The following is a 226407-nucleotide window of genomic DNA, read 5'->3' as shown; positions in this document are numbered from 1 at the left end:
CCTGGCCCGATGCCCCGGCAGACACCGCGGCGAAGGAACCTGAGCGTCCCGCGACCAGCCGCCGCAGGTTCTTCGCCGCGGCGGGCATCACTGCGGCGGCCGCAGGAATCGCAGCCACCGGCGGCCGTCTCCTCAGCGTCGCCCGCAGCAACATCGCGCAGGCCCGCGGATCCCTCACGCTGCCCTCGCCGGTCAAGGCTGCCGCGGCCGTGCCTGGCGGCGTCCAGTCACCCGTGGCCGGCGTGACCCCTTGGGTCACCCCCAACGGCGACTTCTACCGGATTGACACCGCCCTCAGCGTTCCGGAACTCAACGCCGACGACTGGGAACTCCGGGTCCATGGCCTGGTCGAGGAAGAAGTCCGACTCACGTTCCAGGACCTGCTCGACGCCGACCTGATCGAATCGCACGTCACGCTCACCTGCGTCTCCAATCCCGTGGGCGGAAACCTCGCCGGCAACGCCAAATGGCTGGGGCTGCCCATGCGCGAGGTCCTCAAGCGGGCGCGCCCCAAGGAAGGCGCGGACATGGTGCTGTCCACCTCGATCGACGGCTTCAGTGCCTCCACGCCGCTGGAGGTACTCCAAGACGACCGCGACGCGATGCTGGCGATCGGCATGAACGGTGAGCCGCTGCCGCTGGAGCACGGCTATCCGGTGCGCATGGTGGTCCCGGGCCTGTACGGATTCGTCTCCGCCACCAAGTGGGTGGTGGACCTCGAGGTCACGCGTTTTGCTGACAGCAAGGCCTACTGGACCCAGCGCGGCTGGTCCGAGCGCGGCCCCATCAAGACTATGGCCCGGGTTGAGGTCCCCAAGTCGTTCGCCAAGGTTCCCGCCGGCCGGACGGCCATCGGAGGCACCGCCTGGGCACAGACCCGCGGCATCACCAAGGTGGAGGTCCAGATCGACAACGCGGACTGGGCCGAGGCCACGCTTTCCGCGGAGGCTTCCGTCATCACGTGGCGGCAGTGGTCCTTCGAATGGGACGCCACGCCCGGCCCGCACTACATCAAAGTCCGCGCCACTGACGGCAACGGCGAGGTCCAGACGGACCAGCGCGCCGAGCCTGTACCCGACGGCGCGTCCGGCTGGCAGTCGGTCATGGTCACCGTGGAGTAGCCCGGCAATCCCCTGCCCGGCCCCTAGACTGGCACTATGCCGCACAACCCGCATGCCACCTTCACAGTGGACTCCGCCGTCGAACTGGCCGTCGTCGAACGAAGCGGCTTTGTGGAGTCCCGGCACATCGGCTCGGCCGTCCTCCTGGCGGCCGACGGCACCGTGGTGACCGAGCTTGGGGATATCACCACCCCCATCTACGCACGGTCAGCGCTCAAGCCATTGCAGGCCCTGGCGTCCATGCAGGCAGGCGTCCCGCTGCGCGGCGCGCAGGTGGCGCTTGCCTGCGCCAGCCATGTGGGGTCCCTGGACCACATGGACGTGGTGGAGGGGATGCTCAAGGCCGCAGGCGTCCGGGAGGACGAGCTCCAGTGCCCGGCCGCGTGGCCGCAGGACGAGACCGCCCGCAACTGGCTGGTCCGCTCCGAGCGCGGCAAGTCCAGGCTCGCCTTCAACTGCTCCGGAAAACACGCCGCATTCCTGTGGGCCTGCACGGAAAACGGCTGGGACACGCACAGCTACCTCGAACCCAACCATCCGCTGCAGCAGCGCGTCCGCAGCGTGATCGAGGAATACACTGGCGAGCAGATCGCCCATCTGGGGATCGATGGCTGCGGGGCTCCGGTGGCCGCCGTCTCGCTGACCGGCCTGGCCCGCGCCTTTTCCCTGCTGGCCAAGGCACCCGGTGACAAGAACTCCAATGCCCGGGCTGCCACCGTTGCCACCTCCATGCTCGACTACCCGTGGGCCGTGCAGGGCCGGGGCGAGGCAAACACCATCGTGATGGACGAACTGGGGATCATCGCCAAGATCGGCGCGGAAGGCGTGCTGGTGATGGCCACCCCGCAGGGTGTTGCGGTGGCTCTCAAAATGCTGGACGGAAACCTGAGGGCCACGTCCCTGGTGGGCCTGACGATGCTCGCCGCCGCCGGGGCGGTGGACATCCCTGGCGTCTCCAGCGTCCTGGAAAAAGTAGTCGAACCCGTACTGGGCGGTGGCCGGCCCGTCGGCCGGATCCGGCTGGGGCCGGCCGTCTCGGCGCTCCTGGACTGACCCTTTTCCACATCCCGCTCTGAAGGAGGCCGGCCGCATGGCTGTAGCGCGCCGTCGTATTGGCATCGAAGAAGGCACGGCGGCACTGGCCGCATGGCGCGAAGGTGCGGCCGCGCCGTCGGGCGTTCCTGTCCCCCGCACCGTTACCGCCACCGCCGTGCGGTACACGCTGGAGGAAGTCACCGCCCGCGCGCCGGGCAACTCGGTGGAAGTGCGGGTGCCGCCGTTCGGCGTCACCCAGTGTGTGGAAGGCCCGCGGCACACGCGCGGGACGCCGCCCAATGTGATTGAGTGCGACGCCGCCACCTGGCTGGGCATGGTCACCGGACAGTTGAGCTGGGCAGACGCCGTCGCGGCGGGCCGGGTGGAGGCGTCCGGCCTGCGGGCGGATTTGTCCGCCCTCCTGCCGCTCTGACCTGCCGGCCCTTAGGCCTTTTCGCTCGTAACTTTGCGCCGTCCCGTGGCTGGCGCCGTGGCAGGGTGAGGGACGGTGTTCTGGAGTTTGGTGGACAACGCGATGATGACCGCCAGGGCAAAGGCCAGGACGGCGATGACGAGTGACATCACCGCAACCTGCCCGTAGCCGCTGATGCGGGGATCAAGGAACGGGTAGGGATACCAGTCGGCGATGGGACCCCGGATCAGGCTGTACACGAGGTAGGCCAGCGGGAAGGCGAGCCAGATCAGTGATTCCTTGAGCGTGATCCGTGTTCGCGGCAGGTCCACGAGCCAGTCGATCACGATGACCGTGGGCATCGTGTAGTGGAGCACCACGTTCACCCAGCCGATGGCGGTGTCCACTTCGATGTCGCTCAGGAGCAGGCTGTACGTGATCCCGGTCACGGTCATGTACATCACGGCCGCACCGCGGAGGAGTTCCAGCCAGCGGGAGTTCGTCCCCTGCCAGGCGTACCAGCCGGCGACGGCGAAGGTGGCGGTGGCAAGGATGTTGGACTCAACCGTGAAGAAACTGAAGAAATTCAACGACCGGTAATTCTCGATCGTCAGGGCGTTGGAGGTGTACTGGACCACCAGGGCCAGCAGGCACAACGCCGCGAAGAAAAACCGAAAAAGCGCAAGTCCCCTGTTTGCAGTCATGGGGCGATCCTATGTGACCCCAGGGGACGTGGCGCCCAATGCGGCAGGCCCCGCCCCCGGTGTGTTCCGGGACGGGGCCTGCGCGGTGGGCGGTGGCTGGCTGGGGTGCCTGGCGCCGCCGCTAATCGTGGACTGCGGGTGCAGGGCTCTCCTGCGCCGGGGCGGCGTGCGGGCCGGCAGGCCGGCTCATCTGGAAACCGGGGATATCGCCGGGGTTGGGGCCGCCGCGGAATTTGGGGGACGGCTCCTGGCCGCCGCTGATCCGTTCCAGCTCCTGGTCCTCGAAGTCGTCCTCCACGCCGAGCATGATGGCGGAGTCGTGGTTGGTGATTTCGCCGCGGAAGGCACGGACCATCACGCTGCGGTCGAACTGGCCTTCCCACTTGGAGACCACGAAGGTGGCGACGCAGTTGCCCAGCAGGTTGACCACCACGCGCATGGAGTCCATGAGCCGGTCAGCGCCGAGGAGGAGGGCGACGCCGGCTACCGGGAAGATACCGAGGGCTGCGGCGGTGGCGGAGAGTGCCAGGAACGATGAACCGGGAACGCCGGCCATGCCCTTGGACGTCAGCAGCAGCACACCGAGTGCGGCCAGCTGCTGGCCGAGGTCCAGGTTGTGCCCGAAGGCCTGGGCCAGGAAGAGCAGGGAGATGGAAAGGTAGATCGCGGCGCCGTCGAGGTTGAAGGAGTAGCCGGTGGGGACCACGAGGCCCGTTGTTGCACGGGAGCAGCCGGCGTTGGTCAGCTTGGTCATGATGCGCGGCATCACGGCCTCCGTGGAGGCGGTGCCGAGGGCCAGCAGGAATTCCTCGCGGGTGTACTTCAGGAACTGCCACAGCGGAACCCGGGCGAAGCTCCAGGCCACCAGGAACAGCAGGGCGATGAAGACGATGGCCGCGCCATAGCAGGCCGCGATGAGCTTCGCATACGTGCTGAGGGTTCCGAGGCCGTACTGGCCGATGATGAACGCCATGGCGCCGAAAGCGCCGATCGGGGCCACCTTCATGATCCACGACATGATCTTGAAGATGAGCTCCAGGATGGTGTCCATGAGGCTGATGACCGGCATGCAGCGCTCGCGGCCGATGACGACGATGGCCGCACCGAAGAACACCGAGAAGAACAGGACCTGCAGCAGGCTGTTGCTCGCGAAGGCCCCGATGACGCTGGTGGGGATGATGTCCAGGATGAAGTGGGCCGCGTCCTTGGGGGGCGTGGTGCCGGTCTTCGCGGTCAGCGCTTCCTGGGAGAGGGTGTTGGGATCGATGTTCAGCCCGGCACCGGGCTGGACGATGTTGCCTACGATCAGGCCGAAGACCAGCGCGAAGAGCGTGGCCGCGGTGAAGTAGAGAAGGGCTTTGACTCCGACCCTTCCGACCGCCTTGACGTCGCCTACGGCTGAGATGCCGGTGACGATCACCAGGAAAATCAGCGGCGCGATGATCATTTTAATGAGCTGGATGAATCCATCACCGAGCGGCCTCAGCTGCGAGCCGAGGTCCGGCCAGAAATGTCCGATAAGAACACCTGCCACGACGGCGATCAGAATTTGGAAGAAGAGCGACCTATACAGGGGCTTCTTCTTCTGCGGGGCCGAACTCGCCTTCAGCGCCGCGGAATCTGGGATCTTCATTGATCTGTACCTATCAATCGGGAACAGCCCCGGAGATCGGGGTCTGTTTCCAACGTAACCCCGGTCACACAATTCCGCAAGAGGAAAATCAATTTCCACATTGCGAAATTTGTGGGAACCGCGGAGGCACGCCAAAAGCCGCTGCGGATTCGGACATCCGCCAGGGGGAACCCCCGGGCGGACGTCCGGAAACGCAGCGGAAAGTCAGGGGTGCTGCCGCTAGCCGCGGCCGATGAAGGGCATGCCGGCGGCCGTGATGACCACCGAACCCACGCTGGCGGACGCCGGCATGCCGGCCATCAGCAGGACGGCGCGGGCGGCGTCCTCCACGGGGAACATGGGCTCAACCAGGCGGCTGCCGTCGGCCTGGAGGGCTCCCGTGCCCACCCCGATGGTGTCCATGATTTCCGTGGCGGTGTTGCCGATGTCGATCTGGCCGCAGGTAATGCCAAAACCGCGGCCGTCCAGCTCGATGCTCTTGGTCAGCCCGGTCATGGCATGTTTGGTCACGGCGTAGGCCACGGTCCGCGGCCGGGGTGAGTGCGCCGAAATGGAGCCGTTGTTGATGATCCGGCCGCCCGGCGGCTGCTGGGCTTTCATGGCCCGGACGGCGGCTGCAGCGCAAAGCATGGAGCCTGTGAGATTCACCGCCAATGTGGCGTTCCAGTCGGCCAGGCTGATCTCATCGACAGAGGCGGCGGGCCCGAAGACGCCGGCATTGTTGAAGAGCACATCCACTCTCCCCCACCGCCGGCGGGCGGCCTCAAAAAGCCGCTCGACGTCGTCGGGCTCCGTGACGTCGCAGGGCACCGCCAGCGCGTTCGGGTGTCCGTCCGCCGTCTCAACAAGCTGCGCTTCCCGCCGTCCGGCCAGGGCCACCCGGTAGCCGTCGGCCAGCATCAGCCGGGCCACCGCCCGGCCGATGCCGGATCCGGCCCCGGTGACGACGGCGACCCGGGAGTCTGCGGACGGGCTGGAGTCAGTCATGGACGTGCCTTTCAACATGGGGTTGCCGTCAGCGCGCACCCTCGGGTACCGCAGCCGCGGCGGACAAGGGCCAGCCTATGACGGTCTTCGGCCGCGGTGCCGCGTACGTGCGGACCTTGGAGGTGGACAGCCCCATCCGGACCAGGCCTTCGGCGATGGTCACCGCCGAGGCCACGCCGTCCACCACCGGGACGCCGGCCCGCCGCCGGATCTCCTCGTCCAGCCCGGCCATGCCGCCGCAGCCCAGGACAATGACCTCCGCCTTGTCGTCGCGGACCGCGATCAGCGCCTGCTCGATGATGGCTTCGACGGCCCGCTCCGGCTCCTCCTCGAGTTCCAGCACCGCCATCCCGCTCGCCCGTACGGACGCACATCTCGCGTCGAGGCCTGCCAGCTTCAGCCGGTCCTCGATCAGCGGCACCGCCCGGTCCAGGGTGGTGATGACCGAGTATTTGTGGCCCAGGAACATGGCCGTGCTTGCGGCCGCCTCGGTAATGTCGACGACGGGCACGTCCAGGAGCTCCTGCAGGCCCTCCCGGCCGTGTTCGCCGTAGCCCGCCTGGATGACGGCGTCGAACGGTTCCGGGTACGTGGCCACCCGGTCCATCACGGCGATCGCTGCCAGGTAGCTTTCGAAGTTTCCCTCGCAGGAATCCGCGCCGAACCTGGGCGTGAGCCCCACAATCTCCGTCCCGGGCGCGGCGATGCTCCGGGCCTGGGCAGCGATGGAATCGGTCATGGACTGGGTGGTGTTCACGTTGGCAACGAGGATGCGCATAATCTCTCCGTGGTTCGTGGCGTGGGTGCGTGTCAGTGCGTGCTGGCCACGGCGATGGCCTCGCCGTCGACGTCGTCGAACTGCTGTGCGCGGTCGGCGATCAGGTAGTAGGTCAGGGCGGCCAGGCCGGCGCCGAAGAACCAGGCAAACGGCGCCGCAGGTTCCAGGGCCGGGACGAAGGCGATGAGGATCGCGACGGCGGACGCGGGCAGCAGCGCGATGATCGCCTTGGGATTGACTCCCTTTTTGTAGAAGTACGCTCCGGCCGGGCTTTCGCTGTACAGCTCCGGGACGTTGACCTTGCCGCGGCGGAGCAGCCAGTAGTCGGCCATCACCACGCCGAACAGCGGCCCCAGCAGGGCGCCGAGCCCGCCGAGGAAGTACACAATGACCAGCGGGTTGTTGTAGAGGTTCCACGGCAGGATGACCAGGCCAATGGTGCCGCTGACCCAGGCGGCTTTCCGGAAGTCGAGGCGCTTGGGGAACAGGTTGGTCAGGGCGTAGACAGGAGCCACGAAATTGGCCATCAGGTTCACGGCGATCGTCAGGATGAGGATGGCCAGGCATGCGAGCACCAGGAACAGCGTGTTCGGGATGCTCTCCACGATGTCCGACGGCGTTTCGATGATGGTGCCGTTGATCTTGTACTGCCCGCCGGCGAGGACCACAACGATGGCGCCGAACAGCAGCATGTTGATGGGGATGCCCCAGAAGTTGCCGCGGACGATCGACTTTTTGGACACGGCCGAGCGGGTGAAGTCGCAGAAGTTCAGCACGAACGTGCCGTAGATGGATACCCACAGCGCGCCACCGGCGAAGATGGTCCGCCACATTTCGCCGCCTTCGAGCCCGCGGATGCCGGTCCACTGGATGGCGCCCTTGGCCTCGATGAAAACCCAGGCTGCGAGCAGCACCATGGTGATGAGAATGACGGGTCCGGCGAACGCCTCGTACTGGCGGATCATTTCCATCCCGAAGCTGACGATCACCAGTTGCACGATCCAGAGTGACACGAAGGCTATCCAGCCCAGCGTGGACAGCCCGAGGATGGCGTTGGTGTCCATTTCATGCAGTGAGGGAACCATGGCCACCAGCATGACCCGCAGCACCACCGAGGCAAGGAAGGTCTGGATGCCGAACCAGGCCACGGCCACTGCCCCGCGCAGCAGGCTGGCAAGCTGGGCTCCCCGGATGCCGAAGCTGATCCGGCTCATGACCGGGAACGGCACTCCGGTCTTTTGGCCCATAAAGCCGGAGAAGCTGAGCAGCGCAAAGAGCAGGACGGCGCCGATCGCGAGGGCTGCGAGGATCTGCCAGCCGCCAAGGCCCAACGAGAAGAGGCCGACGGCGAACGCGTAGTTGCCGAGGCTGTGCACGTCATTCGCCCACAGGGTGAAGATGCTGTACCCGGTCCAGCGGCGGCCCTGCCGCTTCGTCGGGGCGAGGTCCACGTTGTAAAGGCTGGGGCTGATGGCCTGGCCGGCGGCGGTGCTAGCTGTTTCGCACAGGGCGTCGATGCCCGAGGCGGGGTGGGTCGGCTTGCCTGACAGCACTGTCGGGGCGGGAGCCGGTTCGACGCCGACTGGTGGAGTCGTATGCATCTGGATCTCCAGTTCTGGGATTTCCGCGGTGGTGAGCCTGATCAAACATTCTCTGCTGTTATTCCACATCGCGAAATGAAGTTATTGAATAGTGAAATAAGGGTATGAGCTGGATCACCCCAGGTCAAGGTCCGGCAGCCCGGGTGGCGGTCACAAACCGTCCGCAGCGCCGCCCGTGACACGGGTTGGCCCGAGCAGGCCGGATCGTGTTGACCACAGCCCCACCGGCTCGATAATCTCGAATGGCAAAATTGTTTTCTCACAATACGAAAACAAGAGCCCAACATTCAAAGATGAAACGAGGCTGACGTGGCTGCAGGAGAAGATACCTCCCATATCCTCAGCGGGTTGACTAACCAGCTGCCTGATCGTGATCCGGAAGAGACCGCCGAGTGGGTTGAGTCCCTGGATTCGCTGATCAGGGAACAGGGCACCGAGCGTGCCCAATACATCATGCGGAGCCTGTTGCAGCGTGCCGGTGCGCAGAGCGTCGGGGTGCCGATGGTGACCACCACGGATTACGTGAACACGATCCCGGTGGACCAGGAAGCCGAGTTCCCCGGGAACGAGGAGTTCGAGCGCCGGTACCGGGCGTACATGCGCTGGAACGCCGCGGTGATGGTGCACCGGTCCCAGCGGCCGAACATCGGCGTGGGCGGGCACATCTCCACCTACGCGGGAGCGGCGACGCTGTACGAGGTGGGTTTCAACCATTTCTTCCGCGGCAAGGACCACCCCGGCGGCGGTGACCAGGTCTTCTTCCAGGGCCACGCCTCCCCCGGCATGTACGCGAGGGCGTTCATGGAAGGCCGGCTGACCGAGGAGGACCTGGACGGGTTCCGGCAGGAAAAGTCCCGCGAAGGCCACGCCCTCTCCTCCTACCCGCACCCGCGGCTGATGCCGCACTTCTGGGAATTCCCCACCGTGTCCATGGGCATCGGCCCGATGAACGCGATCTACCAGGCCCAGTCCAACCGGTACCTGCACAACCGGGGACTGAAAGACACCTCGGACCAGCAGGTCTGGGCGTTCCTGGGCGACGGCGAAATGGACGAGCCCGAGTCCCGCGGCCTGCTCCAGCTCGCCGCGAACGAGAACCTGGACAACCTGAACTTCGTCATCAACTGCAACCTCCAGCGCCTCGACGGCCCGGTCCGCGGCAACGGCAAGATCATGCAGGAACTCGAAGCGTTCTTCCGCGGCGCGGGCTGGAACGTGATCAAGGTCGTCTGGGGCCGGGAATGGGATGACCTGCTCACCAAGGACGCCGACGGCTCCCTGGTGAAGATCATGAACGAAACCCCCGACGGGGACTACCAGACCTACAAGGCCGAATCCGGCGGGTTCGTCCGCGAACACTTCTTCGGCAAGGACCCCGCCACCAAGGACCTCGTCGCGGACCTCACCGATGACCAGATCTGGAACCTCAAACGCGGCGGCCACGACTACCGCAAGGTCTACGCCGCGTACAAGGCAGCCACCGAATTCAAGGGCAAACCCACCGTGATCCTGGCCAAAACGGTCAAGGGCTACGGACTCGGACCCCACTTCGAAGGCCGCAACGCCACCCACCAGATGAAGAAACTGACCCTGGATGACCTGAAGGAATTCCGCGACTACCTCCGGATCCCCATTTCGGATGCCAGGCTGGAAGAGGACCCCTACAGCCCGCCGTACTACCACCCCGGCGCGGATGCCCCCGAGATCGCCTATCTCCTCGAGCGGAGAAGGGTGCTGGGCGGCGCCGTCCCCGAACGTCGGCCGAACCACCAAACCATTGAACTGCCCGAGGCAAAGACCTTCGACGTCGCCAAGCGGGGCACGGGCAAGCAGCAGGCGGCCACCACCATGGCGTTTGTCCGGCTGCTCAAGGACCTGCTCCGCGACAAGAAGTTCGGGCACCGGGTTGTGCCCATCGTGCCCGACGAATCCCGGACCTTCGGCATGGACGCCTTCTTCCCCACGGCCAAGATCTACAACCCTGGCGGCCAGAACTACCTGTCCGTGGACCGGGACCTGGTCCTGGCCTACAAGGAATCCGCCCAGGGCCAGCTGATCCACCCCGGCATCAACGAAGCCGGCGCCGTCGCAGCCTTCACCGCCGCCGGCACCGCCTACGCCACCCACGGCGTACCCCTGATCCCGGTCTACGTGTTCTACTCCATGTTCGGATTCCAGCGCACCGGCGACGCCTTCTGGGCAGCCGCGGACCAAATGACCCGCGGCTTCATCATCGGCGCCACCGCAGGACGGACCACCCTCACCGGCGAAGGACTCCAGCACGCCGACGGCCACTCCCCCATCCTCGCCGCCACCAACCCGGCAGTAGTCACCTACGACCCCGCCTACGGCTACGAAATGGGACACATCATCCGCGACGGCATCGAACGGATGTACGGACCAGCCTCCGAAGGAGACAACGGAGACCGGAACCTGATGTACTACATCACCGTCTACAACGAGCCGATCAGCCAGCCCGCCGAACCCGAAGAGCTTGACGTTGAAGGTGTGCTGAAGGGCATCTACCGCGTATCGGCGTCGGACGTTCAGGGTCCCAAGAGCCAGATTCTGGCGTCCGGTGTCTCGGTGCCCTGGGCGCTGGACGCCCAGCGGATCCTGGCCGAGGACTGGGGTGTCTCCGCCGACGTCTGGTCCGTGACGTCCTGGAACGAACTGCGCCGCGACGGCCTCGCTGCGGAGGAAGACGCGTTTCTGAACCCAGGCGAACCTGCCAGGGTCCCGTTCGTGGCCAGTCAATTGGCCGATGCGCAGGGTCCCGTCGTGGCGGTCTCGGACTACATGAAAGCCGTCCCGGACCAGATCCGCCAGTTCCTCCCGCACAAGTTCGCCTCGCTCGGCGCCGACGGCTTCGGCTTCTCCGACACCCGGGCAGCAGCACGCCGCTTCTTCAAGAACGACACCCACTCCATCGTGGTGAAGACGCTGCAGCTGCTTGCGGCGCGGGGCGACGTGGAGGAAGGCGCACCGCAATACGCCATGGACCGCTACAAGCTCCTGGACGTCAACGCCGGCACCACCGGAGGAGCGGGCGGCGACGCCTGAGTTGTCCCCGACGAATCACTGACCCGGGCGGCTAGGGTGTGGCTATGGGGAACATTTCTGAGACCAGGACCACCGCTGTTGTCCTTGCGGCCGGAGCCGGCAGGCGGCTGGGGAAGGGGCCCAAAGCCCTGCTCCCCTACCGCGGCCGGCCGCTGGTGGAGTCCATCGCAGGAGCCCTGCTCGACGGCGGCTGCCGTGAGGTGGTGGTGGTGCTCGGCGCAGGTGCCCCCGACGTCGCGGCCATCGCCGAGCTGGACCGCTACAGGACGGTGGTCAACAACGACTGGCAGTCCGGCATGGGCAGCTCGTTCCTGCTGGGCAACGCCGCGGCGGACCCCCAGGACCATCTGCTGATTGCCCTGGTGGACCAGCCCGGCCTGACCCTCCGGACGGTGGGGCGCCTGCTGGCCGCCCACCGTCCGGGCCGCATCACCTCGGCCGCTTACGGCGACGGCGGTGCGGACGGCACGGTGCGCCGCGGGCATCCGCTGCTCATCGACGTCGGACTCCGGGACGCGGTGGCCGCTACCGTAACGGGGGACGCCGGCGCACGCGGCTTCCTGCAGGCCCACCCGGAGCTGGTGGACGAGGTGGACTGCAGCGACCAGTCCACCGGGGCGGACATCGACACCCCGGAGCACCTCCACCTGCTGGGTTAAATTCGAAGCGCGAACCGGCAGCTAATGACGTCAAACGCGGAGTTTGGAGTCATTACCTGCCAGTTCGCGCCAAGGGGACAGGGCTACCAGCGGGGGTGGATGGCCTCGCGGAAGTAGTGGTCGTAGATCCAGCGGACGCCCTCGTCGAATTCGCCGTTGAGGGAAACGCCGGCTGCGGCAGCATTCGCGGTTGCCTGGTCCACGTTCCGTGCGCCGGGGATGACGGTGGTGACGCCGTCCTGCGCGGCGATCCAGGCGATGGCCGCCTGTGCGGTGCCCACGCCGTCCGGGACCAGCTGCTCGAACTCGGCCACGGCCTTCAGCCCCAGCTCGTAGTCCACACCTGAGAAGGTCTCGCCGACGTCGAACGATTCGCCAGTGCGGTTGTAATTGCGGTGGTCGTTGTCCGCGAAGGACGTGTCCTTGGTGTACTTGCCCGAGAGCAGGCCGGAGGCGAGCGGAACGCGGGCGATGATGCCCACGCCTGCCGCCTTCGCCGCCGGCAGGACCTCGTCAAGGGGCTTGAGCCGGAAGGCATTGAGGATGATCTGGACGGATGCCGTGCCTTCGTGCCGGATGGCTTCGAGCGCTTCGTCGGTCCGTTCCACGCTGACGCCGTAGTTGCGGATGGCCCCGTCGGAGACCAAGGTGTCCAGCGCGTCGTAGACTTCGGCGCTGCTGTAGACGGACGTGGGCGGGCAGTGCAGCTGGACGAGGTCCAGGCTGTCAGTGCCCAGGTTCTTCCGCGACCGGTCCACCCACTGGCGGAAGTTGGCCAGGGTGTAGTTCTCCGGCTGCTGGTCCATGCGGCGGCCCATTTTGGTGGCCACGGTGATGTCCAGCCCGGGGTTGTCCTTAAGGAACGCGCCGATGGCCTGCTCGCTCTTGCCGTCGCCGTAGACGTCGGCCGTGTCGAAGAGCGTGACGCCGGCTTCCACCGAGGCGGCCAGGATGGCCTGGGCCTGTCCGTGGTCCACGTTGCCCCAGTCAGCGCCGAGCTGCCAGGTTCCCAGCCCCACGATCGAGACGTTCCGTCCGGTCTTGCCTAATCTGCGCTGTTCCATCCCACGACTATATGGCCTCCTTCAGCTCGGGGACGGCGGACGCGGCGGCCGACTTGAGCCCGAGGTAGATCTTGTCCCGCGCGATGGGCAGCGATGCGAAGCGCACTCCGGTGGCGTTCCGGATGGCGTTCGCGAGGGCGGGAGCCACCGGGTTGAAGGGGCTTTCGCTCATCGACTTGGCGCCGAGCGGTCCCAGTTTGTCGTTGGTGTCGGCGAAGTAGACCTCGCTCCGTGGCACGTCGGCGAAGGTGGGGATGTGGTACTGGCGCAGGATGTCCGTGGTGACCCGGCCGGCGTCGTCCACCACCACCTCCTCGTACAGCGCCGCACCCAGGGCCTGCGCGATCCCGCCCTCGATCTGGCCGCGGCATTGCCGCGGATTGACCACCACGCCGGCGTCGGCGGCCTGGACGCTCTGCAGGATCCGCAGCTCGCCCGTGCCGCGGTTCACCGCGACACGGAACCCGTGCACGTTGAACGCCACGGACCGCGGCGTGCCGCCCCAGCGGCCTTCGGCGGAAAGTTCGACGCCGGCTTCCGCGGCTTCCTGGGCCAGTTCCGCCAGCGGCACGGGCGTTCCCTCGCACACCACAGTGTCGCCGTCGAGGACGCAGCCGGAGGACTGGACCTGCCGGATCCCGGCCGCGAACGCCCGGATCCGGACGGCCAGTTCCTCCGCGGCCGCAAGGGTCGCCTTCCCGGCCACCACCGTGCCCGCCGAACCGAACGCGCCGGTGTCGTGCTCGATCAGGTCCGTGTCCGACTGCCGCACGGCAACCCGCGCGGCCTCCGTGGACAGCGCAGTGGCGGCAAGCTGGGCGTGCACCGTGGTGGTGCCGTTGCCGAACTCGGCCGTACCGACGTCGGCCTGGTACGTTCCGTCCGGCAGGAGCCGGACCTTCGAATGGGCGAAATGCCCGCGCGGCGGCACCGTGTCGATCATCGACAGTGCAGTGCCCTCACCCGTGACCCAGTCCGGGCCGAGCTGATCCAGCCCCGCCTTGCGGTATCGCTCGGCGCCGCGGTCGAGGGCGTCCCGGACCAGGCGTGTGCACTGGTCCAGGCCGTAGCTGCCGTAGTGGACGTCCTCCTCCGGCTCGGGGTGGGTGGAGAGCATGTCGTCGCCTTCGCGCACCATGTTCCGGCGGCGGAACTCCAGCGGATCCATCCCGATCCCGATGGCCAGCTCATCCATGGCGGATTCGATCGCGAAGATCATCTGGCTCAGGCCGTAGCCGCGGAAGGCGCCTGACGGAACGGTGTTGGTGTAGACCGCCTGGGCGTCGACTTTTTTGTTGTCGCATTTGTAGACGGCCAGGGACTCGCCGCAGCCGTGGAACATCACGCCCGGGCCGTGGTTGCCGTACGCGCCAGTGTTGGTCAGGACGTCCAGTTTCAGGGCGGTCAGCCGGCCGTCGGCGCTGGCCCCGACCTTGAGCTTGATGGTGAACGGGTGCCGGGTGGTGGTGGCGGTGAACTGCTCCGTACGGGTGAGCTCGAGCTGCACGGGCCGGCCCAGCTTCAGAGCGGCGAGCGCCACGATGTCCTCCGTCAGCACCTCCTGCTTGCCGCCGAAACCTCCGCCCACCCGGCCGGCCACCACGTGGACCTGCTCCTCGGGCAGCCCGAAGACCCGGCACAGCGTGCGGCGGACCAGGAACGGGACCTGGCTGGACGTGCGGACCTGCAGCCGGCCGTCACTGTCCACCGAAGCGATCGAGGCATGCGTCTCCAGTGCCACGTGCTGGACCCGCTGCGTCTGATACGTCTGCTCATGGACGAAGCTCGCGGCCGCGAAGCCCTCCTCCACGCTGCCCAGTTCCGAGTGGAGTTCGGCCACGACGTTCCGCTCCGGCCGGGCGATCCGTGCAGCGTGGGCGTCCTTCTCCCCGTGGAGCGTGGGCGCACCGGCGCGGATGGCGTCCTGCGGGGTGAACACGGCGTCGAGGACTTTGTACTCCACGGCGAGCGCCCGGACACCGGCTTCGGCAGCCTGCACGGATTCGGCAACCACGGCGGCGACCCGCTGCCCGCGGAACCGCACCACGTTGTCCAGCACCCTGGTGTCGTCGGGATCGTCCGTGTACAGCTCATGCTGGGCCGTGGAAAACAGTTGCACGGGGGCATCCTCGTGCGTAAAAACGGCCACGACCCCGGGGACTTTCAGTGCTGCCTGGGTGTTGATGCTGAGGACGCGGGCGTGGGCGTGCGGTGAGCGCAGGAGCTTCAGGTGCAGCAGCCCGGGCAGCTGGTCTGCGGGAACGTCCAGGGTGTAGCGGGCGGCGCCCGTGACGATGGCACGGCTGGCGGGGGCGGGGACGTCGTCGCCCATCCCGCCGGGCCGCGGTTCGGGCTGGCCTTCGCCCGCGATTCCGGAACCCGGTCCGGCGGGGTCCGGGTGGCCGGCGTGCCCGCAGACGGCGTCCTCGATGGCGCGGTAGCCCGTACAGCGGCACAGGTTGCCTTTGAGGTTGCGGGGCAGGTTCTCCTTTTGTTCTCCAGTGAACGTTGCAGCGGTCATCAGCATGCCTGCGGTACAGAAGCCGCACTGGAAGCCCTGCCGCTCCAGGAACTGCTGCTGGACCGGGTGCAGTTCCCCGCCCGCGGCGCCGGACGTCCCGGCCAGTCCTTCGATGGTGGTGACGGCGCGGCCCTCGGCCCGGACGGCCGGATAGATGCAGCTGTGCACCGGAGTGCCGTCCACGTGCACGGTGCAGGCACCGCAGTCGCCGCCGTCGCAGCCCTTCTTAACGCCGAGGTTCCCCTGCTCCCGCAGGAACGTCCGCAGGCACTGCCCTGGGCGCGGCCCGGCTTCCGCCGGAATGCCGTTGATCTCGATGGCCATGCTCAGGCCCCTTCCTGCTGTGTGTGCTGCCGCGATGCCGGCGAACTGCGCCCCTGCGGCGGCCAGAAGTCGCCGGACACATCCGCGTCCGGCGCCCCTCCTGGCGCGGCGAGCTCGGCGCGGATCTCCTCCGCGAGGCGGTACGTCATGTCCCGCCGCCAGGCCGGCAGCCCGTGGATGTCGTTGTGGTAGAGGTTGTGCGGAATGGCGTCGTCCAGCGCTGCGGCCAGCTCCGTTGCTTCCGGCAGGTGCCGGAAGCGCAGCTGCACGGGCCGTTTGGTCGCTGCGGTGACGGTCAGGACCAGGGACGTGCCGCCGTCGAGCCTTCCAATGAGCAGGACGCCGGAGCGCCCCAGGTTGCTCAGCGACAGGCGGCGGAACGCCACCCGGGAGGCAAGGGCCGACGCCGGGAGGTGGATACTGCGCAGCAGCTCCCCGGGTGCCAGGCAGTTTGTCCCGTCCCCGGTGACGAAGTCGGCCACAGGCACGGTGCGGGTGGTGCCGCCGGGACCCAGGATGGTGGCCACGGCGTCGAGCCCGGCGCACAGGGAGGTCATCGGTCCTGCCGGGAGTGCCGTGCAGATGTTCCCGCCCACCGTCGACATGTTCCAGACCTTGAAGGACGCCACGAAGGAGTCGCAGCTGGGCCGGAAGAGGTCCATCGCGGGCCAGTCCCGGACAGCCAGGTCCGGCGACTCCGGCAGCGCGTAGAGTTCCGCGACCGTGCAGGTGGCGGCCAGCTCGATGCCGGCGTCGGTTACGGCGACGGAGGTCCAGCCGGCGGAGCCCAGGTCCAGGAGGCGCTTGAGCGGTTCGGGCCCGAAGGCATAGCTGCCGTAGGAGAAGAGGACGGTGCCGCCGGCCAGCCAGGCGTCGCCGTCGCGCCAGTCGGCAGGGTCCGTGGTGCGGACCACCGCCTCGATGGTGTTCATGTCCATGCGATCTCCTGCTGGCTGAGGGTAGTGGGCGCCGGCTGTGACGCGGGCGCGTGAATGGGTCCGGAGGTTTCACGCAGCGGCGTGCACGAGGACTTCCGGCTGCGGGAAGCGATGAGCTCGGCGGTGACGGATACGGCCACTTCGGCCGGGGTCACGGCGCCAAGGTCCAGCCCGATCGGCGAGTGGAGCTGCGCGATCTTTTCGGGCCGCACGCCGATGTTGAGGAGGTCATCCACCCGCTGGAGGTGGCTGCGGCGCGACCCCATGGCGCCGACGTAGGCAAGGTCCAGGGCCAGCGCGGACTCCAGGAGCGGGATGTCGAACTTGGGGTCGTGGCTCAGGACGCAGACGACGGTGCGCCGGTCGAGCCGGCCCTCGGCGGCTTCTGCCGCGAGGTACCGGTGCGGCCAGGCCGTGACGACGTCGTCGGCGCAGGCGAAGCGGGCCTGGCCGGCGAAGGCGGGACGGGCGTCCACCAGGGTGACCCGGTAGCCCAGCAGTTTGGCGGCAGGGACCATTGCTGCGCCGAAGTCATTCGCGCCGAACACGAGCATGCGGGGCGGGGCGAGCCGCGTCTCCACCAGGAGGGTGACGGGTTGGCGCGCTTCGTCCGGCGCTGCCGCATCGGGACCGGTGGGGCACGTGCCCGGGGCGGCCATCGTGACTACGCCGGAGCCGCCGCCGCGCAGGAACGACTCGAGCTGTGCCACACCGGTGTGGGCCACACCAGTCTGGTCTCCGCCTGCGTCCAGCAGCGCGGCGGCTTCCCGGGACCCCGCCACGCTGAACGTGGCCGGGTCCGGAATGACGACGGCGCCGCTGCCGCCGGCATCCAGCCGGCGGACCAGTGCCACGGGCTCCCCCGGCCGGACGGTGGCCAGCCGGACCAAGGCATCGCGCAGGCTGTGGCCGGCGGGCTCGATGTGGATCCCGAGTTCACCGCCGCAGGTGAGTCCGGCGGCGAAGGCGTCCGCGGCACTGTAGCCGAAGGTCCCGTGGCGGGTGCCGCCGTCGTGCATTGCCTCGAGGGCGAGCGCCACCACGGCGCCTTCCACACAACCGCCGGACAGGCTGCCCAGGACGGCCCCGGACCCGGCGACCAGCATGGACGTGCCCACCGGCCGCGGCACCGAACCGGTCGCCGCAACAACGGTGGCCACGGCATACCGCTCTCCGGCCACGGCAGGCGGCCAGGAACTGAGCGAAGGTATCAGGTCCAGCATGGCGGCACTCCTTCTTCCGGCGCGGCGGTGGTTTCCATATTGTCGTTCCTATCGGGGGCCGGACCAAGCACCGGTCCGGCGGTTGTGCAGTGAAATGCGCTGCGCCGCGGTCAGGCGCCCAGCAGCAGGTTGATCGGTCCGCGGGCGAAGTACACCAGGAAGCCGGCACTGACCACCCACATGAGCGGATGGATCTTCTTTGCCTTCCCGGACGCCGCCCCAATGATCGCCCAGGACACAAAGCCCACGCCGATGCCGTTGGCGATCGAGTAGCTCAGCGGCATGGTGACGATGGTGAGGAAGGCCGGCAGGGCGACAGAGAACTTGCTGAACTTGATCTCGCGGATCTGCGCCATCATCATCGCGCCCACCACCACCAGGGCAGCGGCGGCCACTTCCAGCGGGACAACGCTGGTCAGCGGAGTGAGGAACATGGAGCCCAGGAACAGGACGCCGGTGACCACCGATGCCAGGCCGGTGCGGGCGCCTTCGCCGATCCCGGCCGCGGAGTCGATATAGACGGTGTTGGAGGAGCCTGACGTTGCGCCGCCTGCCACGGCCCCGAAGCCTTCGACGATGAAGGCTGCCTTGAGCCGCGGGAAGGTGCCGTCCTTGTGGGCCACTCCGGCGCTCTTGGCCAGGCCCGTCATGGTGCCCATCGCGTCGAAGAAGTTGGTGAAGACCAGGGTGAACACCAGCATGGTGGCGGCGAGCCCGCCGATCCGGCCGAACGCGCCGAACATGTCGAACTGTCCCACCAGGCCCAGGTCCGGGGCGGAGACGAGCTGGCCGGAGAGGACCGGGGTGTTCAGGTGCCAGCCGCCGGGGTTGGTGGCGCTGGCCGGGCCGATCTTGAGGAAGGCTTCGACGACGGCGGCCAGTACTGTGGTGGCCACGATGCCGATCAGCAGGCCGCCCTGGACTTTGCGGGCCACGAGGATGCCCATGGCCAGCAGGCCCACCACAAACACCAGGGTGGGGATGGAGGTGATGGAGCCGCCGTCGCCCAGTTGGACGGGCGGGCCGGCCACCGTGGCACGGATGAAGCCGGAGTCCACAAAGCCGATGAAGGCGATGAACAGGCCGATACCCACCGTGATGGCGGCTTTAAGTTCCTTGGGGACGGCCCGGAAGATGGCCGTGCGGGCTCCGGTGATGCCGAACAGGACGATCAGGATGCCGTTGATGACCACCAGCCCCATGGCCTCGGCCCAGGTGACTTCCTGGATGACCGAGACGGCGAGGAAGGAGTTGATGCCCAGCCCGGCGGCCAGGCCGAACGGGAGGTTGGCGACGAGGCCGAACAGGATGGTCATCACGCCGGCCGTCAGGCCGGTGACTGCTCCCACCTGGGCGGCGGAGAGCCAGCCGCCCGCGACGTCGGTGGGGGCGTTGTCGGCCGCGAACCCGCCCAGGATCAGCGGGTTCAGGATCACGATGTAGGCCATAGTGAAGAAGGTGACCAGGCCGCCGCGGAACTCGCGGGCGATGGTTGAGCCACGTTCGGTGATCTGGAAGAAGCGGTCCAGGGCTTTCGACGCCGGCGGCTTGGGGCTGCTGGGCCCTTGCGTTGGGGCGGGTGCAACTGCAGTGTGTGCCGCAGTGCGGGCGGGCTTCGGAGCCGAATGCTCCTCGTGGGAATGATCCAGGATGGTCATGTCTGCCACCGGGCCCTAGTAGTCAATCCTGGATTCGAGCGTGTTCCAGGTGTTGAACGGCTCCAGCGGCGTGGGTGCCTGGGGATCGTCCAGCGTGAGCTTGGCCACCGGCATCAGGGAATCCCTGTCCCGGTTCTCGAAGTACTCGTAGAAGACGGCGTCATCGAAACCGACGGAGGCGGCATCGTGGCGGTCGGCGGCGAAGACGACCCGCTGGACGCGGGCCCAGAGTGCGGACGCCAGGCACATGGGGCATGGCTCGCAGCTGGTGTAAAGGACGGCGCCGGTGAGATCGAACGTTCCCAGTTCCCGGCAGGCGGTGCGGATCGCGGTGACCTCGGCGTGCGCGGTGGGATCATTGTCGGCGGTGACGCGGTTGACGCCGTCGAACGTCTGGCCATCAGCCGTGACGATCATGGCCCCGAACGGGCCCCCGCTGTTCAGGACGTTGGCCGTGGCCAACTGGATGGATCGGGCCAAATACTGTTCGGCCGTGACGGTGGTACTCATGATGCGACTCCCTTTGCTTGGAAGCCGGTATCCCGTTGCGGGACCAGTAGAACCAGATGCGACGGTTACCAGGCTTCAGCATGTGCTGTGAAGGTTAAGTTGCGCCTGGTAGATAGCTTCCCGAAGTCCGGGTGCCCGCCTTTGGCAAGATTGAGATTAGCACCGTGATGTGGCCTGCGCCATAGTTTTCTGGAATTTTAATTTCGCAATGTGAAATCCATGTTTCGTGGCTTTCACGCCCGGCAGTCACATTTGGCGGCCATTGACGGGCTGCCCGCGGCGCCCCTACGCTGATCCCCAGCCGCCACTGCCTGCAGCCGCGGCCACCTGGATCAGCAGACAGGGCTTCACTGAGCTGGCATCGCCATATTGACCCTTCCAGCCAAAGGATTCCCATGAACACTATCCCTGCCGCCGGCGCACCTTCCCGCCTCTGGATCAGGAACCCGCAGGCCGCCTTCACCGCCAACGCACTGGACGCCTCGGGCGGCCTGGTGGTCAGCGGAGGCGTCATCGTCGAGGTCCTTGCCGCAGGCCAGCAGCCTTCGGCGCCATGCCAGGAGACGTTCGACGCCGGCAACCACGTCCTGCTGCCGGGCCTGATCAACACACACCACCACTTCTACCAGACCCTTACCCGCGCCTGGGGTCCGGTGGCGAACGCCCCGCTCTTCCCGTGGTTGCAGAACCTCTACCCGGTGTGGGCGCGGCTCACGCCCAAGGACCTGGAACTGGCCACCACCGTTGCGCTGGCCGAACTCCTGCTCTCCGGCTGTACCACCGCGGCCGACCACCACTACCTTTTCCCGGACGGCCTCGAACACGCCATCGACGTGGAGGTGGACGTGGTCCGCCGGCTCGGGATGCGCGCCACCCTGACGCGCGGCTCCATGACCCTGGGAACGGACGACGGCGGCCTGCCGCCGCAGTCGACGGTGCAGGCTCCGGAAGTGGTGCTGGCGGACAGCGAACGGCTGATCGGCCAGTACCACGAACGCGGCGATGACGCGGTGATCCAGATAGCCCTGGCCCCCTGCTCACCGTTCTCGGTGACCAAGGAGATCATGGCCGAAAGCGCCCTGCTGGCTGAGCGGCTGGACGTCCGGCTGCACACCCACCTGGCCGAGACCCTGGACGAGGAGGATTTCTGCCGGGAGATGTTCGGCCTGCGCACCGTCGATTACCTGGACAGCGTGGGCTGGCTGACGGACCGCACCTGGCTGGGCCACGGCATCCACTTCAGCGACGCCGAGATCGCCCGGCTGGGAGCCGCGGGCACCGGCGTCGCGCATTGCCCCACCTCGAACATGAGGCTGGCATCCGGCACAGCGCGCGTCCTGGAACTGGAGGACACGGGAGTTCCCGTGGGGCTGGGAGTGGACGGATCGGCGTCGAACGACGCGTCCAACATGATCCTGGAGGCCCGGCAGGCACTGTACCTGCAGCGGCTCCGCTACGGGGCCGACGTGCCGGTGGAGCGGGCGCTTGGCTGGGCGACCCGCGGCTCTGCGGCCGTCCTGGGCCGGGCCGGACTGGGGCAGCTGGCGCCGGGGATGCAGGCGGACCTAGCCCTGTTCCGGCTGGACGACCTGCGCTTCTCGGGCAGCCACGACCCCATCGCCGCACTGCTGCTGTGCGCTGCGGACCGGGCCGACCGGGTCATGGTGGGCGGCGAATGGCGGGTAGTGGACGGGCAGATTCCGGGACTGGACATCGCCGGGCTCATCGCGGAGCACTCCGCCGCGGCACGCCGGCTGGTGAACGGCTGAACGAGGCCACTGTTGCGGCCCGTTAGGCACTGCTAGCGTGGCCGCATGAGCCCGTCCAAGACTCCGGCCGAGATCCTCACCATCGACGGCACCGAGGTGCGCATCTCGAGTCCGGACAAGGTGGTGTTCCCCGGGCCCGGGCTGACCAAGCTCGACCTGGTGGGCTACTACCTCGCCGTCGCGGATGGTGCGCTGCGAGGTGCCGGCGGCCGGCCCATGGTGCTCAAGCGCTTCCCGAAGGGCATCGATGCCGAGCCGTTCTTCCAGAAGCGGGTGCCCGAAAACCACCCCGACTTCATTGACACAACGACGCTGCACTACGCGTCGGGGACGTCGGCCGAGGAGGCCGTCATCCGGGATGCTGCGGGCCTGGCTTGGGTGGTGAACCTTGGCTGCCTCGACCTCAACCCGCATCCCGTACGCGCCGAGGACCTCGAACACCCCGACGAACTCCGGGTGGACCTCGATCCGATGCCGGGAGTCAGCTGGTCACAGATCGTCGACGTCGCGTATGTCGCGCGGGAGGTGCTCGACGACGTCGGGCTGGCGGGGTGGCCAAAGACGAGCGGATCACGGGGACTCCACATCCTGGTGCGCATCGCCCCGCAATGGTCGTACCGCGACGTGCGGCTCGCCGCCGAGACCCTCGCCCGCGAAGTCGAAAACCGCGCTCCCGGCCTCGCCACCGCGCGGTGGTGGAAGGAGGAGCGCGGCGAGAGTGTGTTCGTCGACTTCAACCAGAACGCAAAGGACCGCACAGTGGCATCCGCGTACTCGATCCGGGCCCTGCCGGATGCCCGGGTCTCGACGCCGCTCACCTGGGACGAGGTCCGCTCCACGCGGCCGGAACAGTTCACGGTGCGCACCGTGCCCGGGCGCTTCGCCGATATTGGCGACCCGCACGCCGGGATCGACGACGCGGTGGGCTCACTTGATGGGCTCCTGGCACTCGCGGCGAAACTCGGCCCTGCCGAGAAGCCGCCCCGCGGCGGCGACGGTTCCGGCCGCCGGCAGTCGGTGATGCCGCTGATCGAGGTGGCCCGCACCAGGACCAAACCGGAGGCGCTCGCGGCGCTCGACGAATGGAAGACCCGGCATGCCGGCGTCGTACCGGCCCTGCACCCCGCCGACGTACTCGTGGACGGAATGCGCGGATCGAGCTCGCTCTGGTACCGGGTGCGGGTGAACCTGCAGCACGTCCCCGAAGCGGACCGCCCGCCGCAGGATGAGCTCATCGCAGACTACGACCCCTGGGCCGGCAGGGAGTGGCCGGGGCGGCCGGGGTCCTGACGCCGGCGACGCGCGAAGTGCCCGGCGACGCGGAAAAAGCCTGTCGACGCACCAAATGACTGTCGACACCCGTATATGGGTATCGACAGGCATTTTGCGGGTCGACAGCGTGGATGCGCGTCGTCAGGAACGCTGCCCGCCGAAGCCGGGCAGGGCATGGACCCAGCGCGAGAAGCGGCCCGGGACGTGCTCCCGGTCTGCGGGCAGGTAGAAGTCCGGATCCGTTCCGCCTCCGAGGGGGAGGTAGAACTCCTGGACTGAGGGTGCCGCCGTCTGTGCCGGTGCAACCGGCGTTGTGTCCTGCTGGTACATCTGATCCTCCTCCGAGGTGGTTGGTGACGCTTCACGGATTCCGCAAAGTGGAAAATAACTTTTGCTATGTGAAATAGCGTAGACGGCCATCTCCCGGTTCGTCAATGGTCTGGAGCGCAGTCAGTCACAAACTGATTTTTCAGATTGTGATGTACACCACCGCACGGCTGGGCTATTCTGGGAACCAACTCGTGGCGCAAGTCACGTAACCTGGGAGCAGCAGGCAGGGTCGTAATGAGCTGGCATCAATCGATGTCGGCTCATTTTTTGTTGGGCCGACGGTACTAGAAACGCGCGGGAAACGCGCGCTTAATTTCTATGTGGGACCTTGTCCCGCATACCTGAAGTTGGGAATCTGACCATGAGCAGCAACATCATCCTCGGCCACAACCAGTACGGAAAGGCCGAAGTCCGGGTCGTCAAGATCACCCGCGACACCGACCGCCACGAGATCGAAGACCTGAACGTCACCTCGCAGCTGCGCGGCGATTTCGAGGCCGCACACCTCGAGGGCGACAACGCCCATGTGGTGGCCACTGACACCCAGAAAAACACCATCTACGCGTTTGCCCGTGCAGGCGTCGGCTCCCCGGAGGCCTTCCTCCTGCGCCTCGGCGAGCACTTCACCTCCAGCTTCGACTGGGTCACCGGCGGCCGCTGGGAAGCCGAGTCCTACAGCTGGGACCGGATCCAGGCCCACGGCAGCGAACACGACCACTCGTTCGTCCGCAACGGCCAGGAGGTCCGCACCGCCGTCCTGGTCCGGGACGGGGCAGCAACCCACCTGATCTCCGGGCTCAAGGACCTCACCGTCCTGAAGTCCACCCAGTCCGGCTTTGTGGGCTACCCCAAGGACAAATACACCACCCTCCCGGAAACCACGGACCGCATCCTGGCCACCGACGTTTCCGCCCGCTGGCGCTTCAAGACCGGGACAGACTTCAGCACCCTGGACTTCAACAAGAGCTACGAGGACATCAAGGGCCTCCTGCTCGAAGGCTTCACCGAGAAGTACTCCCACGCCCTGCAGCAGACGCTGTTCGACATGGGCACCAAGGTCCTGGAAGCCCACGCCGAGATCGACGAGATCAAGTTCTCCATGCCCAACAAGCACCACTTCCTGGTGGACCTCTCGCCGTTCGGCCTCGACAACCCCAACGAGGTCTTCTTCGCGGCCGACCGCCCGTACGGCCTGATCGAGGCTACGGTCCAGCGCGACGATGCCACCCCGGCGGACATCGCCTGGTCCGGCATCGCCGGCTTCTGCTAGGCCAAACGGTGATTGAGCCTGTCGAAATCCGAGGGTCTCGACAGGCTCGACCACCGGTGATCGAGCCCGTTGAAATCCGCCGGGCACGTCCCCCACACCTTTAGCCAGACCACGTTAGCCAGACAAAGACGTCTGCCATGAACCAGAAAGTCTGCCGTGAACCTTAAGAAGAAGTCCCCCAAGCCGGCCGCCAAGACCGGCCGCCAGCCCTCTGACCGTCCCGAAGACCAGCGCCTCTCCATTGGCAGCAGCTTCGCCTACGGTTTCCAGCACGTCCTCACCATGTACGGCGGCATCATCGCCCCGCCGCTGATCATCGGCGCCGCAGCCGGCATGTCCTCCCAGGACATCGGCCTGCTCATCGCCGCCTGCCTCTTTGTGGGCGGCCTGGCCACCATTCTCCAGACCGTGGGCATCCCGTTCTTCGGCTCAAAACTGCCGCTCGTCCAGGGCGTCTCCTTCGCCGGCGTCTCCACCATGGTGGCCATCGTCCACGGCGGCGGAGGCATCCAGTCCGTCTTCGGCTCGGTGATCGTTGCCTCGCTGATCGGCCTGGCCATCACGCCGCTGTTCTCCAAGATCATCCGGTTCTTCCCGCCGGTGGTCACGGGCACCGTCATCACCACCATCGGCCTGACGCTGATGCCGGTGGCAGCCAACTGGGCCATGGGCGGCAACAGCAAGGCACCGAACTACGGCAGCATGGCCAACATCGGCCTGGCCGCGGCGACCATGGGCATCGTGCTGCTGCTCAGCAAGGTGGGCAGTGCCACCATCTCGCGGCTGTCCATTCTGCTGGCCATGATCATCGGCACGGCCATCGCGTTCGTCACCGGCATGGCCGATTTCTCCAAGGTGGGACAGGGCGAAATCGTCGCTTTCCCCACGCCGTTCGCCTTCGGCCCGCCCACGTTCCACATCGCGGCCATCATCTCCATGCTGATCGTCATCCTGGTCACCCTGACCGAGACCTCGGCGGACATCATCGCCGTGGGCGAGATCGTGGGGACCAAGGTTGATTCCCGGCGCATCGGCGACGGCCTGCGCGCAGACATGCTCTCCAGCGCCATCTCGCCGCTCTTCGGTTCCTTTACGCAGAGCGCCTTTGCCCAGAACGTTGGTCTGGTGGCCATCACCGGCATCAAGAGCCGCTTTGTGGTGTCCGCCGGCGGCGTCATCCTGGTGGTCCTCGGACTGCTGCCCGTGCTGGGCCGCGTGGTCGCAGCGGTGCCGACGCCTGTCCTCGGCGGTGCCGGCGTCGTACTCTTTGGAACGGTAGCCGCGAGCGGCATCCGCACGCTGTCCAAGGTTGAGTACCGGAACAACATGAACCTGATCATTGTGGCGGCGTCCATCGGCTTCGGCATGATCCCCATCGCCGCGCCGGCCTTCTACGACCAGTTCCCGTCCTGGTTCAGCACCATCTTCCACTCCGGCATCAGCTCCGCGGCGGTGATGGCCATCGTGCTGAACCTGCTCTTCAACCACCTGAAGGCAGGGAACTCGGAGAACCAGTCGGTGTTTGTGGCGGGCACCGGACGCGTGGTCCGCGAGGAGGACCTCAAGTGCCTGGCCGACGGCGACCGCTACGAAGGCGGCAAACTGATCGACTGCAACGGCAAGGAAGTCCCGGTGGAGTCGTCGTCGAATTCTGACCACTAACCACCACCAACAACAGCGCGAACTGGCAGCAGATGCCCTCAAATGTGGATTTTGAGGGTATTAGCTGCCAGTTCGCGCTGGTTGTGGTGGGGGAAAGCACGACGGCGGGACGCAGCGGTGTGCGTGGGTTGGGGTCAGTTGCGGGTGGGGTCAGTTGCGGTTGAGCTCGTCCGAGATCGCCTGGGCTGCCTCGCGCAGCATCGGGACGGCGCGTTCACCGAAGGACTGGTCCACGCGGGATACCGGACCGGACACGGATATGGCCGTTGGCGTCGGGGCGTTAGGCACGGCCATGGCGAAGCAGCGTACGCCCAGCTCCTGCTCTTCCTCATCGATGGAGTAGCCGCGTTCCCGGATCCTGCCCAGGTCTGCCAGCAGCGACTCGATGTCACCAATGCTCTTGGACGTGGGAGTGGGCATGCCGGTGCGGGCCACGATGCCGCGGACCACCTCGTCGTCGAGCTGGGCCAGGATGGCCTTGCCCACGCCGGTGTCGTGGGTGTGGGCGCGTCGGCCAACTTCGGTGAACATGCGCATGGAGTGCAGGGACGGGACCTGGGCCACGTAGATGACCATGTCGGAGTCGAGCACCGCCATGTTGGAGGTCTCCCCCAGCCGGTCCACCAGGGTCTTCAGCTGCGGCCGGGCCACGGCGCCCAGCTGCTTGTTGGCGCCTTCGCCGAGCCGGATGAGCCGGGGCCCCAGCGCATACCGGCGATTGGGCAGCTGGCGGATGTACCCCAGTGTGACCAGGGTTCGCAGCAGCCGGTGGATGGTGGGAAGCGGCAGATCTGTGGAGGACGAGAGTTCGCTGAGCGTTACTTCTCCGCCGGCATCCGTGATCAGTTCCAAGAGTTCGAAGACGCGCTCTACGGACTGCACGCCTCCCGAGGCTTTGTCAGCCATGTACCAGTCTCCTGAGGACTCGATTTCCGACAACTCTTATCCGCATCGTGAAAAGAATTGCCCTAGAACTCCCAAGATACATCACGGCCACACGCCAGTCGACGAACCATACAGGCTTGTATTTCCACAAAGTAGATAATAATATCCATAATACGAAAACATTTAGATCAGCAACGAGCCCGGCTACGGGCCTAACAGGAGGACATTCAATGGCGAACCCGAGCCCCGGAAATTCGATCACCCTGCGCGTGGAAGCACCGTCAAGCTTCTCCGCAACCAGCGAACTGGCCGCAGCCGTCGGAGCAGCCGGCGCGGCCATCACCGCCCTGGACGTCACCGAGTCCCACCACGAAACCCTGGTTGTGGACGTCACCTGCAACACCACCGACGACGAACACGCCGCCCGCGTCAAGGACGCCCTCAACGCGCTCGACGGCGTCAAAGTCCAGCATGTCTCCGACCGCACCTTCCTGATGCACCTCGGCGGCAAGCTTGAGGTCGTTCCGAAAGTAGCCCTGCGCAACCGCGACGACCTGTCCCGCGCCTACACGCCCGGTGTCGCCCGCGTCTGCCTAGCCATCGCCGAGGACCCGGCCGCTGCCCGGAACCTCACCGTCAAGCGGAACACCATCGCCGTGCTCACCGACGGCTCCGCCGTGCTGGGCCTGGGCAACATCGGCCCCGCCGCGGCCCTGCCTGTCATGGAGGGCAAGGCCGCCCTGTTCAAGCAGTTCGCCAACGTGGACGCCTGGCCGGTCTGCCTGGACACCCAGGACACCGAGGAAATCATCATGATCGCCAAGGCCATGGCCCCGGTCTACGGCGGCATCAACCTTGAGGACATCGCGGCCCCGCGCTGTTTCGAAATCGAGAAGCGCCTCCGCGACGAACTCGACATCCCGGTGTTCCACGACGACCAGCACGGCACGGCCATCGTCACCCTGGCCGCCCTGGTCAACGCGCTCCGCGTCGTTGGCAAGAAGCTCGATGAGGTCCGCATTGTGGTTTCAGGCGTCGGCGCTGCCGGCTCCGCCATCATCCAGCTCCTCAAGGCCCAGGGCGCCCGGCACATCGTTGCCGCCGGCCGTTCCGGCGCCATCCACTCGGGCGAGACGTACAACGACGAACACCGCGCCTGGATCGCCGCCAACACCAACGAGGAAGGCTTCTCCGGCACCCTGCACGAGGCCCTCAAGGGAGCGGACGTGTTCATCGGCGTCAGCGCCCCGCACGTGATCGGCGAGGAACAGGTTGCCTCGATGGCCGACAAGGCGATCGTCTTTGCCATGGCCAACCCGACACCGGAAATCGATCCCACCATCGCGTCCAAGTACGCGGCCGTAGTGGCCACCGGGCGCAGCGACTTTCCCAACCAGATCAACAACGTCCTGGCGTTCCCCGGTTTCTTCCGCGGGCTACTGGACGCCGGCGCGTCCGACATCACGCCCGAGATGCTGGTGGCCGCCGCTGAGGCTATCGCCAACCGGGTGGCTGATGATGAACTGAATGCCAGTTACATTATCCCCAGCGTCTTCGATCCCCACGTCGCCTCCGACGTCGCTTCCGCCGTAGCAGCGGCAGCGCACGCGGCGGCGGCAACCGCAGCAGCCAGCACGGCCACGGATGCAGCAGGGGCTTCGGCTGACACTGAAGCCGCCGCCTTCGCCAACGCCTGATTCGCAGCCAACGAAAGGACCAGAAATGGCCATCACAGTCACAGACCCCCGGCCGATCGAACGCGCGGAGGAGATCCTTACCCCCAAGGCGCTGGCGTTCCTGGAGGAACTCCACAAACGCTTCGCCGGCACCCGCAACGAGCTGCTCGCCGCCCGCGGCGTCAAGCGCCAGCGGGTAGCGGACACCGGCAAGCTGGACTTCCTGCCGGAAACCCAGGACGTGCGCGACGGCGACTGGAAAGTTGCGGAGGCCCCTGCGGCCCTGCAGGACCGCCGCGTTGAGATGACCGGCCCGGCGAGCCCGGCCAAGATGGCGATCAACGCCCTGAACTCCGGCGCCAAGGTGTGGCTGGCCGACCTTGAGGACGCCAGCACACCCACCTGGGGCAACGTCATCGACTCCATCCTCAACCTCCGTGACGCCGCCCAGGGAACCCTGAGCTACACCTCCGCCGAAGGCAAGGAATACAAGCTCCGCACCGACGCGCCGCTGGCCGTTGTGGTAGCCCGCCCGCGCGGCTGGCACATGCCGGAAAAGCACCTGCTGATCGACGGCGAACCTGCCGTGGGTGCGCTGGTGGACTTCGGCCTGCACTTCTACCACGTGGCCAAGCAGCTGGTCCTCAACGGCCACGGCCCGTACTACTACCTGCCCAAGATGGAAAGCCACCTCGAGGCCCGGCTTTGGAACGACGTCTTCGTCTTCGCCCAGGACTTCCTGGGCCTGGGCCAGGGCACGGTCCGCGCCACGGTGCTGATCGAGACCATCCCGGCGGCCTTCGAGATGGACGAGATCCTCTACGAGCTGCGGGACCACGCCTCAGGCTTGAACGCCGGCCGCTGGGACTACCTGTTCAGCATCATCAAGTACTTCCGCGACGCCGGGGAGGAGTTTGTCCTTCCGGACCGCGCCTCGGTGGTCATGACCGCCCCGTTCATGCGCGCCTACACCGAGCTGCTGGTGAAGACCTGCCACCAGCGCGGCGCCTTCGCCATGGGCGGCATGGCAGCGGTCATCCCCAACCGCAGGCACCCCGAGGTCACCGAAGCGGCCTTCGCCAAGGTCCGCGCTGACAAGACCCGTGAGGCCAACGACGGGTTCGACGGCTCCTGGGTCGCCCACCCGGACCTCGTCCCCACCTGCCGCGAGGTCTTCGACGCCGTCCTGGGCGAGCGCCCCAACCAGCTGGACAAGCAGCGGCCCGAGGTTTCGGTCACCGCTGACCAGCTGCTGGACATCGCTTCCGCGGAAGGCCAGGTCACCGAAGGCGGGCTGCGCCTGAACCTGTACGTCGCCGTCGCCTACACCGCGGTGTGGCTGTCGGGCAACGGTGCCGTGGCCATCCACAACCTGATGGAGGACGCCGCCACGGCGGAAATCTCCCGCTCGCAGGTGTGGCAGCAGATCCGCAACAAGTCAGTCCTCGCCGACACCGGAAACACGGTCACCCGGGAACTGGTGGAGCGGATCCTGGGTGAGGAAACGGAGCGGCTCCGCACCGAGTTCGGTGACGAGGCCTTCCGCCGTTACTACAAGCCGGCCAGCGACCTGATCGCTGACATCTGCCTGTCCGAGGACTACACGGACTTCCTCACCACCCCGGCCTACGAACTGGTGGGCTGAGCGATGGCGGTCTCCCCCACGCCGTCGCTCTCCGCGGCGGACACCGCCCACATCGACGCCCAGCTGGGCGCCACCGACCGGCTGCTGGACCGGAACTACCCCGGCGACGACGGCTCACGCCAGCCCGTCCACACCGTCTACGTCCCCGCCGACCGCTTCGCGCCGTCGTTCGCTGCCGACTGGGGCGCCCAGGCGCTCACGACGGCGGCGGCGCACGGCGGCCTGGAACGGCTCGGCCGGCTTCTGGGCCAGGACGCCGACCTCGCCGGGGCAGTAGCGTCGCGGGTCCAGGCGAAGCTCGAAAGCGAACCGGTCGAGGACCTCCGCCTCGACTTCGAGGACGGCTTCGGGGACAGGGGCGACGACGCCGAGGACGCCGCCGCGGTTGCCGCGGCGGCCGCCGTGGCCACCGCCGTCGCGGCCGGCTCCGCGCCGCCGTTCATCGGGATCCGGTTCAAATGCTTCGAGGCACCCACCAGGGCCCGCGGCCTGCGAACCCTGGACCTCTTCGTCTCCGGACTCGCGTCCGCGGGCGAACTGCCGGCAGGACTGATTCTCACCCTGCCCAAGGTCACCACCGTGGCGCAGGTCCAGGCGATGGACTACGCCGTGTCCCGGCTGGAGGAAGTCCACGGGCTTCCCGCCGGCCGGCTCCGGTTCGAGGTGCAGGTGGAGACGCCGCAGCTGATCCTCGGCCCGGACGGCACCTCCCCTGTGGCGCAGCTGCCGCACGCCGTCCCTGGCAGGATCAGCGGACTGCACTACGGCACCTACGACTACTCCGCGTCGCTGCAGATCTCGGCCGAGTACCAGTCCATGGAGCACCCGGTGGCGGACTTCGCCAAGGAGGTCATGCAGCTGGCAGTCGCCGGCACAGGCATCCGGCTTTCCGACGGTTCCACCAACATCATTCCGGTGGGCGACGCCGTCGAGGATGCCTGGAAGCTGCACGGCCGGCTGGTCCGCCGCTCGCTGGAGCGGGGCTACTACCAGGGCTGGGACCTGCACGCCGCCCAGCTGCCCAGCCGTTTCGCCGCCACCTATGCGTTTTACCGCGAGGGGCTCCCGGCCGCCGCGGCACGCCTGCGCAACTACGTCGAACGCACTGAAGGCGGGGTCATGGACGAACCCGCCACCGCCCGTGCCCTGGCCGCCTTCGTCCTGCGCGGCGTCCAGTGCGGCGCAGTGGGGACCGAAGAGGTCCAGGCGCTGGCCGGCGTCGAACTTTCCCAGCTGACCGCACTGGCGCACCCGCGGCTGGCACACTCCACTTCGAAGTAAAGGATCCAATGATGGGCAAGTACTACCACCCCCAGGGCGGACTGCCGCCGCAGACCCACCTCACCACGGAACGGGCCATCGTCACGGAGGCCTACACGGTCATCCCCAAGGGCGTGATGACCGACATCGTCACCAGCACCCTGCCGGGTTTCTCCAACACCCGGTCCTGGATCCTGGCCCGCCCGATTTCCGGGTTTGCCACCACGTTCTCGCAGCTGATCGTGGAGATCGGCCCCGGCGGCGGGGCCCCCAAGGCCGAGTTCGAGGCAGGCGTTGAAGGCGTTGTCTTTGTCACCAAGGGCAAGGTAAACCTGACCCTCGACGGCGAACTCCACCAGCTTGAGGAGGGTGGCTACGCCTACCTGGCCGCCGGTTCCACCTGGGGCCTGGAGAACGTCTCGGACGACATCGTCTCGTTCCAATGGATCCGCAAGGCCTATGAGCGGCTCGAAGGTTACGAGGCCAAGTCCTTTGTCACCAGCGATGCCGAGGTGGAACCCACCGCGATGCCGGATACCAACGGCGCCTGGAAGACCACCCGCTTCACGGATTCGTCCGACCTGGCCCACGACATGCAGGTGAACATCGTGACGTTCCAGCCGGGCGGGGTCATCCCTTTCCCGGAGACCCACGTTATGGAGCACGGCCTGTACGTCCTGGAGGGCAAGGCCATGTACCTGCTCAACAACGACTGGGTTGAGGTGGAGGCAGGCGACTTTATGTGGCTGCGTGCCTTCTGCCCGCAGGCCTGCTACGCCGGCGGTCCCGGCGAGTTCCGGTACCTGCTGTACAAGGACATGAACCGCCAGATCCGCCTCACCTAGCCCTGCCCGACGCCGCCGAGGTCGCCGAGGTCGCCGGAAGCCTTCCATTTCGCTGGGAAGCTTCCGGCGACCTCGTCGCGTTTCCGGCGATTTGGGGGGGTGCTGGCGTTGACCTCGTTCTTCAGGACGAGGAGCATGGAGGTGCCGGCACTTCAGTTACCTGGCCGAGGCGCCGGTCCGAAGGGTCAGCGACATGCCCGGAACCAGGCGGCACCGTATCAGGAACAGGATCGCGGCGGCTGTGTCCGCAGCGCTGGTGGCCGTTGCCCTTGGCAGCTGCACTCCTGAACCCCTCCCACCGGACCTGCATGAGGATATCTACGCCGCCCTGGAGGATTTCAGCCGCTCGATGATCGAAGACGGCGCCCCGGCCGTCCTCATCGAGGTGCGGCACGGCGGAAAGGTGTGGACCCATGCCGACGGCGTCCGGAACCTGGACACCCGTGAACCCGCCACAGCCTCAGACCCCTTCAGGGTAGGCAGCATCACCAAGTCCATGGTGGCTGTGTCCGTCATGAAGCTGGTGGAGGAAGGCAAAGTCGGCCTGGACGACCAGGTCAGCAAATACCTGCCGGAATTCGGAACCGTTCTTCATCCGCCTGGTCCGGTGACGGTGCGCGAGCTCCTGATCCACGAAAGCGGGTTGCCTGAGTTTGGGATTCCCCTGCTGGCCTCGGGGCCGTGGCCGGAGGTTATGGACAGGCCACTCAGCCTGGAGCAGCAACTGGCGCTGGCGGCCACGGTGCCGTGGGAACGGCGGCTCGCGCAGGGCTTCGAGTACTCCAATTCCAATTACGCGGCCCTGGGCCTGATCGTCGAGCGGCTCCGCGGCAAGAGCATCAATGCAGTCCTGAAGACGGACATCGCTGATCCGTTGGGGCTGGAGTCAACCGGGCTCCCCCGGCCCGGCGCCGCCCCGGCCACCATGGTCCACGGCTACATCACCGTGAACGGCCAGCGCCTGGACGTCACGCAACCGGCATGGCTGTCAGAGTTTGCCGCGGGCGGCGCCGTGTCCACGGTGTCCGAGCTGAATACGTTCTACGCCGCCCTGTTCCAGGGGAAGCTCCTGCGGGACGAAAGCCGGACCTCGATGCTGCGGCGGGACAGCGACCTCTATGGATTCGGCCTCTTTAGATGGAACGACACGTGTTCCAACCGGCTGTACCACGGACATACCGGCGACATCGATGGCTACGGGTCCGTTTCCATGACCAGCGAAGACGGTACGAGGCAGCTCACCATCGCCGTGGCGTACCCGCCGGAACCGCCCACACTGAACGTCAATCCGCTGATCTCGGAACTTGAGGATGTAGCTGAACAAACACTGAACGCGCTCTGCTGAGTTCGGCCAGACCCGGACAGCCGCGGGGGCTTGCCTGCCGGTCCCGATGGGGGAAGCATAAAAACATGCTGACTATCGGAACCACGGTTCTCGGGGTAGAGGACGTTACGCGTTCCACCGCGTTCTGGTGCGACGCGCTGGGCTACGTCCCGCGTGAGGAGGGCGACGACACCTGGGTGGTCCTTGTCCCGCACGGCGGCAACGGTGCCAGGCTCGCCCTGATGCTCAGCGAGACGCCAGTACAGGATCACCCCCGGATCCACCTGGACCTCTACACCGACGACCAGAACGCCGAGGTGGCCCGTTTGCTGGACCTGGGCGCCTCGCGCGTGGACTGGGACCTGTATCCCGAGGATCCTGATTTCATTGTGCTCGCGGACCCGGACGGAAACCGGTTCTGCGTGGTGGACGTGGCCCGGTCCTGAACCAGGCCGGGGGCGCGGCGGCGGGTTAGCCGCCGGCGGAGGACGCCGAAAGCAGCCTTCCGATGGCGCTTGACTGGAGATTGTCCAGGAGGTCACGGGGACCCGAGTAGACCTCGGCGGCACCGGCTTCCCTGAGTTCCGCGGCGCTTGTTCCGCCGCAGGTGAGTCCGATGGCGGGCATACCGAGGGCCCCCGCGGCTTGCATGTCCCAGACCGCATCGCCGACGTAGACGGCATCGGCAGACTGGACGCCAACAGCCTCCAGCGCGGCCACCAGGATGTCCGGGGCCGGCTTGCTGGCCTTCGCGTCGTTGGCGCTGGTGGCCGCATGGATGTGGGCGTCGGAGCCAAGGACCCGCCGGGTTGCCAGCAGGTCCGGCGTCCGGGCTGACGACGCCAGGGCAACCGCCAGTCCTCCGAAGTGGCACTGCGCCAGGAGGTCCCTGGCGCCGTCAAAGGGGCGAAGGACGGCCCAGCTGGACGCAAACAGGGCCGCGTGACTGGCCAGGATCTCGGCGTCGGCGTTCCTGTCCCTGCCCTGTGGAAGGAGGCTGTCCACCAGCCGGTCGCCGCCCATGCCGACGCAGTGGTGGATGGAGGCCATTGGCACGTCGTGGCCCTGCTGCCGGAATGCCTGCCACCAGGCCAGCGTATGAATATAGGAGGAATCCACCAGGGTTCCGTCCACGTCAAACAGGACGCCCCGGCGTCGTCCCGTCACAGCCACCGGGCCAAGGTGCTGGGGGTCCATCAGCCGGCTGCGGCCCGGGTGGTCCTCGAAACCCTCTTGTTGCGCGGTGCGGCATCTTCCTTGGCGGACACCATCGGCCGGACGCGTTCACGGATGACGGTCCCGGCGCCGTCGCGGCTACGGTCGCGGATCAGCCCGGTCCCGGCGATTTCGCGTGCCATGGCCACACCGGCCACCGCGGCGCGCTTCGTGGGAAAGGTCACCGAAATCGCCATCAGGTCCCCGGCCCCATCCAACATCCTGACCCTGTAGCCACCGTCAGCTGCATCCACCAGTTCAAAATAACCGGCCATTCAAATCACCCCTCCGTCAGTCACTGCGCTGTGCTTGGAGCACCCAGTGAGATGTTAGTAAGTATACTTACTGATTCCGTCGGGGAAAAGTGCTGCAATCCCCCAATTGCAAGCAGTCACGACACATTCTCCGTCTCGGGCGGAATGGGCGCATCACTCTGGCGAACCGTATCCTGATGCAGCTCCAGTGCGCTAGTCACAAGCCCGAAGTGGCTGAATGCCTGGGGTGTATTGCCCAGCTGGCGTCCGGCCCTGACGGCCCACTCCTCACTCAGCAGGCCCACGTCGTTCCGCAATTCCAGGAGCCGTTCGAACAGCTCAGTGGCTTCCCGACGGCGGCCGGCCCCCAGGAGTGCCTCCACCATCCAGAACGAACACGCCAGGAACACCCCCTCATCCCCGGGGAGTCCGTCGTCGCTTTCGGCCGGGCGGTACCGGAGCACAAACCCGTCTTCGGTCAGCTCATCCAGGATCGCGTCGATGGTGCCCACCACCCGCGGATCGTCCGGCGGGAGGAACCCCACACGCGGGATGAGCAGGAGGCTGGCATCAAGTTCCGGCCGGCCGTAGGACTGCACAAAAGTGTTGCGTCCTTCGTCGAAACCGTTGGCCATCACGTCCCGGTGGATGGTGTCCCGGAGCGCCTCCCAGCGCTCTGCCGGGCCCGGCAGGCCGGACTCGCGGACACCTTTCACCATCCGGTCCGCCGCCACCCAGGCCATGACCTTCGAATGCGTGAAGTGGCGGCGCGGTCCGCGCATCTCCCAGAGGCCATTGTCCGGCTGGTCCCAGATGGTTTCCAGGTGCTGCATGAGGGCAATCTGGACATCCCAGGCCTCGTCGGTGTGTTTGAGCAGGGAATTCCGGGTCAGGGCCAGGCAGTCCAGCACCTCGCCCCACACGTCCAGCTGGAGCTGCTCCGCCGCGCCGTTGCCGATCCGCACAGGACTGGAGCCTTCATAGCCGGACAGCCACGGCAGTTCCATTTCCGGAAGCCTGCGCTCGCCATGGATTCCGTACATGATCTGCAGGTCCGCGGGGTCGCCTGCAACGGCCCGGAGCAGCCAGTCCCGCCATGCTGCGGCCTCCGCGGTGTAGCCCGCGGCCAACAGTGCCTGCAGCGTCATGGTGGCGTCCCGCAGCCAGCAGTAGCGGTAGTCCCAGTTGCGGGGGCCGCCGAGCTGTTCCGGCAGCGACGTGGTGACCGCGGCGACGATGCCTCCGGTGGGCGCGTAGGTCAAGGCTTTGAGTGTCACCAGCGAGCGCACCACCGCGTCCCGGTACTTCCCGGTGACCGTGCATTGGGAAGTCCAGCCCCGCCAGAAGGCCGCCGTTGTACCCAGCACTTCCTCGGCGTCGACGGTGGTGGGCCGCCGCACGTGGCTCGGGGCCCACGTCAGCACAAACGGGATCCGCTCGCCTGCGCTGACCGTGAAGTCGCTGACGGTGTGCAGGTTTTCGCCGTGCAGCGGTGCCCCGGTGACGAAATAGACGGCGTCCGGACCCGCAATGGCATGGATGCCGTGCTTGTCCTTCCGGACCCAGGGAACTATATGGCCGTAATCGAAGCGCAGCGCCAGTTCGCCGTGCATCCTGACACTTCCACTGACGCCCTCCACGATGCGCACGATGTCTGCCACCTCGTCGCGGGGTGGCATGAAGTCAATGACGCGCACCGTCCCGTCCGGCGTTTCCCATTCCGTTTCCAGGATGAGGGTCCCGTCGCGGTAGCTGCGCCGGGTGCAGGTCCCGCCAGCCTCGGGAGCCAGCAGCCACCTGCCCGCATCAGGAGTGTCCAGCAGCGCGTTGAAGCAGGCCGGAGAGTCAAACCGCGGCAGGCACAGCCAGTCGATGGACCCGGCCGTGCTCACCAGCGCTCCGGTGTGGAGGTCGCCGACTACCGCATAATCCTCAATTCGCGCCATTTCCCTACCCTGCCACACGACCCTGCCGCATGCGTGCTCCGGCGGCCGGAGGACCGCGGGGTGTAGCCTGAAATCAGGGTAAAGCAGCTGCCTAGGCCATCGATGGTGGCCGCCAGCAGGCCAGGTTCCCCGGTTCCGGCCAGCAACACCGGAGGCACCCCTTGGAACAGCCATCTATCGGCCTCGTCATCGACAAAATACAGGATCTTCTCCTGGACACCCAGGATGTGGAGGACTTCCTCAATGAACTCGCAACCTATTCGGCCGAGAACCTCTCCGGAGCACGGGGCGAAGTCCTTTGCGGGATCACTTTGCTCCGCCACCGGACCGCGGTCACCGTGGCCAGCAGCGGCGACCGGGCACACCTCCTCGATGAGCTCCAATACGACTACGGTGATGGCCCGTGCCTCCAATGCGCCCGGGAAGGTGTAGTTGTGCACATCCGGGACCTTAAGACGGAAACCCTGTGGCCGGAATATGCGGCCAAGGTGCTGAACCACGGCATCCGGTCGGTCCTGGCCGTACCGTTCGAGCTTTCCGGGGACGATGCCAAGGCGGGGATGAACCTCTACTCAGACCGTGCTGGCACCTTCGATGCCAATGCCGTGGAGCATGCCCTCAGCTACGTGTCCCAGGCTTCCAAGGGAATGCGCCTAGCCGTGCGGCTGGCCCAGCATTCGGATACCGCGGCCAACCTGAAGGCGGCCCTCGATTCCCGCACGGTGATCGATACGGCGGTGGGAATCATCATCGGCCAGAACAGGTGCACCCAGGACGAGGCAATGGACCTCATCAAATCCGCCTCCAGCACGCGCAATGTGAAACTCCGCGACGTGGCCGCCGCCATAGTGGAATCCGCGGGCGGCGGCACCCTGAAGACACACTTCAGCTGACGTGGCCATCCACATTGGAACGTCAGGCTGGAGCTATGACCATTGGGAGAACGTGCTGTACCCGCCAGGGCTCCCGGTCCGGGACAGGCTGCAGCATTACGTTGCCCGGTTCGGCACGGTGGAACTCAACGCGAGTTTCTACCGCTGGCCCCGGGACACCTCCTTCGCCAGCTGGCGGCGGCGGCTTCCCGACGGCTTCGCGATGTCGGTCAAAGCCCCGCGCGGGCTGACGCACGGTAAGAAGCTGTATGCGCCCGAGGTCTGGCTGGAACGGATCACGCGGTGCTGGCATGAACTCGGCGACAAACGGGCGGTCCTGCTGGTCCAGCTCCCGCCGCAGCAGGCCAGGGATGACGCCCGGCTGGAATATTTCCTCGCCATGGTGCCGCGCTGGATCCGCGTGGCCGTGGAGTTCCGGCACCCCAGCTGGGACCACCCGGACATCTACGGGCTGTTGGAGCGGCACGGGGCCGCGTACTGCATCATGAGCGGAGCCAACCTGCCGTGCATCCTCCGCGCTACGGCGCCTTTCGTGTACATCAGGCTGCACGGCCCGGACCACCAACACCTCTACGGCGGCTCGTATTCGGACGGCGACCTGGGCTGGTGGGCTGACCGCGTCCGGGAGTGGTCTGACAGCGGTCGGGACGTGTTTGTGTACTTCAATAACGACGGCGGCGGGAACGCCGTGCGGAACGCCGAGACCCTGCGCTGGATCCTGGGCGCCGGCTGAAGTCACGCTGGGCGTTCACCGCAGCGCCTGTGGCAGAGTGGAGGCATGGACAGGGCCCCGCAGAAATCATCATTGGCCGGCAACCGCGCCTTCCGGCTGGCTCACCGGCTCTCCGACGGCGTTAACAGTGCCCGCCTGCAGCTGGCAAAACGCTGGAACTTCGTGCCGAAGACCATCGCATACCAGGGTTACGGATCCACTGAGTGGGTGCGGGTACTGGGCCGCGTGCTGCTCACCAAGGAGCCGGCACCCGGCAGCCGGGCCGAACATGCCGCCCGCAACGGTACCCAGAACGTCCGCGGCTGGCGGGCTTTCACCAGCGTCCCCGTGCAGTTCACCAACGTGGAAGTCACCATCGGAGACGTCGTGACCACCGTGAAGGCAGACCGCGGCGGCCTGATCGACACCGTGGTGGACATCCGGCTGTCCCCCGGCTGGCACACGGCCGTGCTGCGCGCCGAAGGGACTGAGCCCGTGGAGGCGCTGATCCAGGTGATCGCACCGGACACCACCTTCGGCATCGTGTCCGATATTGACGACACCGTCATGGTCACGGCCCTGCCCCGCCCCTTCCTCGCGTTGTGGAACACGTTTGTCCTCAGCGAGAGGGCCCGGATGGCCACGCCCGGGATGGCGGTCCTGCTGGACCGGCTCACCGTCGAGCATCCGGAAGCCCCTGTAATCTATCTGTCCACCGGGCCGTGGAACGCAGCTCCCACCCTGGCGCGTTTCCTGGGCCGCAACATGTACCCCGCCGGCGCCCTGCTGCTCACCGACTGGGGATTGACGCAGGACAGGTGGTTCCGCAGCGGGCAGGAGCATAAACACCGCAACCTCGAACGTCTCGCCAAGGAGTTCCCGGACATGCGCTGGCTCCTGATCGGGGACAACGGCCAGCACGACGAACAGATCTACTCCGGCTTCGCCCAGGAGCATGCGGACAAGGTTGCCGCCATTGCCATCCGGCAGCTTTCCGTCAGCGAGGCAGTGTTTGCGGGCGGGCACTCCGAAGACGGGGACCACAGCGCGTCGGCAGTGCCGTGGATCTACTCCACTGACGGCGCCGGGATGGCCAAGCAGCTCAGGTCCCTGGACCTCCTCTAGCCCACCGGACGCAACCCCGCCGGACTCCAGTCCCGCCGCCCTATGCGGTGGCACCCAGGGTGGTCACGTCGTCGTCATTCTCCTCCGTCACGGCCGGTTCCGGTCCGGCAGCCTGCGCGACGGCCGTGGCCGCCGCAGCCACCAGGTTCCGTTCCTCGAGGAGTTCCTGGAACCAGAAGTAGGACGCCTTGGGCGTGCGTTCCAAGGTCTCGAAATCCACGTGGAGCAAGCCGAACGGCTGGTTGTAGCCGGCGGACCACTCGAAGTTGTCCATCAATGACCAGACGTAATAGCCGCGGAGCTCCACTGATTCGGCCTCCCCGCCCGGGGCCGTGGCTTTGAGTGCCGCTTCCAGGTGGTCCGAGAGGTATTTGAGGCGACGTTCATCCGGGATGAACGTCGTGTTCGTGGACTTGTCGCGGACGATGATGTCCTCGAAGCTCGCCCCGCCCTCGGTGATGATCACGGGCGGCAGGTTCGGGTAGCGCTCCGCCATTTCCTTCAGCGCGACACCCATGTATTCGGACTTGACGGGCCAGCCGTAGGCGGTGACGTCGGCTTCGGGCCAGGGCTCGACATGGAAGGGGGTGCCGCCGTTGCCCATCGCGCTGAGGTCGCTGCCCATGGCCTCCGCCATGCTCTCCGGAACCGCTCCCTTCCCCGGACCGACGGCCACCTTGGTGGGCATGTAGTAATTCAGCCCGTAAAAATCCAACGGCTGGGAAATGATCTCCATGTCCTCGTCCGGGTGGTCGAAGGAGCTGAAGATCTTCGCGGCGCGGATGACGTCCGGGTACTTGCCCAACAGGACTGGGTCCGCGTACAGCCGGTTCTGGGCAAGGTCCATCAGGCCGGCACTGATCTTGTCCAGCGGGTTGATGGAGTTGGGGATCATCGGCGAGTAGACGTTGGTCATGCCGATCTCACCGGGAACTCCTGCGGCCCGCAAAGCCTGTACTGCGAGGCCGTGGCCCAGCAGCTGATGGTGCACCGTGGGGAAAGCGCCGAGCATGAGGGACTCACCGGGCGAATGCAGCCCCAGGGTGTAGCCATTGGTGGTGACCGTGGCGGGTTCGTTGATCGTCGCCCAGCGCGCCACCCTGTCGCCGAAGGCATCGGCGGCGATTGCGGCGAACTCCCCCAGCCGGTAGGCGGTGTCGCGGTTCATCCAGCCGCCGGTGTCGTCCAGCGCTTTCGGGGTATCCCAGTGGTAGAGGGTGACCATGGGCGAAATCCCGTTGGCCAGCAGCTCATCTAGGAGGCGGTCGTAGAAATCCAGTCCTGCACGGTTCACAGTTCCGCTGCCAGTGGGCTGGATCCGCGGCCACGCGAGGGAGAATCGGTACGAGTCCACGCCCAGTTGCTTCATCAGGGCCACGTCTTCGGGCATCCGGTGGTAGTGGTCGCAGGCGATCGCCGGGCTGTGGTCCTCAACAATGGCTCCCGGCTTGGACGCGAAAACATCCCATCCTGCCGGGCCGCGGCCATCCTCCTCCAACGCACCCTCGATCTGGAAGGCCGCGGTGGCCACGCCAAGGGTGAATCCGGACGGGATGAGCGCTGCCAAATCCTTGGCGGTGATATGCACGTTGGTGCCAACTTCCTTAGCTGGGTTAGGAACTGTACCCCTCAGAATGGCACACGGCCGGGCGGCTGACGAGTAGCAACCCGGCGCCTCCTGCCAGGGTCTGGGGATGGATGAAAAACTGGGGAAGTTCATCGATGATTTTGCCGCGCTGGTCCAGCTGGCGCAGTCCGGAAACCACCGGCAGCAGGCGGGACAGCAGCTGCTTCAAGCACTGACCGAGCATCTTGGCGTGCCGGCCGCGGAGCTTGCGGTGGTGGTGGAAAATGGGCATCGGCGGCGGCCAGCGGCTGTCGGTGCTGCAGCGCGATCGCCACCCACCGTACCTCGCTCAAGGACCACGGCCAGCACCTCAAGAGCGGCATCCTGCTCTACGGCCGGCCTGGAACTGGCAAAACCCACACGGTCCGGCATCTGCTGAGCCAGAGGACCGGAGCTTCGGGCACGGTCCGCGGCCGCTGCTGTTTGAGGTGCTGGACGCCATGGACGGCCTCGACAACGCTGCGGGCTGCCGACGCCGAAGCCCTCACCCGCACCCTGCTGGGCAGCGGCCCTGACGCGGCGGGAGCACCCGGGTTCCCCGGGCCCGGCTTTCCGGGGCCCAGCGTCATTGGGCGCAGCTACACGCCCTGATTCGCCGGCCCTGCCGGCTCATTGTGAGCCGAACAGGAACTCCTTGGCGTGGGCTACGGCCTTGCGGTAGGCGTCGTTCCGCAGCGTGACCAGGTGTTCCGTGTCGCCGTCGGCAGGCTCCAAGTACCCGGTGTAGCCCGGACGGAGCACCCAGATGTCACCGGCGGGAGGAAGATAAAACACGCCAAAGGAACGCTGCTGGCCCTCGTCCGCCGTCCACACCGGGACTACGGCCAGTGCCGCGCCTGTAGACGGGTTGATCCACTGGGCACGAGGCAAGGGTTCCTCATGCGCCTCGGGATCCAGGAACGGTGCAGTGCCCTGGCCCCAGCGCTGTTCAAAGCGCTCGTGGAAAACCGGCATCAGGTGAGAATCGTAGCGGCGCCACTCGCTCATGGTGGTGTTCCTCCTTGGGATGGTGGGGTCAGGCCCAAGGCCCGCTTTCCCAACGGACCGGGGTGATTCTGATAGTGGGAAGGGGCTGGTTTTCCTGCCCGCGAACGTACTGCACGGGGATGTCTTGCGGCCCGGCGGCCGGACGGGAAACCACCTGGCTGCGGGCGCGGCTTCGATCGTAGGCCGCGCGGCGGCCCGGATCCCGAAGGACGGCAAACGCCTGCATGATGCGCAACAGCTCGTTCCTCCTGGCTGACTGGCTCCCCTCCGCCGGTCTCTGCAAAGCCGAGCTGTCATTGGCCGGATCCTCGGCAGGTGTTGCCCCGTTGACTGTTGCCCCGTCGACGTCGGGATGGAAGTTTCGCATCAGGGCTCGGTAGGCGCGGGCGATCTCCCGCTGGCTGGCCGAGGATGGCACCTGCAGGGCGGCATAATGGTCGGGCAGGTCGGCCCCGTCCGCATTGCCCGTACTCTCGTATCGCGAATCCATACCTGGCGCCTTTCGAGAACGGCCGGGGCGCAGGCGGGTTGTCCCTGCCCGCGCCCGGTCCGCTTAGCCGGCATCCGAAACGGTTTAGCTCCCGATCTCGTGCAGCTGGCCCTTGGTTTCTATCTCGATCTTCCGCGGTTTCGCCTGCTCGACCACGGGGATCCTCAAGGTCAGGACACCCTGATCGTAACTGGCCTTGATCTTGTCCGTGTCCAAGGTGTCGCCCAGGATCAGCTGGCGGCTGAACACACCGCGGGGCCGTTCTGAGGCAACGAGCTCAACATTGGGCTGGGTCGGGTCCAGCCGCTCTGCCCGGACCGTGAGGACGTTCCGCTCAACGTTCAGGTCCACTGAGTCCACTTTCACGCCCGGAAGGTCAAAGGCGACAACAAACTCACCGTCTTCCTGCCACGCGTCCATCGGCATGGCCGCCGGGCGGGCAGCGGTCCCAAAGACCTGCTGGGTCAACCGGTCCAGCTCCCGGAACGGGTCCGTACGCATCAACATCATTTCCCACTCCTTCAGCATTCAGGTGTTGTTTTAGGTTCATATCCCCCGCCGTCAATCTATGGTGGTGGATATAGATTTTTTATAGCACCAGTGACAAACTGAGGCAAGGGATTCATTCAAGGATTTTTTGGAGCAGACATGACAGAGCCGGCGTCCGGTCATACACCGCAGCCCAGGCCAGGGCGGGCGCTTTACGCCATCTCCGTCGCGGCCCAGCTGACGGGCACTGGACAGCAGAACATCCGGCTCTATGAGACGCGGGGACTACTTACGCCAGCCCGGACAGCCGGAGGAACACGGCAGTACAGCGAATCGGACATTGCACTTCTCCTGCGTATCGGCGAATTGCTCCAAGAGGGACTCAACCTCGCCGGCGTCGCGAAGGTCCTTGAGCTGGAGGAAGCCAACGCCAAGCTGCGCCGGGCCCTCAACCGGGCACGTTCGCACCCGGATTCGTAGCCTTCAGACTGCGGTCAGGACCCGCGCCCACCTGCCAGCCGGTGGGACTCCTCAAGCAGTTCCCCCAGCTCGTCGGTTCCGATCCAGGCGAGGCGGACCAGCGCCAGCTGCGGTGAACGGTCGTGGTGCGGTGTCCAGAAGTACGTGTCAGGCTCAGTGCCGGCCAGCGCCTCCCGCTCGTCCGTCTTGACGGTGAGTACACCGTCTTCCCAGATGCGCGCCATCAGGGTCTTGGCGAACCACGCCGGCTGGCCCCAGCTGCTCCGTTCCGAAACACCGGGCAGTGCCAGGCACATCCTCCGCACGTCCGCCTCGGATGGCATCGCTAGTCGCCTGGCGCGTCCGCTTTGGAGAGCTCGCCCGTGATCCGCTCGCCGGGGATCCGGGCGGTACGCCACGTGTCCAGGGCAATGACCGCGCCCAGGATAATCAGCGAGAGGGAGAGTGAAGCCAGTGCATCACTGAGCCAGTGGTATCCCAGGTACAGCCTGCTGAGTGCTGCCAGCACAATACCGACGCCGGCCCCCACAAAGCCGAGCACGGCGGACCGGGTGTTGGCGCGCCGCGAGAAGATGAGGAAAGTGCCCACCAGCAGGAAGTCACAGGCGCCCAGGACGTGGCCGGAGGGGAAGGAGAACGTGTGGTCGGCACCGAACAGCATCAGCTCCACGGGCGGGCGGGACCTTTTGACGATTTGCAGGATAATCTGCGATACCACGACGCCGGTGATCATGCCGCCGGCGAGGAGCATCGGTCGCCAGGCGTGCTTGGCTGCGAATCCCCACACAAGGATGACCACCAGGACAATGATCGGCAGGGCAACGGGCCCGAACACCACCGCCAGGAAGATCATCACGGCAGTGAGCAACTCCGAACGGAGGCCGAGCAGCCAGTTCCGCGCGGACTCGTCCGCCGACGCGAGCCCGTCGTGCTGCAGGACACCGATGAGGGTGGCCACGAAAACGATGGCGCCCACCGCCACCAGAAGCACGGCCCAGCGATAGAGTGCCTTTCGCGCCTCGGGTTCCATGAAACGTTCCTCCACGACGAACTTGTCATGGAAGCTGCGCCACCAGTTGGGGGCCTTGCCGGATGGTGCCTGTCCTGACTGCTGTGCCACTTGTATTCCGTCCCTGCGCCGTTGAAGACTCCTAAAGTGAAGATTATCCCCGTTCTTCCACGATTGACTGGCCCGACTGCCAAACGTGCCGCACCGGTTCCGCCCGAATCAGTATGCCGCGGTAGCCTGACGGAATGGGTGCGATGAACGAGCTGATCAACGAGCACGCCGTGGAGGCGCTGGCTGACATTCTGGCCGCAGCAGCACCGGGCGCGCAGTGGCCCGCCCTCGCTGGCGCCGGCAGAACGCTGGACGGGCTGAGCCTGCGCGGACGCACCGACCGCGTCAGCGGAGCGCTGCTGGATGATCTGCAGCGGCTGCCGCGTCCCGGATATGCGACGGCGGCCGGCATCTTCCGCCGCGCGCTGGACCACTCCGGCTTTACCGGCTGGGTCCTCTGGCCGGTATCCGAAGCGGCTGTCACCCTGGCCCTCGATTCGGGCGGCATTCCGGACTTCAAAGACTGCCTGGCCCTTCTGGCTGAACTGACTCCCCGGCTGACGGGCGAGTTTGCCATCCGGCGACTGCTCGCCCGTGATCCGGACACCTCACTGCAGGCCATCCTGGAGTGGACCGAACACCCGGATGAGCATGTGCGCCGTCTGGCAAGCGAAGGGACCCGGGCCTATCTCCCCTGGGCTGTCCGGGTCCCGGCCCTGGTCCAGCGGCCAGGGGCGACCCTGCCCATCCTTGATGCCCTGTACCGTGACCCCTCCGAATATGTCCGTCGGTCTGTGGCCAACCACCTCAACGACCTCGCCCGGCACGCGCCGGACGTTGTGGTGTCGACGGCGGCCGGCTGGCTGGCCGCGCCGGACGCCAACACTGCGTGGGTGGTCAGGCACGGCCTCCGGACCCTGGTCAAGAAGGCCCACCCCGGGGCGCTGGCGCTGCAGGGGTTCGTGCCGGCGTCGGTGGCGGTCACGGAACTCCGGCTGGACCGGGACGTGGTGGCCATGCCCGAAGACCTGGGCTTCGAATTCGAGATTTCCAACACCGGCGACGGCGATGCCCGGCTGGCGGTGGACTATGCGGTCCATTATCGCAAGGCCAACGGCAGCCAGTCCGTGAAGATTTTCAAGCTCACGGCCCTGACGCTTGCCGCGGGCGAGACCAGGATGCTCGCGAAGCGCCACGCCTTCCGGCCGATGACCACACGGGTCCACCACCCGGGGATGCACGCCCTCGAGCTCCAGATCAACGGAGTGCGCCACGGCCGTGCGGAGTTCCGGGTGGACACGGGCGTCCGCGCCTGACCAAAACGTGACTTGACTCACAGTCTACCCTGGAGTAGCATCTCGTGTTAGCGCTAACAAACATAGAAACCTTCCAGAACTGCACATCCGGCACATTGAACTCCGCGCCCGCCTGTTGGCAGCTCTTCAGATGTCCAGGGCTCGGGCCCTGCACACCAAAGCAGTACCGCTCCACCGGCAAGCGCAGACGCCTGCCGGCCCAGCACCACTTCGCGGACTAGCATCCGCGGGAGGAGAAATCGTGAGAATTAGGAAATTCCTGGGCGCCGTCGCCGTCGTCCTCGCAGTCACTGTGGGTGCCACAGGGTGCGGAAGCCGGGGTGGAACCGCCACTCCGGAAGCCACTGCGAATCCTAGTGAATCCCTGGTTGGCATCTCGATGCCTACCCAGACATCCGAGCGTTGGATCGCCGATGGCGGAAACGTGGAAAAGTCCCTGAAGGGACTCGGTTACAAGACTGACCTGCAGTTCGCCAATGACGACATCCCCACGCAGGTATCGCAGATCGAGAACATGCTGACCAAGGGTGCAAAGGCGCTCATTATCGCCGCCATCGACGGCACCACCCTGACCGATGTGCTGGCCAAGGCGAAGGAACAGAACGTCAAGGTCATCGCCTACGACCGCCTCATCAACGGCACCCCGAACGTTGATTTCTACACTACGTTCGATAACTACACGGTGGGCGTGCAGCAGGCAACGTCACTGCTGACCGGGCTGGGCCTGGTTGATGCCGCCGGCAAGAAGGTGGAGGGCAAGGGCCCGTTCAACGTTGAGCTCTTCGCCGGCAGCCCGGATGACAACAACGCCAACTTCTTCTGGACCGGCGCCATGGACACACTGAAGCCGTATCTGGACGCCGGAACCCTCAAGGTCCCCAGCGGCCAGACCAAGTTCGAGCAGGCCGCCATCCTGCGCTGGCAGGCCCCTGTTGCCCAGAAGCGTATGGAGGACGTCCTGACCGCGGCCTACAGCTCCGGGACCAAGCTCGACGGCGTACTCTCCCCCTATGACGGCCTCTCCATCGGCATCATCTCGGCTCTGACCAGCACCGGCGGCTACGCCAAGGGCAACCTGCCGGTCGTCACAGGCCAGGACGCTGAGAAGGGCTCCGTGAAGTCCATCATCGCCGGTGAGCAGTACTCCACCATCTTCAAGGACACCCGCCAGCTGGGCTCCCAGGCAGTGAAGATGGTCGACGCCCTGCTGAAGGGCCAGGAGCCGGAGGTCAACGACACCAAGACCTACAACAACAAGGTCAAGGTGGTTCCGGCCTATCTGCTCAAGTCCGTGATCATCACAGCGGAAAACTACAAGAAGGAACTGATCGACTCCGGCTACTACACGGACGCCGACGTCAAGTAACTCTTCTTGCGGGGTTGGGGCCGGCCGCACGGCCTGGCCGCAACCCCTTCCCGTAGGCCCCTGCAGCCGCAGGCCGGTCCAGTTTTCCAACCAGTCAGTGGGAATTGACGATGAACACACCCATTCTTCAAATGCGAGGAATTACCAAAACCTTCCCGGGCGTGAAAGCCCTGCAGGATGTCACCCTGGACGTGAACCGTGGCGAGGTCCACGCCATCTGCGGCGAGAACGGGGCGGGGAAATCCACCCTGATGAAAGTCCTGTCCGGGGTCTACCCGCACAACTCCTTCGACGGGGACATCCTCTTCGAAAACGAGCCCTGCAACTTCTCCACCATCAACGACAGCGAGAAACGCGGCATCGTCATCATCCACCAGGAGCTCGCCCTGAGCCCCTACCTCTCGATCGCCGAAAACATCTACCTCGGCAACGAGCAGGCCAAAAACGGCTGGGTGGACTGGCGAAAGACCAACCTGGAGGCCGCCAAACTGCTGGCCAGGGTGGGCCTGAGCGAAAACCCCATCACACCGGTGCAGCACATCAGTGTGGGCAAGCAGCAGCTGGTGGAAATCGCCAAGGCGCTCTCGAAGGAAGTCAAGCTCCTCATCCTGGATGAGCCCACAGCGGCGCTAAACGACGAGGACTCCGGCCACCTCCTGGACCTGATCCTGCATCTGAAGGGCCAGGGCATCACCAGCATCATCATCAGCCACAAACTCAACGAAATCCGCAAAGTCGCAGACGCCGTCACCATCATCCGCGACGGCAAAACCATCGAGACGCTCCGGCTCGATGAAGGCCAAATCACGCAGGAACGGATTATCCGCGGCATGGTGGGCCGGGACCTGGAAAGCCTCTACCCGGACCGGGACCCGAAGATCGGGGAGGAAGTCCTGCGGATCGAGGACTGGTCCGTCAGGCATCCGCAGGACCACACCCGCATGGTGGTGCACAACGCCAGCCTGAACGTCCGCAAGGGCGAAGTGGTGGGCCTCGCCGGCCTGATGGGAGCGGGCCGGACCGAGCTGGCCATGAGCGTTTTCGGTCGCACTTACGGCACGGCGGTGTCCGGAAAGGTGTACAAGTACGGCAAGGAAATCAACACCTCCACGGTGTCCCAGGCGATCGGGCACGGGATCGCCTATGCCACCGAAGACCGGAAGCACTACGGCCTGAACCTCATTGAGGATATCCAGCGGAACATCTCCATGGCCGCGCTCCGCAAGCTCGTCAAGGGCGGCTGGGTGGACAAAAACCGGGAAACGGTGGTGGCCAACGGCTACCGCAAGAGCATGAACATCAAGGCGCCCTCGGTTGCTGCCATCACCGGAAAACTCTCCGGCGGAAACCAGCAGAAAGTGGTGCTGAGCAAGTGGATGTTCTCGGACCCGGACGTGCTGATCCTCGATGAACCCACCCGCGGGATCGATGTCGGCGCCAAATTCGAGATCTACACGATCATCGCCAAGCTTGCGGCGGAGGGAAAAGCCGTCATTGTCATCTCCTCGGAACTGCCCGAACTCCTCGGCATCTGCGACAGGATCTACACCCTGTCCGCCGGCCACATCACCGGCGAGGTGCCCATCGCCGAAGCATCCCAGGAAACCCTCATGCACTTCATGACCAAAGAGAAGGAATAGGACCATGTCCGCCCTACGAGAATCCCTCGGCTTCCTGACAAGCCGCCTCCGGCAGGTTGGCATCTTCGTTGCCCTGATCCTGATCGTCCTGCTGTTCCAGGTACTGACCAACGGCATCCTGCTTGAGCCGCAGAACGTCACCAACCTGGTGGTCCAGAACAGCTACATCCTCATCCTCGCCATCGGCATGGTGATGGTCATCATCGCCGGGCACATCGACCTCTCGGTGGGATCGATCGCCGGCTTCATCGGCGCCGTCGCCGGCGTCATGATGGTCCACTGGGGCTGGGCCTGGTGGCTGGCCATCCCGGCCTGCCTCCTGGTGGGAGCGCTCGTCGGTGCCTGGCAGGGATACTGGATCGCCTACGTCGGCATCCCGGCGTTCATCGTCACGCTCGCCGGCATGCTGATATTCCGCGGCCTGACCCTGATCACTCTGAAGAACCAGCAGATCACCCCGTTCCCCGCCGAACTCCGGGCCCTGGGCGGCGGCTTCCTCCCGGACATCTCCGGGGGCACCTCGGTGCTGGAATGGCTGACGGTCATCCTGGGCGTGGGCGCCACGGTGGCGCTGCTCATCCAGGCGCTCAAGGAACGCCGGATCCGCAAGAAGTTCGACCTCGAGAACGAACCCATGGCCTGGTTCGCCACCAAGACCACCTTCGTTGCCCTGCTCATGCTGATCATCACGTTCCTCCTCGCCAGCTACCGCGGTACACCGATCGTGCTGATCGTGCTGGCAGTCCTGGTGGTCGTCTACACGGCGCTGATGAACAACAGTGTCTTCGGCCGCCACACCTACGCGATCGGCGGCAACCTGCACGCCGCGGAACTGTCCGGCGTCAAGACCAAGGCCGTCACCTTCCGGCTCTTCGTCAACATGGGCGTTCTGGCGGCCCTGGCGGGCCTGGTGTTCACCGCCAGGCTCAACTCGGCACAGCCCGCCGGCGGCACCGGCTTCGAACTCGACTCCATCGCCGCTGCATTCATCGGCGGCGCCGCCGTCCAGGGCGGCATCGGCACCGTGGCCGGTGCCATGATCGGCGGCCTGATCATGGGCGTGCTGAACAACGGCATGTCCATCCTGGGCCTGGGCACCGACTACCAGCAGCTCATCAAGGGACTGGTCCTCCTGCTCGCCGTGGGCTTCGACATCTTCAACAAGAACCGCAGCGGCGGCGGAGGCAGCACCATCGGCAAACGGTTCAAACTCAGGACCACACCTCCGTCCACCACCGAATCCAAGGCGCCCGCGGGGACCACGGACCAGGCCAAGGACCGCCCGGTCCCCGTTTCCGTAGTCAAGCCTGAGTAACCAAGAACCTGCCCAACTGTTAACAAGGAACTGATATGTCTACCCCCACAGACCGCATTGAAATAGATGTCGCCAGCCGGCATCTTCTGGACGACGAGCTTGATGCCGCCGTCCGGCGCCTTCAGGAAGTGGCACTCCTCACCGGCACGCACGGCATCCTGGTGACCCGTGTCGCCCCGGGCCGCTACACCGCAGCCCTGTCGGATCAGGTTCCTTTCGGGATGACCCGCGAACTGGTTTCCTGAGGGCTGCCGAACCGTGGACGAGGCAACCGACGACTGGCATCAGCTGATTGGCTGTTGGGTGGAACTCCGCTCTGGGGGCAGCGTAGTACGGACCGGCGAAGTTGAGGCAGTTTTGGCGGACTCGTCTGTGATGTGGCTGAAGTTCAACGGCAACCACGGCCGGCAGATGGTGGCCAAGACGGACGGCTACGAGGTTCTGCCGATTCGTTAAGCTGCTTCGGAATATCCGGTAGCCCTACCAAAGGGAGGCGTCAGAACGAACCGGTGGTGAACTGCCACGTTTTGGTGGCCAGCTGGTTGCCGGCGAGGTCCCGGACGGCCGCAGCGCCGCCGGTCACCGTCACCGTGTATTTGGTCTTGGCGGCGAGTGCAAGCTGCGGGTCGAGGATCCACTGGTTGCTGGTGCCGTTCCGGTAGACCGCGGCGGCAACAACGGCTCCGGTCGCGGCGTTCTTCACTGTGAACGTGGATGCTGTCACGCCCTGGACCGCTTCGCTGAACGTCACGGACACGTTGTTGGATCGCCTGACCAGGAGGTCGTTGCTGCCGGGGACGTAGCCCGTCACCGTGGGCGCCGGACCGGTGACGAAGGTCCAGGTGGTGGCGGCCAGCGGGGTGCCGGAAGCGTCGCGGATGGCGGCGGCTCCGCCGATCAGAGTCACCGTGAATGTTGAGTCCACGGCCAGGTTCGACGCCGGATCCAGGGTCGCGGTCTTCGTTGTGGCGTTGTAGGTGACTGCGGCCGGGACAACCGCGCCGGCGGCATTCTTGAGGAGGAACGTTCCGCTGCCCACGCCCTGGACGGCGGTGCTGAAGGTGGCCGCGATGTTGCTGGCCTGGGGGACCGCCGTCGAATTCGCGGCGGGTGACTTGGCCGTAACTGTCGGGGCCGGAAGCGAGGGGGCCGGTGCAGGGGTGGAAACGGGGGCCGCGCCGGCAGAGTACAGCAGGCGGTTCGGCGTGCCTGCTCCGGTGCCGCTTATGGCGCCGGCAGTCGAGCTGGATGCCAGCGCCGCCGCAACCTGCGCGGGAGTGAGCGCCGGATTCCGGGCGAGTAGAACTGCCCCCGCGCCGGCAGCGTGCGGCGTGGCCATGGACGTGCCGGACATGGAAGCGGTTGCTGTGCTGGAGGTGTAGGACGCGGACGTGATGCCCACACCGGGTGCGTAGAGGTCAACGCAGGAGCCGTAGTTGGAGAAGCTGGCCTGCCGGTCGGCGGAGTCGCTGGCCGCCACCGTAACGGCGGATGGAACGCGGGCAGGTGAGCTGCCGCAGGCGTCAAGGGCGGAGTTGCCGGCGGCCACAAAGGCGGCCACGCCGTCGTTGATGACGCTTTGGAGCGCGGCGTCCACGGCTGCACTGGCGGCCCCGCCGAGGCTCATGTTGACCACTGCCGGGGTGCCGGCAGCGTGGTTGGCTGCGATCCAGTCGAGGCCGGCGACGACGTCGGAGTTGTAGCCGGAGCCGTTGCAGTCCATGACCCTGACGGGGACCACGGTCGCGGCCTTGGCCACGCCGTAGGTGGTCCCGGCCACCGTTCCGGCCACGTGCGTGCCGTGGCCGTTGCAGTCCCCGGAGCCGCGGCCGTCGGCCACCGCCGTCCAGCCTGCCGTGATGCGGCCGGCGAACTCGGTGTGGGTCGCGAGGACGCCGGTGTCCACCACATAGGCGCTGACCCCGGCGCCGGCTGCGGCCCAGCTGTAGGAGCCGGAAAGGGGCAATGCCCGCTGGTCCACCCGGTCCAGTCCCCAAGGTGCCGGCTGCTGCGTTTCGGAGAGGGTGACGGGCGCGTCTGCCTCCACGGACACCACCCGCCCTGAATGGGACAGCGCCTCGGCCTGCGCCGGCGTGGCGGTCACGACGGCGCCACGCACCGCGTGCGAAAACGTCCGGCCCACGCCAAGGCCGCGGGAGCGGATGGCTGCAGTCTCGGCGGTGACGTCGGCGTCGGCGGCGTAGCGGACGAGGTAGCGGACGCTGGCCTCACTTGCAGCCGGTGCAACTGCTGCGGCCGGAAGACCAGTAGCGGTCAGGGCGACGGCGGAAACAAGCATCGCGGCAGCGGCGGGCAGGAGCAGGCGTGAAGTAGGAATTTTAGGGTCCTTGCAGGGCGGCTGGGGCGGTTAGTGGCGGGCGGGGAAGCCCCGCCCATCACCAGAATAGGAGCCCCTGCATGCCGCGAACCGGAATTTCCCCAATCCTGCGCCAACCCTTTGCTGGCTACGGAAATCCGTGGTTCGCCTTGAGGGAAACGCCGTTCAGGAGTGGCTGGCCGCCGCAGTCAGTCTTCGGTGGGGGTGGTCCTGTTGGGGTGGTAGGTCCGCCAGCTGTGCTCGGGCTCGAAGCCCAGGAGCCTCCTCGCCTTGTTGATGGAGAGCATGGTTTCGTGCTCCCCGAGTTCCCTGGTCACCACAACGTTCGGGAACACCTCGGCGGCGAGGCTCGCGCTCGAACGGCTCATCACGGTGTCCGCGTTGGCGATGATAAAAGCCTCAAAGCCGGGCCGCCCGTTTTCCAGCGCCCGTGCCACGGCCTGGGCCCCGTCCCGGCCGTCGATATAGCCCCACAGGTTCCACTTACGCTCCCTCGCGTCGGCATCGAAGGACGGAAAGCGTTCGTAGTCGGCGGCGTCCATCACGTTCGAAAACCGCAACGCCACAATGCTCAGCTCCGGGTCCCAACGGGTCAGTTCAACGGCCATCTGCTCCTCGAGGTGCTTCACCAGCGAATACGTGCTCTCCGGACGGGCAGGGTACTCCTCGTCCACCGGGATGTAGGGCGGGTCGACGTCGAACGGCAGCCCCAGCACCGTCTCACTCGAGGCATACACCACCTTCTTAATGCCGGCCCGGCGGGCCGCCTGGAACACGTTGTAAGTGGAGAGCATGTTGTTCTCGAACGTCGCAGCGTCCGGAACGATGCCCGGCGCCGGGATGGCACCCAGATGCACGACGGCGTCAAAACCCGTGTGCCTGTCATCCAGTCCCAGCAGCACATCCACCACCTGGCCATAGTCCCGAAGGTCCACGACCGCCAGGCCCGGGCTCCGGTCCCCCGCACGGTCCAGGTTCAGCACCTGATGCCCGTCCGCCGTAAGCCTGCGGACCACATGCCGCCCCAGCTTTCCACTACCACCGGTCACTGCAACTCTCATGGGTATTCCTGTCCTAGGTTGCGAGGAACTTCTCGACGGCGGCGATGGCCGCTTCGGTGATTTCACCCGGGGTCCCGCTGCCGTCTACGGAGACAAGCAGTCCCCGGCCCGCATAGACGGACACTACCTCATGCGTTTCCCGGTGGTAGAGATCCAGCCTCCGGCGAAAGACGTCCACCGTGTCATCCTTGCGGCCCTGGTCCTGGGCGCGCTTCAGCATCCGCTGTTCAAGTTCGGCATCCGGTGCCTGGAGTTCGATCACTGCGTCCACGCGCTGGTCCCGGGCGGCCAGCATATTGTCCAGTTCGGTAACCTGCGGCGCCGTCCTGGGGTAGCCGTCCAGCAGGAAGCCTGCCTGGACGTCGGCGTCCAGCAGCCTGTCCTTCACCAGGGCGTTGGTCAGGTGGTCGGGCACAAAAAGGCCGTCGTCCAGGTATTTGGAGGCTTCCTTGCCCAGCAATGTTTCCCGGCCGACGTTGTCCCGGAAGATCTCGCCGGTTGAGACTGCGGGGATGTTGAAATGCCGCGCGATGTGTTCGGCCTGGGTGCCTTTGCCGGAGCCGGGCGGACCGATGATAAGCAGTCTGGTCATGTTCTACGTCCCTCTGCGGCGCCATCGCCGCTGGTCTCGGGGTCCGTCGCCGGCAACGCCAACGCGTGGTTCATTCTGCCCACAGTTGGCAACACAATGCCAGCCTCCGGGAGGGGATCCGGAGGCTGGCATTAGCTTGAAGGGGTGTTAGAACCTCGAGTTAGTACCTGCGAACGGCGTCGTGGGTAGCGGGTGGCCATTACGGTCCGTCAGCCCAGCCGGCGGGGTGTACGTTGGCATGACGTTGCCAGACTTCGATGCCGGGGTGCCGGTGATCAAACTGCCAAGGGTGACAGTGAGTTGAGACGTACCGGGATTCCACGTCAGGGACGAATTGAAGGTCGAAGTGCCTCCGTAGCTTCCGTTGAGCGCCACCGACCCGAACCTCACTGATGGGCATCCAGCGTCGGTCGTACCAAAGCCTAGAAGGTTGCCCCCCGCGATGGTCATGGTGCCGTTCACTGTTTGGCTGCCGGGGACGTCCTGCCAAGTGTTGCAAATACTCGCGGGAAGCAGCGGCTCCGAGAATGTCAGCGTGACTTTGTCGCCAGCGTCGGGAGTGAACTGCGCTTGTCCGTTACTGAGCGAAACAGCAGTGACCCTGGGCGCGGTAGTGTCCTTGGCGGACGTAGCCGTCCCGGGAGCACTGATGTTGCCTGCCGCATCTTTGGCAACCGCAGAATACGAGATTGTTGGATCGTTGAATGTGACCAGGTTGAAGGTGGCCGACCACGCGCCTGAGCTTTCGGCAACCACCGTCTGCGAGGTTGTGTGTGCGGCGCCATCGTCGTTGACGGTGATCGTCACCGATGACCCAGCCTCAGCAGTGCCGCTGACCAAAACGGACGCCGCAGCGGTGGAACTGGCGATCATCGTCGGCGTCGTAATGCTTGGCGTGGCAGGAGGTGTGGTGTCCGCCGCAGTGGCACCCACGCTGCGGGCTGACTCAATACCGGCCCAGGCGCCGAGTACCGGCGTGACGGTGTAGTACCAGGTGCCGGCAGGCAGTGCAGCCTCGTTGCAGGTCAGAATTGCGATGGTCCCGGCACAGGCTCCGCCGGCAGCGACCTTGGTACCGCCGGTCGCCGACGAGTAACGCGCAACGGTGTATCCGGCAACCGGGCGTCCCGCCGCCGTCGTGCCTTGCGCCCAGCTGACCGCTGCGGCACCGGAGGCCACCGACGCCGCCGGGGCCGCCACGGCGGGAATGGAGTCGGCCCTGGCGGCGCCGGCGTTGCTGCCCAGCGTCTGCCAGAAAGCGTTCGCCGCGGGACCGCCCCAGGAAATGACGAGGGCGGCGGCCACAACTCCGGCGATGCGGGCGTGCCTGCCCGGCCGGGACTCAGAACGCTGGGGGGTCTGGCTGGGGTGGCTCATTTCCGTGCCTCCAAGGTGACGGGCAGGCTGAACGTCGCACCCTGGCAGCCGGATGACGATGCCGTGGACATGGCGGCGGCCGCAGGCAAGGCGATGAGGACGGACGAGTTCGCCGGAATGGTGACTGTGGGAGCCAGCGGGGCGGCAGGGTCCACGAAGGTCACGCCCGTGGTGGTGCAGCCGGGGTGGTTGGCATCCGCCGTCACAGTCCCGCTGCCGCGGATAGCATGGACCTTCACGGGGAAGTTGTTGGGGTTTTGCGCCCGGACGGCAACATCGGCGGTGCCGCCCGGGACGAGTGCGCCCTGTGGGCTGTCGCCCGCCACCAGCGCTTCAACGGTCACGGTGGCCATGGTGCCGTTAGTGGCGGCTCCGGTTCCTGCTCCGGTAGATGCCCAGTAAGCGTAGGCCCCGCCAGCGCCTGTCGCGATGCAGAGGGCGATGGTTGCTGCCGCAGTCTTGGCAGCCAGCCGTCGGGAAGTTTTATTTGGTGTGGCGGTCATGTCAGTTCCCTTCTCCTGCTCCGGAGTAGGCGAGCTGGAGCGTGGCGCCCTTGCAGCCGTCCTGGTTCAGAGCGGTATCCAGCATGGCGATTTTGGGCCACAGTGCCGGAGACAGTCCGAGTGATTGGAGCGAGCTGGATCCCACCGGAACCGTGAGCGGATATGCTCCGCTGTAATTGGTCACCACGTAGTCCGCCGCTGTACAGGGGAGCCCCGCCGCCACGGCACCCGGTGTCCGCGTGATGCCGGCGATGGAGACCGACAGGCTGGACAGTGCCAGGCCCTTGTTGTTGGGGTTGGAGACGGAAAGATTCAGCGGAATGGCGGCGCCCGGTGTGAGCGTGGTGCCGAGGTTCCCGGAAATGCTGAAGGTCTTTTTGGACGACTGGACATAGAGCTGGACCACGACGCCTGCCGCCTGGCTGGCGCCGGCCGCTGTGGCAATAGTCAGGTCCGACTTGCCCTCCGGAGTGGTGGCCGAGGTGGTGACGGTGAGCACCACTGTGGCGGTTTTACCGGAACCAAGCGTCACCGGCGCCGGCCCGAAGGCCGCCGTCGTACTGGCCGGAAGGCCCGAAACAGTGGGGGTGACGCTGCCGCTGAAGCCGTTGGCGGAGGTCAGGGACACCGAATAGCTGACCGCGTCGCCCCGGTCAACCGTCCGGCTCGAGGGATTCACCTGGATGGTGACGCCCTGTTTGTTGCCCTGGCTCCCGCCCTGGCTGGCCGCGAAGATGGTGCCCGCCGAAACGAGCATCACCAGAAGCCCCACCAGCAGCACTTTCACTGCCGTGGTGGTTCTTCGCATGGCTGTGCGGAAGTACCCAGATTCGTTCTGCACGTCTAGCCCTTCTGGCCTTGTCTGACTCGAGCGGGAGAGGTGGAATTCGCCGGCAGGGGAGGTTCTGCTCCTCCCCCGCCGGCGAAGACTTTGTTAGACGCTGCCGACGGTGATGGTCACGATGGCGCCCTTGCAGGCGCTCTGGTCGACGGTTGCACTGTCATTGAACGTCAGGGTTCCGCTGCCTACAGAAGTGCCGCTGGAGTTCTTCGCGACAGTGGTGTTGCTGGTATCCGCTGAGACGCTGAACCAGCCCGGAAGGCAACCCGCCACGTTCGTGGTCACGGTGGCCGTCAGGACCCCCACCTTGGTGCTGGTGTTGAGATCGGCATTGTCTGCCGTGTAATCCACCGCGCGGCTGTCCCCCGGCGTAAGTCCGCCGGTGAAGTTGGCATGCAGCGTGACGGTGCCGCCGCCGGCCGAGTTCGTCGCTGTGCCTGAACCTGAGCCCGTGGTGGTCCAGTAGGCGTAGGCCGCGCCGCCGCCGCCGGCTACCAGGGCAAGTGCTCCGGCTGCCGCCAGGACCTTGTTCTTCTTCGTCATTTTGCGCATGAGTGAGACTCCTTTGGCTGGGGTAAAGGCTTGATGGTGAGACGCACAGCCATCGGGAACCACTAAGGGAACTTACTTCCGGCTGATCGATGACGCCCATACTCCCCGGCGCCAACGGTGCAAACAACGCGTAGCAGTACTGGTTTTTTGGGCACCGCCCCGGCCGCCACCTCTTGGATTGCGGACCGGGTACTCAGTTTTGCGGCAATAGCACGGGCCGGATCGACTCCCCTTAGTGACGTTTCCACAGGCCAGAGCGTGTATATACTTCTGGATATCGGTTTAGCAGCAGGCCGTTGGAAAGTTCGTCGATCCAGCGACCCATACCGCCAGGCCCCTTTCGAGGGTTGGCGGAACGTTGCCGGCTCGTTTTGACCTGAGCGAATGGCACCAAGAATCGTGGCCAGCGAGTCAACAGCAAAAACCGATACATCCATCACCGAGCACCTGCATGAACTCGTCCTCAACAGCTCCGATGTTGAGGACTTCCTTAACGAGCTCGCCCGCGTGTCCGTGCGGGGCCTCTCGGACCTTGACGACGAAGTCCTTTGCAGCATCACCCTGCTGCGGGAGCGCAAGGCAGCCACCGTGGCGAGCAGCGGGCCGGATGCCAAGGCCATCGGCCAAATCGAGTACGAGTGCACCGACAGCCCCGGCATGGCCGCCTCGCTGGAGCAGGCCACCATCCACATCCCGGATGTCACGGAGCATGACCGCTGGCCGGAGTACTCTGCCGCCGTCCTGGGCCAGGGGGTCCGCTCGGTCCTTGCCCTGCCGTTCGATCTCGAGGGGGACACGAAGGCGGCCCTGCTGCTGTACTCCCGGCGGCCCAACCGGTTTGACGGCCGCGTCCTGAAGTTCGCGGCGGACTTCGTCAGCCAGACGTCCCTCGCACTCCGCCTCGCGGTGCGGTTCGCGCACTACAGCGAGACGGCAGCGAATCTGCGGGCGACGCTGGAATCCCGCACGGTGATCGACATGGCCGTGGGCATCATCATGGCCCAGAACCGCTGCAGCCAGCTCGATGCCTTCGAGATCCTCAAAACTGCCTCCAGCACCCGCAATTCGAAGCTCCACGACGTGGCCGCAGCGGTGGTCAACTCGCTGGGGCAGGGACCGGCGCGCACGCACTACGACGGATAGCCTCCGACGGCGGCAGGCCGGCGTCGCGCGTTCCGGCACCCGCCAGGCGGGCTCAGGTGAGGGTATCCGCCCCGGGCGGCTGCCCGGCGTCGGACCCTGCCACCACGGCGATGGCTCCCAGGAGCAGCGCGGCGTTGGCCCAGAAGATCCCCAGTACGCCAAGGGGCGCGGCAAAGGAGCCGACGGCGATCGGCAGCGTGATCTGCGCCAGCCGGTTGACCGTCATCCGCAGGCCAAGGACCGCGCCGTGGCTCGACGCTGCGGTGAGCGACACCACCCAGGCCATGGTGAGCGGTTGGGGGATGCCGAGCCCCAGCCCCAGCCCCACCATCACCGCAATGGCGCCAAAGGGGCCCACCAGCGGCAGGGCAGCAAGTGACAGGACAGCCGCGCCGATGGATACGACCAGCATTGCCTTGCGCCCGAAACGCGCAATCAGCCGGGTGAGGCCCACCCTGCTGGCGACGGACACGGCGGCGCGCAGTGCCAGCAACATGCCCACGACGGCGGCACTGACGTTCTGTTCAGTGGCCCAGACCGGGACGAACGCGTACATCAGGTCCACGGTCACCAGCACGGCCCCGCTGACCACCAGCGAGCGCCACAGCCCCGGAGCCTTCAGGACACCGGCCACGCTGACGGGCTCAGCGGCTGACTTGCGCCGGCCCTTGCGAAGGCCAGCGTCCGTCCGCCGCAGGAAGAAGTAGGCAGGCGTCGCCAACGCACTGAAGCCGAGGCAGACCAGGAGCCCCAGCGTGGTGTCGGGCGCAGCCCCGTCCGCGGTGCCCAGCGAGGCCACGAGCGTGACGGCGGGCGGACCGATGAGCTGGCCAATGGAGGCAGCAGCCGTCAGCGTACCGAACGCACTGTCGGTGGATCCTTCGCTGCTGACGTGGGCCACAAACGCCTGCTGGCCCACCATTACCATCAGGTGACCCAGGCCGATGATGGCGCTGGCAGCCAGCAGGACGGGAAGTCCCCGAACGGCGAGCATGAGCACCGTACCCGCGGCCGCGGTCACCAGGCCGATGAAGGCCATGGCGGTGCCGCCGAACCTGTCGGCCAGCCGGCCCGCGGGCAGGGCAGTCAGCAGTGCGGGCAGCGCGAAGCTCGACGCCAGGACGCCCAGGAACACCGGGTCGGCGCCTTCGGAAAGGGCCCGGTATCCGATGATGAGCCGGATTCCCACCCACGAGGCCTGGGCCAGGACCGCCTGCGCGCTGAGCGCCCGCCGCCATCTGGCGGCGCTCACGCCCGAAGCGGAATTTCGTCCGCTCCGCCCAGCAGGCGGGTCAGGTCCTCGATTCCGTCCCTGGCAGCCCGGTAACGGGCAGGGTCCAGGTGGAAGATAGCCAACTGCAGGGCATATGCCAGGAGAACGGGGATCAGCTGGGTCCGGTATTCGCCGTCGTCGCCGCGCCTGGCGGTGATGAGGTGGTCGGGGCTGGGGCGGAAATGGTAGCCGGGAACGTCCGAGATCAGGATGCTCTTGCCTCCGCGCCGGGCGGCTTCGGACACCAGCGCACCCAGCTGCATGGGGGCCTCACGCAACGCAAAGCCTATGAGGGTGCTGTTTTCATCGAAGCTGATGAACCGCTCGGCCAGGTCCTTCGGCGCGGTCCCCAGCGTCACTATGATCAGGCCGAGCCGCCGCAGGCGCCGTGCCATCAGGTCACGGGTGGGCTTCTCATCGTCCCGGCAGAACAGGTAGATGGTCCGGGATTCATGCAGGGTCCTGGCGGCCGCGTCCAGGTCTTCCTGGGAAACGAAGTGCGGCAGCCGCTTCAGGGCGACGATCTCATCCGCCACGAACGCGGACAGGTCGTAGCCGGTGTCCCCGCGCATGATCCCGCCGTGCTGCTCATGGACCTCAGTCTCGTCCTTGCGCAGGTCATTGCGCAGGTCCGGGTAGCCGCGGTAGCCCAGCTTCTTCGCCAGCCGCACAACGGTTGATTCGTGGGTCTTGGCCCGGTCCGCAACCTCCGCGGCGGGAATCCCTGACATGTAATCGCCCATGAGGACGTTCATGACGCGCTCCTCCGAGGCGCTGAGCTGGACCGTGCTGCTGGCCACTACTGCTTTAAAACCCACTCTGGCTCTCCTTTGAGGTTCCCTGAGGTTCCCGCTTGAAACACTGTGATGCTTGACACTCTCTCACGAACATGCAATCCTGTGCAAGGTTGCAAGATTGCTTTACAGCTAATCCTGCTCTCCCTATTTTCTCCACTTTGCCGCAGAGAGGCGGACAACGAAGATGCAAACCCTCAACGCACCTGTTGCGCTTGAATGGACGGTGGCCGCAGCGGCCGTCGCCGGGGGCCTGACCATGGCGGTGGTCGGCGCCGGCTACGGGCTGACGAACACCTCCGGTGTGGGGGCCGGGTTCTTTCCCACAGTCGCCGGCACGCTCATGGCAGTGGCCGGGGTCCTCTGGGCCCTCCAGCTGGTTGCAGCGCGCCGGACATCCGTCCCGGCACCTGTCACGGGCGACACCGTCGAGTCACTGCCGCCGCACCACGAGTCGGAATCCGCGCTGGTATCCCTGCTCGACGACGACAACAGCGACGAGCCGGACGCCCCGGATTTCCCGGACCGCCAGGGTTGGGCACGTGTGGGGATCATCTCCGGCGCCATCCTCCTGGCCGCCCTGCTGCTCCCCCTGCTGGGCTACACCGTGGTAATGACGCTGATGCTGGGAACCATCCTGTTCTTTGTCAGCAAGCGGAAGCTTTGGATGGCCGCCCTGGTGGCAGTAGGTTCCGCCCTGGCGTCGCGACTGGTTTTTGAGGTCTGGCTGGGAACGGCGCTGCCGACGGCCAGCATCGACTTCCTCGCAGGGCTGGGGCTGTAACCATGGGATTTGATCAGCTCCTGGGTGGCCTGGCCACCGTCTTCACCCCCGAACACCTTCTGTTCGCGCTGCTCGGCTGTGTCCTGGGCATGCTCGTTGGCGTGCTCCCGGGCTTCGGGCCGGCTGCCGCCGTGTCACTGCTCATCCCGGTCACGTTCGGCCTGGACGCCACTTCCGCGATCATCATGCTGGCCGCCATCCTCTACGGCGCGGCCTACGGCGGAACCACGACGGCGGTCCTGCTCCGGATTCCCGGTGAGGCCTCCTCGATCGCCACCACGCTCGACGGCTACCAGATGGCCAAGCAGGGACGCGGCGGTCCCGCCCTGGTGATCGCAGCACTCGCTTCCTTCGTCGGCGGCCTGGTCGGCGTCATCGGCTTTGTGGTGGTGGCACCGTTCAGCCGGCTGGCACTGGAATTCGGCGCCCCCGAACTGTTCCTGGTCTCCCTCCTCGGCTTCGCCCTGATCACTTCCTTCGCCGGCTCCAACCCGGCCAAGGCCCTGCTCAGTGCGGCGGCCGGACTGGGCATCGCCACCGTCGGTGTGGATTCCGGCGTCGGCATTGCCCGTTTCACCTTCGACATGCCGGAACTGTTCGACGGCCTGGGGTTGGTGGCCATCGTGATGGGCGTCTTTGGCCTCAGCGAAGTCCTCGGCCAGGCCCAGAAGGGTCCGCTGGGTGTTCCGAGCCCGCTCAAGGTTGCCAGGCTCCTGCCCACCCGCACCGACCTGCAGCGTTCGGCCTTCCCGTCCCTTCGCGGATCCGTGATCGGCTTCTTCATGGGCCTCCTGCCCGGTTCCCCCGGCGCGGCAACCTCGCTGGCCTCCTACGCAGCCGAAAAGCGGATCTCCAGGCGAAGCAAGGAATTCGGCAAGGGCGCGGTGGAAGGCATCGCCGGGCCGGAAGCGGCGAACAACGCCCTGGCCGTCTCGTCCATGATCCCGCTGTTCACCCTGGGCATCCCCACCTCCGCCACGGTGGCCATTATGGCCGGCGCGTTCACCATGAACGGCCTGATCCCCGGACCCCTGCTGTTCCGCGACAACCCCGACGTTGCCTGGGCCATCATCGCCAGCCTCATCGTGGGCAACCTGATCCTCCTGATCCTCAACGTCCCGCTGGCACGGGTCTGGATCGCTGTCCTCAAGGTCCCGTTCCACTACCTCATGGCCGCCATCCTGGCATTCATGTTCCTGGGCACCTACTCCATCAACGGCAGCGCCTTCGACATCCTGATCATGCTGGGCGCCGGCATCCTCGGCTACATCTTCCAACTGGTCAAAGTGCCGCTCACGCCGCTGGTCCTGGGACTCATCCTGGGCCCGCTGCTGGAAGAGAACTTCCAGCGGTCCCTGGCGCTCTCCCGCGGCGACTACAACGTATTCCTGCAAGGCCCCATCAGCCTCACGCTGATCGGCGTGATTGTCCTGGCCATCCTGTTCGGCGCAGTCCGCCCCCTCATTGCTTCCATGCTGAAGAAAAAGACCATCACGCCCATCGCACCAAAGGAGCTTGCGAAATGAAGAAACTCACCGCACTGACCACCACCGCACTGGCCGCATCAGTTGCCCTGGCCCTCACCGGCTGCGGCGGCCAGGCCGGCAGCAGCACCACTACCGCCGCCGTGGACTTCCCGAAGGCCGGCTCCACCATCGAGTGGATCGTCCCCTCGGCGGCCGGCGCCGGCAACGACATCCTGGCCCGGATCATTGCCCCCGTCATGCAGAAGGACCTCGGCGCCAACATCAAGGTGGTCAACAAGGAAGGCGGCAGCCAGGTGGTAGGCCTGAACTACGTCGCGCAGTCCAAGCCGGACGGCCTCACCTTCGGCAACACCAACATCCCCTCCATCCTGGGCCGCTACCTTGACCCGTCCAAAAAGGCGGCCTTTGACCGCAGCAGCTTCACGCCCATCGGCGCTTTCGCCACCAACTCCGTGGTGATTGGCGTCAACAAGGACAGCAAGTACAAAACCCTCAAGGAACTGTTCGACGCCGTCAAGGCAGAACCGGGCAAGATCACCGTGGGCACCGACTCACGGGCCGGCGACGACCACATTAACCTGCGCCTGCTGGAGGACCAGCTGGGCCTGGACTTCAACATCGTGCATTACAACAGCGGCGCCGACAAGGTTGCAGCGATCGTCTCAGGCGAAACCGACTTCGCCCTCGGCGGCGTCTCGAGCTTTTACGGGCAGTACAAGTCCGGCGACATCAAGCTCCTGACTGTCGTCGAGGACAACGCAAGCCCGTTCGCACCCGAAGTGCCCACGATGAAGGGCTCCGGTTACGACGTCAAGCCGATGGCCAGCAACTTCGCCCTCTCCGTCCCGTCCAAGACGCCCAAGGAAGTTGTGGCAAAGCTTGAGTCCTCACTGAAGAAAGCCACCGAAGACCCTGCCGTTGTTGAGAAGCTCAAGGGCGCAGCCACCCAGGTGGCCTGGAAGTCCAGCGCCGACGTGGCCAAGCTCTGGGAAGAGCGCGAAACCACCATCAAGCCGGTCATCGATGAACTCCTCAAGCAGCAGTAACCACACCAGCAGAAAGGCCGGCGACACCATGCAGGCAGAACACACCTCCCCCCTCTCCACAGCTGAGTTGGTGCGCCGGCTGGCGGCCATCCCTGCAGCCAACATCGGCGACGCGCAGGAACGGATCGGCGTAGCGTCGGCCCTGTCACCCTCCTGGCCGGGTGCCAAGCTCGCCGGACCTGCGTACACCGTCTGGACCCGTCCGGGCGACAACCTGTACATCCACAAGGCCCTCGACGAAGCCCAGCCGGGTGACGTGATAGTGGTCAACGGCGGCGGGGACCAGTCCCGTGCCCTGATCGGTGACATGATCGGCCTCCGCGCCAAGAACATGGGCCTGGCCGGCTTTGTGATCGACGGCGCCGTCCGCGACGCCGACGCCTTGGCGGACTGCGGACTGCCGGTCTTCGCCCGCTCGGTCACCCCCGCCGGACCCTACAAGTTCGGCCCCGGCCGGCTGCAGCTCCCGGTGGCGATCGACGGCGTCGTGGTTTCCCCGGGCGACATCGTGGTGGCGGACGCCGACGGCGTCGTGGTGGTCCGGCGCGACGAAGCGGAGCAGGTCCTGGCCGAGGCGGAAAAGATCGAGGCGAAGGAAGCGGCCAAGCGCATCGCGTTCGAAGGCGCCTCCGTCTGACCGACTGACACAGTCCTCAGGCCCTATGGCCGGCTCAACCACGGTTGGGCCGGCCATAGCGCTGCCCGGGCCCCACCCTTTCACAGGCTCAGCACATACTCGGCAAATCGAAGCGATAGCTTGGCTGCCTAGAAATGAGGCATGACTCCTCTCAAGAACAAACAACGCAAGGGCAGCCGGGTCCGGCGCGCCGTCGTCGCCGGGGCCGTGGCCCTTACGCTTTCGGCAGGAGGTGCCACGGCCTGGGCGCTGGACCGCTTCGTGATCCAGCACGTGGAGATCTCGGATGTCTCCGCCTACCAGGCCAGCCAGTCGGGTACCAGCCCGAGCACGACGGCCGACACCACCACCGACTCCACCACCAGCGCCGTCACCACGGACACGTCCTATGTGTCGGACAGCTCGAACATCAGCATCTCCACGGTGACCACCGGCAGCGGCGACAGCACCGTCGCCTACTACGTTGCCGACGTCGTCCTCGATGACGCCACCACCCTCCAATCCGCCTTCGCCAACAACAGCTTCGGCGAAAACATCACCGAAACCACGTCCGCCATTGCCGAGGCCAACAACGCCATCTTCGCGGTCAACGGCGACTACTACGGCTTCCGCGACACGGGCATCGTGATCCGGAACGGCGTGGTGTTCCGCGACGAAGGCGCCCGCCAGGGTCTGGCCTTCTACCGCGACGGCACCGTCAAGGTCTACGACGAAACCGCCACCACAGCCGAGCAGCTGCTGGCCGACGGCGTCTGGAACACCCTCTCCTTCGGCCCGTCACTGCTGGACAACGGCGAAGTGGCCGAGGGCATCGAGGACGTGGAGGTGGACACCAACTTCGGCAACCACTCCATCCAGGGCGAACAGCCGCGCACCGCCGTCGGCGTCATCGACGCAAACCACCTGGTGTTTGTGGTGGTGGATGGCCGCAGCCCCGGCTACAGCGCCGGCGTCACCATGACCGGGCTGGCGGAGATCATGCAGGGCCTCGGCGCCACCACGGCGTACAACATCGACGGCGGCGGATCCTCCACCTTGTACTTCAACGGCGAACTGGTCAACAACCCGCTGGGTGAGAACAAGGAACGCGGCACCTCCGACATCCTCTACATCGCGGAGTAGGCCCGGCCATGATCATCCTGATCCCGGCCTACGAGCCGGACCAGCAGCTGCCCGCCCTGATCCGATCCATCCGCGACGCCGAGCCGTGGGCCACCGTGGTGGTGGTTGATGACGGCAGCGGCCCCGCCTATAAGGACGTGTTCGACGGCGTCAAGGCCCTCGGGTGCCACGTCATCGGCTACGCGCGGAACCGGGGAAAAGGCTTCGCGCTGAAGACCGGGTTCGGGTTCATCGCGGACCACCTGCCGGGCCGGAACGTTGTCTGTGCGGACAGCGACGGCCAGCACACCATCGTGGACATCCTTCGCGTCGCGGCGGCGGTGCAGCCCGGCTCGCCGGCCATGGTGCTGGGAACCCGGAACTTCACCGGCAACGTCCCCGCCCGCAGCAAATTCGGCAACACCGCCACCCGGCTGCTGTTCACCCTGGCCACCGGCGAGCGCATCTCCGACACTCAGACCGGCCTCCGCGGCTACCCGGCAGCCATGCTCCCGTGGCTGCGCTCCGTCCGCGGCGAGCGCTACGAGTATGAGCTGAACCTGCTGCTGGAAGCCAAGCACGCCGGCTACGCCATCACCACCGTGGACATCGCCACCGTCTACCTGGACCACAACTCGGGGTCGCACTTCCGGCCGCTGGCGGACTCCGTCCGGATCTATGCCCCGCTGCTGAAGTTCCTGGCCTCGTCCTTCACAGCGTTCCTCGTGGACACCGTGGTGTTCCTGCTCCTGACCCTGGTCACAGACTCACTGCTGCTTGCCGTGCTGGGTGCCCGGGCCGTGAGCTCGGCCGTGAACTTCCTCATCAACCGGCGCGTGGTGTTCGAGCACGGCCGGGACCGGCCCGCCGCTGCTGCCGGCCTGCGCTACTTCAGCCTGGTTCTTGTGCTCCTCGCCGCCAACTACGGGCTGATCTACGCCCTCGATGCACTCTCCGTGGGCGCCCTGCCAGCGAAAATCCTCGCCGAAATCGCCCTCCTGACCGTCAGCTACCTTGTGCAGCAGCGGTTTCTCTTTTCCCGGCGCACGGCCAAAGCGGTGTACGGGAGGCAGAGCGTAAGACTCTGAACCTCAGCCGCAGCGGATGTCTCCGATGGCACTTCCAGTCGTTTCGGCGCAAGTGGCTAGGAATAGAGAACGTGCCGCCGGATCCGGGCATGCCGCCCGTCGTTGTGTTCGACCATCCCAGGGGCATGGAGGCCTGGCTGTCACAGACACGGCCACGCGACGCCAAAGCCTCTGCGTAAAGGTCGGTCTGCCCCTTGATACTGATGGAATGACATTTCAGGACCCTCGTAGGGCAGGGACCGCCACGGGAAAAATTATCGAACGGACTCAGTCATGCATATGAGATCGATACATATCAAACGACCCGCGCGCACCGTATTAGCCTTACTCCTCGTGGCCAGCACCGTACTCGGCGCCCCCGCTCCGGCCGTGGCCGATACCCCCAACCCGGTCACCTGTGAGGGTTATCCCGAAAAGCGTCGCTTCGTTGATTCCCAGTCCTGGTGGTTGCCCACCGAGGGCGCGACTCCTGCCGGTACGGACCACGGTCATATCCATGTGGGGGCTTGTATCCCCGAACGCGAAACCATGACCGGACCATTTAGGCTCGACATCCGCATGGTTTTACATGATCCCGGCCTCCAAAAGATCAATACCGGCAGTACCGCCACGCCATATGTGTCGGTTGTCATGAAAGATAGCTCGATCGAGCAGACGCAGTCCAAGCTCTACCAAGCAGGCTGGACCTGTTCCACTCCAGGGACGTGCACTCGTTGGGGCCAGGTTACGGTCGACCCATCCATTTTCACGACCGATGGTCTCAAAGAAACGCGCCTGCGTTTCTTCTCTGACGTCAAAGACCTTGCTGCCAACGGCACGACAAGCACCGCCCGCATGACCGCCAGTCTCAATTTTCAGTACTACGTCGATCTCTCGCCCACCCGCACTGTCAAGGACGTCTCCCGCGACCCCTACTTGCGTGGTAAGGGATGGTATTCAGCGCCAGGCAACGATCTGGCGGTAGGTGGCTATTGTGAAGCGGACCTGATGACCGTTCCACTTCCGGATACTCCGATCAGCGGCATATGGTCACCCGCCGTCAAGATGGTTTGGCACGGGGACGCTGGCGACCCGCCCGTCACGGCCCATGAAGTCCGCATCGACCCAGATTTCCATAACAACATTCCCGGTACGATCATCCGTCAGGCGAGCGGAGAGTACGATGCTCCGGTCGGCATCGACACCACGCGGCTGACCAATGGCAGGCACACTCTGTTCCTGCGCGCCGAATGCAACGACCAGTACGGCCGTAACTCCACCGCCTCGGGCGTCCTGATTGTGCCATTTGACGTCGACAACGGCGCCGGCGCCGGCGCCGACACCACCGCCCCGAGCACCCCAGCCCACCTGGCCTCAACATCGCACACCACGACTACGGTTGCCCTGGCTTGGGATGCCGCTACCGACAATGTCGGCGTTGCCGGCTACAGGGTTTATCGCAACGGCACGCAAATTGCCGATCAACCGGGCCGCACGTATACCGATTCAGGTCTATCGCCTGCCACTGCTTACACGTACACGGTCAGGGCTTACGACGCCGCCACTAACCTTTCAAACCCGTCGACAAGTCTCACCGTCACCACCGATGGTGCGGCTGATACCACGGCTCCGACTGCTCCCGGCGGACTGGTTTCCTCTGGTAAAACCACGACTACGGTGGCCCTGGCTTGGGATGCCGCTACCGACAATGTCGGCGTTACCGGCTGCAGGGTTTATCGCAACGGCACGCAAATTGCCGATCAACCGGGCCGCACGTATACCGATTCCGGTCTATCGCCTGCCACTGCTTACACGTACACGGTCAGGGCTTACGACGCCGCCACTAACCTTTCAAACCCGTCGACAAGTCTCACCGTCACCACCGATGGTGCGGCTGATACCACGGCTCCGACTGCTCCCGGCGGACTGGTTTCCTCTGGTAAAACCACGACTACGGTTGCCCTGGCTTGGGATGCCTCTACCGATAATGTCGGCGTTGCCGGCTACAGGGTTTATCGCAACGGCACGCAAATTGCCGATCAACCGGGCCGCACGTATACCGACTCCGGTCTATCGCCTGCCACGGCCTACACGTACACGGTCAGGGCTTACGACGCCGCCACGAACCTTTCAAACCCGTCGACAAGTCTCACCGTCACCACCAATGCTCAGACAGGCGGCATTCAGCGCCAAGGCATGAGCACAGTGGTTAACACCACGAGTACCACGAGCCACACGATTACCAAGCCCGCTTCAGCCGCGGCAGGCCAGGTCTGTGTCGCCTCATTGGCGCTCAACGGCTCGACCGTTTCCGCGGCCCCGACCGGCTGGACCCAGTTTGCCGGAATTACGTCGATCTCCAACCCACACCTGTATGGCTACTACCACGTCATGGGTGCCTCTGAACCTGCCAGCTACACCTGGACCACCGCAGGGTCGGTCGCTAGCGGTGGCGGCATCAGCTGCTACTCCGGAGTGAACACCACAACTCCGTTGGACACAGCAGCCTCGGTAGCCGCGTCTGCCACCGCTGCAACTACGGGCTCGGTTTCTGGAGTCACCACAACGACCGCCGGAGCGATGCTCGTTGGCGCAATCGCCATCAACTCAAGCAATACCACTATCGCCATCGCGGCCCCGTCAGACATGGCGGAAGTGTATGACCTTGGTGGTAAGCGCACTGAGCTTGACGATGGCCTTCAGGCAGCCGCCGGTTCCTCGGGCAGCAAGTCCTGGGTATGGAGCAGCGGTTCGGCGCGCGAATGGGCCGGTTGGCTCGTCGCTCTCCGCGCTCAATAACCCCAGCGCCACAGCCCGCACTCAGAAAAGCCGCCCCTACGGGCGGCTTTTCTGATTGCTGCGCCCTCTCCTCGGTGTAGGAACTTGCCTGGCGACGCACCTGGTCCACGTAGGAATCGGGCTGGTTGTAAGAATGGGTGGCCTGAGTCCATCCAGTTCGCGGCGGTGAGTCGCGGCCAAGGGCGGCATCGTCGATGCCGAAGGGATCTGGTTGTCCCTGCCGCCAGGCTCGGCCCGACATTTGTTCCACTTGCCTGCCCTGCTGGCGTCAGGCTTCCGCCGCCGTGAGCTCCGTGGGCGGATCAAATGAAGCCCATCGCTGCCTCCGCGGCCCAGCCGGCACTCATATTCCTGCCTAGGTCCGGTCACAGCACCTGCACAGTTTGGCCGTGGATCGTAAAGAACAGCCCACCAACAGATTCCGGAGAATCCGATGACTTCCCTTATTTTCATTGCCGCAGACCTGGCGGCCATCAGCATCCTCACGTTCGTCCTCTACCTGCGCCGCCACCGCCGCCGCGATCTGGTGGTGTCCTACCTGGGCATGAACGTGGGAGTCCTGGCTGTGGCCACTGCGCTGTCCGGCTCCGCCGCCGGACTCGGCCTGGGACTTGGCCTCTTCGGTGTCCTGTCCATCATCCGGCTCCGCTCCACCGAGCTGTCGCAGCACGAGGTGGCCTACTACTTCTCGGCCCTGGCACTGGGCCTGATCGCCGGCCTCGGCATCGAGCAGATCTGGCTCACCGCCTCGCTGATGGGCCTGATCCTGCTGGTGATGTTCGTCGGTGACCACCCCCGCGTCCTGCCCGCCCACCGGCACCAGACGGTGATTCTGGACCGCGCCCTGGCCGAGGATGGCGAACTGTACGCCCGGCTCGAGGAAGTCCTGCACGGCAAGGTCCACTCCGCCACCATCCAGGAACTCGACCTGGTCAATGACAAAACCATCGTGGACGTCCGCTACGCCTACAGCCCCCGCCCCGCCGCCGTAACCTACCTTCCGACGGCGGCACCCCGGCACGCAGAACCGGCACCTTACGCGTCGTCCCAGCCGCTGCCGCCGGTACCCGCATCTGTGGTGACCACCGGTGCCGACGGATCCGAACCGGCGTCGCCCGCTCCCGTCCACGCCTCCGACCTCGTCCACGCTTCGGCAGGTGCGGCATGAGCGCCCCCGCAGGCGCCGGCGTCGTGAACAGCCTGAGCGGACTGCCGGCCGTGGGGCTGGAGGAACTGAACGCCGAAGCCGCGCTGCAGACCAGGGTGGACCGCAAGTACGTGGTCCCCGAGGACCTGGCGCAGGAGCTGCTGGCCACGTTCGACGCCGAGGTCCGGGTCCTGGAGATGGACGGCTCCCGCTGCTTCGCCTACGACTCCGTCTACTTCGACACCGCACAGCTGGACAGCTACCTTCTCGCCGCCCACGGCCGCCGGCGCCGCTACAAGGTCCGCACCAGGACGTATGTGGACAGCGCCATCAGCTTCCTGGAGGTCAAGACCGAAGGCGCCCGCGAAGCCACCGTCAAGGAACGCATCCCCTACGAGCTCTCGGACCGGTCCCGGCTGACGGCGGATGGCCTGGACTACGTCCACGAAGCCCTTGCGACGGCGGTGGGCGGAGCGCCCGCCGAACCCCTCGGGCCGGTCCTCGAAACCCGCTACCACCGCACCACGCTCTACCTGCCGGAATCCGGCAGCCGGGCCACGATCGACACCGACGTCACCTGGCAGCGCCCCGGCGAACAGGCCTGGGTCCTGGACGGCGCGGTGATCCTCGAAACCAAGTGCGGCTCGGCATCCGGCCCGCTGGACCGGCACCTCTGGGCCCACGGCGTCCGGCCGTCCAGGATCTCCAAGTTCGCCACCGGCATGGCGGCGCTCTGCCCGGACCTGCCCGCAAACCGCTGGAACCGCACCCTCCGCCGCACCATGAACCTCCGCCCCGCCGCCTGACCCACTCCCCCACAGATTTCGAAGGAACACACCATGAACCGCTTCCGCACCGCCCTTTCCGCCACTGCCCTCGCCCTCGCGGTGGGCCTGGCCGGCTGCTCCGCCGCCGGCACCAGCACCGGAACGTCCATTACGGGGACCTCCGCCAACCCGTCCGCCACCTCCGGAACCGCCCAGGCCGCGGTGTCGCTGGACACCCTCGCCGCAGACACCCATTACGACGCCGATGACCTGACCTGGGATGCGGCCTCCGAAGTAGCCGTGACCCTGGCGGACGGCGCCAGCTCTGTCGCCGCCGGCACGTCGTCGGACGCCGTAAAGGTCGACGGCGACACCGTCACCATCAGCGCGGCCGGCACCTACCGGCTGAGCGGTTCGCTGTCCGACGGCCAGGTTGTAGTGGCCGCCGGCGAGGAGGACGTGGTGCGCATCATCCTGGACGGCGCCGAGATCTCCAGCTCCACCGGCTCGCCGTTTGTGGTCCAGAGTGCCAACGAGGCCATTGTGTTCCTCGAGGACGGAACGTCCAGCTCCCTGAGCGACGCCTCCGCCTACACGGACACCGCCGAGGACGCCCCGAACGCCGCCCTCTACTCCCAGGCGGACCTGACCATCGCCGGCACCGGCTCGCTGACCGTGGACGGCAACTTCAACGACGGCATCTCCTCCAAGGACGGCCTCGTGCTGGCCGCCGGCAACGTCACCGTGGACGCCACGGACGACGGGATCGTGGGCAAGGACTACGCGGTCCTGCTCGACGGCGCCTACCAGGTCACTGCCGGCGACGACGGCTTCAAATCCGACAACGAGGAGGACGAAGGCCGCGGCTGGGTCCTCATCAACGGTGGCACCCTCAACGTCAGCGCGGGCGACGACGGAATCAAGGCCTTCAACACGCTCACCATCGCCGCGGGCGTCAGCACCGTGGAAGAGTCCGAGGAAGGCCTGGAGGCCCAGCACATCGTCATGTCCGGCGGCACGGCCAACGTCACGGCGAACGACGACGGCGTGAACGCCTCGGGCGGGTCCTCCACCTCCAGCTCGGGCCAGGGCGGGATGGGCGGCGGCGGCGAGATGGCCGTGGGCGACTACACCGTCGAGGTCACCGGTGGCTCGCTGACCATCAACTCGCAGGGCGACGGCCTGGACTCCAACGGCAACGCCAGCATCTCCGGCGGCACCGTAGTGGTCAACGGCCCCACGAACTCCGGCAACGGGGCGCTGGACGTCAACGGCGAACTGACCGTCACCGGCGGCACCGTGGCGGCGGCAGGCAGCGTGGGCATGGTGGTCACACCGGGCACCTCCTCCACCCAGTCCGGCGTGCAGGTGACCCTCGGATCGGCAGTCCCGGCCGGCACCGTGGTGCAGATCGCCGATTCCGCCGGCAACGTGGTCAGCGCCTTCGTGACCACCAAGGCCACCGCGTCCCTGGTGTTCTCCTCCGCCGCGATCACTGAGGGCGAGGAATACACCGTCTACACCGGCGGCACCGCCACGGTCAGCGCCGGAGTGGGCGAAGGATCCCTCGACGGCGCCGACCAAGTGGGCACCGTGACCGCGGGCGAGTACACCGCATCCGAAGGCCCCGGCGGCGGAGGCGGCTTCGGCGGCCGCCGTTAGTGGCACTGTCTGGATTCCGGTTAACGGCGCATAATTGGACGCACAGGCGGCCACGGGCGTTGGAGGACACCATGAAGTTTCTCGGAGCACTGATTGTTATCTGGCTGATCATCGGAGGACTCGCCGCCTGGCAGCGCGGCTACTTCGGCGGAGCCCCCGGTTCCTGTGCCGAGGCGGGAACGGTGGCGGTGACCATCGTCGCAGGACCCTTGAACTACATGGGGGTCAACCCGCAGATTGCCTGTGACCTGCCGCAGCCGTCCCAGTAACCAGGTCCTTGGTACTGCGCCGGGCGTTGCCTAGAGTGGGGAATGCCGGGCGCGGGCCTTTCTTGCGCCGGGAACCTGATTCCGAAGCCTCGAAAGGACCGCCAAGATGGCATTCGTCACCGTTGGAACCGAGAACAGCACCGATATTGAGCTTTACTACGAAGACCACGGGAACGGCCAGCCTGTCGTCCTGATCCATGGCTACCCGCTGGATGGATCCTCCTGGGAAAAGCAGACGGCTGCCCTCCTGGACGCGGGCTACCGCGTCATCACCTACGACCGCCGCGGTTTCGGCAAATCCAGCAAGACCACGGCGGGCTATGACTACGACACCTTCGCCGCGGACCTCAACACGCTCCTGACCACGCTGGAGCTCACCAACGCCGTACTGGTGGGCTTCTCCATGGGTACCGGCGAAGTCGCCCGCTACCTGAGCACCTACGGTTCGGAGCGCGTGGCGCGGGCAGCGTTCCTCGGATCGCTGCAGCCGTTCCTCCTCAAGACGGACGACAACCCCGACGGCGTTCCGCAGGAGGTCTTCGACGGACTCACCGAAGCGGTCACGACGGACCGGTACGCGTTCTTTACGGAATTCTTCAAGAACTTCTTCAACACGGACACGTTCCTGGGCACACCGCGCCTCAGCCAGGAAGCCGTCAACGCCAGCTGGAGCCTCGCGGCCGCAGCGGGGGCCACCGCATCCGTCGCGGCCCAGCCCACCTGGCTCACGGATTTCCGCGGGGACATCCCGCGGATCGATGTCCCCGCGCTGATCGTCCACGGCACGGCAGACAACATCCTGCCCATCGATTCCACCGGGCGCCTGTTCGCCAAGGCCCTGCCCAGCGCCGACTACGTCGAGATCGACGGCGCCCCGCACGGCCTGCTGTGGACGCACGCCGCGGAAGTCAACGACGCCCTGCTCGCCTTCCTCAAAAAGTAAGCACCAACAGGACAGCGGAGGGGCCAGGCACGGTGCCTGGCCCCTCCGCTGTTCACTGCAATGCCGCCTGGATCAGGCCCGGACCGCCTTGCCGGGCAGCGCCAGTTTGAAGACCTTGGCCCAGGACGAGCCCACCTGCTTCAGCAGCGGGCCCGTGGTGTACTTCAGGCCGTAGCGCTGGCAGATCTCGCGGACCCGAGGAGCAACCTCGGCGTACCGGTTGGACGGCAGGTCCGGGAAGAGGTGGTGCTCGATCTGGTGTGAAAGGTTGCCGGTCATCAGGTGCATGAACTTCGAACCGGAGATGTTGGCGGAGCCGATCATCTGGCGGACGTACCAGTCGCCGCGGGTTTCGCCTTCCACCATTTCCTCGGTAAAGGTGTCGGTGCCTTCGGGGAAGTGGCCGCAGAAGATCACGGCGTGCGCCCAGACGTTCCGCACGGCGTTGGCCGTCAGCGTGCCGTAGAGGGCCTGCTTGCCCGAACCGGTGAGCATGGCGACGGCGGGCGTGGCGGCGTAGTCCTTGGTGAACTGGGTGATGACCTTCCGGCCGAGGGCCTTGAGGTCCTTGTTCAGGGCTTCCTTGGACTTCTTGCCTTCCTTGTAGTCCGTCAGCTCAAGGTCATAGATGGCAATGCCCCACTCGAAGACGGGCGCCAGGATGGCGTTGAACAGCGGGTTGGCCAGGTTGATCGGCTTCCATGGCTGGTTCTCGTCCATGCGCAGGAGGTTGTATCCGACGTCATTGTCCTTGCCCAGCACGTTGGTCCAGCGGTGGTGGAGGTCGTTGTGGGTGTGCTGCCAGGAGCGTGAGGGCGTGACGAAGTCCCATTCCCAGGTGGTGGAGTGGATGTCCGGGTCCCGCATCCAGTCCCACTGGCCGTGCAGGATGTTGTGGCCCAGTTCCATGTTTTCCAGGATTTTGGCAAGGCTCAGCAGCGTGGTGCCGGTGACCCAGGCGGCCTTGTTCTTGCTGACCAGCAGTGCCGCTCGGCCGGAGATCTCCAGCCCGCGCTGGATCTTGATCATGCGCCGGATATAGGCGGCGTCGGAGGCGCCGCGCTTGGCGAGGATCTCGTCGCGGATGGCGTCGAGTTCGCGGCCCAGCTCAGCGACCTGTTCGTCGGAGAGGTGCGCTGCGGCGGGCGGGCGGACTGACGGGCTGCCGGATTCCGCCAGCGCGCCGGGGCGCGTCTTTGCCGCTCCGGTGGGGGCGGTCTTGTTTTCTGAAACTACTGACATGCGGAGATGCTCCTCAGAGTTCGAGGTTGACGGGTCCGGCGGCTGCCGAGACACACGTTTGGATCAGTTGGCCTGGTTCGCCATGGACTTCGTTGGTGCGGAGGTCGCGGACCTGGCCGGCCAGGAGCGGGGTCAGGCAGCTGTGGCAGATGCCCATCCGGCAACCGCTGGGCATCAGCACCCCGGCGTCCTCGCCCACATCCAGCAGGGGGGTGTCGCCGTCGGCGTCCACTTCCCGGTCCGATGCTTCAAAGGTGACCAGTCCGCCGTCGTGCCCCACGCCGCCGGCGAACGCGGTGTTAAACCGCTCGATCATGAGGTTGCCGGGATCGCCGGCGATCGCGACGTCGGTGCCGGGGGCCCCGGCGGTGAGGGCAGCCTGCTTCCAGAGCGCCTCGGCGTCGTCCAGGAAACTGTCCGGACCGCAGGCGTAAGCAGCGCGTTCCTTCCAGTCCGGGCAGAGGTCGTCCAGCTCGGCAGGGGTGGTGAAGTCCAGGCGGCCCTGCTGGCCGGTGAACCAGTGCGCCAGCCGAAAGTTGGGGAACTGGTCCGCCAGTTCCGCCAGTTCCTCGCGGAACAGGCTGTCGGAAGGCGTGCGGGCCGAGTGGATGAGGACGACGTCGGCGTCCGGGCGCCGCGGCACGAGGGTACGGATCATGGACATCACCGGAGTGATGCCGCTGCCGGCGGTGACCATCAGCAGCGGCCGCGGGTGCTCCGGCAGGACGAAGTCGCCCTGTGGCGGGGCCAGGAACAGGACGTCGCCAGGCCGGGTGGTGCGAACCAGGGTGCCCGAAACGGCACCGACGTCCGTGACGGTGATTGCGGGGTCCTTGCCGGCGGGGGCGCTCAGTGAGTAGGAGCGCCAGTGGCGGACGCCGTCCAGCTCAACTCCGATGCGGGCCCACTGGCCGGCCAGGTGTGAGTGCCAGCCGCGGCCCGGGCGGAAGAAGATCGTGGCCGACTGGGCCGTCTCCTGCACCACGCGTGTCACTACCCCGCGCAGTTGGCGCGCCGAGAAGACAGGGTTGAAGAGCGCCAGGATATCTTCGGGCGCCAAGGGCGTGGTCAAAACAGAGGCCGCCTGGGCCAGCTGACGTAGCCGGATCATGCAGACAAGCCTAAAGCGGCGCGAGCCATATTTCTCTCTCCCGTCATGACCGTTCCGCAGTCACGCAATAATGTGGACGCTAAGCCCCCAAGCCGCATTAAGAATAACGGCTGCGGTCGGTGGATGGTTCCATTGGGGATTTTAGTAAGGTTCCTGATTATTAGCCACTTGGGCTGCCGCGGCCGGGGTCCGGGGTCGACGGAGGGGCCCGCTATTCAGCGGGCGTCACGTTCCTGGAATTCCTCATCGAGGTCGAAGTGCCTGAATTCGGTCTCCGGGTTGGGTTCGCCCTCGACCACATATTCGTAGTCCAGCTGGCGCTGGACCTGGCTGTCCAGGACCTGCAGGTCCTGGTCCGGCACAACCGAGAGATCTTCCGGGAAGTCGTCTTCCGGAGACAGATGGAGCTTGTCAGACATGGGAGCCTCTCTGGGCCGTCAGGATATCCGGGCCGCAATGGCCCGTACCCTCTCAGGATATTCCCTTCCGGGCAGATCACACAGCGGAATCCGTGCCGGATCAGGAACGGCCGGGGCTCCATCCGGCCGCGGGGGCGATGTACCGGGCGATATTGCCCAGCATCTTGGCGTTGAAGTCCACACCCAGCTGGTTGGGTACAGTCACCAGCAGCGTGTCCGCTGCCTGGACAGCGGCGTCGGCTGCCAGCTGCTCTGCGAGGATATCCGGGGAACCGGCGTAGGTCTTCCCAAACCGTGCCGTCAGGCCGTCGATGACACCCACCTGGTCCCGGCTGTCGCGCAGGGCACTGCCCGCAAAGTACCTGTTGTCCTCATCATCGACGATCGGCAGGATGCTGCGGCTCACGGAAACGCGCGGCTGGTGGCTGTGTCCGGCGGCGGCCCAGGCGTCGCGGAAGAGCTGGATCTGTTCTGCCTGCAGCTGGTCGAAGGGGACGCCGGTGTCCTCGGTGAGCAGCGTGGAGCTCATCAGGTTCATTCCAAGGCTGGCCGCCCAGACCGCGGTCTTCCGGCTCCCGGCTCCCCACCAGATGCGCTCCTGCAGGCCCGGCGCCTGGGGCTGGACAGGCAGCAGTCCCCTGGTTCCACCGGCGTAACGCGGGTCTGCCTCCGCCACCCCTGCCCCGCTGACGGCCTGGCGGAACAGCTCTGTGTGGCGGCGGGCCATGTCCGCGTCCGTTTCCCCAGGGCCGGGTACGTGGCCGAAAGCCGCGGCCCCGTTCCGGGCCGGCTCGGGTGAACCGCGGCTGATGCCCAGCTGCAGCCGGCCGCCGCTGATCAGGTCCGTGGCCGCGGCTTCCTCGGCCATATAGAGCGGATTTTCGTACCTCATGTCGATCACGCCGGTGCCCATCTCTATCCGGCTGGTCCGGGCCGCGATGGCCGCCAGGAGCGGGAACGGGGACGCCTGTTGCCGGGCGAAGTGGTGCACGCGGAAGAAGGCGCCGTTGATCCCGAGCTCCTCCGCCGCGACCGCCAGCTCAATGCCCTGGAGCAGGGCCTCGCCCGCGGTCCTGGTCCGTGAGCCCTGGCCGGGGCCCCAGTGGCCGAAAGAGAGGAATCCGATGCGCTGCATGTAGGGCCCAACCGCCCCGGGGGCCTCCGCATTCCCGGCCGGCACCATGTGGACGCGCGGGTGGGCGGCTCTGGCCGGGGCCGCCGCAGTACTGGAGAATCTCAGGCATGAAGCATTCGGATTACTGCGTGGTGGGCGGCGGCATCGTGGGACTGGCAACGGCCTATCAGCTGTTGCGTAAGGATCCCGGCGCGTCCCTGATCGTGCTGGAGGCTGCGGACACGTTGGCCTCGCACCAGACCGGGCACAACAGCGGCGTCATCCACTCCGGTATCTACTACGCCCCGGACAGCCTGAAGGCCCGCTTCAGCAAGGCGGGCGCGCAGCAGACCAAGGACTTCTGCCGGGAACACGGGCTCCGGTACGAGGAGCCCGGCAAGCTGCTCGTGGCCACCACCGCATTGGAATCCGAACGCCTGGCGGCCCTCGAGGAACGGGCAGCCATCCACGGCCTCGACTGCGAGCGCATCGACCAGGCCGAGCTCCGCCGTCGTGAACCAAACGTCGCCGGGCTGGGCGCCCTTTTCATCCCCAGCACAGGCATCGTGGACTACCCGGCGGTGGCCCGGAAGCTGGCGGAGCTGGTCACGGCGTCGGGCGGGCAGGTGATCACCGGCGCGCGGGTTTCAGCCATCAGGGAGACGCTGGACAGGGTGGAAGTGGCGACGCCGGAGGAGTCGTACAGCTGCGGCCGGCTGGTGGTGTGTGCCGGCCTGCAGTCGGACAGGCTGGCGGAGCTGGCCGGGCTGGACACCGATGTCCAGATCATTCCTTTCCGGGGCGAGTATTTTGAGCTCCCTGCGGAGATGTCCGGCTATGTCCGGCACCTGATCTACCCGGTTCCCGATCCTGCCCTGCCCTTCCTGGGCGTCCACCTCACCCCCACCGTCGCGGGCACCATCACCGTGGGGCCCAACGCAGTACTGGGGCTGTCCCGCGAGGGTTATCCCAAGTTCTCGGTGAATATCCGCGACGTGGCACGGTACGCGCGGTTTCCCGGCCTGTGGCGTGTGGCCCGGGACCACGCCGCCACCGCGGTCAGGGAGGTCCGGAACTCGCTGTTCAAGGGCAGCTACCTGAAGGAATGCCAGAAGTACGCCCCCGGCCTGACCGCCGCGGACCTCCTCCCGCATGAGGCAGGCATCCGTGCCCAGGCTGTCCGCCGGGACGGCACCCTGATCCACGATTTCCTGCTGGCCGAGACGGACCGGATGATCCACGTGCTGAACGCCCCTTCCCCCGCGGCCACGGCGGCACTGCCCATCGGCGAGCACCTGGCATCCAAGGCGGCGCTGAACCGGGCCGCCTGACACACGGCGGGCAGCCAAACGCACGACGGCGGCGCGTCACCGCCGCGGTCCGGGCGCGCCGAAGCAGCGGGGCCGGGGGAGGCCAGAGGCTAAACTGTCCCCGTGTCCACCAACCAGCCACCGTCCGGCGATCCCGCGCCACCGCGCCGCGGGAAAATCGCCGAGCGGCTGCTGCCGGGCGGCACCGAGCCCGATCCCCGCTTTACGCTGGCCAATGAACGCACCTTCCTCGCCTGGATCAGGACGTCACTGGCGCTCCTGGCCGGCGGCATCGCCATCGAGGCATTCACTGCGGACCTGTTCCTTGAGCCCGTCCGCAAGGTCCTGGCAGTCCTGCTGCTCCTCCTCGGCATGCTGCTGAGCGGAGGCGCCGCGGTGCGGTGGATCCGGGTGGAGCGGAGCATGCGCAACAACACCCCGCTCCCGCTGCCGCTCATTGTGCCGCTGTTGGCGGGGGCAGGGGCGCTGGCCGCCGCCGTCGTCCTCATCTTTGTCCTCTGGCGCTGACCCGTGGCCCGCATCAGGCAGGCAGTGCCCGGCCCGCACGGGGACCCGGGCCTGCAGCCCGAACGGACCACGCTGGCGTGGGGCCGGACCATGATGGCGCTGGTGACGGTCAGCGCCATTTTCCTGCGCTGGCTTCCCCACCACGGGCTGCCCATCCTGCTGCTATTTGCCGTTTCAGCCGCCGCAGCCGGCGCCATCTACGCCACCCAGCGCCGCCGCTACCGCGCCAGCGCCCTCGGGATCAGGCAGGAAACCGTCGACGCCGACACGTCAGCTGTCCTGTGGACTGCGGGCGCCGCGGTGGCGTTGGGAGTCCTCGGCATCGTGGTGGTCCTGGCCTCATAGCGCCGGGTCACCGGCGCCGGTTCAGAACATGGGCAGGATGAAGCCGACGATGAGCGCCACCGTGCCCACGCCGGTGAGCAAACGCCCCACCACAACGGCGGTCTTGCCGGCCGCTTCCGGCATGGCGGTCTGCCATTGGGTGGGACGTTTGGGGTGGTAATAAATAGGAAGCGTGTCCCCCACCGCCATGTCCTTGATGTCGTGCGGCGACATGGGCGCGTGATGGATCCGGTATTTATCGTCAAACCACCGGAAGCCCGTCCCGCTCGCATCCGAATAGACCACGCCCTCGGCCACGGTCCACGGGTTCACAAAGCGCCGCAGGATCCCTGCGTACACCAGGAGCATCAGCCCGGCAGGCAGGCATAACCAGGTCAGCATTTCCAGAATGGGACCTGCCATATCGAGCGCAGTGGGCATACTCAAGATGCTACAGGGAACCGGTTAACGCTGGCTGATCACGGCCCCGTCCTGGACCAGGACGTCGAGGTGGTCGGCGATGTCGGCCAGCACCGCAATGTCCGCCAGCGGGTCGGCGGACAGCAGCAGCAGGTCAGCGTCGGCCCCGGGGGCCACGACGCCAATCTCCCCTTCGCGCCCAAGCAGCTGTGCCGCCGTCGTCGTTGCTGAACGGATGGCGTCGATGGCGGGCTGGACCTTGCCCAGGAGGCGGAACTGCTCATTCTGGTGGCGGTGCATGCCGCCCAGCAGGTCCGACCCGAAGGCCATCTTGACGCCGGCCTCGTGGGCGCGTGCGATCGCGTCCAGCCCGCTGGTCAGTACGGAGTCGACTTTGGCCCACATCTCCTCGGTCAGCCCGAACTCCCGGCCTTCCTCCTTCAGCGCCCAGTACGTCACCAGCGTGGGCACCAGGAAGGCGTCCTTTTCCAGGAACAGGCGCAGGCTTTCGTCGTCCAGGAGGTTGCCGTGTTCGATCGACCGGACCCCGGCCTCCAGCGCTCGGTTGATGGCCCGCGCCGTGTACGCGTGGGCCGCCACGTAGCGGTTGGCGGCCTCGGCTTCCTCCACCGCGGCGCGCATCTCCTCCATGGAGTACTGGGTGGAATCGATCCGGTCGGTAGGGGACGAGACGCCGCCCGAGGCCATGATCTTGATGTGGTGGGCGCCCTTGCGGATCTCGTCGCGGGCCGCTGCCCGGACGGCGTCGACGCCGTCGGCCACTTTCCCGATGCCGCAGCAGCCGCGGCTGTTGGGGTCATGGTCCTCGCCGGGGAGCCGCATGTCGCCGTGGCCGCCGGTCTGGCTCAGGGCGTGCCCGCAGAAGTGCAGCTTGGGCCCTTCCAGCAGGCCTTCGCTCTGGGCGCGGGCCAGTCCGAAATCGGCCCCGGACAGGTCCCTTACGGTGGTGAAGCCGCGGCGTAGCATGGCGCCCATGATCCGCGCGGTCTGGGCATAGACGTACGACGGCGGCGTATACGTCAGCGACCGGAAGTCGGCGCTGGAGGCCACCACGTGGACGTGGGCATCGATCAGCCCGGGGATCACGTACTTGCCGGTGCCGTCGATGGTCCGGGCGCCGTCCGGTGCCTGTGCGTCCGGTTCGACGCTGTGGATCTTGCCGTTGACGCTGACGACGTCGGCGGTCCGGTACGTGCCCGCCGCAACGTCCAGGACGCTGGCGTTGCGGATGACCAGGGCGGGCTTGGCTGTTGCGTCCGTTGTGGGGTCCTGTGTTGGGGTGCCGGTCATGACAGGGCACGGTCCTTCCTGGGGGTTGCGTTGGGGTGGGTGGCGAAGGCTTCGGCCAGCGCCGCGGAGTCTGCTTCGACGATTGCCGCGGCAGTGGCGACGCTATCGCCGGTGTACGTTCCTTCGGCGTCCAGCAGGGCGAGCACGCCAACAATCGCGCCGTGGCTGAGCACGGGGAGGTTGATGACTGCCCCGCAGCCCAGCGAACGGATGAGTTCGACGTCGGTGAACACCTCCCGGAGGGCCTTCAGGTCAGCGGCCAGGAACGGCTTCTTCCCGGCGATGACGGCGTCCAGCCAGCCGGCGGAGATTTCCACCGTTTTCTCGGCGCCCACAGGGTATTCGTCCGGATGGCTTGTGAAGATCCGGCGCAGCGTGGACGTTTCCGGGATCCACTGGAGGGCGGTGAAGAGGACCACGCCGGGATCGGCGGCCAGCGCGTCGAAGGTCCGCTGGAAGACGGCGTCGTGCTTTGTGTGCGCCATCAGTTGCCCGCTTCGATCTTGGTGTTCCTGAAGGTGGTGGGTCCGGCGTTGATGTCCTCCAGCGATTTGCCAGCGGTGGACGCTCCGAAGATCACGACGCCCAGGACACCGATGGTCAGCACGATGGTGGTCATGGTGAACACACCGCCGAAGCCCAGGGCCACGGAGAAGATGCCGATGATGGACGGGGCCAGGATGCTGCCGATGCGTCCTACGGCGCTGGCCAGGCCGACGCCGGTGGCCCGCATCCAGGTGGGGAACAGTTCCGGGGTGTAGGCGTAGACGCCGGCGTAGGTGCCGTTCAGGAAGAAGGACAGGGTTGCCGCGGCCACGAGGATCATGCCCGAGTCGGAGGACTGGCTCAGCCAGAACGCGCTGAGCGCGGAACCGGTTAGGTACAGGGCAATGGTGTTCTTGCGGTCGATCCGGTCGTTGAGCCAGGCGGCGGAGAAGTAGCCGGGGATCTGGGCCAGGTAGATGATGATCGAGTATTCGAAGCTCTTGGTCACCGTGATGCCGCGGCCCACCAGGAGGGTGGGGATCCAGGAGAAGAAGCCGTAGTAGGAGAAGGTGATGACGAACCAGATCAGCCAGATGACAGCGGTACGGCGGCGCATCTGCCGTGACCACATGAACTTCAGGGCGTTCCAGATGTTGATCTTCTGCTGGTGCTTGGTGATTTCCTCTTCGCCGGGTTGCAGCGGTGCAAGGTCCTTGCCGGTTGCCCGGACCACGCTTGCTTCGAAGCGTTCCACCACCTGTTCGGCTTCAGCCACGCGGCCGCGGCTGAGCAGGTAGCGCGGAGATTCGGGCAGGCTGCGGCGCCACCACAGCAGCAGCAGGATCGGGACGGCCGTGATGACCTGCGCCCAGCGCCAGCCGTCCTCACCGAGGGGAACCACAAACCGGCCGATCAGGGCCGCGCCGACAAAGCCGAAGGAGAAGAAGCCGGCGAGCGTTCCGATGAACCAGCCGCGGCGCTTGGGCGGGATGAACTCGGACAGGAACGGGGCGATGATGACGCTCTCGGCACCGGCACCCAGTCCGGCGAAGATCCGGGCCACCAGGAAGACGTCGAAGTTGGGCGACAGTGCCGCCACAACAGACATCACACAGTAGAAAGCCAGGGCCCAAAGCATGACTTTCTTACGGCCGAACCTGTCCCCCAGCCACCCTGCCAGGATGGCACCGAAGAAGAATCCGAGCGGCGCCGCGGAGCCCACCAGGCCCAGGCTGGCGTTGCTCAGGCCCCAGAGTTCCTGGATGCGCGGCAGGAGGAACGCCACCACGGCGCCGTCCATGCCGTCAAAGGAGTAACCGAGGCCGCCGATCAGAAGAAGCTTGTAGTGTGGTCGACTGAGCGTCAGCCGGTCCAGACGTGCGGTAAGAGACATGTTTGTTCCTGCCAAAGTGGGCGAAGTTGTACATTTTTATTAATTTGCACGGGCCTGTGCAAGATGTATTGAAGTTACGCCGCACTGAAGGGAAGGTCAATAGGTGAAACAGGAAATTAACAGTGCCACTGTGACCGAGTGGCTGGACATCCGGTCCCAGGGCCGGAAGCTGGCTGCCCGCCAGCTGCAGGTCATGGGGATCCTCCGCTCCCAGCCCCGGCTGGCCTCCTACGGCTCGGTCAGCGACATCGCCGAAGCCGCTTCCTCGAACGCCTCCACGGTCACCCGGACCGCGCAGACACTGGGATTCAAGGGCTGGGCCGACTTCCAGTTTGAGCTGCGCTCCCGCTACTTGGCGTCCCTCAGCGCCGTGGAAGTGGCCGCCGAACACAACGGAAACGTCAGCAGCCCGGCCCAGGCGGCACTGACCACCGACCGGTCCAGCCTGGCCCACCTGGAACGCACACTGGACCCTGACACAGTGCACGCGATTGCGCAGGCCATCGCGGCGGCCAAGCAGACGCTCATCATCGCAGCGGGCAGCTATGCCGTGCCCGGCAAAGCACTGGAACACAACGCCGTCATCGCCGGCTACAACGTCAGGCTGCTGGACGCGGATGTGGCCGCCCTGACCAACGCCATTGCCAGGCTCACGCCCAATGACCTGGTGATCGCGATCAGCCTGTGGCGCGTCTACGACAGCACCATCCGGGCGGTCGACATCGCCCACAACCTGGGGACGCCGATCATCTCCATTACTGACAACGCGGGCTCGCCGGTGGCCGAACACGCGGCCCACCGGATCGTGGTCCCGTCCGAGGGCGCCGGCTTTTTCCCGTCACTGACCGCCGCCGTGGCAGCGACCCAGGCCATCGCCGTCGAACTTGCCTCGCTGGACCGTATCCGTTCCAACCAGAGCATTGCGGCGTCGGAGCGGAGCTGGGAGCAGATGCGGATCATGCATCCGCGCCCCACCGCCTGAGCCTGCCCGGGCTGCGCGCCCGGGCCTGGCGGAATCAGCCGATCGGCTCGGCCATCTGCTCCACCACATACTGGGCATCCACGGTGGAACCGGTCACCGGGTCCGCCATTTCCACTTTCCAGCTGCGGGCAAACTGGTTCACGCCGTGTGTCATCGCCACCGTGCCGGAAATGAGGACCGTTCCGGGCTTGTTCAGGCCGCGTTCGGTGAGTACTTCGAGCCAGTAGTCCGGGGTCAGCAGGGCTTCCAGGGAGCTGTCCTGGATCAGCGTGTCCGGGGTGTCGCCTTCCCCTACCCAGCCCTTGAGCGTGATCCGGTCCAGGTGGTCGCGCACGTCTTCCAGGCGCCATGCCTTGCGGCCCAGGACGTCGGGGCTGGCGTTTTTGCTCCAGGCAACGCCGTGGACCTCGAGGTCGCGGTCGGTGTGGTCGCAGGCAACAGTCAGCAGCACGCCCTCGTCCGTAATGACCAGCGCCCACTCGGCTTCCCCTGATGTCCGGGCATGCTGCACCTGGACTTCCGTGACCTGCTGGGCCAAATAGGGGGACACTGGGTAGAGGGCCGGAGTTGTTGCAGGTCCCGGCACGCCAAGCTCGGCCAGTTCGGCAATATGGGCCTGCACTTCCTCCTGCTCGCGCCCTGCGTAGCCTGCGTTGAGGAGGTGCGTGATCTGTACATCCCGGGTGCTGCCGTCGGGAAGTTCGAAGCTGAGAACCGTCATGGTGGATCCATCCTTTTGCGTTGCTGGGGGAAAAATTTTACAAACCGGAAACCGTAAACAGTCGCCTATGTACATCCAGTATGCGTAATGTATACATTTAACGCCAGCGTGACAGGCGTCACCCTGAAAAAACTCGTGGAGGACAAACACCATGGCTAAAGTCCCAGTTCCGGTTTCCGGCGCAGCGCCACACCAGAACAAGCCGATTCACCCCAAGGGCCTCTACAAGGCCTTCGCCGCCAGCCTCACCGGCACCGCGCTCGAGTGGTATGACTTCGCCGTCTACTCGGCCGCCGCCGCCGTCGTATTCCCCGTGGTCTTCTTCCCGGCCTCGGATCCGCTGACGGGCACCATCCTGGCGTTCTCCACCTATGCGGTGGGTTACGTCTCTCGCCCTGTGGGCGGCATCATCTTCGGCCGGCTCGGGGACCGGATCGGCCGCAAAAAGGTGCTGGTGACCACCCTGATGATCATCGGTGTGGCCACCGTCCTCATCGGCGTCCTGCCCGGATACACCAGCATCGGCATCGCGGCGCCCGTCATCCTGGTCCTGCTCCGGTTCGCGCAAGGCGTGGGAGTCGGCGGCGAATGGGGCGGCGCGGTGCTGCTCTCCAGCGAATACGGCGACCCGCACCGCCGCGGCTTCTGGGCCTCGGCGGCACAGGTTGGCCCGCCGGCCGGCAACCTGCTGGCCAACGGCGCGCTGGCCATCCTCACCCTGGCCCTGACCGAGGAGCAGTTCCTCAGCTTCGGCTGGCGCATCGCGTTCCTGGTCTCTGCCGTCCTGGTGGGCTTCGGCCTCTGGATCCGCCTCAAGCTCGAGGACACCCCCATCTTCAAGGCCATCGAAGCGCATGGCGAACAGCCCAACGCCCCGGTCCGCGAGGTCTTCAGCAAGGAGCTCCGCCCGCTGATCGCCGCCATCCTGTGCCGCGTGGGCCCGGACGTCCTGTACGCCCTCTTCACCGTGTTCACGCTGACCTACGGCATCCAGACCCTGGGCTACGAGCGCAACGAGGTGCTGACCGCCGTCCTGATCGGTTCCGCGTTCCAGCTGTTCATGATCCCGCTCGCCGGGGCCGTGTCGGACCGCTTCAACCGGCGCATGGTCTACGGCACCGCCGCGGTCCTCGGGGCGGTGTGGACGTTTGTCTTCTTCGGGATCCTGGGCGGCAACAACGAACCGATGCTCATCGTCGGCATCGTGCTGGGCCTGATGGCGCACTCGTTTATGTACGGCCCGCAGGCAGCCTTCATCGTGGAGCAGTTCTCGCCGCGACTCCGCTCCACCGGCAGCTCCCTGGCCTACACCTTCGCCGGCGTCATCGGCGGCGCCATCGCCCCGCTGATGTTCACGCTGCTGCTGTCACAGTTCGGCACCTGGATCCCGGTGGCCATCTACGTGGCTGTGGCCGGCGCCGTTACCCTGGTGGGCCTGGCCCTGGGCCGGGATTCGAACACCGTGGAGGACGAGGACTACCGCCTCCTCCTGGAAGGAACCGGGGCCGCACCGCAGCCGACCGGCACCAACTGACCCCGCAATGTGGACAAAGATTCCGGTCAGTTGCGGAGCAGGATGTCCCGTGTGACGGCCAGGTGATGGTCGATGGCCTCCTGGGCCTTCGCGGAATCGCCGGACACCAGGGCATCGAGGATGACCTGGTGTTCGGCGCAGACCTGCCCGCGCCGGCCGCCGGTGCGGAACAGCGCGGACACACCCACCAGGATCTGGCGGACATGCAGCTTGCTGTAGGTGCGGGAGATCAGTTCGTTGCCCGCGGCATCGATCAGCTGCTGGTGGAAGAGGGTGTCCAGCCGGATAAACTCGCGGGCAGCCTCGGGATTCAGTTCATCGGGAAGGGCTGCCTGCTGGTCCAGGGTGTCCTGCATGGTCCGGGCCGGGACCCTGCCCTGGTCGATGACCAGCCGGGCGGCATGGCTTTCCAGGACACCGCGCAGTTCCATCAGTTCGGACATCTCGCGGCCTGTCACCGGCGGAACGTAGGCCCCGCGCTGCGGAATCAGTTCCACGAGGCCGTCGGAGACCAGCAGCAGGAGGGCCTCCCGCACGGGGGTCCGGGACACACCGATCTCGGCGGCCAACTCCTGTTCGTTCAGGAACCGGCCCTGCACGTCAGGATCGGTCAGGATGTTTTCACGAAGGTAGGCGTACGCCTTTTCCCGGCCGGACGCCGCTGTTCCCGACATTTTTCGCATACATTATGTATACAACAGAATGGAGTAACTTCATGCGTTTAGCAGTGGCCCAAATCATCACCGGAGCCGATCTGGCCGCCAACCTGGAACTCATCCGAGAATACGCCACCCGCGCAAAGGCCGCCGGGGCGGAACTCGTGGTGTTCCCGGAAGCCGCGATGCGCGCCTTCGGACACCGGCTGACCGATATCGCCGAACCCGTAGACGGCGCCTGGGCCGGCAGCGTCCGCAGCATCGCCAGGGAACTGGACATCACGGTGGTGGCGGGCATGTTCACCCCCGGCCGGGACGGGCGTGTCCGCAATACCCTGCTGGTCACCGGCCCCGGGGTGGAAACCTCCTACGACAAGATCCACCTCTTTGACGCGTTCGGCTTCGCCGAGTCCGACACCGTGGACGCCGGAACAGCCCCCGTGACCTTCGAGGTGAACGGCACCACCTTCGGACTGGCCACCTGCTACGACGTCCGCTTCCCGGCACTCTTCACGGCCAACGCCAAAGCCGGCGCGCAGGTCAACATCGTGTGCGCCTCATGGGGTGCCGGCGAGGGCAAGGCCGAACAGTGGGACCTGCTGGTCCGGGCCCGGGCCCTGGACAGCACCACGTTTGTGGTGGCCTGCGGTCAGGGTGATCCGGCAAGCGTCGGCATCGCCACGGCCGGCAATGCGCCCACCGGCGTCGGCCACAGCGCCGTCATCTCCCCCCTGGGATCAGCCCTGGTGGCGCTCGGCGGCGAACCGGAACTCGCCGTCGTCGACATTGACCCCTCGGTTGTTGCCGACGTCCGCGGCAAACTGCCTGTCCTGGCCAACGCCCGGACGTTCTGACCGGGCCGGCTGCGCTCAGGGAAGCAGGAATCCCCTGAGCGCAGCCATCCAGGGTGCGAAGCAGTCCAGGTGGGCGTCGTGCGATGCCCCGGGGAGGTCAATCCGGGTGGCGTTCCTGCCCCGCCGGACAAACTCCGCCTTGGCCGCTTCCGCAAACATGCCCTGCCCGCCATAGACCACCAGGGTGGGGACGGCCACGCTCTCCCACTCCGTCCAGCGCGGAACGGCCACTGCGCTGATGGCCGCTGCCATGACGCCGGGGTCGAACCGCGGCCAGAACCCGCCGTCGCGCTCCTCCAGGTCCGCCGCCCAGGCCCCCGCCAGCGGTGCGTCGCCAAGGAACGCAGCCGCGGCATCCCGGCTGGGGAACGGCACTGGCCAGGACCGGAAGTACTCCCCCATGGCTGCATGGTCCTCGGCCCTTCCGCCGCCGGCGGCCGCTTCCAGCAGCACCAGCCGTGAGACAAGGTCCGGCCGGGTGGCAGCCACGAGCATCGCAGTGTGGCCTCCCATCGACTGCCCCACCAGGGCCACCGGCGTGCCCACCATTTCCATGACGCGCACGAGGTCGGCCACGTACGCCTCGCGCGAAACGTCGTCCGGGTCCCGGGTACTTGCGCCGTGGCCGCGGAGGTCCACCAGGACCGTCCGGCACTCCGGCAGGGCTGCCGCCGTCGGGAAAAATTCACGGGCGCTGCCGGCGAGCCCGTGGAGGATCACCACGGCGGGGCCGCTGCCGCCGGTGTCATGGCAGCGGAGCTCCACTCCCGGCCCGCTGACGACGGTAAATTCCTGGAACGGCTGTGGCATTCCCCCCACGGTGCGTGACCCCCCGGCAGGTGTGTGCTGGTGAGCCGCCGTTCATTTTCACGAAACCTGGCCGTTTTCAGCGTCCGACGGCGGCTTCTCACCTCGCCTGCGCACGGATAACTGGGATTGATGGCATCTGGCGGGCTCAACCGACGGAACGTACCCTGCCCAACAGGTCCCGTTTACATGGCTGAAACATAACGGTCACGCGATCTTCACGTAAGCGACGTTTGCGTAACGTGCCTGCAACTTAGCGAAGCACAAACCGAAACAACCGGCGGCAAATATTGACCAGGGGGAATGCGAGGGCCGATCAGGAGAGTCCCGTATTGCAGGCTCAACGCGAAGGGACCCGCAGGTGGAAATCACTGCGCAACATGTCTGGCTGATGATTTCAGCGGCAATGGTACTGTTCATGACCCCGGGGCTAGGCCTCTTCTACGGCGGCATGACCCGCGCCAAGGCAGCCCTGAACATGATCCTGATGAGCTTCATCTCCGCAGGCATCGTCGGCGTCGTGTGGGTGCTCTGGGGCTACTCCATGACCACCGGCGACGGCATCATGGGCCTCTTCGGCAACCCGTTCACCAACTTCGGCCTGCAGAACCTCATGGGCTCACCGGACCTTATCAAGGCCGGCTACAGCGCCACCTTCGCCATCATCACCGTGGCACTCATCAGCGGCGCCATCGCGGACCGCGCCCGCTTCAGCGCTTGGGCCGTGTTCGTTCCAGTGTGGATCACGCTCGTCTACTGCCCACTGGCCTACATGATCTGGGGCGGAGGACTCCTCAGCGCCGGCGGCGCCCTGACTGCGGTCTTCGGCCAGGTCATAGACTTCGCCGGCGGCGCGGTGGTGGAAATCAGCTCCGGCACCGCCGCCCTGGTCCTTGCCCTGATCGTGGGCCAGCGGCACGGCTTCGCCAAGGACCCCAACCACCGCCCGCACAATGTCCCCTTCATCATGCTGGGCGCGGCCATCCTGTGGTTCGGCTGGTTCGGCTTCAACGGCGGCGCCGCGAGCACCGCCGAACAGGCAGGCCTGATCTGGGTCAACACCCTGGTCACCCCCGCCGCGGCCATGCTCAGCTGGCTGGTCGTCGAAAAGACCCGGCACGGCCACCCCACCTCCCTCGGTGCCGCGTCCGGCGTGGTGGCGGGCCTCGTAGCCATCACTCCGTCCTGCGCCAACATCAGCCCGGTGGCCGCCATCGGCCTGGGCCTGGTGGCCGGGGCAGCCTGCTGCTGGTTTGTGGACCTGAAGTACCGCTTCGGCCTGGATGACTCCCTCGACGTAGTGGGAGTCCACCTGGGAGCAGGCCTGATCGGCACGCTTTCCCTCGGTTTCCTTGCCCTTCCCGTGGACGGCCACGGCGGCGGCCTGTTCTATGGCGGCGGCGTCCAGCAGCTGATTGCCCAGACCGCCGCAGTGGTGGTCACCCTGGCCCTCTCCGGCGGCATGACCCTGGTGATCGGGCGGGCCATCAACAGGACCATCGGATTCCGGGTCAGCCACGAGGCCGAAACCGTCGGCGTGGACCTCGCCGAGCACGCCGAGAGCGCCTACTCCTTCGGTGAGCTGGGCAGCCGTTTCAACCCGTCCGGCCACCTCGCCGCCGCGCAGCCGGCAGCTCCGGAGGCTTCAACCCAGCGCGCCAAAGAAGACAGCTTCGCCTGATCCTGCCCCCGGGCAGAGCAGGGTTGCCGTGCCTGCCAGCCGCTCCCGGATGACCAGTTCCGGCGTCCTCAAAGTATCGGTTTCTATGTGGTAACAGCTCTGGAGGATCCGCGGGCGGGCGGCGTATCCTGATGTCACGTCGCTAGCCTGAGAGCTGAAAATGGCGGACAAGAAGAAACACGGGCACCGTCTGGCCGCGACCCTGGGAAGGGTCATCGGGTTCTTTACTGCGAGCGCATTGTGCGGCGTCCTTGCCGCGAGCCTGGTGGTTCCGGCCGTGGCGGCCGCAAGCTTCGGCGTCAGCACCTCCATCAGTTACTTCGATCGCCTGCCCGAGGAACTGATCGTTGCGCCGCCGTCGCAATCCACCAAGGTGCTGGCCTCCGACGGGCAGCTGATCGCCACGTTCTACGCCGAAAACCGGATCAAGGTTCCGCTGGACCAGATGTCCCCGTTTGTCCGCGACGCCATCGTGGCCATCGAGGACAGCCGGTTCTACGACCATGTGGGAATCGACCCCCAGGGAATCCTTCGCGCGGCGATCGCCAACATGACCAGGGGCGCCAAACAGGGTGCGTCCACCATTACCCAGCAGTACGTCACCAACGTGATCAACGAGGCCTACCTCTCCCAGGACCGGACGGACGAGGTGATCCTGAGTGGCCAGAAGAGCGTCGGCGACAAGCTCCGCGAGATGAAGCTTGCCATCGCCCTGGAAAAGCGGTTCAGCAAGGAACAGATCCTCGAGGGCTACCTGAACATCGTGTTCTTCAACCGGGACGCGTATGGCATTGAGGCTGCGTCACGGTACTTCTTCAGCACCTCGGCCATGGAGCTCACGCTGCCGCAGGCTGCGTTGCTGGCCGGCCTGGTGAACAGCCCCAGTTTCTACAATCCGGCGGTGAACCCGGACAAGTCGATCGTCCGGCGCAACCAGGTGCTTTCAGAGATGCTGGCCACCGGCAAGATCACCCAGGCCGACCATGACGCGGCAGTGGCCACGCCCATCGAGCTCAAGCTGAACCCGGGGCGGCAGGGGTGCGCCAACGCCACCATGGCACCCTACTTCTGTGACTACATTTCCCACCTGATCCTTAACAATCCGGCCTACGGCTCCAGCCTGATCGAGCGGGAGCGCAGGCTCTACCGCGGCGGCCTGACCATCAAAACCACTCTGGACCCCAGGCTGCAGGCTGCCGCCCAGGCGCAGGTTGACGCATCGGCCGGTGCGAATCCCGACAGGTGGGGCGCGTCGCTGGTGACGGTCCAGCCGGGCACGGGCCGGATCCTGGCGATGGCCCAGAACACGGTGTTCCTGCCGGAAGAGGGCCGGTTCGACACACAGCTGAACTTCAATGTGGATTCACGCGATGCCGACGGCAATGACCTGAATGGCGCGGGCGGGTTCCAGCCGGGATCCACCATGAAGCCGTTCACCTTTGCTGAGTGGCTCAACGAGGGCAAGTCCATGACAGCCATGGTGGACGCGTCCCGCCGCGTCTATCCCGTGGGCTTCCCGTGGCGGTCCAGCTGCGGAAAGGTCCTGGGCGCCTACAGCACGGCGCAGAACAATCCCGAGCTGGGCGCGGCCGATGACCTGCAGAACGCCGACGAAGGCTATTACCGTCCGATGCCCGTCAACTACGGCCTGTACAACTCCATCAACACGGCTACCTTCGCCTCCGCCACGCAGCTGGATTTCTGCGGCATCCAGAAGATGGTTGACAGCGTTGGCCTGCACAGCGGCCTGGACGGCGCGCAGATCAACATGCACCAGCTGGGCAACCTGCTGGGAGCCATCGGCGTCGCCCCGGTCCATATGGCCAATGCTTTCGCCACCTTCGCCAACGACGGCCGCTACTGTGTCCCCGTTGCACTGCTGGAGGTGACGGACGTGACCGGCGGCCAGATGCCGGCCCAGGCCACCGAGTGCCGAGCCGCGGTGAAACCTGAGGTGGCCAGGGGCGTCAACGCCGTGCTCCAGGACGTCCTGAAAGTCGGCTCGGGCGTGTGGATCAATCCCAAGATCCACACCCAGATGCCGGTGGCCGCCAAGACGGGCACCTCCAATACCAACGGCGCCACCTGGGTGGTGGGCTACACCTCGGGGCTGGCCACGGCATCCTTCTTCGGCGACGCCCTGGAAGGCCAGAAACGCCCAGGCCAGAACGTCACCGTCAACGGCGTGTTCTATCCCCGCCTTGACGGATACATGATTGCCGGGCCGCAATGGGTCAACTACATGCTGCAGGTGGCCCGGCTCTATCCGGCGGATCCGTTCCCGCCGCCGCCTGCTTCCATGGTTGCCCCGCCGAAACCGACGCCGACGCCGACGCCCGCACCTGCCCGTCCCGCACCTGCACCCGCGCCAGCACCCGCGCCAGCGCCAGCACCTGAGCCTGCACCTGCACCTGCACCGGAGCCTCCGGCATCCACTCCCCCGGCAGCCGCGCCCTAGGAGTCCTAGGACTCATTGCGGTAGGGCGGGGCCGGGTAGTGCGTGCCGGGGGTGCGAAAATGATCGGGTGCAGACCCTTGAGACCGACCGGCTGGTCCTGCGGCCGTGGGAGCCGGAGGATGCCGGCTTCGCCTTTGACCTGTATTCGCGCTGGGAGGTGCAGCGGTTCATTGGCAATCCTCCCCGCGTCATGACAGAGCGGGCAGAGGCGGAGGAGCGGATCAGCGCCTGGCGGCAGGTGGATGACCCGGTACACGCCGTCTGGGCGGTGCAGCTCAAGGATTCCGGCCAGCTGGCGGGAAACCTGCTGCTGAAGTCCATCCCGGCTTCCGGCAGGTCACTGCCGCTCCAGCCGTCCGGCGACACGGAGATCGGCTGGCACTTCCACCCGGACCGTTGGGGGCAGGGGTACGCCTCCGAGGCGGCGGCCGCTGTCCTGCGGCACGCCTTTGCCAGCGGCCTCCGGCGGGTTGTGGCGGTCACGGCACCGGCCAACGCGGCGTCCCGGAAGGTCTGCGGCCGGATTGGAATGAGGCATCTCGGGCAGACCACCCAGTACTACAACTCGCTGTGCGAGCTCTTCGAGGCGACCGCGCCGCAGCCGTGGCCGCCTCTTCTCGACTGAGACTTTCGTATGAGACGTTCGGCTGAGCCTGTCCGGATAGTTCAGTCGGCGAGGATGAGGTAAAGCGCACGGCGGGTTTCGTCGAGCTTTTCGGTCGCTGCCGTGCGCTGTTCCTCCGTGGCACCGCGGAACTGGTGGATGACCCCCATAAGTTTCCCAATGCTCTCGTGGAAAGCAGGTCCGGTTTCGTCGCGCGAGGTGTTCCAGGCGTTGGCCAGTTCCTCCGCGTGTTCCGCCACGTAGTCGCGGCCGGCTTCCGTCAGGGTGAATTCGGTCCGGCGGCCCTCGCCCACGGCGACGATGAGTTCTTCATCGACCAGCTGCTGAAGAGTGGGGTACACCGAGCCCGGGCTGGGGCGCCAGGCTCCGGAGGTCTTTTCGGCGATCGTCTTGATCAGCCCGTAGCCGTTTGACGGCGCCTCCGCCAGCAGCGAGAGGATCGCCGAACGGACGTCTCCCCTGTTGGCCCGCCGGGGACCGCCCGGTCCGAACCCCGGTCCGAACCCAGGACCAAAGCCGGGGCCGAGACCGCGTCCGAAGCCTCCGCCGCCATGGCCATGGGGCCCGCGGCGGCCGTGGCCGCGTCCGAAGCGCCCGCGGGGCGGTTCGTTCTCTGCAAATTTGTTGTTCTCGTACATGCCTTTCATAACGGCATTGTCCTTCCGGTGAGTGGATATCAACCGCCCACCACGACGGTGAGCGATACTTAACGATATATCGCTGAGTATCGCTTGGCAAGAGCTAACGACGGCGGAAATTTGCCGCCGTCGTCATCCCGCTATCCGGTGCCGTTCCACAGCCGCTGCCACCACGGGCGCTTCGGTTTCAGTTCGGGTTCCGGCTCCGGGGCCGCGGCCCGGGCGGCGCGGCGCTCACGCCAGCGCGCCGCTTCCGCCTCGATGTCGCGGGTTTTGGTGATGACGGGCGGCCCGCCCTGCAGCTGGCGGCGGGCGTCGATGACGCGGGCGTTGAAGTCCTTCAGGATGTCCCGGACCTGCTTTTCGGTGAACTGCTCGTCCAGTCGGACGTCAAGTTCGGCGTCCTCGGTGCGGAGCAGGATGGCCTTGGGACCCAGGCCGCTGATGTTCTCCCGCTGGATCAGGCCCTTGACCCACCAGTCGGGATCGTAGGCCTCCCCCAGACCGGGGATCGGCTTGCCTGAATACTTGAGGTTGTCGAACTTGCCCTGCGCCATGGCGTCGCGGATGAGGTACTCCACCCTCTTGGCGTCATCGACTTTCCTGCGCTTCTGCCGCTCATCCGCCTCGGCGGCCTCCAGCTGCGCTTCTTCCTCCGCACTGATTCCCGCGCCGCGGTACGAACGTAGCTCAGCGCCACGCTCCAACCGCCGCCTGAACGCATTGCCGCCTCCGGCCATCACCTGCCACCGCCCCTGAACGCACCGATTCTGACTTCCAGTATTCAAGCGTCTGCGGCCGGATTCAACAGGTCCGCAGCGCGCCGGCGTGCCGGCGGAAGCCCAGCGGCGGCGGGACGAAGCAGGCGGTGACCTCGCGGCGCTCGACGCGGTCCGGCTGGTGCGTTGGACGGGCTGGCAGGAATCCTCGTAAGGGTCTCCCGACGGAGCTGTTTGTTGCCGAACGTGACCGCTCATTGCGCCCGCTGACGCCGGATTTCACGCCGTGACGGGCCGGGCGCGGCCGGCTGGGTGCCGGTGTGCTGCGGCTTCTACAGTGGCTGTCAAAGGAAGACAGCCAGGCAGCCCGCACCGGTGCCGCGACCTAGGGGACCACCGTGACAGTTCGAGAATCGATTGACCCGGGCGCCACGGCGCCCGCCCAGCCGGGTGACCGGCAACTGGAAGTGTCATGGGTCCAGACCGGCTGGGACCACCGCTGGGCCTCGGGGCTCCGCGACCAGATGGACGCCGAGCTACGTCCGCGGTACCAGGCGTTTGTTGAGCAGGGCCGCCGGAGGCCGCTGCCGCCCCGGGCGGAGGACATCGAAACGGTGTGGATCGCCGTCGCCGACGGAAAGCCGGCCGCGACGGCGGCGCTGCTGCGGAACCCGGGTTACTGGGAGGTCAAGCGCGTTTTTGTCTCTCCCGACTTCCGGCGCCGGGCGCTGGCGCAGCAGTCGCTGGCCAAGGTGGAGCAGAGCGCGCGCGGCCTGGGCGTGAACGAGCTGGTCCTGCAGACCGGGATCCTGCAGCCCGAGGCCATTGCCCTGTACTCGCGCGAAGGCTGGGACCGCACCCCCGGCTTCGGCCCATACGCCGGCGACGACGGCAGTGTCTGCTTCCGAAAGGTGCTGTAGCGGGACCCTCGTTCTGCAGGTGAACCTGCGGCGGGGCACAGGATTGGGTTCGCCCCCGCGGGCGCGGGTCCGCCATTGCGGACCTTCCGACGGCGGCAGGAGGCTCGGCGGGGCGAGCCATCGGGCCAGGTGCTGGCTGTGCTGGTGGACGGCACGATCGTGGCCGCAGTCCCGGCGTTTCCGGCGGCGGCTGCCGGTCAGATGGAGACTTCGCCGGTCACGTAGAGACTGCGGGTCAGGTAGAGACTGCGGGTCGGGTGGACGATGCCCCTGCCAGTGGCGCTTCCTGGGCCGGGGTGGCTTCCTCGGTCAATGCGTAGTGGAAGACCCTGCTGCCGGCGTTTTCCAGCCTGCCGCGCGGCTCCACCCTGAACCACTCGTGGCCGGCGACGGCCTGAGCCCAGGCGTCGGCTTCCTCCCAGTACACGTCGCCGGACCGCCGGTCGGGATGCACGTGCATCGCCACAGAAATCATGAAGGAGGCGTCCTCGTTGCTGGGGCGCATGGCGAAACACACCACGTCAACGCTGACGCCGTGGTTCACGCAGGAGGGCTTGCGGGCCATGGCCGTGGCCGCACCCTCCACGGCGCCTTCGTGGATGTCCTGCCAAGCAAGGGCGTACATCTGCCGGCGTAGCAAGGAGAGCTCGTCGCCGCAGATCATTTGGATCCGGCGCGTGAGTGTCCCGATCATGCTGGTACTTCCTTCAGGAATAGATGGACCAATACTCGACGGCGGTGTGACCGTGTTCGCCCGCGTCGCGGTCACGTGCCCGGTGCAGCAGCGGCCCGGACGCCCACAGGACGCCGGCGGCCAGGAGCACGCCGAACGCGCCAAGAACCAAGGCGATGCTCATGATGGCCACCCGGCGGCAGAGAGCAGGCTGACGCCGTCGCGGTTGCCAAGCATCTGGCGGCCCGATCCTTCCAGGCTGACCACCCAGACAATTCCAGCATCTGGCGTTTTGGCATCAACCCGGCCAAGGTAGGGAGCTCCTGCCGGAGGCGTGACGCTGACCGTTGCCCCCACGGCAATGTCGGACCAGTTCTGGGCAGGGTGGTCCTGGCCGGTGCCGTGTCCGGCGTTGCGCGTAAGGTCCAGGCCCAGCCTGGTGTCAGACTCCCGTGGAACGGGGCGCCGGCCCCGTCTTCGGGAACCTGACTTGACCGGTGTCATGCCACGTTCTCCAGCAACTTGGCCCGGGACGGCACGCCTTCGAAGTACCCGCCCTTGAAGAAGAGCAGCGGCTCTGCGCCGTCCCTTGCACCGAGGGCCCGTACCGCGCCCACCACGATGGTGTGGTCGCCGCCGTCGTATTCCTCGTGCAGTTCGCAGTCCACCCAGGCGAGGGCCTGGTCCAGCACAGGGTTGCCCAGCGGCGAGACGGTGTAATCGACCCCGGCAAACTTGTCGGCTCCGGAGCGGGCGAACTGCGCGGCGAGGTGCTGGTGGCCGGCGGGCAGGATGTTCACCGTGAACCGTCCGGCCTTGCGCAGCTGCGGCCAGGTGCTGGAAGTGCGGGCGGGGCTGAAGGTGACCAGGGCCGGATCCAGCGAGAGGGAGGAGAAGGACTGGCAGGTGAAGCCGGCCGGGCCGTTGTCCGTAGCCGCTGTGATCACGGTCAGGCCGGACGCAAAGTGGCCCAGGACGTGACGCAGGCGCTGGGGGGTGAGATCAAAATGTTCCGTCATGTTCTTTTCCTTTCAAGGCCGATAATCCAAACCAACCACCCGTCCACTCCCCTTTCAACCGGGGGTGAAACGCACCGACGCGCAGCGAAACCTGGCTTCACGGCCCGAAGCATGGGGTAACGAAAGGGGCCGCTGACCAGCACATTCAGTCCGGTGCCGGATTCGCGGCATGGTCCGCAGGGCGGCCCTCGGCGGTTCATCCCGCGTCGCCAAACGTCTTGCCCCGCAATGGTCCGCAGGACTGGTTAACAGAGCGGGACAATGCCGCGGCGGGTGCTTAGGCTACTGCTACGTGATGTGCCCGAGAGGCCAGGGAGCGGTCTGCAGAACCGCTGACGCGGGTTCGAATCCCGCCATCACGTCCATTCCGCGGGGTGGTGGAACGCCGCTCAGGTGGTTGCCGGAAATCCAGCCAAGGATCCCACGGGCAGCGCATTGTCGGGTGGCGCATTGTCGGGTGGCGCCTCGTCAGGCAGCGCAGCGTCAGGACGCCTGCCGTCAACGAGTGCCGGATCTGGTTCGTAACGCGCCAGTTGTTCCAGGATTTGTGTTGGCCAGTGGGGTGGTTCCCAGTCGTGGTGTTCGCTTTGGTAGTGGCGGCCGGTGGGTGAAATCCAGCCGGGCGGTTCGTCTTTGGTGGCCGGCCGGGTGTCCACGCTGTGGTGTGTTTGAGCCGGTGGTGTTTGCGGCACAGTGACTCGAGGTTGGTGATGCCGGTGGTGCCGCCGTCGGACCAGGCGAGGATGTGGTCGGCTTCGTTGTCGAGGGATTGGTTGTTGCAGCCGGGGAACGAACATTTCCCGTCGCGGAGTCTGAGCCATTGCCGCATCGCTGCGGGGATGGGGTAGCTGTTCCGTCCGATTTCCAGCGGTGCGCCGTTGCGGGGGTCGGTGAGGACCCGGCGGAATGAGGATGCCCCGTCGGCTACGAGTTTGCGGGCCATGGAGGCGGGGATGGGTCCGTAGCCGTCGAGGTCGGCGGGTTCGTCGGTGAGGCCCATCAGGGCGAACACCGGCACGGTCACGAGGACCTGCGCGGCCGGGGAGGCCGCATATCTGATGCCGGAAGCAATACCGCTGGCTGGCTCGCCCTCAGTCGAGGCGTCTGTGTTGCCGGCCGTTGGGGCGCTGGTGGTGAAGCCGGCGCTGAGGAGGAGTTTGGCGGCGACGTCTGCGCGCAGCTGTGTGATGGTCCGGTCCTCGGCGGGGCCCTGTAGGGCGCGGGCTGCGGCGGTGACGCCGTTCCAGATCCCTGCGGCCTGGTCCGCCGGGAGGTAGGCGCTGAGCCAGGCCATCCCGTCGCGGTCCGGGGCGTACTCCAGCCTCCGGTCCAGGACACTCCTGGCGTGGCGTTTTTCGATGCTGACCGGGTGGTGCCGTTCCCGCCAGGTCCGGGCCTTGTGCCGGAACCGCGCCGGAACCATCTCCCCGGCCGGGCACGTGGCGAGGCTCTCGACCTCCGGGCCCAGAAAGTGGCCTTCCAACGCCGCGGCGCCCGCTGGATCAAGGCCGCTTGTTTCGTCGACCATGACCCGGGCGTGCTGCCACGAAAGGTTCCCGGCCTGCAACGCGGCCAGAGTCAGCCGCAGCGTGGTGGTGAGTTCACGGGACTCGGCGAGCAGTGCTGATGCAGTCCGTTCGCTCACGGTCAGGGCACAGGCGACCTCGGCGACGACGCCCATTTCCCGGGCGAGGCGCTGCTGCGGATGCTCATCCGGTGGAGACATGGCCCGGGTTGCGTTGGCGAACCCTGCGGTGAAACGCACTTTCCTGGCGGCCAGCATGGCCTCCATCCGGGCCGTCTCTTCAAGACCCCCCAGACACGCATCCGCCTGGTCACGAAGCGGGTTCGGGCCGGGGGAATCAAAGCGGCCCTCCGTTCGGTCCACCAACACCGCCAGGGCAGCCATGGAAGCCTTCATGGCCTCCATCGAATCCACTGCCGCTCCGCTTCTCATACCTCCATCATCCTTCGAGGCACCCCCAAGAACCGTGAAGCAAATGCCCTATGTGGATAACCTCCAGCCATGCCGGCCCTGAACAGACATCAGAGACGACGGCGGGAATTCCCGCCGTCGTCCTTCAGCTATTGCCGTTGCCGCTACCGTCCGTCGACGGGCGCCCCGAGCACGTTGCCTACGCAGGCCAGGACCCTGTCCGTGACGTCGTCTATCCCGCCGATCCCGTCCACCTGGGCCAGGATCCCGCGCCCGGCATACCTGGCCACCACGGCCTCGGTCTGCTGGTGGTACAGGTCAAGCCGGTGGCGGATGACGCTTTCGTTGTCGTCGCTGCGGCCGGTCTCCCTGGCCCTGCCGAGCAGCCGCGAGACCAGTTCCCCGTCGTCGGCAGTGAGCTGGAGGACCACTCCAAGTTCCTGCTCACCCGCTGCGAGGATCCCGTCGAGGTAATCCACCTGGGCCACGGTGCGAGGGTAGCCGTCCAGCACGAAACCGTTGCCGGCGTCGTCCTGGCTCAGGCGGTTCCGGACCATTTCGTTGGTGACACTGTCCGGTACGAAATCGCCGGCATCCATGTACCTCATGGCCTCGACACCCAGGGGCGTCCCGCCTTTAACGTGGCCGCGGAAGATATCTCCGGTTGAGATCGCCACTACGCCGAGGCGCTCGGAGATCCGTTCAGCCTGCGTTCCCTTGCCGGAACCGGGCGGACCAATAATCAGCATTCTCGTCATACAAAACCCCTTGCTGGTTATGTGGACGTCGTCGTCCTGGCCCGATGCTACGGCTCCAAAGGTTGCGGCCGGGCTGCATCGGCGCCTGACAGCAGAGTACGACGGCGGGTGCGGCCCGCCGTCGTACTCTTGCGTTTTGTGCTGTTACCGGTAGTCCTGGCGCAGTGGGCGGTCAGGCGCGGGCGTGCTCAGCGAGGACGGCGTCGATCTGGCCGGCGGCCTCCCGCATACCCTCCTCCATGCCCATCTGGACCATCTGTTCCATCTGCTCTTCGGATTCGAAGCTGGAGAGGATGGTCATCCGGGTGCGGCCGTCGGTGTCCTCGAGAGTGACCGTGGCGTGGGTGATCCCCAGGGCCTCAACTGGGTCGCCTTTTTCATCGGCGAATCCGTCGTTGAACTCGAGGCTGTTTGGTGCCTGGATGGCAATAAAGCGCCACCAGCCGCCGGCTTTCTCACCCTCGGGGCCCGTCATGTAGTACGCGGCTCTACCGCCGGGCTCGAAGTCGAACTGCTCGAAGGTTGCCGGCCAGGTGGGCGGCCCCCACCAGCGCTCAAGTTGCCGCGGATCTTCCCAGACCTGCCAGACACGTTCGACGCCGGCGTCGAACTCGGCAACAAGGGTGAAGCTGAGTGCCTCGAGATTCTTGGTGGAACTGATAACTGACATTGCAGAACCTTTCCTATCCTTCAGCCAGAATGTCCGCGATCCGACCGACGCGCTGCCGCCAGATCGCCTCGTACTCATCGAGCAGCCGCCGGGCTTTCTGCAGGCCTTCATGATTGCCCCGCACGATCTGCTCCCTTCCGCGCTTCTCCTTGGTGACCAGGGAGGCGCGCTCCAATACCGCCACGTGTTTCTGGACGGCGGCGAAACTCATGGCGTAGAGGGCGGCGAGGCCGGACACCGAATAGTCCGCCACCGTGACCCGGCGGACAATATCCCGGCGGGTGGCATCGGAGAACGCCTGGAACAGCCGGTCGACGTCGGCTTCACTCATCTGATCTACAACCATTTGGTTGTACGATACGCCGCGGCGCCGAGAGTGTCAACGGAAGTTTTCTGAATTCGGCCGGCCCCAGGCCTTTCCCGCGTAGGCTGAAATCCACCCCCTCACCCGGGAGGATCAAATGACGGTTGTTCCACTGCTTCCGTGCGCCTCGATCGAGGACATGCTGGCGTTCTATACAGCCCTGGGCTTCGAGCCGACCTACCGGCAGTCCAAACCCAATCCCTACCTGGCCATGCGCCGCGGCGATATCAACCTGGGCTTCTTCGGCATGCCGGGCTTCAACCCCGCCGATTCCTACGGCAGCTGCATCATCACCGCCCCAGACACTGCGGAGCTGCACCATGCCTTCACCGACGGGCTCCGGAGCCTCTATGGCAAGGTGCCGCTGGCCGGGATTCCCCGCATGACCCGCCCCCGGCCGCGCAGGAATGCTGAGGGGCTGGCCGGATTCAGTGTGGTGGACCCGGGCGGAAACTGGCTCCGCATTTACCCGGAGGCCGCAGAGGCTGATCCGCCCCCACTGGGGGGAAAGCTGGCCCAGGCCCTGGACAATGCCGTGGTGCTGGCCGACAGCCGCGGCGATCCGGCGCAGGCCGCGAAGATTCTTGACGGTGCGCTCTCCCGGATTACCGACGCACCCGCCGTGGAGCGGGTGGAAGCCCTGGCGTACCGCGCCGAACTGGCCTTCACCCTGGAAGATCCGGAGCGGGCGGCTGCAGTGCTGGCTGAGCTGGACGGGGTCCGACTGGAGGCGCCGGACCGCGAACTGCTGGCGGACACACTCGCCACTGTTGAGGAGTTGCGCGGATCCTGACGCCGCAGGTATCACGTGTCAACACAATCTGTGCGATGATCGGACTGTGACAGCGGAGACGAAACCGAACAAGCGACCAACCAGCTTTGATGTCGCCAAGAGGGCCGGGGTGTCCCGCGCTACCGTCAGCCACGTGCTGAACGGCCAGGGATCCCGCTTCCCGGAGCAGACCCAGCAAAAGGTACTCAAGGCCGCCGCCGAGCTGCAGTACAAACCGTCGCCCGCCGGGCGCGCCCTGGTGACCGGCCGCAGCGACATCCTTGTGGTGATCATTCCCAATACGACATTCGGCAGCAATCTGCAGGACCTCGTGGACAGCGTCAGCACCCAGGCCGCCCGCCACGGCTTGAGCGTGGTGGTTCGCTTCGCCGGCCGGGACGCGGCGGAAACCCTCGCCGCCATCCTGCACTTCCGGCCGGTGGCCGTGGTGGACATCGGGGTGCTGTCCCCCGAAGACCGCGAAACGCTGGAGGCGACGGGAGCGGTGGCCATTCCGCGGTACAGGCGGTCACCCGAACCTGAAGGTGACCTCAATTTCCTCGTCGGCCGGACCATGGCAGAGGAACTGCTCCGTGGAGGGCCGCGCCGTCTCGCCTTCGCCGCCCTGGTTGACGAGCGGCAGGACCCTTTCGGGCCCCCGCGCTATGAAGGCATGAAAGCCGCCGCCCGAACCCGTGGCCTGCCGACGCCCGAACGCCTGGACATTCCCCTCCAGCTCGCCGGCGCGAAAGCGGCCCTCGAAGCCTTCGCGGCTGGCGGCTCCCCGATGGGGGTTGGCTGCTACAACGACGACGTTGCCATCGCTGTACTGGCGGCCGGCCGGGCGCTCGGCCTTGAAACGCCGGGTGATCTTTCGGTGGTCGGAGTGGATGCAACGGAGGTGGGCCAGCTGGTCTCCCCCAGGCTGACCACGATCCTCATGGAGAACGATGCGCTCATGAAACGGATCGCCGCTGACCTTGATGAACTACATCAGAAGGACGCTACTCGGCAGGTCTACGATCCGCAGCCCGTCGTTAAAGTCATCCCCGGCGAGACCGCCTGACGCCTCTTTTCCGGCCACGCGTTGACACGCGGTATGACTAGTGACATGCTCGATACATGGACCTGTTGGACAGCTGGACAGCTAGACAAGACCGAGTCGTACGCGTTGGTGCGGCCGAAGCGGTTTTTGCCTCCCTGCGCGGCGCCATCGAAGCCGGCAAGATTCCTGTCGGCACCCGGCTGGACTCAGAGGCCTCACTGGCCAAGCAATACGGTGTCAGCCGCACCATGGTCCGCGAGGCCCTTCGTTCCTGCACGGCGCTCGGGCTGACCGCCACCCACACCGGCAAGGGAACATTCGTCATCGCCGACAAAGTGGCACAGGACCTCAAGCTCGGCAAGTACTCCGCCAGCGCCCTCGTGGAGGCCCGCCCCCACGTGGAGGTTCCGGCAGCCGGCCTGGCTGCCCAGCGCCGCACGAACGAGGACCTTGAAGCCCTCCGGGAAATCCTCCGCGAAATGTCGGAGGCGGATGACCTCCAGCAGTGGGTGCAGCTGAACACCGAGTTCCATGTGACGATCGCCCGTTCCAGCGGCAACGGCGTCTTCGAGTCATTCCTCTCGGACATCTGTGAGGCGATGGCGAACCAGTCCAACACCCTCAACCTTGTTGCCGACCGGCGCAAGGAATCGGGCGACGAACACGCCCGCATTTTCGAGGCCATCGAGCGCGGCTCCGCCGAGGACGCGTCCGAGGCCATGACCATGCATCTGCACGGGGTGGAGTGTGCCCTCGGCACCATCGTCCCGGGCAGCCAACAATCCGCAGCAGGCCGTACCGGCTAACCTTCGCCCGCTTTTCCGTAGCACACCCTTGACTCCGCCCCGGCGGTGCCATCATCCGCGCCCAAAAATACATCTCCCCGCCCGTCAACGAAGCCCCGTGAGGACCCTCATGACCACCCACCTGACCACCCTTGATGCCGTTCCGGAAACCCGGTCCGAGCACGATCTCCTGGGCGACCGCGACGTGCCCGCCGCCGCGTACTGGGGCGTCCACACGCTCCGCGCCGTGGAGAACTTCCCCATCACCGGCCAGCCGCTGTCCTCCAACATGCACCTGGTCCGCGGCCTGGCCGCAGTGAAGCTCGCAGCCGTCCGCACCAACCACGAACTCGGCCTGATCGACGCCGAGCGCGCCAACGCCATCGAACAGGCGTGCACCGAAGTGATGAACGGCCACCTCGCCGACCAGTTCGTCGTCGACGTTATCCAGGGCGGTGCCGGCACGTCGTCGAACATGAACGCGAACGAGGTGATCGCCAACCGGGCGCTCGAAATCCTGGGCCACCCCAAGGGCGACTACGCCCGCCTGCACCCCAACGACCACGTCAACCTGTCCCAGTCCACCAACGACGTCTACCCCACCGCCGTGAAGCTGGGCACCATCTTCGCCGGCCGGGAACTGCTGGACGCCCTCGCCGAGCTCGAAGAGGCCTGCGCCTCCAAGGCCCTGGAATTCCGCACCGTGGTGAAGATGGGCCGCACCCAGCTGCAGGACGCCGTTCCCATGACCCTCGGCCAGGAATTTGGCACCTACGCCGTCACGATCGGCGAAGACCGGCTGCGCCTCGCCGAAGCCGAACTGCTCATCCACGAAATCAACCTCGGCGCCACCGCCATCGGAACCGGCCTGAACGCCCCCGCCGGCTACGCCGAAACAGCCTGCCGGCACCTCGCTGAGATCACCGGCCTGCCCCTGGTCACCGCCGTCGACCTCATCGAAGCCACCCAGGACGTCGGCGCATTCGTACACCTCTCCGGCGTGCTCAAGCGTGTGGCCGTGAAACTCTCCAAGATCTGCAACGACCTGCGGCTGCTCTCCTCCGGACCCCGTGCCGGGTTCGGCGAGATCAACCTGCCGGCCGTGCAGTCAGGCTCCTCGATCATGCCGGGCAAGATCAATCCGGTGATCCCGGAAGTGGTCTCCCAGGTGGCGTACGAGGTGATCGGCAACGACGTCACCATCACCATGGCCGCCGAAGCCGGACAGCTCCAGCTCAACGCGTTCGAACCGATCATCGTCCACAGCCTCCACAAGAGCATCTCGCACCTGGAAGCCGCCTGCCGCACCCTCACGGCACGCTGCATCCGGGGTATTACCGCCAACACCGAACACCTCCGCCGCACCGTGGAGCGGTCGATCGGCCTGGTCACGGCCCTGAACCCGCACCTCGGCTACGCCACTGCAACAGCCATTGCCCAGGAAGCCCTCGCCACCGGCAAGGGCGTTGCCGAGCTGGTCCTCGAACACGGCCTCCTCACCGACGCCCAGCTCCAGGAACTCCTCAGCCCCGAACGCCTGGCCAACCTCAGCAAGTAACGGGCACCGCTGGTTGAGCCTGTCGAAACCAGGCCTCGACAGGCTCAACCACCCCACAACCAGCAGAACCCCGCCCGTCCAGGGAGCAGGGGCACACCGACGTGCCCGAATTCCCGAACCGGCCAGAGAGAAAAACGGCACTCAACGACGAGGGCCGTTCCGTTACCGGGCCATCAGCCCGGCCTCACCCAAGGAGTGATCATGAAAAACAAATCAACCATGTGGATCCTGGCAGCACTCGTTTTCGGAATCGTCAGCGGGCTCGTGTTCCACTGGCTGCTGCCGGACGCCGCCCGCGAATCCGTCGTGTCCGTCCTGGACACCGTGACGCACATGTTCCTGAACCTGATCAAGATGATCATCGCCCCGCTGATCTTCGCCACCCTCGTCTCCGGCATCGCAGGTGCTGCCAAGTCTGCCGGCGTGGGAAAGCTCTTTGGCCGGTCGATGATCTGGTTCCTGTCCGCCTCTGTCCTGGTGGGCGCCTTCGGCTTCATCACGGCGCACGTGCTCAACGTAGGCCACGGCCTGAACCTCGTAGCAGGCGGTGACGCTGGGATGGAAACGAAGCCCCTCGATTACGCGGAGTTCATGACCCACATCATCCCCACGAGCGTTTTCGCGGCCCTGACGGCCAACAATCCCCTGCAGATCCTGGTGTTCGGCGCGCTCTTTGGCATCGCCCTCCTGAACCTTCGGAAGAAGGGCCGCTCCTCGATCGCGGATGCCATCGACGAGCTGATGGGCGTTATGCTCAAGGTCACCGGGTACGTGATGAAGGCGGCGCCGGTGGGCGTTTTCGCAGGCATCGCAGCGGCCTTCACCGCCGAGGGCCTTGATGCTTTCGCCACCTACGCGTCGTTTATCGGCGGATTCTACGTCTCGCTCTCCGCACTCTGGGTCGTCATGATTGCCGTCGCAGTCGCCTTCCTGGGCAAGGCCGCCTTCCGGCTGGTCCGCATTGTCCGTGAACCCATGGTCATTGCGTTCGCCACCTCCAGCAGCGAGGCCGCCCTGCCCAAGCTCATTGAGGGGCTCACCCGGTTTGGCATCGCGAAGCGCACCACAGGCTTTGTGCTGCCGCTCGGCTACTCCTTCAACGTGGACGGCTCCATGATGTACATGACGTTCGCGTCGGTCTTCCTGATCAACGCCTACGGCATCGACATGGACCTGGGCCAGCAGATCGCGATGACCGCCATGCTGCTGCTCAGCAGCAAAGGAATGGCAGGCGTGCCGCGCGGCTCGCTCGTAGTGGTTGCCGCCGTCGTGCCTGCCTTTGGCATCCCCGCCGCCGGCATCGGCGTGCTGCTGGTCATCGACCAGCTCCTGGACATGGGCCGCACCGCCACCAACATCCTGGGCAACGCCATCGCCACCGCGGTGATCGGCCGGAACCACGACCGGGAGTCCTCCCTCATGGAAGGCACGACGGCGGCACCCGCCGAAGGCGCCCCTCCCGCCGAAGTGCCGGAAGAGCAGCGGGAACACGAGCACGCTTCGGCGCGCTGAGAGGCAGCGGCAGATGTCCCTTGAAGTCCAGACCCGAACACCGGCACACCACGCCGACCGCGGCAACAACGGGCGGCGCAACACGGTCCGCTCCCTGATCATCGACTACCTCGCAAGCAACGGTGCGAGCAAGGTCGCCGACATCAGCGCCGCAGTCACCGCCTCGCGGAACTGCGTCAGGTACCACCTGGCGGCGCTTGAACGCGCATCGATCGTCCGCTCCAACATTTCGCCCGGGACCCGGGAGGGCTGCACGCCCTTCTACGCCCTGGTCCCGGAGAGCAGGGCATAGCGGAACAGACCCAACTGAACACGGAATGAGCTGCCAGCAGTTGCTGGCAGCTCATCTGTTTTCGGGCTCTTCACGGCCATCCAGGTATCACGTTTCAACACTTGTCATTCCGCGGGTTGCCCCGGGCCGTCCATGCCGGTTGACACAAGGCGAGAGTCAATGGTTTCCTGTCATTGACACGTGATACCAAACCAAGCCATCACGCAACAGTTTTGGACCGCCGCCTGCTCTCCGCAGCACAGTCCCACCATCGCTTACAAGGGAGAAACCGATGACGCGCAATTCGTTCAATGCAGGATGGGCCGTCCGGCCGAAAGTTAGCCTCTTCGCTGAGTTTTCGGGCCCGGTCGCCCCGCCGCAGCCCGTCACGCTGCCGCACGATGCGCTGATCGGGCTGCCGCGTTCGGCCGATTCCGCGCAGGGTTCGCACACCGGCTACTTCCCTGACGGCACCTTCGAATACTCCAAGACGTTCGAGGTGCCCGAGGACTACCGGGGCAAGCGCGTCGCCCTCGAGTTCCAGGGCGTCTACCGGGACGCAATGGTCTTCGTCAACGGTGACTTCGCCGGCCAGCGCCCGTTCGGCTACTCCACGTTCAACATCCGGCTGGATCCGTTCCTGAAGTACGGCCAGGCCAACACCATCCGCGTTGATGCGCGCGTCCACCAGGACTCACGCTGGTACTCTGGCGCCGGCATCTATCGGGACACTTTCCTGTCCGTGAACGACCTGGTGCACCTCGCCTCCAACGGCGTCCGGATCGCGACGCCGGACATCACCGCCGGCCGGGCCGTCGTCGACGTCGCCACCACCGTGGAGAACGAGGGCCTGGCCACCGCCACGGTGACGGTCGGGACAGAACTGTACGACGGCGACGGCAACCTTGTCGCCGTCGGCTCCGCCCCGGTGACGCTCAAGGCGGGCAGCACCGCCGTTGTCCGCCAGCGCCTCTACGTCACCGAACCAAAGCTGTGGGGCGTGGACACCCCGCACCTGTACTCGGCACGGACGGAACTGCGCGACGTGCTGGAGGTGCTGCAGGAGGACACCACCACCTTCGGCATCCGGTCCCTCCAGCTGGACCCGTTCAACGGCCTGCAGATCAACGGCGAGACCGTGAAGCTCCGCGGCGCCTGCATCCACCACGACAACGGCGTCCTCGGCGCCGCCACCATCGCCCGCGCGGAGGAACGCAGGATCCAGCTCCTCAAGGAGGCGGGCTTCAACTCCATCCGCAGCGCCCACAACCCGGTCAGCCAGGCAATGCTGGACGCCTGCGACAAGCACGGCATGCTGGTCATGGACGAAACCTTTGACGTCTGGACCGAGGGCAAATCCTCCTTCGACTACTCGCTGTCCTTCCCCGAATGGTGGGAACGCGACGTCGAAGCCATGGTGGCCAAGGACTTCAACCACCCGTCCGTCGTGCTCTACTCCATCGGCAATGAGATCCCGGAAACCGGCAGCGGACTCGGCTCCGGCTGGGGCCGCCAGATCGCGGAGAAGATCAGATCCCTGGATTCCACCCGGTACACCACCAACGGCATCAACGGCTTCGTGTCGGTCATCACGGACGCCGCGGAAATGATGAAACAGGCAGGCGCGGGTGATGACAGCCAGGGCGTCAACGCCATGATGAGCGGGGCCGGCGAAGCGATGGGCCGGATCAGCGCGTCCCCGCTCGTCTCCGAACGGACAGCCGAGTCCCACGCCGCAGTGGACGTTGCCGGCATCAACTATGGCGACGGACGCTATGTCCAGGACAAGGAGCTCTTCCCCAACCGGATTATCGTCGGCACCGAGACCTTCCCGGACCGCATCGACGTGCTCTGGAAGCTTGTGGAAGAAAACCCGCACGTGATCGGCGACTACACCTGGACCGGGTGGGACTACCTCGGCGAAGCAGGCATCGGCCGCGTGCAGTACAACGACGAAAGCGACGGCGCACCCTCGCTGGGAGCGCCGTACCCGTGGCTGCTCGCCTGGTGCGGCGACATCGACATCACCGGCTACCGCAGGCCCGCCTCCTACTACCGTGAGACGGTCTTCGGGCTGCGCCACAAGCCGTACATCGCCGTCCAGCGCCCGCAGAATTACGCCCGCGAACACGGCATGGGCCCCTGGACGTGGACGGACAGCATCTCCAGCTGGAGCTGGGACGTTCCGGCCGGCTCCCCCGTCAAAGTGGAGGTCTACAGCGATGCTGACGAGGTGGAGCTGCTCCTGAACGGCAGTCCGGTGGGCCGTGTCCCCGCCGGACAGGACCACCGGTTCCGCGCGGACTTCGAGCTCACCTACCAGCCCGGCGAGCTCGTGGCCGTCGGCTACATCGGCGGTGCCGAGCAGGGACGCACGACGCTCCGCACGGCAACCGGGGACGTCCGCCTCACCGCCGACGCCGACCGCACCGAACTGCGCGCTGACCACGCGGACCTCAGCTACATGGCCATCGAGTTCCGCGACGCCCACGGCAACCTCGCCACCAACGTTGAACACACCGTCACCGTGACGGTGGAAGGCGCCGGCGTCCTCCAGGGGCTGGGCAGCGCCCGGCCCGACACCACCGAAACGTACACCGCGGAGAACCACACCTCGTTCGACGGCCGGCTGCTCGCCGTCGTCCGGCCTACCACCGCGGGCGAGATCACCGTCCACGTCCGTGCCGACGGGTTTGAGCCTGTCACCGTCAGCCTGACGGCTTCCGCTGCTGACGCCAAGGAAGCCGCCGGGCTGCGCGACGAGGTGACTGCCGGCGCCTGACAACCGGGCCACCCCAGGAACAAAAGCGGACGACGGCGGGAACCTCCCGCCGTCGTCCGCTTTGCCGTGCGCCACCTACGGCTGCGGAGCGCACTCTTCCGGCGAGCCTAAGTGCACTTTCGCGCCGCCAGCGACGAACTCTCCGAACGTTGAGTACCCGCCCGCCTTGGCTATGGCCTTGTACACGTTGACATCGAGCACACCTGCGGACGCCTCCGAGGAGACGATCAGGCCCACACAACTGGCCCGGTGGTTGGCTGCCTGGGCTGCGGGCAGCCCCATGGTGAGAGCGACCAGCGTCGCAGTGAACAGCATGGCGAACCGACGGATGTGAGTGTTCATTGTTTGCCCCTGGAAACTTTGGAATGTCATCAAACGACTTACGGCCGTCCCCGGCGGGGTCGCCGGTCCGGCGCAGTGAGGCCTCTGCGTTGCCCCCAGGGCGTGGCCAAAACGCGGCGCCCTGCAAGGGATAAAGGCGCCTTCGCAGACGGGGCACTTGTTCCGAATGTGCCCCACCTGAAGATTACCCCTGCTGAATTTCGTCGTCCACGGCCCGCGTGCAATCGGTCACATCGCCCTGAATCCGCTTGCATTTACGGTTCGGAACCCCGCACTATGGATTTGGGAATGCGCTTTCCTGATGGCGCATTCCCAGTCCTCACCGCTGAAGACGCGGCCCCGCGATGAAGCCTGGGGCCGTCAACCGCCTTGAATGGAAGTACTGACAATGACGTTCGAAACTGACCACTCGGTGACCCTGAAAATCTGGGACCGCTCCGCCATCGACCACACGCTCGAAACAGTGGTGCAGGACCTGGCGGCCCGCGCGAAAACCGCCAAATCCAGCATCGCCGTGCATTGCAGCGGTCCGAACATTTTCACGGTCAGCGTGCGCGTGTAATCGGTCACATTTTCGGCTTTTCGGTTGTCAATGCCGTCTGCCACCGTGAACCATGAACAAGGGAATCCGTTTCCCGCCTACCTGAACCAGCAATCCTCACCGACGAGGATGCGGCTCCAAACAACGACGTGGGGCCGTCGACTGCATGAGTGAAAGTACTGACAATGACGTTTGAAACCACTGATTCCGTAACGCTGAAAATCTGGGACCGCTCGGCCATCGACCACACCATAGACGCCGCCGTGCAGGACCTCACACCCCGGGCCAAGGCCGCCAAGTGCGGCATCGCCGTCACCCGCAGCGGACCCAACACGTTCACCATTGGCCTGAGCCGCAACGTGCCGCAGGGCGCCACGTTCGAGGAAGTCACCCGCTAAATAACCAAGCAGAGGACGACGGCGGAACCTCCCGCCGTCGTCCTCTCGCGTTAAGCCCGGAGTGCCCGTCAGGCCAGATACTCCGTCCGGCCCGCCACCACCGTGCGCAGGACGCGCGCGTTCAGCAGGGATTCGGCGCCGTCGGCAAAAGGATCGGCGTCGAGCACTGCGAAGTCGGCGGCGAGCCCGGCAACCAGCCGGCCCCGGCGGTCCTCCTCCATGACCGACGCCGCGGCGTCCCGGGTTGCGTGGGCGATCGCGTCGGCCAGGGGCCGGGCGAAGTGCGGGTTGCTGGCCGGGAACGACGGGTCCAGCGCCGACTTCCGTGTGGCCGCCACAAACATGTTCTGCAGGGCATCGTAGGGCGCCGTCGGAGCGTCGGTGGAAAACGCCAGGAGGGCGCCCGCTGCCACATATTCCGGCCAGGCGAAGCTGCGGTCCGGCCGCGCGTCGCCGAGCATGGCCACCCAGTTGCCGTAGATGGCGGGATCGGCGTGGACGGGCTGCATGGACGCCGTCACGCCCAGCCGTGCCATCCGTGCCGGCGTCCCGGGCGAGGTGTATTCAAGGTGCTCGATCCGGTGCCGGCGCACCCGCGGGCCGTTCACCCCGGTGGCATACTCCAGCGCGTCCAGGGCGAGGTCGCTGGCACGGTCGCCGATGGCGTGGATGGCCACCTGCAGCCCGGCGGCATCGGCAGCCGCCACCACCGGGTTTAGCTGCTCCGGCGACCAGATGGGCTCCGCCGTGGAGCCGTCGGCATAGGGCAGGTTCATGGCGGCCGTGCAGGCGTCGATCACGCCGTCGAGGACCAGCTTGATGCCGGCAACCCGCAGCCACTCAGTGTTGCACTCCGCGGCCAGCTGCACGGCGTGTTCCACCTGGGCCAGGTTCGCCGCCGCATCGCCGGTGTTCTGCACAAACCAGTGGGCCACAACGCGGAAAGGCAGGCGGCCGCCGCGGCGCTCCTCTGCGCGTTGGAAAGCGGCAAGGTCACGCTCGCCGAAGGCCATGTCCGCGCCGCCGGTTACACCTGCCGCAAGGTACGCTGCAAGGGAACGCTCGACGGCGGCGTCACGGTCCGCGTCCGACGTCACCCCCGCGATAAACGGCCACACAAACTGCTGGGCTGCCGTCTCGTACAGCATGCCGTCGGGTTCGCCCTGGCCGTCGCGGCCGATCCGGCCGCCCAGCGGATCAGGCGTGTCCCGGGTAATGCCCATCTCTTTCAGGGCAGCCCGGTTCACCCAGCAGGAGTGGTAATCGTTGGCGTCGAGGTAGACGGGGACGTCGGACACGGCTTCGTCGATCATCGCCGCGGTGGGGGTTCCCGGCAGGGAATCGAACAGCCAGCCGCGGCCGAGGATGCGCTCCGAGCCGGGGTCTGCGGCGCGGGCGCTGCGCAGCCGTTCCTGGATCTCGGGCAGGGACCGGGCGTCGGTGAGGGCAACTTTTCCGAGCGACTCCCCCAGCATCAGCAGGTGGGTATGGGCGTCGATGAACCCTGGGAGCACCAGCTTCCCGCCGAGGTCGGTGACCTCGGCTGTGTCGCCGGCGGCTTCCGCTGCGGAGGCTTCACTGCCCACATGGACCAGCCGCTCGGCGTCGACAACAAATGCTTCAGCCCAAGGGTTGGCGTCGTCGGCGGTGAAGACGCGGGCGTTGCGGTAAAGCGTGGTCATGGGGTTCAGACTCCTGCGGTTCGGATGGTGGCGATGTCGGGCGAGTCTGTGGCATTTTGGGTATTTTCGGCTTCGACGCGTGACGAGAGCCGGGCGATGAGAACGGCGGGCACCAGGAGTACCAGGCTGATCGCAGCCAGCACCCAGCCGAGGGCGGCGAAGCCGAACGCCTCGCCCACCCAGGCGCCGAACAACGGCGCGAAGCTGGATCCCACGAGGTACACACCCAGCACCGGGCCGGACCAGCGCCCGCTGGCATCCAAAGCGGCAGCCGTGGCGATGAAGTACATAAAGGCGATGGCGTACACCGTGTTCCAGGCGATCATGGTGATGAGGTAGACGGTGGGCTCGGTGGTGAGGCAGGCAGTCAGTTTGAGGGTGGCGCCAAGAGCCAGCAGGATTCCCAGCGGGAGCGCCCGGCCCAGCCGTGTTCCGATGAAAATGAGGGCGATCGCGGCAACCAGGCCGCCGGCCGTGGAAGCGCTGAGCACCAGTCCGAGCTGCTCCTCGGTCATGCCTGCCTGGGCCACGCCGATGGCACCGGACATCGCCCACAGTGAGTCCTCGCCCACTGCCCACACCGCGAAGATGGACAGCAGTGCTACGCCTGCAACGGTGATGTGGCGCGTGGGGACGCTGCCCGCGGGGGTGACGGCCGCCGTCGTGCTCCGCGCCTTCGATGCGCCAGGCACTCCGCCGCCGGCCGCTGCACTGTCCGCCATGGGCAGCCACCCTGCGGTGAACAGCAGCACCAAGGCGAGCCCCGCCACCAGGCCGAAGGCGCTTCCCATGCCGATACCGATGAGCGGGATAACGGCCAGCACCACCGTGACGATACTGCGGTTGGCCAGCCCACTGATGCCGGACGCGCGGTTCGGGTTGCGGAGGGCAGCCAGGGCGGCGCCACCGGACGCGACGGCGCCGCCGGCACCGAGGCCGCCAGCGATGATGCCGATGATCGAGGCCGCGGGAGCAAGGTCCACGGCCGCGAGACCGAAGCCCGCCGCCGTCACAAGCAGCCCCACCCGCGCAACGAGGAAGCGCCCCCTGCCCTCGGTGAGGCGGGTGACGGCGAGGCAGGAGAGCGCCGTGGCCAGGAGGCAGGCTGTCATCAGCGTTCCCGCCTCGGTGGCGCCCACGCCCTGCGAATCCTGGATGGCCAGGATCATGAACGGGACGAGGTTGGCACTCATGAAGCCGACTACGCCGATCCCGAAGGTCGAGACAGCGCGTCCGGTGGTCAGCGGCAGCCGCTGCGGTTCTGAAGTGGTCATTAGGGGTCCTTCGAACGGGGGTGGCGCGATTTTCCGGGCTCGGCGGGCCGCGTCGTTGCGTCCGCATTGCCCACTGCCGGCTCGGCAGTCCGCAATAAACGAATGGTGTTCGTTTATTATGCATGTGACGTGGATCAAAGGGAAGAGTACCTAGACTGGCATCTGACGAAAGGAGCCCCATGCCACGGCCCAGAACGCCGATCCTGTCGGTGGACCGCATCGCCGATGCCGCGATTGAACTGGTGGACGAGGGTGCCGGCTTCGGAGTCAACGCCCTCGCCCGCCGCCTGGGCGTGACGGCGTCGTCGCTGTACAACCACATTTCCGGGCGCGACGAGATCATTGAACTCATGCGCGCCCGGCTGGCGGCACAGGCAATCCCCGACCTGCCCGAGGTAGCCGGCTGGGACGAGGTGGTCTCGCTGATTGTGCGCGGCCAGCGGGAGATGTACGCGGCCCACCCGTACGTCGTTCCGCTCATCGTGGGCAAGACCATCACCGACCCCGGCGTCATCGCCGCCTACGAACGGCTCGCCTCGGCGCTGGTCGACGGCGGATTTCCCGACGACGACGTGCTCACGATCATCTCCGTCATCGATTCCTTTTCGCTCGGCGCCGGACTGGATCTCGCCGCGCCGGATGACGTCTGGGCGCCCACGGAATCAGCCAGCACTCTGTCCAGGCTGGTCAAAGCGTCCGGCCAGGGCCGGGAGCGCAGCGAGAAGGCATTCGCGACTGGCCTCGAACTGCTCCTCGAAGCGCTGCGGATGCGCCTGGCCAGGAGCTGACTATTCCTGGGGCCTCGATGTGCCTCGAAAAGCGCCCCGACGACGCAAAATACTGGCACACTGAGCCAATGAATGAGGCGCGCACCACTACCCGTCGGCCGGGGCTCCGGGCAGCCATGTTTGTCGATTTCGACAACGTCTACCTGGGCCTTCAGGCCCTGGATCCCCAGGCGGCGAGGCGGTTCGCCGAAGACCCGAAGCACTGGGCTGACGCGCTGTCGGCCGGCGGGCCGGGTGAGAATTCCCGCCGCTTCCTCATCCGCAACTGCTACCTGAACCCGGTGGCGTTCTCGAAGTACCGCACGTACTGGACCAGGGCCGGCTTTCGCGTCATCGACTGTCCGTCGCTGACGCAGCGGGGCAAAAGCAGCACCGATATCAACCTTGTCCTCGACGCCATGGACACGCTGACCGGCGCCAATGAAATTGACGAGTTCTTCATCGCCTCCGCCGACGCCGATTTCACATCCCTGATCCAGCGCTTCCGTGCCGCCGACAAGCTGACCACGGTCATCGCCGCCGGCGCCGTGGCCTTCGCCTACCGCGAGATGGCGGACAACGTGGTGGAGTCCCACGACTTTGTGGCCATCCTGAACGGCAGCATCGTGGAGCCCCTCCGGGCCGTGGGGTCCGGCCAGCCGCAGAAGGAGGCGCAGGGAGCCGCGAAGGCAAAGCCGAAAACGAAAGCCAAGTCTGTTTCCGCCGCGATCCGGGAGGTCTGCGACCTGGTCCGCACCGCGCCGGGCCCGGTGGTGGGCGCCATGGTCGCCCACCGGGCGCTCACGGTGGACCCTTCGCTGAAGACGGACTGGGGCGGCTTTGGAAAGTTTGGGACGTGGGTGGCGCAGATCGGCCAGGGCGTTGAGTACTCCCCTTCACGTGGCGGCTGGGTCTGGGACGCACAGCGGTTTTCCAGTGACGACCTGCCCGTCGAGGCCGAGGTCGAACCCGGCATTGAGGAGCGGGTGGCCCGGGTGACCGACGTGCCCGCACTTTCCGAAGCCCAGTTCCGGCAGCTGTTCCAGGCGATGGCTGCCAGGCTCCAGGAGCAGCCCGTCAACCGCAGCGACCTGTCGCGGCTGGTCCGCGATGACTGCGTCACGGCAGGCCAGCCGGTGTCCCGAGGGGCCGTGAACTTCGTGATCCAGGGCCTGGGCTACGTCAATTTCCAGCTGGATGAAACCGCCACGGCGGAAGGGCTGGCAGCGGCCTGGACCCAAGATGTCGAAGAGCTGTGCCGGGTGGCGCTGATGGAGTTCGACGACGGCGAACGGCAGGCGCTGAGACGCTGGGCCAGCGGCGGCTTCCTGGAGTCCTAAGGGCCTTTAGCGCGAAGTGCTTGTCCCTCGCTGTTGAGGTTCTTGCTGGCTAGCTCGGCTCCGCGCGTCGGCGGCTGAGCCGGTCGAAACCCCTCTCGACAGGTCGGCTCGTGGTTTCCTCCCGGGACGCCACCGTGAGGGATGCCACCGTCTCGAGCCTTGGGTGCAGTTCGTCGCCATCTTCCACGATGCCTGTCTGCCACCACAGTTTCAGCCCTTCCGGAACAACCTCGAGAGTGGCCAGGTTGTTGGTGAACCAGGGCCCCGCGACGCGTTTCCACCTGAACGGCGGGTTCGGTACTCGCGCCGAGCGGGCCACCAGGGCACCCACCGGTGAAGCCAGGCCATAGGCCATGACAGCCCCGAAGTATCTCATCAGCCGGGGAAGGGGGTTGCGGATCGGGGAACAGACTGCCTGGATGATCCGGCTGCCGGATGAGCGTTCCACCTCGGCAACGTAGGAGAAATGGACATCCCCGGACAGGAATGTCACAGTGTCCGGCGACGGGCCACGCTTGCCATCGGCGACCTCGGCCGCCATGGCAGCCACGTCCTGGAAGCTTTTTTGGAAGGCGCCCCAGTGTTCAAGATCCACCGCCTGGCGCAACTTCTCACCGGCCCGGGCGGGGTACTTCCCCCACGCGCCTTCCGATATGGCCTCATTCCACGACTCGACGTGGTGCAGGCCCATCGGCAGAAGGAAGGGCAGCGACGTGCCCACCAGCAGGTGGCGGAATCCGCCTCGCATCTGGCCGTCGAGCCAGGCCATTTCATCATCGTCAAGCAGGGCGCGGGCTTCCGGATCCAGATTCCTGGCGGCGCGGGAGTCAACCACGATCAGCCTGGTGTCGCCGAAGTCCCGGCAGTAACTCCACCGGTAGGATTCCGGGTTCCGGTCTGCGCGTTCCGCGAAGCTGTCCAGTTCAGCGCTGACATCAGGTTCGGCCTCGCCCTGGTGCCCGGCGATCCGCTGCCAGATGGCATCGTTTTGCCGCTCCTGCGGTGAGAGGTTGCCCAGATGCTGGTAGACCCAGTAGGAGGCCAGCCCCGAGACAATCCGGCCGTGCCACCATGAGGTGGCTTCCATCTCCCTTTTCCAGCTCAGCGAGGCGTTCCAGTCGTCTCGGATGTCGTGGTCGTCGAAGATCATGGCGCTTGGCAACGTGGACAGCAGCCACCTGTTCGCGGGGTCGGACCAGGCGAGGTTGTAGAGGTGGGCATATTCCTCGTAGTCCTTGAGCTCCTCGCCGGGCGGTTCATCGATATCGCGGCGGGCCCGGATGAACTGCTGCATCTGCTCGCTGGTCAGGTCGGCGTACACCTGGTCTCCGAGGAAGGCCACGAGGTCCGGCCATGGCCGGTTATCGCCGGAGGCCATCGCCAGTGCGTAGGCGCGGAGCGAGTCGACGCCGTGGGTCCGGTTGCCGGACTCGTCGTGCGGGACGCTGGTGCGGCAGGAGCCGTAGGCCAGGCGCAGCGGCTTTCCGGGTTTCAGCGTCGCGATCACCGGCGGCGGAAACTCTGATGCCGGATCGGGCCAGACATGTGCGCCGTCGATTTCCAGGGTGTAGGGCAAGACGGCTCCAGGTTCCAGTCCGTCCGCCTCCACCAGTGCGTAATGGTGGCCGTGCACGGCAAACGTCCGTGCGGTCCAGTCCCTGCCGCCGGCGCGGACCGATACCCGGGAATCACTCCGGGTCTCCACCCAGATGCTCGCCGAAGTCTCATCCACGTATCGCATCATGGGGCCAAGCACCAGGGAAGTCGTCATGACTCAGTTGTACCCGCTCCGGCCAGCAGCAACCATGGATGCGGCAAAGAACCAAGCATTAACTCCCAAGGCTCTGCTGCCTAGGCCCGGACCTGAAATCCACTCCGCTTGTCGAAAAGCCGGCGCCTGTCGTTTCCGGCTGCGGCAATCCAGAGCACGGAGTCGTCTGCCGAGGCCTGGTCAACAACACCCGTCACGATGTATTCGCCCATCCGCCAGACCTCAACCGTGTGGCCTGTGAGGCGTGCCCAGTCTGTACGCAACCCACGTCCCCTGGCAGTCTTTTCCAATTGATTGCCCGTCACAGCCGCCCCTTTACCAGCCGCGCTCGGCGAGGCGGTGGGGCTGCGGGATCTCGTCGACGTTGATGCCCACCATGGCCTCGCCCAGGCCGCGGGAGGCCTTGGCGATGACGTCGGGGTCGTCATAATAGGCAGTAGCCCGGACGACGGCGGCGGCACGCTGGGCCGGGTTGCCGGACTTGAAGATGCCGGAACCGACGAACACGCCGTCGGCGCCGAGCTGCATCATCATCGCGGCGTCGGCGGGGGTGGCGATGCCGCCGGCGGTGAACAGCACCACGGGAAGCTTGCCGGTGGTCGCGATTTCCTTGACCAGTTCGTACGGGGCCTGCAGTTCCTTGGCCGCGACGTAGAGCTCGTCCTCGGGCAGGGCGGCAAGCTTGGCGATCTCGGAACGGATCTGGCGCATGTGGCCGTTGGCGTTGGAGACGTCGCCGGTGCCGGCCTCGCCCTTGGACCGGATCATGGCCGCGCCCTCGTTGATGCGGCGCAGCGCCTCACCGAGGTTGGTGGCGCCACAGACGAAGGGGACCGTGAAGTTCCACTTGTCAATGTGGTAGACGTAGTCGGCCGGGGTCAGGACCTCGGACTCGTCAATGTAGTCCACGCCCAGGGACTGCAGGACCTGCGCCTCGACGAAGTGGCCGATCCGGGCCTTGGCCATGACCGGGACGGACACGGCGTCGATGATTGCCTCGATCATGTCCGGGTCCGACATGCGGGACACGCCGCCCTGGGCACGGATATCGGCCGGAACGCGTTCCAGCGCCATCACTGCCACGGCACCGGCGTCTTCGGCGATGCGGGCCTGTTCGACGTTGACGACGTCCATGATGACGCCGCCCTTGAGCATCTCAGCCATGCCGCGCTTGACGCGGCTGCTGCCCGTGACAGCGATATGTTCGTAAGGGAGTCGTTTCAGGGTCACTTCTTGCTCCAAAAGGACGGGGCGCCTGCGAAGCCAGGCATTCTAGTAATGGGACTTGCCCCGGGTGCATGTGCACACCCGGGGCAACACGTACTTCACCGAGTCAGCATTCGATGACGTTTACCGCGAGGCCACCCCGGGACGTCTCCTTGTATTTGCTTTTCATGTCGGCGCCGGTTTCCCTCATGGTCTTGATCGCTTTGTCCAGCGAGACCTTGTGGCTGCCGTCGCCGTGCAGGGCAAGGCGGGCGGCATTGATGGCTTTGACGCTGGCGATGGCGTTGCGCTCGATGCAAGGAATCTGTACCAGGCCACCGACGGGGTCACAGGTCAGGCCAAGGTTGTGTTCAATGCCCACTTCAGCGGCGTTCTCCACCTGGGCCGGTGTGCCGCCCAGCACTTCACAGAGGCCGGCGGCCGCCATGGAGCAGGCGGAACCGACCTCGCCCTGGCAGCCCACTTCGGCGCCGGAGATGGAGGCATTGATTTTGAAGAGGATTCCGACGGCGGCCGCGGCCAGCAGGAAGCGGACCACCCCGTCGTCGTTGGCGCCGGGCACGAACTTCACGTAGTAGTGCAGCACCGCCGGGACGATGCCCGCCGCCCCGTTGGTGGGGGCCGTGACGATCCGCCCGCCGGCGGCGTTTTCCTCGTTCACGGCCAGCGCGAACAGGTTGACCCATTCCATGGCGCGGAGCGGATCGGTCACGCCGGTGTCCGCCGTCAGGGTCTCGAACAACGACGGCGCCCGGCGCCTCACGTTCAGGCCGCCCGGAAGGATCCCTTCCGCGGCGCAGCCGTTGTCCACACATTCGCGCATCACCGCCCACAGCGCCAGCAGCTTCTCCCGCAGTTCGGCTTCGCTGCGCCAGGTGAGTTCGTTGGCCAGCATCACGTCCGAGATGGACATGCCCTCGCGGCGGCAGATCTCCAGGAGCTCGTCGGCGGTGCTGAACGGGTAAGGCAGGACGGTGGCGTCGGCCACCACGCGGTCCCCGGCGTCGGCGTCCCCATCCACCACGAAGCCGCCCCCAATCGAATAGAAGCTCCGTTCGCTCAGGACGGTTCCAGCGTGGTCCAAAGCCCGGAATGTCATGCCGTTAGGGTGGGCCGGGAGGGACTTGCGCCGGTGCAGCACCACGTCGTCGTCCCAGTTGAAGTCCACCCGGTGGACCCCACAAACCCACAGTTCGGCGTCGAGGGCCGCTGCAGCCACCTGGTCATCCGCCGTGGTTGTGTCCACGGTTTCGGGGTCCAGCCCCTTGAAGCCCAGGACCACGGCCTTGTCGGAGCCGTGGCCCCGGCCGGTGGCCCCGAGCGAGCCGAACAGTTCGGCCTGCACGCGCCTGGTGGAGCTCAGGTGTCCGTCGCTTTTGAGCCCGTCGGCGAACAGCTTCGCTGCCCGCATCGGGCCGACCGTGTGTGATGACGACGGCCCGATGCCAACGGAAAACAGGTCCAGGACGCTGAGCGCCATTAAGGGACCTCAGGGGAGGCGTATTCCCGCATGGCGTCCAGGAGCCAGCGGCCCAGGAAATCGGCGAACGAGGCGCGGGGGAAGAGCCGGTAGCTTTCGTCGCCGGTCTTCCAGAGGACCACGGGGATGTTGCCGATTTCCGTGGACAGGGCGGTACCGGCCTTGAAGACGCGGGGGTGGAGGTCCAGGGAGCAGCCCTTTTCCAGGACCGCACGGGACCGAGGCCCTGTCAGGGCGAACGTGGTGCGGTTGGCGGAGAGGTCCACCACCTGGCCTTCGCCGTCGGCAAGGGCTTCGCGCAGTGCCTGGATGAGGTCGCCGCCGAGTGACTCGTGGGCTTCCTGGGGTGCCACCACCAGGAATTCCTCAGGCCCGAGCCAGAGTACAGAGGTGTCGCCGCTGCCGCTGACTGCGCCGGACGCTGCGGGCAGCCCGCCGGTGACGGATGCGATCCGGGCTCCGGCGTCGGTGTTCCGGTCCACCCTCAGGCCCACCATGGTCAGGAAGGTGATTTCGCTCAGTTCCACGGTGCCGCTGACGGAGCCGGTCTCAAACGCCGCCCTGAGCAGGGCAGCCGGGCTGGTGCGGAGTGACAGGTTCGTCTCACGGGAGGTTTTGGGTGCTGCTGTTTCAGCCATCTTTGCGGGTCCCTTCGGGGTCAAAAAGTACGGTTTCTGCGACAACAACGTCAACGATCTGGTTTCCCGCAACGGCCACCAGGGTCTCGCCGATCCGGTTGCGGCCGTTCTTGATCAGTGCCAGTCCGAAGGAGCGGCCCAGTGCGGCGCTGTGGTAGCTGGAGGTGACGAATCCCTGCATGGGCACCGGGCCGTAGGCGGAGTTCACCGGAACGCCCTTTTCCACCAGCTGGGTCCCTTCCGGCAACCGGATGGTCCCATCAATGGGCAGGACGCTGACCAGGTGCTTGCGGTCGGCGCGCTGGGCGTCGGCGCGTGCATAGGAGCGCTTGCCGATGAAGTCCTTGGCCTTGGAGACCACCCATTCCATCCCGGCGTCCTGCGGGGTGACAGTGCCGTCGGTGTCCTGCCCGACGATCGGGTAGCCCTTTTCGGCGCGGAGCACGTGCATGGTTTCGGTGCCGTACGGGGTGATGTTGAATTCGGCCCCGGCGGCCGCCACGGCTTCCCAGGTGTTCAGTCCGTACCAGGCCGGCACGTTGATTTCGTAGGCCAGTTCGCCGGAGAAGGAGATCCGGCAGACCCGGGCGCGGACACCCGAGGCGAGTGTGGTTTCGCGGAACGTCATGAACGGGAAGGCTTCGGTTTCCAGCCCGCCGTCGGCGGCCAGTTCCGGTGCCACCTTGGCGAGGACCGCGCGGGATTTGGGCCCGACGACGGCAATCGTGCTCCACTGTTCGGTCACCGAGGTGCAGTGCACGTCCAGCTCCGGCCACTCGGTCTGCAGCCATTCCTCCAGCCAGTCCAGCACCTTCGCGGCGCCGCCGGTGGTGGTGGTCATGAAGAACCGGTCCTCGTCCAGGCGCAGGGTCACGCCGTCGTCGAAGATCATGCCGTCCGCCATGCACATCACGCCGTAGCGGGCGGAACCCGGGGCGAGCTTCTTGAACGCATTGGTGTAGATCCGGTTGAGGAACTCACCGGCGTCCTTGCCCCGGATTTCGATCTTGCCGAGCGTGGTGGCATCCATGAAGCCCACGGATTCGCGGACGGCGGCGCATTCACGCAGCACGGCCTCGTCCATGTCCTCGCTGCCCTGCGGGTAGTACCAGGGGCGCTTCCACTGCCCGACATCTTCGAACAGGGCGCCCTTGGCGACGTGCCACGGGTGGATGGACGTGACACGGGCGGGATCGAACAGTTCGCCGCGCTGGCGTCCGGCCAGGGCCGCGAACGCTACGGGAGTGAACGGAGCCCGGTAGGTGGTGGTGCCGATGTCGCCAATGCCCCGGGACGCTTCACCGGCCTGGCGGAGTGCGGCGGCGATGACACCGATGGCGTTGACGCCGGAGGTCTTGCCCTGGTCATTGGCGGTGCTGATGGAGGTGTAGCGCTTGATGTGCTCCACCGAGCGCATGCCGGCTCCGGTGGACCGGAGGACGTCGGCGACGGACTGGTCGCGCTGGAAGTCGACGAAGTGGTGGTGCCAGTCATCCGGAGTGCCGGCCTGTCCGGGCACCAGCCACAGCTGGCGGGTGGGGGCGGAGGCCTTCGGTTCGCCGATGACGGCGGGCGTGGTTTCCGAGGTGAAGCCGGCGGCGATGGCTGCCGCTGCTCCGGCGGAGATGCCTTCGGCGAGGCAGTCGGCGAGTTCGAAGCTGCCGCGGCCGGAGCCGGCATTCTGCTGGTTGGGGACCACGGTGCTCGGCACAAATGCCGCCAGGTCGTCGTCCCAGCGCAGCTTGCCCTGCCGCTGCGAGTGGAGGTGCACCAGCGGGCTCCAGCCGCCGGAGACGGCCAGCAGGTCGCAGGCGATCTCTTCGACGCCTGAGGTGAGTTCGCCGTCGTCGTTAATGCTGCGGACGGTGACGGCGAACAGCCGGCCGTCGTCGCCGGCTGCCGTGTTGGCTACCGCGCTGCCGATCAGCACACGGGTCCCGGCTTCGACGGCGGCTGCTGCCACGTCGGTGAGCTTGGGGCGGGCGTCGACGACGGCGGCAACCTTGACGCCGGCGGCGCGGAGGTCCGCGGCGAGTGCGTAGGCGCTGTCGTTGGTGGTGCTGATGACCACGCGCTGTCCGGCGGCCACCGCGTACCGGTTGAGGTAGCTGCGGACGGCCGAGGCGAGCATGATGCCGGGGCGGTCGTTGTTTTCGAAGACCAGCGGGCGTTCGTGCGCGCCGGGGGCCAGCACCACCTGGTTGGCACGGATGTGCCAAATACGCTGCCGTGACACCCCGGACGCGGCCGGGGTGGACAGGTGGTCGGTGCGGTTCTGGACGGCGATGACGTAGTTGGCGTCGTAAGCACCGAAGGCGGTAGTGCGGTTCAGGACGGTGGATTCGGCTCCGGAGACGAGCTCGGCTTCGACGTCCGCCACCCACTCCAGCGCCGGCTTGCCCTCGATGGTCTCCGCGAGTCCAGGTGCGGTGGACCCGGACAGGAGCGATCCGCCCAGCTCGGGCTGGTCGTCCAGCAGCATCACGCGGGCGCCGCTGCGGACCGCTTCACGGGCCGCGGCCAGGCCGGCGGGGCCGCCGCCGATCACCAGGACATCGGTGTGGACGTACTTCTTGTCGTACTCCGCGCGGTCCTCCTCGGGGTCCAGGCGGCCCAGGCCGTTAAGCAGTTCAGCCTTCAGGCCGTCCACCAGGGTGACGGTGGTGGCGGGGAGCATGGACTCGGCCACGTGGCCCGGGAACCGTGGCGCGATCTTCACCAGCGCGTTGGATTCCTCCACGCCTGCGGACATGATGCCGCGGGGACGGTCCTCGTAGAGCGAGTTGCCGACGGCGATCCGGCCGTTGGCGAGCAGGGCCGAGGCCAGCGTGTCTCCGGGGTGGCCCGTGAATTCCTCGCCGTCAACGGTGAAACGCCAGGCGATGGTGCGGTCGATGCGTCCGCCGGCGGCGAGGCGGGCGTTCTGGGAAGTCACTTGGTTGCTCCTTCCGGGGCGGTGGTGCTGGCGGGTGCGGTGCTGGTGGCAATGCTGGTTTCAGCGGTGCTGGGAGCCGCGGTCCCGGTGGTGGTGCTGTCCGGGGCGGTGCTGGCAGTGCCGGACTCAGGTGCCGGGGCGGCTTTGTCCGGCCGGGGCGCGCCCATGGGGTAGATGGCCTGGATCTCGTAGCTGACCGTGTCGCGGAGCATGTTGAACCACTGGCGGCAGCCGGTGCTGTGGAGCCAGCGTTCGGCAAACGCGCCCTTGGTGTTGTCCCGGTAAAACAGGAACTCGGCCCATTCGCGGTCGTTCAGTTCGTTCGGGTTTTCCGGATAGGCCACGTGGGCCTGGCCGCCGTAGTGGAACTCGGTCTCGTCGCGGGAGCCGCAGTTGGGGCATGAAATGAGGAGCATGTCCGGACTCTCTTCTAGTGGGCCACGGCGGCTGCGCCGTGTTCGTCGATCAGGGCGCCGGTTTCGAACCGCTCCAGCGCGAACGGCTTGTTCAGTTCGTGCGGCGTTCCCGTGGCGATCGTGTGGGCAAAGGTGAGGCCCGCGGCCGGCGTGCCCTTGAAGCCGCCTGTGCCCCAGCCACAGTTCACGAACATGTTGTCCACCGGAGTGGTGCCCACGATCGGGGAGGCGTCCAGCGTCGTATCAACGATGCCGCCCCAGGTCCTGAGCACGTGCGCACGGGCAAAGATCGGGAAGAGCTCGACGGCGGCCGCCATCTGGTGCTCGATCACATGGAAGGAGCCGCGCTGGCCGTAACCGTTGTAGGAGTCCACTCCGGCACCCATGACCAGCTCGCCCTTGTGGGCCTGGGAAACGTAGACGTGCACGTGGTTGGACATGACGACTGTGGGGTGGACCGGTTCGTGAAGTTCGGAAACCAGCGCCTGCAGCGGGTGGGACTGGATGGGGAGCCGGAAGCCGGCCATTTCGGCCAGGACCGAGCTGTGCCCGGCGGCGCAGAGGCCCACCTTTTCGGTGTTGATGGTGCCGCGGTTGGTCTTGACGCCCACCACGCGGTTGCCGTCCTTGACGAAGCCGGTGACTTCGCAGTTCTGGATGATGTCCACGCCCAGTTCGTCGCATTTGCGGGCGAAGGCCCAGGCCACGTGGTCATGCTTGGCGATGCCGGCGCGCGGCTGGTACGTGGCGCCCATGACGGGGTAGCGGATGTTGTCGTTGATGTTCAGGATGGGGCAGAGTTCCTTGACCTGCTGCGGGTCCAGCCACTCGGCGTCCACTCCGTTGAGTTTGTTCGCGCCCACACGCCGCATGCTTTCACGGACATCGCCGAGGGTGTGGGCGAGGTTCATCACGCCGCGCTGGCTGAAGAGGAAGTCGTATTCGAGCTCCTCCGGCAGGACTTCCCAGAGCTTGAGGGCGTGCTCGTAGATGGCCGCACTCTCGTCCCAGAGGTAGTTGGAACGGATGATGGTGGTGTTCCGGGCCATGTTGCCGCCGGCCAGCCAGCCTTTTTCGAGGACGGCGATGTTGGTCATGCCATGGTTTTTGGCCAGGAAGTATGCTGTGGCCAGGCCGTGCCCGCCGCCACCGACGATGACTGCGTCATAGGAAGGCTTCGGGTCCGGGTTGTGCCAGAGGAATTCCGGGTGCTCCGGAAGCAGATCGGCCATCATGCCACCTCGTTCGCGTCAGAGGAGAGGTTGGGGTAGAGCGGGAACTTTCCGGCAAGGATTTCAACCCGCTGCCGCAGTTCCGCCACGGTCTCGTCGCTGAACTCGCGCTTGAGTGCAGCGGCGATAATGTCGGCGACCTCGGTGAACTCTGCCTTCCCGAATCCACGCGTGGCCAGTGCCGGCGTGCCGATCCGAAGACCGGAAGAGATCATCGGCGGACGCGGGTCGAACGGCACGGCGTTGCGGTTGACCGTGATGCCGATCCGGTGCAGGCGGTCTTCGCCCTGCTGGCCGTCAAGTTCCGAATTGCGGAGGTCCACGAGGACCAGGTGCACGTCGGTGCCACCGCTGACGACGGTCACGCCGGACTCTGCAACATCCGCAGACAGCATGCGTTCTGCGATGATGCGGGCGCCTTCCAGGGTGCGTTCCTGGCGGTCGCGGAACTCCGGCTCAGCGGCGAGCTTGAACGCCACCGCTTTCGCGGCAATGACGTGCTCCAGCGGGCCGCCCTGCTGTCCGGGGAACACCGCGGAGTTGACCTTCTTGGCGATGTCGGCGTCGTTGGTCAGGATCACGCCACCGCGCGGGCCGCCAAGGGTCTTGTGGGTGGTGCTTGTGACAATGTGGGCGTGAGGCACGGGGCTGGGGTGAAGCCCTGCGGCCACCAGGCCTGCGAAGTGGGCCATGTCCACCATCAGGTAGGCACCTACCAGGTCCGCGATACGGCGGAATTCGGCGAAGTCCAGTTGCCGGGAGTAGGCGGACCAGCCGGCGACGATGAGCTTCGGCCTGCTCTCAACCGCCAGGCGCTCAACCTCGGCCATGTCAATGGTGTGGGTGTCTTCGCCGACTCCGTACGGGACCACTTTGTAGAGCTTGCCGGAGAAGTTGATCTTCATGCCGTGGGTCAGGTGGCCACCGTGTGCGAGGTTCAACCCCAGGATGGTGTCGCCGGGCTGGATCAGGGCGAACATCGCCGCTGCGTTGGCCTGGGCGCCGGAGTGCGGCTGAACATTGGCGAATTCGGAGCCGAACAATGACTTAAGACGGTCGATGGCCAGCTGCTCGACCACGTCAACGTGTTCGCAGCCGCCGTAGTAGCGCTTGCCCGGGTAGCCTTCGGCGTACTTGTTGGTCAGGACGGATCCCTGTGCCTCCATGACGGCAGTCGGCGCAAAGTTTTCGGAGGCGATCATCTCCAGCGTGCCCTGCTGGCGCAGGAGCTCCTGCTGTACGGCTGCGTGGATCGCAGGATCGGTCTCTGCGAGCGTACGGGTCAGAACGTCGACCATCTTTTCTCCTCTGCTATCTAATATCCTGTTGATATATTAGTTTCGTGACTCAAGTATGCTATCTAGCCAGATGGGTGTCAACAGATTTTTCAAGCCGCCCCGGAGGCGGCAAAAGCGCGGCCGGAAGGGCCGCGCTTTTGGAAACACGTCGAGGGGTGGAGCTCAGATCAGGTGAATAGCGCCTTGCGTACGGCATCCTCGAAGCCACTGACATGGCTCCTCGCCAGGTCAGCGGCCCGCGCCTCATCGCCGTCAATCACTGCGCCGAGCAGGTCCAGGTGCTCATGCACGTGGCGGGAAAGATCGGGGAGGCGATCCAGCACCATGCACCAGATGCGGGTGGCGAGATTGTCGTACCGGATCAGGACGTCCTCGAGGTGCGGATTGCCCGCGGCCGCGTAGATGCCTTGATGGACGCGCGCATCAAGACGCAGGGTTTCGACGACGGAGGCCGCATGGGTATCGAAGGATTCAACCGCCCGCATCACAGCCCGCAATTCCTCCCGCTGCCGCTCCGTGGCCACCCTGGCGGCACGGGACGCGGCGAGCGGTTCAAGTTGCGTCCGGATTTCCGAAATGAAAGCAAGGTCGGTCACCTCCACGCGGGTGGCAAAGGTGCCCCTGCGCGGATACGAAACCACCAGGCGGTCAAGCTCAAGCCGCTTCAAGGCTTCCCGCACCGGAGTCCGCCCCATGCCGAGGTCCCTGGCGAGATGGTCGTCATTAAGGAGATCGCCGGGTTTGATGTCAAGCATCAGCAGCCGGTCGCGGATGCGCTCGTACGCCACGTCCGCCAATGACTTCCTGGCTGCATCTTCCACGATCGCCAACGCTTCAACTGCCATAACCTGGACCCTTTCCATTCAAGCCAAACAGGCTATTGACCTCGCCCACTGACCAGTATACGCTGATTCCCAACCCTAATATATCAGTTTATGATCTGAGAATATATCTACGGGAAGATACCTAAGGAGGAGACATGACCCTAGTGGCAACAGACTCATCAACCAGCACGCTGACTCAGAACGACCCCCGTGTAAAGGACACCGCCCAGAAGTTCGTACTCACACTGTCGTGCGTCGAACGTGCCGGCATTGTCCAGGCGGTCACCACTTTTCTCTTCGAACGTGGCTTCAACATCGACGAGCACCAGCAGTTCGACGACGGGCTCCGCGAGACGCTGCACCTGCGCACCGCATTCTCGGGTTCCCCCGAGTACACGCCGGAGCGGCTCCAGGAGGAATTCAGCGCCATTGCGGACCGCTTCGAGATGAAGTTCAGCTTCCATGACCAGACCAAGCAGCGCATTCTGGTCATGGTGTCCAAGTTCGGCCACTGCCTGAATGACCTGATCTTCCGCTGGCGCGGCGGCAGCCTGGGCGGCGACATCGTCCTCGTGGTGTCCAATCATGAAACCCACCGTGCCATGGCCGACGCCGCCGGATTGCCCTTCATCTACCTCCCCGTCACCCCCGAGACGAAGGCAGACGCCGAACAGCGCCTGCTGGACCTCGTCGACGAGCACAACATCGACCTGGTGGTGCTCGCCAGGTACATGCAGGTGCTCTCCGATGACCTCTGCCGCTCCCTTGAAGGCCGGGCCATCAACATCCACCACTCCTTCCTTCCTGGCTTCAAGGGAGCACGCCCGTACCACCAGGCGTACGACCGTGGCGTCAAACTGGTAGGTGCCACTGCCCACTACGTGACTGCTGAACTCGATGAAGGGCCAATCATCGAACAGGAAGTCATCCGGGTGGACCACAGCTACGGTCCCACCGCACTGTCAACAGTCGGGCAGGATGCGGAAGCGCTGGCACTGTCCCGCGCCGTGCGGTGGCACTGCGAGCACCGTGTGTTGCTGGACCAAACCAGCACTGTCGTGTTCCGGTAAACACGACCACCACATCAGCGTCAGACAACACACGAAGATCAGCAGGAGAAACCACATGGCTTCGACGCCAAGCATTGTCATTATTGGAGCGGGAATCGTCGGCACGAACCTGGCCGACGAACTGGTCGCGCGGGGTTGGAACAACATCACCGTCCTGGACCAGGGACCCCTGAACATGCCTGGAGGCTCCACGTCCCACGCTCCGGGCCTCGTTTTCCAGACGAACCCTTCAAAGACCATGGCTGCCTTCGCCAAGTACACGGTGGAGAAGCTCCTGTCCCTGAGCGAGGACGGCGTCAGCTGCTTCAACCAGGTCGGCGGCCTGGAAGTTGCCACCACCGAGACCCGCCTCGCGGACCTGAAGCGGAAGCTCGGCTATGCCGCCGCGTGGGGCATCGAGGGCAAGCTCCTTTCCCGCGAGGAATGCAAGGAGCTCTACCCGCTCATCAATGAGGAAGACATCCTGGGTGGCCTCCACGTACCCAGCGACGGACTGGCACTCGCCGCCCGCGCAGTCCAGCTGCTTATCAAGCGCACGGAAGCCGCCGGGGTTAAGTACATCGGCAACACCGAGGTCACCGGAATCGAACAGTCCAACCGCCGGGTCACAGGAGTGGAGACCGCTGACGGCGTCATCCCTGCGGACATCGTGGTTTCCTGCGCCGGCTTCTGGGGCGCCAAGATCGGCGAAATGATCGGGATGTCCGTCCCGCTCCTCCCGCTGGCCCACCAGTACGTCAAGACCACTCCCGTCCCGGCGCAGCAGGGCAAGAACGAACTGCCCAACGGCGCTTCGCTGCCCATCCTGCGGCACCAGGACCAGGACCTCTACTACCGCGAACACGGCGACCGCTACGGCATCGGTTCCTACGCGCACCGCCCCATGCCCGTGGATCTTGACGAGCTGGGCAGCTACGAACCCAGCAGCATCAGCGAACACAACATGCCTTCGCGCCTGGACTTCACTCTGGAGGACTTCCTTCCTGCGTGGGAGGCCACCAAGCAGCTGCTGCCGGCCCTCCGCGAAAGCGAAATCGAGGATGGATTCAACGGCATCTTCTCCTTCACCCCGGACGGGGGCTCCCTGGTGGGCGAATCGAAGGAAGTGGACGGCTTCTTTGTGGCTGAGGCCGTGTGGGTGACCCACTCCGCCGGCATTGCCCGCGCCGTTGCCGAGCTGCTGACCACCGGCAAGTCCAGCATTGATCTTGGTGACTGCGACATTCACCGCTTCGAAGAGGTCCAGCTGACCCCCGAGTACGTCAGCGAAACGTCCCAGCAGAACTTCGTGGAAATCTACGATGTCCTGCACCCGCTGCAGCCCAAGCTCTCTCCGCGCAACCTGCGCGTCAGCCCGTTCCACGCCCGCCACAAGCAGCTGGGCGGCTTCTTCCTGGAGGGCGGCGGATGGGAGCGCCCCTACTGGTTCGAAGCCAACGCCGAACTGCTCAAGGAGATGCCTGACGAATGGCAGCCGCCGGCACGTGACGCCTGGTCCGGGATGTTCAGCTCGCCCATCGCCGCCGCCGAAGCATGGAAGACCCGCACCGCCGTGGCCATGTACGACATGACCCCGCTCAAGCGCCTTGAGGTCTCCGGCCCCGGAGCCATGAAGCTGCTGCAGGAGCTGACCACCGCCGACATGACCAAGAAGCCGGGGGCCGTGACCTACACCCTCCTGCTGGACCACGCCGGCGGGATCCGAAGCGATATCACTGTGGCCCGCCTGAGCGAAGACACCTTCCAGCTCGGAGCCAACGGAAACATCGACACGGCCTACTTTGAGCGGGCCGCACGTCACCAAACCGAGAACGGAACCGCCAGCGACTGGGTCCAGGTCCGCGACACCACCGGGGGCACCTGCTGCATCGGTTTATGGGGTCCCCTCGCCCGGGACCTCATCAGCACGGTCAGCAGCGACGATTTCACCAATGATGGCCTGAAGTACTTCCGGGCGAAGAAGGTCACCATCGGCGGCGTCACCGTCACCGCAATGCGGCTTTCCTACGTCGGCGAGCTGGGCTGGGAACTGTACACCAGCGCAGACAACGGCCAGCGCCTGTGGGACGCACTGTGGAAGGCAGGGCAGCCGTTCGGCGTGATCGCTGCCGGCCGCGCCGCGTTCAGCTCGCTGCGCCTGGAAAAGGGCTACCGCTCGTGGGGCACCGACATGACCACCGAGCACGACCCGCTGGAAGCGGGACTCGGTTTCGCCGTGAAGATGACCAAGGAAAACTTCGTCGGCAAGGCCGCATTGGAAGGCCGCACCGAGGAAAACTCCGCCCGCCGCCTTCGCTGCCTGACGGTCGACGACGGCCGCAGCATCGTGCTTGGCAAGGAACCTGTCTTCTACAAGGACCAGGCAGTTGGCTACGTCACGAGCGCCGCTTATGGCTACACCGTTGCCAAGCCGATTGCCTACGCGTACCTGCCCGCCGCCGTCTCCCTGGGCGACTCGGTTGAAATCGAGTACTTTGGCCGGCGCATCCAGGCCACCGTCACGGCCGATCCACTGTACGACCCCACGATGACCCGGCTCCGCGGCTAACAGCCGCCGGGCCATTCAAGGGCACGCGGCCCGGACTCATTTCCTCGCAACCAGAGTCCGGGCCGCTGCTTTTCCATGGCCCATCCATGCCCAGGCCAGTCGACTAGAGCTTCAGCCCCCAGGAAGACACATGATCAGTTCAGAAACAATAAACGACTACCTCGCCAGGCTTGCCTCGCGCGAACCCACCCCCGGCGGCGGCGCAGCCGCGGCTCTCCACGCCGCCCAGGGGGCAGCCCTTGTTGCCATGGTCGCCAGGTACACCACCGGTACGAAATACGAACAGCACGCCGAACTCGTCACCAGGATCATCAGCAGCGCCGACGGCCTGGTGGCCGAGGCCGTGGGCCTCGCAGACGCCGACCAGCACGCGTTCCAAGGCGTCATTGACGCGTACAAGCTCCCCGCCGGCACTGACGACCTCAAGGCTGCACGGACAGCGTCCGTCCAGGACGCGCTCGTCCAGGCCGCGGAAACACCGGCCCAACTGATCCTCGTGGCCGGAGCCGTCGTGGATCTCGCCACGGAACTGTTCGAGGTGGCCAATCCCAACGTGATCAGCGACGTTGCCGCCGCCGTCGACGCTGCCCGGGCAGCCGCCACCACTGCACGGGTAAACATCGACATCAACGTGGTGGCCATCAAGGACACCGAAACACGTTCCCGGCTGGCTGCCCAGACCGATGGCCTTGAGGACAAGGTCATCCTGGCGGCCGACTCGCTCGTGAAGCGCGTGCGCGAAAGGATTCTCGGTTGAGCACCACACTCCTCTCTGGACGAAACCTGGCAAAGCTCATCCAGCAGAAGGCCCACGACGAAGCCCGGGACCTCGAAACTGACGGCCTGCGCCCCACCCTTGCAGTGGTTGTGGCCACCGACGACGGCTCCACGCACTGGTATGTGCGGTCCATCGAACGGGCCGCAGAAACCGCGGGCATCAACTGCCGGATCGTGGACCTTGGCCACGACGCGACAGGCCAGGCGCTGGCTTCTGTCCTGAAGGACCTCAGCTCCGAGCCATCGGTGAACGGGATCATCCTGCAGACGCCATTGCCTCCGGGCGTTGACGCAGATGCGCTGGTTGGGCACATCGCCCCCGAGAAGGACATCGACGGCGCGAATCCGCTGAGCCTTGGCCGGCTGGCTGTGGGCCAGCCCTCGTTCGCCCCTGCCACGGCACGGGCCGTCACCGAGATCCTTGACCACTTCGACATCCCGGTGGCGGGCCGGAACGTCGTCGTGATTGGACGTTCCGCCGTCGTCGGAAAACCGCTGTCCCTGCTGCTGCTGGAACGCGACGCCACCGTCACCGTCTGCCACTCCAGGTCAGGGGCGCTGGAGAAGTACACCAAGACGGCCGACGTCGTGGTGGTCGCTGCCGGTCGTACCGGCCTGCTGAACGGCGGCCACATTTCCTCCGGCGCCATAGTGATCGACGTCGGCACCAACGTCCTTTCCGACGGGTCCCTCGTGGGGGATGTGGACGAAGCCAGCGTCCGGGGCATCGCCGGGGCCCTGACACCCGTTCCGGGCGGCGTCGGCTCCGTCACCACGTCCCTGCTTCTCCTGCACACCACCGAGGCCGCGCGGGAACAGTCGCGTGCCTTGGTCCGGGGAACAGCCGGGTAATCCACGGCAGGCCCACCTGCTTCACCTAGGACCCGTTGTAGTCTTCGCGCCCGTTCAGATCCATGCGATCTGTACGGGCGCGAAGGCCGTGTGCTGCCAACGTGCTACAGGACGGCCCTGATGAGGTTCTCGAAGTCCGTCACATGCTTGGTGGTCAGCCGCGCAGCAGCTTCGGAATCCCCTTCCGCGATGCACTCCAGCAGCTCAATGTGCTGGGCAATATGCTCGGATACCGGGGGAAGTTTCTCCAGCACAAGGCTCCAGATGCGCGTCGCAAGGTTGTCATAACGGATCAGGACATCCTCAAGATGACGGCTCCCTGTGGCCCGGTAGATCATCCGGTGGACCCGCATGTCCAGGCGCATCAGGTCCCGCTGGGAGTGCGTTCGAGGCAGGAGCTGGCCGACTTCCGTGGCAAATTTCTTGATCTCCTGGCGGAGCTGCGGCGACGCCATCCGGGCTGCCCGTGCTGCGGCCGCAGGCTCCAGAAGCTGCCTGATTTCGGAGATTTCAGCCAGATCCGTGATGTCCACCCCGGCGGCGAAGGTTCCGCGGCGGGGATACGCCACCACCAGATGGTCGCTCTCAAGGCGCTTCATGGCTTCCCGGATGGGTGTCCTTCCCACTCCGAGCCGCCTGGAAATCACTTCGTCATTCAATGGTTCGCCAGGCTTGATGTCCAAAACGATCAGTTCATCACAGAGCACCCTGTAGGCGAAGTCGGCGAAGGACTCGTCCTCCTGCCTCGCTGGCAGGAAGGGCCCCCCAATATCCGACGGTAGTTCTCCACCGCTTGCCATTTCCAAGTCTCCTCCCGATGCACGGCTGAGCCTTGACGCGAAGGCCTCCTGTACATAGTATTCCTAGAACTGATATATCAATATCCCATCAAAAAAATGTCAACCCTAACGGAGAGCAATGAGCACAGAAGCTGTTGCAAGGATACGGCTGGAAGTGGTTCCGTCCGCCGATCTGCTCACGCAACTCCCTGCGGCTTTTGACACCACGGGATCCGTCAGCGTGACGTGCCTCCCGCACCACGGGCCTGCACGGACCGTAGCTGCGTCCGTAAAGCTGGCACGCCTGGGTTACCACACGGTTCCCCATCTCGCGGCCCGCAGCATCACGGGTGCGGCAGAACTCCATTCGCTGCTGCTGCAACTCGAGGAGGCCGGCGTCTCGGAGGTGTTTCTCGTTGCCGGTGACCGGCGCACGCCCGCCGGCCCCTACAGCTGGAGCGGAGAACTCCTTGAAGCGGTCAACGCCTATTCACCCGACTTCTCCATAGGAATTGCCGGTTATCCGGAAGGCCACCCGCAGCTCAGCCAGGAACAACTCAGCAGCAGCCTCCTCACGAAAGCACCATTGGCGTCCTCCATGGTCACCCAGATGTGCTTTTCCGCCGAGGCAATCAGCCGGTACCTCCGGTCAATCCGCAAAGCCGGCATAGAGCTGCCCGTGTGGGTCGGAGTCCCCGGCCCGGTGTCCGTCAGGAAACTGGTATCGCTGGGAGCCCGCCTCGGCGTGGGCCGCTCCCTCAAGCTGGCCCGCGGGACCGGGATGGCGGGAGCCCTCTGGCGAGGGGACGACTTCCTGAGCTACGACAGCGGACGCCTGATCCGCGAGGTCCACCGGGAGCTGGTTGGCGATCCCCTCTTTGCCGGGTTCCACGTCTACACCTTCAACGACCTCGGCCGAATGCCCGGCCTCCTGGATGATCTGCGGACACTGCAGCCGACCGCCATGCTGGCCCCAGGCAGCACCTCCATTCCATTGTTTCCTGCCAAGATCTGAAGGGAAGATCACATGGCTTCCAAAGCCCCCAAGCAGAACATCGACGAGTCAAAACTGACCGTGACGAAGCCCAAAACGACGGCCGTCGGCCTTCCGGCCGTAGCGAACGCGTTGAAAATTTCCCTTGAGCAGATGGGCCCGCTGCGCAGCATCCAGACACTCATGGCTGTCAACCAGGTTGACGGCTTTGACTGCATGGGCTGCGCCTGGCCGGAACACGAAAAGCGCAATGCTGCGGAATTCTGCGAGAACGGCGCCAAGGCAGTGGCCGAAGAAGGCACGCGCCGCCGCGTCACGCCAGAATTCTTCGCACAACACTCCATTGCGGACCTAAAGACCCGCGATGACTTCTGGCTGGGTCAACAGGGCCGGCTGACGCATCCGATGCTCCTCGACGAAGGCGCAACCCACTACAAGCCCATCGCGTGGGACGACGCTTATGAGCTGATCGCCCAGGAGATCAGGGATATGGAGCACCCCGATCAGTCGGTCTTCTACACCTCCGGGCGGACATCTAACGAAGCAGCCTTCGCCTACCAGCTCCTCGTTCGCGGCATCGGGACGAACAATTTGCCCGACTGCTCCAACATGTGCCACGAATCGTCCGGTTCGGCCCTGGTCGAAACGATCGGTATCGGCAAAGGCTCCGTCAGCCTCACGGACCTGGAAACGGCGTCGCTGATTTTCGTGGCGGGGCAAAATCCCGGCACCAACCACCCGCGTATGCTCAGCGCGCTGGAGAAGGCGAAGAAGAACGGCGCCGTCATCATCTCCGTGAATCCGCTTCCCGAGGCCGGGCTCCTGCGGTTCGAGAATCCGCAGAACATTTCCGGCATGGTGGTGGGCACACAGCTGACCGACGACTTCCTCCAAATCCGTGCCGGCGGCGATCAGGCCCTCTTCCAGGGGCTAGGCAAATACCTTCTCGAAGCCGAAGCCCAGGGGCGTAAGACCCCCGGCCTCCCCACTGTGCTGGACCATGAGTTCATCAAGGACCACACCGTTGGAATCGACGAATACCTGCGGTACCTCGAAAAGGCGGAATGGGACGACATCGTCGAAGCCACGGGGCTGACACTGGAACAGATCAAGTCCACCGGCGAGCGCCTCCTGGCCTCGAGCGCCACGATCGTCTGCTGGGCCATGGGCCTGACCCAGCACAAGCACTCGGTTCCCACCCTCCGCGACGTGGTCAACGTCCTGCTTCTGCAAGGCAACATCGGCAAGCCCGGAGCCGGCGTCTGCCCCGTCCGTGGCCACTCCAACGTCCAAGGTGACCGGACCATGGGCATCTTCGAGAAGATGCCGGAGCACTTCCACGACCGGCTTGACCATGAGTTCGGATTCCTCTCCCCCCGGGCGCATGGCTTCGACACCGTGGCCGCCATCCGCGCCATGCGGGACGGCAAGGTCCGAGTATTCATCGGCATGGGCGGCAACTTCGTGCGCGCAGCCCCCGATTCCGAGGTCACGGAACAGGCGCTGGCCAACACCCGCCTGACGGTGCAGATCTCCACGAAACTGAACCACTCCCACGTATCGACCGGTCGTCGTGCGCTGATTCTCCCAACGCTCGGACGTACGGAGAAGGACACCCAGCGTACCGGCGACCAGAGGGTGACCGTGGAGGATTCCATGAGTGCGGTCCACGCCTCCCGTGGTCGCCTGAAGCCCGCCAGCGAGCACCTGCATTCCGAAGTGGCCATTGTCTGCAACATCGCCCACAAAATCTTCACCGGCAGCGACAACCTCCCGCTGCCCAATACCCCCAAAGCCGACTGGCTCGCCATGAGGGACGACTACTCCATCATCAGGAAACACATCGAAGCTGTCCTCAGCGGCTTCGAGAACTTCGAGGAGCGGATCCAGAGCCCTGGTGGGTTCGTCCTTCCCCACCCGCCCCGGGACGCCAGGAAGTTCGACACCGCTTCGGGCAAGGCACACTTCACAGGCAACGAACTGGAATTCATCAGGGTCCCCGCGGGACGGCTCGTCCTGCAGACCTTGCGCTCCCACGACCAGTACAACACCACCATCTACGGCAAGGATGACCGCTACCGCGGCATCCACGGCGGGCGCCGCGTCGTCATGATCAACGCCGACGACATTACTGAACTGGGGTTCACCGACGGGGACATGGTTCATCTCATCTCCGAATTCCAGGGCACCGAACGACGCGCCGAGAACTTCCGCATCGTGTCATACTCGACGCCCAGGGGTTGCGCGGCAGCCTACTACCCGGAAACCAACGTCCTCGTGCCGCTCGACTCCGTAGCCGATACCAGCGGCACGCCAACCTCCAAGTCCGTCATCGTGCGTCTTGAGCGGGCCTGACCGTGACTGCTGACCTGCAGACAGAACCAGCCGTTGCCAAAAGGGTGGACGGGCCAAGGGTGGAGCGGGCCGTCCGCGAATACCTTCTGGCCATCGGAGAGGACCCCGAAAGGCCCGGACTGGTGGACACCCCGGCCCGCGTTGCCCGCGCCGCCGCGGAAATGTTCGGCGGGCTCCACGAGGATCCCCTTGCCGTCCTGGAAAGGACCTTCGACCTCGGCCATGGCGAAATGGTCATCGTTAAGGACATCCCGTTCTATTCCACCTGCGAACATCACCTGGTGCCGTTCCATGGCGTGGCACACGTGGGCTACATCCCATCCGCCGAAGGACTCGTGACCGGCCTCAGCAAGCTTGCCAGGCTGGTGGACGTCTTTGCGCGAAGGCCTCAGGTCCAGGAGAGGCTCACCACCCAGGTGGTGGACGCGCTTGTTACGTCGCTGCGGCCTCTGGGGGCAATTGTGGTGATCGAGTGCGAGCACCTGTGCATGTCAATGCGGGGCGTCCGCAAGCCCGGGGCAAAGACCATAACGTCCGCAGTCCGTGGTGAACTGCGCCTGCCGGCCGCCCGGGCCGAGGCACTGAGCCTCATCCACGGCCGATAGGAAATCCCGCCCGGCATTCCACTGACAGCCTTCGTCCTTGCGAAGGATGAGCTGTCCCGTTCCTGTAAATGGTGCTTCGGTGGCCTGAAACCTGGGGAGGTATCCTCATCGAAGCACCGCTTTCGGGCGACGGGGCAGCACCGGCAGTGGCCGGACAGTACAAGGGCGTTTCATTGCATCACTACCTTATGGAAAGGGGCACCCCTTGCTGGCCCAAGATAACGCCACCAGCGGCAGCAGTTCGGAGGTGCGCTCTGCATGGCGTCCTTCCGGACATTCCTCCCCCACCTGGCTCGAAGCCCGTCAACTGGCTTTCGATTGCGCGGTCCCGCTCGCGCCCGTGGAGGTTCCCCTCGCATTGGCAGCAGGCCACACGCTTACCCGTAACATCACCGCCCTGCAGGAACTCCCGCATTACCACTCTTCTGCCATGGACGGCTGGGCGATCAACGGCGGCGGTCCATGGATCCTTGCCGGCCATGAACCTTTTTTGCGCCCCGGGAGTGCCAGCGTCATAGCCACCGGGGGACTGGTACCTGTAGGCGCCCAGTCGATACTCCGCAAGGAAAGTGGCCAGATCCATCAAGATGCCGACGGCAGCCTTCTCCTGCGGCTCAGTGACAATGCAAAGGAAGGCGAGCCGGGCCTGGGCCAGCACATTCGCCTCGCCGGCGAGGAAGCTGCTGCCGGTGAGGTGCTGATCCCCGCCGGCACAACACTGAACCCGGGCCACATTGCCCTCGCTGCCGTGGCGGGCCACGACAACCTGCAGGTGCAGGCCAAGCCGGTGGTCGGCGTCGTATTGACCGGTTCCGAAGTGGTCACGTCAGGCATTCCGGAACCGGGACATGTCCGGGACACTTTTGGTCCGCAGCTGGGCACCGTCATTTCCCTTCTCGGCGGCACGCCTGCCGGCTCCCTGCGGATCGGGGATTCCTACCCCGAGTGGCTCGCGGCACTTGGCGGTTCTGACGCGTTCCCCGGGCCGATGCCGGACCTGACCATAACCACTGGCGGAACCGGATGTTCCGGGACAGATCATTTTCGCGCCGCCATCGCTGCCCTTGGCGGACAGCTGTTGCTGGATGGCATCGCCATGCGGCCAGGCCACCCGGCAGTCCTGGCGGGGCTCCCGGACGGCCGCTTCGTCGTCGGGCTGCCCGGTAACCCACTGGCAGCAATGATGGCCCTCATCACTATTGGGGGACCGCTGCTGGAGGCACTCGGCGGCAGGCCCCTGAGCGCCATTGGACAGGTGGCCTCCGCGGCTGACGTTGATCCGTGCCACGGCCGTACGCGACTGATTCCCTGCACGTTCATCGAGGGGCTTGCCTTCCCTACCTCGCATACGGGGCCCGGCATGATGCGTGGACTGGCCTGGGCCGACGGCGTCATGGCCGTGCCCCCTGGTGGAGTCCAGTCCGGCGAGCCGGTTTCCGTGCTCCCACTCCCCTGGACGCAGGCCAACGAAACAATCCTTGCCACCACCCACAGAGCACGGAGCACCGCATGGCCCGCATGACACAGCGCCGCAAGATCCACCGCTTCCATTTGGACGGTTCCGGCGCCGAATACCCGGTGCGGTTCAAGGAAGACGTACTCGCCGCCGAGGAGCCCTTGGAAATCCGCATCGGCGGCCGCTCCTTCGCTGTCACCATGAGGACCCCGGGGGACGATTTTGACCTGGTGGCCGGGTTCCTGGTCTCGGAAGGCATCATCAGTTCCCACTCCGAGCTGGTATCGCTGCGCTTTTGCGCGGGCGATGCCGGGGGAGAACAGACGTATAACGTGGTCGAGGCCCAGCTGAGGCCGGATGTACCCATGCCTGACACCATGCGGCATGTCTATACCTCAAGCTCCTGCGGCATCTGCGGAACAGACTCGATCGATTCGGTCCGCAAGACCCTGCCCTTCGATCCTGCCCAGGACACGCTGCAGATTCCCGTGGATGTCCTCGCCGAACTGCCGGAGCGGCTTCGCGAGGCCCAGGCGGTCTTCGACAAGACGGGCGGCGTCCACGCGGCTGGCCTGTTCACAGTAGATGGCGCCCGCCCTGAGTTGCTTTGTCTCCGGGAGGATGTCGGACGCCATAACGCTGTGGACAAAGTGGTGGGATGGGCGCTGCGCCAAAACCTGCTGCCTCTGAGTGGCACCGTCCTCCAGGTGTCCGGGCGCGCGTCCTTCGAACTTGTCCAGAAAGCTGCCATGGCCGGCATTCCCGTCCTGTCTGCTGTGAGCGCGCCCTCAAGCCTGGCCGCTGACCTCGCCGTCGAGACCGGAGTGACGCTGGTTGGATTCAGCAGGGGACACAGCCTGAACGTCTACGCCGGTCGTGAAAGGCTGGGCCGTCCGCGGAAGGTGGCCCGCGAGGAGACCTATGCCAGGCCTTGACGTTGTCTTTGCCGAGTTCAGCGCTGACCCCATCTCGGTGGACCAGGCCACAGCTGCCGTCCAGGGCGACGAAGCCGGGGCCGTGGTCAGTTGGTGCCGACGGGGTCCTGCGTTGCCGCGCCTGACGCCGATTGACGGCCTTGCGGCAGTGTCGGTCTAGGATGATTCAAGATGAGCAGGAAGGGTGGCTGGAACCTCCATCCGGGCTCGCACACCCTGCATAGATGACGACACGAGGCATGATGGCCGCACGCAATGACCCGGACAAGGACGCCGAGGCGCAGGCTGGAGGCGTCCAATCTGTGGACCGCGCGCTCCAGATCCTGGACATCCTGGCCCGCGAAGGCGACGCCGGCGTGAGTGAAATCGCCGAAGAGATGGGGATTCACAAGTCCACCGTGTCGAGGCTTGTGGGATCCTTGGTCGGGCGCGAGCTGGTGCGGCAGAACAGCGAACGTGGAAAGTACCAGCTGGGATTTGGCATCCTGCGCCTGGCATCGTCCATCCCGGGCAGGTTGAGCGTAGTTCACGAAGCCAGGGAGGTTCTCGAGAGCCTCGCAGCGGCATATAAGGAAACAGTCAACCTGGCCGTGCTGCGATCGAATTTCGCCGTTAACGTGGACCAGGCAATGGGACCCTCAACGCTGGCCACGTATGACTGGGTGGGCAGCCTGACACCGCTGCACGCAACGTCCAGTGGAAAAGTGCTGCTCGCTGCCCTGACTGCCGACGAAAGGGACGCGATCTTCAAAAGGATCGGCCTCCCTGCCCGCACGCCACGGACCATCACCAACCGCACGGAGCTTGAGAAGCAGCTTCTGGACGTCGCCCGCAATGGCTATGCCGTCGTTCACGAGGAGTTCGAGATCGGGCTGACGGCGGTTGCAGTGCCGATCTACAACCACCTGGGAAACGTCATCGCTGCGGTGAGTATTTCCGGCCCCGCCTTCCGGTTCACGCCGGAAGACCAGCCCGGGCTTGTTGACGGGCTCAAGGATGCAGGCCTGACCATCAGCACAAAAATGGGCTACAGGCGCCGGTAGGCCCGGCCCAACGGGCATGTTTCGCAATCCTCACGGGGATCCTTTGCGCTGTCTTCTTGCGCAACGGCCATCGTGATACGCAACAGCGGCTTCCATCTCCCGGCGGGTGTCACATTCCCGGCAAATCCGCCCCAACCCTTGACATCCCTTGCTATCGAGCGCAATCTGTTGCTTACTACGAACACCGTTGAGCCATGCGGAACGATTCCGTCTTAACCCACGTAGCGCGAAATCAATCCCCTCAACATAGAGGTGCCCATGCACCGGAGCCCCGGACGCACCCCCGGAAACCGCCGGCGGGCACCACAAAGTGCAAAATGTCGACGGCAACAACATGATCATCGAATCGGGCGAGGCCCCCAGCCTTCCGCCCGGCCTGACTCCCGAGGGCCATGTTCACCGCAGGCCCATGCCTCACCGATCAAAGGACCCGCTCATGGCTTCTCATAGTGACCTAAAATCCCATACCCCAGAGGAGTTGCCTGCCGACTACGCTTTGGCAGTAACTCCCCCCAACGAAGACCCCAACCCCGCTGTCCTTGATCCGGAGGACGGGTCCGGAGAACCACTGCCGGACGTCGAAGAGTACGAGCAAATCCTCGAAGAGCTGCGTACTGCCAAAACCGAGCAGGCCGTCTCGGCACGCCGGAACCACTCGCTCACCCTCGACAAGGTCACCTTCGGAATCACCGGCGCCATCGCCATCGCCTTTGTGATCTGGGGCTTCGTGGGCCGGGACAGCCTCGCCTCGTCCTCCACGGTTGCCCTGAACTGGGTCATGGAATACACCGGCTGGCTCTTTATGGTCCTGGCCTCCCTGTTCGTCGTCTTCGTCCTCTGGCTGGCCCTGGGCAAGTTCGGCAACATCCCGCTGGGCAAGGACGGCGAGAAACCCGAATTCCGAACCGTCTCCTGGGTCGCGATGATGTTCGCCGCCGGCATGGGCATCGGACTGATGTTCTACGGAGTAGCCGAACCGCTCTACCACTACATCTCTCCCCCGCCCGGAACCGTGGACGGCCGCACCCCCGCAGCGATCCAGACGGCCATGGCCACCTCAATCTTCCACTGGACCCTGCACCCCTGGGCAATGTACGCAGTAGTCGGCATCGCCATGGCCTACGGCACCTACCGCCTCGGCCGCCGGCAACTGGTCTCCGCAGCCTTCACCTCACTCTTCGGCATCAGAATGGTCGAAGGCCCGCTCGGGAAATTCATCAACATCCTCGCCATTTTCGCCACCCTCTTCGGCACCGCCGCTTCCCTGGGCCTCGGCGCCCTCCAGATCGGCAGCGGCATGACCTCCAACGGCTGGTTCGGCGAAGTCGGCACCCCCGTGCTCGTCGGGATCGTCGCGGTCCTGACCTTCTGCTTCGTCGCCTCGGCCGTCTCCGGCATCAGCCGCGGCATCCAGTGGCTCTCCAACATCAACATGGTCCTCGCCGTCGTCCTGGCACTCATCGTCTTCATCGCCGGCCCCACCCTGTTCATCCTCAACCTGATCCCCTCCGCCGTCGGCGACTACGCCCGCGACCTGGCCGAAATGTCATCCCGGACCGAAGCAGTCGGCGACGAAGCCCTTCGGAGCTGGATGACCGGCTGGACCATCTTCTACTGGGCCTGGTGGATCTCCTGGACACCCTTCGTCGGCATGTTCATCGCCCGCATCAGCCGCGGCCGCACCATCCGCCAGTTCGTCACCGGCGTGCTGCTCGTGCCCAGCGTCGTCAGCGTCATCTGGTTCGGCATCTTCGGCGGAGCCGCTTTCCACATCCAGCAAGAAGCCGACAAAGCAGGCACCCCCGGGCTCGTAACAACAACCGACGGAGTCTCCTCCGTCAACTTCGACGGCGCACTCTTCGACCTGGTCAAGAACCTCGGCATGCCCGGCTGGCTCACCGCCGCCGTCATCATCCTGGCCATGGTCCTGGTCGCAATCTTCTTCGTCACCGGCGCCGACGCCGCCTCCATCGTGATGGGATCCCTCAGCTCCAACGGCGCCGAACACCCCCGCCGCGGAGTCGTGATCTTCTGGGGCACCCTCACCGGCGCCGTAGCCGCAGTCATGCTGCTCGCCGGCGGCGACGAACCCTCCGAAGCCCTCGCCGGCCTGCAACGCATCACCATCGTCGCAGCACTACCCTTCATCCTCGTCATGCTCCTGCTCTGCTTCGCCCTCGCCAAAGACCTACGACGCGATCCCCTCTCCCTCCGACGGCGCCTGGCCACATCCGTCGTCGAACGGGCCATCAGAACCGGAGTCGAACAACACGGCGGCGTCCAATTCGACCTCGTCACCAAACACGACTGCGCCGACACATGCCCGGACCCCGACTCCCACCAAGGCGGCACCCACACCGGCAGCATCCCAACCATCCAAACCCACCAAACAGACCCACCCAAACACTAAATAACACCACCAACAACAACCCGCCCCGGCGGCACGCGGCACCCCACCCCGTGCCACCGGGGCACACCCACACCCCCACCCAGCAGGAATGTATTGCCATTTAGAGATCGTCTTCGGGTCGGGCGGCGAGGATCCGATTGGCCCTGGCCTGCAGGATGCCAAGCGACTCCTGGATCAGGGGCGATGCGATGCTGCCCCTCCGCACCGCAGCGACGATGCGGCGCGCGGGTTTCCCTTTGCCGGTAATGCGCAGTCGAACCACGTTCTCGGCACTACGCAGGGGTGCCAGCCGCGGCAGCAGGCCCACGCCAAGCCCAGCACCCACGAAGGCGATCTGGGTTTCCCACTCAACGGCCTCATGGGCAACCCGCGGTGTCACTCCCACTGCTGTGAACGCCGCGGTGAAGAGGGAATGGTACGTGGAGCCGGCGGCCTCGGTGATCCACGGTTCCCCTGCGAGCTCTTCGAGCGTCACCCTTTCCCGCGATGCCAATGGATGGTCACCGGGAATGATCACGTCCAGGGGATCGTCGAGCAGAACTGTCTGCTCGAAGCGCGGGTCGTCCTCAACATAAGTGTCGGACTGCATGGCAACAATGACCGCCAGGTCGATTCGCTCGGCAACCAACAAATCGAAGCAGCGGGCCGGGTCGGCCTCCAGTACCTGCACCTCCAGCAGGGGGCGTGTTGAACGCAGGGTGGCGGCCAGCGGCGCGAGCAACTGCGCGGCCGCCGTCGAGAATCCGCCGAGCCCAAAACGGGACGGCACCTGGTCGCCTGCCTCCATGGCGGCAGCGCGCAGGCTCTCCCATTCGGCAATGAGGCTGTCCGAGCCCGCCACGAGAAACCGGCCCGTGGCGGTCAGCCGCACACCCCGGCCGTCCTTGGTCAGCAGCTGCATTCCAAGCAGGCGCTGGAGCTCCCGCAACTGCGCAGAGACGGCGGAGGGGGAATACCCTGTGAGCTCCGCGGTTGCGCCAATGGTTCCGCACCGGGCAAACACCCTAAGTGTGATAAGCCTCGCATCAATCATGCACCTATTGTGCACGGATATCTTCCAAATCTTGCGCTTTTGTTGTGGATCAATGATCCCTAATCTCATCATTACAAGGTTTTCGACAACGCCGCTCGCACCCCACGCAGCCGTGGTCCCCACGAATCACACACTTATCCACGCCTCCCGGGAGGAAACACATGTCCGTTCCAGTCTTGCCCCTCAACTCTCGCGGAAAACTCGCTTCATCTTTGCCTGCAGAGCAGCTGGCGGAGATCACCGAGTTGTTCGAGTTCCGGCGCACGGGATATTCCCTCGATGCCCCCTTCTACACCGACCCGACGATCTTCAGCATCGACATGAAGGCCATCTTTGGCCAGCACTGGATCTTTGCCGGCAGCATCGCGGAACTGCCGGAGCCGGGTGACTACATCACCGTCGACTACGGGCCCTACTCCCTGATCGTGCTGCGCAACGACGACGGCGGCGTGAACGTCCTGCACAATGTGTGCCGCCACCGCGGCGCCCGTGTCCTGACCGAGCCCGCGGGGTCAACAGGAAACCTGGTCTGCGGCTACCACTCCTGGACATACTCCCCCGAGGGCAATCTGATCCACGCCTCGGCACCGGGGGAGACAAAGTTCGACAAGGGCTGCTTCGGCCTCAAGCGCGCCCACAGCCGCGAGGTGGCCGGACTCATCTTCGTCTGCATTGCGGACGAACCGCCGACGGATTTCGACGAAACCGCCAAGATCTTCGAGCCATACCTCGCGCCCCACGATCTGTCGAAGACGAAAGTCGCCTACCAGCAAAACATCATCGAGGAGGGCAACTGGAAGCTCGTCATGGAGAACAACCGTGAGTGCTACCACTGCGACGGACACCCGGAGCTCGCCTGCTCCCTCTTTCCCACCTGGGGACTGACGGAGGGCCTGATCCCGGCCCATCTCGAAGAAGTATGGGACCGCAACAAGGAAGCCCAGTCCTCGCTCGAGGAGCGTTGCCGCCGCTATGACCTCCCCTACGAGGTCGTCGAGGAGCTCGACACACGCATCGCCGGAATCCGCATCTCACGGGAATCGCTCGACGGAGAGGGCGAATCGTTCTCGCCCGATGGGCGCAGGCTCTCCAAGAAGCTGCTCGGCGACTTGCGGGACTTCCGCCTTGGCCGCTGCTCGATGCACCTGCAGCCCAACAGCTGGTTCCACTTCCAGAGCGACCACGTCATCACGTTCGGCGTCTTCCCCGTCAACGAACACCAGACCCTGGTACGCACCACCTGGCTGGTAGCTGACGACGCCGAGGAAGGCGTCGACTACGATCTGGACAAACTCACCTACACCTGGAAGCAGACCAACCTGCAGGACAAGGCGTTCGTGGAGCTGTGCCAGAAGGGTGCCGGCAGCCCCGCCTACCAGCCCGGCCCGTACATGAAGAGCGAATACCAGGTCGAGGCGTTCATCAACTGGTACGTGCAGCGTGTCCAGGAGCACTTGGCATGATTGAACTCCTCACCGAGACGGCCATCCAGGAACCACAGCGCATTCGCGGTCTTGAGATGCCGTGGAACAGGGTCATGGGCAGCACCGAGGCGCCCGCCCGCGCTGCCCGTGCACTGGGCCCCTGGCATCCACAGGAGTTCATGGCCGAATGTGTGGAGACCGTTCCCGAGGCGGGCGGCCTGATGACTTTCGTGTTCCGCCGCTGCGACGGTGCGCCCCTGGCGTTCCGTGCGGGCCAGTATGTGAACGTCGCTTTCCCGGTGAACGGCGAGGACCAGGATCCGGTGGACCGCAGCTATTCGCTGTCCAGTTCCCCGACTGAGCCTTGGACCTTCAACATCAGCGTCAAGCGCGACCCCACGGGACTGGTTTCACCGTGGGTGCACGAGAATGTCAAACCCGGCACTGTGCTGGAGATGCTCGGACCGGTCGGCGCATTCCACTTGCCGGATGCCGACCGCCGGGCGCGGTATCTCTTGCTGGCCGCCGGCGCAGGCATCACCCCCATCATGTCCATGGTGCGGACCATCCACTCCCTGCCCGGACATGCCGATGTTGTGGTGCTTTACCACGGAGCGGAGGCCGGAGGCTTTGCCTTCCACATGGAGCTGGCCTACATCGCCTCCGTGGACTCGCGCATCAAGGTCTTCTACTCCCTGGGCGACCGCAACAAACCCGAGGGGTGGGAAGGGCTCAGCGGAAGGCTGACGGCAGCCATGCTGGATGAGGTGGCCCCCGATGCCAACGGCCGCCAGGTCTATGCCTGCGGCCCGGAGGGTTACCTGAACACCGCCACCGAGCTCCTGGGGAAGGTTGGCGTCGACGATACCTCCATTTATATGGAATTCTTCTCGGGAGATCGTCAGACGCTCCTTGAATACCAGGCGGAGCTCGCGCTCGCAGTGGACATTGCCGAAGAAATCGCCGAGGAAATCGCTGACTCCGCCGAGGACTACTACGAAAGCCAGCCCTCAGCGTTCGGGCTCTACGAGCCCGGCTACGACGCCGAGGGAACCCTGAAGGCCACGGGGCTGCCGCTGGAAACCGTCGACCCGGACGCACCCGGTTCCGAAAACCCCGACGGCGGTTCGGGCGGGGCGCCGGAGGCCGGGGCTCCCGATGCTTCGACCTTCGACACCGTAGGAACGGGAAGCCTCACCCTGTCCTTCATGCGCACCGGCATCAATGTGCGCATCGACCCCACCGAGCACATCCTCGGTCCGGCACAGCGTGCGGGCGTCAGGATCGGCGCGAACTGCAAGGAAGGCATGTGCGGCTCCTGCAAGGTCGTCAAGCTTTCCGGGGAGGTCGAGATGAACCACCAGGGCGGGATCCGGGCACGGGAAATCGATGCAGGCAAGTTCCTGCCCTGCTGCTCCACAGCGCGCACCGATATGGTGATCGACGCCTAGCCGCTCCAGCTTGCTTCACCAAAACTGACAACAACTACCTCACAGACTGTCTGATGCGACCAGCATCGCCGTGAGGAGTTCGATCGCCAACCCATAGGAGCCATTCAATGTCAGGTAACAAAGCCGTTGCATACAAGGCGCCGGGGATCGTGGAAATCATCGATACCCCGTTTCCCACCTTTGAACTGCAGGCCGGGCCCGGCGTCAATCCCGTCAATGTCGGCCGGAAGGTCCCGCACGGAGTCATCCTGCGCACCGTAAGCACCAACATCTGCGGCTCGGACCAGCACATGGTTCGTGGCCGCACGACCGCCCCGGCCGGCCTCGTCCTGGGGCACGAAATCACCGGGGAAGTCATCGAGACCGGGCCCGACGTCGAGTTCATCAAGGTCGGGGACATCGTTTCGGTCCCCTTCAACATCTCCTGCGGGCGCTGCCGGAACTGCAAGGAGGGCAAGACAGGAATCTGCCTGAACGTGAACCCGGACCGTCCAGGGTCTGCCTACGGCTATGTTGACATGGGCGGATGGGTCGGCGGGCAGGCGGAGTTCGTCCTGGTCCCCTACGCGGACTGGAACCTGTTGCGGTTCCCTGATCGCGACCAGGCCCTCGAGAAGATCATGGACCTGACCATGCTCTCGGACATCCTCCCGACCGGTTTCCACGGAGCCGTTACGGCTGGTGTCGGCGTCGGGTCGACCGTCTATGTTGCCGGGGCCGGTCCCGTGGGGCTTGCAGCGGCGGCCAGCGCGCAACTGCTGGGGGCCGCGGTGGTCATCGTGGGGGATCTAAATGAGGACCGCCTGGCCCAGGCCCGATCCTTTGGCTGCGAAACCGTCAATGTGGCAATCGGCGATCCGGCTGACCAGATTGAGCAGTTACTCGGCGTCCGGGAGGTCGATGCCGGCATCGACGCGGTCGGTTTCGAGGCCCGCGGACACGGACACGGTGCCGGGGCCCAGGAGGCACCGGCCGCCGTGCTCAATTCGCTGATGGACCTCACCGCAGCCGGCGGGTCCGTAGGCATTCCCGGCCTTTATGTCACCGGGGATCCGGGTGCCGCGGACCAGGCGGCCCAAAAGGGCAGCCTGTCCCTGTCCCTGGGCACCGGCTGGGCAAAGTCGCTCTCCTTCGCGACCGGCCAGTGCCCGGTGATGAAGTACAACCGGCAACTCATGATGGCGATCCTGCATGACAGGATCCAGATCGCCAAGGCGGTCAACGCCACGGCCATTTCGCTCGAGGATGCCCCGCGGGGGTACGCGGAATTCGATGCCGGAGCCGCCACGAAGTATGTCCTTAACCCGAACGGCTACATCAACTAGTCCGGGGAAATGCGTTGGACCGGGAGGAAGGTTGGGGGCTTCCTCCCGTTGAAGGCCAAGTTATGAATCGCAAGCCCATGATCCGCCGAGCAAAGGACCCGCTCATGGCTATTAGCCGTGACTTAAAACCCTCACCCCCAGAGGAGTTGCCTGCCGACTACGCTTTGGCAGTAACTCCCCCCAACGAAGACCCCAACCCCGCTGTCCTTGATCCGGAGGACGGGTCCGGAGAACCACTGCCGGACGTCGAAGAGTACGAGCAAATCCTCGAAGAGCTGCGTACTGCCAAAACCGAGCAGGCCGTCTCGGCACGCCGGAACCACTCGCTCACCCTCGACAAGGTCACCTTCGGAATCACCGGCGCCATCGCCATCGCCTTTGTGATCTGGGGCTTCGTGGGCCGGGACAGCCTCGCCTCGTCCTCCACGGTTGCCCTGAACTGGGTCATGGAATACACCGGCTGGCTCTTTATGGTCCTGGCCTCCCTGTTCGTCGTCTTCGTCCTCTGGCTGGCCCTGGGCAAGTTCGGCAACATCCCGCTGGGCAAGGACGGCGAGAAACCCGAATTCCGAACCGTCTCCTGGGTCGCGATGATGTTCGCCGCCGGCATGGGCATCGGACTGATGTTCTACGGAGTAGCCGAACCGCTCTACCACTACATCTCTCCCCCGCCCGGAACCGTGGACGGCCGCACCCCCGCAGCGATCCAGACGGCCATGGCCACCTCAATCTTCCACTGGACCCTGCACCCCTGGGCAATGTACGCAGTAGTCGGCATCGCCATGGCCTACGGCACCTACCGCCTCGGCCGCCGGCAACTGGTCTCCGCAGCCTTCACCTCACTCTTCGGCATCAGAATGGTCGAAGGCCCGCTCGGGAAATTCATCAACATCCTCGCCATTTTCGCCACCCTCTTCGGCACCGCCGCTTCCCTGGGCCTCGGCGCCCTCCAGATCGGCAGCGGCATGACCTCCAACGGCTGGTTCGGCGAAGTCGGCACCCCCGTGCTCGTCGGGATCGTCGCGGTCCTGACCTTCTGCTTCGTCGCCTCGGCCGTCTCCGGCATCAGCCGCGGCATCCAGTGGCTCTCCAACATCAACATGGTCCTCGCCGTCGTCCTGGCACTCATCGTCTTCATCGCCGGCCCCACCCTGTTCATCCTCAACCTGATCCCCTCCGCCGTCGGCGACTACGCCCGCGACCTGGCCGAAATGTCATCCCGGACCGAAGCAGTCGGCGACGAAGCCCTTCGGAGCTGGATGACCGGCTGGACCATCTTCTACTGGGCCTGGTGGATCTCCTGGACACCCTTCGTCGGCATGTTCATCGCCCGCATCAGCCGCGGCCGCACCATCCGCCAGTTCGTCACCGGCGTGCTGCTCGTGCCCAGCGTCGTCAGCGTCATCTGGTTCGGCATCTTCGGCGGAGCCGCTTTCCACATCCAGCAAGAAGCCGACAAAGCAGGCACCCCCGGGCTCGTAACAACAACCGACGGAGTCTCCTCCGTCAACTTCGACGGCGCACTCTTCGACCTGGTCAAGAACCTCGGCATGCCCGGCTGGCTCACCGCCGCCGTCATCATCCTGGCCATGGTCCTGGTCGCAATCTTCTTCGTCACCGGCGCCGACGCCGCCTCCATCGTGATGGGATCCCTCAGCTCCAACGGCGCCGAACACCCCCGCCGCGGAGTCGTGATCTTCTGGGGCACCCTCACCGGCGCCGTAGCCGCAGTCATGCTGCTCGCCGGCGGCGACGAACCCTCCGAAGCCCTCGCCGGCCTGCAACGCATCACCATCGTCGCAGCACTACCCTTCATCCTCGTCATGCTCCTGCTCTGCTTCGCCCTCGCCAAAGACCTACGACGCGATCCCCTCTCCCTCCGACGGCGCCTGGCCACATCCGTCGTCGAACGGGCCATCAGAACCGGAGTCGAACAACACGGCGGCGTCCAATTCGACCTCGTCACCAAACACGACTGCGCCGACACATGCCCGGACCCCGACTCCCACCAAGGCGGCACCCACACCGGCAGCATCCCAACCATCCAAACCCACCAAACAGACCCACCCAAACACTAAATAACACCACCAACAACAACCCGCCCCGGCGGCACGCGGCACCCCACCCCGTGCCACCGGGGCACACCCACACCCCCACCCAGCAGCAGAGGTTATTACATGTACGACCGCCACGATCAAGGCCCGACTCTCCGGGTTAGCAGGAACGGAAAAGAGTCAGTGGATATCCAGCTTGAAGCATCGAGTCCTGTGACCGTTCGGCTGCTGCTGGATGGTTGCTGCAACTGCCAGGACCACACCGAAAACCGCCCCGGCTCGTATGTTGACAGCGATCTTGGTCTCCGCTGACGGCGGCTGCGCCGCATCCGACCCGGAAGCATGACTGTTCAGCTGGGCGTTGCGGGATCGCCACTCGGCGCTCGGTGTGCAGAATGTGGTGGACGTTCTGCCGCCCTTCGCGAACGGTTAATGCTTCAATTCACCGCAGGCCGAAGCTGGTTGCCAGAGCTATCGCCTCCGTACGCGAGGTGACGCCCATCTTCCGGAAGATGTTTCCCACGTGGAACTTGACCGTGTTTTCACTGATGTTGAGGGCGCCTGCGATGGACCTGTTCCGCTGACCGGATGCCAAGTGCTGCAGCACTTCCAGCTCGCGGCTGCCCAATTTCCAAGCGCTGACGTCGGCCGGAGCAGCCTGCGGGGCATCCAACGGCAGTGTCACTGAGACATCTGCACCCCAGCCGGGCATGACTTCTACCTGCATCTTTCCGTCCAGGGCCTGGACCCGCCGGTCCAGCCTGCCCAAACTGGATGCGTCCGCCGCAAGAGTCCCGCCGCCGTCGTCGCGGACATTGATCAGCAGATTCTCGCCGTCGCAATCCCACTGGGCCCTGACCCTTCGAACTTCCGGCTGGTCCAGCATGGCCAGCAGTAAGCCCCGCACGATCGCTCGGGCGGCATGGGCGACTTCCCCCGGGAGTGCCCGCCCGGTCAGGGGAGGTTCGACGAACTGTACCTCCACCCCGCTGAAACGGGTCAGCGGAAGAAGGTCTTCCCGGAGGCGCTCGAATGCCCTGGCTACCGGCTCTTCGATCAGGTCCGTGGTCCTGTCACTCAATGTGCGCAGCCGCACAAGGGCTTTGGCCACCAAATCAGTGGCTGCTTCACGTGCTGCGGCGTCGTCCAGTGCCGTTGATCTCAGCGCCCCGGCGACGATCTCAAGCGTCGTCGCGTGCTGGTCCACCAGCTCGGAAGTCACCCGGAGGCGTTCAGCTGACGCCGCCCTGGACTCCAGCAAATATGCAGGCGGAGCATCCGCGATCTTTTCCTGAATCCTGCGCGCGGCAAGGTGCCAGAGGTACTTGGCGATATCTGCGTCCGCCGCCGCGTTACCGGCCTCACGGCCGGGCACAACAGGGTCCGTGAGCACCAGCAAAGCCCTGCTGGAGAGGTATTTCATCGCGAGAACTGGTCGTTTCTTTGCGGCTATCACGGCCTCCCCCACCCAAGGTTCCTCCCCGCTGAGGCCAGCACGGAGGCTGTCCAGCTCATCGATGGACACGCCTGAGATGATGCTCTCCAATCCCGCCTTCTTCTGGGGCCTGCCGGTGCAGTCCTCCGTGAAGATGACCAGGGCACTGCTGCCGAGATAAGGAGCCAGCGCCTTCCGTAGTTCTTCCGCTATGGAGGTCAGTGACGCGTTCGCCACCGCCGCGACGGACTCCAGCAAAGGCCATGGCAAAGCCGGGACGCCGGGGCCGCCATGCGGCATGAGGGAGGGGAGCCTGTCCACTGGGGAGCTGGTCATGGGGCCCTTTCGGCAGGAGCAGATCACGAACTACCAGAAAGTATAGCTATAACCATCTTTTATGGGCGTTACACCCATACCAAAGCAGCGGCAGGATTGATGGCGGAATACATCCCGGATGGATGGAGGCCTCCAACAGAGCGAAGGAGAAAATTGTGGGTTCAACAGCACTCGGTTCATCGGACCGGCTCAGCGCCGGGGCAATTCTCCAGAACTTGTCCGTCATTGCCGACGAGATCGGTGGCACCGCAGCCCAGGTCGATGGAGACCGACTGGAAGCGATGACGGCATCCATCCGGTCCGCCGACAGGGTTTTCGTCGCCGGTGCCGGCCGCAGCGGCCTCGTCCTCCGCATGGCGGCCATGCGGCTAATGCATCTCGGCCTCAACGTCCACGTAGCGGGCGACACCACAACTCCGGCCATCCGCGCCGGCGATGTGCTTCTGGTCGCTTCCGGCTCCGGCTCCACATCCGGCGTGGTGAAGGCGGCCGAAACAGCTGCAGCGGCCGGTGCCCGTGTGGCCGCGGTGACCACCAACCCCGACTCCCGCCTCGCCGACCTGGCGGATTCCCTAGTGATCGTACCTGCCGCGCAAAAGACGGATCACAACTCCAGTGTCACCCGCCAGTATTCGGGAAGCCTCTTCGAACAGGTCCTCTTCGTCCTCACCGAAGCCATTTTCCAAACCATCTGGAACGACACCGACGCACCGGCTGAGGAACTCTGGCTCCGGCACGCAAACCTCGAATAAACCTCTGCCTTAACCCCAAGCCAACACCAACAGAAAGAGAAACATCATGAAGCTTCAGGTAGCCATGGACCTCCTGACCACCGAAGACGCGCTTGAGCTGGCCGGTAAGGTCGCCGAGTACGTTGACATCATCGAACTCGGTACGCCCCTGATCAAGGCAGCCGGACTTACGGCTGTAACCGCAATCAAACAGGCCCACCCGGACAAGATCGTTTTCGCCGACATGAAGACCATGGATGCCGGAGAACTTGAGGCCGATATCGCATTCAAGGCCGGCGCAGACCTGGTCTCCGTCCTGGGAAGCGCTGACGATTCGACCATCGCCGGTGCCGTGAAGGCGGCCCATGCACACAACAAAGGCATCGTCGTGGACCTCATTGGCGTGCCGGACAAGGTCACCCGCGCCAAGGAAGCACGGGCCCTCGGCGCCAAATTCGTGGAGTTCCACGCAGGCCTGGACGAGCAGGCCCAGCCCGGCTTCGACCTGGATGGACTGCTCAGTGCCGGTGCAGAAGCACGCGTCCCGTTCTCGGTGGCCGGCGGCGTCAACCTCTCCACCATCGAAGCCGTCCAGCGGGCCGGCGCCGAGGTTGCCGTAGCCGGCGGTGCAATTTATGGTGCAGCTGATCCCGCATTGGCAGCCAAGGAGCTCAAGGCCGCCATCGTCTGAGCCTTACGTATGGTGCGGCGGCCGGCACCGGAAAGGTGCCGGCTTCCGCATGATGCAGTGCACTATTCGGCCCGATCATGTCCTCCGCCTGGAAAGCAGCAAATGCCAGATACCCTCGTCCGGTCACGCCGGACTGGAAATCCGCCCGGGGATCCGCGTGACCGCCCTCTGAGCAGGATTGCCGAACGTTCGTCCTTGCTGAGCGATACTCACACCAGACGCAATGCCAAGCGGCGAAAGACCATCGAAGGTTGGTCAGTAGGCGTTCTTGGCGTAATGGCAATGCTTGGAATCATCTGCGCATCGCTCCAGTACACCGGGTGGTGATCCCGGGTCCAGCTTTCCGCTGTAATCCATGGCAGCCGAGCCGCGGATCCTGGAGCTAGTGCCGGTTCGCCTGTTCTGGATTCGTGGGCGCCCGGCCTCCGAGGCGACTGGTGATCCGCAATGCCGCAGCCGCGCAGGCTTCGCCCAGACTTTGCAGTCGCTCTTGTGAGACGCGGAACCGGGGGGCAGGGATGAGGACCGCAGCCACAACGTCCCCGCGGTGGTCATGGACGGGTGCGGCCACCCCGACTTCGTCGATCGATGATTCACCGTAGTTGATAGCCCATCCCCTGTGGCCGATGTCGCCGAGTTTGATTTCGTAGCCCTCAAGGCTGGCATCATCCAGTCCCGGATAGGTGATGGCTCCGCTGCGCAATAAGGCTCGGACACGTTCGGCAGGTTCGGTGGAAAGGAAGACCTGGACGGAGGCGCTCATGGCGTCCTGGTACCTGGCTCCCAGCGGAGTGGTGTGTTTGATCTGGTGGGGGCTGGCGATTTGTTCGACACACATCGCCTCGGACCCGTTCCAGACCATGAGTGCACTCGTTTCGCCGGTCTGCTCGGTGAGTTCACGCAGGACCGGGTAGGCCACGCGGCGCTCTTCGAGTTCGGCCAGCAGCGGCCCCGCAACGGCAATGAGGCCCAGACCAAGCCGAAACCGGCGGGTCTCTGGATCGCGCTCCACGAGGTGTTCCTGTTCAAAAGTGGACAGGATCCGCGAAACGGTGCTTTTGTGCAGGCCGACCCGGGTGGCGATCTCGGTTACGCCGAGCAACGGTTCATCGGCGGTGAAGGTTCGCAGCACGGCGATGGCGTTGACGATGACGGACGTGCCCCTCGTATCGCCGTTTCCGCTGGCTTCAGGGGATTCTTCTTGGCTCATGGTGGTTACTATCATTCCGTACGGGGACCGGAAAGGCGGCACCACCTGTTACGTGGCGCCGCCTCCTGCGCGTCAGGGGAGAGTCAGGCCCCGATGATGTTGTGCTCCGGCCCGAACGGGAACTTGGTGATGTTCTCCGCCCCGTCCTCGCCCACCACCAGGATGTCGTGTTCGCGGTAGCCGCCGGCACCAGGCTGCCCGTCGAGGACAGTAATCATGGGTTCCATGGAGACCACCATTCCCGGTTCCAGGACAGTGTCGATGTCCTCGCGGAGTTCCAACCCGGCTTCGCGTCCGTAGTAGTGGCTGAGGACGCCGAAGGAGTGCCCGTAGCCGAAAGTACGGTTGGCGAGGAGCCCATAACCAACGTAGATCTCGTTCAGTTCGGCGGCGATATCCTTGCAGACCGCGCCAGGCTTGATGAGTTCCAGGCCACGCTTGTGGACCTCCACGTTAATGTTCCAGAGCTCCAGGGAACGGGCATCCGGTTCGCCGTAGAACAGGGTGCGTTCCAGCGCCGTGTAGTAGCCGGAGGTCATGGGGAAGCAGTTCAGCGAAAGGATGTCGTGTTCCTGGACCTTCCGGGTGGTGGCCCAGTTGTGGGCCCCGTCCGTGTTGATCCCTGACTGGAACCACACCCAGGTGTCCCGGATTTCAGAGTTGGGGAACGTCCTGGCGATCTCGTGGACCATTGCCTCGGTGCCGATCAGGGCAACTTCGTACTCGGTGATGCCAGCCGTGATGGCATTGCGGATGGCCTCGCCTCCGAGGTCGCCAATGCGGGCACCATGTTTGATGACCTCGATTTCCTCCGCTGACTTGATCATGCGCTGGCGCATCGCTGCCTGCGCCACATCCACGAGCGTTGCGCCGGAGAACGCTGCCTGGATCTTGTTGCGGTTGTCCAGCGGCAAGGAGTCATCCTCGACGCCGATGCGGCGCGGGTTGATGCCGCGCGTCCGCAGGACTTCCTGAATGGCGAAGATGTAGTTGTCCCGGCGCCAGTCCGTGTACACCAGGTTGTCGCCGTAGCTCCGGCGCCACGGCATGCCGGCGTCGATATTGGCCGTCACGGTGACTGTGTCATCCTTGGTGACCACCATGCCGTACGAGCGGCCGAAGGTAGTGAACAGGAAGTCCGAGTAGTACTTGATGGAGTGGTAGCTGGTCAGGACGACGGCGTCCAGGTCCTTCTCTGCCATGATCCGGCGAAGACCGGCAAGCCTTCGCTCGAACTCGGCGCCGGAGAACGTCAGGTCCACCTTTTCGCCGTTGTTCAGTACTTTCAGGCGCTCGAGCTCGGCTACGGACGATGCGTTCTCGGTGATGATGGTCATTGCGCGCTTTCCCTTCAATGCTGTGAACGGGACTTCATTGCCCTCAACATGTTGCGTTGGACGCAACCTTGTTGCATCAATATAGCTCCGCCGAGGGCGCGGGTCAATGGTCATGGCCAAAAATGGGGTGACGTCAAGCGTCTTCACCCACCTGATGGGTCCGAAACGCGCCCCAGCGTTGCTTCAGGCGTGCATCAGTTGCGCCAGCCGCCCACGGATCGCGGCAGGCTTGCCAGCTTCGTCGCAAGGTGCAGGGCAACAAGCCTGCCGGTCCCGCGGGGGTCGCCGCCGCACAGCGAGAAGATCCGCTGCAACCGCTGATGCATGGACTGCCGCTCGACGTGCAGCTCACGGGCAGCCTGCGCGGTGTTGCATCCTGAGTCCAGCCAAACCCTCAACGTTTCGACTAAAACGGACCGCCGCTGGGCATCATGGTCGAGGATTGCTCCCAGCTCCTGGCGAATGAACTCCTCCCGCCGGGCCTCGTCCATGGTTTCAACGGCAAGCCGCTCCACTGCGAATTCCTGGGCGTCCAGCACCCTGGCGCCTGGTCGCGAACCGGGCCTGAATGCCTCGGCGTCGGCGGCGAGTTGCAGGGTCAGCCGCGCCTCCGCCAGGGACCAGCGGGCCGATGCGATCCCGGAGGTGACCGGACCAACGGCGCTGACAGTTCCGTCGGGCGCGGCCAGCGAGTGCAGCCCGGTGATGATCTTGTTCCGGTCCCCCTGGGTGTCGCCTGGGCGAAGGCCGGCCAGAACCAGCAGCTCGGCGTTGTCGGCATAGCTCGCGCTTGGGTGGCCCGCGCGCAGCAGGAGGTGTTCCACCGCCGTGCGGAGTTGCTGGGTTTCAGGAGATCGGATGACGACGGCGACAAGCTGGCCAGCCGCCGGAATCCCCGCCGCCGGCGCGAGCTGCTGGAGCCGCCAGTTTTGGGTTCCCGAGTCGACTGCCCTGATCAGTGCTGCGCCCGCCATTTCCTTCAGGCCGGGTGGCATGCGCTGCAGCAGGGCAAGGGCAAGAATGTCCACGGATCGGCTTCCCGCGATCCTGGCCAGGTTCACATCGGCGTCCCCCTGGACGTGCAAGGCGAGGCGGGCAGCAGGCACTCCCCGCACTGGCACGTCAACGTGGATGACCTTTGTGCGGTGGTCCCGCGCCCCGTCCTCTGCCTCGGCCGGGTTGGAGCTGTCAGCGCCCTCGGCCGGCACCGCACTCGCCAGGGTGGCTCCCGCCGTCGACGTCAACACCACTTCTGAGCCGGTGGCTTCCGCGAGGACGGCAAGGATCCGGTCGAGGCTCCCGCCGTGGGCCAGTTCAACCGCCATGGCGTGGCTTGCTTGGTCAGCCTGCTGCAATTGGCCTGCAGACTCGCTCACCAACAGCGAGTTGATTGCTTCCATGACGCCCACGAACGGCACCGTTTTGCGAAGTTCGATCAGGGGAAGGCCTGCGCTTTCCGCCGCCGAGATCATCGACGAAGGAATGGAGGGCAGCTCAGTGCCGGTCTCGATGGCCAGCGCAGCCACACCCCGCTCCGCCAGCTCCCGGATGTATCCGGTGCGCCGCGTGTCGCTTGCCAGCGCGAGGGCCTGGCCGCCTGTCAGCAGCAGCTCACCGCCGCCTAGAAGCGGGGCGATGTCCAGGACTTCACTGGAATGGATCCACCGGAGCTGCGTTTCGGCCGCGATTCCTGCGGCGGCGCGGACCACCGGTTCGGCAGCAATGAGGGTGGAATGGTTCAAAACATCCTGCAGGCGTATTGGCATGACACTCCGTCGCGTAAGTCGCTGTACTTCACGACAGATTGTAGATGGTGCATGTGCGGTGGGCCACATAATCTTGAAGAATCCCCATCCCCTCAACGAAGAGGCCCCCATGCAAGAACCAACTTCTGCGCCAATAGCCGGGCAGCCAGCCCACCAAGAAGACGTCGAAGCCTGGCTCCAGCCCATTCCGGAATCCCAGCGCACCCACAAAGTCTCGGGCCAGTTCTGGATCTGGGCCGGCGCCAACCTGGCCCCGATCAACTGGGTCCTTGGCGCCCTCGGAATCCACCTGGGGCTGGGCTTCGCGGACACCGTCACGGTGCTGGTGCTGGGCAACCTGATCGGAATGCTTCTGTTCGGCTGTTTTGTCCTCCTCGGCCAAAAAACCGGCGCCACCGGCATGGTCCTGGCCCGCGCAGCATTCGGCCGCCGCGGCAACTACCTCCCGGCAGCCATCCAGGCGCTCCTGGTGATCGGATGGTGCGCAGTCAACACGTGGATCATCCTGGACCTGGTCATGGCCCTCTTCGGCACCCTCGGCTGGGTGGACCCAACAGCCCAGAACTACGCCTGGAAAATCGGGGTCGCCACCACCATCATGGCCGCCCAGGTAGCCATCGCCTGGTTCGGCTACAAAGCCATCGCCGCCTTCGAAAAGTGGACCGTCCCGCCCACCATCATCATCCTGGCCGTGATGTCGGCGGTCGCCTGGTTCGGCATGAAGATCAATTGGTCCTACGCCGGCCCGGCAGGCAACATCCTTGAAGGGTCGGAGCGGATCGCAGCCATGAGCGCCGTGATGACCGCCATCGGCATCGGCTGGGGCATCACGTGGTTCACTTACGCGGCCGACTACTCCAGGTTCGTGAGTACGGAAGTCCCCAAGAAAAAGGTCTACCTGGCGTCCGTCCTCGGCCAGTTCATCCCCGTGGTCTGGCTCGGCATCCTCGGTGCGAGCCTGGCCACCAACAGCGGCGAAATCGATCCCGGAAAACTCATCGTCCAGAACTTCGGCGTCCTGGCACTGCCCGTCCTCCTAATGGTGCTGCACGGCCCCATCGCCACCAACATCCTCAACATCTACACGTTCTCCGTCGCCACGCAGTCGCTGGACATCACCATCAGCCGCCGCAAGCTCAACCTGTTCGTCGGCGTCTTCTCCCTTGCCGCCGTCGTCTTCTTCATCTTCCAGGAGGACTTCGCAGCGGTCCTCGACGCCTGGCTCATCGGGCTCGTCGCCTGGGTCGCAGCCTGGGGCGGCGTCATGCTGGTCCACTACTTCTGGATCGAGAAGCGCTGGCCCGGCAACCCGGCACGGCTCTTCGACGCCGTCGGCACCAAGCGCCTTCCGGGCATCAACTGGGCAGGGGTCATCTCCCTCGTGGTCGGCATCTTCGCCACCTGGCTGTTTATGTACGGACTTGTGCCCGCCATGCAGGGCCCCATCGCCGTGGCCCTGGGCGGCTGGGACCTGTCATGGCTCGCCGGCGGAGTCGCCAGCGCTGCGACCTACGCAGTCCTGGGGCCGAAGGCCCACCGCAAGTACCTGGACAGCGCCCTGAACGTCCCCGCCAGCCATTCAGCAGAGCCTGGTCTTGCCGGCGTCGGAGGACCGCAGGCTGCACCCGCCGAAATCTGAACAGGGAACCCAACGCCAGACCTCGTCTGTAACTCTGAACCACTAGGAACCATGACATGAACCCCCTCGCCTTCCCGGACGAAGCCCACCCGATCACCTGGCCCGACGGCAAGCACGCAGCAGCTTCCTTCACCTTCGACGTCGACGCCGAGTCCTGCACGATCGCCCACGATCCCAAGAGCACCCGCCGGATGTCCCTGATGACCCACCAGTCGTACGGACCCAAGGTCGCCGTTCCCCGGCTGCTGCAGATCCTCAACCGGCAGGACATCCGGGCCACGTTCTTCGTCCCTGGCTTCACCGCCGAGTGCTACCCGGACACCGTCCGCCGGATCGTGGATGCCGGGCATGAGGTGGCACACCACGGCTACCTGCACGAGCACATGCAGGGGATCGACGCCGAGACTGAAGCCCGCTATTTGGACCGCGGACTCGCCGCCCTCGCCAAGGCCGCAGGGGTGGAGCCCGTGGGCTACCGCGCACCGTGGTGGGAGCTCAACTGGCAGTCGGCAGCCCTCCTCGCGGACCGGGGCTTCCTCTACGATTCAAGCCTGCTCGACGGCGACGCCCCCTACCGTTTCAGCGTCGCGCCGGGCGACAGCCGGGACATCGTGGAAATCCCCGTCGACTGGGCCCTGGACGACTGGGAGCAGTACGCCTTCTACCCCGGTGTCACCGGCAGCGGAGTCATTGAAAGCCCCGCGAAGGTCCTGGAAATGTGGACCCTCGAGGCAGAGGCACACCACGCGGCCGGAAGCTGCTTTGTGCTGACCAACCACCCGTTCATCTCCGGGCGGCCGTCCAAGGCAGTTGCCCTGGAGCAGCTCATGGAACGTGTGAAGGCAATGGACGGAATGTGGGTGGCCACCATGGAGGAGATCGCCGAGCACACCCGCCGCACGGTCACCGAGGTCCACGAACACGCCCGGATCGAAGTGCCGTCCTTCCCGGACACGGGGGCTGTGTTCACGCCGGCAAGCGTCCGCGAATCAAAGCCCAGCACCGCCCTCTAACCCAGGACGCTCGCTCACTTCCTGCAGCTTTTTCCAGGATGGTCTCTCACTCTGCTGAAGAAAGTGAGAGACCATCTGGGACTTTCCTGCAGGAAGTGAGAGAGCGTCTTTTCGGCACCGGGCGGGACGGCTACGCGGCGTCCAATTGCCCCAGGCAGTAGTTCTTGAACCAGTGCCTGATGCGCTGCGGCAACCGCGGATAAACCACCGCGGTGCACCGCATGGCGAGGTCGAACCGGCGCCCATGGCCTGCGCTCCACGTCAGCCCGAAGCCCTGGCGGAGGTGGTCGGGAAGAAAGCCTGCGGTCAGGAACCGGGCGAACGGCATGACGGCGCGGTACCAGAGCGGGCCGGTCCGCGGATGGAGCAGGCCGTGGGCGACCCGCACGGCGGCGTCGTCGGCGGTGAGGGACTCTATGCGGCTGTCCCAGTAAGCGCGGAAGGCCGCGCGGTCCGCAGGCCACAGCTCGGCCGGGAGCTGCAGTGCTGTTCCGAGCTTCGCGTAGTCGCGGTACATTTGGTCGGCCGTCTCCTCGTCGAGCGGGCCATAGACACGCTCGAAGACGGTGACGGCCGTGTCATAGAGTGTCGCCACCACCCACAGCTGCGACTCCGCGTCGAAGGCGCTGTACCCCTTGGAGCTTTCGTCCGGAGCCCGCCGGACCGGCGCATGGGCCCGGTTCACCCGGCGGCGGACGGCTGCCACCTGTCCGTCGGTGCCGTAGACGATGGCATAGACGTAGGTGAGTGTTCCGCGCAGCCGGTCGAGCGGCCGCTCCGTGAAGCGGCTGTGCTCGGCCACACCGTGCCCCACGGCCGGGTTTGCGATCTGCAGCAAAATGGCGCGGCCTGCCCCGGCGAGCAGAATGCCTTCTGCGCCAATGTCGGCAAGTCGAGGAACCATGCCCACAAATGTACCGGAGACAGCCAAGAGCGGGCACTGCGGAAGAGGACGACGGCGGCCGCCTCCCGCCGTCGTCCGCTTCCGTTTTCGGACGCAACATTTTGGCGAACCCCGCGCGTCGCCCTATTCTTTGGTTAGCTAAGCCTTACCTAACCACCGGAGACTCACGTGACCACCACTGCAACTGCCCCCAGCGACAGTTCCCCGGCCATGCCGCCTGAGATCTTCCGGGACGGGTGGGGCATTCCGCACCTGCGGGCCGGCTCCCCCGGCGAGCTGTCCTTCCTCCAGGGCTACAACGCGGCAGCGGACCGGTCCTGGCAGATCGAGATGGAACGCTGGCGGTCGGAGGGCCGGACGGCGGAGCATCTGGGCCCGGACGGACTCGACTGGGACCGGTTCGCCCGGCGCGTGCGGCTGGACGAGACCGCCCGCCGGTGCTTCGAAAATCTGGACGCTGACACTCGGCGCTGGTGCACCGCCTACGTGGACGGCGTGAACCACGCCCTCGAAGCAGGCCGCCGGGATGCCGCCGAGTTCCGCGCAACGGACACCACCCCGGCCCCGTGGGAGCCGTGGACGCCGCTCGGCGTTTTCCTGGTCCACCACATTCTCTTCGGCACGTTCCCCAACAAACTCTGGCGCGAACACGTGGCCGCGACCCTCGGCGACGACGCCGTGAACCTGTTCAGCATCGAGGCCCCGGTATGGGCCGGCAGCAACGCGTGGGCCGCAGCGGGCACCCTGACCGCGTCCGGTTCCCCGCTCATCGCCGGCGACCCGCACCGGCTGATGGAACTCCCGGGCGTCTACCAGCAGGTGCGGCTGGCGTGCCCGGAGTTCGACGTCGTCGGGCTGGCTTTCCCGGGCGTCCCCGGGATCCCCCACTTCGGCCACACCGGGTCAGTCGCGTGGGCTGTCACCAACGCCATGGCCGATTACCAGGATCTGTTCCGCGAGCAGCTGCGGGAAAACGACGGCGTGATGTCGGCTTTGGGGCCAGCAGGCTGGGAGCCGGTCCGTACGCACCATCGGGAAGAGATCCTGGTCCGCGGCTCCGCGGCTGAGACGGTGGAAGTCATCGAAACCGGCCGCGGTCCGGTCATTTCGGCAGAGCCCGACGGCGGGGCGCTGAGCCTGCGGACGCCGGCCCGGGCAGCGGGGACGCTGGGTTTCGAGGCCCTCCTGCCCCTCCTGCGCAGCCGGTCCGCCGGGGACGTGGAAGCGGCGCTGGACTCCTGGGTGGAACCGGTCAACTGTGTGCTGGTTGCCGACGCCGGCGGTGACGTCCGCCAGCTGGTCGCGGGAAAGGTTCCGGTCCGGAGCCGGCAAAACCGGGTCCGCCCTGTGCCGGGATGGTCGGCGGAGCACCAATGGACCGGAGACTGGGAGAAAATGCCCGGATCCCGCGTGGCCTCCCTTGCCGTGAACGCCAACGACCGCGATTCCGGCGGCGGGGACCAGCTGGGGCTCGAGTTCGCCCCCACCCACCGGGCCCGGCGGATCCGGCACCTGCTGGAGGATCACGGGCCAGGGCTGGATGCGGATGCCATGCAGCGGATCCACATGGACACCCAGCTCGGTTCCTGGCCGGCGCTCCGTGCCCTGCTGCAGGAACCCGCTTCGCTGTCCGCTGCGGCGGGTGCCCTCCGGGAACGGTTGCTGTCGTGGGACGGCCACATGGACGCGGACCGCAGCGACGCCCGAGTCTTTGCGGCCTGGAGGTCTGCGCTGGTCATCGCGCTGGCGCGCACACCCAAACTGCTGCCCCTCGCCGAACCGCACGGCCTCTCCCCTCTGTTCGGACCATGGCTCAACGCCGCCTCGCGGGTGGGCTTCGCCCTCGAAACGCTGATCGCGGACGGCCCGGCGGCCGGCGTCGACGTATCCTGGGCCGCCCGGGAGGCGCTGGAGGAAGTGGCCGCCGCAGCATACGCGGAAACCTGGGGATCCACCCATACTGTCCTGCCGCTGCATGCCCTGGACGATCACGGACCCCGAGGATTGGCGCCGGCAGTCCCCCTCACCGGCCTGTCCGGCGACACCGGCTGCGTCCTGTCCACCGAGAGCCTGCCCGGTGTGACCGACAGGTCGTTCCGCGGGCCCGTGGCCCGCTACGTCTGGGACCTGGCGGACCGGGCCGCGAGCCGCTGGATTGTGCCGTTCGGCGCCTCGGGGAATCCCGACGACGCACACTTCGCCAGCCAGCTGCCCCTCTGGGCGGCCGGCGACCTCATCCCCGTCATCACCGGCTGGGAGCAGCTGACCAAGGAGAACCATGACCCACGCTGACACCGCCGCTCCGCTCTCCGCCAGGGACGCCGTCTACACAGAGGAACTGCCCCGGCTGGGCCAGCTGCGGCTGATTCCGCTTGCCCCGAAAAGTGATGCGGACCTGCTTCATGGCTGGGTCAGGGAGGACCGGGCGAGGTTCTGGGGCATGCAGTCCATGAGCCGGGACGAAGTCCGGGACATCTACCTGTTCGTGGACAGCCTGGACACTCACCACGCCTATCTGATCTCCATCGATGACGAGCCCGTGGGGCTGTTCCAGACCTACGAGCCGCTGCAGGATCCGGTGGCTGACGCCTACCCGGCCCGTCCCGAGGATGCCGGGCTGCACTTGCTGCTGGCCCCGGCCGCACGGCCGGTCCCGAACTTCACCGCTACCGTGCTCGCGGGCCTGATCCGGTGCCAGCTGTCCGATCCCGCCAAGGACCGCGTGGTCGCTGAGCCGGACGCACGGAACAGCAAGGCGATCGCGCGATTCGTGAGGTTCGGGTTCGAAGCCGGCGCCAGGGTGCAGCTGGCCGAAAAGGAAGCGCAGCTGGTGTTCCTCACCCGCGAACGTTTCGAGTCCCGACGGCCCTAGCTCTTCACACGGCACCAAATCATCCAGGAGGGTTGGATTAATCCTCCACCCAGAGCGGACGACGGCGGGATGTCCCGCCGTCGTCCGGATGCGTCTGTGGCCGCGCATTACCGCACACGATAGTTTTAGGGCATGACGGCAAGCTACCGGTACGACGTGGAGGTCCTGCACCTGCTGGTCTCCCCGGCGCACGCCTACTTTGGCCGGGCGCGCGAGGGGGCGGCCGACGTACCCACCACGGACGCGGACCGGGTTGAGCTGGTGGCGGGCAAAGGGATCGTGGGCGACCGGTTCTTCGGGAAGGCTGCGCACATGGATGCCGCGGTCACCGTGATGGCCGTGGAAGCGCTTGAATCGATTGCCGCGGAGCTGGGAACGGCGCCCTTCGACCCGCTGCTGACACGGCGCAACGTGATTCTTCGGGGAGCCGACCTGCCTCCCCTGCTCGGCGGCGACTTCGCGCTCGAATCGAACGGCGAAATCGCGCAGTTCAAGGCAGGCCGTCCCGCCCACCCCTGCGCATGGATGGACGAGATGCTCGCCCCGGGCGCCCATAAGGCCATGCGCGGACGTGGCGGCATCCGCTGTCAGGTCCTCTCGGACGGCGTCCTTCACCGCGGTCCCGCGGTATTGGTCAGCCCAGTACCGCTGGACCCGGAGCGCGCCGGCGCCGCCACGCTGCTGAGGCCTTCCCGCCTGCCCTGACAGCCCCACGAGTCAGCCTTACGGAAGCGAGTCCAGGATGCTGTGCGGCCACTCGTTCGTGAGCAGAAACGCACGACGGCGGGACGTCCCGCCGTCGTCCGCTTGCGTTTGGTGCCGCTCCCCTGCGGCGCCCCTCCCCTAGAGCGCCGACCAGCCGCCGTCGGACGCCAGGATGGCGCCGTTCAGGTTGGTGCCGTCGTCGCTGAGAAGGAACGTGATCGACGCGGCGAGCTGCGCCGCGGTGGCAGGCGTCGGGATGTTGGCCTGCATCAGCGGCCCCAGCCGCTCGGCGGCCATCTGGGAGCCGAAGTTCGCCACAATGCCGGTGATCGTGGGGCCCGGTGCCACGGCGTTGAACCGCAGGCCTCTGGGTCCGTAGATCACGGCGGAGTTCTTCGTCAGGCCGACGACGGCGTGCTTGGACGCCGTGTACGCGGCGCCGGCAGCCGAGCCGCGGATCCCGGCCTCGGAGGAAATGTTGACCACGGAGCCTGTGCCGGCCTCCAGCATCAGCGGCACCACGGCGCGAGTGAGGCGCATCAACGCGGTGACGTTGATCCGGAAGACGCGGTCCCAGAGGTCGTCGTCCACCTCGTGGATAGGCGCGAAGTTGTCCATGATGCCGGCAACGTTCGCCAGCGCATCCACCCGTCCCGCGGCGGCGGTGAGCACAGCAGCGACGGTTTCCTCGGTGGAGATGTCGCCGGCGACCGGGACCAGGTCCAGTCCGGCGTTCTCTGCCACGAGGTCATCCAGGCGTTCCTTGCTGATGTCGGCGGCGATGACCCTGCCGCCCTCCTTGGCGACGCGCAGGGCGGTGGCCTGGCCGATGCCCGATCCGGCGCCGGTGACGATGACCGTTTTTCCTGCAAAGCGCCCGCCGGTGATGGTTTCCTGCCACGTGGCTTCGTTGCCCATGATGTCCTTCCAGACGTGTGAGGGATGATGCCCACCAGCTTATGACACTCTGTGTCATTATGTAAGGGTGAATACTGGTGGAATGCCAACGGACGCCCTGAAGACCGCCACCCGCCCCTCCGGACGGCCCGTGAGCATCGACCCCGACACCGTGGCTGCCCTGGCGCTGCACCTCTTCGCCGAGAACGGTTATGAGCAGACCTCCATGGAGGACATCGCCCGCGAGGCCGGCATCGGCCGCAAGAGCCTGTACCGCCATTTCGCCAGCAAGGCCGACCTCGTCTGGGGCGGCACCGGGCCCGTGATCGAGGCATCGCAGCATGTGTTGGAGTCGCCGCCTTCTAAGGACAAGGCCGACGGCGACGTCCTGGCCGGTGTGCGCGAGGCCGTGATTGCGGGGGTTGCGGTCCTGCCGGACCTGGCGGTGACGCGCGGCAGGCTGCGGATGATCGCCGAACACCCGGAGCTGATGAGCCGGAGCTACGAATTCCTCGGCGCCCAGCGCGAACGGGCACTGTCCTACCTCACGCTGCGCGGCGTGCCCGAACAGACCGCCCGCTACCTCTGTGCCGCATTGATCGGGGCGACGTTCGAGGCGTGGATCCAGTGGGCCGTGGGAACGGACCCGGATCCCGTGCCGTACCTGATTGCAGCGACGGACGTCCTGCGGCTGCCGCCAACGGAAGACTGAGCGTTGCCGGGGGCCAGGCGTTTCGCGCCCGCCCCCGCCAAACGGAAGCGGACGACGCCGGGAGGTCCCGCCGTCGTCCGCTTGCGTTTGATGCCGCTACAGCCTGTGGTGCTCCGGGCCTGCCCACCGGGTACCCCCGGCACTGGCTTTGGTTGCCGGCGGCCCGGCGTAGGTCCAGATGCACGGCCGGCCGGAGTCGCTGGGGAGGAGCTGGCCTTCGGACAGCCAGATGCTCGCTCCCGCGGGGCTCCTCCATACGCCGCTCAATTCGCAGTGCGCGCCGGTGGCCTGCTGCCGCGGCACCGACAGGTTGATGATGCGGCGTGCCCGCTTCTCAGCCACGGGGATCCTCTTCTTCACGATGCCGCTCCCGCCGGTTCTCGGTAGTTGCTTTCGGGGATATCGGTGATGAACATGTACCCGGGGGCGTGGCTGATGGCGAAGGCGGGCCTGGATGCCATCACCGCGTTCTGCGGTGTCACGCCGCAGGCCCAGAACACCGGCACTTCCCCGTCCCTGATCTCCACGGCGTCGCCGAAGTCCGGTCGGTTGATGTCGGCAATGCCGAGCTCCTCGGGCGATCCGACGTGGACCGGACTGCCGTGCACCTTGGGCACCTCCGACGTCACCCGGATGGCGGTGTCCACCAGTTCGGGCAGCATCGGCCGCATGGAGACCACCATGGTGCCGTGGATCCGTCCGGCGGGTGTGCACTCGACCGTGGTGCGGTACATGGGCACGTTGCGGCCGGTTTCGGTGTGCCGCAGCGGGATCCCCGCACTGGCCAGTGCCGCTTCGAAGGTGAAGCTGCAGCCGATGAGGACGCCCACCATGTCGTCACGCCAGACAGAGGCGACGTCCGTGACTTCCTCGGACAGTTCGCCGTCCACCCACACCCGGTAGGCGGGGATGTCCGTGCGGATGTCCGATCCAGCAGCGAGGGAACTTTCGTACTGTCCCGCCGGGATGATGTCGATGATCGGGCAGGCCTTGGGGTTGAGCCGGCAGAACTCGATGAATTCGTCGGCGTAGTCTGCCGTGACTGCGATCAGGTTGGCCTGGGTGTATCCGTCGCTCCAGCCGGAGGTGGGGGTCGCCAGTCCATTGCGGAACTGCAGGCGGGCGTCGGCGGGGGCGAGGTGGGCGTGTGGCTGGCTCACTTGGACTCCACAAGTTCAGCTGAGGACTGCAGGTACTCCTCGTCCTCGGCCACGTTGGAGTCGCGGCCCAGGGCCAGGCCAACCAGGGTCAGGACGCAGGCGACACTGAGGTAGATGGCCACCGGGACCCAGCTGTCATAGGTGCTCAGCAGGAGGGTGAACATGAACGGTGCGATGGCGCCGCCGATGATTCCGGCGAAGGTGTAGGCCAGGGAGCTGCCGGTGGAGCGGAGCCGCGGCGAGAACTGCTCGACGACGAACGCTGCCTGGGGTCCGTACATAAACGAGTGGCAGAGCAGGCCCAGCACGATGCCCACAATCAGCATGACCGGGGACCGTCCCTCGAGGACGATGAAGAACAGGTAGGCCCAGACGGCGGCGGCCACTGCGGCGATACCGTAGACCAGGCGGCGGTTGATGCGGTCGGAGATGGCTCCGGCGAGCGGCATGGTGAAGAGCTGGAGTGCGGACCCGATCAGGACGGCGACGAGAACCTGGCCGCGGTCAAAACCGAGCTCCTGGATGCCGTAGGTGAGGGTGAAGACGGTGCACATCGCGTAGAGGACGTCCGGGCCGATGCGGCTGAGCATGGCGGCGATGAGGGGCCGGCGCTGGGTGGCGAGGACTTCGCGGATGGGGGCCTTGGGCTTGTCGCCGCGGGCTTCCATGGCCTTGAAGATGGGGGTGTCCTCGAGCTTGAGCCGGATCCAGAGGCCGAACGCCACCAGCAGTGCGGAGATCAGGAACGCGATGCGCCAGCCGAAGCTCAGGAAGTCTTCTTCGGACAGGGTCAGGGTGAGGATGGCAAGTGCGCCGTTGGCCATGAGGTTGCCGGCGGGCGGGCCGATCTGCGCGGCAGAGGCCCAGAATCCGCGCTTGTTCGGGTCGCCGAATTCGCTGGACAGCAGGACCGCGCCGCCCCATTCGCCGCCGACGCCGACGCCCTGGGCGAAGCGGAGAAACACCAGGATGGCGGGGGCGATAACGCCGATGTTGTCATACGTGGGGAGCAGGCCGATAAGGAAGGTGGCCACGCCGATCAGCATCAGCGTGATGACCAGGATCTTCTTGCGGCCGATCTCGTCCCCGAGCCGGCCGAAGATGATGCCGCCGACGGGACGGGAGATGTAGCCGACGGCGTAGGTGGAGAACGCCAGCAGGGTTCCGGTCACCGGGTCCGAGGCCGGGAAGAAGATGAGCGGGAAGACGATCGCAGCCGCCGCGGAGTAGACGGCGAAGTCGTAGAACTCCAGTGCGGTTCCGGTCAGGCTGGCCGCGAATGCCTTGTACATGTCCTTGCGCCCCACCGGGGGCTTCGGGTCTACGGGGGCCATTGCTTGGGGAGTGGCCATTTGTTCCTCCATGAAGAGAGTGGATGTCATCCGCTGCGCGGATGTGCTGGGTGCCCCGGCGTCCGGGCTTGCGGCGTCGCAAGCCGGGAAAAGGAGCGAAGAGGCGGCTGCCGGTGGTGCGGAAGTCGTAACTGCGACGATCGTTGGATTGTTGAACAATCTCCTTGTTGAACAATTTACGCGACGTAGGTCACACCGTCAAGGGCTGATTCGAATCTGTTTCCTTAATGGCCCAGTTTCCGGGCATGCAAAAAAGAGCCCCCCGGCGGGGGCTCCATTTTTTGTCTTAGGGTTTCAGAGTGGGTGCTGTGGGCTACTTCGAAGTCGCAGACCCGGCCGCGTGCACTGCCGCCTGGTGCTCTTCGGACCGGTTGAGGTAATCGGTCAAGCGTTCGGCGGCGAGCTCCGGGTCGCCCGCTTCGAGGGCCTGGCAGATCCGGTCGTTGTCCGCCAGCCAGTGCCGGTAGAAGCCGCCGTCAACCGATGCCTTGTGGAAGAAGAGCCGCATCTCTGCCAGCACCTGCGACATGATGGTGTTCAGCCGCTCGCTGTCCGCCAAGGCCACCAGGGCTCCGTGGAAATGCTGGTTGGCACTGCCGAGGCCTTCATTGTCCCCGGCAGCGGCCGCCATTTTTCCTTCTTCCACGGCTGCCCGCACCGCGGCGATGCGTTCGGGGGTGCCGCCGCCCCGGACGGCGCTCACTTCGATGGCGCGCCTGACGGTGTAGACGTCGTGGATGTCCTTGGCTCCGAGGCTGGCCACAAAGACCCCGCGGTTGGGTTCGCGGACGAGGAGGCGCTCGCTGACCAGTTCGGCGAAGGCTTCGCGGACGGTGTTGCGGGAGACGCCGAGCTCCTCCGAGAGGGCCTCTTCCTTGAGCTTCGCGCCGGGCTGGAGGTCACCCTCTGCGATCTGCAGCCGCAGTTCCGAGGCCACTCGGGTTGCCACCGACGGCACAGCCACCCGCAGCCTGGCTCCTCCACCCGGAAGTGCGCGGGAGGAGTCAGGTTGGGCATTGGGGTTCAGGGTGGCCATATCCCGAATTTACACGAATGCCCCACAATCCTTTTGTTGGATTGTCCTCCTACGGCTGCTGCAGCATCGCACTAAGGTGCACCGAGGTGGATACTGACGGTCGTCCCGCCGCTGGGGCTCGAGGAGATCTCCAGGCGCCCACCGTGGGCGGCCGCGACCCTGGCACACGTGGCCAGGCCCAGCCCTGTGCCGGCTGGATCTCCCTCCCGGTGCAGGCGGACCAGGGGCTCCATCACCCGCCGCCGGTCGCCTGCGCTGATCCCTTTGCCGTTGTCTTCCACGAGCACCACGGCGCCGGCGCCCGCCGGCTGCCCCGTGATCCGAATGACCGGAGGCACTCCGGGGCGGCGGTAAGCCAGCGCGTTTTGGATCAGGTTCTGTAGCGCCACCCGCATCTGGCTTTCATCAGCTTCGAAATCGAAATCTTCGCACTCGACCACGGCACCCGCTCCGCGCAGCCCCACGCTCAGGTCATCAGTAACGTCGTTCACCAGGCCCGCCAGCGACAGCCGGGTCCACGCCATTGAACCGCCGATGGAAGCGAACGCAAGCAATTCCTCCACCATGGACAGCATCCTCCCGGCACTCTTGCCCACGATGCGCAGGTACTCGGCGGCCTCCTCTGGAGCCGGTTCCCCGTCCATCTCGCCCAGTTCGACGTAGCCAAGAATGGAGGTCAGCGGATTGCGCAGGTCATGGCTGACCCGGCCGGTGAATTCCGCCAGCCGCTCATTGCTGTCCCGGGCTTCATCCAGGGCATCGGCCAGCGCGCCGTGAAGCGCGGTAACCCGCCGGGCGGCCAGCAGCCGGGTATGCAGGATGAAGGGGTCCAGCGGTTTACTGACGTAGTCGTCGGCCCCGGCCTTCATCCCTTCCAGCACGTCTTTTTGGGCGCCGTGCGAGGTCAACAGCACAACATACGTGTAGGAGTTGGTCTCGGCGGCCCGGATCGCCCGGCACAGGTCAAACCCGTCGAGCCCCGGCATCATCAGGTCGCTGACCACCACCTGGGGACGGTGTTCCTGGTAAAGCTGCCATGCCGCGTCGCCGCCCGCTGCCACAATGCACTGATGCCCGGACTTTTCGACGGCGGCCTGCGCCACGAGGCGGGACCCTTCGTCGTCGTCGACCACGAGCACCGTCATGCCAGCAGTAGAGTCCTCTGCCCGTCCCGGCATCTTTGCGGTGTCGCTGTCGGGGCTGAGCAACGATCCCCGCCCACCCCATGCCGAATCAATCGCCATTAGACCCTCCCGCCGTAACGATCACGATGCCCACCCACCATCGGTCAGCTGGGTTGCCGCCCAAGGAACAGGGTAGCCGGGATCGCCCCGGATGCACCCGTGGCCCGCCAGCTTCGGCGGCCCGGCTCCCAGCACTTGCTCCTGTCGAATTAGTAGGTAGACTGGTCTACCTACTAAACAACGCGATCAGGACCGATCATGACAACCAAGCAGACTGCCCCAACAGGCCGCGCTCCCCGGCGGCCTGCCCGCGACGCACTCCTCGAGGCCGCCGCCAGGCGCTTCTACGCCTTTGGCCTGACCGGGACCGGCATCGACACCATCACCGCCGAAGCCGGCGTGGCCAAGAAGAGCCTCTACAACAACTTCGCCTCGAAGGCCGATCTCGTGACCGCCTACCTGTACGCCCGCCACGAGGAGTGGCTGGGGCTGTACCGGGCACGGCTGGAGAAAGCAATGAACCCCAAGGACCGCGTCCTGGCGGTCTTTGATGCCTACGCGGACCACGCTGACCTGGCCTACGAGCACGGCTTCCGCGGCTGCGGCCTGCTCAACGCCGCGGCTGAACTCCCTGCCGGGGATCCCGGACGGGACGTGGTCCGGCGGCACAAGGAGGAGGTTGAGGCGCTGCTGGCCGGGCACCTGGCCAGGCTTCTGCCGGACTCTGCGGGTCAGTCCGCGGCCATGGCCAGGCACCTGGCGTTCCTCCTGGAAGGCTCCATGGTCCGCGCCGGCCTCGAAGGTAACGACAACCGTGTCCGGGAAGCCCGCGCCATTGCGGCCACCCTGATCGGCGCCCTGTGAAGCCGGCCGGCTTCCAAGGAGCCACGTGGGGTGCACTGTTTGTGCTTGCCGCGTCCGTCCTGTGGGGCACCACCGGCACAGCGGCCACCTTTGCCCCGGACGTGAGTCCGCTGGCCATCGGGGCGGTGGCCATGGGGTTCGGCGGCCTGCTGCAGGCGGCGATAGCCGCCCGCCCGATGCTGGCGTTCGGCAGTTCCCTGCGCCGGCGGTGGCGCACGGTGGCCTTGGGGTCGCTGGCTGTAGCCATGTATCCGCTCGCCTTCTATTCCTCCATGCATCTGGCCGGAGTGGCTGTGGGGACCGTCGTGTCCATCGGGTCGGCACCCCTGGCCTCCGCCGTCGTCGAACGCGTGGTGGATAAGCGGCGGTTTACCCGCCGGTGGGTGGTCGGTGCGCTGCTCGGCGTCAGCGGCGCGGTGCTGCTGTGCCTCGCGGAAGCAGGTCACCCGGACCAGGCAGCAGGCGCGGAATGGTCGACGCCGGCGGGCATCGTTCTGGGGCTGCTGGCCGGACTGACGTATGCCCTGTATTCCTGGGCCGCCCACCGCCTGATCAACACCGGGGTCCCTTCACGGGCGGTGATGGGCGCCGTTTTCGGGATCGGCGGCCTGCTGCTGATGCCCGTGCTGGCGGCCACCGGAGCGCCGTTCCTCGCGTCCTGGCAGAACTTTGCGGTGGGCGCATATATGGCGATCGTCCCCATGTTCGCCGGCTACGTACTGTTCGGCTGGGGCCTGGCCCGCGTCCGCGCGAGCACGGCCACCACCCTGTCCCTCGCGGAGACCGTGGTGGCGGCCGTCCTCGCAGTCCTAGTGGTGGGCGAACGCCTGCCCGCCCTCGCCTGGGCCGGGGCGGCGCTGATCGCCGGCAGCCTGTTTGTCCTTACCCTGCCCGCCCGGCGGCGGCGGCAGATGAGTGCCATCGCTCCGGATGTGCCGCTTCGTCAGTCGCGCGAGGACACGTCCGAGGCCACTGCCGGCAGCGCTCCAGGAGCCTCGGCAAGCTCTTCCGGCGGCTCGGGTGTGTAGACCCACGCCACCAGCACCACCGAGATGATCATCAGCAGGAACCATGCCACCAGCTTGTCGAGCGGCACCAGGTGCCAGCCGTTCATCTGGCTGGGGTAGAGCCAGGCGCCGGACCATGTGGCGATATTCTGGGCAATCCAGATGAACAGCGCCACCAGCAGGAACGCGATGACCAGCGGCATCCGCATGGCCACGATCGCGGTGATCCAACGGCGCGGATACCTGGCGAAACGAAGGTCAAAGAGCCTGTACACCGCGCACCATGTACGAACCGACGGCCGCGTACATAAAGCCGCTGAACAGCGGAACCGCGCCGATCCGCAGGAAGCCTTCGGCCTCGTAGGACCAGGAGCCGACGTCGGTCTTGAACAGTTCCATCACCGTCCCCACCAGGTGGAAGAGCACAATCACGCGCAGCTCGCGGAGCGTTTCCAGCCGCGCCGCCATCAGCACGGTCAGGAGGGCGGCACCGAAGATACACGCCCAGGCCTGTTTGAGGCCGAAGACCACAAGCTCGGTGAGCCGTGACCGGAATCCTCCGGCTGGGGCGTTGTCCAGGACGCGGTGGGCCCGCTCGTCGATGCGTTGTTCTACAGGCGTGAAGCTGCGCATGGGGTTCTCTGTTCCTCCGCGCTCCCACGACCGGCATCTGATTCGGAGAGTCTAGCCCGGCCGAAGCACTTCCAGCTGCCGGACGATTCCGTCCACCAGCGTCATCGGATCGTCGAGGATGTCCGCCACAACATGGGCCTCATCCGCGCCCAGAGGTTCGAGCGTTGCCAGTTGGGAGGCCAGCAGGCTGCCGGGCATGTACTCGTGCGCCCTGCCGCTCAGCCTGCCGGAAATGGTCGCGGCCTCGCCGGACAGATGGATGAACACCAGGTCCGGTGCGAAGCTTCGCAGCACGTCGCGGTACCGGCGCTTGAGCGCCGAGCAGGCGATGATGCGTGAGCCGGCTCCTTCAGCCGGAGTCGCCAGCGCGGCACCGATCTCGGCGAGCCATGGCGCCCGGTCGTTGTCATCCAGCGGCGTCCCGCTGGCCATCTTTGCCTTGTTGGCAGGCGGGTGGAAGTCGTCGCCGTCGAAGAACGGAACGCGCAGCCGCTCCCCCAGCAGGGCGCCGACGGTTGACTTCCCGCAGCCTGACACGCCCATCACCACCAGGGGCGGCAGGGTGCTGATCATGCTGTTTCCTCGCCGAAGCGCAGGAGTACTTTGCCGGATTCGGCGGAGTTGCGGGCGATGCTGAAGGCTTCGAGTGCCTGTTCCACGGGGTAGTCGTGGGTGATGACGGGACCGATGTGCAGGGTGCCGTCGGTGAGGGCGGTGATGACGTCGTCGATCTCGTTGTTGAAGCGGAAGGAGCCTTTGAGGTCCAGTTCCCGGGTGATGGCCAGGGAGATCAGGACCGGCTGCGGTCCGGTGGGCAGCAGCCCGACCATGACTACGGTCCCGCCGCGGGCGGCGCCCTGGATGGCCGAGGCCAGTCCGTGGTGGCTGCCGGAGGATTCAATCACGACGTCGGCCTGGACCGCCGCGATCGCGTCCGCGTCACCGGCGGTGATCACCTCGTCAGCACCGACCGCGGTGGCGATTTCCAGCGGTTTGGGGTGCATGTCCACCGCGGTGATCCTGGCCGCGCCGGCCCGCTTCAGCACCGCGACGGCAAGCGCGCCGATGGGTCCGGACCCGATCACCAGCGCGGTCTTCCCGGCCACATCCCCCGCCCGGGCCACGGCGTGCCATGCCACGGACGCGGGCTCGATCAAAGCCGCGGTCCGCAGATCCAGGTCCGCCGGGAGCGCCCGGAGCATCCGGGCCGGCAGGTTCACGTAGCGGCTGAACGCCCCGTCGGTATGCGGGAACCGTGCCGCGGACCCCAGGTACGTGCAGCCCGGAGAGAGATTGGGCCGGTCCGCCGGATAGCGGATGTCCCCGGCACCGGGCCCGGGCGTGGCAGGGTGCACCGCGACCGGGGTTCCCGCCTCGGGCCCGGTACCGTCCGCCGCGGCGCGGACCACCACCCCGGAAATCTCATGCCCCAGCACCAGCGGAGCCTTCAGGATCGACTCCCCCGCCGCGCCATGCAGCCAGTAATGCAGGTCCGACCCGCAGATCCCGCCATACCGGACCTCGACCACGGCCTCATCCGGGGCAGGCGCCGCCAACGGCACCTCATCGATACGCAGGTCGTTGGCGGCGTGGGCCACCACCGCCACACCCGACACCGGCAGGGCCGACTCGGTCGCTGTTGTGTTCGCGGGCATCAGACCACCACCGTCATTCCGCCATCGATAAAGATCGTCTGCCCGTTCACAAAGTCCGACCCGTCCGAGGCCAGCCACACCGCGGGCCCGGCAAGGTCACCCACCGTGCCCCACCGGTGCGCCGGCGTCCGCCCCAGGATCCAGGCATTGAACTGCTCATCATCCACCAGGTTCTGCGTCATCTCCGTATGGATATAGCCCGGCGCGATCCCGTTGATCTGCAACCCCGACCCCGCCCACTCCGCGGTCATCGCGCGGGTCAGGTTCCGCAGCCCGCCCTTCGCCGCCACATAAGGCGCGATCGTCGGGCGGGCCAGGTCGGTCTGCACCGAACAGATGTTAATGATCTTCCCCCTGCCCCGGGCAATCATGAACCGGGCAGCCTCCCGGCCCACCAAAAACGCGCTGGTCAGGTCCGTCGTGATCACCCGCTCCCAATCAGCCACATCCAGGTCCAGCATCGGCACCCGGTGCTGAATCCCCGCGTTGTTCACCAGGATCTCCAACGGCCCCACATGCTCCTCCACCCACGCAACACCCCGCGCCGCCTCAGTATCGGAGGTGACATCAAACGCGATGCTGTGCACCCGGCCCGGCGCATAATCCGCGGCCATCGCCGCCGCGGCATCCTTAAGCCGCCCGGCATTGATGCCGTTCAACACCACCGTCGCACCGGCATCGGCCAACGCCCGCGCCAAAGCGTTACCGATCCCCCGGCTCGACCCCGTCACCAGGGCAACCCGCCCCGTCAAATCAAACAGCGTACTCATGAGAAGGGGCCGTTCTGGACCAGGTTGGCCGGCAGGCGGCCGGCTGCCAGCGCCTCCAGCTGCTGCGCGAGGAGCTTGAGGATCCGGGGCTCGAAAGCGGACGCGTTGCCCCCAACGTGGGGCGTGATCAGGGCGTTGGGAGTACCCCACAGCGGGTGGTCGGCCGGGAGCGGCTCCGGGTCCACCACGTCGATCGCGCACTGCAGCCGGCCGGAGGTGACCTCCTTGGTCAGGGCGGCGGTTTCCACCACGGCTCCCCTGCCCACGTTGACCACCAGCGCGCCGTCGGGCAATGCCGCGAGGACCTTCTCCCCGATCAGATGGTGGGTCTGGTCACTCAGTGGCAGGACCGAAATAAGGATGTCGTGGCTGGCTGCCAGTTCTGCCAGTTCCGACGACGCATGCACGTGCCCGTGCCTGTCCTCGCGGGCGGCGCTGCCCACCCGGGTAACGCTCACCTCGAAAGGTTCGAGCCGCTTTGCGATCTCCTGGCCGATCCCACCGACGCCGGCCAGCAGCACGCGCCGGTCCGCAAGGGACTGACGGCGCTCAGGCCGCCAGGCCGCCCGCTGCTGGTCCCTGACCGCCTGATCGATCCCCCTGAGCTTGGCGAGGATGAGACCCAACGCCAGCTCCGCGGTGGCTGCGGCATGGACTCCGGCGGCGCTGGACACAGCCGCGCCCGGGCCCGCTGCTTCTCGCACGCCGTCGAAACCGGTGGACTGGGTCTGGACGAACTTGAGCCCCGGAACCTTGCCCAGCGCAGGCAGCACCGCACCGGCGTCGATATAGGGCAGCACCACTGCATCGATCTCATCCAGCGTTCCGCCCTCGGGGTCGGACCGGAGATCCCAGATCACTCCCCGGAGCCCACCTGGGAGGGGCTCCAGGTCTGCGAGCAGCTGTTTGTCGGGGAAACTGACCGTACGGATGTTGTGCATCGGGGACCTATCGTTTCTGCTTGTGGCTGTGCGGGGACGCCGGTGTATTTAGCGGCGGTTGAAGGTGAGTCCGCCGGGGACCTGGAAGGTGGGCATGAGTTCCAGCATGCCCACGTTTACGTGCCGGGGCGTTTCCACCGTGTAGTCCACCGCGTTGACGATGTCGTCCGTGGTCAGGGATTCGTAGCCCTCGTAATAGGTCTGCCAGGCTTCTTCCATGGCCTCGGGAGTTCCGCCCATGTTGCGGCCGAAGATTTCGGTCTCAACCCGGCCTGGGCAGATCTCGGTAACTCGGATGCGCTTGCCCACGGTGTCGTTGCGCAGCTGCCGCGAAATCTGGTGCACCGCCGCTTTGGTGGCGTGGTAGACCGTGTGCCCGTAAAAGTTGTAGATGCCCGCGATGGAGCTGATGTTGATGACATGGCCGTTGTCCCGCTCCACCATGCCCGGAAGGACCAGCCGCGTCAGCTGAAGGAGCGAACGGAGGTTCACGTCCACCAGTTCGTCGATGTCGTCCTCCGAGGAGTCAAGGATGTTTCCGGGCCGGGAAACGCCGGCACAGTTGACGAGGACATCCACCTGGAGGCCTTCCACCGCCGCGGTCAGCGCAGCGGTGTCCGTGAGGTCGACGGCGTGCGGGATGGCTCCGGTACGGTCCGCCAATTCCTTCAGGCGATCTTCATTGCGGGCGAAGGCGTGTACCTGGAGCCCGCGCTTGGCCAGCCGTTCGGCGATGGCGGCGCCCATGCCGGTGGATGCGCCGGTGACCAGGGCTGTTGAATAGTCTGAAAAAGGCATGGAAGTCTCCAATGAGTGGGGTTGATGAAGATTGGAAGGGTTCGGTGCGGGCGCCGGTGCCCCGGCTATGGATGGTGTTATGCGTCTCTGAGCGGCTGGTGCGCCCGGTCCTTGACCGTGCTGACGGCGGCGAGGGTGCCCAGCGCGGTGATGACGGCGTAGAAGGCGGGCATGTAGATGTTGCCGGTGGAGGAGATCAGCCAGGTCATCAGTAGCGGTGCGGTGCCGCCGAAGAGTGCCGAAGAGATGTTATAGCCCAGGCCGTAGGCGGAGTACCGGACCCGGGTAGGGAACAGCTCAACAATCAGAATGTGGATCACTGCGGTGTGGCCGGCGAAGACAACCGCCATGATGCAGGCGCCCAGGATGGCCAGGCCCATCTGACCGGTGGCGATCAGAGCGTACGCGGGGATGCCCACGATTGCCATGGCGATCGCGGAGCCGGCGATGACCTTCTTGCGTCCCACGCGGTCTGACAGGGCTCCCATGAAGGGGATGGCGATACAGATGACCACGAGGCTGCAGGCGGTGACGATGAGCGCTTCGCCGATGGTGAAGTTCAGCTGCTTGCCCTTGAGGAAGGTGGGCATGTAGGAGAACAGGACGTAGTAGCCGGAGCCGTTCATCAGCGGGATGAACAGGGCCAGGAGCATGGCGCGGCGGTGTTCGGCGGACTTGAAGGCTTCCTTGAGCGGGTTCTTGGACAGGCCGCCCTCTTCCTTCAGCTTCACGAAGTTCGGGGTGTCGCTGATCGCCTTGCGGATGTACCAGCCGATGACGCCCATGGGGATGGCGACCAGGAAGGGGATGCGCCATGCGAACGAACCGAAGCCGCCGCCGTCGATCGCTGCCTGGGTGAGCCAGGGCGACATGGAGAAGGCGACGAGTGTGCCGGTGAGCAGGGCGGCGAAGGAGGCGATCTGGGCGTAGGAGGTGATGATGCCGCGCTTGCCTTCAGGGGCGTGCTCGGCGAGGAAGGTCATGGCGCCGGCGGCTTCGCCGCCCACGGAGAAGCCCTGCAGCATGCGGAGCAGCACCAGGAGGATCGGGGCGGCGATACCGATGGCCGAGTAGGCGGGCAGCAGGCCTATGCCCGCCGTGGCGACGCTGATCAGCAGGATGACAAAGACCAGCAGCTTTTGCCGTCCAATGCGGTCCCCCAGGAATCCGCAGACCACGGCGCCGAGGGGGCGCACGAAGAAGGACACGGCGTAGCCGGCGAAGACGAACAACAGGGCGTTGTCCGGGTTTCCGGGTGCCAGGAAGACAAGGGCAAGCGTTCCGGCCATAAAGGCGAAGATGCCGTTGTCGTACAGCTCGACGAAAATGCCGACGCAGCCGGCGGTTACCACTTTCCGGGTCTGCCTGGCATCCAGGCGGTCGTTCTGCGGACCAGCCGCTCGCGTTGACGTTGACATCTTAATCCTTACTTGTTTCTGATGGCTAAGACGGGACATAGCTGGATCTCAGCTTCCGGAGGCCGGTACGAGTTCCCGCCAGCTCGCAGGGGCTCCCACGCCCAGCAAGCCGAAGACTGTATTAACTGACGTGCGCAGGCCCTCAAGCTCACGCATGGCGGCCCGGTGCCGTGCGGTGGCCTCAGCCACCGTGGTCTTGCGGAACCTGATCGTGTCGCCTGGCCTGGCCTGGGCCAGGACATCCAGCGAGCGGCTGGTGACCACGCCGAGAACCGGGTAGCCGGCCGTCACGCCGCGTCCACGGTGGAGGACCAGGAGTTCCTCCCGGGAGGGGACCTCGATGGCCCCGACCGGAACGCCCCTGGACAGGACTTCCGCCGTCGACTGCCGTTCCGGAAGCGCTCCACCGAGGCGCAGGCCGATGTGGTTGCTCCTTCCGCTCACGGTGTAGTTGGTCCTGAACAGGAGCTCTGCGGTGTCGCCGAATTCGGCGATGTCCGGTCCGTCCGTGACATCGATGACCGGGTGGGCACTGATGCCGGGGCGGGAAAACCCCAGCCGGAACAGCGGAAGATCAAAGTACGGCTGCCGGATGGGCGGTACGGTTTTCCGGGCACCGATGATGGTTCCCTCGGTGAGTTTCAGGCCGAAACCGACGACGGTGTCCGGCGCGCAGCTGTCCAGCAGTGTCGGGGCGTCCAAGCCGCCGTAGACCGCGATGTAGGCGCGGAGTCCGGTGTTCATGCCGCGCAGCGCCACGGTTTCCCCGGCCAGGACCGAAACCGGTTCCCACTGGGGGCATTCGCGTCCGCCAACAGTAAGAGCCACGGGTGCGCCGGTCACGGCGATGAGCAGGTCCGTGTCCGCGCGCATCCGGAAGTCCAGCGCGGTGACTTCAATCAGCGGATCGTTGTCCACATTGCCGGCGAGGATGTTGGCGGCCCGGGCGGAAAACTGGTCCAGTGCCCCGTTCACGGGAAGCCCGTACCGCGGTCCCTTGAACCGGCCCAGGTCGGTGACGACGGAATGGCCCGCTCGCTGGATGGTCAAGGTCCCGCTCATCTTGATGCCTCCAGCTCGAGGCCGGCGTAGCGCTCGAAATCGGCGGCCTGGATCTCGTGGAACCGGAGCAGGTCTCCGGGCATGTAGGGAACCAGGGGCTGCTTGTTCGGGTTCAGCACCGTCAGCGGTGTCTGTCCGATGACGCACCAGCCACCCGGAGCCACGGCCGGCGCAATCACTGCCTGCCGTCCGGCCACAGAGACTGCTCCGGCGGGCACCGAAAGGCGGGGGTCCTTCAGCCTGGGTACCGGGAGCGGGAAGTCCGGGCCGTCCATCATGGGAGATCCGGCCGGAGCACCCAGGCACCGGATGACGTACGACTTGGCAGTGTGCAGGGCGATGATCTCGGAAACCGGGAGACTCTCGTGGTCCGCAACCTTTTGAAGGTCGGGCCCGAACTCGCCGCCGTAGACCACGGGAACCTCGAACTCCCGGGGCGTACGGGCCGGGGCGCCAACAAAATCAAGCTGGCGCATGCCCAGCAGGACAAAGGCCCTGATCTGGCGGGCGGACGTGACGTAGGGGTCGAACTCGACCAGCACAGAATCATATGTGGGAACCGCACCATGCACGCCTTCGACGTCGGCCGTTTCAAGCCATGCCGCGAGCGCATGCACCGCTGCCCAGTTCCGTTCGCGGTCAGCGGACGTTGCGACGACGCGAAGGGCAGCGTCACCCGACTCGTGTACCTCGACCGGTGTTGTGTTGTCAGCCATCTCAGGCGGCTTCCGCTTTGGCTGCCAGTACCTGGGCCAGTGGGGCAATGGTGACGCCGGCCGCGGTCAGTTCCTTGCGGATGAGCCGGGCCAGGTCCACGGCGCCCGGGTTGTCCCCATGCAGCAGGACGGTGTCGGCGACGACGGGGAGCTTCTCGCCCGAGGCAGACTCGATGACGCCTTCGCACACCATGCGGATGGTGCGGTCGACGATGGTTGCGGGGTCGTGGATGACGGCCCCCGGCTGGCTGCGCGGCACCAGGGTACCGTCGTCCTCGTAAGCCCGGTCAGCGATTCCCACGATGGCCACCGGCAAGCCACGGGCTGCCGCCTCCCGAGCGAGCTCACCGTCCTGGGCAATGACGATCAGTTTGGGATTTACGCGGCGTGCGGCGTCCGCGACGGCGGCGGCGTAGTCCTGGCGGGTGGCGACGAGGTTGCCCAGCCGGCCGTGGGGGGCAACATGGGAAACCAGGGTTCCGTGGTAGGCGGCGAAGGCTGACAGGGCGCCGATTTGGTAGAGGACATCGGTCCGTACTTCGTCAGCGGTGAGGTCCATGGCGCGCCGCCCGAATCCCCGGAGGTCCGGGAAACTGGGGTGTGCGCCGATGCTGACTCCGCGCCGGACGCATTCCGCCACCGTCCGGTCCATGATGTCCGGGTCTCCGGCGTGGAATCCGCAGGCGATGTTGGCGCTGGAGACGATTTCAAGAAGTGCGCTGTCGTCACCCAGGGAGTAGGCACCGAAGCCTTCACCGAGATCTGCCACGAGATCAACTGTGCGACCCATTGTGTGTGCCTTCCTTTGTTGTGTACTGCCTGTAATGCTCCCTGTAGGAAGCTGGAGAAGAACGTTGGGGGCCGCTGCTGCAGCCTCGTCCTATTCAAGGGTGGCACCGTGCTCTGCCCCACACAAAGACGTAATCGGTGTCACGGGATAGGCCCCGGTTATGACCGGGGCCTATCCCGTGAGCACCTAGCGCAGGGCTTTGCGGAGGCCCATGGCCCGCTCGACGACGACCACGACAGCGAGGGAGATCAGGATGAGGATGACCGACAATGCCGCGACGGCAGCGTCGGCAGAGTTCTCCACGTACCGCAGGACCTGCACCGGCAGCGTCGGCAGACCTGATTCGGCAACAAACAGCGAGATGACGGCTTCGTCGAAGGAAACGATGAAGGCTATGACGCCGCCGGCTATGACACCGGGCTGGATGATGGGAAGCGTGATGCGCCGGAAGACTGTCCAGGACCCTGCGCCGAGGATCCTCGCCGCCGCTTCACAGGATGTGTCGGTGGTGGCCAGGCTCATCAGCGTTGTCCTGATCACGAACGGGATGGTGATGGCCACGTGCCCGATAATGATGCCCGCATAAGTGTTAGTGAGCTTCAGGGGGCCGAACAGCAGGACCATGCCCAGCGCCAGGACAATGCTGGGGATCAGCAGCGGCGAAAGGAAGAAGGACTGCACCGCTGCCTTCGCCTTGAACTCAAAGCGGTCCAGGGCCAGTGCCACCGGAACGCCGAGGGCCAGGACGATGACCGTCACGATCACTGCGACGATGAGGCTGACCCGCATGCCGTTCATGAAGGTGCTTTCCTTCGGCAGCATCTCGTACCACTTGAGGGTCAGTCCTTCCGGGGGGAACGACAGGTACTGGTTGGATGCGAAGGAAACAACAAAGACGATCAGCAGTGGCGCCAGGAGGAACAGGTAAAGCAGGAATACCAGGATCCCGAACGCCGGCTTGGCCGGGTTGAACCGCGGTTTGAAAAGGCGGGCCTCAGACATGGCTAGCCTCCGATCTTTTTGGTGAGGCGCTGGTAGACGGCAATGATCAGGCCGAACAGGACCAGCAGGATGACGGAGAGCGCCGCGGCGAACGGCCAGTTGAGCAGCCCGGTGGTCTGGTCGTAGATTTCCGTTGCCAGCACCTGGACGCTGCCGCCGCCCAGGAGGCGCGGGGTGATGAAGGTACTGATCGACAACACAAAGACCAGCAGGAATGCCGTGAGGATTCCGGGGAGGCTCAGCGGAAGCGTGACCCGGGTGAACACCTGCAGCTTGCTGGCGCCCAAGGATCCGGCCGCTTCCTCAAGCTGGGGGCTGAGGCGGCCGAAGCCGGAGATCATGGCGAGGATGGCGTAGGGCATGAAGATCTCAACCAGGCCGATGGTTACACCGGTCATGTTGTTCGTCAGCTTCAGCGGCGTATCGATCAGGCCCATTCCGTCCAATGAGGAGTTGACCAGCCCGTTCGTGCCCAGGATGACCATCCACCCATAGGTCCGCACAACGGCCGAGGTGAGCAGGGGTGCAATAGCTATAGCCATGAGCAGCCCGCGGTATTTGCTGGTGCTGCGGGCGAGGAACAGGGCTACGGGGTAGGACACCAGGATGCAGAGGAGCCCCACGGTGACGCCCATCTGGAACGTATCCAGGGTGACCCGCCAGTAGTACGGATCAGTCAGCGGCTGGATGTAGGTGTCCAGGGTGAACGTTTCCTCGATGATGCCGTCCGGCGCACCGCGGTTAAAGGACATCCGGATCATGTAGGCCAGCGGGAAAACGAAGCTCACCAGCAGCCCGAGGAGGCCGGGCAGCAGGAGGGCAAGGTAGGTCCGCCGGTTCCGCCGTCCGGTGGCCCGTTCCAGCTCTCCCTCAGCGGCGCCGGCGCGGCGGACGGCCGGGAGCGGCGTCTTGGTGACGGTCACGCTGCTGGGGCTTTCACTGCGGCAGGGGCTTCCACTGCGGCGGGCAGAAGGTACGCGTCCTGCTCATTCCACGAAAGGTAGGCTGCGTCGCCCGGACGGGGCAGGTCGCCGCTGGACGTGGGCACCTGGGCCTGCAGGACGCGGTTGCCGGCTTTGACGGCCACGGAGATGGAATCGCCCGTGTAGCTGACGCGTTCGATAACGCCCGCGATGGCCTCGGTACTGGACGGCTGCGTGGACACGCGGAGCCGGTGCGGCCGGATGACGAGTTCATGCGTGGACCCGGTCAGCCCGGGTGCCCCGACCGCACCGAACTGGCCAAGTTCGTCGACGGCGACCCGGTAGTGCGTTTCGCCGTTGTTGGCGGAGCCTGTCTCGGACAGGACCCGGGCGTTGAGGAAGTTAGCCTGGCCGATGAAGTTCGCCACGAACCGTGTCTGCGGCCGTTCGTAGACGTCGGTGGGGGAACCGAACTGCTCGATGAGCCCGCCGTTCATCACGGCGATACGGTCCGCCATGTCCAGCGCCTCGTCCTGGTCGTGGGTGACGAACAGCGTGGTGGCGCGGGTCCTTTGCTGGATGGAGCGGATCTCTGTCCGCATCGTTTCGCGGAGCTTGGCGTCCAGGTTGGACAACGGTTCGTCGAGGAGCAGGAGCGTGGGCTCCACCACAAGTGCTCGTGCCAGTGCGATGCGCTGCTGCTGGCCGCCGGAGAGTTCCTTGACCTGCCGCTTGGACAAGTGGCCCAGCTGCACCATGTCCAGTGCCCCGGCCACCCGGCGTTTCTGGTCGGCCTTTGAGGTCTGGCGCATCTGCAACCCGAAGGCCACGTTCTGTTCGACGTTCATGTGTGGAAAGAGGGCGTAGGACTGGAAGACCATGCCCATGCCGCGCTTGTTCACGGGAGTGTGGGTGATTTCCTTGCCATCGACCACGATGGAGCCGGCGGTCGGATCCATCAGGCCGGCGACCATCCGCAGGGTGGTGGTCTTGCCGCAGCCCGACGGGCCGAGGAGCGCCACCAGGTGCCCCTCCTCCACCTCCATGTTCAGGCGGTCGACGGCCGGTTCAAGACCGGCAGCGTATCTCTTGGTCAGATCCACGATCGACAGTTTTGTTTCGGTCACGATTTCAGTTCTCCTGAAGCAGGTGGGGGGAGGGGCACCGTGGGGACGGCTATTTGGTGATGATCTGGCGCTTCCAGATGTCTGTCCACTTGTCACGCGCGGAGGACAGGAACTCAACATCAAGGGGAACGATGTTCAGGGAGCCGTCAGTGGGAACCACACGGTCCTTGACGTCCGCCGGAAGTTCGGCGTTGGTCACGGAGGGTGCGTAGAAGAGGGCCTTGGCGAAGGCCGTCTGCGCCTCGGCGGACAGAGCATAGTCAACGAACGTCTGGGCCGCTGCCTTATTGGGGGCATCCTTGACGATGTTCACGGTGTTGATCTGGTAGACGGTGCCTTCCTTAGGGAAGGTCACGCCCATCTTTTTGTTGCTCTGGTCGCTGTAGAACTGGCCGCGGGCGTTCTGTCCCAGTCCCAGGACCGTCTGGCCAGTGATCACGTTCTGGTACTCATCGGGGTTTGGTGCGAAGGTCTGGACGCCCGGCGCCATTTCCTTGAGGCGAGCAACCGCCTTGTCAATGCTCTTTGTGTAGTCTTCGCCCTCCATCTTCGAGGTGATGGCCGTCAGGGAGAGACCCAGCAGTGACGGCGGAGCGTTGACGTTGATCTTGCCGGCGTATGCAGGGTCCCAGAGCACTTTCCAGCTATCAGGAGCCTTGGGGAAAGTTGCGGTGTCGTAGAGCAGGCCTACCGCATCCAGCATTACAACTGGACCGAATCCGTCCTTGTTCTTGAACTTGTCCGGAACGTTCGCCAGGTTGGGAACTGCGGCGGCGTCGATCTTGTCGAACAGTCCCTGCGTGTTGCCGGTGGTGGATACCGAGTTGTCCATGATTGCCACGTCCGTTGCCGGGCTGTTCTTCTGGCCCTGAAGGGCGCTCAGCATTTCGGCGGAGGAACGCTTGGAGGCGTAGTTGATCTTGATGTCCGGGTACTTGGCCTTGAACGGTTCGATCACGGCGGCCGTGTACTGGTCCTGCCAGACGCCGGAGTAGGCGATCAGGTTCAGCTCGCCGGAAGTTGCGCTGGATTTTCCGCCGTCGCTGGACCCGGCACCGCCCCCGCAGCCGGTGAGCACAAGGGCGGCAGCCGTAGCGGCAGCTGCCAAGGCGATTTTGCCTTTAGTGATAACTCTCATTTTGTGTCTCTTCCTTAGTGAGGAGGGATCCGGAATATTTGCGATCGGATTCTGGAGGATGCTTCTAAAACGTATGGAGCGTATATTTCCTGGACATAAAAGAAAACTGCCTTTTCTGTGAACCGGATGGTTATGCAAAACGCATATAGGGGCATCATCGCCGCTTATGGTTAGGGAGGATACAATCGGTTTGTCGCAGAAATTATGTTCTGAAGATCAACTTAGCGTCCGAGATGTGGATCACACAAAGACCTATTGCGTATCCCGCCATAGAATCCGGATATGACCCGCCGGGGCTTCAGGGCGCCGCAGACTAAGGATTGCCGCTATGGACACCCGAAAACTCGCCTACTTCGTGAAGATCGTTGACTCAGGAAGCATCACGAAGGCGGCAGCTGCCCTGCATGTGGCACAGCCCGCGCTCAGCCAGCAGGTTTCAGCGCTTGAAACGGAACTGAAGCAGCGGCTGCTGATCCGCAGCAAGCAGGGCGTCCAGCCCACAGCAGCCGGGCACACCCTGTACCGGCACGCACAGTCCATCCTGCGGCTGGTGGAACAGGCACGCCAGGACGTCGCCGCGTCCGGGGCCGCACCGTCCGGGCGCGTCTCCATTGCCATCGCGCCGTACAGCATGGCTTCGAGCCTTACGCCGCGCATTATCGGCGAAGTAGCCCGCCGCTACCCGGACATCGTGCTCCATTTGACGGAGATCTACGGCGGCGTGCTCAGCGAAGCGATAAAAAACGGCAGGCTGGATATGGCCCTCATCTACGAACCGGGGCCTATCCGCGGAGTGCAGTTCACCACGATGATCGTGGAGGATCTGCATCTGGTGGTGAACGCCAAAAACGCGTCGATCGCCGGCACCGGTGAATCGGACAAAATCACGCTGGAGGAAGCTGCTGAGTTCGGGTTGTTCCTCCCCGAGCAGAACCACACTCTCCGCCAGATCATCGAAACCGGCATGCGGGACAAGGGACTGATTCTCCGCCTGGTAGGCGAAGTGGAGTCCGTACCTTCACTGACGCGGCTCCTGGAGGCGGACATGGGCGCCACCATCCTGCCCAAGTCAGCAGCCGACGCGCTCTTCCATGAGGAAGACTTCCGGGTCCTGCGGATTGTTGACCCCGGGCTGCAATGCAAGATAGCCCTCTGCACCCCGGACCACGAACCGCTGTCGGAGGCGGCGTCAGCCGTCCTTATGGTCCTGAAGGAAATGCTGCAGGAAATGCTCACGTCCAAATACCCGAGGTAGTGCGGCACCCCACAGGTTTTCCTTATCATGGCAGTTGGATTTGGTCTTAGTAAACATGCCCCCAAGAATCTAATCTGGAAATGGAAGCCGGATAAACCGGCAATCATTCCTAACTTGATTATTTGATTGGGAGCACGTCGTGAAAAAGATCAGCAGTGCGCACCGGAACAAGTCGAGCGACAGCCGGCTTGCGGCGAGGACTGGATCCCACTGCCCGGCCAATGGCTTCTGGGTTCCCGAAGGTCAGCCAGGCCAAACCGTCTTCGTTTTTGAAGGCAGCATCATGCCGATGAGCGGCTTGGGCGCGACGCTCTGGCTCTTGGACGAAACAATTTCCGGCCCGCCGGCCTATCCCCTGCCGGGACCTCAGCGTTCCTACGCAATGGCCCGCTCGCTGGTTGGCTGAGATCGGCGGCTTCGGTCCCTGACATTGCTGGCTCCCGGCACCACAGCGCGAACTGGCACGTAATCCCCGCAAATCCGATTTGAGGGGATTACGTGCCAGTTCGCGCTTAAGTGGTTTCCACGCACAAGTGCCGCCGCCCGGGATTTCTCCCGCCCGGCGGCACTTGGTCGTTACTGGGCGTCTTCGACGAGCAGGCCCTTGGTCTTCAAGACCTCGGTGAGGTTGCACAGTTCGATGGTGGTGCCGCCGGCCTTGTAGAGGCTGATGAGCTCGCGCTCGGCGTCGTCGCGTTCCTGGGAAAGCCGGATAACTTCTTCCACTTCGTCCCTGCGGACCACAACCACGCCGTCTGCGTCTCCGCGCAGGATGTCACCGGGGTAGATGATCTCGTCGCCGAAAATAACAGGGTGGTTGATGGGGCCGATGGTTTCCTTGACAGTCCCCTTGATGCTGATGCTGCCGGAGAATACCGGCAGGCCCAACTCAATCAGGTCCTGGGTGTCCCGGACGCCTGAGTCGGTCACCATGGCTGCCAGTCCTTTGGCCTTCATGGCGTTGCCCAGGACATCGCCGAACGTTCCGGCCTCAGCGAATTCGCCGGCCGAAACCAGCACAACATCGCCCGGCACCGCGTAGTGGATGGCCACCTGCAGCATCAGGTTGTCGCGCGGGGCGCAGCTGACCGTTGTGGCGGGTCCGCAAAAGGACATGCTGCGGTCGATCGGCTTGATCTTCGAGCTGAGCGCGCCCTTCCTGCCCTGGGCTTCGTGGATGGTCGCAGAGGAGAACTTCGCAAGGCGGCTGACGGCGTCCGCCGTCGGCCTTTCAATGTTTGTCTTGACGTGGATCATGTCATTGTCCTTCGGTTTGGGGATAGTTCAGCTGAGGGCTTGGACGGCTTTGTCGATGGCAGCGACAGATTCCTCGATGATGTCGAGGCCGGTGGCGTAGGAGATCCGGAAATACGGGCCCAGCCCGTAGGCGGACCCCGGGATCGCAGCCACTGACGCCTGGTCCAGCAGGTAGAGGACAAAGTCCTGGTCGTCGTGGATGACGCTGCCGTCCGGCGCCGTCTTCCCGATCGCCCCCGCGCAGTTGACATAGGCGTAGAAGGCCCCATCCGGCGTCGAGCAGGCAAGCCCCGCGATCGCGTTGAGGCCGGCGACGGCGGCATCCCGGCGGCTGCGGTAGATCTCGCCGCTGGTCTTGATGAAAGACTGGTCACCGGTGAGTGCTGCCGCCGCAGCGGCCTGGCTGACGGACGACGGGCACGAGGAGATCTGGGACTGGAGCTTATTGATCGCGGCGATCAGCGGGGCGGGCCCGGCCGCATAGCCCAGCCGCCATCCGGTCATTGCGTAGGCCTTGGACACTCCGTTGACGGCGAGGATGCGCTCCTTCAGCTCGGGAGCCACCTCCACCAGGCTGGTCAGCCGGCCTTCGCCGAAGTAGATCTGGTCGTAGATTTCGTCGGTGAGGACGTAGACGTGCGGGAAGCCGGCGAGCACGTCCGCGAGCGCACGCAGTTCCGCCGGGGAGTAGACGGCGCCGGTGGGGTTGGAGGGTGTGTTCAGGATGACCCATTTGGTCCGCTCATTGAGGGCCCCGGACAGCGCCTCGGGAGTGAGCTTGAACCCCACGTCCTCGCCGCAGGGCACCACCACGGGCGTGCCCTCGTTCGCCAGCACCATGTCCGGGTAGGACACCCAGTAGGGGGCGGGCACAATCACTTCGTCGCCGGCGTCCAGCGAGGCCATGAAAGCTGTGAAGATGACCTGCTTCGCGCCGCCTCCGATGGTGATCTCGGCCGGGGTGTAGTGCAGGCCGGTGCGCAGCTCGATGGTCTGCAGGATGGCGTGCTGCAGTGCAGGGGTCCCGGTGACGGAGGTGTACTTGGTCTCCCCCTGGCTGATGGCTTCAACAGCCGCCGCCTTGATGTGCTCCGGTGTGTCGAAGTCCGGCTCGCCGACCGTCAGGTCCAGGATACGGCGCCCTTCTGCCTTCAGCTCCCGCACACGGGCCGCGGCGGCCACACTGGCGGAGGACTTGATGCGGGATACCCGCGTTGCAGGGACAAATTCAGTCATGGTCTCTTCCTAGGGGCTCAGGAGAAAGCGGTACTCATTTCCTTCGACATTAGGGAATTCCGCCGGGTCTGGATAAGACCTAAAGTGCGTGGACGGATAAGCGTCCCTTATGGCTGGAAGGACGACGGCGGTGGGCTGGTACTGATTTACTGCCCAACGGCGAACGCTGCCACACGTTCCGGGTATGGCTCCACGCACTATTGGTATTTCCATGGCCGGGCCGTCCTGTCTAGCCTTCTACGTAAGCCGGCCCGCCCAGCGGGATCCCCAACCGAGGAGCGCTCTTGGCCTTTACGACCCATGCCGACGGCGGCGGCTACCGTTACCGGGGCAAACGGACGCCTGACACGGCTGCTGTCCAGGCGGACCGGATCCGCGCACAGCTCCGGTCGGAACGGCAGCGGCTTTCCTTCCACGCGAGCAGCATCCGTTCCCTGTCCGTCCGGCTGAACCAGCAGATCGCCCAGGCGCTCTGCGACGGGATGAAGGTGACCCGCCTCGCCGGCGCCGCGGATCTTTCCCGCTGGGCGGTCCGGACCATCGGATTGTCGTCCGAGGACCTGTTCCCGTCCGGGCTGCCGGCGGAGCAGCATCTGGCGGTGATCGGCGAGTTGAAGTCGGAGCTGGCCGGGCTGGAGGAGTCGAAGGCCCAGCTCGAGCGACGGCGCGTGAAACTCCTCGCCACGGCCCGCCGGCTTGGGGTCATGGATGACTACGAACTCGCTGCGCTGAGCGGACTCCAGCGCGAGAGCATCCGGAAAATGACGTGGGGCCTGCAGCCGTCGGCCAGCCAGACGGGTTAGCGCAGCCGTCCAGTTAAGTCGCCGCCTCGGCCTCCGCCAGCCTGATCATCCGGAGTTCGTCCGCCACCGCGCGGGACGCCCAGTGTTCATGCGCCAGCTCCCTGGCCCGGCCTTGGTCTGCACCCGGGAAAACCTTGCCGAGCAGCTCCGCCGAGTACAGCAGACCCACCAGTGCCGTGATCCGGCGATCGGTCGCACCCGAAGGTGACATCCCGCCGTCGGCCGTCCCCTGCCCGGCGGCAGAACCGCCGAGCGCTGCGCTGATCTTCTCCAGGAGCGCCGCTTCGGGCGCGTGGTTCTTCTCCGGATACCGGGTGGTTTTGAACAGGCCGAGGTGTCGTTCGCCCACATGGTCCACGATGCCCAGCGACGCCATCCCCTCATAGACACGATGCAGTTCGGCGCGGCTTTCCAGCATCGAGACCCAGCGCTTGGGCGTATGCGGCCGTGACTTCTCCCGGATGAGTTCCAGCTGGTGCTGGAAGTCCGTCTGGGGAGCCGCGCCGGTGGCCCTCACGTGCTTGCCCTGCAGCTCGATTGCGCCCAGCAGATCCAGCTCGGCGAGGATCGCTCCGGCCAAACCGGCTTTGAGGACGGCCTGCGGCACGTCGGGCTCGCCATCCTTGTCATTCGTTGCCAGGAGAAGGAATGCCTGGGGAAGGCTTAGCTCCCCGGCCTCCGGTTTTTCAGCGCTCATAGGAACATGGTGGCCCTGTTCGGCGCCTACCACAACGATGATTTGCAACCCGGAAACCAAAAACCCTTTCCGCAATCGAAATTGCAGAGTACATTTAATGCAATCAGCCTTGCAGAGTGAGCCACGTTACAGAAGAGGTCCGGATTGAACACCAACGCAGTCGATCTTGAAGCCAACGCGGCAGGCGCCACCAGCGCCGCGAACCTCACCCACGCCTGGCTGGGCGACGTGCTGCCGGACGTTCCGCTGTCCAAGGCGCAGAGCCGGGTAGTGGATGTGATCGGCCGCAACCCGCAGCTTTCCTCGTACGCCGACATCGCCGAAATCGCCCAGCGCGCGGACGTCAACAACTCCACGGTGGTCCGCGCGGCCCAGCACCTGGGCTACCGCGGCTGGCCCGACCTCCAGCGCGAACTGCGCTCCCGCTACCTGGTGATGATCTCCACCGAGGACACCCTGACCGAGCACGGCGAACACCGCAGCCCCCTGCACGACGCCATCAACCACGACATCGAAAACCTCCGGCTTACCCTGGACTCCAACACGGCCGACGACGCCGAGGCCGCCATCGCTGCGATGGCCGCCGCCAAGTCAATCACCGTCGTCGGGCTTGGCTCGTTTGCCGGCCCCGCGAGCGTGATGGCACACCTCGGCTCCACGATGGGCTACCCCATCTCACTGGAGAACCGCGGCGGCGTCCACCTCGCCTCCAGCACCAACACCCTCGGTGAGGGCGATGTCCTGGTGGTCATCAACATGTGGCGCTCCATCCGGCAGATCATTGTCACCGCCGAGGCCGCCAAGGAGGCAGGCGCCACGGTCATAGCCATCAGCGACATGCGCCGCGGCCCCCTCGCAGCCGCGGCGGACCACCTCCTGGTGGTGGCCTCGGAAGGAATCTCCTTCTTCCAGTCCGTCACCGCCGCAAGCTCGCTGATCTACGGCCTGCTCGCCGGTATGGAGGCGGCCCACCCCGAACGAAGCCGCACCGCCATCCGCCGCACCCAGCAGCTGTGGAAAGACCTCGACATCTACCTCGACTGACCCCTTATCCCCTCCCCCCAGCCCCCAGCCCCCCCCCGACCCCCAGACTCCAGGAGCAGTTTTATGAACACCAATACCGACCGCCGCGTCGCCGTCATCGGCCTGGGCGCCATGGGCGGGGCGATGGCCGCCACCCTCCACCGCGCCGGCTGGGACGTCACCGGCTTTGACCCGTTCAACGGCGCCCGGGCCGCCGCGGCCGAGGCCGGCATCAAAACCACGGCGAGCCTCGAGGACGTCGCCGGAACCCCCTACGCAGTCCTCTCCCTGCCCGCGGCCAGCATGGTGGAAACCACCGTCCCGCAGCTCCTGGCCGCACCCGGAACCGTCGCGATCATCGACACCACTACGTCCGAACCAGCCACCAGCAAGCACATGGCAGAACTCGCCGAAGCGCAGGGAGCAGCCTTCGTGGACGCACCGGTCTCTGGTGGCCGCGACGGCGCAGCGACAGGTTCGCTGAGCGCCTTCGTGGGCGCAACCGCCGCGGCACTCACGGCGGCCGAGCCGGTCCTGCTCGCCCTCACCGGCGGCAAGTACAGCCACATCGGCGGCCCCGGAAGCGGCAACGTGGTCAAGCTCCTCAACAACGTCCTCGCCGCGGCCAACCTGGTCACCGTGGGCGAGGCCCTCGGCGTCGCCAAGGCCTACGGCATCGATCCTGCCACGGCCGCGGCCGGCATCAGCGAAGCCTCCGGCGGCAGCAAAGTCTCCGCCAACATGTACCCCAACTGGGTCCTCAGCGGCACCCACGATTCGGGCTTCTCCCTTGGCCTGATGGCCCGCGACGCCGCCCTCGCCGTGGAGGTCGCCGCGCAGATCGGCGAAAAACCGGCGCTGCTCGCCGCCGTCGCCGGCCAGTGGCAGGACGCCCTGGCCGCACTTGGACCGCGCGCCGACTTCACCGAAATCGCACGGACCGTGGCCCCGGCCATCACGCCCGCCGGCGCCCCCAGCACCCCCGCCGCCTAAGCAAGCACTCCCCCAGCCCCCAGCTTCAAAGGAACACCACATTGAGCATCACCACAGCACCCACCTCCTCCTCGGCAGCCACCGCCCGCGCCGTCCTGGACGCAGCCTTCCCGGCCGGCCTCGGCGCGTTCGTTGACGGCAAAGTCGTCACCGGCAGCGGCGAAAGCATCACCCTCACCGCGGCCGCCACCGGCGAACCCTTTGCCACCTACGCGGACCCCGGCGCCGAGGGCGCCAACGCCATCCTGGAAAGCTCGACGGCGGGCGCGGCCGTTTGGGCCGCGCTGAACGGTTTCGAACGGGCAGCCATCCTCCGCAACGTCAGCCGCGTTGTCGACGCGCACGGCGAGGAACTTGCCATCCTTGAGTCGGCCACCACCGGCAAGCCCATCCGCGACGCCCGCGTCGAAGCCGCCAAAGTGGCCGAAATGTTCGGCTACTACGCCGGCTGGGCGGACAAGCTGACCGGCCAGACCATCCCCGTTCCCGGCAACTGGCACACCTACACCGAGCGCGTCCCGTGGGGCGTCGTCGTCGCCATCACGCCCTGGAACGCACCCCTGTTCACAGCCGGTTGGAACTCCGCAGCCCCGCTGGCCGCGGGCAACGCCGTGATCATCAAGCCCAGCGAATTCACCCCGGCCTCCTCGGTCCGGCTCGCCCAGCTGGCCCACGAAGCCGGGCTGCCGGCAGGCGTGTTCAACGTCGCCGCGGGTCTCGGCCAGACCGTGGGCGCCTTCCTCACCACCGACCGCCGGGTCGGGAAGGTCAGCTTCATCGGCTCCGTCCCCACCGGGCGCCGCGTGGCCGTCGCGGCAGCACAGGCCGGCATTCCCGCCCTGCTGGAACTCGGCGGCAAGAGCGCCAACATCGTGTTCGCTGACGCCGACCTGGACCGTGCCGCGGACGGCGCCATCTCGGCGATCTTCTCCGGCGCCGGCCAGTCCTGCGTTGCCGGGTCCCGGCTCCTGGTGGAGCGCAGCGTGCACGCCCGGTTCGTCGAGATGGTCGCCGCAAAGGCCGCCCGGCTGCGCGTCGGCGACCCGCTGAGCGCGGACACCGAGGTGGGCCCCATCATCACCGCCCAGCAGTTCGCCACCGTCAACACCCTCATCGAGGCAGGAATGCACGACGGCGGCCGCCGGGTCACGGGGGCCACGCTTCCGGAGGCGCTGGCCGGGTCCGCGCTGGCCGGCGGGCACTGGGTCATGCCCACCCTGCTGGACGGCGTCACGCCCTCGAACCGCCTCGAAACCACGGAGGTCTTCGGCCCCGTGGTGGGCGCCGACGCGTTCGACACCGAAGCGGAGGCCATCGCCCGGGCGAACAACACCAGCTTTGGCCTGGCCGGAGCGGTGTGGACCTCGGACGTTTCCCGGGCGCACCACATTGCCCGCGAGGTGAAGGCCGGCACGTTCTGGATCAACTCCTACAAGACCATCCACGTGGCGGTCCCGTTCGGCGGCTTCGGTGATTCCGGCCACGGCCGCTCCTCCGGCCCCGGCGTCCTGGACGAGTACACCCAGACGAAGGCCATCTGGGTGCCCACCCGCGCGGCAGGCTCCCCCTTCCCGTCGCTGTCCTACTAAGCCGTCCCCATGCGTCCAACCGGAACAGGCAGGTACTTATGGAACTGACAGACACCACCCCCGCAAACCCGGCCCTCCGCACAGCCCTTGCGGACGGCGTCGAAACCTGGAAACCCAGGGTCCAGGCCCTGGCCCGCCAAATCCACGCCCACAAGGAGGTCTCTTTCGAGGAGGTCCGCTCGGCGCAGGCCATCGCGGCCCTCCTGGAAGAGGGCGGCTTTGTGGTGGAGCGCGGCACGGGCGGCCTTGCGACGGCCTTCACCGCAAGTGCCGACAGCGGCGGGCTGACCGTAGCCCTGTGCGTTGAATACGACGCACTCCCGGACATCGGCCACGCCTGCGGGCACAACCTGATCGCCGGCGCCTCCGTCGCCGCAGCCCTCGCCCTGCGGCCCTACGTGGAGGAACTGGGCATCACACTGAAGGCCATCGGCACGCCCGCCGAGGAGCACGGCGGCGGCAAGGTGCTGATGTTGGAAGCCGGGGCGTTCGACGGCGTCGGGCTGGCTTTGATGGTCCATCCCGTCCAGGACGGCCTGACCTACAACCCTGCCGGGACCAGTGCCCAGGCGGTAGGCCGGTACAAGGCGACGTTCACCGGAAAGGCCGCGCACGCTGCGGCGGCCCCGCACCTTGCCGTCAACGCCGCCGACGCGGCCGTGCTGAGCCAGGTGGCCGTTGGCCTGCTCCGGCAGCAGATCCCCGGCGACCACCGCGTTGCCCTGTACGTTGCCGAAGCCGGACACGTCACCAACATCATTCCGGACCGGGCGGTGGTCCATTTTGAGTGCCGGGCCTTCACCCTTCCGGAATACGAGGCCCTGCTCGAGCGGGTCCGCCGCTGCTTCGAAGGGGCTGCGCTGGCCACCGGAACGATGCTGGACATCGAGGCCACGGAACCGCTCTATGAGCCGCTGCTCCAGGACGACGCCCTGGCGGCGCACTGGACTGAGGCGATGGACGCGTTCGGCAAGGACACGTCCCCGTCGGCCGGCCTCAGTGGCGGGTCCACCGACATGGGCAACATCTCCCAGGTCATCCCGTCCCTGCATCCGTGGCTCAGCCTTCCCGGGGCCAACGTGGCCATCCATTCGCACGCGTTCGCCGCGCTTGCCGACACCCCCGAGGCGTACGGCGTGATGTTCGAGGCAGCCACCGCGCTGGCCTGGACAGTCGCCGCCGCAGCCTCAACCCCCACCGAACGGGAACGCTTCATCCAAGCGGCATACCGCCGTCGTACTGTCACCCAGGAAGGCACATCATGAGTACCAGCACCACAACTCCCCGGATCGACAAAGCTGGTGCCCGGCTGACGCTTCCGGTCGCCGCGCTGGCGTTTGTCATCGCGCTGGCCGTGCAGTTCATCGGCCAGGCCAAGATCGATATCGGAATCGGCGCAATCGTTATTTTCCCCATGGTTTGGGGCCTTATTCTGGGCCTTTTGGTCTCCATCCAGAAGTTCAAGCCCCTGGGCCTGGACCTGCAGCGGGTCGCGGCGGCCCTGGTGGGCGTGGCCGTGCTGCTGCTGGTGGCCCGGCTGGCGTTCAACATCGGCCCCAGCCTGCCCAGCCTGCTCCGGGCCGGCCCGGCGCTGCTGCTGCAGGAAGTGGGACACCTGTTGGGCACCATCGCGCTGGCCCTCCCCCTTGCCGTGCTGCTCCGGATGGGCAAGGCCACAGTGGGTGCCACGTTCTCCCTGGACCGCGAGCCGTCCTTCGCCATGGTCTCTGAAAAGTACGGTCCCGATTCGGACCAGTACCGCGGTGTCCTGGCGATGTACGTCTTCGGCACCCTGTTCGGCGCCGTGTTCATCACGCTGCTCACCTCGCTGGTGGCCAACTGGAAGATCTTTGATCCGCTGGCCCTGGCGATGGGCGCCGGCGTGGGATCCGGCTCCATGATGGCGGCGTCCTCGGCCAGCATCATCGCGGCCTACCCCGGAGACCAGGAGGCCATTCTCGGCATGGCGGCGGTGTCCAACCTGATCACCACCATCCTTGGTGTGTACGTGGGCATCTACATCGCGCTGCCGCTGGCTGACCGTTTCTACAAGCTCCTCACCCGCAAGCAGACCCGCGAGGCCGCAGCGGTTGCCGCCGGCGGCGGCGCCGTGCGCAGCCAGGCCGACATTGACCGGGACGACGCCCAGGCCGAGGAAAACCGCCTGTTCCGCGAGAAGGTGGCCGAATCCTCCGCAGCCATCAAGCTCCCGCTGTGGCTGTCCCTGTCAGTCCTCACCGTCCTCGGCATCGGCACGGCGTCGGTGGCGGCCAAGGGGCTCAGCCTCTCGATCGTCGCCGGATACGGGATCATGCTCGCCCTGGTCCTGGTCAGCATCGCGCTGGCGAAGGTCACCAAAAAGATCTCGGCGATCGTCTACATCACCACCATCGGCGCCTACATCTCCAGCCCGTGGTTCTTCGCCGCGGAATCGCTGACCACCATCATCAAAACGGTCGACTTCCTGTCCATCGCCACCGTAATGCTGACGCTGGCAGGCCTGTCGTTGGGCAAGGACATCCCGCTGCTGAAGAACATCGGCTGGAAGATCATCCCGGTGGGCCTGGTGGCCATCACCGCATCCTTCCTGCTTTCCACGGTGATCGCGGAGTTCGCCCTGGGGCTCTGGCACTAACGGAGGTCTAGCGCCGCTGTTTGCGGCACAAGGTGAGAGGACGACGGCGGGAGGTTCCCGGCGTCGTCCGCTTGCGTTTTGCCGGAGTGACTCGCAGGTCAGACGTGCTGGTCGACGAGCACCGGGTTGCCGTCCGGGTCCACCACGATGAAGCTCGCCGGGCCGGTGGTTGCTTCGTCTGCCTCGGCAACAAATTCAGTGCCCGTGGCTTTCAGCTCCCGCTGGAGTTCGCGCACATCGGTGAACGAGTCCACCGCCTCAGCGTTCTGGTTCCAGCCCGGGTTGAACGTGAGCATGTTCTTCTCGAACATCCCCTGGAACAGGCCGATCACCGTCTCGCCGTTCTTGAGGATCAGCCAGTTCTGGGTGATGTCGCCGCCGAAACTGCTGAAGCCGAGTTTCTCGTAGAACGCGGCAGATGCTGCGATGTCCTTGACCGTGAGGCTGATCGAAAAAGCGCCGAGCTGCATGGGTTACTCCACTCTTAGAGGGCCGGATGTTCCGATGGTACGCGCGCCGGTCCGTCACTCGACCATAAAAACATCCAGCTTCACTTCATCGGGGAGCCGTATGCCGGAGGCGATGAAGATGCGCGTGCTGAGCCAGGACCACTTGCCCGCGGCGGTGAATCTTGGCGTGGACCGGAAGTAGATCCGGTCCGGGTCCACGGGCACCCCGGCCACAAGCGCCGCGATGTCTTCGGCTGAGCCGGTGCGGATGGCGGCGTTGCTCACGAAGATCCGGTCGCCGTCGTCCGTCTCCAGGACGTATTTCGCGTCCATCTCGGTGGCGGTAGGGGTGCGGAGCAGCTGGAAATCCGCGCCGGCGGGGAGCACCCGGCCGGTCAGTTCAGGCCCGGTGACCGTTCCGCCGAGGATCGGAATGACGCGGCGGATCCCCTCGGACGTTTCGCCCACTTCGATGGCGGGACCAACCTCGACGGAGATCGAGGCCAGATAGGTGCAGCGGGGCGGTGTGGGCTGGTTCATTTGGCTCCTGTCATGCGGGCGAAGTGTTCGGGTACCTAACCAAGGTAGCCACGCCCCACCTTCGTGCCCACGAACGCCACGCAAGCGGACGACGGCGGGAGGTCCCGCCGTCGTCCGCTTCAGTTTTGCGCGGTCCCGGTCAGTCCGATCAGGACTTTTTGGGCGTCTTTGCAGTCTTCGCAGTTCCGCCGGAGCTCTTTGCAGCGCTGGTGGACGTGGTGTCCTTGGGGTTGTCGGCGTCCTTGAGTTCCACCTCGGCGGTGGCCTGGATGAGTGCCAACAGGTCGGGGTCGAGCCCCGGCGCGAATTCCTCGCGGCGTTCCGGCGAGATGGTCATCGGGAAGCCTTCGGGCATCACGTCCGTGCTGAGCTCAGTGCCGTCGTTGGAGGGCGACGCCCCGCGGTAAAGCTTTCCGGCTTCACTGAGATTGTCGGCACTGAACGTGTACTGGATACTCTGCAGCCCCAAGTCCAGCAGCTTCTTGACCTCCGGGAACTGCTCGGCGTTGGTCTTGGGAATCGGCAGCACCTTGCCCCAGTTCACCCCCAGGCTTTCCAGCGCCTTGGCGAACGCGTTCTCATGCGCCTGGTCCCGGACGATGAGGTAGGCGATGGTGGACCGCGCGGTCTTGTTCTCCGTCATTTCGTAGATCCGGCACTTCTGCAGCCGGCCGGTGGATTCCAGCATCAGGTTGTACAGCAGGTCCAGGACGAGGTTTCCGCTGTTGTACACATAGGATCCGCTCCACGGATTGCCGGCCGCATCCACGGGCAACGCGCCCTGGGCCCCCACCAGGTAATGGTGGATGTTGCTGGTGTCCAGCGCGATCTTCAGCGGCGTGGCACCCTTGGCACCGGGCTGGTCCACGGGATCGGTCTTTTTGCCCTGGTACCGCGGGGAACCGTCCAGGAGCTGGGAGATCGTGGAGCCGATCAGCTCAACATGGCTGATCTCCTCTGTGCCGACTCCCTGAAGCAGGTCCTTGTATGGCTTGGCGGCGGCATCGCCGCGGAAGTTCATGCTCTGGAACAGGTACTGCATCATGGTGCGCATCTCGCCGAACTGCCCACCGAGGCCCTCCTGGAGCGCGTTCGCTGCTGCTGGATCGGGCTCGTCCACGGCGATTTCGTTGATCAGTTGCTGGGTATGCAGGTACATGGAGTTTCCTTACTTTTTGATCTGATAACTGGAATGGACTGTGGGCGAAAGCGGAGGATGCCGGGTCCGGCTGCGGCTCGTGATGGGGACCGGCTGAGCGAACGACGGCGGCGCCCGGTCCGGGAGGTGCGGCGGCGGACTTCCCCGCCCGTGGTTCGCCGTGGCGGCCTGGAGCGCCGCCCGGCCGGCGCCCGTGAGCCCAACGACGGGCATGCGCCTGTCCCGCGGATGCCGGCTCCGGCTGACGAGTCCCGCGGCTTGCAGCCTCGCCAGGACCCTGCCAAGGGTCGGGCTTTTGGCATGGACTGCGACGGCCAGCTGTTCCTGGTTCAGGGCGCCGGCGGCGAGGCCTTCAAGGGCTATGACCGCCGCACGCGTGAGCCCCAGCCGCGCACGAGCGCCATCCTGCCGGCGCTGGACCAGCCGCGCCGCCAGCGACAGGAGGCGGCAGCCATCCGGGAGATCGCGCTCTGATTCGGCGGCCATCGCAAGCTGTCCCTTCCTTGGGGTCGTCCGGTGTGAGCCTTACCATAAGCATGCTTAGCATCAACTTGGCAAGCATGCTTAGCATGTCGCCACCCGCCGGGTGCTTCCGCTGCCCAAAGTCGGGATCCTCATGGGCGCCGCACCTTGCGCATTCAATAGCAAGTGTGCTTAGTATCTAGTTAGTAACCATGCTTACTATTGCGAAGCCAGCATTGCTGGCGGCTCTTGCCAGCGAACCCTTCACGAAAGAGAGCGACCATGACTGAAAACCAATGGCCCCAGACCGCGTCACCAACCGCGTTGGACCAGTACGGCAACGCCGCACCGGTATCGACCCCGGGCGCACGTGACGGCTCGGCCTCCAAGTCCGAGGCAGCCAAGGAAGAGGCTTCACAGGTAGCCAGCCAGGCCGCGGGTGCAGCGAAGGACGTGGCGCAGACGGCGAAGGCCGAGGTCTCCAACGTCGCCTCCGAGGTGAAAACCAACGCCCGCGACCTCCTGCACCAGGCCAAGTCGGACCTCACCAGCCAGGCAGGCACGCAGCAGCATAAGGCCGCGGAGGGCATCCGCAGCATCTCCTCCGAACTGCACACCATGGCTGATGCCTCAGACCAGCCCGGCGTTGCGTCGGACCTGATCCGGCAGGCTGCCGAGCGTTCGCAGTCGGTTGCAACGTGGCTCGACAGTCGGGATCCCGGTTCGCTGCTCACCGAGGTCAAGACCTTCGCCCGGCAGCGTCCCGGCACCTTCCTCCTCCTCGCGGCCGGTGCGGGCATCCTTGCCGGAAGGCTCACCCGCGGGCTGGCCGCCGGGGCACCGGAGGCGCAGGGACGTTTGTCCGGGCAGACTCCTACCCCCGCTCCCAGGGCTGCCGCGGTGCCGCTGACCCCGATTCACCAGGAAACTGTTTTCGCTGCCGGCGACGACCGTGGCCTCTTTGACGAGCCCCGTGTCTCGGGAGGACCGGCGTCCACCCAGTCGCTGCCCACCGGCACTGCCGCGGACACCCCGCTGCGGGAAGAGGACGATCCGTTCCGCAGCACCACGGTACGGGATACGGAAGGTCGTCACCTGTGAGCAGCCAGATTCCCGAATCGCCTCCCTCGGCGGCGCATGTGAAGGCGGATAACACCTCGTTGGGTGACCTGCTCGGTGAGGTGACCCGTGACCTGTCCACGCTGATGCGCCAGGAAGTCGAGCTCGCCAAGGCCGAACTGAAACAGTCAGCCTCGAAGGCCGGCAAGGGCGGCGGCATGCTCGCCGGCGCCGGCGTGGCCGGGCACTTCGTCCTGCTCTTCCTCTCCATCGCGCTCTGGTACGCCCTGGGTGAGCTGATGGGACTGGGCTGGTCCGCCGTCGTCCTCGCCCTGATCTGGGGCATCATCGCCGCCGTCCTGGCCTCCATCGGCCGCAAGGAACTCAAGCAGGTCAAGGGCCTGCCCCAGACAGGCGAAACACTCTCAGAAATCCCCCCAACCCTGAAACCCGGTGAGGTAAAACGATGAGCGATAACCCGGACGCAATCCGTTCAGACATAGAAGCGACCCGAGCCCGGCTCGGCACCAACGTGGACGCCGTGGCCGACAAAGTCACCCCGTCCAACATCGTCCACCGCCAAACCGACAAGGTCAGGGACGCCGTCTTCGGCGTGAAGGAGAAAGTCATGGGAGCAGCCGACCACGCCACAGCCAACATCCACAGCGGCACCGGACACGCCGGTGACGCCATGGGCCACGCCGGCGACACCGTCAGCGGCGCCCTTGGCGACGCCGGCCACGCGATCGGTGAGGCACCGGCCCAGGTCAAGGCCAAAACCCAGGGCAACCCCCTGGCCGCCGGCCTGATCGCCTTCGGCGCAGGCATGCTGCTCTCCTCCCTCATTCCCGCGAGCGAGAAGGAACGCGAAGCCGCCGACGCCCTCAAAACCGCCGCCGAACCGCTGACCGTCGAGCTGACCGACGCCGCCAAGGACATGGCCCAGGGCCTGAAGGAACCAGCCCAGGAAGCCATGGAAAACGTCAAAGCCACCGCCACCGACGCCGCCGAACACCTCAAAACCGAAGGCCAGTACGCCGCCGCAGACGTACGCGACAAGGCAACAGACGCCAAGGACCACATCCAAAACGCCTGAGGCAACGTAGCTGCCCGGGCCGTCCTTCCAATGGAAGGGCGGCCCTGCGGTCTAATCCCCCAAAACGACGAACGGTACCACAGCCATGAAGAAGCTCCTGCTCGCCCTGCTCCCCACCATCATCAGCCGCATCATGCGCGCCCGCCGCGCCAAGCAGAATCCCGCCGCAAATCCCCGCAGCCGCAACCGGTTCTGACCCCTAACCGCCGCCAGAAGCGCCCGCGCCGGGCTGAAAAATTCCTAGGAGTACCATGCACATCCCCGAACAGCGGGGGCCGGTCAGCGCCGCCCTGCTCTCGATCCTCGCCGGACCGCCCACGGATAACCCTGCAGGTTTGGGCGAACTCCATGCCCTCGTCACCCCACGGCTGGCCGAGCCTGAAGATGTAATTGAGGATGACGACCTCCAACTGGCGCTCTTCTGCCTGTACGAGCTGCACTACGGCGGGCTGGACGGCGTGGACGACGGCTGGGAATGGCATCCCGGGCTGATCAGCGTCCGCCGTCTCTTGGAGCAGCCGTTCGAACAGGAACTGCGGGCCGCTGCCCAGGCCGCGGTCCCCGAGGTTCCCCCGGTTCCGGCGGCAGGTCCCGTCAGCGACGGCGTGGCCACCGTCCTGTTTGCCCTCGCGGCCACCGACACCGGGCCCAGCATGTCGAAGTACGTGGCGAAAAAGGCCACAATCGACCAGCTCCGGGAATTCCTGATCCAGAAATCCATCTATCAGCTCAAGGAAGCGGATCCGCACACGTGGGCCATTCCCCGCCTCACCGGCCGCGCCAAGGCCGCCCTGGTGGAAATCCAGGCCGACGAGTACGGCGGCGGCCGCGCGGACCGGATGCACAGCGCCCTCTTCGCCAGGACCATGCGTGCCGTCGGGCTCGATGACCGGTACGGTGCGTACATTGACGCCGTGCCCGCGATCGCCCTGGCATCGGTGAACATGATGTCCCTCTTTGGACTGAACCGCCGGCTCCGCGGCGCGATCGCCGGGCATCTGGCGATCTACGAGATGACGTCCTCCCGGCCCAACCAGCTCTACGGCAACGGATTCCGCCGCCACAACCTTGACGCCGCAGCAACCGCCTACTTCGACGAGCACGTCGAGGCGGACGCAGTGCATGAGCAGATCGCCGGCCGGGACCTCGCCGGAGGACTGGTGGAGGCGGAACCGGCCCTGCTCCCGGACGTGTTGTTTGGCGCGACGGCGGCCATCGCCCTGGACACCAGGCTTACCCTCCACATCATGGACGCGTGGGAGAACGGACGATCGTCGCTCCGTACCGTTCTCCCCGCTGCAGCATGACGACAGAAAGACAGGAACACATGGACCAGGAATCCGCCGACAGTTCGATCATCGTCTGCCCGGACGGGCCGCTGCTGGTCCGCGGGGACTTCGAGATCCTCACGCCGTCGGGGGAACCCGTGCCCAGGCAGCGCAGGACGGCGGCACTGTGCCGATGCGGGGCGTCAGCGATCAAACCGTACTGCGACGGGACCCACAAACGGATCAAGTTCCGGACCGAACCTGCCATGCCGGCAGACCCAGAAACGTAGGTCTTGATCCATCACTTCTAATGACTTATATAGTGTGGAAAACATCGCTTTTCCTTAACGCTCTGCCGGTAGATACTGAGACCCACACCACGAAAATCCCGCAGAGCGAAGAAGCAGAGATGAAGAAACGTATCCCGCACCGGCAGTTCCACAGCAAGAGTTCCCGGAAAGGCCGCGAGGTGCGGACCGGCGAACATTGCCCGCTGAACGGATGGTGGGCGCCGGCCGGCCAGGAGGCAGATGCGCAGCTCGTCGCCGAGGGGAGCATCATGCCGCCGAGCAGCGGCGAGTTGGTGAAATGGACTTTGATGGCGAGCCAGTTCGGATCACGAAAACCCAAGTACGCCCTCTCCGCCGCAGGAGCGTCCATTGACAGCCTCTAGCCAACTGTCCGCACAAGAAGGCTGTGAAGACGGCTGCCACTTCTGCGAAGGCCCGGAAACAGACTGAACTACCCGTTGATCTCCACCCGGATGTAGTCCCGCATTCCAGGACACCCGGCGCCAGCGCTGCAGGCCTGTTACGGTTTCAGCCCTCGCGCGCCGCCCCCGGAATCAGCGCTGCTGCCGGGGCCGGCGCCTGCTCCGGCCCGCCGGGAACCGAATCGAGGCTGTTGAAGCTGTAGAGGTGGACACCCGCGATGCTGCCGGGACGGCTTTCCAGCCCGGCAATCAGCGAGTCCGGCGAGTACTGGTCGCCGCTCAGGAGCTTGAGTGCCAGCGGGCCCTTGCGGCTGAGGAACTTCAGGGAACTTCCGACGCCGATCTGTGTTCCCAGCGAGACCAGCTTGGTCCGCGGCAGGGACCCGGCCACCCCCGCCCAGACCGGCAACTCCACGCCTTCACGGCGCAGGAGCGCGGCGAAGTCGAGGATTGTCGATGCTGAGAAGCACATCTGCGTCACCACGTGCGAGGCCAAGTGTTGCTTGGCCAGCAGGGCGTCCAGCACGTCCACCGGGCCAACAAGGGGATGACCCTCGGGGTAGCCCGCAATGCCCGCCCGCATCGTCCCGCCGGTGTACTGCGCGATATCTTCCAGCACGGGAAGGGCGGACTCGTAGATACCGGCAGGCTTCTTCCGGTCGCCGCCGATCACGAACACCTCGCCGATGCCGGCGGCGTCGCATTCACGAAGGATTCCGGTCAGCTCGGCGCGGCTCTGCAGGCTCCGGGCGGCGAGGTGCGGGATGGCCTTGTAGCCGAGCACGCTCAGCTGCACTGCGGCGTGCATGGTCCGCTCAATGCCGTGGTGGGGCAGGCATGTCACAGTGACCGGTGTCGTCAGCGGAACCTTGGCCGCAACGCGCTCAACGATTCCCTCGGTGGGGATGATTTCGATTCTGGTGGGCCAGGAACGGCGGCCGTCGGAGGTGGACGGTGAAACGGTCATTGAGGAACTCCATCATTCTGATGGCACCAAGGTGCCACGCTGATTCGGGTTCCTCCCCGCTCTGTATTGGACCTGAGAGTTTCCGTTTTGCCCTGCCGTCCGCAGTGCGCCACTTGCCCCGTCGGTGAGCCCGGTTTCCCGGACTGCTTTCCAGAGTTGCCTTGCCGCGGCGGTACGTGGGCCTGAGAGATTCCTGGGGAGGATTTGCTCCTACGGCGCCTGCTGAAACGTACCGGCAGGACTCTCCCGCCGCAGATCATAAGCATGTGCCACTGGTGGGTGACACGCCTCACACGCTATCTGGTTGACCGATGGGACGCAAAAGCATGGACCGCGGACCTTGCTGAGAAACCGCTTTCTGGGTAGTGTCCTTCTCAGCGCTCCGCAGTAACCGTCGTCATAGCAGCCGCCGGACCGGAGCGCAGTTCATTCCAATGACGGAAGAGAGAACATGCGAAGACGCAGTACCTACTTATCCATGTCCGCAGCCCTGGCCGTGGCAGGAGCACTGATCATTTCGGCTCCCGCAGGAGCCTCCCCCAACCCGGTGGCCGACCCTGGCGCCCAGACCGCCCAAACCCCGCTGGAGCGCCAGATTCTTTCCCCGGGGAACGGCTGGGCATCCGAAGGAACAGGCACCACCGGAGGCTCAGCCGCCGAGGACGCCAACGTCTACGACGTCTCCACAAAAGCCGAACTGCTGGCCGCGTTCGCCGCCGCCGGAACCCAGCCCAAGATTGTCCGGGTCCACGGAACCATCGACGCCAACACGGCACCTGACGGTTCACCGCTGACCTGCGAAAAGTACGCCGAAGGCACCGGCTACAGCCTGGACCAGTACCTCCAGGACTTCGACCCGGCAACCTATGGCCGCAGCCAGAAGCCTGCCGGCCCGCAGGAGGACGCCAGGCGCTTCGCCGCGGCAAACCAGGCGAAGTCCATCCGCTGGGACATCCCCAGCAACACCACCATCGTCGGCGCCACCACGGACAGCAGCATTTCCGGGGCAGCCCTCCGCGTCAACGGCGCCGCCAACGTGATCGTCCGCAACCTCACGGTGCGGGACGCCGCCGACTGCTTCCCGGCCTGGGATCCGACCGACGGCGCCGAGGGCAACTGGAACAGCGAATACGACCTGCTTCAGGTCATCAACCAAGCCACGCACGTCTGGATCGACCACAACGAATTCACCGACGCCCCCAACCTTGACAGCTCCCAGCCGCTCTACTTCGGCCGCCCCTACCAGGTGCACGACGGCGCCGTCGACGTCACCAACGGCTCGGACCTGGTGACCATGTCCTTCAACCGGTTCGCCGACCACGACAAGCTGCTCCTGATCGGCTCCACCGACTCGCCCACCCGCGGGGACCCCGGCAAGCTGCGCGTCACCATCCACCACAACGTGTTCGAAAACGTGGGCCAGCGCGCCCCGCGTGTCCGCTTCGGCCAGGTGGACGTGTACAACAACCACTTCAAGGTGACCGAAAACAGCACAGTCCCCTACGCGTACACGCTGGGCGCCGGATTCGACTCGCACGTCTACGCCGAGGCCAATGCGTTCACCCTTCCGGCTGGCGTCGACGCCGGCAACATCATCCGGCGCTTCAAGGGAACGGCCATCACCACCACCGCGAACGCCGTCAACGGCAAGATCGCGGACCTTCGCGCCGAATACAACGCCGCTGCCGCGCCCGCGGACCAGCTGGCCGAAGATACGTCGTGGACGCCAACCCTGCGCACCCAGGTCCACCCGGCCCAGGCAGTACCAGCCCTGCTCCAGGACTCCACCGGCCCGATCTTCACTGCGGGAGGGGAAGTCTGATGGCCGCCATCCTGCCGAACCGGCGCAGCGTCCTGGCCACCCTGGCGCTCACCGCCGGAACCATGGCCCTCTCGGGAACGGGCGTCGCTAACGCCGTCACCCAAACCGTCCTTGACCCCGCGAAACCCCGCACCAAACCGGTCATCTTCGTCGTCGGGGACTCGACGTCGTCGGCATACCAGCAGTCCGAACGCCCCCGCGCCGGCTGGGGACAGGCCCTGCCGCTACTGCTGGGGCCGCAGGCAACGGTGTTTGACTACGCCTGGTCCGGCGCCTCCTCCAAGAGCTTTGCCGACGCCGGAAAGCTGGACCGGGTCCTGGCCATGATGCAGCCGGGCGACTACCTGCTGATCTCCTTCGGCCACAACGACGAGAAAGTGGCGGACCCCGCACGGGGCACGCTCCCGGACACCACGTTCAAGGAGTACCTGGGCCGGTACGTCGACGGCGCCAGGGCACGCGGAGGAAAGCCGGTCTTGGTCACCTCCGTCGAACGCCGCCGTTTTGATTCCTTCGGGAATGCCGGGGATTCCCACGGCGCGTATCCGCAGGCCGTACGGGAACTCGCCGCGGCGTCCGGCACTCCGCTGGTGGACCTGACGGTTTCGTCAAAGGAGCTGTGGCAGCAGCTGGGGCCGGAAGGAACCAAGGAACACTTCCTTTTCCTGGCCCCAGGCGAGCACCCGCAGTATCCGCAGGGCTCGGAGGACAACACGCATTTCCAGGCCGCCGGTGCGCTGGCGGTGGCCCGCCTCGTGGCACGCGAACTGCAGGCCAAGCAGATCCTCCCGCCGGGCTACTTCCTGAATATCGACGCCGCCATCGACCCCCTGCTGGGAATGTACTGGCCGGCTGAACGCCCCATCGACGTCCCGGTGACGCTCGACGTCGGACCGGGCAGGACGTTCGCCACTGTACAGGCCGCCGTCGACTCTGTGCCCGCGGACAGCTCCCAGCGCACGGTCATCAGGATCCAGCCCGGCACGTACAGGGAGATGGTGCGGGTGCCCAGCAACAAGCCACGAATCTCCTTCGTCGGGCAGGGCAGCCGGCCGGAGGATGTGGTGCTCGTCTACAACAACGCCTCCGGCACGCCCAAGCCCGACGGCAGCGGGAACTTCGGCACCTCAGGCAGCGCATCGGTCCGGATCGACGGGCCAGACTTCGTAGCCAGGAACCTGACGTTCAGCAACGATTTCGACGAGGCCGCCAATCTGGGGATCAAGGACCGCCAGGCCGTCGCGCTGCATATCACCGCTGACCGCTCGGTGCTGTCCAACGTCAGGTGCCTGGGCAACCAGGACACCCTGCTGGTCAACTCACCGGGGGCGGGCGTCCCGGCCCGTTTCTACTTCGAGGGCTGCTATGTGGAAGGGGACGTTGACTTCATCTTCGGCCGCGGGACCGCTGTTTTCAGCAGCTGCGAGATCAGGTCCCTGGACCGCGCCTCGACCACGAACAACGGTTACGTGTCGGCGGGGAGCCTGGATCTGTCGATCCGGTTCGGCTACCTCTTTGACCAGTGCCGGTTCGTCTCGGACGCCGCGGCGAACAGCGTCCACCTGGGCAGGCCGTGGCACGCCGGTGGTGACCCGCGCGCTGTGGCCCAGGTCCTGGTCAGAGACTCCTGGCTCGGCGCGCATATCTCGGGAACGCCCTGGACTGACATGAGCGGCTTCTCCTGGCGGGAGGCCCGGTTCCACGAGTACAAGAACATCGGCCCCGGCGCACAGGTGACCGCCGACCGTCCGCAGCTGCCCGTGGCTGAGGCGGGCAACTACACGGTCAGGACCTACCTGCAGGGAACGGACGGCTGGGCACCACAGCTCGCCGGCTCGACGGCGGACTGCAGCGTGGTGCCGTCCGAGGTCGCCGCGTAGCTTCTGCGCACACGGAAAGCGGACGACGGCGGGACCTCCCGCCGTCGTCCGCTTCCGTCTGGTGCCTATTGCCTGAAGGGGACCTTCTCCCAGCTCAGGACGTCGTCGCTGTCGCTGCTGTTGCCGGCCACGGTGAACCGAACGTAGTTGGTGGCGTTGGCCGATCCGTCCACAGTGATGCGCTGCAGGTCATCCGCGGCGGGCTGGCCGTACACATCCAGCCACGGTGAGCCCTCCGCCAGCGGCTCGTTCTCGGCAAAGACGTGGCTGTCGCCGTTGATGAGGTAGACCGGGCGGTCGAAGCGGTTGGTCTCCTCAACGATGGCAGCGACGATCTGGCGGAACCCGGACATGGTGGCCGGGGTGGCGGTAGCCGCGGCGAGCAGGGACGGGTCGAACATGTCGGCCTGGGTCATGAGGACAACAGCGCGGTCGTTGCGCCGCGCCGCATCGCTGAACGTCTCGCGGATCTGGTCGAGCACGGCATCCGTCCGGTGTTCTACCTCAGCCAGCTGCTCGGGCGTGGGCGCGGTCTCGCCGAGGCCGCTCCACGGAAGCAGCGAGTTGTTGCTGCCCTGGACGTTCACCACGGAGAAGGCCACGCGGTTCTGGGTGAAGCGGACATTTTCAGGGAGTCCCAGGCTCTCCTGGGTCCTGACCGGCATGGTGGCGCCCAGGGTCTTGCCGGGCTGGTCGAAGAAGACCTCCCGCAGCTTGTCCAGCCGTTCCAGCGGGTTGTAGGCGCCGTTGTTGGTGCGGTGGCAGTCCACCCACTCGTTGTCGCCCGGGGTGAAGACCAGGGGGTGCTCGAAGGTGTCGAACTGTGAGCGGATGCCGGCGAAGTACTCGTCCGAGCAGACCGAGGAGCCGTTCTTGATGTCGCCCACGTGGGTGACGAATTTCAGCGCGCTGTCGGCGTTGATGTCCTGGATGCGGGACGGGAACTTCGCGATTTCGGCGTCGCCGTAGGGGACGTCGCCGATGACGCCAAAGGTGAACGCCTGGCTGTCGGAGGTGTCGTTGGCTGCCTGGGCGGGCTGGGACGCAAGGAGGCTTAGCGCGAGGACGGCTGCCGCCGTCGTGGTTTTCAGGGTCTTGGAAGGCATGGAGGTTTCCCGTGTCTGCTGGGGTGGGATGGCTTAGAGCGTGCGGGTGCTGAGGAACTGGTCCAGCGCCGCGAGGTCGTCGGTGTTGATGTGGTCCACGCCGGCGTCGAACAGTTCGTTCCAGACGGCGTCGCGTGCGGCGCCGGGCTGGTGGGGGGTGGCCCAGAAGCGGACGCGGTACCCGTTTGTGTGCGCCTGGGCCACGTAGGCCTGCAGCTTCAGGCGTTCAGCTTCGGGCATGGGGCCAACGCCCTGCCAGGTGAAGAGCTTGGTCCAGTTGTCCCTGACAGCGGCATCAGCCCGGCGGGCATGCCGGAGGTGAGTTCGGCAGAGCGTCCGTCATAGAAGCCGAAGCGCTTTTCCTGTGCCTGCATGGTGGCCAGGGGGCTGTTCCAGCTGATGACGGCGGTGACGGGTCCGGTTTTGGTGCCGCCATTGCTGTAGCGGCTCATGATCTCCGGGTGCCCGGCCAGTTCCTTCTCGATGGCGGCGTAGGTGGCCTCCCCTTCACTCTTGATGTCGATCAGGAGCTGCAGGCTGCCGTCCCAGTGCGGATAGACACTGTGGCCCTGGTTCCGGACCAGTTCGTCCAACGGATCCAGGTAGAGGCTCTCGAGTGTTGCTCCCGGCTTGGCGTCCTCGAGGTCGTGGGCCACCAGGAGTTCGCCGTCCACCAGCCACACGTCTGCCTCAACGCTGGTGAATCCATGCTCGAGGGCATCGAACAGTGGGCGGTCATGCTCATAGTCGTTGTGGGCATGGGCTGCGGCCAGCGGCCGTCCGAGGACAACCGACGCCGGTGCGTTGGCGGGTTGCGCGGCCGGCGGGGCGGCGATTCCGGTCAGGGAGGTGAGGGCCACAAGAGCGGTGACGGCACTTTTCAGGAACACAGGGTTCTCCTTGGTACAGCAGGGGTCGATTCATTCCCAGGCGACCGGGGCGCTGGGCGGTGGTGCGTGAAAAGACTTCCTGCTGCGGAAGAACGGGCATGGCCCCAACGGTTTCGGGGCGGTGAACGCCAGGCGTCGTTTGGACATGCCGGGGTCAGGGACCCGGAAAACGGCCTGATGCTCCCCGGGTCGCGCTGGGTGTCATCACTCGGTGCGGGGTCCTGCGACCTGGTCCGTCGGACTGGCCCGTCTGCCGATCCTGTAGCCGGCCCAGAACGCCAGGACCAGCAAGCCAACGACTGCCACTGCCAGGCCAACCTGCGTCCCCTGGCTGACGAAGGCCATGCCGCTGCCTAAGAAAAGCTGGTTGCTCAGCGGCGCGTAGGCGAACCAGCCGATGCCGGCGCTCGCGTTGCTCCACGCAACGAGGCACCCCACCAGCACCGCGACGAGGCCCGCCGCGGGCACGACGGCGGCAGACAAGCGGGCAAGCTTCGGTGCCTTGCGGTCCCCGGATGTGTTGTGTTCCCCCATGACGGCGAGTCTAGCGGGGGCGGCACGGACCCGTTCAGTAGATGCGGCGAGTATCCGGCTCAATGGCCCACGCAAGGCGGTGGAGCAAACTGGCCACCCGGCCCCGGGTGACCGACCAGCGTGACAGCTCAGGTTCGGGGGCAAGGCGCTGTCGCGGAGCATTCGGAAGTGCGCTCGTGGCAGTGCTGTCTGATCCGGCAAGAAAGAGTGCAATGAAGCCTGAACTGTCCATGGAGAAGATTCCTGATGTGTGGATTTTTGGGGAGGGATGGTGGGTCGACGCGGCGCACCCCCCTTTCCGATTATCAGGCAACCCCCAAGAATCCACCAACCGGTTGACCAATGGCGTTAAAAACGGTCGACGGCTGGAGGTCCGCCGTCGGCCCTTTGCCGGTGGCGCCGGTCCCGGCACCTTCCGGCGGCATCACAAGTTGGCGGCTTCCTGCTGCGCCAGCCTGATCATGCGCAGTTCGTCCTCCACCGCGCGGGTCGGCCAATAGTCCTTCGACAGCTCATTTGCCCGGGTCAGATCTGCCGCCGGGAAGAGCTTTCCGAGCAGTCCGGCCGCCTGAAGCAGGGCGATCAGCGCCGTGGTCCTGTCATCGGGCGGCGTGGAAACGGGCTTGGCATCAGGCGCCCCGGCACCAGGCGACGTGGACTCCGCCGCCCCGGCGTCAGTCGTCCCCGCATCGTTGGCCTCAGGGGCGGCTGCCGTATCAGGCACCTCGAGAGCGGACGGCGGACCGCTGAGCGCGGCCTGGATTTTTTCCAGGAGCGCCGCCTCCGGACCGTGGTCCTTCTCCGGGTACCGTACGGGCCGGAACCGGGCCAGGTGCTTTTCGCCCACATGCACCACGATGCCCCGTGATGCCATCCCCTCGTAGGCACGCTGGACTTCGGCGCGGCCCTCCAGCATGGAAACCCACCGCTTGGGAGCGTGCGGCCGGGATTTGCCACGGATGAGTTCCAGCTCGTGCTGGAGATCCGTTTCCGGGCTGGTGCCGGTAGCCCTGACGTGCTTGCCCTGCAGTTCGATCGCGTCGATCAGGTCCAGTTCGGCCAGCATCGCACCGGCCAAGGCAGTCCTGAGTGCAAACACCGGAATGTCAGGTTTTCCGGTTGTGTCGTTCGTTGCCAGAAGGAGGAAGGCCTGGGGCAGGTTAAGCTCCGCCGCCTTCGGAATTTCAGCGTTCATACGATCATGGTGGCCCTGTTGGCCGCCCACCACAACGGGGATTTACAAGCGCCGGCGACGGCACGGACCAGCAGGCATAAGCTGAATATACAACGTCTCTCTTACAGCACCGGGGAGGTCATCATGGACACCGAAACCGCCGATGTGATCGGCCATGATGTCACCACCATCACCTGCGTGTGCGGCAACACCGTCGGCAAGGACGGACTGATCCAGGCCAATTCAGAGGGCGTCCCCGTCCACAACGGTGACCCCACCCAGGTCCCTGCCGGATTGGCGTCATGGCCCGCCGATGAGGATCTCTACACCCTGTGTCCCTCGTGCGGCCGCGTGTACCGTGACTCGGTGATCGAAGAGACCGGGACCGCACCCGTTGCCTTCCGGGTCGACGTCGCTGCCGGCCCCATTGCCGAGGCCATCCGGGTGCACTGGAGCCTCAGCAGCTGAGCGGCTAGAGGTAGTCGCCGGCCCGTTCGCGCGCGATTTCGAGCAGCGTGGAGTGGAAGGCCACCTCTGCGGGTGCGTAAACCTTGTCCTGGCGCTGTGCCAGCAGGATGCGGCGCAAGGGGGCCGCATCCCCGAGGCTGAGCACCCGGACGTCGGGGTGCTGAAGGGCGACGGCGGTTCTGGGCACCAGCGCCACTCCCATGCCGACGCTGACCATGGCCTGGGCTTCCTGGTAGTCGTTGGCGAGAAATCCGATGGTTGGTTCGAATCCGGCGTCGTGGGCGGAACGTTGCAGCACTTCCACGACGGGGTGCGCCTCCGCACGCACGATCCACGATTCGTTGCGCAGCTCCTCCATGCTCACCTCCTCCCGGTCGGCGAGCGCGTGGCTGCTGGCTACCAGGATCACGGTGCTCTCGCGGAAGACTTCCGTGACCCGGATGGAGTCGTCATGGAACCTGTTCCACGGGTAATCCCACAACAGGCACAGGCCGGTCACCCCTGACTGCAGGTCCGCCACCAAGTCATCGAAGCGCGCACTGCGCAGCGAGAGGCTGATAGCCGGGTAACGCTTCTTGAAGGTGCGGATGACTATGGGCAGGAAGGATCCTGCCAGCGTGGGAAACGTGCCCACCGTCAGTGCTCCCCGCTTGAGGCCGGCGATCTGGTCCAGGTCGGACTGGGCAGCTTTCATCTGCCGGATGATCTGGCGCGCATGGCTGGCCAGTACCTGGCCTGCTTCGGTGGGCACCACGCCACGGGAGCGGCGGTTGAGCAGGGGCTGGCCAACTTCCTGTTCCAGCTTGCGCAGTTGTTGGGAGACGGCAGAGGGCGAGTACATCATCAGGTCGGCCGCAGCGGTGATCGAGCCCTGCTCCACAACCTCCATGAGCAGCGCCAGGCGCCGCATGTCGAAAAGAGGCTGCTCGCCATCCTGAAGCATCGCTTTACCCCTCATCTTCTTTGGTTAATTCAGTGCACACACCACTTGCATCGGCTGGAACTAGGCCGACTTCTGAGGCCGGGCTACCCGAGCACGGGTGAACTGTCCCGCCCACCTAGAGTGATTGAAGCAATACTACATCCCCCTTCATTTATTGAACATTGTCTTAAGTTGTGATCCAGATCAATCTCTTATCAGGGCCCTTGAAAGAACCGAGGCACGAGGAGATGTGGACGAACAATGAAGATTGAAGCGGAGTGGATGCGCGGAGGCACCAGCAAATGCTGGGTGTTCGAGGCGGGGCACCTGAGCGAGGGCACGAGCCTGGACTCGTGGTTGCCCCGGGTGTTCGGCAGCCCCGACTCACGGCAGATCGACGGCGTTGGCGGGGCCACGTCGACCACCAGCAAGGCGATGATCCTGCACCGGCCCGCCGAGGAAGACATCGACGTGGACTTCACCTTTGCCCAGGTGGGCATCGAGGAGGCCGCGGTGGACTGGGGCAGCAACTGCGGCAACTGCTCGGCAGTGGTTGGGCTGTACGCGATTGAGAAGGGATGGGTGGTTCCCAGCGGGGACGTTACCCGGATCGTCACCCGCAACACCAACACCGGCCAGATCATCATCCAGCGTGTGGCCACCCCCGACGGCGCCCTGCCAATCGTTCCCGACGCGCAGATGGCCGGCGTGCCGTTCCCCGGCTACCGTGTGGGGCTCGGCTTCCAGGACCCGGCCGGTAAGACCACCGGAAGCCTGCTGCCCACCGGGGCGGCGACGGACGCCATCACCGCCGGGGGCACCCGCTGGACAGTTTCCATGGTCGATGCCGGGGCGCCCGTCGTGATCATCCGGGCCGAGGACCTTGGCTTGGACACCAACCGGTACGACAGCTGGGCGGCCGGAGTGGAACTGCAGCTGGAAACGCTGGAACAAATCCGCCGGCAGGCTGCGGTACGCATGGGACTGGCAGCCACAACGGCCCAGGCGGCGCGGGCGATCCCCAAGCTCGCCATTGCCGCCGCCCCGGCGCAGTCGGATCCCGGCTGTGATCTCAACGTCATGATGCTTTCGATGGGCCGGCCGCACCCGGCCCTGGCCATCACCGGATGCATCGCCCTGACCCTGGCTGCCCGGACGGCAGGCACAGTCGTGCAGGCCATCACGGGCAACACGCTGGGGGCCATCCTGAAACTGCGCACCCCCGCCGGAGTCATCGAAACCTGGACCGAGGATCACGACGGCGCCCTGCTGGTTGGCGTCGACCGGACCGCCCGCACCATCGCAACCACCATCATCCACCTCCCCGAGGCCCTCGGCACTGCTGCCGAGGAGTCCCTCGCGGGCGCCACTCAATGAGGAGTACCTGCCATGACTAAGACTGCGCAACGCCCCACTGACACTCTTGAGGAGACCCGGGACCAAAAGTCTCCGCGTCCTGCCCGCCGCCGCCGTATCCTGCTGATGGCGGTGGTAGGCATCACCCTCCTTGGTGTGCTTGCCCTTGTTCTGGCGGGAGGCGTCTTCAACCAGGCGGCCACCGCGGAATCGGAGCCGAGCATGACCGCTGTACAGATCATCCCGCTCATCATCCTTGTGGTGATGTTCGTCGTCGCCACCAAGTGGCCGCTGAACATCGGTGTCATGGGGCTGGTGGCGTCCTTCGGCGTCGGCTATTTCATGCTTGGCATGACCGACAAGGAGATCCTGGCGGACTTCCCCGCCAACATCGTCATCACCATCATCGGCGTCACCTACTTCTTCAGCATGGCCCAGCGGAACGGCACGATCGACATCATCGTCCAGACCTGCGTGCGCCTTGTCAGGGGCAAAACCCTCCTGCTGCCCTGGGTGTTCTTCCTGATGGCCGCAGCGCTCACGTCGCTGGGCACCTTCTCCCCCGCCGCCGTCGCCCTGCTGGCACCTGCCGCCATTGGCCTGGCGTATGAGTCCCGCATCCACCCGGTGGTGATGGGCGCTTTCCTCATCAACGGAGCGCACGCCGGCGGCTTCTCCCCGCTGTCCGTGGCCGGGGTGCTGGTGCACGACATCGCAGTGAAGAACGGTTTCCCCATTTCCCAGGGCGCCCTGTTCACCGCCAGCTTCGCGATCAACCTCATCCTGTCGGTCCTGACTGTGGTGCTGTTCGCGGTGCTGGGCAGGCTGCGCGACGGCGACGGCCGGCACGCAGACTTGGAGACCAGCACCGGCCGCCCCCACGGCCAGCAGCTCCTGACGCTGGCGCTCATCGCTGCCATGCTCGTCTGCGCGCTCGGCTTCCACATGCCGATCGGCTTCGTGGCCCTGTCCGCCGGCCTCCTCCTGGCCCTGGTCAACATCAAGGAACACCGCACTTTCATCGGCGGCGTCTCCTGGTCCACTGTCCTGCTCGTTGCCGGCATGATCACCTATGTCTCCCTTCTCCAGCACGTGGGCGTCATCGACACCCTCGCCGAGCAGGCGCTGGCGCTTGGTGCGCCGCTGCTGGTGGCACTGGTCCTCTGCTACGTGATCGGCGTCGGTTCAGCCTTCGCGTCCTCGACGGCGCTGCTCACCGCGTTCATCCCGCTTGCGGGTCCGCTGTTGGCCACCAGCTCGCTGAGCGCCTCCGGAACGGTGGCGGCACTGGCCATCGCCGCAACTGTTGTGGACGTCTCGCCCTTCTCCACCGACGGCGCCCTGGTGGTGGCTAACGCCCGCGAGGACGACCGGCAGCGTGTCTACAAGCAGCTGATGATGTACGCCGGCGGCGTGGTGCTGGCGGCCCCGGCGCTGGCCTGGGCCCTGTTGGTACCCACCGGCATCATGTGAGTTCGTCGGGCCGCGGCGTCCAGAAATCCCGCCGCTGCCCCAAGACTGCCGGCACAGCCCGGCGGGCGTCCGGAAGCCGCTCCCGCACTCCATCGCAACAGGTAGCCCGAAAGCCGGGCGCAGGAGCGTGCAGCCGCACACGTCGAAGGCAGGACCCCGCAAGGGTCCTGCCTTTGGCGCGGCGATGGAAAATTTGGGTGCCCGAAGGCGACTCAGGAACTACCAGCCAAAGCCTTTCCGGCCGGCATTGGCGATCTTTGTGCTGCCCGGGCCAGGCACCGCTGCTCGTCTTGGCGCCTGCCGAGCTCGGCAAAACTAGCTGCCGCCTCCCGAAACAGGGCGATGGCTTGATCATCGTGACCCTCTGCGCGGCGCAGGACGGCTCGTGCTTCCCAGAGGGCCGCGTGCCACGGTCCGCCAGGCCACATGCCTGCGAGCTGCTCGGCGTTGGCGAGCCGGCGGCGGGCTGCGTCCAGCTTCCCGGCCAGTGCGTAATGCGTCGCTGCGGCGACTTGATACCCCATCGAGCACGGCGGACAGACGCTCCTCCCGGCCAGGGCGGCGTCGGCCCGCTCAATGATGCGGACCGCTTGCGCCGGAGATCTGGCTGCCTCCGCGAGCACCCCGTAAAGGCGTACAACGAGATGCGGCTCGAGCCACGTGGACGCAGCGGCAGCCAGAGCGCGACTGGCTGCCCCGGCGGCCTCCTCGGGCCGATCCTGCGCGAGGTCAACCTCAGCCAGTCTTTGCAGTGTTACGATCTCGCCGGCCCGTGCCCCGGCCCGCCGGTGCAGCTCGAGTGCGGACTGGAGCAGACTGCGCGCGTCGCCGAGCTCGCCGGAGAAGAGTGCCGCCTCCCCCAGCAACAGGTCGGCGATGGCCAGGCCGCGCACGGAGCCTGCCCGTTCGGCGATCGTGCGCAGTCGCACTACTCGCCGCGCAAGTTTCCGGTGCCCGTCCGGTCCGCTCAAGCAGAACTCGGCGAGGCACAACTGTGCGTCCAGAATGTAGCCGGACCGCGCTGAATCGTGTTTTGTGAACTCCACGAACTCGGCCTCGAACACCTCGGGCCAGCGGTCCTGCATGTTCGCCGCGATCGCCAGCACTGCGCTGGCCTCGCCGATCTCTCGGCCCAGGTCCGCTTCCATGGCCAGCTCGCGTGCACGCCGTGCGTACGACGTGGCCTCGACGAGGTCGCCACTGTTGAGGGCGATGAGTGCTCGCGCCAACGTGACCCGGGTGCGATTCTCCGCGCGTCGGCTGTCCTGGGCGATGGCCTCCTCGTAGACCGCGACGGTCGCCGCCTCTGGGCCGACGCCCAAGTCGGCACGCAACCGCCGACAGAGTCGCTCGAACTGGCGGATCGCGCCCTGGCGATCGCCGGCGTCGAGCGCACGAACCATGATCGCGCGGTGGGCTTCCTCGTCCGCCGGGTCGGCTTTGACCACGTCGTCCCACCGAGCCGCGGCCTTGAGCAAACGCAGGTACAGGGTGCGCAGCCGGTCGCGGGGGTCCTCGGCCCACACGGCAAATCGATCGTCAGGAAGCAGATCGCCTCGATAGAGGGCGAGCGCCTCGGACACCCCTGCCGATGAGGCGAGCGCGGCGCGCCCGTCCGCTTCGAACCGCTCCGCGTCAATGGAAACATCCGCGCCTGGCAGCAGCACCAGCAGGTCGCCGTGCGCCCGAACGGCGCCTGGCGAGCCGAGGGCGGCGCGCGCGAAATGCATTGCCTTGCGTAGGTTCGAAGCGGCAGCCTGAGCGCTGAGATCGGGCCAGAGCAGATCGGCCACGACGTCCCTATGCAGCCGGTGCCCTTCCGCGAGGGCGAGGATCTTGACGAGCCCGGCCGCCTTGGTCCGTTTCCACGCGTCGTCCTGAACCGGCCGGCCATCAATCACGACACCGAACGCGCCCAGCATGACGACGGCGCACTTCTCCACGCCCTCAGCGTAGCTGGGGGAACGGTCGGGGAACAGGGTCGCCTTACCGTCAGAAGTGACGGCGAGCCAGTTGGCTCCGTCATCAAATCACAACCACCAGGAGGACACGATGGGACTGCAACTCGGTGAGATCGCACCCGATTTCTCCGCCAAGACGACCCTCGGCGACATCCGCTTCCATGACTGGCTCGAAGACTCATGGGCAGTGCTGTTCTCGCACCCGAAGGACTTCACCCCGGTCTGCACCACCGAGCTCGGCTACATGGCCAAGATCAAGCCCGAGTTCGACCGACGCGGAGTCAAGATCATCGGCCTGTCCGTGGACTCGACAGCTGATCACGAGCGGTGGGCCGCCGATATCGAACAAACGCAGGGGGCACGCCCCAATTACCCCGTGATCGGCGACGACGACTACACCGTTGCGAAGCTTTATGGCATGCTCCCGGCAGCCACGTCCGGGGACCCCAAGAGCCGCACGCCCGCGGACAACCAGACCGTCCGCAACGTGTTCGTCATTGGGCCGGACAAGAAGATCAAGCTGATCCTCGTCTACCCCATGACGACCGGACGCAACTTCGACGAAGTGCTTCGCGTTGTCGACTCGCTTCAGCTCACTGCGAAGCACCGGGTGGCGACGCCGGTCAACTGGAAGCAAGGCGAGGACGTCATCATCGCCGGCTCCGTGCCGAACAGCGAGGCCCTCGAGATCTTTGGCGATTGGAAGGAGCCCAAGCCGTACATTCGGATCGTCCCGCAACCGGTGTGATGGCGCATGAGAGCGGGTACTGACGGGGCCGGGTCCGCCCGCTGCAGGCCGCGTTGGCCGGCGCGGGCGGTCCGGCTCTCGCTGTGGGCGGCCGGACCGCGGTCGGCGATCAGGTAATAGAGCCGGTTACACAGTCGCTACCCGATCGAAATCAGCGCCGCTCATGTGCTCGCACAGCGCCACGCAGGCATCAAAGTGGGTCATGAACTCCGGGTTCTGCTTCCATGCGTCCCGGGACGCCTCGTCGGTCCACTCGGCGAATGAAACATAATGACCGGCAACACGTCGGTCACGAATGAGGTTCGCCACGAGGATCGACGGGTAGTTCGCCCGGGACCACTGAAGGAACTCCGTCCATCGGTCTATGAATTCCTGGTCGCTGCCCTGCTTCACCTGCCAGGTTCCTGAGGCATAGTGGTCTGCCATTGCTCTCACCTCCTTTCCGATTTCCCGCTTAACGGTAGGTCGCTGCCGTTCCCCGCGCGTTCCCCGGTTCGCGTTGGCAGCACTTCCTACGGGCAAGGCAGGAAGCGTACGACGGCGGGAGGCGCCCGCCGTCGTCCGATCGCCTGCGTCGGAACTTCTATCGCCGTGTCCATAGCGGGCGATAAAGCCGGCCACTATGCTGAGCGGAGCCATCGTAGGAGATGGGTTTGGGGGCAGGGGCGCTGGTGGCATCAGATTTTGGCAGCAAGGACTTCGGAAGGCCTGAGGACGGGCGGGACATCCCAGGAGTCCGGCGTTCGCCGAGCGGCCGGATCCCGCAGTGGGCTATTGATGAGGCGCTCGGCAAAATTCAGGATCCTGAGCCGTGGCGTGCTGTTCCTGTACCAACGGCTGGCAGGAAGCGAGGTTTTCGCAGGATCAGGCTGGGGCGCACGCCGAGGTGGAAGTCCCGGTCGGCCACCGTGCTGGGCATTGCACTTGTAGTCGGGCTCTACTTCACTCCCACACTGTTCGAACGGTACGTGATGTCAGCGGCGCGGCCCTACCTGCCCGGCTCCGAGGTCCCTCCCCCAGGTTTTGAAGCCGCTTCCGCTCCCCTTGGCATCCCGCCTGCGGCCACCGGATCAACCGCATATGTCCTGCAGGAGTCACCCGAACCGGACCAGCCGTTTGTTGCCTACGACCCGTGCCGTCCGGTCCATTACGTAGTCCGGCCGGACTTGGCGCCGCCCGGCACGGATCAGCTCGTTCAGGAGTCCGTAGCCGCCGTCTCCGTTGCCACCGGCTTGCAATTCGTGTTCGACGGGCCAACAACCGAAGCACCCTCAAAGGATCGCGAGGCGTACCAACCGGACCGCTACGGCAAAAAGTGGGCGCCCATCCTGATTGTCTGGTCCACCCCCGAAGAAGCCACGGAGCTGGCCGGAAAGGTCGCTGGCACCGGCGGCAGCTCCGCCATCCAGGTTCCGGGCGAACCGTATGTTTACGTCACCGGCCAAGTGCAGCTCGATGCGCCTGGGCTGACAGAACCCTGGCCTATCCCGAAGGGCCTGCCTTGGTCCGGGCCATCATCATGCACGAGCTGGCGCACGTGGTGGGACTGGACCACGTCAACGATCCCACCCAGCTGATGTACGAAGAGAACAGCGGACAACTGGAGTTCGGGGCCGGGGACCGTGCCGGCCTGGCGCTACTGGGAACGGGGAAGTGCGTCCCGGGCATATGACCGCGGGGACCTTCCCCAGCTCAGGACGTCCGCGCCGTCGGCACTGTTGCCCGTGCCTCACGCAGGCTGGCCTGGCACTCAGCCGCCCGTCCTACGACGTCGCCGTGAACGGCAGAAGTAATAGCCTCGACAACGGCGATCTGGCCGGTGGTGTCAGGGACGCCGGGGAACTGCACCTGCGGCGCCTCGGCTGCGGCCACCGGCGATTCGTTCGTGGACCGCATGCGAAGAATCGCGATGGCGGAAATAAGGCACCAGGCAACGTTCGTGACCACTGAGGGCCACGCTTCGTGGACCGCACCGTTGACGATGAAGGCAAATGCGCCGACGAGGTTGGCCACCTGGAAGCGCTTGCCGGCCTTTAACCAACCCATGGAAACGGACAGGTATGCCGACAGGATCAGAACGGCCCCCGACCAACCTGCGATTTCCCACAGCAGTTCCATGATGTCCTTTCAAAGGTGATGCCCGGCTGCCATCCGCCGGGCGGAGTGTAGATGGCGGGCTATATGTAGGTGTTTGGAAGAGGGTATTTGCCTGGATTCTTCCGCCGGGAAAGTCCCGTTTAACAGCAATTATGAGCACGAAACACCTTTAGAGCAATTGCATTCCACTGAAGGTGTGGTTTAGAACTACTTAACATGGATATCGATCCGCGCAGACTGCGCGTTCTTCTTGCGGTTGCCCGCACGGGCGGGGTGCTCGCCGCGGCTGACGAGCTGGGAATTACGGCCTCGGCCGTCTCGCAGCAGCTCAGCAAATTGGAGGACGAGACGGGCCACGCCATGGTGTTGCGCACGCCCAAAGGCTCAATTTTGACACCCGCCGGACTGGCAGTGGCGGAAGCCGGCGAGGAGATCGAACGCGCACTCAGCGTCGCCCGCGCCCGCATCGAAGGCGGGGCCAACATCGCCGGGGTCGTGCGCGTGGGCGGATTCACCAGCTTCGTTCGGACGGTGGTGATCCCGCGCCTGCCGGAATGGCGCTCCCAGTACCCGCAATTGCAGATCCGGATCGTTGAGGACGACTTTCCGGACTTGATGCGGCTGCTCCGCCAGCGCCAACTCGACGCTGTCGTGGTCGAGCTGGATTCGACGACGGCCGAACAGCGTTCACTTTCCGCTGGAATGACCGAGGAGCCGCTGCTGGACGAGCCATGGAAACTGGTGGTTCCCGCCGGCGCCCTGCTCAGTACCGAGAACATCGACCTTGCCCGGCTGCCACTTCCGTGGCTCGGCGTCGACCCCACAGCCGCCAACTCTGCAGTGCTCGGCAGGCTCCGCCAGTCAACCGGCGCCCAGATGGAAACCGTGCATCAATACCAGGAAACGCTCACCGCCCTTGCGCTCGTCGCTGCGGGCGAGGGTATTGCGATCGTGCCAACCCTGGCATTGAGCGGCGTCGCCCACGACGGGGTCGACGTCCTCGACGTCCCCGGACTCGGAACGCGGCGGATTGTTCTGCGGCGGTTCGACCGGCGACGGTCACCCAGCACGCCGGTGGACACCGTCGCACGCCTTCTACGGGAGTCGGCTGCGGCGTTCGACACCCGCTCCGCATCCTGACTGGCTGCGTTCGGGCTTATCAATCCGTTTCCGGGCCAGTGCAGAAAAAGCAGCTGTTGCTGTCACATTCTTCGCCTGCAGCCACAGACGATGCGGCATTACGTTCGCCGGCCGTCTCAGCGTAGATCATGACCGCCATGGCTCACTCGCCGTACATCAGGCTGGCAAGGAATCCGTCCAGCTGACCACCCAAGACCGGATCGCTCCCCTTTCGGGTAAGCGGCTGTGCCTGCTCAAAGTACAGGCCTTCCCAGGGCGAGCACTTAAGCTCTCCGCTGTCCAAGGGGACCGTGGTTTCGGCCGGGACCGGCGCCGGCGCCTGTCTGGACGGCGCATGGGCGCCCACGGCGGCCGAGCTGCGGTGGCCGAAAGCTGTGAATATGGCGCGGTGCCCTACTGAAATCGACATGATCGCTTTCCCTCCTACTGATCGCTTCGGAACTTCGGTGTTCCGGAGCCGGATCCTACGTTGTAAAACTTGAACGCAACGTTCGAATACTGAACGTAAGAGTATTGTGGCACAGCTCACGCGGGGATGCAATGACCCCTAACGGCCCTTCTCGGCCGGGGCTACAACAGCCACCCGGGGCCGGTCGGCACTGCAAATCATGACCCGCCCCCGCCCGCCGTCCTGAATAAGCCAGAGGACGCTGCGATCCAGGGCAAGCATGTCAATAAGGCCAGTCGCGGTACTGCCGTCCCTGCGCAACACCCGCACGACGTCCCCGCGGGAAAGTATTGACCAGTCGGGCACGGTGGCGGACCGCGTGGAGCGCGGAGCGATTTTGGGGTTGGCGTACATGGTGGCAGTCCATTCAACTCGAGCGACAGATGGGATGCGGCACACTCTTGCCAAAGACCAGGACGAGTA

216 protein-coding genes, 1 tRNA gene, 3 pseudogenes and 1 riboswitch (1 of these 221 only partly in view) are annotated in these 226407 nt (G+C 65.8%); of the genes and pseudogenes, 108 read left to right on the top strand and 112 right to left on the bottom strand.

Features of this window, described 5'->3' with window-relative positions; genetic code table 11:
• The 3 genes in view from ABV518_RS10735 to ABV518_RS10725 are tightly spaced (at most 37 nt apart) and all read left to right on the top strand, a layout consistent with a single transcriptional unit that may run on beyond the window.
• A protein-coding gene (locus tag ABV518_RS10735; protein WP_367767043.1) for a molybdopterin-dependent oxidoreductase crosses the window boundary here: on the top strand, positions 1–1121 show its 3' portion. The gene continues 457 nt to the left of window position 1, outside the view; 1121 of the gene's 1578 nt are visible here — the last part of the coding sequence; its start codon lies off the left edge, out of view; its stop codon occupies positions 1119–1121.
• 36 nt (positions 1122–1157) lie between these two features.
• Complete coding sequence (locus ABV518_RS10730; RefSeq protein WP_367767042.1) at positions 1158–2174, top strand: asparaginase; 1017 nt, start codon at positions 1158–1160, stop codon at positions 2172–2174.
• A 37-nt stretch (positions 2175–2211) separates the two neighbouring features.
• Positions 2212–2589, top strand: a complete 378-nt coding sequence (locus ABV518_RS10725; RefSeq protein ID WP_367767041.1) for a sterol carrier family protein — start codon at positions 2212–2214, stop codon at positions 2587–2589.
• 11 nt (positions 2590–2600) lie between these two features.
• Here the strand turns inward: ABV518_RS10725 and ABV518_RS10720 are convergent, their stop codons facing one another.
• The 5 genes from ABV518_RS10720 to ABV518_RS10700 form a co-directional block, all read right to left on the bottom strand.
• Entirely contained in the window at positions 2601–3272 is a 672-nt protein-coding gene (locus tag ABV518_RS10720; protein WP_367767040.1) for a Pr6Pr family membrane protein, read from the bottom strand.
• Between the two features lie 121 nt (positions 3273–3393).
• Entirely contained in the window at positions 3394–4905 is a 1512-nt protein-coding gene (gene dctA, locus ABV518_RS10715; protein WP_367767038.1) for a C4-dicarboxylate transporter DctA, read from the bottom strand.
• A gap of 219 nt (positions 4906–5124) precedes the next feature.
• Positions 5125–5892 (bottom strand): SDR family oxidoreductase, encoded by a 768-nt coding sequence (locus ABV518_RS10710; RefSeq protein WP_367767036.1) that lies wholly within the window; start codon positions 5890–5892, stop codon positions 5125–5127.
• A 28-nt stretch (positions 5893–5920) separates the two neighbouring features.
• Entirely contained in the window at positions 5921–6670 is a 750-nt protein-coding gene (locus ABV518_RS10705; protein ID WP_367767033.1) for an aspartate/glutamate racemase family protein, read from the bottom strand.
• A gap of 32 nt (positions 6671–6702) precedes the next feature.
• Positions 6703–8271 (bottom strand): NCS1 family nucleobase:cation symporter-1, encoded by a 1569-nt coding sequence (locus tag ABV518_RS10700; protein WP_367767032.1) that lies wholly within the window; start codon positions 8269–8271, stop codon positions 6703–6705.
• Between the two features lie 309 nt (positions 8272–8580).
• Here ABV518_RS10700 and aceE point away from each other — a divergent pair, with 309 nt between their 5' ends.
• Together aceE and nboR are read left to right on the top strand one after the other, a co-directional pair.
• Complete coding sequence (gene aceE / locus ABV518_RS10695; protein ID WP_367767030.1) at positions 8581–11334, top strand: pyruvate dehydrogenase (acetyl-transferring), homodimeric type; 2754 nt, start codon at positions 8581–8583, stop codon at positions 11332–11334.
• A 44-nt stretch (positions 11335–11378) separates the two neighbouring features.
• Positions 11379–11993, top strand: a complete 615-nt coding sequence (gene nboR / locus ABV518_RS10690) for a nicotine blue oxidoreductase (protein WP_367767029.1) — start codon at positions 11379–11381, stop codon at positions 11991–11993.
• A gap of 83 nt (positions 11994–12076) precedes the next feature.
• Here nboR and ABV518_RS10685 read toward each other — a convergent pair whose 3' ends face one another.
• The 6 genes from ABV518_RS10685 to ABV518_RS10660 form a co-directional block, all read right to left on the bottom strand.
• Entirely contained in the window at positions 12077–13057 is a 981-nt protein-coding gene (locus ABV518_RS10685; protein ID WP_367767028.1) for an aldo/keto reductase, read from the bottom strand.
• 7 nt (positions 13058–13064) lie between these two features.
• A complete protein-coding gene (locus ABV518_RS10680) occupies positions 13065–15902 on the bottom strand; it encodes a molybdopterin-dependent oxidoreductase (protein ID WP_367767026.1) in 2838 nt (945 codons plus the stop codon).
• Positions 15903–15904: 2 nt separating this feature from the next.
• A complete protein-coding gene (locus tag ABV518_RS10675; protein WP_367767025.1) occupies positions 15905–16840 on the bottom strand; it encodes a xanthine dehydrogenase family protein subunit M in 936 nt (311 codons plus the stop codon).
• Positions 16831–18063, bottom strand: a complete 1233-nt coding sequence (locus ABV518_RS10670) for an XdhC family protein (RefSeq protein ID WP_367767024.1) — start codon at positions 18061–18063, stop codon at positions 16831–16833. The genes ABV518_RS10675 and ABV518_RS10670 overlap by 10 nt, the downstream gene beginning before the upstream one ends.
• Before the next feature lie 110 nt (positions 18064–18173).
• Complete coding sequence (locus ABV518_RS10665; RefSeq protein WP_367767023.1) at positions 18174–19721, bottom strand: NCS2 family permease; 1548 nt, start codon at positions 19719–19721, stop codon at positions 18174–18176.
• A gap of 15 nt (positions 19722–19736) precedes the next feature.
• A complete protein-coding gene (locus tag ABV518_RS10660) occupies positions 19737–20231 on the bottom strand; it encodes a nucleoside deaminase (protein WP_367767022.1) in 495 nt (164 codons plus the stop codon).
• 395 nt (positions 20232–20626) lie between these two features.
• Between ABV518_RS10660 and ABV518_RS10655 the strand changes: the two genes are divergently transcribed.
• The gene (locus ABV518_RS10655; protein WP_367767021.1) at positions 20627–22000 is read left to right on the top strand and encodes an 8-oxoguanine deaminase; all 1374 of its coding nucleotides are present in this window, start codon (positions 20627–20629) and stop codon (positions 21998–22000) included.
• Between the two features lie 45 nt (positions 22001–22045).
• Complete coding sequence (gene ligD / locus ABV518_RS10650; protein ID WP_367767020.1) at positions 22046–23290, top strand: non-homologous end-joining DNA ligase; 1245 nt, start codon at positions 22046–22048, stop codon at positions 23288–23290.
• A gap of 123 nt (positions 23291–23413) precedes the next feature.
• Here ligD and ABV518_RS10645 read toward each other — a convergent pair whose 3' ends face one another.
• Positions 23414–23602 (bottom strand): hypothetical protein, encoded by a 189-nt coding sequence (locus ABV518_RS10645; RefSeq protein ID WP_367767019.1) that lies wholly within the window; start codon positions 23600–23602, stop codon positions 23414–23416.
• Positions 23603–23963: 361 nt separating this feature from the next.
• Here ABV518_RS10645 and pucL point away from each other — a divergent pair, with 361 nt between their 5' ends.
• Positions 23964–24872 (top strand): factor-independent urate hydroxylase, encoded by a 909-nt coding sequence (pucL, locus tag ABV518_RS10640; RefSeq protein WP_367767017.1) that lies wholly within the window; start codon positions 23964–23966, stop codon positions 24870–24872.
• Positions 24873–25028: 156 nt separating this feature from the next.
• Complete coding sequence (locus ABV518_RS10635; RefSeq protein ID WP_367767016.1) at positions 25029–26534, top strand: nucleobase:cation symporter-2 family protein; 1506 nt, start codon at positions 25029–25031, stop codon at positions 26532–26534.
• Positions 26535–26684: 150 nt separating this feature from the next.
• Here the strand turns inward: ABV518_RS10635 and ABV518_RS10630 are convergent, their stop codons facing one another.
• Positions 26685–27440, bottom strand: a complete 756-nt coding sequence (locus tag ABV518_RS10630) for an IclR family transcriptional regulator (RefSeq protein ID WP_367767014.1) — start codon at positions 27438–27440, stop codon at positions 26685–26687.
• 209 nt (positions 27441–27649) lie between these two features.
• Between ABV518_RS10630 and ABV518_RS10625 the strand changes: the two genes are divergently transcribed.
• The 4 genes from ABV518_RS10625 to ABV518_RS10610 are packed head-to-tail and all read left to right on the top strand — an operon-like array spanning position 27650 to position 32845.
• Entirely contained in the window at positions 27650–29116 is a 1467-nt protein-coding gene (locus tag ABV518_RS10625; protein ID WP_367767013.1) for an NAD-dependent malic enzyme, read from the top strand.
• Between the two features lie 25 nt (positions 29117–29141).
• Complete coding sequence (gene aceB / locus ABV518_RS10620) at positions 29142–30740, top strand: malate synthase A (RefSeq protein WP_367767012.1); 1599 nt, start codon at positions 29142–29144, stop codon at positions 30738–30740.
• 3 nt (positions 30741–30743) lie between these two features.
• Positions 30744–32021, top strand: coding sequence for an aldolase (locus tag ABV518_RS10615; RefSeq protein WP_367767010.1), 1278 nt, complete (start codon positions 30744–30746; stop codon positions 32019–32021).
• An 11-nt stretch (positions 32022–32032) separates the two neighbouring features.
• The gene (locus ABV518_RS10610; protein WP_367767009.1) at positions 32033–32845 is read left to right on the top strand and encodes a bifunctional allantoicase/(S)-ureidoglycine aminohydrolase; all 813 of its coding nucleotides are present in this window, start codon (positions 32033–32035) and stop codon (positions 32843–32845) included.
• Here ABV518_RS10610 and ABV518_RS10605 read toward each other — a convergent pair.
• Positions 32842–32982, bottom strand: coding sequence for a hypothetical protein (locus tag ABV518_RS10605; RefSeq protein ID WP_367767008.1), 141 nt, complete (start codon positions 32980–32982; stop codon positions 32842–32844). The genes ABV518_RS10610 and ABV518_RS10605 overlap by 4 nt on opposite strands.
• Positions 32983–33038: 56 nt before the next feature.
• On the opposite strand from ABV518_RS10605, the gene ABV518_RS10600 reads away from it, so the two are divergent.
• Both ABV518_RS10600 and ABV518_RS10595 read left to right on the top strand, forming a co-directional pair.
• Positions 33039–34190, top strand: a complete 1152-nt coding sequence (locus ABV518_RS10600; protein ID WP_367767007.1) for a serine hydrolase domain-containing protein — start codon at positions 33039–33041, stop codon at positions 34188–34190.
• A gap of 65 nt (positions 34191–34255) precedes the next feature.
• Positions 34256–34615 carry a VOC family protein gene (locus ABV518_RS10595; protein WP_367767006.1) on the top strand — a complete coding sequence of 120 codons (360 nt, stop codon included), beginning with the start codon at positions 34256–34258 and terminating at the stop codon, positions 34613–34615.
• A gap of 25 nt (positions 34616–34640) precedes the next feature.
• Here ABV518_RS10595 and ABV518_RS10590 read toward each other — a convergent pair whose 3' ends face one another.
• The 3 genes from ABV518_RS10590 to ABV518_RS10580 form a co-directional block, all read right to left on the bottom strand.
• The gene (locus ABV518_RS10590; RefSeq protein WP_367767004.1) at positions 34641–35366 is read right to left on the bottom strand and encodes an HAD family hydrolase; all 726 of its coding nucleotides are present in this window, start codon (positions 35364–35366) and stop codon (positions 34641–34643) included.
• A complete protein-coding gene (locus tag ABV518_RS10585) occupies positions 35366–35659 on the bottom strand; it encodes a hypothetical protein (protein ID WP_367767003.1) in 294 nt (97 codons plus the stop codon). Before ABV518_RS10585 ends, ABV518_RS10590 begins: the two co-directional genes overlap by 1 nt.
• 116 nt (positions 35660–35775) lie before the next feature.
• Positions 35776–37584 carry a glycoside hydrolase family 15 protein gene (locus ABV518_RS10580; protein ID WP_367767001.1) on the bottom strand — a complete coding sequence of 603 codons (1809 nt, stop codon included), beginning with the start codon at positions 37582–37584 and terminating at the stop codon, positions 35776–35778.
• A gap of 161 nt (positions 37585–37745) precedes the next feature.
• Here ABV518_RS10580 and ABV518_RS10575 point away from each other — a divergent pair, with 161 nt between their 5' ends.
• From ABV518_RS10575 to ABV518_RS10565, 3 genes are read left to right on the top strand one after another with little or no spacing between them, the layout of a single operon-like run.
• Positions 37746–38477 carry a GAF and ANTAR domain-containing protein gene (locus ABV518_RS10575; protein WP_367767000.1) on the top strand — a complete coding sequence of 244 codons (732 nt, stop codon included), beginning with the start codon at positions 37746–37748 and terminating at the stop codon, positions 38475–38477.
• 1 nt (position 38478) lies between these two features.
• Positions 38479–39210 (top strand): DUF72 domain-containing protein, encoded by a 732-nt coding sequence (locus tag ABV518_RS10570; RefSeq protein WP_367766999.1) that lies wholly within the window; start codon positions 38479–38481, stop codon positions 39208–39210.
• 45 nt (positions 39211–39255) lie between these two features.
• Positions 39256–40314 (top strand): App1 family protein, encoded by a 1059-nt coding sequence (locus ABV518_RS10565; RefSeq protein WP_367766997.1) that lies wholly within the window; start codon positions 39256–39258, stop codon positions 40312–40314.
• 40 nt (positions 40315–40354) lie between these two features.
• On the opposite strand, the gene ABV518_RS10560 is transcribed toward ABV518_RS10565, so the two are convergent.
• From ABV518_RS10560 to ABV518_RS10540, 5 genes are all read right to left on the bottom strand, one after another.
• Entirely contained in the window at positions 40355–41902 is a 1548-nt protein-coding gene (locus ABV518_RS10560; RefSeq protein WP_367766995.1) for a glycoside hydrolase family 1 protein, read from the bottom strand.
• 25 nt (positions 41903–41927) lie between these two features.
• Positions 41928–42173, bottom strand: a complete 246-nt coding sequence (locus ABV518_RS10555) for a hypothetical protein (RefSeq protein ID WP_367766994.1) — start codon at positions 42171–42173, stop codon at positions 41928–41930.
• Between the two features lie 377 nt (positions 42174–42550).
• Positions 42551–42928, bottom strand: coding sequence for a hypothetical protein (locus ABV518_RS10550; RefSeq protein WP_367766993.1), 378 nt, complete (start codon positions 42926–42928; stop codon positions 42551–42553).
• Between the two features lie 28 nt (positions 42929–42956).
• Positions 42957–43418 carry a J domain-containing protein gene (locus ABV518_RS10545; RefSeq protein WP_367766992.1) on the bottom strand — a complete coding sequence of 154 codons (462 nt, stop codon included), beginning with the start codon at positions 43416–43418 and terminating at the stop codon, positions 42957–42959.
• 84 nt (positions 43419–43502) lie between these two features.
• Positions 43503–43925, bottom strand: coding sequence for an Hsp20/alpha crystallin family protein (locus ABV518_RS10540; RefSeq protein ID WP_367767072.1), 423 nt, complete (start codon positions 43923–43925; stop codon positions 43503–43505).
• Positions 43926–44066: 141 nt separating this feature from the next.
• On the opposite strand from ABV518_RS10540, the gene ABV518_RS10535 reads away from it, so the two are divergent.
• The gene (locus ABV518_RS10535; protein WP_367766991.1) at positions 44067–44387 is read left to right on the top strand and encodes a MerR family transcriptional regulator; all 321 of its coding nucleotides are present in this window, start codon (positions 44067–44069) and stop codon (positions 44385–44387) included.
• Positions 44388–44401: 14 nt separating this feature from the next.
• On the opposite strand, the gene ABV518_RS10530 is transcribed toward ABV518_RS10535, so the two are convergent.
• Both ABV518_RS10530 and ABV518_RS10525 read right to left on the bottom strand, forming a co-directional pair.
• Positions 44402–44710 carry an MmcQ/YjbR family DNA-binding protein gene (locus ABV518_RS10530; RefSeq protein ID WP_367766990.1) on the bottom strand — a complete coding sequence of 103 codons (309 nt, stop codon included), beginning with the start codon at positions 44708–44710 and terminating at the stop codon, positions 44402–44404.
• 2 nt (positions 44711–44712) lie between these two features.
• The gene (locus ABV518_RS10525; RefSeq protein WP_367766989.1) at positions 44713–45507 is read right to left on the bottom strand and encodes a phosphatase PAP2 family protein; all 795 of its coding nucleotides are present in this window, start codon (positions 45505–45507) and stop codon (positions 44713–44715) included.
• Between the two features lie 134 nt (positions 45508–45641).
• On the opposite strand from ABV518_RS10525, the gene ABV518_RS10520 reads away from it, so the two are divergent.
• From ABV518_RS10520 to ABV518_RS10495, 6 genes are all read left to right on the top strand, one after another.
• Complete coding sequence (locus ABV518_RS10520) at positions 45642–46763, top strand: DNA alkylation repair protein (RefSeq protein ID WP_367766988.1); 1122 nt, start codon at positions 45642–45644, stop codon at positions 46761–46763.
• A 241-nt stretch (positions 46764–47004) separates the two neighbouring features.
• On the top strand, positions 47005–48129 hold the full coding sequence (chvE, locus tag ABV518_RS10515) for a multiple monosaccharide ABC transporter substrate-binding protein (RefSeq protein ID WP_367766986.1): 1125 nt from the start codon (positions 47005–47007) through the stop codon (positions 48127–48129).
• A 110-nt stretch (positions 48130–48239) separates the two neighbouring features.
• Positions 48240–49769 carry a multiple monosaccharide ABC transporter ATP-binding protein gene (gene mmsA / locus ABV518_RS10510; protein WP_367766984.1) on the top strand — a complete coding sequence of 510 codons (1530 nt, stop codon included), beginning with the start codon at positions 48240–48242 and terminating at the stop codon, positions 49767–49769.
• Positions 49770–49773: 4 nt separating this feature from the next.
• The gene (gene mmsB, locus ABV518_RS10505; protein WP_367766983.1) at positions 49774–51084 is read left to right on the top strand and encodes a multiple monosaccharide ABC transporter permease; all 1311 of its coding nucleotides are present in this window, start codon (positions 49774–49776) and stop codon (positions 51082–51084) included.
• A gap of 35 nt (positions 51085–51119) precedes the next feature.
• A complete protein-coding gene (locus tag ABV518_RS10500; protein ID WP_367766982.1) occupies positions 51120–51329 on the top strand; it encodes a hypothetical protein in 210 nt (69 codons plus the stop codon).
• A 13-nt stretch (positions 51330–51342) separates the two neighbouring features.
• Complete coding sequence (locus tag ABV518_RS10495; RefSeq protein WP_367766979.1) at positions 51343–51540, top strand: hypothetical protein; 198 nt, start codon at positions 51343–51345, stop codon at positions 51538–51540.
• A 40-nt stretch (positions 51541–51580) separates the two neighbouring features.
• On the opposite strand, the gene ABV518_RS10490 is transcribed toward ABV518_RS10495, so the two are convergent.
• The 7 genes from ABV518_RS10490 to ABV518_RS10460 all read right to left on the bottom strand — a co-directional run bounded on the left by ABV518_RS10490 (position 51581) and on the right by ABV518_RS10460 (position 58348).
• Positions 51581–53383: a S8 family serine peptidase gene (locus tag ABV518_RS10490; RefSeq protein WP_367766978.1), complete on the bottom strand. Its 1803-nt coding sequence runs from the start codon at positions 53381–53383 to the stop codon at positions 51581–51583.
• Positions 53384–53610: 227 nt separating this feature from the next.
• Entirely contained in the window at positions 53611–54483 is an 873-nt protein-coding gene (locus tag ABV518_RS10485; RefSeq protein WP_367766977.1) for an NAD-dependent epimerase/dehydratase family protein, read from the bottom strand.
• A 13-nt stretch (positions 54484–54496) separates the two neighbouring features.
• A complete protein-coding gene (locus tag ABV518_RS10480) occupies positions 54497–55075 on the bottom strand; it encodes an adenylate kinase (protein WP_367766976.1) in 579 nt (192 codons plus the stop codon).
• A 147-nt stretch (positions 55076–55222) separates the two neighbouring features.
• Positions 55223–56452 carry a hypothetical protein gene (locus ABV518_RS10475; RefSeq protein ID WP_367766975.1) on the bottom strand — a complete coding sequence of 410 codons (1230 nt, stop codon included), beginning with the start codon at positions 56450–56452 and terminating at the stop codon, positions 55223–55225.
• Positions 56449–56955: a hypothetical protein gene (locus ABV518_RS10470; RefSeq protein WP_367766973.1), complete on the bottom strand. Its 507-nt coding sequence runs from the start codon at positions 56953–56955 to the stop codon at positions 56449–56451. Before ABV518_RS10470 ends, ABV518_RS10475 begins: the two co-directional genes overlap by 4 nt.
• A 1-nt stretch (position 56956) precedes the next feature.
• Complete coding sequence (locus ABV518_RS10465) at positions 56957–57796, bottom strand: hypothetical protein (protein WP_367766971.1); 840 nt, start codon at positions 57794–57796, stop codon at positions 56957–56959.
• Positions 57797–57889: 93 nt separating this feature from the next.
• Entirely contained in the window at positions 57890–58348 is a 459-nt protein-coding gene (locus ABV518_RS10460) for a hypothetical protein (protein WP_367766970.1), read from the bottom strand.
• Positions 58349–58747: 399 nt separating this feature from the next.
• Here ABV518_RS10460 and ABV518_RS10455 point away from each other — a divergent pair, with 399 nt between their 5' ends.
• Positions 58748–59491, top strand: a complete 744-nt coding sequence (locus tag ABV518_RS10455; RefSeq protein ID WP_367767071.1) for an ANTAR domain-containing protein — start codon at positions 58748–58750, stop codon at positions 59489–59491.
• Positions 59492–59543: 52 nt separating this feature from the next.
• On the opposite strand, the gene ABV518_RS10450 is transcribed toward ABV518_RS10455, so the two are convergent.
• Both ABV518_RS10450 and ABV518_RS10445 read right to left on the bottom strand, forming a co-directional pair.
• Positions 59544–60743 carry an MFS transporter gene (locus ABV518_RS10450; protein WP_367766969.1) on the bottom strand — a complete coding sequence of 400 codons (1200 nt, stop codon included), beginning with the start codon at positions 60741–60743 and terminating at the stop codon, positions 59544–59546.
• On the bottom strand, positions 60740–61582 hold the full coding sequence (locus ABV518_RS10445; RefSeq protein ID WP_367766968.1) for a MurR/RpiR family transcriptional regulator: 843 nt from the start codon (positions 61580–61582) through the stop codon (positions 60740–60742). The genes ABV518_RS10450 and ABV518_RS10445 overlap by 4 nt, the downstream gene beginning before the upstream one ends.
• 163 nt (positions 61583–61745) lie before the next feature.
• On the opposite strand from ABV518_RS10445, the gene ABV518_RS10440 reads away from it, so the two are divergent.
• From ABV518_RS10440 to ABV518_RS10385, 12 genes are all read left to right on the top strand, one after another.
• Positions 61746–62342 carry a tripartite tricarboxylate transporter TctB family protein gene (locus ABV518_RS10440; RefSeq protein WP_367766966.1) on the top strand — a complete coding sequence of 199 codons (597 nt, stop codon included), beginning with the start codon at positions 61746–61748 and terminating at the stop codon, positions 62340–62342.
• Positions 62343–62344: 2 nt separating this feature from the next.
• Positions 62345–63868, top strand: a complete 1524-nt coding sequence (locus tag ABV518_RS10435) for a tripartite tricarboxylate transporter permease (RefSeq protein WP_367766965.1) — start codon at positions 62345–62347, stop codon at positions 63866–63868.
• The gene (locus ABV518_RS10430; protein WP_367766964.1) at positions 63865–64875 is read left to right on the top strand and encodes a Bug family tripartite tricarboxylate transporter substrate binding protein; all 1011 of its coding nucleotides are present in this window, start codon (positions 63865–63867) and stop codon (positions 64873–64875) included. Before ABV518_RS10435 ends, ABV518_RS10430 begins: the two co-directional genes overlap by 4 nt.
• A gap of 28 nt (positions 64876–64903) precedes the next feature.
• Positions 64904–65512, top strand: a complete 609-nt coding sequence (locus ABV518_RS10425) for a methyltransferase (RefSeq protein WP_367766962.1) — start codon at positions 64904–64906, stop codon at positions 65510–65512.
• Between the two features lie 141 nt (positions 65513–65653).
• Positions 65654–66634, top strand: coding sequence for a phosphodiester glycosidase family protein (locus ABV518_RS10420; RefSeq protein ID WP_367766961.1), 981 nt, complete (start codon positions 65654–65656; stop codon positions 66632–66634).
• 8 nt (positions 66635–66642) lie between these two features.
• On the top strand, positions 66643–67701 hold the full coding sequence (locus tag ABV518_RS10415; protein WP_367766959.1) for a GtrA family protein: 1059 nt from the start codon (positions 66643–66645) through the stop codon (positions 67699–67701).
• A 333-nt stretch (positions 67702–68034) separates the two neighbouring features.
• Positions 68035–70479 (top strand): fibronectin type III domain-containing protein, encoded by a 2445-nt coding sequence (locus ABV518_RS10410; RefSeq protein WP_367766958.1) that lies wholly within the window; start codon positions 68035–68037, stop codon positions 70477–70479.
• 433 nt (positions 70480–70912) lie between these two features.
• Positions 70913–71647 carry a DUF4956 domain-containing protein gene (locus ABV518_RS10405; RefSeq protein WP_367766957.1) on the top strand — a complete coding sequence of 245 codons (735 nt, stop codon included), beginning with the start codon at positions 70913–70915 and terminating at the stop codon, positions 71645–71647.
• Positions 71644–72432 carry a polyphosphate polymerase domain-containing protein gene (locus ABV518_RS10400; protein ID WP_367766956.1) on the top strand — a complete coding sequence of 263 codons (789 nt, stop codon included), beginning with the start codon at positions 71644–71646 and terminating at the stop codon, positions 72430–72432. Before ABV518_RS10405 ends, ABV518_RS10400 begins: the two co-directional genes overlap by 4 nt.
• Positions 72433–72465: 33 nt before the next feature.
• Positions 72466–74055 (top strand): carbohydrate-binding domain-containing protein, encoded by a 1590-nt coding sequence (locus tag ABV518_RS10395; RefSeq protein ID WP_367766955.1) that lies wholly within the window; start codon positions 72466–72468, stop codon positions 74053–74055.
• A 71-nt stretch (positions 74056–74126) separates the two neighbouring features.
• Entirely contained in the window at positions 74127–74324 is a 198-nt protein-coding gene (locus ABV518_RS10390) for a hypothetical protein (RefSeq protein WP_367766954.1), read from the top strand.
• Between the two features lie 106 nt (positions 74325–74430).
• On the top strand, positions 74431–75267 hold the full coding sequence (locus tag ABV518_RS10385; protein WP_367766953.1) for an alpha/beta fold hydrolase: 837 nt from the start codon (positions 74431–74433) through the stop codon (positions 75265–75267).
• A gap of 72 nt (positions 75268–75339) precedes the next feature.
• Here ABV518_RS10385 and ABV518_RS10380 read toward each other — a convergent pair whose 3' ends face one another.
• The 4 genes from ABV518_RS10380 to ABV518_RS10365 form a co-directional block, all read right to left on the bottom strand.
• Positions 75340–76509, bottom strand: coding sequence for a fatty acid desaturase (locus ABV518_RS10380; protein WP_367766952.1), 1170 nt, complete (start codon positions 76507–76509; stop codon positions 75340–75342).
• A 13-nt stretch (positions 76510–76522) separates the two neighbouring features.
• The gene (locus tag ABV518_RS10375; protein ID WP_131133933.1) at positions 76523–77620 is read right to left on the bottom strand and encodes a ferredoxin reductase; all 1098 of its coding nucleotides are present in this window, start codon (positions 77618–77620) and stop codon (positions 76523–76525) included.
• A 215-nt stretch (positions 77621–77835) separates the two neighbouring features.
• The gene (locus tag ABV518_RS10370) at positions 77836–78039 is read right to left on the bottom strand and encodes a hypothetical protein (protein WP_367766951.1); all 204 of its coding nucleotides are present in this window, start codon (positions 78037–78039) and stop codon (positions 77836–77838) included.
• A 100-nt stretch (positions 78040–78139) separates the two neighbouring features.
• Positions 78140–79174 carry an LLM class flavin-dependent oxidoreductase gene (locus tag ABV518_RS10365; protein ID WP_367766950.1) on the bottom strand — a complete coding sequence of 345 codons (1035 nt, stop codon included), beginning with the start codon at positions 79172–79174 and terminating at the stop codon, positions 78140–78142.
• A 107-nt stretch (positions 79175–79281) separates the two neighbouring features.
• On the opposite strand from ABV518_RS10365, the gene lhgO reads away from it, so the two are divergent.
• From lhgO to ABV518_RS10350, 3 genes are all read left to right on the top strand, one after another.
• Positions 79282–80484 carry an L-2-hydroxyglutarate oxidase gene (gene lhgO, locus ABV518_RS10360; protein WP_367766949.1) on the top strand — a complete coding sequence of 401 codons (1203 nt, stop codon included), beginning with the start codon at positions 79282–79284 and terminating at the stop codon, positions 80482–80484.
• A gap of 102 nt (positions 80485–80586) precedes the next feature.
• Positions 80587–80991: a YidH family protein gene (locus ABV518_RS10355; RefSeq protein WP_367766948.1), complete on the top strand. Its 405-nt coding sequence runs from the start codon at positions 80587–80589 to the stop codon at positions 80989–80991.
• Between the two features lie 3 nt (positions 80992–80994).
• Positions 80995–81336, top strand: coding sequence for a DUF202 domain-containing protein (locus ABV518_RS10350; protein ID WP_367766947.1), 342 nt, complete (start codon positions 80995–80997; stop codon positions 81334–81336).
• Positions 81337–81357: 21 nt separating this feature from the next.
• Here ABV518_RS10350 and ABV518_RS10345 read toward each other — a convergent pair whose 3' ends face one another.
• The 4 genes from ABV518_RS10345 to ABV518_RS10330 are packed head-to-tail and all read right to left on the bottom strand — an operon-like array spanning position 81358 to position 84925.
• Entirely contained in the window at positions 81358–81756 is a 399-nt protein-coding gene (locus ABV518_RS10345) for a DUF3592 domain-containing protein (protein ID WP_367766946.1), read from the bottom strand.
• A gap of 24 nt (positions 81757–81780) precedes the next feature.
• Complete coding sequence (locus ABV518_RS10340) at positions 81781–83046, bottom strand: amidohydrolase family protein (RefSeq protein WP_367766945.1); 1266 nt, start codon at positions 83044–83046, stop codon at positions 81781–81783.
• On the bottom strand, positions 83043–83531 hold the full coding sequence (locus ABV518_RS10335) for a GAF domain-containing protein (protein ID WP_367766944.1): 489 nt from the start codon (positions 83529–83531) through the stop codon (positions 83043–83045). Before ABV518_RS10335 ends, ABV518_RS10340 begins: the two co-directional genes overlap by 4 nt.
• Positions 83531–84925, bottom strand: coding sequence for an MFS transporter (locus tag ABV518_RS10330; protein ID WP_367766942.1), 1395 nt, complete (start codon positions 84923–84925; stop codon positions 83531–83533). Before ABV518_RS10330 ends, ABV518_RS10335 begins: the two co-directional genes overlap by 1 nt.
• A gap of 103 nt (positions 84926–85028) precedes the next feature.
• Here ABV518_RS10330 and ABV518_RS10325 point away from each other — a divergent pair, with 103 nt between their 5' ends.
• Positions 85029–85907: a MurR/RpiR family transcriptional regulator gene (locus ABV518_RS10325; protein ID WP_367766941.1), complete on the top strand. Its 879-nt coding sequence runs from the start codon at positions 85029–85031 to the stop codon at positions 85905–85907.
• A gap of 34 nt (positions 85908–85941) precedes the next feature.
• On the opposite strand, the gene ABV518_RS10320 is transcribed toward ABV518_RS10325, so the two are convergent.
• Positions 85942–86628, bottom strand: a complete 687-nt coding sequence (locus tag ABV518_RS10320; RefSeq protein ID WP_367766940.1) for a DUF2848 domain-containing protein — start codon at positions 86626–86628, stop codon at positions 85942–85944.
• Between the two features lie 151 nt (positions 86629–86779).
• Here ABV518_RS10320 and ABV518_RS10315 point away from each other — a divergent pair, with 151 nt between their 5' ends.
• Positions 86780–88162, top strand: a complete 1383-nt coding sequence (locus ABV518_RS10315) for an MFS transporter (protein WP_367766939.1) — start codon at positions 86780–86782, stop codon at positions 88160–88162.
• Between the two features lie 26 nt (positions 88163–88188).
• Here the strand turns inward: ABV518_RS10315 and ABV518_RS10310 are convergent, their stop codons facing one another.
• A complete protein-coding gene (locus ABV518_RS10310; protein WP_367766938.1) occupies positions 88189–88845 on the bottom strand; it encodes a GntR family transcriptional regulator in 657 nt (218 codons plus the stop codon).
• Positions 88846–88877: 32 nt separating this feature from the next.
• Here ABV518_RS10310 and ABV518_RS10305 point away from each other — a divergent pair, with 32 nt between their 5' ends.
• A complete protein-coding gene (locus ABV518_RS10305) occupies positions 88878–89672 on the top strand; it encodes a carbon-nitrogen hydrolase family protein (RefSeq protein WP_367766937.1) in 795 nt (264 codons plus the stop codon).
• Between the two features lie 15 nt (positions 89673–89687).
• Here ABV518_RS10305 and ABV518_RS10300 read toward each other — a convergent pair whose 3' ends face one another.
• On the bottom strand, positions 89688–90482 hold the full coding sequence (locus tag ABV518_RS10300) for an alpha/beta fold hydrolase (RefSeq protein WP_367766936.1): 795 nt from the start codon (positions 90480–90482) through the stop codon (positions 89688–89690).
• 358 nt (positions 90483–90840) lie between these two features.
• Between ABV518_RS10300 and ABV518_RS10295 the strand changes: the two genes are divergently transcribed.
• From ABV518_RS10295 to ABV518_RS10285, 3 genes are all read left to right on the top strand, one after another.
• Positions 90841–92160, top strand: coding sequence for an ammonium transporter (locus ABV518_RS10295; protein WP_367766935.1), 1320 nt, complete (start codon positions 90841–90843; stop codon positions 92158–92160).
• Positions 92161–92320: 160 nt separating this feature from the next.
• A complete protein-coding gene (locus tag ABV518_RS10290; protein WP_367766934.1) occupies positions 92321–94618 on the top strand; it encodes a transglycosylase domain-containing protein in 2298 nt (765 codons plus the stop codon).
• Positions 94619–94685: 67 nt separating this feature from the next.
• The gene (locus tag ABV518_RS10285; RefSeq protein ID WP_367766933.1) at positions 94686–95243 is read left to right on the top strand and encodes a GNAT family N-acetyltransferase; all 558 of its coding nucleotides are present in this window, start codon (positions 94686–94688) and stop codon (positions 95241–95243) included.
• 41 nt (positions 95244–95284) lie between these two features.
• Here ABV518_RS10285 and ABV518_RS10280 read toward each other — a convergent pair whose 3' ends face one another.
• Together ABV518_RS10280 and ABV518_RS10275 are read right to left on the bottom strand one after the other, a co-directional pair.
• The gene (locus tag ABV518_RS10280) at positions 95285–95890 is read right to left on the bottom strand and encodes a PadR family transcriptional regulator (RefSeq protein ID WP_367766932.1); all 606 of its coding nucleotides are present in this window, start codon (positions 95888–95890) and stop codon (positions 95285–95287) included.
• A gap of 131 nt (positions 95891–96021) precedes the next feature.
• Positions 96022–96621: a DUF1992 domain-containing protein gene (locus ABV518_RS10275; RefSeq protein ID WP_367766931.1), complete on the bottom strand. Its 600-nt coding sequence runs from the start codon at positions 96619–96621 to the stop codon at positions 96022–96024.
• A 377-nt stretch (positions 96622–96998) separates the two neighbouring features.
• Between ABV518_RS10275 and ABV518_RS10270 the strand changes: the two genes are divergently transcribed.
• Positions 96999–97520, top strand: a complete 522-nt coding sequence (locus ABV518_RS10270) for a GNAT family N-acetyltransferase (RefSeq protein WP_367766930.1) — start codon at positions 96999–97001, stop codon at positions 97518–97520.
• A gap of 235 nt (positions 97521–97755) precedes the next feature.
• Here ABV518_RS10270 and ABV518_RS10265 read toward each other — a convergent pair whose 3' ends face one another.
• The 4 genes from ABV518_RS10265 to ABV518_RS10250 are packed head-to-tail and all read right to left on the bottom strand — an operon-like array spanning position 97756 to position 99212.
• Entirely contained in the window at positions 97756–98214 is a 459-nt protein-coding gene (locus tag ABV518_RS10265; RefSeq protein WP_367766928.1) for a hypothetical protein, read from the bottom strand.
• 13 nt (positions 98215–98227) lie between these two features.
• A complete protein-coding gene (locus ABV518_RS10260; RefSeq protein ID WP_367766927.1) occupies positions 98228–98377 on the bottom strand; it encodes a hypothetical protein in 150 nt (49 codons plus the stop codon).
• Positions 98374–98697, bottom strand: a complete 324-nt coding sequence (locus ABV518_RS10255; RefSeq protein ID WP_367766926.1) for a hypothetical protein — start codon at positions 98695–98697, stop codon at positions 98374–98376. Before ABV518_RS10255 ends, ABV518_RS10260 begins: the two co-directional genes overlap by 4 nt.
• Entirely contained in the window at positions 98694–99212 is a 519-nt protein-coding gene (locus ABV518_RS10250) for a flavin reductase family protein (RefSeq protein WP_367766923.1), read from the bottom strand. The genes ABV518_RS10255 and ABV518_RS10250 overlap by 4 nt, the downstream gene beginning before the upstream one ends.
• 291 nt (positions 99213–99503) lie before the next feature.
• Here ABV518_RS10250 and ABV518_RS10245 point away from each other — a divergent pair.
• Positions 99504–99577, top strand: a tRNA-Cys gene (locus tag ABV518_RS10245).
• Positions 99578–99601: 24 nt separating this feature from the next.
• Here the strand turns inward: ABV518_RS10245 and ABV518_RS10240 are convergent.
• From ABV518_RS10240 to ABV518_RS10225, 4 genes and pseudogenes are all read right to left on the bottom strand, one after another.
• Positions 99602–101169 (bottom strand): annotated as a pseudogene (locus tag ABV518_RS10240) (DUF222 domain-containing protein).
• A 143-nt stretch (positions 101170–101312) separates the two neighbouring features.
• Positions 101313–101897 carry an adenylate kinase gene (locus ABV518_RS10235; protein ID WP_367767070.1) on the bottom strand — a complete coding sequence of 195 codons (585 nt, stop codon included), beginning with the start codon at positions 101895–101897 and terminating at the stop codon, positions 101313–101315.
• A 181-nt stretch (positions 101898–102078) separates the two neighbouring features.
• Complete coding sequence (locus ABV518_RS10230; RefSeq protein WP_367766922.1) at positions 102079–102576, bottom strand: SRPBCC domain-containing protein; 498 nt, start codon at positions 102574–102576, stop codon at positions 102079–102081.
• Positions 102577–102589: 13 nt separating this feature from the next.
• Entirely contained in the window at positions 102590–102922 is a 333-nt protein-coding gene (locus ABV518_RS10225; RefSeq protein ID WP_367766920.1) for an ArsR/SmtB family transcription factor, read from the bottom strand.
• A gap of 115 nt (positions 102923–103037) precedes the next feature.
• Between ABV518_RS10225 and ABV518_RS10220 the strand changes: the two genes are divergently transcribed.
• The 7 genes from ABV518_RS10220 (at position 103038) to ABV518_RS10190 (ending at position 111665) form a co-directional block, all read left to right on the top strand.
• A complete protein-coding gene (locus ABV518_RS10220; protein ID WP_367766919.1) occupies positions 103038–103733 on the top strand; it encodes a hypothetical protein in 696 nt (231 codons plus the stop codon).
• Positions 103734–103779: 46 nt separating this feature from the next.
• A complete protein-coding gene (locus tag ABV518_RS10215) occupies positions 103780–104778 on the top strand; it encodes a LacI family DNA-binding transcriptional regulator (protein WP_367766918.1) in 999 nt (332 codons plus the stop codon).
• Between the two features lie 56 nt (positions 104779–104834).
• Positions 104835–105563, top strand: a complete 729-nt coding sequence (locus ABV518_RS10210) for a FadR/GntR family transcriptional regulator (RefSeq protein WP_367766917.1) — start codon at positions 104835–104837, stop codon at positions 105561–105563.
• Positions 105564–105672: 109 nt separating this feature from the next.
• Positions 105673–107100: an aspartate ammonia-lyase gene (locus ABV518_RS10205; protein WP_367766915.1), complete on the top strand. Its 1428-nt coding sequence runs from the start codon at positions 105673–105675 to the stop codon at positions 107098–107100.
• A 201-nt stretch (positions 107101–107301) separates the two neighbouring features.
• Positions 107302–108612, top strand: a complete 1311-nt coding sequence (locus ABV518_RS10200) for a dicarboxylate/amino acid:cation symporter (RefSeq protein ID WP_367766914.1) — start codon at positions 107302–107304, stop codon at positions 108610–108612.
• Positions 108613–108625: 13 nt separating this feature from the next.
• Positions 108626–108904: a winged helix-turn-helix domain-containing protein gene (locus ABV518_RS10195; protein ID WP_367766913.1), complete on the top strand. Its 279-nt coding sequence runs from the start codon at positions 108626–108628 to the stop codon at positions 108902–108904.
• 271 nt (positions 108905–109175) lie between these two features.
• Positions 109176–111665 carry a glycoside hydrolase family 2 TIM barrel-domain containing protein gene (locus tag ABV518_RS10190; protein ID WP_367766912.1) on the top strand — a complete coding sequence of 830 codons (2490 nt, stop codon included), beginning with the start codon at positions 109176–109178 and terminating at the stop codon, positions 111663–111665.
• 75 nt (positions 111666–111740) lie between these two features.
• Here the strand turns inward: ABV518_RS10190 and ABV518_RS10185 are convergent, their stop codons facing one another.
• The gene (locus ABV518_RS10185; protein WP_367766910.1) at positions 111741–112007 is read right to left on the bottom strand and encodes a hypothetical protein; all 267 of its coding nucleotides are present in this window, start codon (positions 112005–112007) and stop codon (positions 111741–111743) included.
• 388 nt (positions 112008–112395) lie between these two features.
• Between ABV518_RS10185 and ABV518_RS10180 the strand changes: the two genes are divergently transcribed.
• Together ABV518_RS10180 and ABV518_RS10175 are read left to right on the top strand one after the other, a co-directional pair.
• Positions 112396–112569, top strand: coding sequence for a hypothetical protein (locus ABV518_RS10180; protein WP_207307777.1), 174 nt, complete (start codon positions 112396–112398; stop codon positions 112567–112569).
• Between the two features lie 164 nt (positions 112570–112733).
• Positions 112734–112946, top strand: coding sequence for a hypothetical protein (locus ABV518_RS10175; RefSeq protein WP_207307776.1), 213 nt, complete (start codon positions 112734–112736; stop codon positions 112944–112946).
• Between the two features lie 68 nt (positions 112947–113014).
• On the opposite strand, the gene ABV518_RS10170 is transcribed toward ABV518_RS10175, so the two are convergent.
• Positions 113015–114628, bottom strand: a complete 1614-nt coding sequence (locus ABV518_RS10170) for an amidohydrolase (protein ID WP_367766908.1) — start codon at positions 114626–114628, stop codon at positions 113015–113017.
• Positions 114629–114633: 5 nt separating this feature from the next.
• Positions 114634–115902 carry an MFS transporter gene (locus ABV518_RS10165; RefSeq protein WP_367766907.1) on the bottom strand — a complete coding sequence of 423 codons (1269 nt, stop codon included), beginning with the start codon at positions 115900–115902 and terminating at the stop codon, positions 114634–114636.
• Between the two features lie 179 nt (positions 115903–116081).
• Between ABV518_RS10165 and ABV518_RS10160 the strand changes: the two genes are divergently transcribed.
• Together ABV518_RS10160 and ABV518_RS10155 are read left to right on the top strand one after the other, a co-directional pair.
• Positions 116082–116690, top strand: coding sequence for a TetR/AcrR family transcriptional regulator (locus tag ABV518_RS10160; RefSeq protein WP_367766905.1), 609 nt, complete (start codon positions 116082–116084; stop codon positions 116688–116690).
• A 68-nt stretch (positions 116691–116758) separates the two neighbouring features.
• The gene (locus ABV518_RS10155) at positions 116759–118009 is read left to right on the top strand and encodes an NYN domain-containing protein (protein ID WP_367766903.1); all 1251 of its coding nucleotides are present in this window, start codon (positions 116759–116761) and stop codon (positions 118007–118009) included.
• A 49-nt stretch (positions 118010–118058) separates the two neighbouring features.
• Here ABV518_RS10155 and ABV518_RS10150 read toward each other — a convergent pair whose 3' ends face one another.
• The 10 genes from ABV518_RS10150 to ABV518_RS10105 form a co-directional block, all read right to left on the bottom strand.
• The gene (locus ABV518_RS10150) at positions 118059–119780 is read right to left on the bottom strand and encodes an alkaline phosphatase D family protein (protein ID WP_367766901.1); all 1722 of its coding nucleotides are present in this window, start codon (positions 119778–119780) and stop codon (positions 118059–118061) included.
• An 80-nt stretch (positions 119781–119860) separates the two neighbouring features.
• On the bottom strand, positions 119861–120085 hold the full coding sequence (locus tag ABV518_RS10145) for a hypothetical protein (RefSeq protein ID WP_367766899.1): 225 nt from the start codon (positions 120083–120085) through the stop codon (positions 119861–119863).
• 10 nt (positions 120086–120095) lie between these two features.
• Positions 120096–121010: a pyridoxal 5'-phosphate synthase lyase subunit PdxS gene (pdxS, locus tag ABV518_RS10140; protein ID WP_367766897.1), complete on the bottom strand. Its 915-nt coding sequence runs from the start codon at positions 121008–121010 to the stop codon at positions 120096–120098.
• A 103-nt stretch (positions 121011–121113) separates the two neighbouring features.
• Positions 121114–122487: an L-serine ammonia-lyase gene (locus ABV518_RS10135; protein WP_367766895.1), complete on the bottom strand. Its 1374-nt coding sequence runs from the start codon at positions 122485–122487 to the stop codon at positions 121114–121116.
• A complete protein-coding gene (locus tag ABV518_RS10130) occupies positions 122487–123125 on the bottom strand; it encodes a sarcosine oxidase subunit gamma (RefSeq protein ID WP_367766894.1) in 639 nt (212 codons plus the stop codon). Before ABV518_RS10130 ends, ABV518_RS10135 begins: the two co-directional genes overlap by 1 nt.
• On the bottom strand, positions 123118–126060 hold the full coding sequence (locus ABV518_RS10125) for a sarcosine oxidase subunit alpha family protein (RefSeq protein WP_367766893.1): 2943 nt from the start codon (positions 126058–126060) through the stop codon (positions 123118–123120). The genes ABV518_RS10130 and ABV518_RS10125 overlap by 8 nt, the downstream gene beginning before the upstream one ends.
• Positions 126057–126476, bottom strand: coding sequence for a sarcosine oxidase subunit delta family protein (locus ABV518_RS10120; protein ID WP_367766891.1), 420 nt, complete (start codon positions 126474–126476; stop codon positions 126057–126059). Before ABV518_RS10120 ends, ABV518_RS10125 begins: the two co-directional genes overlap by 4 nt.
• A 14-nt stretch (positions 126477–126490) precedes the next feature.
• Positions 126491–127708, bottom strand: a complete 1218-nt coding sequence (locus tag ABV518_RS10115; RefSeq protein ID WP_058930484.1) for a sarcosine oxidase subunit beta family protein — start codon at positions 127706–127708, stop codon at positions 126491–126493.
• Positions 127708–129006, bottom strand: coding sequence for a serine hydroxymethyltransferase (glyA, locus tag ABV518_RS10110; RefSeq protein WP_367766890.1), 1299 nt, complete (start codon positions 129004–129006; stop codon positions 127708–127710). The genes ABV518_RS10115 and glyA overlap by 1 nt, the downstream gene beginning before the upstream one ends.
• A 167-nt stretch (positions 129007–129173) precedes the next feature.
• Positions 129174–129851, bottom strand: coding sequence for a GntR family transcriptional regulator (locus tag ABV518_RS10105; RefSeq protein ID WP_367766889.1), 678 nt, complete (start codon positions 129849–129851; stop codon positions 129174–129176).
• Between the two features lie 134 nt (positions 129852–129985).
• Between ABV518_RS10105 and purU the strand changes: the two genes are divergently transcribed.
• The 4 genes from purU (at position 129986) to ABV518_RS10085 (ending at position 135077) form a co-directional block, all read left to right on the top strand.
• Positions 129986–130900 (top strand): formyltetrahydrofolate deformylase, encoded by a 915-nt coding sequence (gene purU / locus ABV518_RS10100; protein WP_078028491.1) that lies wholly within the window; start codon positions 129986–129988, stop codon positions 130898–130900.
• A gap of 55 nt (positions 130901–130955) precedes the next feature.
• Positions 130956–133448: an FAD-dependent oxidoreductase gene (locus ABV518_RS10095; protein ID WP_367766888.1), complete on the top strand. Its 2493-nt coding sequence runs from the start codon at positions 130956–130958 to the stop codon at positions 133446–133448.
• Between the two features lie 130 nt (positions 133449–133578).
• On the top strand, positions 133579–134205 hold the full coding sequence (locus tag ABV518_RS10090) for a cyclodeaminase/cyclohydrolase family protein (protein WP_367766887.1): 627 nt from the start codon (positions 133579–133581) through the stop codon (positions 134203–134205).
• On the top strand, positions 134202–135077 hold the full coding sequence (locus ABV518_RS10085; protein ID WP_367766885.1) for a bifunctional 5,10-methylenetetrahydrofolate dehydrogenase/5,10-methenyltetrahydrofolate cyclohydrolase: 876 nt from the start codon (positions 134202–134204) through the stop codon (positions 135075–135077). The genes ABV518_RS10090 and ABV518_RS10085 overlap by 4 nt, the downstream gene beginning before the upstream one ends.
• Positions 135078–135181: 104 nt before the next feature.
• On the opposite strand, the gene ABV518_RS10080 is transcribed toward ABV518_RS10085, so the two are convergent.
• Positions 135182–135877 (bottom strand): GntR family transcriptional regulator, encoded by a 696-nt coding sequence (locus ABV518_RS10080; RefSeq protein ID WP_367766883.1) that lies wholly within the window; start codon positions 135875–135877, stop codon positions 135182–135184.
• Between the two features lie 118 nt (positions 135878–135995).
• On the opposite strand from ABV518_RS10080, the gene ABV518_RS10075 reads away from it, so the two are divergent.
• The 8 genes and pseudogenes from ABV518_RS10075 (at position 135996) to ABV518_RS10040 (ending at position 145654) form a co-directional block, all read left to right on the top strand.
• On the top strand, positions 135996–136871 hold the full coding sequence (locus tag ABV518_RS10075) for a methylenetetrahydrofolate reductase (protein WP_367766881.1): 876 nt from the start codon (positions 135996–135998) through the stop codon (positions 136869–136871).
• 12 nt (positions 136872–136883) lie between these two features.
• Positions 136884–139205, top strand: a complete 2322-nt coding sequence (locus ABV518_RS10070) for an FdhF/YdeP family oxidoreductase (RefSeq protein WP_367766880.1) — start codon at positions 136884–136886, stop codon at positions 139203–139205.
• Between the two features lie 2 nt (positions 139206–139207).
• Positions 139208–139810, top strand: a complete 603-nt coding sequence (gene folE / locus ABV518_RS10065) for a GTP cyclohydrolase I FolE (protein WP_367766878.1) — start codon at positions 139208–139210, stop codon at positions 139808–139810.
• A 247-nt stretch (positions 139811–140057) separates the two neighbouring features.
• On the top strand, positions 140058–141332 hold the full coding sequence (locus tag ABV518_RS10060; RefSeq protein ID WP_367767068.1) for a molybdopterin molybdotransferase MoeA: 1275 nt from the start codon (positions 140058–140060) through the stop codon (positions 141330–141332).
• Positions 141320–142201: a formate dehydrogenase accessory sulfurtransferase FdhD gene (fdhD, locus tag ABV518_RS10055; protein ID WP_367766876.1), complete on the top strand. Its 882-nt coding sequence runs from the start codon at positions 141320–141322 to the stop codon at positions 142199–142201. The genes ABV518_RS10060 and fdhD overlap by 13 nt, the downstream gene beginning before the upstream one ends.
• Positions 142188–142295, top strand: a pseudogene (locus ABV518_RS10050) (molybdenum cofactor biosynthesis protein MoaE); the annotation flags it as partial. The gene fdhD and the pseudogene ABV518_RS10050, both read left to right, overlap by 14 nt.
• 148 nt (positions 142296–142443) lie before the next feature.
• A complete protein-coding gene (locus ABV518_RS10045) occupies positions 142444–143244 on the top strand; it encodes an IclR family transcriptional regulator (protein WP_367767067.1) in 801 nt (266 codons plus the stop codon).
• A gap of 436 nt (positions 143245–143680) precedes the next feature.
• Positions 143681–145654: a BCCT family transporter gene (locus tag ABV518_RS10040; RefSeq protein ID WP_367766874.1), complete on the top strand. Its 1974-nt coding sequence runs from the start codon at positions 143681–143683 to the stop codon at positions 145652–145654.
• Positions 145655–145754: 100 nt separating this feature from the next.
• On the opposite strand, the gene ABV518_RS10035 is transcribed toward ABV518_RS10040, so the two are convergent.
• Positions 145755–146687, bottom strand: a complete 933-nt coding sequence (locus ABV518_RS10035) for a LysR family transcriptional regulator (RefSeq protein WP_367766873.1) — start codon at positions 146685–146687, stop codon at positions 145755–145757.
• A 161-nt stretch (positions 146688–146848) separates the two neighbouring features.
• On the opposite strand from ABV518_RS10035, the gene ABV518_RS10030 reads away from it, so the two are divergent.
• From ABV518_RS10030 to ABV518_RS10015, 4 genes are all read left to right on the top strand, one after another.
• Complete coding sequence (locus tag ABV518_RS10030) at positions 146849–148150, top strand: SRPBCC family protein (RefSeq protein ID WP_367766871.1); 1302 nt, start codon at positions 146849–146851, stop codon at positions 148148–148150.
• The gene (locus ABV518_RS10025; RefSeq protein ID WP_367766870.1) at positions 148147–149562 is read left to right on the top strand and encodes a ferredoxin reductase; all 1416 of its coding nucleotides are present in this window, start codon (positions 148147–148149) and stop codon (positions 149560–149562) included. Before ABV518_RS10030 ends, ABV518_RS10025 begins: the two co-directional genes overlap by 4 nt.
• Positions 149563–149669: 107 nt before the next feature.
• Positions 149670–150887, top strand: a complete 1218-nt coding sequence (gene fdhA / locus ABV518_RS10020; RefSeq protein WP_367766869.1) for a formaldehyde dehydrogenase, glutathione-independent — start codon at positions 149670–149672, stop codon at positions 150885–150887.
• Positions 150888–150991: 104 nt separating this feature from the next.
• Complete coding sequence (locus ABV518_RS10015) at positions 150992–152965, top strand: BCCT family transporter (protein ID WP_367766867.1); 1974 nt, start codon at positions 150992–150994, stop codon at positions 152963–152965.
• A 418-nt stretch (positions 152966–153383) separates the two neighbouring features.
• On the opposite strand, the gene ABV518_RS10010 is transcribed toward ABV518_RS10015, so the two are convergent.
• The gene (locus ABV518_RS10010) at positions 153384–154676 is read right to left on the bottom strand and encodes a LuxR C-terminal-related transcriptional regulator (RefSeq protein ID WP_367767066.1); all 1293 of its coding nucleotides are present in this window, start codon (positions 154674–154676) and stop codon (positions 153384–153386) included.
• A gap of 191 nt (positions 154677–154867) precedes the next feature.
• Between ABV518_RS10010 and hxlB the strand changes: the two genes are divergently transcribed.
• Together hxlB and hxlA are read left to right on the top strand one after the other, a co-directional pair.
• Positions 154868–155464, top strand: coding sequence for a 6-phospho-3-hexuloisomerase (gene hxlB, locus ABV518_RS10005; RefSeq protein ID WP_367766865.1), 597 nt, complete (start codon positions 154868–154870; stop codon positions 155462–155464).
• 46 nt (positions 155465–155510) lie between these two features.
• A complete protein-coding gene (hxlA, locus tag ABV518_RS10000) occupies positions 155511–156134 on the top strand; it encodes a 3-hexulose-6-phosphate synthase (RefSeq protein ID WP_367766863.1) in 624 nt (207 codons plus the stop codon).
• Positions 156135–156516: 382 nt separating this feature from the next.
• On the opposite strand, the gene ABV518_RS09995 is transcribed toward hxlA, so the two are convergent.
• The 3 genes from ABV518_RS09995 to ABV518_RS09985 form a co-directional block, all read right to left on the bottom strand.
• The gene (locus ABV518_RS09995; protein WP_367766861.1) at positions 156517–157344 is read right to left on the bottom strand and encodes an IclR family transcriptional regulator; all 828 of its coding nucleotides are present in this window, start codon (positions 157342–157344) and stop codon (positions 156517–156519) included.
• Positions 157345–157427: 83 nt separating this feature from the next.
• Complete coding sequence (locus ABV518_RS09990; RefSeq protein WP_367766859.1) at positions 157428–158681, bottom strand: aminopeptidase P family protein; 1254 nt, start codon at positions 158679–158681, stop codon at positions 157428–157430.
• Between the two features lie 194 nt (positions 158682–158875).
• On the bottom strand, positions 158876–160447 hold the full coding sequence (locus ABV518_RS09985) for a PucR family transcriptional regulator (protein WP_367766857.1): 1572 nt from the start codon (positions 160445–160447) through the stop codon (positions 158876–158878).
• Between the two features lie 109 nt (positions 160448–160556).
• On the opposite strand from ABV518_RS09985, the gene ABV518_RS09980 reads away from it, so the two are divergent.
• The gene (locus tag ABV518_RS09980; RefSeq protein ID WP_367766856.1) at positions 160557–162086 is read left to right on the top strand and encodes a cytosine permease; all 1530 of its coding nucleotides are present in this window, start codon (positions 160557–160559) and stop codon (positions 162084–162086) included.
• A gap of 56 nt (positions 162087–162142) precedes the next feature.
• On the top strand, positions 162143–163099 hold the full coding sequence (locus tag ABV518_RS09975; protein ID WP_367766854.1) for a polysaccharide deacetylase: 957 nt from the start codon (positions 162143–162145) through the stop codon (positions 163097–163099).
• Between the two features lie 130 nt (positions 163100–163229).
• Here ABV518_RS09975 and ABV518_RS09970 read toward each other — a convergent pair whose 3' ends face one another.
• Positions 163230–164003, bottom strand: a complete 774-nt coding sequence (locus tag ABV518_RS09970) for an oxygenase MpaB family protein (RefSeq protein WP_367766852.1) — start codon at positions 164001–164003, stop codon at positions 163230–163232.
• A 168-nt stretch (positions 164004–164171) separates the two neighbouring features.
• Between ABV518_RS09970 and ABV518_RS09965 the strand changes: the two genes are divergently transcribed.
• From ABV518_RS09965 to ABV518_RS09955, 3 genes are all read left to right on the top strand, one after another.
• Entirely contained in the window at positions 164172–166295 is a 2124-nt protein-coding gene (locus ABV518_RS09965) for a penicillin acylase family protein (RefSeq protein ID WP_367766851.1), read from the top strand.
• Positions 166282–166875, top strand: a complete 594-nt coding sequence (locus ABV518_RS09960; RefSeq protein ID WP_367766849.1) for a GNAT family N-acetyltransferase — start codon at positions 166282–166284, stop codon at positions 166873–166875. Before ABV518_RS09965 ends, ABV518_RS09960 begins: the two co-directional genes overlap by 14 nt.
• Before the next feature lie 132 nt (positions 166876–167007).
• A complete protein-coding gene (locus ABV518_RS09955) occupies positions 167008–167580 on the top strand; it encodes an MOSC domain-containing protein (RefSeq protein ID WP_367766847.1) in 573 nt (190 codons plus the stop codon).
• 138 nt (positions 167581–167718) lie between these two features.
• Here the strand turns inward: ABV518_RS09955 and ABV518_RS09950 are convergent, their stop codons facing one another.
• Positions 167719–168498: an SDR family NAD(P)-dependent oxidoreductase gene (locus ABV518_RS09950; protein WP_367766846.1), complete on the bottom strand. Its 780-nt coding sequence runs from the start codon at positions 168496–168498 to the stop codon at positions 167719–167721.
• Between the two features lie 82 nt (positions 168499–168580).
• On the opposite strand from ABV518_RS09950, the gene ABV518_RS09945 reads away from it, so the two are divergent.
• Complete coding sequence (locus ABV518_RS09945) at positions 168581–169189, top strand: TetR/AcrR family transcriptional regulator (RefSeq protein ID WP_367766844.1); 609 nt, start codon at positions 168581–168583, stop codon at positions 169187–169189.
• Between the two features lie 96 nt (positions 169190–169285).
• On the opposite strand, the gene ABV518_RS09940 is transcribed toward ABV518_RS09945, so the two are convergent.
• From ABV518_RS09940 to ABV518_RS09920, 5 genes are all read right to left on the bottom strand, one after another.
• On the bottom strand, positions 169286–169531 hold the full coding sequence (locus ABV518_RS09940) for a hypothetical protein (RefSeq protein ID WP_367766843.1): 246 nt from the start codon (positions 169529–169531) through the stop codon (positions 169286–169288).
• Positions 169532–169545: 14 nt separating this feature from the next.
• The gene (locus ABV518_RS09935; RefSeq protein WP_367766841.1) at positions 169546–170349 is read right to left on the bottom strand and encodes a putative hydro-lyase; all 804 of its coding nucleotides are present in this window, start codon (positions 170347–170349) and stop codon (positions 169546–169548) included.
• Entirely contained in the window at positions 170346–171701 is a 1356-nt protein-coding gene (locus tag ABV518_RS09930; protein WP_367766840.1) for an MFS transporter, read from the bottom strand. The genes ABV518_RS09935 and ABV518_RS09930 overlap by 4 nt, the downstream gene beginning before the upstream one ends.
• Before the next feature lie 313 nt (positions 171702–172014).
• Entirely contained in the window at positions 172015–172737 is a 723-nt protein-coding gene (locus tag ABV518_RS09925; RefSeq protein WP_367766839.1) for a GntR family transcriptional regulator, read from the bottom strand.
• A 71-nt stretch (positions 172738–172808) separates the two neighbouring features.
• Positions 172809–173882, bottom strand: a complete 1074-nt coding sequence (locus tag ABV518_RS09920) for a response regulator (RefSeq protein ID WP_367766838.1) — start codon at positions 173880–173882, stop codon at positions 172809–172811.
• A 297-nt stretch (positions 173883–174179) separates the two neighbouring features.
• On the opposite strand from ABV518_RS09920, the gene ABV518_RS09915 reads away from it, so the two are divergent.
• Positions 174180–174785 carry a TetR/AcrR family transcriptional regulator gene (locus tag ABV518_RS09915; protein WP_367766837.1) on the top strand — a complete coding sequence of 202 codons (606 nt, stop codon included), beginning with the start codon at positions 174180–174182 and terminating at the stop codon, positions 174783–174785.
• The gene (locus tag ABV518_RS09910; protein WP_367766836.1) at positions 174782–175813 is read left to right on the top strand and encodes a DMT family transporter; all 1032 of its coding nucleotides are present in this window, start codon (positions 174782–174784) and stop codon (positions 175811–175813) included. The genes ABV518_RS09915 and ABV518_RS09910 overlap by 4 nt, the downstream gene beginning before the upstream one ends.
• Here ABV518_RS09910 and ABV518_RS09905 read toward each other — a convergent pair.
• The 14 genes and pseudogenes from ABV518_RS09905 to ABV518_RS09840 all read right to left on the bottom strand — a co-directional run bounded on the left by ABV518_RS09905 (position 175729) and on the right by ABV518_RS09840 (position 188765).
• Positions 175729–176425, bottom strand: a pseudogene (locus ABV518_RS09905) (DUF817 family protein). The gene ABV518_RS09910 and the pseudogene ABV518_RS09905 sit on opposite strands and share 85 nt — an antisense overlap.
• Before the next feature lie 51 nt (positions 176426–176476).
• On the bottom strand, positions 176477–176998 hold the full coding sequence (locus ABV518_RS09900) for a gluconokinase (protein ID WP_367766835.1): 522 nt from the start codon (positions 176996–176998) through the stop codon (positions 176477–176479).
• Entirely contained in the window at positions 176995–178080 is a 1086-nt protein-coding gene (locus ABV518_RS09895) for an L-idonate 5-dehydrogenase (protein ID WP_367766833.1), read from the bottom strand. Before ABV518_RS09895 ends, ABV518_RS09900 begins: the two co-directional genes overlap by 4 nt.
• Positions 178080–178850 (bottom strand): SDR family oxidoreductase, encoded by a 771-nt coding sequence (locus tag ABV518_RS09890; RefSeq protein WP_367766831.1) that lies wholly within the window; start codon positions 178848–178850, stop codon positions 178080–178082. Before ABV518_RS09890 ends, ABV518_RS09895 begins: the two co-directional genes overlap by 1 nt.
• A complete protein-coding gene (locus tag ABV518_RS09885) occupies positions 178847–179791 on the bottom strand; it encodes a 2-hydroxyacid dehydrogenase (RefSeq protein WP_367766830.1) in 945 nt (314 codons plus the stop codon). Before ABV518_RS09885 ends, ABV518_RS09890 begins: the two co-directional genes overlap by 4 nt.
• Before the next feature lie 48 nt (positions 179792–179839).
• Positions 179840–180589, bottom strand: a complete 750-nt coding sequence (locus ABV518_RS09880) for an SDR family oxidoreductase (RefSeq protein WP_367766829.1) — start codon at positions 180587–180589, stop codon at positions 179840–179842.
• Between the two features lie 77 nt (positions 180590–180666).
• Positions 180667–182007, bottom strand: coding sequence for an MFS transporter (locus ABV518_RS09875; protein WP_367766828.1), 1341 nt, complete (start codon positions 182005–182007; stop codon positions 180667–180669).
• A 48-nt stretch (positions 182008–182055) separates the two neighbouring features.
• Positions 182056–183069, bottom strand: a complete 1014-nt coding sequence (locus ABV518_RS09870; RefSeq protein ID WP_367766826.1) for a biotin-dependent carboxyltransferase family protein — start codon at positions 183067–183069, stop codon at positions 182056–182058.
• The gene (locus tag ABV518_RS09865) at positions 183066–183785 is read right to left on the bottom strand and encodes an allophanate hydrolase subunit 1 (RefSeq protein WP_367766824.1); all 720 of its coding nucleotides are present in this window, start codon (positions 183783–183785) and stop codon (positions 183066–183068) included. The genes ABV518_RS09870 and ABV518_RS09865 overlap by 4 nt, the downstream gene beginning before the upstream one ends.
• Before the next feature lies 1 nt (position 183786).
• Positions 183787–184575 (bottom strand): LamB/YcsF family protein, encoded by a 789-nt coding sequence (locus tag ABV518_RS09860; protein ID WP_367766823.1) that lies wholly within the window; start codon positions 184573–184575, stop codon positions 183787–183789.
• A 186-nt stretch (positions 184576–184761) separates the two neighbouring features.
• Positions 184762–185577, bottom strand: a complete 816-nt coding sequence (locus tag ABV518_RS09855) for an ABC transporter permease (RefSeq protein WP_367766821.1) — start codon at positions 185575–185577, stop codon at positions 184762–184764.
• Positions 185578–185579: 2 nt separating this feature from the next.
• On the bottom strand, positions 185580–186500 hold the full coding sequence (locus ABV518_RS09850) for an ABC transporter permease (protein WP_367766819.1): 921 nt from the start codon (positions 186498–186500) through the stop codon (positions 185580–185582).
• On the bottom strand, positions 186497–187627 hold the full coding sequence (locus ABV518_RS09845) for an ABC transporter ATP-binding protein (protein WP_367766818.1): 1131 nt from the start codon (positions 187625–187627) through the stop codon (positions 186497–186499). Before ABV518_RS09845 ends, ABV518_RS09850 begins: the two co-directional genes overlap by 4 nt.
• Positions 187628–187676: 49 nt before the next feature.
• A complete protein-coding gene (locus ABV518_RS09840) occupies positions 187677–188765 on the bottom strand; it encodes an ABC transporter substrate-binding protein (RefSeq protein ID WP_367766815.1) in 1089 nt (362 codons plus the stop codon).
• Between the two features lie 328 nt (positions 188766–189093).
• On the opposite strand from ABV518_RS09840, the gene nac reads away from it, so the two are divergent.
• Together nac and ABV518_RS09830 are read left to right on the top strand one after the other, a co-directional pair.
• Positions 189094–190020 carry a nitrogen assimilation transcriptional regulator NAC gene (gene nac, locus ABV518_RS09835; RefSeq protein ID WP_367766813.1) on the top strand — a complete coding sequence of 309 codons (927 nt, stop codon included), beginning with the start codon at positions 189094–189096 and terminating at the stop codon, positions 190018–190020.
• Between the two features lie 139 nt (positions 190021–190159).
• Positions 190160–190426 carry a hypothetical protein gene (locus tag ABV518_RS09830; RefSeq protein ID WP_367766811.1) on the top strand — a complete coding sequence of 89 codons (267 nt, stop codon included), beginning with the start codon at positions 190160–190162 and terminating at the stop codon, positions 190424–190426.
• A gap of 170 nt (positions 190427–190596) precedes the next feature.
• Here the strand turns inward: ABV518_RS09830 and ABV518_RS09825 are convergent, their stop codons facing one another.
• Both ABV518_RS09825 and ABV518_RS09820 read right to left on the bottom strand, forming a co-directional pair.
• Positions 190597–191277 carry a 4-carboxy-4-hydroxy-2-oxoadipate aldolase/oxaloacetate decarboxylase gene (locus ABV518_RS09825; RefSeq protein WP_367766810.1) on the bottom strand — a complete coding sequence of 227 codons (681 nt, stop codon included), beginning with the start codon at positions 191275–191277 and terminating at the stop codon, positions 190597–190599.
• A gap of 27 nt (positions 191278–191304) precedes the next feature.
• Positions 191305–192513: an aspartate transaminase gene (locus ABV518_RS09820; protein WP_367766809.1), complete on the bottom strand. Its 1209-nt coding sequence runs from the start codon at positions 192511–192513 to the stop codon at positions 191305–191307.
• A 284-nt stretch (positions 192514–192797) separates the two neighbouring features.
• Between ABV518_RS09820 and ABV518_RS09815 the strand changes: the two genes are divergently transcribed.
• Positions 192798–193316, top strand: a complete 519-nt coding sequence (locus ABV518_RS09815) for a hypothetical protein (protein ID WP_367766808.1) — start codon at positions 192798–192800, stop codon at positions 193314–193316.
• 13 nt (positions 193317–193329) lie between these two features.
• On the opposite strand, the gene ABV518_RS09810 is transcribed toward ABV518_RS09815, so the two are convergent.
• Positions 193330–194013, bottom strand: a complete 684-nt coding sequence (locus ABV518_RS09810; protein ID WP_367766807.1) for a GPP34 family phosphoprotein — start codon at positions 194011–194013, stop codon at positions 193330–193332.
• A 144-nt stretch (positions 194014–194157) separates the two neighbouring features.
• Here ABV518_RS09810 and ABV518_RS09805 point away from each other — a divergent pair, with 144 nt between their 5' ends.
• From ABV518_RS09805 to ABV518_RS09785, 5 genes are all read left to right on the top strand, one after another.
• Positions 194158–195057, top strand: coding sequence for a MurR/RpiR family transcriptional regulator (locus tag ABV518_RS09805; protein WP_367766806.1), 900 nt, complete (start codon positions 194158–194160; stop codon positions 195055–195057).
• A 63-nt stretch (positions 195058–195120) separates the two neighbouring features.
• On the top strand, positions 195121–196029 hold the full coding sequence (locus ABV518_RS09800; RefSeq protein ID WP_367766805.1) for an NAD(P)-dependent oxidoreductase: 909 nt from the start codon (positions 195121–195123) through the stop codon (positions 196027–196029).
• A gap of 41 nt (positions 196030–196070) precedes the next feature.
• The gene (locus ABV518_RS09795; protein WP_367766804.1) at positions 196071–197618 is read left to right on the top strand and encodes an aldehyde dehydrogenase; all 1548 of its coding nucleotides are present in this window, start codon (positions 196071–196073) and stop codon (positions 197616–197618) included.
• A 38-nt stretch (positions 197619–197656) separates the two neighbouring features.
• Entirely contained in the window at positions 197657–198883 is a 1227-nt protein-coding gene (locus ABV518_RS09790; RefSeq protein ID WP_367766803.1) for an amidohydrolase, read from the top strand.
• Complete coding sequence (locus ABV518_RS09785; RefSeq protein WP_367766801.1) at positions 198880–200253, top strand: DUF3100 domain-containing protein; 1374 nt, start codon at positions 198880–198882, stop codon at positions 200251–200253. The genes ABV518_RS09790 and ABV518_RS09785 overlap by 4 nt, the downstream gene beginning before the upstream one ends.
• A gap of 98 nt (positions 200254–200351) precedes the next feature.
• On the opposite strand, the gene ABV518_RS09780 is transcribed toward ABV518_RS09785, so the two are convergent.
• The 4 genes from ABV518_RS09780 to ABV518_RS09765 all read right to left on the bottom strand — a co-directional run bounded on the left by ABV518_RS09780 (position 200352) and on the right by ABV518_RS09765 (position 202887).
• A complete protein-coding gene (locus ABV518_RS09780) occupies positions 200352–200723 on the bottom strand; it encodes a VOC family protein (RefSeq protein WP_367766800.1) in 372 nt (123 codons plus the stop codon).
• 54 nt (positions 200724–200777) lie between these two features.
• Entirely contained in the window at positions 200778–201242 is a 465-nt protein-coding gene (locus tag ABV518_RS09775) for a DUF3237 domain-containing protein (protein ID WP_367766799.1), read from the bottom strand.
• A 148-nt stretch (positions 201243–201390) separates the two neighbouring features.
• Entirely contained in the window at positions 201391–202401 is a 1011-nt protein-coding gene (locus ABV518_RS09770) for a manganese catalase family protein (RefSeq protein ID WP_367766798.1), read from the bottom strand.
• 9 nt (positions 202402–202410) lie between these two features.
• Positions 202411–202887, bottom strand: a complete 477-nt coding sequence (locus tag ABV518_RS09765; protein ID WP_367766796.1) for a MarR family winged helix-turn-helix transcriptional regulator — start codon at positions 202885–202887, stop codon at positions 202411–202413.
• 258 nt (positions 202888–203145) lie between these two features.
• Here ABV518_RS09765 and ABV518_RS09760 point away from each other — a divergent pair, with 258 nt between their 5' ends.
• The 6 genes from ABV518_RS09760 to ABV518_RS09735 all read left to right on the top strand — a co-directional run bounded on the left by ABV518_RS09760 (position 203146) and on the right by ABV518_RS09735 (position 206959).
• Positions 203146–203964 carry a hypothetical protein gene (locus tag ABV518_RS09760; RefSeq protein WP_367766794.1) on the top strand — a complete coding sequence of 273 codons (819 nt, stop codon included), beginning with the start codon at positions 203146–203148 and terminating at the stop codon, positions 203962–203964.
• A complete protein-coding gene (locus ABV518_RS09755) occupies positions 203961–204392 on the top strand; it encodes a phage holin family protein (protein WP_367766793.1) in 432 nt (143 codons plus the stop codon). Before ABV518_RS09760 ends, ABV518_RS09755 begins: the two co-directional genes overlap by 4 nt.
• Positions 204389–205018: a DUF3618 domain-containing protein gene (locus ABV518_RS09750; protein ID WP_367766792.1), complete on the top strand. Its 630-nt coding sequence runs from the start codon at positions 204389–204391 to the stop codon at positions 205016–205018. The genes ABV518_RS09755 and ABV518_RS09750 overlap by 4 nt, the downstream gene beginning before the upstream one ends.
• Positions 205019–205269: 251 nt before the next feature.
• A complete protein-coding gene (locus tag ABV518_RS09745; RefSeq protein ID WP_367766791.1) occupies positions 205270–206325 on the top strand; it encodes an iron-containing redox enzyme family protein in 1056 nt (351 codons plus the stop codon).
• 20 nt (positions 206326–206345) lie between these two features.
• Positions 206346–206576, top strand: a complete 231-nt coding sequence (locus tag ABV518_RS09740; protein ID WP_367766790.1) for a CDGSH iron-sulfur domain-containing protein — start codon at positions 206346–206348, stop codon at positions 206574–206576.
• 32 nt (positions 206577–206608) lie between these two features.
• Entirely contained in the window at positions 206609–206959 is a 351-nt protein-coding gene (locus ABV518_RS09735) for a hypothetical protein (RefSeq protein ID WP_367766788.1), read from the top strand.
• Positions 206960–207104: 145 nt separating this feature from the next.
• Here the strand turns inward: ABV518_RS09735 and ABV518_RS09730 are convergent, their stop codons facing one another.
• Positions 207105–207965 (bottom strand): methylenetetrahydrofolate reductase, encoded by an 861-nt coding sequence (locus tag ABV518_RS09730; RefSeq protein ID WP_367766786.1) that lies wholly within the window; start codon positions 207963–207965, stop codon positions 207105–207107.
• Positions 207966–208125: 160 nt separating this feature from the next.
• Positions 208126–208224, bottom strand: a riboswitch (glycine riboswitch).
• A gap of 219 nt (positions 208225–208443) precedes the next feature.
• On the opposite strand from ABV518_RS09730, the gene ABV518_RS09725 reads away from it, so the two are divergent.
• Together ABV518_RS09725 and ABV518_RS09720 are read left to right on the top strand one after the other, a co-directional pair.
• Entirely contained in the window at positions 208444–209787 is a 1344-nt protein-coding gene (locus ABV518_RS09725; RefSeq protein WP_367766785.1) for a polysaccharide lyase family 1 protein, read from the top strand.
• On the top strand, positions 209787–211667 hold the full coding sequence (locus ABV518_RS09720) for a pectinesterase family protein (protein WP_367766784.1): 1881 nt from the start codon (positions 209787–209789) through the stop codon (positions 211665–211667). Before ABV518_RS09725 ends, ABV518_RS09720 begins: the two co-directional genes overlap by 1 nt.
• A gap of 65 nt (positions 211668–211732) precedes the next feature.
• Here ABV518_RS09720 and ABV518_RS09715 read toward each other — a convergent pair whose 3' ends face one another.
• The 5 genes from ABV518_RS09715 to ABV518_RS09695 form a co-directional block, all read right to left on the bottom strand.
• A complete protein-coding gene (locus tag ABV518_RS09715; protein WP_367766783.1) occupies positions 211733–212773 on the bottom strand; it encodes a hypothetical protein in 1041 nt (346 codons plus the stop codon).
• A 33-nt stretch (positions 212774–212806) separates the two neighbouring features.
• Positions 212807–213013 (bottom strand): hypothetical protein, encoded by a 207-nt coding sequence (locus ABV518_RS09710; RefSeq protein ID WP_367766782.1) that lies wholly within the window; start codon positions 213011–213013, stop codon positions 212807–212809.
• Positions 212992–213663: a hypothetical protein gene (locus ABV518_RS09705; protein ID WP_367766781.1), complete on the bottom strand. Its 672-nt coding sequence runs from the start codon at positions 213661–213663 to the stop codon at positions 212992–212994. The genes ABV518_RS09710 and ABV518_RS09705 overlap by 22 nt, the downstream gene beginning before the upstream one ends.
• Before the next feature lie 204 nt (positions 213664–213867).
• Positions 213868–214197: a hypothetical protein gene (locus ABV518_RS09700; RefSeq protein WP_367766779.1), complete on the bottom strand. Its 330-nt coding sequence runs from the start codon at positions 214195–214197 to the stop codon at positions 213868–213870.
• A 424-nt stretch (positions 214198–214621) separates the two neighbouring features.
• Positions 214622–215392 (bottom strand): GPP34 family phosphoprotein, encoded by a 771-nt coding sequence (locus tag ABV518_RS09695; RefSeq protein ID WP_367766777.1) that lies wholly within the window; start codon positions 215390–215392, stop codon positions 214622–214624.
• A 123-nt stretch (positions 215393–215515) separates the two neighbouring features.
• Between ABV518_RS09695 and ABV518_RS09690 the strand changes: the two genes are divergently transcribed.
• Entirely contained in the window at positions 215516–215839 is a 324-nt protein-coding gene (locus ABV518_RS09690; protein ID WP_367766776.1) for a hypothetical protein, read from the top strand.
• 4 nt (positions 215840–215843) lie between these two features.
• On the opposite strand, the gene ABV518_RS09685 is transcribed toward ABV518_RS09690, so the two are convergent.
• Positions 215844–216782: a LysR substrate-binding domain-containing protein gene (locus ABV518_RS09685; RefSeq protein WP_367767064.1), complete on the bottom strand. Its 939-nt coding sequence runs from the start codon at positions 216780–216782 to the stop codon at positions 215844–215846.
• Between the two features lie 240 nt (positions 216783–217022).
• Between ABV518_RS09685 and ABV518_RS09680 the strand changes: the two genes are divergently transcribed.
• Positions 217023–218138, top strand: coding sequence for a PrpF domain-containing protein (locus tag ABV518_RS09680; RefSeq protein WP_367766775.1), 1116 nt, complete (start codon positions 217023–217025; stop codon positions 218136–218138).
• A 12-nt stretch (positions 218139–218150) separates the two neighbouring features.
• Positions 218151–219590 (top strand): SLC13 family permease, encoded by a 1440-nt coding sequence (locus tag ABV518_RS09675; protein WP_367766774.1) that lies wholly within the window; start codon positions 218151–218153, stop codon positions 219588–219590.
• Between the two features lie 212 nt (positions 219591–219802).
• Here ABV518_RS09675 and ABV518_RS09670 read toward each other — a convergent pair whose 3' ends face one another.
• Positions 219803–221533, bottom strand: a complete 1731-nt coding sequence (locus ABV518_RS09670; RefSeq protein ID WP_367766773.1) for a BTAD domain-containing putative transcriptional regulator — start codon at positions 221531–221533, stop codon at positions 219803–219805.
• 109 nt (positions 221534–221642) lie between these two features.
• On the opposite strand from ABV518_RS09670, the gene ABV518_RS09665 reads away from it, so the two are divergent.
• Positions 221643–222299, top strand: a complete 657-nt coding sequence (locus tag ABV518_RS09665) for a peroxiredoxin (protein ID WP_367766772.1) — start codon at positions 221643–221645, stop codon at positions 222297–222299.
• 126 nt (positions 222300–222425) lie between these two features.
• Here ABV518_RS09665 and ABV518_RS09660 read toward each other — a convergent pair whose 3' ends face one another.
• Entirely contained in the window at positions 222426–222725 is a 300-nt protein-coding gene (locus tag ABV518_RS09660; RefSeq protein WP_337348785.1) for an antibiotic biosynthesis monooxygenase family protein, read from the bottom strand.
• 482 nt (positions 222726–223207) lie between these two features.
• On the opposite strand from ABV518_RS09660, the gene ABV518_RS09655 reads away from it, so the two are divergent.
• Positions 223208–223876 (top strand): hypothetical protein, encoded by a 669-nt coding sequence (locus ABV518_RS09655; protein WP_367766771.1) that lies wholly within the window; start codon positions 223208–223210, stop codon positions 223874–223876.
• A gap of 115 nt (positions 223877–223991) precedes the next feature.
• Here ABV518_RS09655 and ABV518_RS09650 read toward each other — a convergent pair whose 3' ends face one another.
• A complete protein-coding gene (locus ABV518_RS09650; protein ID WP_367766770.1) occupies positions 223992–224417 on the bottom strand; it encodes a hypothetical protein in 426 nt (141 codons plus the stop codon).
• 195 nt (positions 224418–224612) lie between these two features.
• Between ABV518_RS09650 and ABV518_RS09645 the strand changes: the two genes are divergently transcribed.
• Positions 224613–225536 (top strand): LysR family transcriptional regulator, encoded by a 924-nt coding sequence (locus tag ABV518_RS09645; RefSeq protein WP_367766769.1) that lies wholly within the window; start codon positions 224613–224615, stop codon positions 225534–225536.
• Between the two features lie 142 nt (positions 225537–225678).
• Here ABV518_RS09645 and ABV518_RS09640 read toward each other — a convergent pair whose 3' ends face one another.
• The gene (locus tag ABV518_RS09640; RefSeq protein WP_367766768.1) at positions 225679–225945 is read right to left on the bottom strand and encodes a hypothetical protein; all 267 of its coding nucleotides are present in this window, start codon (positions 225943–225945) and stop codon (positions 225679–225681) included.
• Between the last annotated feature and the right edge of the window lie 462 nt (positions 225946–226407).

This window comes from Arthrobacter sp. HS15c, assembly GCF_040812005.1.
Classification (GTDB): Bacteria; Actinomycetota; Actinomycetes; order Actinomycetales; family Micrococcaceae; genus Arthrobacter.
This window is presented reverse-complemented; position numbering and strand designations above follow the sequence as displayed.

Excerpts from the sequence above, each read along its gene's own strand:
- ABV518_RS10730 (WP_367767042.1), top strand. The coding sequence starts at position 1,158 with ATGCCGCACAACCCGCATGCCACCTTCACAGTGGACTCCGCCGTCGAA.
- ABV518_RS10725 (WP_367767041.1), top strand. The coding sequence starts at position 2,212 with ATGGCTGTAGCGCGCCGTCGTATTGGCATCGAAGAAGGCACGGCGGCA.
- ABV518_RS10720 (WP_367767040.1), bottom strand. The coding sequence starts at position 3,272 with ATGACTGCAAACAGGGGACTTGCGCTTTTTCGGTTTTTCTTCGCGGCG.
- dctA (WP_367767038.1), bottom strand. The coding sequence starts at position 4,905 with ATGAAGATCCCAGATTCCGCGGCGCTGAAGGCGAGTTCGGCCCCGCAG.
- ABV518_RS10710 (WP_367767036.1), bottom strand. The coding sequence starts at position 5,892 with ATGACTGACTCCAGCCCGTCCGCAGACTCCCGGGTCGCCGTCGTCACC.
- ABV518_RS10705 (WP_367767033.1), bottom strand. The coding sequence starts at position 6,670 with ATGCGCATCCTCGTTGCCAACGTGAACACCACCCAGTCCATGACCGAT.
- ABV518_RS10700 (WP_367767032.1), bottom strand. The coding sequence starts at position 8,271 with ATGCATACGACTCCACCAGTCGGCGTCGAACCGGCTCCCGCCCCGACA.
- nboR (WP_367767029.1), top strand. The coding sequence starts at position 11,379 with ATGGGGAACATTTCTGAGACCAGGACCACCGCTGTTGTCCTTGCGGCC.
- ABV518_RS10685 (WP_367767028.1), bottom strand. The coding sequence starts at position 13,057 with ATGGAACAGCGCAGATTAGGCAAGACCGGACGGAACGTCTCGATCGTG.
- ABV518_RS10680 (WP_367767026.1), bottom strand. The coding sequence starts at position 15,902 with ATGGCCATCGAGATCAACGGCATTCCGGCGGAAGCCGGGCCGCGCCCA.
- ABV518_RS10675 (WP_367767025.1), bottom strand. The coding sequence starts at position 16,840 with ATGGACATGAACACCATCGAGGCGGTGGTCCGCACCACGGACCCTGCC.
- ABV518_RS10670 (WP_367767024.1), bottom strand. The coding sequence starts at position 18,063 with ATGCTGGACCTGATACCTTCGCTCAGTTCCTGGCCGCCTGCCGTGGCC.
- ABV518_RS10665 (WP_367767023.1), bottom strand. The coding sequence starts at position 19,721 with ATGACCATCCTGGATCATTCCCACGAGGAGCATTCGGCTCCGAAGCCC.
- ABV518_RS10660 (WP_367767022.1), bottom strand. The coding sequence starts at position 20,231 with ATGAGTACCACCGTCACGGCCGAACAGTATTTGGCCCGATCCATCCAG.
- ABV518_RS10655 (WP_367767021.1), top strand. The coding sequence starts at position 20,627 with ATGAACACTATCCCTGCCGCCGGCGCACCTTCCCGCCTCTGGATCAGG.
- ligD (WP_367767020.1), top strand. The coding sequence starts at position 22,046 with ATGAGCCCGTCCAAGACTCCGGCCGAGATCCTCACCATCGACGGCACC.
- ABV518_RS10645 (WP_367767019.1), bottom strand. The coding sequence starts at position 23,602 with ATGTACCAGCAGGACACAACGCCGGTTGCACCGGCACAGACGGCGGCA.
- pucL (WP_367767017.1), top strand. The coding sequence starts at position 23,964 with ATGAGCAGCAACATCATCCTCGGCCACAACCAGTACGGAAAGGCCGAA.
- ABV518_RS10630 (WP_367767014.1), bottom strand. The coding sequence starts at position 27,440 with ATGGCTGACAAAGCCTCGGGAGGCGTGCAGTCCGTAGAGCGCGTCTTC.
- ABV518_RS10625 (WP_367767013.1), top strand. The coding sequence starts at position 27,650 with ATGGCGAACCCGAGCCCCGGAAATTCGATCACCCTGCGCGTGGAAGCA.
- aceB (WP_367767012.1), top strand. The coding sequence starts at position 29,142 with ATGGCCATCACAGTCACAGACCCCCGGCCGATCGAACGCGCGGAGGAG.
- ABV518_RS10615 (WP_367767010.1), top strand. The coding sequence starts at position 30,744 with ATGGCGGTCTCCCCCACGCCGTCGCTCTCCGCGGCGGACACCGCCCAC.
- ABV518_RS10610 (WP_367767009.1), top strand. The coding sequence starts at position 32,033 with ATGGGCAAGTACTACCACCCCCAGGGCGGACTGCCGCCGCAGACCCAC.
- ABV518_RS10605 (WP_367767008.1), bottom strand. The coding sequence starts at position 32,982 with ATGCTCCTCGTCCTGAAGAACGAGGTCAACGCCAGCACCCCCCCAAAT.
- ABV518_RS10600 (WP_367767007.1), top strand. The coding sequence starts at position 33,039 with ATGCCCGGAACCAGGCGGCACCGTATCAGGAACAGGATCGCGGCGGCT.
- ABV518_RS10595 (WP_367767006.1), top strand. The coding sequence starts at position 34,256 with ATGCTGACTATCGGAACCACGGTTCTCGGGGTAGAGGACGTTACGCGT.
- ABV518_RS10590 (WP_367767004.1), bottom strand. The coding sequence starts at position 35,366 with ATGGACCCCCAGCACCTTGGCCCGGTGGCTGTGACGGGACGACGCCGG.
- ABV518_RS10585 (WP_367767003.1), bottom strand. The coding sequence starts at position 35,659 with ATGGCCGGTTATTTTGAACTGGTGGATGCAGCTGACGGTGGCTACAGG.
- ABV518_RS10580 (WP_367767001.1), bottom strand. The coding sequence starts at position 37,584 with ATGGCGCGAATTGAGGATTATGCGGTAGTCGGCGACCTCCACACCGGA.
- ABV518_RS10565 (WP_367766997.1), top strand. The coding sequence starts at position 39,256 with ATGGACAGGGCCCCGCAGAAATCATCATTGGCCGGCAACCGCGCCTTC.
- ABV518_RS10555 (WP_367766994.1), bottom strand. The coding sequence starts at position 42,173 with ATGCCCATTTTCCACCACCACCGCAAGCTCCGCGGCCGGCACGCCAAG.
- ABV518_RS10550 (WP_367766993.1), bottom strand. The coding sequence starts at position 42,928 with ATGAGCGAGTGGCGCCGCTACGATTCTCACCTGATGCCGGTTTTCCAC.
- ABV518_RS10545 (WP_367766992.1), bottom strand. The coding sequence starts at position 43,418 with ATGGATTCGCGATACGAGAGTACGGGCAATGCGGACGGGGCCGACCTG.
- ABV518_RS10540 (WP_367767072.1), bottom strand. The coding sequence starts at position 43,925 with ATGTTGATGCGTACGGACCCGTTCCGGGAGCTGGACCGGTTGACCCAG.
- ABV518_RS10535 (WP_367766991.1), top strand. The coding sequence starts at position 44,067 with ATGACAGAGCCGGCGTCCGGTCATACACCGCAGCCCAGGCCAGGGCGG.
- ABV518_RS10530 (WP_367766990.1), bottom strand. The coding sequence starts at position 44,710 with ATGCCATCCGAGGCGGACGTGCGGAGGATGTGCCTGGCACTGCCCGGT.
- ABV518_RS10520 (WP_367766988.1), top strand. The coding sequence starts at position 45,642 with ATGGGTGCGATGAACGAGCTGATCAACGAGCACGCCGTGGAGGCGCTG.
- mmsA (WP_367766984.1), top strand. The coding sequence starts at position 48,240 with ATGAACACACCCATTCTTCAAATGCGAGGAATTACCAAAACCTTCCCG.
- mmsB (WP_367766983.1), top strand. The coding sequence starts at position 49,774 with ATGTCCGCCCTACGAGAATCCCTCGGCTTCCTGACAAGCCGCCTCCGG.
- ABV518_RS10500 (WP_367766982.1), top strand. The coding sequence starts at position 51,120 with ATGTCTACCCCCACAGACCGCATTGAAATAGATGTCGCCAGCCGGCAT.
- ABV518_RS10490 (WP_367766978.1), bottom strand. The coding sequence starts at position 53,383 with ATGCTTGTTTCCGCCGTCGCCCTGACCGCTACTGGTCTTCCGGCCGCA.
- ABV518_RS10485 (WP_367766977.1), bottom strand. The coding sequence starts at position 54,483 with ATGAGAGTTGCAGTGACCGGTGGTAGTGGAAAGCTGGGGCGGCATGTG.
- ABV518_RS10480 (WP_367766976.1), bottom strand. The coding sequence starts at position 55,075 with ATGACCAGACTGCTTATCATCGGTCCGCCCGGCTCCGGCAAAGGCACC.
- ABV518_RS10475 (WP_367766975.1), bottom strand. The coding sequence starts at position 56,452 with ATGAGCCACCCCAGCCAGACCCCCCAGCGTTCTGAGTCCCGGCCGGGC.
- ABV518_RS10470 (WP_367766973.1), bottom strand. The coding sequence starts at position 56,955 with ATGACCGCCACACCAAATAAAACTTCCCGACGGCTGGCTGCCAAGACT.
- ABV518_RS10460 (WP_367766970.1), bottom strand. The coding sequence starts at position 58,348 with ATGCGCAAAATGACGAAGAAGAACAAGGTCCTGGCGGCAGCCGGAGCA.
- ABV518_RS10440 (WP_367766966.1), top strand. The coding sequence starts at position 61,746 with ATGCAAACCCTCAACGCACCTGTTGCGCTTGAATGGACGGTGGCCGCA.
- ABV518_RS10435 (WP_367766965.1), top strand. The coding sequence starts at position 62,345 with ATGGGATTTGATCAGCTCCTGGGTGGCCTGGCCACCGTCTTCACCCCC.
- ABV518_RS10430 (WP_367766964.1), top strand. The coding sequence starts at position 63,865 with ATGAAGAAACTCACCGCACTGACCACCACCGCACTGGCCGCATCAGTT.
- ABV518_RS10425 (WP_367766962.1), top strand. The coding sequence starts at position 64,904 with ATGCAGGCAGAACACACCTCCCCCCTCTCCACAGCTGAGTTGGTGCGC.
- ABV518_RS10420 (WP_367766961.1), top strand. The coding sequence starts at position 65,654 with ATGACTCCTCTCAAGAACAAACAACGCAAGGGCAGCCGGGTCCGGCGC.
- ABV518_RS10415 (WP_367766959.1), top strand. The coding sequence starts at position 66,643 with ATGATCATCCTGATCCCGGCCTACGAGCCGGACCAGCAGCTGCCCGCC.
- ABV518_RS10405 (WP_367766957.1), top strand. The coding sequence starts at position 70,913 with ATGACTTCCCTTATTTTCATTGCCGCAGACCTGGCGGCCATCAGCATC.
- ABV518_RS10400 (WP_367766956.1), top strand. The coding sequence starts at position 71,644 with ATGAGCGCCCCCGCAGGCGCCGGCGTCGTGAACAGCCTGAGCGGACTG.
- ABV518_RS10395 (WP_367766955.1), top strand. The coding sequence starts at position 72,466 with ATGAACCGCTTCCGCACCGCCCTTTCCGCCACTGCCCTCGCCCTCGCG.
- ABV518_RS10390 (WP_367766954.1), top strand. The coding sequence starts at position 74,127 with ATGAAGTTTCTCGGAGCACTGATTGTTATCTGGCTGATCATCGGAGGA.
- ABV518_RS10385 (WP_367766953.1), top strand. The coding sequence starts at position 74,431 with ATGGCATTCGTCACCGTTGGAACCGAGAACAGCACCGATATTGAGCTT.
- ABV518_RS10380 (WP_367766952.1), bottom strand. The coding sequence starts at position 76,509 with ATGTCAGTAGTTTCAGAAAACAAGACCGCCCCCACCGGAGCGGCAAAG.
- ABV518_RS10375 (WP_131133933.1), bottom strand. The coding sequence starts at position 77,620 with ATGATCCGGCTACGTCAGCTGGCCCAGGCGGCCTCTGTTTTGACCACG.
- ABV518_RS10370 (WP_367766951.1), bottom strand. The coding sequence starts at position 78,039 with ATGTCTGACAAGCTCCATCTGTCTCCGGAAGACGACTTCCCGGAAGAT.
- ABV518_RS10365 (WP_367766950.1), bottom strand. The coding sequence starts at position 79,174 with ATGCAGCGCATCGGATTCCTCTCTTTCGGCCACTGGGGCCCCGGCCAG.
- lhgO (WP_367766949.1), top strand. The coding sequence starts at position 79,282 with ATGAAGCATTCGGATTACTGCGTGGTGGGCGGCGGCATCGTGGGACTG.
- ABV518_RS10345 (WP_367766946.1), bottom strand. The coding sequence starts at position 81,756 with ATGCCCACTGCGCTCGATATGGCAGGTCCCATTCTGGAAATGCTGACC.
- ABV518_RS10340 (WP_367766945.1), bottom strand. The coding sequence starts at position 83,046 with ATGACCGGCACCCCAACACAGGACCCCACAACGGACGCAACAGCCAAG.
- ABV518_RS10335 (WP_367766944.1), bottom strand. The coding sequence starts at position 83,531 with ATGGCGCACACAAAGCACGACGCCGTCTTCCAGCGGACCTTCGACGCG.
- ABV518_RS10330 (WP_367766942.1), bottom strand. The coding sequence starts at position 84,925 with ATGTCTCTTACCGCACGTCTGGACCGGCTGACGCTCAGTCGACCACAC.
- ABV518_RS10320 (WP_367766940.1), bottom strand. The coding sequence starts at position 86,628 with ATGACGGTTCTCAGCTTCGAACTTCCCGACGGCAGCACCCGGGATGTA.
- ABV518_RS10315 (WP_367766939.1), top strand. The coding sequence starts at position 86,780 with ATGGCTAAAGTCCCAGTTCCGGTTTCCGGCGCAGCGCCACACCAGAAC.
- ABV518_RS10310 (WP_367766938.1), bottom strand. The coding sequence starts at position 88,845 with ATGCGAAAAATGTCGGGAACAGCGGCGTCCGGCCGGGAAAAGGCGTAC.
- ABV518_RS10305 (WP_367766937.1), top strand. The coding sequence starts at position 88,878 with ATGCGTTTAGCAGTGGCCCAAATCATCACCGGAGCCGATCTGGCCGCC.
- ABV518_RS10300 (WP_367766936.1), bottom strand. The coding sequence starts at position 90,482 with ATGCCACAGCCGTTCCAGGAATTTACCGTCGTCAGCGGGCCGGGAGTG.
- ABV518_RS10290 (WP_367766934.1), top strand. The coding sequence starts at position 92,321 with ATGGCGGACAAGAAGAAACACGGGCACCGTCTGGCCGCGACCCTGGGA.
- ABV518_RS10280 (WP_367766932.1), bottom strand. The coding sequence starts at position 95,890 with ATGAAAGGCATGTACGAGAACAACAAATTTGCAGAGAACGAACCGCCC.
- ABV518_RS10275 (WP_367766931.1), bottom strand. The coding sequence starts at position 96,621 with ATGGCCGGAGGCGGCAATGCGTTCAGGCGGCGGTTGGAGCGTGGCGCT.
- ABV518_RS10265 (WP_367766928.1), bottom strand. The coding sequence starts at position 98,214 with ATGATCGGGACACTCACGCGCCGGATCCAAATGATCTGCGGCGACGAG.
- ABV518_RS10260 (WP_367766927.1), bottom strand. The coding sequence starts at position 98,377 with ATGAGCATCGCCTTGGTTCTTGGCGCGTTCGGCGTGCTCCTGGCCGCC.
- ABV518_RS10255 (WP_367766926.1), bottom strand. The coding sequence starts at position 98,697 with ATGACACCGGTCAAGTCAGGTTCCCGAAGACGGGGCCGGCGCCCCGTT.
- ABV518_RS10250 (WP_367766923.1), bottom strand. The coding sequence starts at position 99,212 with ATGACGGAACATTTTGATCTCACCCCCCAGCGCCTGCGTCACGTCCTG.
- ABV518_RS10235 (WP_367767070.1), bottom strand. The coding sequence starts at position 101,897 with ATGCTGATTATTGGTCCGCCCGGTTCCGGCAAGGGAACGCAGGCTGAA.
- ABV518_RS10230 (WP_367766922.1), bottom strand. The coding sequence starts at position 102,576 with ATGTCAGTTATCAGTTCCACCAAGAATCTCGAGGCACTCAGCTTCACC.
- ABV518_RS10225 (WP_367766920.1), bottom strand. The coding sequence starts at position 102,922 with ATGGTTGTAGATCAGATGAGTGAAGCCGACGTCGACCGGCTGTTCCAG.
- ABV518_RS10220 (WP_367766919.1), top strand. The coding sequence starts at position 103,038 with ATGACGGTTGTTCCACTGCTTCCGTGCGCCTCGATCGAGGACATGCTG.
- ABV518_RS10210 (WP_367766917.1), top strand. The coding sequence starts at position 104,835 with ATGGACCTGTTGGACAGCTGGACAGCTAGACAAGACCGAGTCGTACGC.
- ABV518_RS10205 (WP_367766915.1), top strand. The coding sequence starts at position 105,673 with ATGACCACCCACCTGACCACCCTTGATGCCGTTCCGGAAACCCGGTCC.
- ABV518_RS10200 (WP_367766914.1), top strand. The coding sequence starts at position 107,302 with ATGAAAAACAAATCAACCATGTGGATCCTGGCAGCACTCGTTTTCGGA.
- ABV518_RS10195 (WP_367766913.1), top strand. The coding sequence starts at position 108,626 with ATGTCCCTTGAAGTCCAGACCCGAACACCGGCACACCACGCCGACCGC.
- ABV518_RS10190 (WP_367766912.1), top strand. The coding sequence starts at position 109,176 with ATGACGCGCAATTCGTTCAATGCAGGATGGGCCGTCCGGCCGAAAGTT.
- ABV518_RS10185 (WP_367766910.1), bottom strand. The coding sequence starts at position 112,007 with ATGAACACTCACATCCGTCGGTTCGCCATGCTGTTCACTGCGACGCTG.
- ABV518_RS10180 (WP_207307777.1), top strand. The coding sequence starts at position 112,396 with ATGACGTTCGAAACTGACCACTCGGTGACCCTGAAAATCTGGGACCGC.
- ABV518_RS10175 (WP_207307776.1), top strand. The coding sequence starts at position 112,734 with ATGACGTTTGAAACCACTGATTCCGTAACGCTGAAAATCTGGGACCGC.
- ABV518_RS10170 (WP_367766908.1), bottom strand. The coding sequence starts at position 114,628 with ATGACCACGCTTTACCGCAACGCCCGCGTCTTCACCGCCGACGACGCC.
- ABV518_RS10165 (WP_367766907.1), bottom strand. The coding sequence starts at position 115,902 with ATGACCACTTCAGAACCGCAGCGGCTGCCGCTGACCACCGGACGCGCT.
- ABV518_RS10160 (WP_367766905.1), top strand. The coding sequence starts at position 116,082 with ATGCCACGGCCCAGAACGCCGATCCTGTCGGTGGACCGCATCGCCGAT.
- ABV518_RS10155 (WP_367766903.1), top strand. The coding sequence starts at position 116,759 with ATGAATGAGGCGCGCACCACTACCCGTCGGCCGGGGCTCCGGGCAGCC.
- ABV518_RS10150 (WP_367766901.1), bottom strand. The coding sequence starts at position 119,780 with ATGACGACTTCCCTGGTGCTTGGCCCCATGATGCGATACGTGGATGAG.
- ABV518_RS10135 (WP_367766895.1), bottom strand. The coding sequence starts at position 122,487 with ATGGCGCTCAGCGTCCTGGACCTGTTTTCCGTTGGCATCGGGCCGTCG.
- ABV518_RS10130 (WP_367766894.1), bottom strand. The coding sequence starts at position 123,125 with ATGGCTGAAACAGCAGCACCCAAAACCTCCCGTGAGACGAACCTGTCA.
- ABV518_RS10120 (WP_367766891.1), bottom strand. The coding sequence starts at position 126,476 with ATGCTCCTCATTTCATGCCCCAACTGCGGCTCCCGCGACGAGACCGAG.
- ABV518_RS10115 (WP_058930484.1), bottom strand. The coding sequence starts at position 127,708 with ATGGCCGATCTGCTTCCGGAGCACCCGGAATTCCTCTGGCACAACCCG.
- glyA (WP_367766890.1), bottom strand. The coding sequence starts at position 129,006 with ATGGTCGACGTTCTGACCCGTACGCTCGCAGAGACCGATCCTGCGATC.
- ABV518_RS10105 (WP_367766889.1), bottom strand. The coding sequence starts at position 129,851 with ATGGCAGTTGAAGCGTTGGCGATCGTGGAAGATGCAGCCAGGAAGTCA.
- purU (WP_078028491.1), top strand. The coding sequence starts at position 129,986 with ATGACCCTAGTGGCAACAGACTCATCAACCAGCACGCTGACTCAGAAC.
- ABV518_RS10095 (WP_367766888.1), top strand. The coding sequence starts at position 130,956 with ATGGCTTCGACGCCAAGCATTGTCATTATTGGAGCGGGAATCGTCGGC.
- ABV518_RS10090 (WP_367766887.1), top strand. The coding sequence starts at position 133,579 with ATGATCAGTTCAGAAACAATAAACGACTACCTCGCCAGGCTTGCCTCG.
- ABV518_RS10080 (WP_367766883.1), bottom strand. The coding sequence starts at position 135,877 with ATGGCAAGCGGTGGAGAACTACCGTCGGATATTGGGGGGCCCTTCCTG.
- ABV518_RS10075 (WP_367766881.1), top strand. The coding sequence starts at position 135,996 with ATGAGCACAGAAGCTGTTGCAAGGATACGGCTGGAAGTGGTTCCGTCC.
- ABV518_RS10070 (WP_367766880.1), top strand. The coding sequence starts at position 136,884 with ATGGCTTCCAAAGCCCCCAAGCAGAACATCGACGAGTCAAAACTGACC.
- fdhD (WP_367766876.1), top strand. The coding sequence starts at position 141,320 with ATGGCCCGCATGACACAGCGCCGCAAGATCCACCGCTTCCATTTGGAC.
- ABV518_RS10045 (WP_367767067.1), top strand. The coding sequence starts at position 142,444 with ATGGCCGCACGCAATGACCCGGACAAGGACGCCGAGGCGCAGGCTGGA.
- ABV518_RS10040 (WP_367766874.1), top strand. The coding sequence starts at position 143,681 with ATGGCTTCTCATAGTGACCTAAAATCCCATACCCCAGAGGAGTTGCCT.
- ABV518_RS10035 (WP_367766873.1), bottom strand. The coding sequence starts at position 146,687 with ATGATTGATGCGAGGCTTATCACACTTAGGGTGTTTGCCCGGTGCGGA.
- ABV518_RS10030 (WP_367766871.1), top strand. The coding sequence starts at position 146,849 with ATGTCCGTTCCAGTCTTGCCCCTCAACTCTCGCGGAAAACTCGCTTCA.
- ABV518_RS10025 (WP_367766870.1), top strand. The coding sequence starts at position 148,147 with ATGATTGAACTCCTCACCGAGACGGCCATCCAGGAACCACAGCGCATT.
- fdhA (WP_367766869.1), top strand. The coding sequence starts at position 149,670 with ATGTCAGGTAACAAAGCCGTTGCATACAAGGCGCCGGGGATCGTGGAA.
- ABV518_RS10015 (WP_367766867.1), top strand. The coding sequence starts at position 150,992 with ATGGCTATTAGCCGTGACTTAAAACCCTCACCCCCAGAGGAGTTGCCT.
- ABV518_RS10010 (WP_367767066.1), bottom strand. The coding sequence starts at position 154,676 with ATGCCGCATGGCGGCCCCGGCGTCCCGGCTTTGCCATGGCCTTTGCTG.
- hxlA (WP_367766863.1), top strand. The coding sequence starts at position 155,511 with ATGAAGCTTCAGGTAGCCATGGACCTCCTGACCACCGAAGACGCGCTT.
- ABV518_RS09995 (WP_367766861.1), bottom strand. The coding sequence starts at position 157,344 with ATGAGCCAAGAAGAATCCCCTGAAGCCAGCGGAAACGGCGATACGAGG.
- ABV518_RS09990 (WP_367766859.1), bottom strand. The coding sequence starts at position 158,681 with ATGACCATCATCACCGAGAACGCATCGTCCGTAGCCGAGCTCGAGCGC.
- ABV518_RS09985 (WP_367766857.1), bottom strand. The coding sequence starts at position 160,447 with ATGCCAATACGCCTGCAGGATGTTTTGAACCATTCCACCCTCATTGCT.
- ABV518_RS09980 (WP_367766856.1), top strand. The coding sequence starts at position 160,557 with ATGCAAGAACCAACTTCTGCGCCAATAGCCGGGCAGCCAGCCCACCAA.
- ABV518_RS09975 (WP_367766854.1), top strand. The coding sequence starts at position 162,143 with ATGAACCCCCTCGCCTTCCCGGACGAAGCCCACCCGATCACCTGGCCC.
- ABV518_RS09970 (WP_367766852.1), bottom strand. The coding sequence starts at position 164,003 with ATGGTTCCTCGACTTGCCGACATTGGCGCAGAAGGCATTCTGCTCGCC.
- ABV518_RS09960 (WP_367766849.1), top strand. The coding sequence starts at position 166,282 with ATGACCCACGCTGACACCGCCGCTCCGCTCTCCGCCAGGGACGCCGTC.
- ABV518_RS09955 (WP_367766847.1), top strand. The coding sequence starts at position 167,008 with ATGACGGCAAGCTACCGGTACGACGTGGAGGTCCTGCACCTGCTGGTC.
- ABV518_RS09950 (WP_367766846.1), bottom strand. The coding sequence starts at position 168,498 with ATGGGCAACGAAGCCACGTGGCAGGAAACCATCACCGGCGGGCGCTTT.
- ABV518_RS09945 (WP_367766844.1), top strand. The coding sequence starts at position 168,581 with ATGCCAACGGACGCCCTGAAGACCGCCACCCGCCCCTCCGGACGGCCC.
- ABV518_RS09930 (WP_367766840.1), bottom strand. The coding sequence starts at position 171,701 with ATGGCCACTCCCCAAGCAATGGCCCCCGTAGACCCGAAGCCCCCGGTG.
- ABV518_RS09925 (WP_367766839.1), bottom strand. The coding sequence starts at position 172,737 with ATGGCCACCCTGAACCCCAATGCCCAACCTGACTCCTCCCGCGCACTT.
- ABV518_RS09920 (WP_367766838.1), bottom strand. The coding sequence starts at position 173,882 with ATGACGGTGCTCGTGGTCGACGACGACGAAGGGTCCCGCCTCGTGGCG.
- ABV518_RS09915 (WP_367766837.1), top strand. The coding sequence starts at position 174,180 with ATGACAACCAAGCAGACTGCCCCAACAGGCCGCGCTCCCCGGCGGCCT.
- ABV518_RS09900 (WP_367766835.1), bottom strand. The coding sequence starts at position 176,998 with ATGATCAGCACCCTGCCGCCCCTGGTGGTGATGGGCGTGTCAGGCTGC.
- ABV518_RS09895 (WP_367766833.1), bottom strand. The coding sequence starts at position 178,080 with ATGCCCGCGAACACAACAGCGACCGAGTCGGCCCTGCCGGTGTCGGGT.
- ABV518_RS09890 (WP_367766831.1), bottom strand. The coding sequence starts at position 178,850 with ATGAGTACGCTGTTTGATTTGACGGGGCGGGTTGCCCTGGTGACGGGG.
- ABV518_RS09885 (WP_367766830.1), bottom strand. The coding sequence starts at position 179,791 with ATGCACAACATCCGTACGGTCAGTTTCCCCGACAAACAGCTGCTCGCA.
- ABV518_RS09880 (WP_367766829.1), bottom strand. The coding sequence starts at position 180,589 with ATGCCTTTTTCAGACTATTCAACAGCCCTGGTCACCGGCGCATCCACC.
- ABV518_RS09875 (WP_367766828.1), bottom strand. The coding sequence starts at position 182,007 with ATGTCAACGTCAACGCGAGCGGCTGGTCCGCAGAACGACCGCCTGGAT.
- ABV518_RS09870 (WP_367766826.1), bottom strand. The coding sequence starts at position 183,069 with ATGAGCGGGACCTTGACCATCCAGCGAGCGGGCCATTCCGTCGTCACC.
- ABV518_RS09865 (WP_367766824.1), bottom strand. The coding sequence starts at position 183,785 with ATGGCTGACAACACAACACCGGTCGAGGTACACGAGTCGGGTGACGCT.
- ABV518_RS09860 (WP_367766823.1), bottom strand. The coding sequence starts at position 184,575 with ATGGGTCGCACAGTTGATCTCGTGGCAGATCTCGGTGAAGGCTTCGGT.
- ABV518_RS09855 (WP_367766821.1), bottom strand. The coding sequence starts at position 185,577 with ATGTCTGAGGCCCGCCTTTTCAAACCGCGGTTCAACCCGGCCAAGCCG.
- ABV518_RS09840 (WP_367766815.1), bottom strand. The coding sequence starts at position 188,765 with ATGAGAGTTATCACTAAAGGCAAAATCGCCTTGGCAGCTGCCGCTACG.
- nac (WP_367766813.1), top strand. The coding sequence starts at position 189,094 with ATGGACACCCGAAAACTCGCCTACTTCGTGAAGATCGTTGACTCAGGA.
- ABV518_RS09825 (WP_367766810.1), bottom strand. The coding sequence starts at position 191,277 with ATGATCCACGTCAAGACAAACATTGAAAGGCCGACGGCGGACGCCGTC.
- ABV518_RS09820 (WP_367766809.1), bottom strand. The coding sequence starts at position 192,513 with ATGACTGAATTTGTCCCTGCAACGCGGGTATCCCGCATCAAGTCCTCC.
- ABV518_RS09810 (WP_367766807.1), bottom strand. The coding sequence starts at position 194,013 with ATGAGCGCTGAAAAACCGGAGGCCGGGGAGCTAAGCCTTCCCCAGGCA.
- ABV518_RS09800 (WP_367766805.1), top strand. The coding sequence starts at position 195,121 with ATGAACACCAATACCGACCGCCGCGTCGCCGTCATCGGCCTGGGCGCC.
- ABV518_RS09790 (WP_367766803.1), top strand. The coding sequence starts at position 197,657 with ATGGAACTGACAGACACCACCCCCGCAAACCCGGCCCTCCGCACAGCC.
- ABV518_RS09785 (WP_367766801.1), top strand. The coding sequence starts at position 198,880 with ATGAGTACCAGCACCACAACTCCCCGGATCGACAAAGCTGGTGCCCGG.
- ABV518_RS09780 (WP_367766800.1), bottom strand. The coding sequence starts at position 200,723 with ATGCAGCTCGGCGCTTTTTCGATCAGCCTCACGGTCAAGGACATCGCA.
- ABV518_RS09775 (WP_367766799.1), bottom strand. The coding sequence starts at position 201,242 with ATGAACCAGCCCACACCGCCCCGCTGCACCTATCTGGCCTCGATCTCC.
- ABV518_RS09770 (WP_367766798.1), bottom strand. The coding sequence starts at position 202,401 with ATGTACCTGCATACCCAGCAACTGATCAACGAAATCGCCGTGGACGAG.
- ABV518_RS09765 (WP_367766796.1), bottom strand. The coding sequence starts at position 202,887 with ATGGCCGCCGAATCAGAGCGCGATCTCCCGGATGGCTGCCGCCTCCTG.
- ABV518_RS09760 (WP_367766794.1), top strand. The coding sequence starts at position 203,146 with ATGACTGAAAACCAATGGCCCCAGACCGCGTCACCAACCGCGTTGGAC.
- ABV518_RS09750 (WP_367766792.1), top strand. The coding sequence starts at position 204,389 with ATGAGCGATAACCCGGACGCAATCCGTTCAGACATAGAAGCGACCCGA.
- ABV518_RS09745 (WP_367766791.1), top strand. The coding sequence starts at position 205,270 with ATGCACATCCCCGAACAGCGGGGGCCGGTCAGCGCCGCCCTGCTCTCG.
- ABV518_RS09740 (WP_367766790.1), top strand. The coding sequence starts at position 206,346 with ATGGACCAGGAATCCGCCGACAGTTCGATCATCGTCTGCCCGGACGGG.
- ABV518_RS09730 (WP_367766786.1), bottom strand. The coding sequence starts at position 207,965 with ATGACCGTTTCACCGTCCACCTCCGACGGCCGCCGTTCCTGGCCCACC.
- ABV518_RS09725 (WP_367766785.1), top strand. The coding sequence starts at position 208,444 with ATGTCCGCAGCCCTGGCCGTGGCAGGAGCACTGATCATTTCGGCTCCC.
- ABV518_RS09720 (WP_367766784.1), top strand. The coding sequence starts at position 209,787 with ATGGCCGCCATCCTGCCGAACCGGCGCAGCGTCCTGGCCACCCTGGCG.
- ABV518_RS09715 (WP_367766783.1), bottom strand. The coding sequence starts at position 212,773 with ATGCCTTCCAAGACCCTGAAAACCACGACGGCGGCAGCCGTCCTCGCG.
- ABV518_RS09710 (WP_367766782.1), bottom strand. The coding sequence starts at position 213,013 with ATGCCCGAAGCTGAACGCCTGAAGCTGCAGGCCTACGTGGCCCAGGCG.
- ABV518_RS09700 (WP_367766779.1), bottom strand. The coding sequence starts at position 214,197 with ATGGGGGAACACAACACATCCGGGGACCGCAAGGCACCGAAGCTTGCC.
- ABV518_RS09695 (WP_367766777.1), bottom strand. The coding sequence starts at position 215,392 with ATGAACGCTGAAATTCCGAAGGCGGCGGAGCTTAACCTGCCCCAGGCC.
- ABV518_RS09690 (WP_367766776.1), top strand. The coding sequence starts at position 215,516 with ATGGACACCGAAACCGCCGATGTGATCGGCCATGATGTCACCACCATC.
- ABV518_RS09685 (WP_367767064.1), bottom strand. The coding sequence starts at position 216,782 with ATGCTTCAGGATGGCGAGCAGCCTCTTTTCGACATGCGGCGCCTGGCG.
- ABV518_RS09680 (WP_367766775.1), top strand. The coding sequence starts at position 217,023 with ATGAAGATTGAAGCGGAGTGGATGCGCGGAGGCACCAGCAAATGCTGG.
- ABV518_RS09675 (WP_367766774.1), top strand. The coding sequence starts at position 218,151 with ATGACTAAGACTGCGCAACGCCCCACTGACACTCTTGAGGAGACCCGG.
- ABV518_RS09665 (WP_367766772.1), top strand. The coding sequence starts at position 221,643 with ATGGGACTGCAACTCGGTGAGATCGCACCCGATTTCTCCGCCAAGACG.
- ABV518_RS09660 (WP_337348785.1), bottom strand. The coding sequence starts at position 222,725 with ATGGCAGACCACTATGCCTCAGGAACCTGGCAGGTGAAGCAGGGCAGC.
- ABV518_RS09650 (WP_367766770.1), bottom strand. The coding sequence starts at position 224,417 with ATGGAACTGCTGTGGGAAATCGCAGGTTGGTCGGGGGCCGTTCTGATC.
- ABV518_RS09645 (WP_367766769.1), top strand. The coding sequence starts at position 224,613 with ATGGATATCGATCCGCGCAGACTGCGCGTTCTTCTTGCGGTTGCCCGC.
- ABV518_RS09640 (WP_367766768.1), bottom strand. The coding sequence starts at position 225,945 with ATGTCGATTTCAGTAGGGCACCGCGCCATATTCACAGCTTTCGGCCAC.